The 230,686-nt window shown below is 68.4% G+C and carries 188 protein-coding genes, 2 tRNA genes, 1 pseudogene and 1 riboswitch (2 of these 192 running past the window's edge); of the genes and pseudogenes, 79 read left to right on the top strand and 112 right to left on the bottom strand.

Translation table 11 applies throughout. From position 1 onward, the window contains the following. Nucleotides 1-468, bottom strand: the 5' end (the start) of a protein-coding gene (locus AB0M14_RS31535; RefSeq protein WP_365001543.1) for a cation:proton antiporter. 741 nt of this gene lie to the left of the window's left edge; only the first 468 of its 1,209 coding nucleotides appear in the window; it begins with the start codon at nt 466-468; its stop codon lies beyond the left edge, outside the window. Nucleotides 469-620: 152 nt separating this feature from the next. On the opposite strand from AB0M14_RS31535, the gene AB0M14_RS31530 reads away from it, so the two are divergent. Further along, nucleotides 621-1,424: a thioesterase family protein gene (locus AB0M14_RS31530; protein WP_365001540.1), complete on the top strand. Its 804-nt coding sequence runs from the start codon at nt 621-623 to the stop codon at nt 1,422-1,424. 1 nt (nt 1,425) lies between these two features. Here the strand turns inward: AB0M14_RS31530 and AB0M14_RS31525 are convergent, their stop codons facing one another. Continuing rightward, nucleotides 1,426-2,538 carry a HAMP domain-containing sensor histidine kinase gene (locus tag AB0M14_RS31525; protein ID WP_365001538.1) on the bottom strand — a complete coding sequence of 371 codons (1,113 nt, stop codon included), beginning with the start codon at nt 2,536-2,538 and terminating at the stop codon, nt 1,426-1,428. Then, entirely contained in the window at nt 2,535-3,230 is a 696-nt protein-coding gene (locus AB0M14_RS31520) for a response regulator transcription factor (RefSeq protein WP_365001535.1), read from the bottom strand. The genes AB0M14_RS31525 and AB0M14_RS31520 overlap by 4 nt, the downstream gene beginning before the upstream one ends. Nucleotides 3,231-3,313: 83 nt before the next feature. On the opposite strand from AB0M14_RS31520, the gene AB0M14_RS31515 reads away from it, so the two are divergent. Then, nucleotides 3,314-4,183, top strand: coding sequence for an LLM class flavin-dependent oxidoreductase (locus AB0M14_RS31515; RefSeq protein ID WP_365001533.1), 870 nt, complete (start codon nt 3,314-3,316; stop codon nt 4,181-4,183). Here the strand turns inward: AB0M14_RS31515 and AB0M14_RS31510 are convergent. From AB0M14_RS31510 to AB0M14_RS31495, 4 genes are read right to left on the bottom strand one after another with little or no spacing between them, the layout of a single operon-like run. Then, nucleotides 4,180-4,992: an SCO1664 family protein gene (locus AB0M14_RS31510; RefSeq protein ID WP_365001530.1), complete on the bottom strand. Its 813-nt coding sequence runs from the start codon at nt 4,990-4,992 to the stop codon at nt 4,180-4,182. The two genes, AB0M14_RS31515 and AB0M14_RS31510, sit on opposite strands and share 4 nt — an antisense overlap. Before the next feature lies 1 nt (nt 4,993). Continuing rightward, the gene (locus tag AB0M14_RS31505; RefSeq protein ID WP_365001527.1) at nt 4,994-5,578 is read right to left on the bottom strand and encodes a DUF3090 domain-containing protein; all 585 of its coding nucleotides are present in this window, start codon (nt 5,576-5,578) and stop codon (nt 4,994-4,996) included. A gap of 60 nt (nt 5,579-5,638) precedes the next feature. Then, complete coding sequence (locus tag AB0M14_RS31500; protein WP_365001524.1) at nt 5,639-6,361, bottom strand: histidine phosphatase family protein; 723 nt, start codon at nt 6,359-6,361, stop codon at nt 5,639-5,641. 13 nt (nt 6,362-6,374) lie between these two features. Continuing rightward, the gene (locus tag AB0M14_RS31495; RefSeq protein ID WP_365002035.1) at nt 6,375-7,304 is read right to left on the bottom strand and encodes an undecaprenyl-diphosphate phosphatase; all 930 of its coding nucleotides are present in this window, start codon (nt 7,302-7,304) and stop codon (nt 6,375-6,377) included. A 283-nt stretch (nt 7,305-7,587) separates the two neighbouring features. Between AB0M14_RS31495 and AB0M14_RS31490 the strand changes: the two genes are divergently transcribed. The 5 genes from AB0M14_RS31490 (at nt 7,588) to AB0M14_RS31470 (ending at nt 12,616) form a co-directional block, all read left to right on the top strand. Then, complete coding sequence (locus AB0M14_RS31490) at nt 7,588-8,583, top strand: aldo/keto reductase (RefSeq protein ID WP_365001522.1); 996 nt, start codon at nt 7,588-7,590, stop codon at nt 8,581-8,583. Between the two features lie 69 nt (nt 8,584-8,652). Then, nucleotides 8,653-9,669: an ABC transporter substrate-binding protein gene (locus tag AB0M14_RS31485; RefSeq protein ID WP_365001519.1), complete on the top strand. Its 1,017-nt coding sequence runs from the start codon at nt 8,653-8,655 to the stop codon at nt 9,667-9,669. Then, a complete protein-coding gene (locus AB0M14_RS31480) occupies nt 9,666-10,835 on the top strand; it encodes an iron ABC transporter permease (RefSeq protein WP_365001516.1) in 1,170 nt (389 codons plus the stop codon). Before AB0M14_RS31485 ends, AB0M14_RS31480 begins: the two co-directional genes overlap by 4 nt. Nucleotides 10,836-10,846: 11 nt before the next feature. Continuing rightward, nucleotides 10,847-11,686: a heme ABC transporter ATP-binding protein gene (locus tag AB0M14_RS31475; protein ID WP_365001513.1), complete on the top strand. Its 840-nt coding sequence runs from the start codon at nt 10,847-10,849 to the stop codon at nt 11,684-11,686. A 441-nt stretch (nt 11,687-12,127) separates the two neighbouring features. Then, nucleotides 12,128-12,616, top strand: coding sequence for a hypothetical protein (locus AB0M14_RS31470; RefSeq protein ID WP_365001510.1), 489 nt, complete (start codon nt 12,128-12,130; stop codon nt 12,614-12,616). Nucleotides 12,617-12,619: 3 nt separating this feature from the next. Here AB0M14_RS31470 and AB0M14_RS31465 read toward each other — a convergent pair whose 3' ends face one another. The 8 genes from AB0M14_RS31465 to AB0M14_RS31430 form a co-directional block, all read right to left on the bottom strand. Next, nucleotides 12,620-13,003 (bottom strand): YrdB family protein, encoded by a 384-nt coding sequence (locus tag AB0M14_RS31465; RefSeq protein ID WP_365001508.1) that lies wholly within the window; start codon nt 13,001-13,003, stop codon nt 12,620-12,622. 10 nt (nt 13,004-13,013) lie between these two features. After that, complete coding sequence (locus AB0M14_RS31460) at nt 13,014-15,107, bottom strand: MMPL family transporter (RefSeq protein ID WP_365001505.1); 2,094 nt, start codon at nt 15,105-15,107, stop codon at nt 13,014-13,016. A gap of 6 nt (nt 15,108-15,113) precedes the next feature. Then, on the bottom strand, nt 15,114-15,644 hold the full coding sequence (locus tag AB0M14_RS31455; RefSeq protein WP_365001502.1) for a hypothetical protein: 531 nt from the start codon (nt 15,642-15,644) through the stop codon (nt 15,114-15,116). Between the two features lie 7 nt (nt 15,645-15,651). Then, nucleotides 15,652-16,008, bottom strand: coding sequence for a hypothetical protein (locus AB0M14_RS31450; RefSeq protein ID WP_365001499.1), 357 nt, complete (start codon nt 16,006-16,008; stop codon nt 15,652-15,654). 105 nt (nt 16,009-16,113) lie between these two features. After that, the gene (locus tag AB0M14_RS31445) at nt 16,114-18,186 is read right to left on the bottom strand and encodes a CocE/NonD family hydrolase (RefSeq protein WP_365001496.1); all 2,073 of its coding nucleotides are present in this window, start codon (nt 18,184-18,186) and stop codon (nt 16,114-16,116) included. 113 nt (nt 18,187-18,299) lie between these two features. Next, nucleotides 18,300-19,301 (bottom strand): AraC family transcriptional regulator ligand-binding domain-containing protein, encoded by a 1,002-nt coding sequence (locus tag AB0M14_RS31440; RefSeq protein ID WP_365001493.1) that lies wholly within the window; start codon nt 19,299-19,301, stop codon nt 18,300-18,302. Nucleotides 19,302-19,325: 24 nt separating this feature from the next. After that, nucleotides 19,326-21,005, bottom strand: coding sequence for an aspartate-alanine antiporter (gene aspT / locus AB0M14_RS31435; protein ID WP_365001490.1), 1,680 nt, complete (start codon nt 21,003-21,005; stop codon nt 19,326-19,328). Between the two features lie 29 nt (nt 21,006-21,034). Further along, entirely contained in the window at nt 21,035-22,666 is a 1,632-nt protein-coding gene (locus AB0M14_RS31430) for a bifunctional aspartate transaminase/aspartate 4-decarboxylase (protein ID WP_365001488.1), read from the bottom strand. A gap of 119 nt (nt 22,667-22,785) precedes the next feature. Between AB0M14_RS31430 and AB0M14_RS31425 the strand changes: the two genes are divergently transcribed. Beyond that, nucleotides 22,786-23,919, top strand: coding sequence for a type II asparaginase (locus tag AB0M14_RS31425; protein ID WP_365001485.1), 1,134 nt, complete (start codon nt 22,786-22,788; stop codon nt 23,917-23,919). A 1-nt stretch (nt 23,920) separates the two neighbouring features. On the opposite strand, the gene AB0M14_RS31420 is transcribed toward AB0M14_RS31425, so the two are convergent. Further along, a complete protein-coding gene (locus AB0M14_RS31420) occupies nt 23,921-24,832 on the bottom strand; it encodes a glutaminase (protein ID WP_365001482.1) in 912 nt (303 codons plus the stop codon). A gap of 128 nt (nt 24,833-24,960) precedes the next feature. Here AB0M14_RS31420 and AB0M14_RS31415 point away from each other — a divergent pair, with 128 nt between their 5' ends. The 6 genes from AB0M14_RS31415 to AB0M14_RS31390 all read left to right on the top strand — a co-directional run bounded on the left by AB0M14_RS31415 (nt 24,961) and on the right by AB0M14_RS31390 (nt 31,814). After that, nucleotides 24,961-26,385 (top strand): glutamate decarboxylase, encoded by a 1,425-nt coding sequence (locus tag AB0M14_RS31415; RefSeq protein WP_365001480.1) that lies wholly within the window; start codon nt 24,961-24,963, stop codon nt 26,383-26,385. Continuing rightward, nucleotides 26,382-27,890 carry an amino acid permease gene (locus AB0M14_RS31410; RefSeq protein ID WP_365001478.1) on the top strand — a complete coding sequence of 503 codons (1,509 nt, stop codon included), beginning with the start codon at nt 26,382-26,384 and terminating at the stop codon, nt 27,888-27,890. The genes AB0M14_RS31415 and AB0M14_RS31410 overlap by 4 nt, the downstream gene beginning before the upstream one ends. A 106-nt stretch (nt 27,891-27,996) precedes the next feature. Continuing rightward, nucleotides 27,997-28,995, top strand: a complete 999-nt coding sequence (locus tag AB0M14_RS31405) for a hypothetical protein (protein WP_365001475.1) — start codon at nt 27,997-27,999, stop codon at nt 28,993-28,995. A gap of 2 nt (nt 28,996-28,997) precedes the next feature. Next, the gene (locus AB0M14_RS31400) at nt 28,998-29,246 is read left to right on the top strand and encodes a DUF5703 family protein (protein ID WP_365002032.1); all 249 of its coding nucleotides are present in this window, start codon (nt 28,998-29,000) and stop codon (nt 29,244-29,246) included. A gap of 5 nt (nt 29,247-29,251) precedes the next feature. Beyond that, nucleotides 29,252-30,328 carry a quinone-dependent dihydroorotate dehydrogenase gene (locus AB0M14_RS31395; protein ID WP_365001472.1) on the top strand — a complete coding sequence of 359 codons (1,077 nt, stop codon included), beginning with the start codon at nt 29,252-29,254 and terminating at the stop codon, nt 30,326-30,328. A gap of 16 nt (nt 30,329-30,344) precedes the next feature. After that, nucleotides 30,345-31,814 carry a PfkB family carbohydrate kinase gene (locus AB0M14_RS31390; RefSeq protein ID WP_365001469.1) on the top strand — a complete coding sequence of 490 codons (1,470 nt, stop codon included), beginning with the start codon at nt 30,345-30,347 and terminating at the stop codon, nt 31,812-31,814. Nucleotides 31,815-31,903: 89 nt separating this feature from the next. Here AB0M14_RS31390 and AB0M14_RS31385 read toward each other — a convergent pair whose 3' ends face one another. Both AB0M14_RS31385 and AB0M14_RS31380 read right to left on the bottom strand, forming a co-directional pair. Beyond that, nucleotides 31,904-32,263, bottom strand: a complete 360-nt coding sequence (locus tag AB0M14_RS31385; protein ID WP_365001466.1) for a hypothetical protein — start codon at nt 32,261-32,263, stop codon at nt 31,904-31,906. Nucleotides 32,264-32,280: 17 nt separating this feature from the next. After that, a complete protein-coding gene (locus AB0M14_RS31380; protein ID WP_365001464.1) occupies nt 32,281-32,547 on the bottom strand; it encodes a hypothetical protein in 267 nt (88 codons plus the stop codon). Nucleotides 32,548-33,054: 507 nt separating this feature from the next. Between AB0M14_RS31380 and AB0M14_RS31375 the strand changes: the two genes are divergently transcribed. From AB0M14_RS31375 to AB0M14_RS31365, 3 genes are all read left to right on the top strand, one after another. Then, nucleotides 33,055-34,617, top strand: a complete 1,563-nt coding sequence (locus AB0M14_RS31375) for a PfkB family carbohydrate kinase (protein WP_365001462.1) — start codon at nt 33,055-33,057, stop codon at nt 34,615-34,617. A gap of 132 nt (nt 34,618-34,749) precedes the next feature. Then, the gene (locus AB0M14_RS31370; protein ID WP_365001460.1) at nt 34,750-35,529 is read left to right on the top strand and encodes a GTP cyclohydrolase II; all 780 of its coding nucleotides are present in this window, start codon (nt 34,750-34,752) and stop codon (nt 35,527-35,529) included. Nucleotides 35,530-35,687: 158 nt separating this feature from the next. Then, a complete protein-coding gene (locus tag AB0M14_RS31365) occupies nt 35,688-37,520 on the top strand; it encodes a long-chain fatty acid--CoA ligase (RefSeq protein ID WP_365001457.1) in 1,833 nt (610 codons plus the stop codon). A gap of 58 nt (nt 37,521-37,578) precedes the next feature. Here AB0M14_RS31365 and AB0M14_RS31360 read toward each other — a convergent pair whose 3' ends face one another. The 4 genes from AB0M14_RS31360 to AB0M14_RS31345 all read right to left on the bottom strand — a co-directional run bounded on the left by AB0M14_RS31360 (nt 37,579) and on the right by AB0M14_RS31345 (nt 40,493). Continuing rightward, nucleotides 37,579-38,106 (bottom strand): YbhB/YbcL family Raf kinase inhibitor-like protein, encoded by a 528-nt coding sequence (locus AB0M14_RS31360; protein WP_365001454.1) that lies wholly within the window; start codon nt 38,104-38,106, stop codon nt 37,579-37,581. A 24-nt stretch (nt 38,107-38,130) separates the two neighbouring features. After that, entirely contained in the window at nt 38,131-39,492 is a 1,362-nt protein-coding gene (locus tag AB0M14_RS31355; protein WP_365001451.1) for a M20/M25/M40 family metallo-hydrolase, read from the bottom strand. 82 nt (nt 39,493-39,574) lie between these two features. After that, nucleotides 39,575-39,718: a hypothetical protein gene (locus AB0M14_RS31350; RefSeq protein ID WP_365001448.1), complete on the bottom strand. Its 144-nt coding sequence runs from the start codon at nt 39,716-39,718 to the stop codon at nt 39,575-39,577. 175 nt (nt 39,719-39,893) lie between these two features. After that, entirely contained in the window at nt 39,894-40,493 is a 600-nt protein-coding gene (locus AB0M14_RS31345; RefSeq protein WP_365001445.1) for a hypothetical protein, read from the bottom strand. Nucleotides 40,494-40,694: 201 nt separating this feature from the next. Between AB0M14_RS31345 and AB0M14_RS31340 the strand changes: the two genes are divergently transcribed. Beyond that, nucleotides 40,695-41,291, top strand: a complete 597-nt coding sequence (locus tag AB0M14_RS31340; RefSeq protein ID WP_365001441.1) for a nitroreductase family deazaflavin-dependent oxidoreductase — start codon at nt 40,695-40,697, stop codon at nt 41,289-41,291. A gap of 5 nt (nt 41,292-41,296) precedes the next feature. Here AB0M14_RS31340 and AB0M14_RS31335 read toward each other — a convergent pair whose 3' ends face one another. After that, complete coding sequence (locus tag AB0M14_RS31335) at nt 41,297-42,136, bottom strand: phytanoyl-CoA dioxygenase family protein (RefSeq protein ID WP_365001438.1); 840 nt, start codon at nt 42,134-42,136, stop codon at nt 41,297-41,299. A 48-nt stretch (nt 42,137-42,184) separates the two neighbouring features. On the opposite strand from AB0M14_RS31335, the gene AB0M14_RS31330 reads away from it, so the two are divergent. The 4 genes from AB0M14_RS31330 to AB0M14_RS31315 all read left to right on the top strand — a co-directional run bounded on the left by AB0M14_RS31330 (nt 42,185) and on the right by AB0M14_RS31315 (nt 45,687). Continuing rightward, entirely contained in the window at nt 42,185-42,763 is a 579-nt protein-coding gene (locus tag AB0M14_RS31330; protein WP_365001436.1) for a TetR/AcrR family transcriptional regulator, read from the top strand. Nucleotides 42,764-42,813: 50 nt separating this feature from the next. Continuing rightward, nucleotides 42,814-43,617, top strand: a complete 804-nt coding sequence (locus AB0M14_RS31325) for an alpha/beta hydrolase (protein WP_365001433.1) — start codon at nt 42,814-42,816, stop codon at nt 43,615-43,617. Next, on the top strand, nt 43,614-44,384 hold the full coding sequence (locus AB0M14_RS31320) for a MerR family transcriptional regulator (RefSeq protein ID WP_365001430.1): 771 nt from the start codon (nt 43,614-43,616) through the stop codon (nt 44,382-44,384). Before AB0M14_RS31325 ends, AB0M14_RS31320 begins: the two co-directional genes overlap by 4 nt. Before the next feature lie 100 nt (nt 44,385-44,484). After that, entirely contained in the window at nt 44,485-45,687 is a 1,203-nt protein-coding gene (locus tag AB0M14_RS31315; RefSeq protein ID WP_365001427.1) for a cytochrome P450, read from the top strand. A 7-nt stretch (nt 45,688-45,694) separates the two neighbouring features. Here AB0M14_RS31315 and AB0M14_RS31310 read toward each other — a convergent pair whose 3' ends face one another. Further along, the gene (locus AB0M14_RS31310) at nt 45,695-46,513 is read right to left on the bottom strand and encodes a hypothetical protein (protein WP_365001424.1); all 819 of its coding nucleotides are present in this window, start codon (nt 46,511-46,513) and stop codon (nt 45,695-45,697) included. Nucleotides 46,514-46,605: 92 nt separating this feature from the next. After that, nucleotides 46,606-47,718: a helix-turn-helix transcriptional regulator gene (locus AB0M14_RS31305; RefSeq protein WP_365001422.1), complete on the bottom strand. Its 1,113-nt coding sequence runs from the start codon at nt 47,716-47,718 to the stop codon at nt 46,606-46,608. Between the two features lie 157 nt (nt 47,719-47,875). Between AB0M14_RS31305 and AB0M14_RS31300 the strand changes: the two genes are divergently transcribed. Next, nucleotides 47,876-49,324, top strand: a complete 1,449-nt coding sequence (locus AB0M14_RS31300) for an FAD/NAD(P)-binding protein (protein ID WP_365001419.1) — start codon at nt 47,876-47,878, stop codon at nt 49,322-49,324. 21 nt (nt 49,325-49,345) lie between these two features. On the opposite strand, the gene AB0M14_RS31295 is transcribed toward AB0M14_RS31300, so the two are convergent. From AB0M14_RS31295 to AB0M14_RS31280, 4 genes are read right to left on the bottom strand one after another with little or no spacing between them, the layout of a single operon-like run. Next, nucleotides 49,346-50,812, bottom strand: coding sequence for a gluconate:H+ symporter (locus AB0M14_RS31295; protein WP_365001416.1), 1,467 nt, complete (start codon nt 50,810-50,812; stop codon nt 49,346-49,348). Nucleotides 50,813-50,825: 13 nt separating this feature from the next. Continuing rightward, on the bottom strand, nt 50,826-51,434 hold the full coding sequence (locus tag AB0M14_RS31290; RefSeq protein ID WP_365002029.1) for a bifunctional 4-hydroxy-2-oxoglutarate aldolase/2-dehydro-3-deoxy-phosphogluconate aldolase: 609 nt from the start codon (nt 51,432-51,434) through the stop codon (nt 50,826-50,828). A gap of 14 nt (nt 51,435-51,448) precedes the next feature. Next, nucleotides 51,449-53,062, bottom strand: coding sequence for a D-aminoacylase (locus AB0M14_RS31285; protein WP_365001413.1), 1,614 nt, complete (start codon nt 53,060-53,062; stop codon nt 51,449-51,451). 12 nt (nt 53,063-53,074) lie between these two features. Then, nucleotides 53,075-54,352 (bottom strand): amino acid deaminase, encoded by a 1,278-nt coding sequence (locus tag AB0M14_RS31280; RefSeq protein ID WP_365001411.1) that lies wholly within the window; start codon nt 54,350-54,352, stop codon nt 53,075-53,077. A gap of 181 nt (nt 54,353-54,533) precedes the next feature. Between AB0M14_RS31280 and AB0M14_RS31275 the strand changes: the two genes are divergently transcribed. The 3 genes from AB0M14_RS31275 to AB0M14_RS31265 are packed head-to-tail and all read left to right on the top strand — an operon-like array spanning nt 54,534 to nt 56,721. After that, nucleotides 54,534-55,547, top strand: coding sequence for a sugar kinase (locus tag AB0M14_RS31275; protein WP_365001409.1), 1,014 nt, complete (start codon nt 54,534-54,536; stop codon nt 55,545-55,547). Continuing rightward, the gene (locus AB0M14_RS31270) at nt 55,544-56,311 is read left to right on the top strand and encodes an IclR family transcriptional regulator (RefSeq protein WP_365001406.1); all 768 of its coding nucleotides are present in this window, start codon (nt 55,544-55,546) and stop codon (nt 56,309-56,311) included. Before AB0M14_RS31275 ends, AB0M14_RS31270 begins: the two co-directional genes overlap by 4 nt. 2 nt (nt 56,312-56,313) lie before the next feature. Beyond that, entirely contained in the window at nt 56,314-56,721 is a 408-nt protein-coding gene (locus AB0M14_RS31265; RefSeq protein ID WP_365001403.1) for a RidA family protein, read from the top strand. Between the two features lie 3 nt (nt 56,722-56,724). Here AB0M14_RS31265 and AB0M14_RS31260 read toward each other — a convergent pair whose 3' ends face one another. Genes AB0M14_RS31260 through AB0M14_RS31250 form a run of 3 tightly spaced genes read right to left on the bottom strand, consistent with a single transcriptional unit; the run spans nt 56,725 to nt 58,411 of the window. Next, nucleotides 56,725-57,105, bottom strand: coding sequence for a hypothetical protein (locus AB0M14_RS31260; RefSeq protein WP_365001400.1), 381 nt, complete (start codon nt 57,103-57,105; stop codon nt 56,725-56,727). Between the two features lie 3 nt (nt 57,106-57,108). After that, nucleotides 57,109-57,765 carry a hypothetical protein gene (locus AB0M14_RS31255; RefSeq protein WP_365001398.1) on the bottom strand — a complete coding sequence of 219 codons (657 nt, stop codon included), beginning with the start codon at nt 57,763-57,765 and terminating at the stop codon, nt 57,109-57,111. Nucleotides 57,766-57,775: 10 nt separating this feature from the next. After that, on the bottom strand, nt 57,776-58,411 hold the full coding sequence (locus AB0M14_RS31250; RefSeq protein WP_365001395.1) for a TetR/AcrR family transcriptional regulator: 636 nt from the start codon (nt 58,409-58,411) through the stop codon (nt 57,776-57,778). Between the two features lie 30 nt (nt 58,412-58,441). Between AB0M14_RS31250 and AB0M14_RS31245 the strand changes: the two genes are divergently transcribed. After that, a complete protein-coding gene (locus AB0M14_RS31245) occupies nt 58,442-58,816 on the top strand; it encodes a DUF6463 family protein (RefSeq protein WP_365001392.1) in 375 nt (124 codons plus the stop codon). Continuing rightward, the gene (locus AB0M14_RS31240) at nt 58,813-59,733 is read left to right on the top strand and encodes an alpha/beta hydrolase (protein WP_365001389.1); all 921 of its coding nucleotides are present in this window, start codon (nt 58,813-58,815) and stop codon (nt 59,731-59,733) included. The genes AB0M14_RS31245 and AB0M14_RS31240 overlap by 4 nt, the downstream gene beginning before the upstream one ends. A gap of 1 nt (nt 59,734) precedes the next feature. Here AB0M14_RS31240 and AB0M14_RS31235 read toward each other — a convergent pair whose 3' ends face one another. Both AB0M14_RS31235 and AB0M14_RS31230 read right to left on the bottom strand, forming a co-directional pair. Then, nucleotides 59,735-60,082, bottom strand: coding sequence for a hypothetical protein (locus AB0M14_RS31235; RefSeq protein WP_365001386.1), 348 nt, complete (start codon nt 60,080-60,082; stop codon nt 59,735-59,737). Nucleotides 60,083-60,193: 111 nt separating this feature from the next. After that, nucleotides 60,194-60,868 (bottom strand): hypothetical protein, encoded by a 675-nt coding sequence (locus AB0M14_RS31230; RefSeq protein ID WP_365001384.1) that lies wholly within the window; start codon nt 60,866-60,868, stop codon nt 60,194-60,196. A gap of 91 nt (nt 60,869-60,959) precedes the next feature. Here AB0M14_RS31230 and AB0M14_RS31225 point away from each other — a divergent pair, with 91 nt between their 5' ends. The 3 genes from AB0M14_RS31225 to AB0M14_RS31215 all read left to right on the top strand — a co-directional run bounded on the left by AB0M14_RS31225 (nt 60,960) and on the right by AB0M14_RS31215 (nt 65,655). Next, a complete protein-coding gene (locus AB0M14_RS31225; protein WP_365001381.1) occupies nt 60,960-63,683 on the top strand; it encodes a LuxR family transcriptional regulator in 2,724 nt (907 codons plus the stop codon). 119 nt (nt 63,684-63,802) lie between these two features. Next, nucleotides 63,803-64,552 (top strand): SDR family oxidoreductase, encoded by a 750-nt coding sequence (locus AB0M14_RS31220; RefSeq protein WP_365001379.1) that lies wholly within the window; start codon nt 63,803-63,805, stop codon nt 64,550-64,552. 122 nt (nt 64,553-64,674) lie between these two features. Next, nucleotides 64,675-65,655 carry an LLM class flavin-dependent oxidoreductase gene (locus tag AB0M14_RS31215; protein ID WP_365001376.1) on the top strand — a complete coding sequence of 327 codons (981 nt, stop codon included), beginning with the start codon at nt 64,675-64,677 and terminating at the stop codon, nt 65,653-65,655. On the opposite strand, the gene AB0M14_RS31210 is transcribed toward AB0M14_RS31215, so the two are convergent. From AB0M14_RS31210 to AB0M14_RS31180, 7 genes are all read right to left on the bottom strand, one after another. Then, nucleotides 65,615-67,003: an ATP-binding cassette domain-containing protein gene (locus AB0M14_RS31210; RefSeq protein WP_365001373.1), complete on the bottom strand. Its 1,389-nt coding sequence runs from the start codon at nt 67,001-67,003 to the stop codon at nt 65,615-65,617. The two genes, AB0M14_RS31215 and AB0M14_RS31210, sit on opposite strands and share 41 nt — an antisense overlap. Continuing rightward, a complete protein-coding gene (locus AB0M14_RS31205) occupies nt 67,000-67,848 on the bottom strand; it encodes an ABC transporter permease (RefSeq protein WP_365001370.1) in 849 nt (282 codons plus the stop codon). Before AB0M14_RS31205 ends, AB0M14_RS31210 begins: the two co-directional genes overlap by 4 nt. Before the next feature lie 218 nt (nt 67,849-68,066). Beyond that, nucleotides 68,067-69,008 carry an ABC transporter permease gene (locus tag AB0M14_RS31200; RefSeq protein WP_365001367.1) on the bottom strand — a complete coding sequence of 314 codons (942 nt, stop codon included), beginning with the start codon at nt 69,006-69,008 and terminating at the stop codon, nt 68,067-68,069. A gap of 7 nt (nt 69,009-69,015) precedes the next feature. After that, a complete protein-coding gene (locus tag AB0M14_RS31195) occupies nt 69,016-70,668 on the bottom strand; it encodes an ABC transporter substrate-binding protein (protein WP_365001364.1) in 1,653 nt (550 codons plus the stop codon). A 14-nt stretch (nt 70,669-70,682) separates the two neighbouring features. Next, a riboswitch (cobalamin riboswitch) is annotated at nt 70,683-70,871 on the bottom strand. Further along, complete coding sequence (locus AB0M14_RS31190; protein WP_365001360.1) at nt 70,868-71,242, bottom strand: VOC family protein; 375 nt, start codon at nt 71,240-71,242, stop codon at nt 70,868-70,870. It overlaps the preceding riboswitch by 4 nt. Nucleotides 71,243-71,362: 120 nt before the next feature. Continuing rightward, nucleotides 71,363-72,118: a hypothetical protein gene (locus AB0M14_RS31185; RefSeq protein WP_365001354.1), complete on the bottom strand. Its 756-nt coding sequence runs from the start codon at nt 72,116-72,118 to the stop codon at nt 71,363-71,365. Between the two features lie 67 nt (nt 72,119-72,185). Then, complete coding sequence (locus tag AB0M14_RS31180) at nt 72,186-73,466, bottom strand: ABC transporter substrate-binding protein (protein WP_365001351.1); 1,281 nt, start codon at nt 73,464-73,466, stop codon at nt 72,186-72,188. Between the two features lie 220 nt (nt 73,467-73,686). Here AB0M14_RS31180 and AB0M14_RS31175 point away from each other — a divergent pair, with 220 nt between their 5' ends. After that, nucleotides 73,687-74,985 carry a helix-turn-helix domain-containing protein gene (locus AB0M14_RS31175; RefSeq protein ID WP_365001349.1) on the top strand — a complete coding sequence of 433 codons (1,299 nt, stop codon included), beginning with the start codon at nt 73,687-73,689 and terminating at the stop codon, nt 74,983-74,985. Here AB0M14_RS31175 and AB0M14_RS31170 read toward each other — a convergent pair. The 7 genes from AB0M14_RS31170 to AB0M14_RS31140 all read right to left on the bottom strand — a co-directional run bounded on the left by AB0M14_RS31170 (nt 74,972) and on the right by AB0M14_RS31140 (nt 116,006). Then, complete coding sequence (locus tag AB0M14_RS31170) at nt 74,972-75,748, bottom strand: acyl-ACP thioesterase domain-containing protein (RefSeq protein WP_365001346.1); 777 nt, start codon at nt 75,746-75,748, stop codon at nt 74,972-74,974. The genes AB0M14_RS31175 and AB0M14_RS31170 overlap by 14 nt on opposite strands. An 86-nt stretch (nt 75,749-75,834) precedes the next feature. Further along, nucleotides 75,835-96,552, bottom strand: a complete 20,718-nt coding sequence (locus tag AB0M14_RS31165) for a non-ribosomal peptide synthase/polyketide synthase (protein ID WP_365001343.1) — start codon at nt 96,550-96,552, stop codon at nt 75,835-75,837. A 2-nt stretch (nt 96,553-96,554) separates the two neighbouring features. Continuing rightward, a complete protein-coding gene (locus AB0M14_RS31160) occupies nt 96,555-111,716 on the bottom strand; it encodes an amino acid adenylation domain-containing protein (protein WP_365001340.1) in 15,162 nt (5,053 codons plus the stop codon). Between the two features lie 624 nt (nt 111,717-112,340). Continuing rightward, complete coding sequence (locus tag AB0M14_RS31155; protein WP_365001337.1) at nt 112,341-113,312, bottom strand: glycine betaine ABC transporter substrate-binding protein; 972 nt, start codon at nt 113,310-113,312, stop codon at nt 112,341-112,343. After that, nucleotides 113,309-114,046, bottom strand: coding sequence for an ABC transporter permease (locus tag AB0M14_RS31150; protein ID WP_365001335.1), 738 nt, complete (start codon nt 114,044-114,046; stop codon nt 113,309-113,311). The genes AB0M14_RS31155 and AB0M14_RS31150 overlap by 4 nt, the downstream gene beginning before the upstream one ends. Next, entirely contained in the window at nt 114,043-115,365 is a 1,323-nt protein-coding gene (locus AB0M14_RS31145) for an ATP-binding cassette domain-containing protein (RefSeq protein WP_365001332.1), read from the bottom strand. The genes AB0M14_RS31150 and AB0M14_RS31145 overlap by 4 nt, the downstream gene beginning before the upstream one ends. After that, on the bottom strand, nt 115,362-116,006 hold the full coding sequence (locus tag AB0M14_RS31140) for an ABC transporter permease (RefSeq protein WP_365001329.1): 645 nt from the start codon (nt 116,004-116,006) through the stop codon (nt 115,362-115,364). Before AB0M14_RS31140 ends, AB0M14_RS31145 begins: the two co-directional genes overlap by 4 nt. Before the next feature lie 190 nt (nt 116,007-116,196). Between AB0M14_RS31140 and AB0M14_RS31135 the strand changes: the two genes are divergently transcribed. Next, nucleotides 116,197-116,886 carry a hypothetical protein gene (locus AB0M14_RS31135; RefSeq protein WP_365001326.1) on the top strand — a complete coding sequence of 230 codons (690 nt, stop codon included), beginning with the start codon at nt 116,197-116,199 and terminating at the stop codon, nt 116,884-116,886. A gap of 4 nt (nt 116,887-116,890) precedes the next feature. On the opposite strand, the gene AB0M14_RS31130 is transcribed toward AB0M14_RS31135, so the two are convergent. The 3 genes from AB0M14_RS31130 to AB0M14_RS31120 all read right to left on the bottom strand — a co-directional run bounded on the left by AB0M14_RS31130 (nt 116,891) and on the right by AB0M14_RS31120 (nt 119,729). After that, nucleotides 116,891-118,111, bottom strand: coding sequence for a cytochrome P450 (locus AB0M14_RS31130; RefSeq protein WP_365001323.1), 1,221 nt, complete (start codon nt 118,109-118,111; stop codon nt 116,891-116,893). A 186-nt stretch (nt 118,112-118,297) separates the two neighbouring features. Further along, nucleotides 118,298-118,717, bottom strand: a complete 420-nt coding sequence (locus tag AB0M14_RS31125; RefSeq protein WP_365001320.1) for a hypothetical protein — start codon at nt 118,715-118,717, stop codon at nt 118,298-118,300. A 40-nt stretch (nt 118,718-118,757) separates the two neighbouring features. After that, the gene (locus AB0M14_RS31120) at nt 118,758-119,729 is read right to left on the bottom strand and encodes a LysR family transcriptional regulator (RefSeq protein ID WP_365001317.1); all 972 of its coding nucleotides are present in this window, start codon (nt 119,727-119,729) and stop codon (nt 118,758-118,760) included. A 126-nt stretch (nt 119,730-119,855) separates the two neighbouring features. Here AB0M14_RS31120 and AB0M14_RS31115 point away from each other — a divergent pair, with 126 nt between their 5' ends. The 3 genes from AB0M14_RS31115 to AB0M14_RS31105 all read left to right on the top strand — a co-directional run bounded on the left by AB0M14_RS31115 (nt 119,856) and on the right by AB0M14_RS31105 (nt 123,526). Next, nucleotides 119,856-121,616 (top strand): adenine deaminase C-terminal domain-containing protein, encoded by a 1,761-nt coding sequence (locus AB0M14_RS31115; RefSeq protein WP_365001314.1) that lies wholly within the window; start codon nt 119,856-119,858, stop codon nt 121,614-121,616. 33 nt (nt 121,617-121,649) lie between these two features. Then, nucleotides 121,650-122,354: a DUF6198 family protein gene (locus AB0M14_RS31110; protein ID WP_365001311.1), complete on the top strand. Its 705-nt coding sequence runs from the start codon at nt 121,650-121,652 to the stop codon at nt 122,352-122,354. A 68-nt stretch (nt 122,355-122,422) separates the two neighbouring features. Continuing rightward, nucleotides 122,423-123,526, top strand: a complete 1,104-nt coding sequence (locus AB0M14_RS31105; RefSeq protein ID WP_365001308.1) for a GGDEF domain-containing protein — start codon at nt 122,423-122,425, stop codon at nt 123,524-123,526. Between the two features lie 32 nt (nt 123,527-123,558). Here AB0M14_RS31105 and AB0M14_RS31100 read toward each other — a convergent pair whose 3' ends face one another. The 6 genes from AB0M14_RS31100 to AB0M14_RS31075 form a co-directional block, all read right to left on the bottom strand. After that, complete coding sequence (locus tag AB0M14_RS31100) at nt 123,559-124,209, bottom strand: response regulator transcription factor (RefSeq protein ID WP_365001305.1); 651 nt, start codon at nt 124,207-124,209, stop codon at nt 123,559-123,561. Further along, entirely contained in the window at nt 124,206-125,381 is a 1,176-nt protein-coding gene (locus AB0M14_RS31095) for a histidine kinase (protein ID WP_365001302.1), read from the bottom strand. Before AB0M14_RS31095 ends, AB0M14_RS31100 begins: the two co-directional genes overlap by 4 nt. After that, the gene (locus AB0M14_RS31090; protein WP_365001300.1) at nt 125,374-125,829 is read right to left on the bottom strand and encodes a hypothetical protein; all 456 of its coding nucleotides are present in this window, start codon (nt 125,827-125,829) and stop codon (nt 125,374-125,376) included. Before AB0M14_RS31090 ends, AB0M14_RS31095 begins: the two co-directional genes overlap by 8 nt. A gap of 34 nt (nt 125,830-125,863) precedes the next feature. Next, nucleotides 125,864-127,126, bottom strand: coding sequence for an MFS transporter (locus AB0M14_RS31085; RefSeq protein ID WP_365001297.1), 1,263 nt, complete (start codon nt 127,124-127,126; stop codon nt 125,864-125,866). A 493-nt stretch (nt 127,127-127,619) separates the two neighbouring features. After that, nucleotides 127,620-128,753, bottom strand: a complete 1,134-nt coding sequence (locus AB0M14_RS31080; protein WP_365001294.1) for a lanthionine synthetase C family protein — start codon at nt 128,751-128,753, stop codon at nt 127,620-127,622. Between the two features lie 10 nt (nt 128,754-128,763). After that, nucleotides 128,764-130,197: a hypothetical protein gene (locus tag AB0M14_RS31075; RefSeq protein WP_365001291.1), complete on the bottom strand. Its 1,434-nt coding sequence runs from the start codon at nt 130,195-130,197 to the stop codon at nt 128,764-128,766. 231 nt (nt 130,198-130,428) lie between these two features. Here AB0M14_RS31075 and AB0M14_RS31070 point away from each other — a divergent pair, with 231 nt between their 5' ends. Both AB0M14_RS31070 and AB0M14_RS31065 read left to right on the top strand, forming a co-directional pair. Then, nucleotides 130,429-131,487 (top strand): FAD-dependent monooxygenase, encoded by a 1,059-nt coding sequence (locus AB0M14_RS31070; RefSeq protein ID WP_365001288.1) that lies wholly within the window; start codon nt 130,429-130,431, stop codon nt 131,485-131,487. A gap of 38 nt (nt 131,488-131,525) precedes the next feature. Continuing rightward, entirely contained in the window at nt 131,526-132,305 is a 780-nt protein-coding gene (locus tag AB0M14_RS31065; RefSeq protein WP_365001285.1) for a sulfite exporter TauE/SafE family protein, read from the top strand. On the opposite strand, the gene AB0M14_RS31060 is transcribed toward AB0M14_RS31065, so the two are convergent. Then, nucleotides 132,221-133,741, bottom strand: a complete 1,521-nt coding sequence (locus AB0M14_RS31060) for an MFS transporter (protein ID WP_365001282.1) — start codon at nt 133,739-133,741, stop codon at nt 132,221-132,223. The genes AB0M14_RS31065 and AB0M14_RS31060 overlap by 85 nt on opposite strands. A 12-nt stretch (nt 133,742-133,753) precedes the next feature. Beyond that, entirely contained in the window at nt 133,754-134,884 is a 1,131-nt protein-coding gene (locus AB0M14_RS31055; RefSeq protein ID WP_365001279.1) for an FAD-dependent oxidoreductase, read from the bottom strand. A gap of 133 nt (nt 134,885-135,017) precedes the next feature. Here AB0M14_RS31055 and AB0M14_RS31050 point away from each other — a divergent pair, with 133 nt between their 5' ends. The 3 genes from AB0M14_RS31050 to AB0M14_RS31040 all read left to right on the top strand — a co-directional run bounded on the left by AB0M14_RS31050 (nt 135,018) and on the right by AB0M14_RS31040 (nt 136,894). Further along, complete coding sequence (locus AB0M14_RS31050) at nt 135,018-135,626, top strand: TetR/AcrR family transcriptional regulator C-terminal ligand-binding domain-containing protein (RefSeq protein ID WP_365001276.1); 609 nt, start codon at nt 135,018-135,020, stop codon at nt 135,624-135,626. Between the two features lie 78 nt (nt 135,627-135,704). Further along, nucleotides 135,705-136,307 (top strand): ATP-dependent Clp protease proteolytic subunit, encoded by a 603-nt coding sequence (locus AB0M14_RS31045; protein ID WP_365001273.1) that lies wholly within the window; start codon nt 135,705-135,707, stop codon nt 136,305-136,307. Next, on the top strand, nt 136,304-136,894 hold the full coding sequence (locus AB0M14_RS31040; protein WP_365001270.1) for an ATP-dependent Clp protease proteolytic subunit: 591 nt from the start codon (nt 136,304-136,306) through the stop codon (nt 136,892-136,894). Before AB0M14_RS31045 ends, AB0M14_RS31040 begins: the two co-directional genes overlap by 4 nt. A 57-nt stretch (nt 136,895-136,951) precedes the next feature. Here AB0M14_RS31040 and AB0M14_RS31035 read toward each other — a convergent pair whose 3' ends face one another. Then, nucleotides 136,952-137,308 carry a helix-turn-helix domain-containing protein gene (locus tag AB0M14_RS31035; protein WP_365002026.1) on the bottom strand — a complete coding sequence of 119 codons (357 nt, stop codon included), beginning with the start codon at nt 137,306-137,308 and terminating at the stop codon, nt 136,952-136,954. 394 nt (nt 137,309-137,702) lie between these two features. Further along, nucleotides 137,703-138,137, bottom strand: a complete 435-nt coding sequence (locus tag AB0M14_RS31030) for an HSP20 family small heat-shock protein (protein WP_365001267.1) — start codon at nt 138,135-138,137, stop codon at nt 137,703-137,705. A gap of 127 nt (nt 138,138-138,264) precedes the next feature. Here AB0M14_RS31030 and AB0M14_RS31025 point away from each other — a divergent pair, with 127 nt between their 5' ends. Further along, nucleotides 138,265-138,606: a MerR family transcriptional regulator gene (locus tag AB0M14_RS31025; RefSeq protein WP_365001264.1), complete on the top strand. Its 342-nt coding sequence runs from the start codon at nt 138,265-138,267 to the stop codon at nt 138,604-138,606. A gap of 5 nt (nt 138,607-138,611) precedes the next feature. On the opposite strand, the gene AB0M14_RS31020 is transcribed toward AB0M14_RS31025, so the two are convergent. Both AB0M14_RS31020 and AB0M14_RS31015 read right to left on the bottom strand, forming a co-directional pair. Then, on the bottom strand, nt 138,612-139,580 hold the full coding sequence (locus tag AB0M14_RS31020) for a hypothetical protein (protein ID WP_365001261.1): 969 nt from the start codon (nt 139,578-139,580) through the stop codon (nt 138,612-138,614). Between the two features lie 274 nt (nt 139,581-139,854). Further along, nucleotides 139,855-141,099, bottom strand: a complete 1,245-nt coding sequence (locus AB0M14_RS31015; protein ID WP_365001258.1) for an MFS transporter — start codon at nt 141,097-141,099, stop codon at nt 139,855-139,857. Nucleotides 141,100-141,174: 75 nt separating this feature from the next. On the opposite strand from AB0M14_RS31015, the gene AB0M14_RS31010 reads away from it, so the two are divergent. Then, a complete protein-coding gene (locus AB0M14_RS31010; protein WP_365001255.1) occupies nt 141,175-141,999 on the top strand; it encodes a TetR/AcrR family transcriptional regulator in 825 nt (274 codons plus the stop codon). A gap of 329 nt (nt 142,000-142,328) precedes the next feature. After that, nucleotides 142,329-144,050 (top strand): hypothetical protein, encoded by a 1,722-nt coding sequence (locus AB0M14_RS31005; protein WP_365001253.1) that lies wholly within the window; start codon nt 142,329-142,331, stop codon nt 144,048-144,050. Between the two features lie 121 nt (nt 144,051-144,171). Here the strand turns inward: AB0M14_RS31005 and AB0M14_RS31000 are convergent, their stop codons facing one another. The 9 genes from AB0M14_RS31000 to AB0M14_RS30960 form a co-directional block, all read right to left on the bottom strand. Beyond that, nucleotides 144,172-145,389, bottom strand: a complete 1,218-nt coding sequence (locus AB0M14_RS31000; protein WP_365001250.1) for a cytochrome P450 — start codon at nt 145,387-145,389, stop codon at nt 144,172-144,174. Between the two features lie 9 nt (nt 145,390-145,398). After that, nucleotides 145,399-146,661 carry a cytochrome P450 gene (locus AB0M14_RS30995; protein WP_365001247.1) on the bottom strand — a complete coding sequence of 421 codons (1,263 nt, stop codon included), beginning with the start codon at nt 146,659-146,661 and terminating at the stop codon, nt 145,399-145,401. 88 nt (nt 146,662-146,749) lie between these two features. Next, a complete protein-coding gene (locus AB0M14_RS30990) occupies nt 146,750-147,406 on the bottom strand; it encodes a TetR/AcrR family transcriptional regulator (RefSeq protein ID WP_365001245.1) in 657 nt (218 codons plus the stop codon). Between the two features lie 103 nt (nt 147,407-147,509). Then, nucleotides 147,510-148,862: an AarF/ABC1/UbiB kinase family protein gene (locus tag AB0M14_RS30985; protein ID WP_365001243.1), complete on the bottom strand. Its 1,353-nt coding sequence runs from the start codon at nt 148,860-148,862 to the stop codon at nt 147,510-147,512. 29 nt (nt 148,863-148,891) lie between these two features. Next, the gene (locus AB0M14_RS30980; protein ID WP_365001241.1) at nt 148,892-149,857 is read right to left on the bottom strand and encodes a hypothetical protein; all 966 of its coding nucleotides are present in this window, start codon (nt 149,855-149,857) and stop codon (nt 148,892-148,894) included. 7 nt (nt 149,858-149,864) lie between these two features. Next, nucleotides 149,865-150,080: a hypothetical protein gene (locus tag AB0M14_RS30975; RefSeq protein ID WP_365001239.1), complete on the bottom strand. Its 216-nt coding sequence runs from the start codon at nt 150,078-150,080 to the stop codon at nt 149,865-149,867. Between the two features lie 28 nt (nt 150,081-150,108). Continuing rightward, nucleotides 150,109-151,149, bottom strand: coding sequence for an alpha/beta hydrolase (locus AB0M14_RS30970; RefSeq protein WP_365001237.1), 1,041 nt, complete (start codon nt 151,147-151,149; stop codon nt 150,109-150,111). A 10-nt stretch (nt 151,150-151,159) separates the two neighbouring features. Then, nucleotides 151,160-152,062: an SDR family NAD(P)-dependent oxidoreductase gene (locus AB0M14_RS30965; RefSeq protein WP_365001235.1), complete on the bottom strand. Its 903-nt coding sequence runs from the start codon at nt 152,060-152,062 to the stop codon at nt 151,160-151,162. 51 nt (nt 152,063-152,113) lie between these two features. Continuing rightward, on the bottom strand, nt 152,114-153,709 hold the full coding sequence (locus AB0M14_RS30960; protein WP_365001232.1) for an NAD(P)/FAD-dependent oxidoreductase: 1,596 nt from the start codon (nt 153,707-153,709) through the stop codon (nt 152,114-152,116). A 168-nt stretch (nt 153,710-153,877) separates the two neighbouring features. On the opposite strand from AB0M14_RS30960, the gene AB0M14_RS30955 reads away from it, so the two are divergent. Both AB0M14_RS30955 and AB0M14_RS30950 read left to right on the top strand, forming a co-directional pair. After that, nucleotides 153,878-154,675, top strand: a complete 798-nt coding sequence (locus AB0M14_RS30955) for a hypothetical protein (protein ID WP_365001229.1) — start codon at nt 153,878-153,880, stop codon at nt 154,673-154,675. A 33-nt stretch (nt 154,676-154,708) separates the two neighbouring features. Next, nucleotides 154,709-156,286, top strand: coding sequence for an NAD(P)/FAD-dependent oxidoreductase (locus AB0M14_RS30950; RefSeq protein WP_365001227.1), 1,578 nt, complete (start codon nt 154,709-154,711; stop codon nt 156,284-156,286). 68 nt (nt 156,287-156,354) lie between these two features. On the opposite strand, the gene AB0M14_RS30945 is transcribed toward AB0M14_RS30950, so the two are convergent. Genes AB0M14_RS30945 through AB0M14_RS30935 form a run of 3 tightly spaced genes read right to left on the bottom strand, consistent with a single transcriptional unit; the run spans nt 156,355 to nt 159,631 of the window. Beyond that, nucleotides 156,355-157,899, bottom strand: a complete 1,545-nt coding sequence (locus AB0M14_RS30945) for an NAD(P)/FAD-dependent oxidoreductase (protein WP_365001225.1) — start codon at nt 157,897-157,899, stop codon at nt 156,355-156,357. Continuing rightward, nucleotides 157,896-158,774: an SDR family NAD(P)-dependent oxidoreductase gene (locus AB0M14_RS30940; RefSeq protein WP_365001222.1), complete on the bottom strand. Its 879-nt coding sequence runs from the start codon at nt 158,772-158,774 to the stop codon at nt 157,896-157,898. The genes AB0M14_RS30945 and AB0M14_RS30940 overlap by 4 nt, the downstream gene beginning before the upstream one ends. Further along, entirely contained in the window at nt 158,771-159,631 is an 861-nt protein-coding gene (locus tag AB0M14_RS30935; protein WP_365002024.1) for an SDR family NAD(P)-dependent oxidoreductase, read from the bottom strand. Before AB0M14_RS30935 ends, AB0M14_RS30940 begins: the two co-directional genes overlap by 4 nt. 163 nt (nt 159,632-159,794) lie before the next feature. Here AB0M14_RS30935 and AB0M14_RS30930 point away from each other — a divergent pair, with 163 nt between their 5' ends. The 3 genes from AB0M14_RS30930 to AB0M14_RS30920 are packed head-to-tail and all read left to right on the top strand — an operon-like array spanning nt 159,795 to nt 163,074. Then, complete coding sequence (locus tag AB0M14_RS30930; RefSeq protein WP_365001219.1) at nt 159,795-160,853, top strand: alpha/beta hydrolase; 1,059 nt, start codon at nt 159,795-159,797, stop codon at nt 160,851-160,853. Further along, entirely contained in the window at nt 160,850-161,470 is a 621-nt protein-coding gene (locus AB0M14_RS30925; RefSeq protein ID WP_365001216.1) for an SRPBCC family protein, read from the top strand. Before AB0M14_RS30930 ends, AB0M14_RS30925 begins: the two co-directional genes overlap by 4 nt. Further along, nucleotides 161,467-163,074: an NAD(P)/FAD-dependent oxidoreductase gene (locus AB0M14_RS30920; RefSeq protein ID WP_365001213.1), complete on the top strand. Its 1,608-nt coding sequence runs from the start codon at nt 161,467-161,469 to the stop codon at nt 163,072-163,074. Before AB0M14_RS30925 ends, AB0M14_RS30920 begins: the two co-directional genes overlap by 4 nt. A gap of 16 nt (nt 163,075-163,090) precedes the next feature. Here AB0M14_RS30920 and AB0M14_RS30915 read toward each other — a convergent pair whose 3' ends face one another. Next, nucleotides 163,091-163,447: a DUF488 family protein gene (locus AB0M14_RS30915; protein ID WP_365001210.1), complete on the bottom strand. Its 357-nt coding sequence runs from the start codon at nt 163,445-163,447 to the stop codon at nt 163,091-163,093. Between the two features lie 126 nt (nt 163,448-163,573). On the opposite strand from AB0M14_RS30915, the gene AB0M14_RS30910 reads away from it, so the two are divergent. The 3 genes from AB0M14_RS30910 (at nt 163,574) to AB0M14_RS30900 (ending at nt 166,714) form a co-directional block, all read left to right on the top strand. Continuing rightward, entirely contained in the window at nt 163,574-163,909 is a 336-nt protein-coding gene (locus AB0M14_RS30910) for an Lsr2 family protein (RefSeq protein WP_365001207.1), read from the top strand. 140 nt (nt 163,910-164,049) lie between these two features. Next, entirely contained in the window at nt 164,050-164,871 is an 822-nt protein-coding gene (locus AB0M14_RS30905; protein WP_365001204.1) for a hypothetical protein, read from the top strand. Between the two features lie 82 nt (nt 164,872-164,953). After that, a complete protein-coding gene (locus AB0M14_RS30900; protein ID WP_365001202.1) occupies nt 164,954-166,714 on the top strand; it encodes an alpha/beta hydrolase in 1,761 nt (586 codons plus the stop codon). A gap of 3 nt (nt 166,715-166,717) precedes the next feature. Here the strand turns inward: AB0M14_RS30900 and AB0M14_RS30895 are convergent, their stop codons facing one another. Both AB0M14_RS30895 and AB0M14_RS30890 read right to left on the bottom strand, forming a co-directional pair. Beyond that, nucleotides 166,718-167,569, bottom strand: a complete 852-nt coding sequence (locus AB0M14_RS30895) for a hypothetical protein (RefSeq protein ID WP_365001200.1) — start codon at nt 167,567-167,569, stop codon at nt 166,718-166,720. 69 nt (nt 167,570-167,638) lie between these two features. Further along, the gene (locus tag AB0M14_RS30890; RefSeq protein WP_365001197.1) at nt 167,639-167,821 is read right to left on the bottom strand and encodes a hypothetical protein; all 183 of its coding nucleotides are present in this window, start codon (nt 167,819-167,821) and stop codon (nt 167,639-167,641) included. A gap of 225 nt (nt 167,822-168,046) precedes the next feature. On the opposite strand from AB0M14_RS30890, the gene sigJ reads away from it, so the two are divergent. The 5 genes from sigJ (at nt 168,047) to AB0M14_RS30865 (ending at nt 172,294) form a co-directional block, all read left to right on the top strand. Continuing rightward, complete coding sequence (sigJ, locus tag AB0M14_RS30885) at nt 168,047-168,988, top strand: RNA polymerase sigma factor SigJ (protein WP_365001194.1); 942 nt, start codon at nt 168,047-168,049, stop codon at nt 168,986-168,988. Between the two features lie 81 nt (nt 168,989-169,069). After that, a complete protein-coding gene (locus AB0M14_RS30880) occupies nt 169,070-170,257 on the top strand; it encodes an FAD-dependent oxidoreductase (protein WP_365001191.1) in 1,188 nt (395 codons plus the stop codon). 221 nt (nt 170,258-170,478) lie between these two features. Then, nucleotides 170,479-170,763 (top strand): hypothetical protein, encoded by a 285-nt coding sequence (locus AB0M14_RS30875; protein ID WP_365001188.1) that lies wholly within the window; start codon nt 170,479-170,481, stop codon nt 170,761-170,763. Between the two features lie 87 nt (nt 170,764-170,850). Further along, nucleotides 170,851-170,997, top strand: coding sequence for a hypothetical protein (locus AB0M14_RS30870; protein WP_365001185.1), 147 nt, complete (start codon nt 170,851-170,853; stop codon nt 170,995-170,997). 184 nt (nt 170,998-171,181) lie between these two features. Continuing rightward, a complete protein-coding gene (locus AB0M14_RS30865; RefSeq protein ID WP_365001182.1) occupies nt 171,182-172,294 on the top strand; it encodes a hypothetical protein in 1,113 nt (370 codons plus the stop codon). On the opposite strand, the gene AB0M14_RS30860 is transcribed toward AB0M14_RS30865, so the two are convergent. From AB0M14_RS30860 to AB0M14_RS30845, 4 genes are all read right to left on the bottom strand, one after another. Then, a complete protein-coding gene (locus AB0M14_RS30860; protein WP_365001180.1) occupies nt 172,291-173,418 on the bottom strand; it encodes an SMI1/KNR4 family protein in 1,128 nt (375 codons plus the stop codon). The genes AB0M14_RS30865 and AB0M14_RS30860 overlap by 4 nt on opposite strands. An 83-nt stretch (nt 173,419-173,501) precedes the next feature. Further along, on the bottom strand, nt 173,502-174,125 hold the full coding sequence (locus tag AB0M14_RS30855; protein WP_365001178.1) for a hypothetical protein: 624 nt from the start codon (nt 174,123-174,125) through the stop codon (nt 173,502-173,504). A gap of 278 nt (nt 174,126-174,403) precedes the next feature. Continuing rightward, on the bottom strand, nt 174,404-175,531 hold the full coding sequence (locus tag AB0M14_RS30850) for a hypothetical protein (RefSeq protein WP_365001175.1): 1,128 nt from the start codon (nt 175,529-175,531) through the stop codon (nt 174,404-174,406). A 196-nt stretch (nt 175,532-175,727) separates the two neighbouring features. Further along, nucleotides 175,728-177,287, bottom strand: coding sequence for a tetratricopeptide repeat protein (locus AB0M14_RS30845; RefSeq protein ID WP_365001172.1), 1,560 nt, complete (start codon nt 177,285-177,287; stop codon nt 175,728-175,730). On the opposite strand from AB0M14_RS30845, the gene AB0M14_RS30840 reads away from it, so the two are divergent. Continuing rightward, on the top strand, nt 177,264-177,635 hold the full coding sequence (locus tag AB0M14_RS30840) for a hypothetical protein (RefSeq protein WP_365001169.1): 372 nt from the start codon (nt 177,264-177,266) through the stop codon (nt 177,633-177,635). The genes AB0M14_RS30845 and AB0M14_RS30840 overlap by 24 nt on opposite strands. 119 nt (nt 177,636-177,754) lie before the next feature. Here the strand turns inward: AB0M14_RS30840 and AB0M14_RS30835 are convergent, their stop codons facing one another. After that, nucleotides 177,755-178,219: a hypothetical protein gene (locus AB0M14_RS30835; RefSeq protein ID WP_365001166.1), complete on the bottom strand. Its 465-nt coding sequence runs from the start codon at nt 178,217-178,219 to the stop codon at nt 177,755-177,757. Nucleotides 178,220-178,303: 84 nt separating this feature from the next. After that, nucleotides 178,304-179,194, bottom strand: a complete 891-nt coding sequence (locus AB0M14_RS30830; protein WP_365001163.1) for a hypothetical protein — start codon at nt 179,192-179,194, stop codon at nt 178,304-178,306. A gap of 688 nt (nt 179,195-179,882) precedes the next feature. Between AB0M14_RS30830 and AB0M14_RS30825 the strand changes: the two genes are divergently transcribed. The 3 genes from AB0M14_RS30825 (at nt 179,883) to AB0M14_RS30815 (ending at nt 183,447) form a co-directional block, all read left to right on the top strand. After that, the gene (locus AB0M14_RS30825; protein WP_365001160.1) at nt 179,883-181,616 is read left to right on the top strand and encodes a GMC family oxidoreductase; all 1,734 of its coding nucleotides are present in this window, start codon (nt 179,883-179,885) and stop codon (nt 181,614-181,616) included. Between the two features lie 23 nt (nt 181,617-181,639). Beyond that, nucleotides 181,640-181,978, top strand: coding sequence for a Rieske 2Fe-2S domain-containing protein (locus tag AB0M14_RS30820; protein WP_365001157.1), 339 nt, complete (start codon nt 181,640-181,642; stop codon nt 181,976-181,978). Between the two features lie 554 nt (nt 181,979-182,532). After that, nucleotides 182,533-183,447, top strand: a complete 915-nt coding sequence (locus AB0M14_RS30815) for a hypothetical protein (protein ID WP_365001154.1) — start codon at nt 182,533-182,535, stop codon at nt 183,445-183,447. A gap of 79 nt (nt 183,448-183,526) precedes the next feature. On the opposite strand, the gene AB0M14_RS30810 is transcribed toward AB0M14_RS30815, so the two are convergent. The 8 genes from AB0M14_RS30810 to AB0M14_RS30775 form a co-directional block, all read right to left on the bottom strand. After that, nucleotides 183,527-184,195, bottom strand: a complete 669-nt coding sequence (locus AB0M14_RS30810; protein WP_365001151.1) for a GAP family protein — start codon at nt 184,193-184,195, stop codon at nt 183,527-183,529. Between the two features lie 10 nt (nt 184,196-184,205). Continuing rightward, nucleotides 184,206-185,918: a SulP family inorganic anion transporter gene (locus AB0M14_RS30805; RefSeq protein WP_365001149.1), complete on the bottom strand. Its 1,713-nt coding sequence runs from the start codon at nt 185,916-185,918 to the stop codon at nt 184,206-184,208. A gap of 8 nt (nt 185,919-185,926) precedes the next feature. Next, complete coding sequence (locus AB0M14_RS30800; RefSeq protein ID WP_365001147.1) at nt 185,927-187,843, bottom strand: alkyl sulfatase dimerization domain-containing protein; 1,917 nt, start codon at nt 187,841-187,843, stop codon at nt 185,927-185,929. Nucleotides 187,844-187,978: 135 nt separating this feature from the next. Further along, the gene (locus AB0M14_RS30795; RefSeq protein WP_365001145.1) at nt 187,979-188,203 is read right to left on the bottom strand and encodes a hypothetical protein; all 225 of its coding nucleotides are present in this window, start codon (nt 188,201-188,203) and stop codon (nt 187,979-187,981) included. Nucleotides 188,204-188,287: 84 nt separating this feature from the next. Next, complete coding sequence (locus AB0M14_RS30790; protein WP_365001142.1) at nt 188,288-188,527, bottom strand: hypothetical protein; 240 nt, start codon at nt 188,525-188,527, stop codon at nt 188,288-188,290. A gap of 98 nt (nt 188,528-188,625) precedes the next feature. After that, nucleotides 188,626-189,090: a hypothetical protein gene (locus tag AB0M14_RS30785; protein WP_365001139.1), complete on the bottom strand. Its 465-nt coding sequence runs from the start codon at nt 189,088-189,090 to the stop codon at nt 188,626-188,628. Between the two features lie 194 nt (nt 189,091-189,284). Next, nucleotides 189,285-190,607 carry a hypothetical protein gene (locus AB0M14_RS30780; RefSeq protein WP_365001137.1) on the bottom strand — a complete coding sequence of 441 codons (1,323 nt, stop codon included), beginning with the start codon at nt 190,605-190,607 and terminating at the stop codon, nt 189,285-189,287. Between the two features lie 208 nt (nt 190,608-190,815). Next, a complete protein-coding gene (locus AB0M14_RS30775; RefSeq protein ID WP_365001134.1) occupies nt 190,816-191,559 on the bottom strand; it encodes a hypothetical protein in 744 nt (247 codons plus the stop codon). A gap of 328 nt (nt 191,560-191,887) precedes the next feature. Here AB0M14_RS30775 and AB0M14_RS30770 point away from each other — a divergent pair, with 328 nt between their 5' ends. Continuing rightward, complete coding sequence (locus AB0M14_RS30770; protein WP_365001132.1) at nt 191,888-192,193, top strand: hypothetical protein; 306 nt, start codon at nt 191,888-191,890, stop codon at nt 192,191-192,193. 305 nt (nt 192,194-192,498) lie between these two features. Here AB0M14_RS30770 and AB0M14_RS30765 read toward each other — a convergent pair. Then, nucleotides 192,499-192,586: transfer RNA gene (locus tag AB0M14_RS30765), tRNA-Leu, on the bottom strand. Between the two features lie 181 nt (nt 192,587-192,767). Further along, complete coding sequence (locus tag AB0M14_RS30760) at nt 192,768-193,124, bottom strand: helix-turn-helix domain-containing protein (RefSeq protein ID WP_365001129.1); 357 nt, start codon at nt 193,122-193,124, stop codon at nt 192,768-192,770. A 145-nt stretch (nt 193,125-193,269) separates the two neighbouring features. Here AB0M14_RS30760 and AB0M14_RS30755 point away from each other — a divergent pair, with 145 nt between their 5' ends. The 5 genes from AB0M14_RS30755 to AB0M14_RS30735 all read left to right on the top strand — a co-directional run bounded on the left by AB0M14_RS30755 (nt 193,270) and on the right by AB0M14_RS30735 (nt 197,869). Further along, the gene (locus tag AB0M14_RS30755) at nt 193,270-194,133 is read left to right on the top strand and encodes an NAD(P)-binding domain-containing protein (RefSeq protein WP_365001126.1); all 864 of its coding nucleotides are present in this window, start codon (nt 193,270-193,272) and stop codon (nt 194,131-194,133) included. Nucleotides 194,134-194,255: 122 nt separating this feature from the next. Next, nucleotides 194,256-194,340, top strand: a tRNA-Leu gene (locus tag AB0M14_RS30750). A gap of 379 nt (nt 194,341-194,719) precedes the next feature. After that, nucleotides 194,720-195,796: an alkene reductase gene (locus AB0M14_RS30745; RefSeq protein ID WP_365001123.1), complete on the top strand. Its 1,077-nt coding sequence runs from the start codon at nt 194,720-194,722 to the stop codon at nt 195,794-195,796. Nucleotides 195,797-195,857: 61 nt separating this feature from the next. Further along, entirely contained in the window at nt 195,858-196,859 is a 1,002-nt protein-coding gene (locus tag AB0M14_RS30740; protein WP_365001121.1) for an NADP-dependent oxidoreductase, read from the top strand. A gap of 113 nt (nt 196,860-196,972) precedes the next feature. Then, nucleotides 196,973-197,869: a LysR family transcriptional regulator gene (locus AB0M14_RS30735; RefSeq protein ID WP_365001118.1), complete on the top strand. Its 897-nt coding sequence runs from the start codon at nt 196,973-196,975 to the stop codon at nt 197,867-197,869. Between the two features lie 27 nt (nt 197,870-197,896). On the opposite strand, the gene AB0M14_RS30730 is transcribed toward AB0M14_RS30735, so the two are convergent. Together AB0M14_RS30730 and AB0M14_RS30725 are read right to left on the bottom strand one after the other, a co-directional pair. Then, a complete protein-coding gene (locus AB0M14_RS30730; protein WP_365001116.1) occupies nt 197,897-198,352 on the bottom strand; it encodes a hypothetical protein in 456 nt (151 codons plus the stop codon). Nucleotides 198,353-198,412: 60 nt separating this feature from the next. Further along, nucleotides 198,413-201,259: a BTAD domain-containing putative transcriptional regulator gene (locus AB0M14_RS30725; RefSeq protein ID WP_365001113.1), complete on the bottom strand. Its 2,847-nt coding sequence runs from the start codon at nt 201,257-201,259 to the stop codon at nt 198,413-198,415. An 85-nt stretch (nt 201,260-201,344) separates the two neighbouring features. On the opposite strand from AB0M14_RS30725, the gene AB0M14_RS30720 reads away from it, so the two are divergent. Beyond that, nucleotides 201,345-202,223, top strand: a complete 879-nt coding sequence (locus AB0M14_RS30720) for a hypothetical protein (protein ID WP_365001110.1) — start codon at nt 201,345-201,347, stop codon at nt 202,221-202,223. A 56-nt stretch (nt 202,224-202,279) separates the two neighbouring features. On the opposite strand, the gene AB0M14_RS30715 is transcribed toward AB0M14_RS30720, so the two are convergent. After that, on the bottom strand, nt 202,280-203,236 hold the full coding sequence (locus AB0M14_RS30715) for a hypothetical protein (RefSeq protein ID WP_365001108.1): 957 nt from the start codon (nt 203,234-203,236) through the stop codon (nt 202,280-202,282). A 48-nt stretch (nt 203,237-203,284) separates the two neighbouring features. After that, nucleotides 203,285-204,004, bottom strand: coding sequence for a PAS and ANTAR domain-containing protein (locus AB0M14_RS30710; protein ID WP_365001105.1), 720 nt, complete (start codon nt 204,002-204,004; stop codon nt 203,285-203,287). A 105-nt stretch (nt 204,005-204,109) separates the two neighbouring features. Between AB0M14_RS30710 and AB0M14_RS30705 the strand changes: the two genes are divergently transcribed. Together AB0M14_RS30705 and AB0M14_RS30700 are read left to right on the top strand one after the other, a co-directional pair. Further along, on the top strand, nt 204,110-204,523 hold the full coding sequence (locus AB0M14_RS30705; protein ID WP_365001103.1) for a hypothetical protein: 414 nt from the start codon (nt 204,110-204,112) through the stop codon (nt 204,521-204,523). 461 nt (nt 204,524-204,984) lie between these two features. Further along, nucleotides 204,985-205,482: a transglycosylase SLT domain-containing protein gene (locus tag AB0M14_RS30700; RefSeq protein WP_365001101.1), complete on the top strand. Its 498-nt coding sequence runs from the start codon at nt 204,985-204,987 to the stop codon at nt 205,480-205,482. 16 nt (nt 205,483-205,498) lie between these two features. On the opposite strand, the gene AB0M14_RS30695 is transcribed toward AB0M14_RS30700, so the two are convergent. After that, on the bottom strand, nt 205,499-206,386 hold the full coding sequence (locus AB0M14_RS30695) for an alpha/beta hydrolase (RefSeq protein ID WP_365001098.1): 888 nt from the start codon (nt 206,384-206,386) through the stop codon (nt 205,499-205,501). Between the two features lie 137 nt (nt 206,387-206,523). Between AB0M14_RS30695 and AB0M14_RS30690 the strand changes: the two genes are divergently transcribed. Beyond that, nucleotides 206,524-207,735, top strand: a complete 1,212-nt coding sequence (locus AB0M14_RS30690; RefSeq protein WP_365001096.1) for an aminoglycoside phosphotransferase family protein — start codon at nt 206,524-206,526, stop codon at nt 207,733-207,735. Between the two features lie 100 nt (nt 207,736-207,835). Here AB0M14_RS30690 and AB0M14_RS30685 read toward each other — a convergent pair whose 3' ends face one another. From AB0M14_RS30685 to AB0M14_RS30640, 10 genes are all read right to left on the bottom strand, one after another. Further along, complete coding sequence (locus tag AB0M14_RS30685) at nt 207,836-208,786, bottom strand: phytoene/squalene synthase family protein (RefSeq protein WP_365001093.1); 951 nt, start codon at nt 208,784-208,786, stop codon at nt 207,836-207,838. Beyond that, entirely contained in the window at nt 208,783-210,303 is a 1,521-nt protein-coding gene (gene crtI / locus AB0M14_RS30680) for a phytoene desaturase family protein (protein WP_365001090.1), read from the bottom strand. Before crtI ends, AB0M14_RS30685 begins: the two co-directional genes overlap by 4 nt. A gap of 13 nt (nt 210,304-210,316) precedes the next feature. Further along, nucleotides 210,317-211,420 carry a polyprenyl synthetase family protein gene (locus AB0M14_RS30675; protein ID WP_365002021.1) on the bottom strand — a complete coding sequence of 368 codons (1,104 nt, stop codon included), beginning with the start codon at nt 211,418-211,420 and terminating at the stop codon, nt 210,317-210,319. Between the two features lie 183 nt (nt 211,421-211,603). After that, nucleotides 211,604-212,449, bottom strand: coding sequence for a MerR family transcriptional regulator (locus AB0M14_RS30670; RefSeq protein ID WP_365001087.1), 846 nt, complete (start codon nt 212,447-212,449; stop codon nt 211,604-211,606). Nucleotides 212,450-212,512: 63 nt separating this feature from the next. Beyond that, nucleotides 212,513-213,010 (bottom strand): DUF6764 family protein, encoded by a 498-nt coding sequence (locus AB0M14_RS30665; protein WP_365001084.1) that lies wholly within the window; start codon nt 213,008-213,010, stop codon nt 212,513-212,515. A gap of 386 nt (nt 213,011-213,396) precedes the next feature. Next, nucleotides 213,397-213,693: a hypothetical protein gene (locus AB0M14_RS30660; RefSeq protein WP_365001081.1), complete on the bottom strand. Its 297-nt coding sequence runs from the start codon at nt 213,691-213,693 to the stop codon at nt 213,397-213,399. Between the two features lie 199 nt (nt 213,694-213,892). After that, entirely contained in the window at nt 213,893-215,584 is a 1,692-nt protein-coding gene (locus AB0M14_RS30655; RefSeq protein ID WP_365002018.1) for an APC family permease, read from the bottom strand. Between the two features lie 214 nt (nt 215,585-215,798). Continuing rightward, nucleotides 215,799-216,512 carry a hypothetical protein gene (locus AB0M14_RS30650; RefSeq protein ID WP_365001079.1) on the bottom strand — a complete coding sequence of 238 codons (714 nt, stop codon included), beginning with the start codon at nt 216,510-216,512 and terminating at the stop codon, nt 215,799-215,801. Nucleotides 216,513-216,598: 86 nt separating this feature from the next. Next, entirely contained in the window at nt 216,599-217,003 is a 405-nt protein-coding gene (locus tag AB0M14_RS30645) for a hypothetical protein (RefSeq protein WP_365001077.1), read from the bottom strand. Between the two features lie 174 nt (nt 217,004-217,177). Next, on the bottom strand, nt 217,178-217,810 hold the full coding sequence (locus AB0M14_RS30640; protein WP_365001074.1) for a TetR/AcrR family transcriptional regulator: 633 nt from the start codon (nt 217,808-217,810) through the stop codon (nt 217,178-217,180). A 122-nt stretch (nt 217,811-217,932) separates the two neighbouring features. Here AB0M14_RS30640 and AB0M14_RS30635 point away from each other — a divergent pair, with 122 nt between their 5' ends. Next, nucleotides 217,933-218,721, top strand: coding sequence for an SDR family oxidoreductase (locus tag AB0M14_RS30635; protein WP_365001071.1), 789 nt, complete (start codon nt 217,933-217,935; stop codon nt 218,719-218,721). Between the two features lie 28 nt (nt 218,722-218,749). Beyond that, nucleotides 218,750-219,814 carry a diacylglycerol kinase gene (locus tag AB0M14_RS30630; protein WP_365001068.1) on the top strand — a complete coding sequence of 355 codons (1,065 nt, stop codon included), beginning with the start codon at nt 218,750-218,752 and terminating at the stop codon, nt 219,812-219,814. A gap of 35 nt (nt 219,815-219,849) precedes the next feature. Here the strand turns inward: AB0M14_RS30630 and AB0M14_RS30625 are convergent, their stop codons facing one another. The 3 genes and pseudogenes from AB0M14_RS30625 to AB0M14_RS30615 form a co-directional block, all read right to left on the bottom strand. Next, the gene (locus tag AB0M14_RS30625; RefSeq protein ID WP_365001065.1) at nt 219,850-220,851 is read right to left on the bottom strand and encodes a MerR family transcriptional regulator; all 1,002 of its coding nucleotides are present in this window, start codon (nt 220,849-220,851) and stop codon (nt 219,850-219,852) included. A 110-nt stretch (nt 220,852-220,961) separates the two neighbouring features. Then, nucleotides 220,962-221,612: pseudogene (locus AB0M14_RS30620) on the bottom strand (HEAT repeat domain-containing protein); the annotation flags it as partial. 96 nt (nt 221,613-221,708) lie between these two features. Beyond that, complete coding sequence (locus tag AB0M14_RS30615) at nt 221,709-222,569, bottom strand: AfsR/SARP family transcriptional regulator (RefSeq protein ID WP_365001062.1); 861 nt, start codon at nt 222,567-222,569, stop codon at nt 221,709-221,711. Between the two features lie 406 nt (nt 222,570-222,975). Between AB0M14_RS30615 and AB0M14_RS30610 the strand changes: the two genes are divergently transcribed. The 6 genes in view from AB0M14_RS30610 to AB0M14_RS30585 are tightly spaced (at most 12 nt apart) and all read left to right on the top strand, a layout consistent with a single transcriptional unit that may run on beyond the window. Continuing rightward, nucleotides 222,976-223,221 carry an acyl carrier protein gene (locus tag AB0M14_RS30610; protein ID WP_365001059.1) on the top strand — a complete coding sequence of 82 codons (246 nt, stop codon included), beginning with the start codon at nt 222,976-222,978 and terminating at the stop codon, nt 223,219-223,221. Between the two features lie 12 nt (nt 223,222-223,233). Beyond that, complete coding sequence (locus AB0M14_RS30605; protein WP_365001055.1) at nt 223,234-224,880, top strand: aminotransferase class I/II-fold pyridoxal phosphate-dependent enzyme; 1,647 nt, start codon at nt 223,234-223,236, stop codon at nt 224,878-224,880. Continuing rightward, nucleotides 224,877-226,433, top strand: a complete 1,557-nt coding sequence (locus tag AB0M14_RS30600) for an amino acid adenylation domain-containing protein (protein WP_365001053.1) — start codon at nt 224,877-224,879, stop codon at nt 226,431-226,433. Before AB0M14_RS30605 ends, AB0M14_RS30600 begins: the two co-directional genes overlap by 4 nt. After that, nucleotides 226,430-227,461 carry a class I SAM-dependent methyltransferase gene (locus tag AB0M14_RS30595; RefSeq protein ID WP_365001051.1) on the top strand — a complete coding sequence of 344 codons (1,032 nt, stop codon included), beginning with the start codon at nt 226,430-226,432 and terminating at the stop codon, nt 227,459-227,461. The genes AB0M14_RS30600 and AB0M14_RS30595 overlap by 4 nt, the downstream gene beginning before the upstream one ends. Then, complete coding sequence (locus AB0M14_RS30590) at nt 227,458-230,103, top strand: PEP/pyruvate-binding domain-containing protein (RefSeq protein WP_365001048.1); 2,646 nt, start codon at nt 227,458-227,460, stop codon at nt 230,101-230,103. Before AB0M14_RS30595 ends, AB0M14_RS30590 begins: the two co-directional genes overlap by 4 nt. Beyond that, nucleotides 230,100-230,686, top strand: the beginning of a protein-coding gene (locus tag AB0M14_RS30585; protein ID WP_365001045.1) for a polyketide synthase. The gene runs 2,275 nt beyond the window's last position; only the first 587 of its 2,862 coding nucleotides appear in the window; it begins with the start codon at nt 230,100-230,102; its stop codon lies off the right edge, out of view. The genes AB0M14_RS30590 and AB0M14_RS30585 overlap by 4 nt, the downstream gene beginning before the upstream one ends.

Here is a 230,686-nt window from a genome sequence, read left to right as displayed (position 1 = left end):
GCCGCTTTCCACATTCAGGATGTCGCGGACCCGGGTCGGCAGCCGGCGATCCCGCAGAATCGCTGTGGCCGAAGCGAAGTCGATGGGCATGACCACGCACGCGACGACCAGCCAGACCGCCCAGCCGTATCCTGGCAGCACCCACATGCCGAATCCCACCGCGGCGGCCAGGCTGATCGGCAGTGCGATCAGCACCACGCGCACCGCGGCCGCGGGATGGCGGCCCAGCAGCCCGCCGCGTACCTCGGTGGCATCGACGAACAGCAGGACCGCGAGCACGATCTCCGCGGTGTGCATGGCGACTTCGGTATTCAGTGTGGTGGCGATGCTTTCGCGGGTGGTGAGCCCGACCAGCGCTCCGGCCGCGACCACCACCACGGCGGGGCTGATTCGCCAGGCATCCAGCTTGGCGGACAGCAACGCCCAGCCGATGAGGGTGACCGTCACGGCGAGGATCGAAGCAACCATCGGGCAATCGTCCCAGGCGGGGCGGCGCGCCCCGCGCAACACCACGCGCGCTGCCGCGTGACGTGCGTCGCCGGGCAGCATTACCTTCCGGGTAATCGACAACGGTGCGCGCGGGGGGAAAGATCGTGAGCGAGCGAAAGGATCTTCTGCGGATGACCACGACTACGCCCTCGGCCTTCGACACCGATACCGCCAGTACCCGTATCGATGCGCACGAGTTCGCGCTGGAGCTGTCCGAGCGGTGGACGACCTTCGGCGGCACCGCCAACGGCGGGTACCTGCTGGCGACCTGTTTGCAGGCGCTGCGGCAGGAGATTCCGCAGCCGGATCTGTTGTCGGCCTCGGCGCATTTTCTGCGTCCCGGGGTGCTGGGGCCCGCGCGGATCCGGACCGAGGTCGCGCGGATCGGGCGGCGGACGGCGACCGGGGCGGCGGTGCTGACGCGCGATGATCGCGAGATCATCCGGGTGCTGGCCACCTTCACCGATTTGGCGCAGGCCCAAGGCAAGACGGTGGTGCGCGAGGACGCACCGGTGCTGCCCGCGCCCGAGGAGTGTGTCGATCCGCTGGCAGGGCTGGGGGCCGTCGGCGCCGCGACCATCGCCGAGCGGGTGGAGTTCCGGATGCCGGAGCTGCCGGGTTTCTGGCAGGGCACACCGGGCGGGACCAGTGCCGCCGACTTCTGGTGCCGGTTCGCCGACGGCCGGGACGCGGATCCGATCGCACTGGCGTTGCTGGTGGACGCGGCCGCGCCGGTGGTCCTGGATCTCGGCGTGCCCGGCTCCTCGACCGTCGAACTGACCGTGCACATTCGGCGCCGGCCGGCGCCGGGATGGTTGCGCTGCCGGGTGCGCACCAACTATCTGATCGACGGCTTCCACGAGGAGGACTTCGACATCTGGGACAGCACCGGCGCGCTGGTGGCGCAGTCGCGGCAGCTGGCGCTGATTCCGTAGGTCAGGGCGCGGGCAGGGTGATCCGGATGCGGGAGCCGGGGTCGGCGACCGCGATGCTGCCGTCGTGCAGTTCGATGATCCAGCGGGCGATGGCCAGACCCAGGCCGGTGCCGCCGCCGTCGGTGCGGCCGCCGCGAGTGAAGCGGTCGAAGACCCGGGCGCGTTCGGCGCTGGGGATGCCGGGGCCGTCGTCGACCACATCGATGACGACGGAACCGGATTCGGCGCGGGCGTGGACGCGGACCTCACCGCCCGCCGGGCCGTGGCGGGCGGCGTTGTCCAGGAGATTGAGCAGCACCTGATGCAATCGTGCACGGTCTGCGTGTATGCGCACCATGCTGGGCAGCACGTCGGTGCGGAAAGTGACGCCGCGGCCCAGCACGGCGGTCATGACCTCGGCTTCGGCGACTACGTCGTCCAGCAGCGGCGCCAGTGCGAGGTCTTCGCGGTCCAGCGGGAAGGCGCCGGCTTCGATGCGGGACAGGTCCAGCAGCTCCGAGACCAGCAGCCCGAGCCGTTCGGTCTGGGCCAGCGCGGTGCGCAGGGTCGCCGGATCCGGTTCGGAGACACCGTCGACGAGATTCTCCAGCACCGCGTTCAGCGCGGTGATCGGGGTGCGCAGCTCGTGCGAGACGTTGGCGATGAGGTCGCGGCGCTGCTGGTCGGCGGCGGCCAGGTCGGCGGCCATCTGATTGAACGCCTCCGCGAGCTGACCCACCTCGTCGCGTGAACTCGCGCGCACCCGCCGGGTGTAGTCGCCGTGCGCCATCCGTTGGGCCGCGGCCGTCATCTCCCGCAGCGGGCGGGTGATGCCGTGCGCCAGGAACTGAGAGGTGATCAGTGCGATCACGATCGCGGTCAGCGTGGTGCGCGGCGGCAACCAGCCGATCTGAAAACGGAAGAACCCGAACGCCACCCCGCCGGAGCACAGCATCAGGATCGCGAGTTTCACCTTGATCGAGCGCACCGGATCCAGCGGACGCGGCAGGATCTCGGCCAGTCGATCGGCCGCGCGCGACAGCGCCCGCAACACCGACGAACCCCACGGCAGCGCGATCACCGCGGGTTTCGGGCGGGGATCGGCCTCCGGAGGCCCGTGGCGCCGGTCGTTCATCGGGCTTCCAACGCGTAGCCGACGCCGTGCACGGTGCGGATCAGATCAGCGCCGAGTTTGCGGCGCAGCGCCTTGATATGACTGTCGACCGCGCGGGTGCCCGCGGCGTCGGCCCAGTCCCACACCTCTTCGAGGAGTCGTTCCCGGGCCAGCACCACGCGCGGGCGGCGGGCCAGGCGGACGAGCAGCTCGAATTCCAGTGGGGTGAGCTGGGCTTCGACCTCGGCGCGCCAGACTCGGCGCTGATCGATGTCGATGCGCAGGTCGCCGACGGCGATGGTGGCGCTGTCGCGTTCGGCGTTGCGTTCCATGCGGCGCAGCAGCGCGTGCACCCGTGCGGTCAGTACGCGCAGGGAGAACGGTTTCGTCAGATAGTCGTCGGCGCCGACGCCCAGGCCGATGAGCTGGTCGGTTTCGTCGGTGCGGGCGGTGAGCATGAGCACTGGCAGCGAACGCCCCGCCTGGATCCGGCGGCAGACCTCGAGTCCGTCGAAGCCGGGCAGCATCACATCGAGCACCACCAGGTCGGGTTCGCGCGCCTGTACCGCGGCCACCGCGGCCGGGCCGTCGTGCGCCATCTCGACGGTGAAGCCCTCGGCCCGCAGCCGGGCCGCTACCGACTCGGCGATGGTCACCTCGTCGTCGACGACGAGGATCCGGCGGGCCGTGTGCCCGTTGCCGCTAGGTTCCATGAGCGCACTTTATCCATCGTTTGTGCGCGCTTGTCGCGCCAATTGTGGAGATCTTGTGCGCTGGGCTGGGATACGTTGGGGCCGTGACTGTTCTAGGTGCTGTCTGTCTGCCGCAGGTCCCGCCCGAACGACTGGCCGAGGTGGCCGCGGCCGCCGAGGACAGTGGTCTCGACGAGTTGTGGGTGTGGGAGGACTGCTTCTGGAGCGGCAGCGCCGTCGCCGCGGCCACCCTCCTGGCGCGCACCGAGCGGGTCCGGGTCGGGATCGGCGTGATGCCGGTGCCGCTGCGCAATGTGGCACTGACTGCTATGGAGGTCGCCGCCCTGGCCCGCATGCATCCCGGACGCGTCGTCCCCGGCTTCGGCCACGGCGTGCAGGACTGGATGGGCCAGGTCGGAGCCCGGGTCGACTCGCCGCTGACCCTGCTGCGCGAGCAGCTCACCGCGCTGCGCGCTCTGCTCAACGGTGAAAAGGTCACAGTGACAGGTCGATACGTGCACCTCGACGAGGTCGCCCTGGACTGGCCGCCCGCCACCCCGCCACAGCTGGTGGCCGCCGCGACCGGACCGAAGACGCTGCGGCTGTCCGGCGCCATTGCCGACGCCACCATCCTCACCGCCCGCACCAGCCCCGAAGAGCTGCGCCGGGCCCGTGAACTCGTCGCCGAGGGCCGCGCGAAAGCCGGTCTGCCCGGACCGCCGCGGATCATCGCGAACCTGCTCACCACGACCGGGCCCGGCGCACCGGAACGACTGGCGGCGGCCCAGCAGGCCAACAGCGGCCATCCGCCCGAAGCCGGCGTCGCGGGCGACGCCCCGGCCATCGCGGACGCGGTGCGACGCTGGTGGGGATCGGGGGCCGACACCGTCATCCTCGAACCCGCCGAGAACGACCCCGACCCGGTCGGTTTCATCCGCTTCGTCGGCGAACAGGTACGCCCGCTGCTGAATTAGAAGGCGGGCCAGGGGATCGGGCGCGAGGTGCGCGGCACCGGCATCACCGGGGCCGCCAGCAGTTCCCCGGCCCGGTCCCCGAGCGCGTCGATCTCCGCGTCGGCGAGGTGGGGTGCGAGCCGGTCGGCGAGCTCACCGGGCAGCGCCGCCACGAACTTCTCGATATCGGCGAGCAAGACGTCGTCGACCGGTTGACCCGCCCAGCCCCACAGCACCGTGCGCAGTTTGTGCTCGACGTGCAGGCAGATGCCGTGGTCGACACCGTAGATCTGGCCGTCGGTGCCCTCCAGCGCGTGCCCGCCCTTCCGGTCGGCGTTGTTGAGCAGCACATCGAGCACCGCCATCCGTTGCAGGCGCGGATCGTCGGCGTGGATCAGCGACACCTCGTTGCCGAGGTCGTCCTGGGCGCGCAGCACCTCGCAGAACCCCTCCGGCACCGCGCCGACCGGGCACAGGTCGACCAGATCCAGCCGGTCACCGCGGTCGGTGTGGTTGTCGACCGATTCCACCCAGCGCTGCACCATGCCGGGACCGTAGGGCCCCTCCCGCAGGATGGTCTCGGGGATCACGCCCCAGCCGAGCGCGTCGGAGATCAGGTACGAGGCGACTTCGCGGCCCGCGAGGGTGCCGTCGGGAAAGTCCCACAGCGGACGCTCGCCACGGACCGGCTTGTAGACCACGCGCGGCCCGTCCACGACGTCGCAGACCAGGGTCACGTTGGAGGCGGTATTGATCCGCCCGACCACGCTCAAATCCCCGGTGCCGAACCCGTCACCGGCCGTGCCGCTGGTCTCCTGCCCGCCGGTCAACTCACTCCTCTAGCTCGGCCGGGCCGAAGGTGTCGCTGCGCTTGTAGCCGTTGGTGCGCACGCACATGTGCCCGCGCGGCGAGAGCGGTTCCCCGCACAGCGGGCACGGCGGGCGGCCCGCCGCGATCACCCGGGTCGAGCGCAGCGCGAATTCCCGCGCCTGCACCGGGGTCAGGAACACCCGCACGGCGTCGGGGCCCTCCTCCGTGTCGTCCAGCACCACCGACTCGTCGACCTCGGTCTCGGTGATCGCGAGCAACTCCACCACCACCGCACCGGCGTCGGCGTCCCAGCCCAAACCCATGGTGCCGACCCGGAATTCGGCATCGATCGGGGTGACCAGCGGCGCCACGTCGGCGACGTCGTCGGCCTGCGGCGGGACGGGTGCGCCGAAGCGGCGCGCGACCTCGTCCAGCAACAACCCCATCCGATCCGCGAGCACCTTGACCTGCTGCTTCTCCAGCAGCACGCTGACTACCCGGGGTTCCTGGACGGCCTGCAGATAGAACGCGCGATCGCCCGGCTCGCCGACGGTCCCGGCGACGAACCGATCGGGGGTGCGAAATACATGGATTGCTCGTGCCACCTGCACCTCCTGCTACGTAACCCTGATCGACCATCCGCGGCGCGTACGCCGCCTACCCGTTTACAAGGAATCTCGGCGCTCCGCATTCCCATTATCCGCACCGGGGGTATTCCCCGGCTCACCGCCGGGAACCGGTCCCTTGTCCGGCCCACCGGCCGGTGCCAACCCCGACAGGTCCGCGCCGGTGTCGTTGAGCCGCCACACATACGGCGCGGTCGGGGTGTAGCGGATGACGCTGAGCGAGGCCGGTTCCACCACGATCCGCTGGAAGCCGTCGAGGTGGATGCCGAACGCGTCGGCCAGAATCGACTTGATCACATCGCCGTGGGTGCACGCCACCCACAGCACGTCAGCGCCGTTTTTCTCGGCCAGCACCCGGTCGTGCTCGCGCATCGCGGCGACCGCGCGGGCCTGCACCTGGGCCAGACCCTCACCGCCCGGGAACACCGCGCCCGAGGCGTGCCGCTGCACCACTTTCCACAGCGGTTCGGTGACCAGATCGGCCAGCGGTTTGCCGGTCCAGTCGCCGTAGTCGACCTCCAGCAACCGTTCGTCGAATTCCGGTTCCAGGCCCAGCTTTTCCGCCAGCGGCGAAATTGTTCGCTGACAGCGCAACAGCGGCGAGGACACGATGTGCCCGATCGGCAGGGCGGCGAGCCGGTCGACGAGGCTGCGGGCCTGGTCGGCGCCGCGGTCGGTCAGGTCGACTCCGGCGCTGCGGCCGGCCAGGGTACCGGCGGTGTTGGACGTGGACTGGCCGTGCCGCAACAGAATCACCGTCATGGCGTCACCTTACTCATGTCGCCGACACCACTCCGGTCGCCAGCAGCGCCATCACCACCAGGCCGAGCACGATGCGGTAGCCGACGAACCAGTTCAGCGAATGCTTGGACACGAACTTCAGCAGCCACGCGACCGAGGCGTAGCCGACCGCGAACGCGAGGATCGTCGCGACCAGCAGCTGCGGGCCGCTGGCGTTGAGGCCCTCCCCCGCGGGTTCGAACGCGTCGGGCAGGCTGAACAGCCCCGACGCCGTGACCGCGGGAATCGCGAGCAGGAACGAGAACCGCACCGCCGCTTCCCGTTCCAAACCGAGGAACAGGCCCGCGGTGGAGGTGGCGCCCGAGCGCGAGACGCCCGGCACCAGTGCCAGGCACTGCGCGAAACCCATGATCAAGCCGTCGCGGGTGGTGAGCTGCTCGATCGGGCGGATCTTGCGGCCGTAGTGCTCACCGGCGGAGATGATCAGAGCGAACGCGATCAGCATGAACGACACCAGCCACAGATTCCGTGCGCCGGTGCGAATCTCGTCCTTGAACAGGAAGCCCAGCACGCCGATCGGGATGGTGGCGATGATCACGTACCAGCCGATCCGGTAATCCAGGTCGCGCTGCGCGGACGCGGCGTGCGCGGCCATCCGGTCCTTGGTCATCACCGGAAGTTTGGTGGTCACCTGATCGGTGATCGGCACCGTCTCCCGGGTGCGCTGGGTCAGCTTCTCCCAGTTCACCGCGCACCAGACCTTCACGATCCGCCCGATGTCCTTGGCGAAATACACCAGCACCGCCGCCTCGGTACCCAGCTGGGTCACCGCGGTGAACGAAGCGCCGGCGTCCTTGTTCCAGAACACCGCCGAGACGATCCGCAGATGCGCCGAAGACGAGATCGGCAAGAATTCCGTGAGTCCCTGGACCAGACCGAGTATCAATGCCTGCACCCAGGTCATCGACTCACCCACGCGCGCGTCCTCCTGTCGTCACTGCCTGAATTGCCCGTTCGCACTGGGCAATTGGTGTGCGGCGGGTCACCCGGTGGTGCGTACCGCCGCAATCTCGCAGCGACAGTACAGGCTCCGGGCGCGCCGCGGCCCTCCGGCCGGTTCCAGTGTGCGCGCCCGGGCGACCGCGCGCAGGGCGCTCGAAACGCGCGGCACACCCCGCGCCTGTCGGCGGACCGTCGGCGCTGCCGCCGTTTAGGCTTGGCGCCGTGACGAATGCGTGGACGTGGTGATGGAACAGCGGACGGTCGGCCGCAGCGGCCTACGGGTGTCCCGGATCGGATTGGCCACCCACACCTGGGGTGCGCAGACCGACGCCGAGGCCGCGGCCGTGCAACTGGTCGCGTTCGCCGAGGCGGGCGGCACCCTGGTCGACACCTCCCCCGCCTACAACGGCGGTGCGGCCCAGCGCATCCTGGCGCAGCTGCTCGGCGACCTCGTCTCCCGCGACGATCTGGTGATCAGCGGGTGCGCGGGGGTCGTCCCGGCGGTCGACCCGCCGCACGCCGATCCCGAACTGCCGACCGCGGAACCGTTGCAGCCCGCGCCGGAAGCGTTGCGGCCCACCGTCGATGCCTCCCGCCGCACCCTGCTGCGTCAGCTGGACCGGACCCTGCTCGAACTGGGCACCGATTATCTCGACATCTGGAACATCGGGGCCTGGGATACCTCCACGCCGCTGGACGAGGTGGCCGCGACCCTCGAGTACGCGGTGCACTCGGGCAAGGTCCGCTACGGCGGCGTGCGCGGGTTCAACGCCTGGCAGCTGGCCAGCCTCGCCGCGATCGCGCCGGTGTGCGTGGCGCAGACCCAGTATTCGCTGCTGGCGCGCGAGCCGGAGTCCGACGCGGTACCCGCCGCGCGGCACCACGGGGTCGGGGTGATCGCCTCGGCGCCGCTGGCGGGCGGCATCCTGACCGGCAAATACCGCGACGGCGTCCCCGCCGATTCGCGCGGCGCGGACGAGGCGACGGCCGCGGAGATCACCAACCGGCTCGACGAGCGCGCCACCCGGGTGGTCGACGCGCTGGTCACCGCCGCCGACGGCCTCGGTACCTCGCCGCTGGCGGTGGCGCTGGCCTGGATCCGGGACCGGCCCGGGATCGCCTCGCTGATCGTCGGCGCACGCGACATCGGGCAGTTGACCGGGGTGCTGGCGGCCGAGACGCTGGAGCTGCCCCGCGCCATCGCGGCCGCGCTCGACGACGTCAGCGCGCGCACGGAATGAGCGACCCGCGGGCACCGCGCGGCGGTGGGGGTCGACGGTTCGGCGGCGGGTGGGCTTAGGCTTGCCTTCATGAGTCGTACCGTTCGCGTTCTCTTCGCCATGCTCGCGCTGCTCCTGGTCGCCGGGACGGCCGCCTGTGGCACCGACAGCGGCGCGACGAGCGGGCCGCAGGGGCTGTCCACCGCGGTGCTCACCGACAACACCCCGGAGCCGATCGGACCGGCGCCCACCCCGGTTCTGCCGGTGACGGTGCGCTCCTTCGACGGCGCCGAGGTCACGGTGAACTCCGCGGACCGGATCATCGCCGCCGATCGCTACGGCACCCTGCTGCAAACCGTGTACGCGCTCGGCCTGGGCCAGAACCTGGTGGGACGCAGCACGTCCGGCGTGTTCCCGGCGGTCGAGGGTCTGCCGATCGTCACCGGCGGCAACGGCACCCTGAATGTGGAATCCATTCTGGCGCTGCGCCCCACGGTGTTCCTCACCGACTCCACCAGCGCCGCGCCCGCCGTGCGCGAGCAGCTGCGCGCGGCCGGCGTCACCGTCGTCTACTCCGATCCGCAGCGCAGCATGGCGGGGGTCGTCCCGCAGATCGAGGCGGTCGCCGCGGCCCTGGGCGTGCCCGACCGCGGCCAAGCCCTGGCCAAGCGCACCCGCGACGAGATCGCCGCCGCCGAGGCCACGGTCCCCCAGCGCGACAAGCCGCTGTCCATCGCATTCCTCTACCTGCGCAGCTCCGCCATCACCATGCTGGCCGGTCCCGGTTCCGGCGCGGACGCCCTGATCGCCTCGCTCGGCGCCACCGACGCGGGCACCGCCGCGGGCCTGAAGGAACCGTTCACGACCATCACCAGCGAAGCCATGATCAGCGCCGCCCCCGACGTGCTGCTGGTGATGAACGACGGACTGAAATCCATCGGCGGCGTCGACGGACTCCTCAAAGTCCCCGGCATCGCCCAGACCCCCGCCGGGCGCAACAAGCGCGTCGTCGAGATGTCGGACGCGGTCCTGCTCGCCTTCGGCCCGAACACCGGCCGCGTCATCGCCGCACTCAACAAGGCTGTCTACGACCCCGCGCACGCATGACGGAACCGCTAGACGCAGAGCATGATTCAGGCGCTGCCGAGCGTAGGCGCGAGGCTGAGCTGGGCTCCGAACGTCGCGAAGGAGCGCTGGCGACTGTTGCCGCTGGACGCATCGAGCTGCCGAAATCTCGGGGGCGTTCGCGGACGACACTGGTCTTTGCACTGGCGATCGCCGCGCTGGTGGTGCTCGCGTTGGTGTCGGCGGCGGTTGGGCAGGTACCCACGACGCCTGCGGAGGTGGCGGGGAGTATCGCGCATCGGATCGGGCTGGATTGGGGGCCGATGCCCGGGCATCCCGCTGGTGAGGTGACGTTGTGGGAGGTGCGGTTTCCGCGGGTGATTCTGGCGATGCTGGTCGGTGCCGCGCTGGCGACCGCCGGCGCGCTGTTGCAAGGGGTGTTCGCCAATCCGCTGGCGGAGCCCGGCGTGATCGGTGTGTCGGCTGGTGCGGCGGTCGGGGCTGGTGCGGTGATCGTGGTCGGTGGGGCGTTCGTCGCGGCCTGGTCGGTGGCGGCGGCCGCGTTCGTGGGTGGCTTGATCACCACGTTGATGGTGTATCTGCTGTCCCGGTCCAATGGGCGCACCGAAGTGGTGACGCTGGTGCTGACCGGTGTCGCGATCAACGCGTTCGCGGGCGGGTTGATCGCGTTCCTGTTGTTCATCGCCACCCCCGCGGCGCGCGATCAGATCGTGTTCTGGCAGTTGGGCAGTCTCAACGGTGCGACGTGGGACGCGGTGCGGGTGGTCGCGCCGCTCACGCTGATCGGTGTGGCGGCCGCGATCCTGATCGCGGCGCGGCTGGACCTGCTCGCGCTCGGAGAATCCGCCGCCCGGCATCTCGGTGTCGACGTGGAACGCTTGCGCCGCAATGTCATTGTCATCGTCGCCGTGCTCGCCACCGCCGGTGTCGCGTTCTCCGGCATCATCCTGTTCGTCGGCCTGATCGTGCCGCATCTGGTGCGTATGCTGGTCGGCCCCGCGCACCGGGTGCTGATCCCGCTCAGCGCCATCCTGGGCGCGGTAGTACTGCTGGCCTCCGACGTCGGCGCTCGCTCCCTCGTCGACAACGCCGATCTCCCCCTGGGCATGCTGACCTCACTGATCGGCGGGCCGTTCTTCTTCTGGCTGCTCCGCCGTACCCGCGCTCGCGCCGGAGGTTGGGGATGAGCGCGCGGCGCATGACTGGATTGGATGCTGTGTTCGCCCGGACGCACGATCTGCCTGAGAGGCCGGAGCGCGGAACGGTCACGATGCGGGCCACCGGGTTGAGTGTGGACCGGCGCGGGGCCGCCCGCCGGGTGTTGGAAAGCGTCGATTTCGCGGTCGCTGCGGGGGAAGTGGTGGCGCTGGTGGGGCCGAACGGGGCCGGTAAGTCGACGTTGCTCGCGGCGCTGGCCGGAGAGTTGGACGCGGCCGAGGGCGCTGTCGAGCTCGATGGGCGCTCGCTGACGCACTGGACGCCGCTCGATATGGCGCGCCGGCGAGCGGTGCTGCCGCAAACCCACACCGTGGGCTTCCCGTTCACCGTCCTCGAGGTCGTCGCGATGGGCCGTGCGCCTTGGGCGCGCACCGAACGCCGCGCCGACGACGACAAACTCATCGCCGCCGCCCTGGCCGCCGCCGACGTGGAACACCTTGCCCCCCGCGCCTTTCCGACCCTTTCCGGCGGTGAACGCGCCCGCGTCGCCCTGGCCCGCGTGCTCGCCCAGGACACCCCGACCCTGCTGCTCGACGAACCCACCGCCGCCCTCGATCTCGGCCACCAGGAAGCCGTCCTGCGCCTGGCCGCCGACAGCGCCGCCGCCGGCGCCGCCGTGGTGGTCGTCCTGCACGACCTCGGCCTGGCCGCCGCCTACGCCGACCGCGTCGCCGTCCTGGAATCCGGCCGCATCGCCGCCGACGGCCCGCCCCGCGAAGTCCTCACCACCGAGCTGCTCACGCGGGTCTACCAGCATCCGGTGGAGGTCCTCGACCACCCGGTGACAGGCGCGCAATTGGTCCTCCCGATCCGCCGCTGATCGCGGACACGCTCGGGCACACAGGCCGCGATGGGCCGGGCTGGCTTCAGCGCTGCCACGAACCACATTGCACCGCTGCGATGCGCCAGATCGGTCGCTCGCCCGCAAGCGAGGGGCTCCATCACGGGAGGCCGACCGCGCACCGGTGCAAGCCCCACTGTGAGCTGAAAGTTCGCTGGAATCCGGTCTGCCTCCAAGAGGCGACATGGGGTCATTCCAACTCCGAGCGACAAACCGCGAACTCATCAGAAGTTGTCGCTCGGAGTTGGAACACAGTCACATATCCCCTCCGGAGGTAAGCAACTCGTCAGCGTCCTCCGTGGATCAATACCGGGTGCGGCGGCGAGTTCGAGCTAGGGTTTCGATACCTATTGGTCTGCTTCATCGCCCTCCACAGAAGCGAGGAACGCTGTGCCCAGGTCAGTGCAAGTTGTTCTCGCGATGGCACTTTCGGCCGGCGTCGCGGTGGCCGCCGCGCCCACCGCTGCGGCGAACTCTCCCATCGGCAGCTGCTACGGCGGGGACTTTCGGTGGACGGCGGTCGACGGTGGCATCACGATGACGCCGCAGTTGCTCACCTTCGCCTCGGTGGGCCGGTTGTGGGGCTGCGAGGGCGTCTCGGGTATCACCCACGGCAAGTTCACCGGCGTCCATGTGGCCTGGTCGGATTGCATGCATCCGGCCGACGGACCGCTCACCGTGGACATCATCTGGTCCAACGGCGCGACCAGCAAGCTGGAGGGACCGTGGCCGGTGGGCATGATGCAGCCGACCGTCGGTCAACTCCAGGTCATGAACGGTATGGGGGAAGGCAGCCGGGTCAAGGTCAACGCCTGGTACGAGATGATGACGCCGGAGCAGATCAACGGCTGCATGGCCCAGGGCATCAGCACCGGCGTCGGCCGGATGACCGCCGAGATCGTGGCGTGAGGACTATCGCTGCGCGGCACGGGCTTTCGGTACCTCGACCTGAAGCGTGCCGTCACCGAGGTAGCGCAGCAGGGCGTTGATCGCCCACAGCGCGAAGAACAGCGCCCCGATCACCGCGCCCGCCGCCGCGCCCCAGGCGACCGCGCCACCCCCGAACCAGATGAGCTCCAACGCGATCCGCCACGGCCCGCGCAGCCGGAAGCGCGCGTCACCGGCCGCACCGAACAGCGCCCACATGGCGATGAACAGCAGCGGTGCGATCACGCCCGCGACGACCCGCAGCACCGTCGACCCGTCCAGGGTGAACCCCCATGCGGCGGCTCCGGCGATCACGCCGAGTTCCAGCAGGAACATCAGTACGAGATTGGCGCCCTTGATAATTCGCATGGTCGGCTCCTCAGCGCCAGATCAGCTTGAGTACCGCCGGGGTCAGCAGCATGCGGATCACCGTGGCGTCGAGGATCAGCGCGGCGATCATGCCATAGGCGATGTACTTCATCAGCACCAGGTCAGAGAAACCGAACGCGCCGGTCACGACGATGAGAATCGCTGCGGCGGAGGTGATCACGCCGCCGGTGTGGGCGACGCCGTAGCGGATCGCCTCCTCGGCGTCGGCGCCGGATTCGCGCGCCTCCGAGACCCGGGACAGCAGGAACACCTCGTAGTCGGTGGACAGGCCGAAGACCACGGTCACGATCAACGCCAGCACGGCGAACATCAGCGGGCCGGGGGTGAAGTGGAACCACTCCGCGCCATGACCCTCGACGAAGATCCAGGTCAGCACGCCCAAAGTGGCGACCAGGCTCAATCCGCTCATCGCTACGGCCTTGAGCGCCAGCACGATCGAACGGAACGCCACATACATCAGCGCCAGCGCGGCCAGCGCCAGAATCGCCAGCAGCAGCGGCAGCCCCTGTAACAACCCGTTGATGCTGTCGCGCTCCAGCGCGGGCACACCCGCCACCATCACCTGCACGCCGTCCGGTTCCGGTAGCGCGCGCAGTTTCCCGATCACCTCGTCCGCGTCCCGTTTGTCGGCGAGCCCGGCGTTGAGCACGTTCACGCCGTCCTTGGTCGCCGCACTCGGCTCGAACCGCCCGGTCAGTCCGGGCACCTGGTTGGCCTCGTAGCGAATATCGCTGAGCTGCTGCGGGTTCGCGCCCACCACCACCAGCTTCAGCGGTTCGGTGCGGAAACTGGGAAACAGTTCGTCGAAGCGTTCCTGAGCCACTCGCGCCGGATTCTGCGCGGACAGATATTTCTCGCTGATGCCGCCGAACTCGATGTTGCGGAACGGGATCGCCAGCGCCAGCAACGCCAGCACGATCGGCACGGCCACCGCCCACGGCCGCCGCATCGCCCACGTCGCCAGCCGCGAGAAGAACCCTGCATCGATCTGCGCCTCGGTCTTGCTGCGCGAGAACCGCTTCCAGCCCCACAGATCGATCCGCCGCCCCGCGATACTCAGCGCCGCGGGCAACGCGGTCACCGACAGCAGCGCGGCCAGCAGCACCGAGCTGATGCCGCCGTAGGGCACCGAGCGCAGCACTCCGTTCGGGAAGATGAACAGCGCCGCCAAGCTGACCGCGATGATCGCCGCCGAGAACAGCACGGTGCGCCCGGCCGTGGCGACGGTGCGCGCGGTCGCCTCCTCCACGGTCCGCCCCGCCGCCAGCTCCTCCCGGAACCGGGTGACGGTGAACAGTCCGTAGTCGATCGCCAGCCCGAGGCTGACCAGCGTCATCACGATGCTGGCGAAGATGTTCACGTCGATCATGTGGGTCAGCCCGCGCATGATGCCCGCGGTGCCCAGGATCGTCATGCCGCCGATCAGCACCGGCAGCAGCGCGCCCACCACCCCGCCGAACACGAAATACAGCAGGATCGCCACCAGCGGCAGCGCGATGATCTCGGCGCGCTGGATGTCGTCCTGCATCCCGGTGTTCAGCCCGGACAGGATCGGCTGCAAGCCCGCCAGCTGCACCGTGGTCCCGCCCGGCCCGCCGCCGGGCGCGCCCGCGCCGAGGTGGTCGACGATGGCCTGATAGTTCTCGACGGTGGCGGTACCTTCCCCGCGCAACCCGACACTGGCGAACGCGTGGGTCTTGGACGCGTCGGTGGCGTTGGCGGCGAACGGGCTGTCCCAATAGCTGTCGATCTTCTGGATGCGGTCCGGGAACCGTTCCAGCAGCGTGCGCAGCGCGCTGGTGACCGGCCCGCGCACATCGGGATCGTCGACGGTGGCGCCGGCGGGCACGGTGTAGAGCAGGATCAGGTCGCTGTCGGTGTCGCGGCCGAAGGTGCTGTCGGCGATCTTGGATGCGGCCACCGACTCGCTGGATTCGTCGAACCAGCCTTCCTGGGTCATCTTGTCGGCCAGGCCGCGGCCGTAGAAGCCGGAGACCAGCACCGCGAACACGGCAATGGCCAGCACCAGATACCGATGCCGATAGACGAACCTGCCCCAGCGCAGCGACCCCGAATGCAGCATGAAGCGTCAGCCGCAGGCCGGGGTGCGGTAGTCGGCCGAGCGCAGGATGCCGCACAGGTCTGTGCGCGAGATCTTCCACTTGCCGTCGTGCCACACGAAATGCACGACCGTGGTGCGCACCGCGGTGCCGGTGCCGTCCTTGTCCAGGCGCATGGTGGCGGTGAGGGTGCCGTCGCGGTTGTCGAACACCGGATCGGTCACCCCGTAGACGGCGCGCGGATTGTCCTGCAGCGCTTTGTACATGTCGGGGATGGCGTCCTTGAACGCGTCGCCGTCCTCGATCAGCGCGGTGCGCTCGCTGTCGGGCAGCGCCGGATCCAGCGCCCGCTTGATCTGCGCGTCGAGCTCGGCCGCGGTGGGCAGCGGCCGGTTCGCGGCGATCGAGGCGGAGGTGGCCACCGACGCGGACAGCGAGGCGTTGGCCGAGGACCGCGCGGCCGCCACCGCGGCGTCGTCGGGCCCGGAGCCGCCGCAGGCCGCGGTGGCGCCGGCCACCAGAAGGGCGGCGGCCAGGACTGTGAGTCGTGAGGAGAGCATCGATTCCCTACATTCCGTCGATGACGGAACTGATCCGCCCCAGCAAGGCCCGCACGGTCGTGACGTCCCGGTCCGCGGCGGCCTCGACCGGCACGGCGTCCGGGATCATATCCCGCACCAGCGCCACCACACTGCGCTCGTCATCCAGATCCACGTCGGTGACTCGCACCTGGGCCACCGCGACCACGTCTTCCGGGCTGGGCACCGGGGTGCCGAGATCGGCCCGGTAGATCTCCAGCGTCAAGGTCGGCCCGACCGTGCGAAACGCGTACGGCCGGCCGTCGGCGGTCGTGCCGAACCCGTGCGCGAACGGACCAACGGTGATGTCATCGATGACAAACCCCGATGATTGGTCGGCTGGCACGGCACACTCCCTGACTCGGACGCTGGATTACCACCAACATAATCCACCGCCAACCCGCTGCGCGTATCCGGCGAGCCTGCCCGCGTTTCCGGCTGATCCGGGATGTCAGGAAGGATCCGGCACAGCGCTCGTGAGCGGCACCGTCAGGAACGAGGCTGCGGCGGCGTTGCGCTGGACCTCGTAGGAGCCGCCCAGCAGCGCCGGATAGTCCTTGGGATTGAGGATGTGGGTGGGCATATCGCCGGTGCCGAGGGTGACCTGAAGCCGGTGGCCGGGCTGGAGCACGTGAAAGGCCGGACGCACTTTGAGGTGATACTCGGTCACCTCGCCGGGGATCACCGGTAGCAGCGATTCGCGGGTGCCCGGATGGAACGCGCCCTGCACGCTGCCGTCCGCCGCGCGCCAGGTCCGATTCTCGTCCAGCGCACGGTAATTCCCGGCCAGCTGTCCATCCGTAAGAGCGGTGGCGGTGCCGTCGGGGGCGATGTCCTGGACGGTGACACTGAAGGCCGACGCCGGTGTGCTGGAAACGGCGAACAGTGTCGCGCCGATCGGCCCGGCCAGCACGGTCGGTTCGGTGAACGCGGCGGTGGTATAGACCGGATTCGCCACCAACGGTGGCAGGTTCGGGTGCGCCGGGAACTGCCCGCACGGGTCGTCGACGCCGATCAGCGAGGTCAGCAGCTGGAAGACACCGGAGAAGTTGCGCGAGAACGACGCATTGCAGATCGTGCCCGCGCTGACCGGGTTGAAGTCGACCCGATCGGAGCCGGTGGTCTGGGTCGGCTGCGCACTCGAAAGACCCCCGCCCGCTTGCAGATACAACCGCCGCGCGGGCGCTTCCCGCACCGGATAGGTGGCGCTCTCGATGACATTGCCGTTGATATCGATGGCATGCAGCGGGGTATCGGTCTCGTCGATCCCATTGCGGTCGTTCTTCAACCAGCGGTCGAACCAGGCCAACTGAATGGCATGCATATCGAGATCGCCGGTGGTGCGCTGAATACCGGGTTGGATATGGAACCACGGGCCGGTCAGCAGCTGGAAGCGGCCGCTGGAGGGTGCGTCGGCGGGCATCGGGCCGTGCCTGCCGCGCCCGGCGTAGGCGTTCTGCAATCCGGCGAATGTTCGTGGCGTGCCATCCTGAAGCAGGTCGTACTGCCCGCTGATCAGATAGGTCGGAATGTCATTGGCGGCGATCTGTTCCAGCACATTGTCGATGGCGCGCGATTCCCAGTACGGGCCGTTGTAGAGCTTGTCCCCGTCCAGCAGCGCGCTGATCACCGACGGCCACGTGCCGTCGTCGCGAAAATGCGTGAGCAGATGGTCGACGAAGACGCTGACCATCTTGTCCGGCTGCCGGTACAAACCGAGGATCGGATCGAGCTGCGGCAGCGCGGTGATCGGCACCGCCAGCATGGACGCGAGAAAGGCGATATTGAGGAATCCGTCGTGGCCCAGCAGATCCTGGAACGCGTGATTGCCCGGCATCAGCGGAAACAGCGCCTTGATCGGCGAACCCGGCGCCAGTACCCCCGCGGTGAGCAGTTCGCTCATCCCGAGATACGACAATCCCCACAGCCCGATCGCACCGGTCGAATTCGGCAGTGCCGCAGCCCATTCCACGATACGTTTGGAGTCCTCGCGCTCCTGCGGTTGCAGAATGCTCCAGTGCCCGTTCGAGGAGCCGGTGCCGCGAATATCGACGATGACGCTGATGTACCCGCGTTTGACGAAGTAGTCGCCGTAGCCCGCCGCGTCGGTGATCTGCTTGGCCACATCGATCACACTCGGCAGCGCCTGTTCCAGCATCGGGCCGATACCCTCGTAGGACAGCAACCGCAGGAAACCGGCGCTGTCCTTGCCGTAGGCGGTCTGGGTCAGCACGATCGGAAACGGTCCCGGCGCGGGCGCACCGGACGCCTCGGTGGGATAGCGGACATCGGCGCGCAGCACTACACCGTCCGCCATCGGGATCTCGACATTCTTGGTCTCACCGACCCCATAGATCTCCGGTTCCGGATTCCAGCCGTCCGGTAATCCGGTGCGAGAGTTCGCCTTCGGAAAGCCCGCGCTCGCGGTCGACGACGGCAGCGCACCCGCGGGCACCGTGCTCGCCAGTACCACGAACACTCCGATGACGGCACCCTTGCGGAGCAGTCGGGTGGTTCTACGCATCATGTGACAGTAGACATTCCGAAACCACTCTGAACAGGAAAGATCGCGGAACGCGCGTATTGAGCGCTGCGGTCACACTTTCCGCGAGACGCGGTCCTTGCGCATCACGCCGACTACTCCCCCGATTCCGCGCGGTACGCGCCGGGCGGGCTGCCGGTCCACCGCCGGAACGCCCGGCGGAAGGCGCTGGACTCGGAGAAGCCGAGACGGCCGGACAGTGACTCCACCGACTCACCACCCACCAGCCCGGCAATCGCGGCATCACGCAGAATGTCCGCGCGGATCTCGGTGACCGAGGTGCCTTCCGCAGCGAGTTTGCGACGCACGGTCGCCGGGCTGATGGCCAGGCGCTGCGCGATCTCCTCGGCGCTCGCCCAGACGCCGTCGCGACCGCGAGCCAGAATGCGACGCACCTGCTCGGACAACGCAGTGCCGTAGTCGCGCCGCGACAGCAGATCCCCGGGCGCGTTGCGCTCCCACTCGAGCAGCGTCTGTTCGGTCTGCGTGATCGGCATCGACAGGATCGACCGTTCGAAACCCAGTGCGGCGGTACTGCTTTCGAATGCGAGCGGCGCTCCGAACACCAGCCCCAAATCGGCGGCTCCGCCCGGTCTGCGGAACGGGAATTCCACCTGCCGCAGCGGAATCCGCCGACCGATCCCCCACGCCATCATGCGATGCGCGGCGGCCAGCAGAAACGCGGTGACCAGATGCTCGGGATCGTCGAGCTTCGAGGTGTCGATGGTGAACCGAGCGCGGGAGCGCTCCGTCGTCACCGCCATCGGCGGCAAGCCGGGCGTCAGGCGCTGATACTCGGCGAATCTATCGAGCGCCGAACCCAGATCCGGGCAGCCGAGCAGCCCGAAGCAGATCAGCCGCAGGGTGCCGCGCGGCACCGGGTACGGCCCCAGCCCGAACAGCTCGTCATCGGTGACCCGCCACAACTGCTGCACGGTGCGCGTCATCTGCGCGACGGTCACCCGCGCCCGGTCCTGGCTGATCAGCTCCGGCGCGACACCGGCCGACCGCAACAGCGATCCGGTGTCGACCTCCCGCCTGCCCGCCATCGTCACGGCCGCCCGCACGAAGTCGATCGGCACTGTTCTCGCCACCACTCAGCCCTCCGGTCCGTCTTCGACTCAGGTTAGGGCTTCGGTCATCGCCACGGCGATCGGCCCCAGCAGGGGCAAGGCGACGTTGGAGAGCGCGTAGACGATCGTGTACGACATGAGCGGGGTCGCGTTACCCGCGACCTGCTGCACCGCGGTGATACCGGGCGTCGAACACTGTTGTCCCGTAATAGCGCCCAGCGCCAAGGGCGCGGGCAGCTTCATCACCTTCCACGCGACCAGCAGCGAGAGGCAGGCGGGCACGGCGGTCATGAGCACACCGGCGATCGGTAGTCCCCACCCGAATTTGCGGACCAGGTCCACGGCCTGTGGACCGGACGTCAGGCCGACGACCGCGATGAAGACCGACAGGCCCAGCGTCTTGATGACATCGGCCGCCGCGGGCGCGTACTGCCCGATCTCGGGATTGCGGGACCGGAACCAGCCGAACAGCAATCCGGTCAGCAGGCACCCGCCGCCGGTGCCGAGTGTCAGCGGGATACTCCCGACCGGCACGACGATCTTGCCGATCAGGAAGCCGAGCGCGACTCCGAGCGCGATGTAGATGATGTCGGCCTTGACGCTGGGATCGAGGCGATATCCCAGGGCCGGAACGATTTTCGCGAGATCGTTCTTGGCGCCGGTCAGCCGGAGCGTGTCACCGCGCTGCACCGGCATACCGGGCCGCAGCGGCAGTTCCTTGTCCTCGCGGACCAGGCTGGTCACATACAGGCGGTTACCCAGCTTGTGTTCCAGGTCGCCCAGGGTCGTGGACTCCTGGCGGTGATCGAGCACCACCTGGTCGACCTCGAGCGTGGTCTCGAGATCCTTGCCCGGCACGATCTCCGGGCCGATCGCGTCCTCCGCGGGCACCATGGCCGCGCGGGGCCCCACCACCAGCACCTGATCACCGGCCCGCAGCGCCAGATCGTCCGCGACAGCGAGGATCTTGCCGCCGCGCAGCACGCGCTCGATCGTCAGGTGACCGCCGAGATCCGCCGTCACCGCGCCGAGGGCCTGCCCGGCGACCCGCTCCACTTGGAACGCGCGGCCGATGAGATCGGGCGCGGCGGGCACCTGCCCGTCGGCGTCGTCCGCACTGCCCCCGAGCTGCTTCCACAGCTTGTCCGCCTCCTCGCGCAGATTGACGCGCATGATCAGCGGGAAGACCTGGCTCGACAGCAGCACCACCACGATCAGCCCGCAGATGTAGGAGATCGAATAGGCCGTACCGACATTGGCCTGCAAGGCGCTGATCTCCTCGGCCGGCCGGTCCAGCCGCGCGATCGCGTCGGTCGCGGTGCCGACCGCCGCGGATTCGGTGGCGCCGCCGGCCAGCAGACCGGCGGCGGTTCCGGGATCGAGCTTCATGATGAGCGTGGCCGCCGCGGTGATCAGCAGCACGCTCGCGACCTCGACCACCGTGAAGGTGCCGTACTTCAAGCTCTTCCGGTTGAGGCTGGCGAAGAAGGTCGGACCGGAGATGTAGCCGAGCGTGAAGATGAACAGCGCGAAGGCGATGTTCTTCACCTGCGCGTTCACCGTGATGTGGCCCGCCATGCCGACGAAGATGGCCACGATCAGGGTTCCGGCGACACCGCCGAGGGACAGCTTCCAGATCCGAATCTTGCCGATCGCGTAACCCAGAGCCAGGCACAGGAACAGCGCCGCCTCCGGGGTGTCCTGCAGGAACGTCTTGATCGCATGCATGCGGTCGTCCTCCGTGAGAGCGGGCCGGGTCAGCGCGTGGTGCGACTCTGGAACTCGCGGTGGTACTCATCCATGATTTCGCGCAGCCAGCGCCCGATCTCGGCGTAGCTGTCCTGACGGAGATTGGCCAGCGAGACTCGCACCGACCACTCCGGCCCGTCGAATCCGCCGCCGTTGAGCAGCACGATCGAATCCTGTTCGGCCAGCCGGAATACCGGGTCCACCGGTTCGTGCTCGGCGGCGAGCCACTGGGCGAACTCGTGGCTCCAGTGTTGTTTCACCCACAGCATCAGGTCGAGTTCGACGTAGTAGTTCGCGGCGTTCGGGTCCTGGGGCACCGGAACCTGGAGGCCGTCGCACAGGGTGCGCAGGCGGCGGGCGATGATCGCCTCGCAGTTCTGCTTGTGCCGCGCGTCCTTGTCGAGCAGATCCCCCAGCGCGAACAGCGCCATCTGAACCTGTTGCGGCGTAGACAAACCGGCGGTGTGGTTGAGCGCCACGTCGCGGGAATCGGCGACCATGCGATCGATGAATTTCAGCTTCGCGGGTTCCAGGGCGATGGTGGAGTACCGCGCGGCCAGCCGATCCCGCTCCGCGGTGGGCGCATTCGCGATCCGCGCGTCGAAGACATTGTCCTTGGCCACCGCGATCACGCCCAAACGCCACCCGGTGCACCCGAAGTACTTGCTGAAGGAATAGACGCCGATGGTGTTCGCCGCCGCGGCCGACATCAGCGACTGGAAGCCTTCGACAAAGGTCCCGTACACGTCGTCGGTGATGATCGTGAGGTCCGGGTTCTCCTTCGCCGCGATCTGCGCGATCCGCTCGAGGGTCGCCGAATCCAGCATCACCGACGGCGGATTCGAGGGATTGACCAGGAACAACGCCTTGACGCTCGGATCGGCGAGCTTCTCGATCTCGGCGGCGGGGTACTGCCAGGTGTGCAGGCCGTCGGACGCCGTCTTCGTCGCCTGCACCTCGACCACGTCGAAGTGGTAGCGCTCCAGATGCGGAATCTCCAGGTACGGAGTGAAGATCGGCGTCATGATCGCGATGCGGTCGCCAGGTGCGAGGACGCCGTTGACCACACAGCTGTCGAACAGGTAGCACATGGCGGCGGTGCCGCCTTCGGTGGCGAACAGGTCCCAGCCGCCCGCCGGCGCACCGCCCATCGCGAGATCGAGGTAGGCGTGCATCACCCGTTCGATGTGGGTCAGCATGCGGTCCGGCACCGGGTAGTGGTCGCCGTGGATCGCGTCCGCCAGCTCACCCACCCAGGCATCGGCGTCGAAACCCAGTGTCACGGTGCCGTATTCGACCGCACCGCGCAGTAGCCGCACCTCCTCGCTCTCGGGCTCGGCGGTGAGGAACGCGTCGAATCGCGCCGCGATCCCGCTGGGCTGCGGCATTCCCGCCAGCCCCGGGAATTCGTCCCAGTCCCGTTTCGCTTCGGCGACCGCGAATCGGCCGAGCAGGTAGAACGCCGACCGTGCGGTGACGGAGGTCCAGTTCGGATTGCCGCGACCGGCGTTGATCATCGCGTGCGCGGTCTTCTTCATGTGCTCGCCGGCCAGCTCGATGAGCTCGTCTTTCAATTCGAACGGGCTCAGTTGCTCCCACTTCTTCTCGGCCCGGCGGTCGACCTCGTTTTCGACGCTCATCGCCCCAGCATGCCGGGGATATCGACGAACCACGTGCGTTTGCTAGAAATTTGCTACTACGCTGCTAGTGCTACCCAGTGTGAAACCTGAAGTACGGCCGGTACCCCAAGGAGATCACCATGGCGCGCAAGACCCTGCTCCGTCTAGCCGGCCTGGCGGCCTGCTCCGCAGTCCTGGTCGCGGGATGCGGGAACGACTCGTCCGATCCGCCGGCCGCGTCGTCACCACATGCCGCGGACCCGGCGCACGAGGCTCCGGCAGCCGGAGCCCTGCCGCGCGTGACGATCCTGGCCACCGGCGGCACCATCGCCGGCAAGGCCAACGCGAACTCCGCGGTGGGCTACACCGCGGGCCAGGCCAGCGCCCAGGATCTCATCGACGCCGTCCCCGGCCTGGACAAGATCGCGAAGCTGGACGCCGTGCAGGTCTCGAACATCGGTAGCCAGGACATGAACGACGAGGTCTGGCTGGCCCTGGCGACCAAGATCAATCAAATCTTCGCCGAGGACCGCGCCGACGGCATCGTGGTCACCCACGGCACCGACACCATCGAGGAGACGGCGTTCTTCCTCGATCACGTGGTCGCCAGCGACAAACCGGTGGTCCTGGTCGGCTCGATGCGCCCCGCCACCGCCCTGAGCGCCGACGGTCCCGCCAACCTGCGCTCCGGCGTCCAGGTCGCGGCCGCCCCGGCGGCGCGCGGGCGCGGCGCCATGGTCGTGCTCAACGACACCATCCACGGCGCCGAGGACGTGACCAAGAGCAACACCACCAGCGTGCAGACCTTCGTCTCCCCCAACACCGGGCCCCTCGGCCACGTCGACGCGGCCGCGGTCACCTTCGGCGCACCGCCGTCTGCGCAACCACGGCTGACCTTTCCGGTTCCGGGAAAGTCGCCGCTACCCCGCGTCGACATCGTCTACTCGCACGCGGGGATGGACGCCACCCAGGTCAACGACGCGCTGGGGCACGGCGCGCAGGGCATCGTCCTGGCCGGCGTCGGCGACGGCAACACCGCCAAGCCGGTCGTCGCCGCGCTCAGCAATGCCGCGAAGAAGGGCGTGCTCGTAGTCCGTTCCAGCCGAGTCGGTTCCGGCAGCGTCGTGCGCAACGCCGAGCTCAACGACGACGACCTGGGCACCGTCTCCGCGCTCGGCCTGAACCCGGCGAAATCACGAATCCTGTTGCAGCTCTTGCTGGTCAACGGTGTCACCGATCCGGCGCAGGTGCAGCGGGATTTCGCCGCCGTCTAGTTCAGAACACCGCCAACCCACTGACTTGCGCGAAGGTTTCCAAGGCGAGCGCGCCGGTGGCCGAGTTGCCCTTGGGGTCGAGTCCGGGACCCCAGGTGGCGACCGAGCAGATGCCGGGCACGATCGCGAGCATGCCGCCGCCGACGCCGCTCTTGATCGGCAGCCCGACCCGGTAGGCGAAATTGCCCGCCTCGTCATAGGTGCCGCAGGTGGCCATGAGCGCGATGATGTGGCGGGTGTCGCCTTCCTCCAGCAGTCGCGAGCCGTCCACGCGCAACCCGTGCCGGGCGATGATCAAGCCCACCTTGGCCAGTTCGGCGCAGGTGATGCTGAACGAGCACTGCCGGAAGTAGTGGTCCAGAGCCAGATCGACCGGGTTCACCATGTTCCCGAAGCTGGCCATCAGGTAGGCGATGGCGCGGTTGCGGTCGCCGGTGCGCAGCTCGGATTCGGCGGTGACGCTGTCGACTTCCAGGTGCGGGTTCCCGGTCTCGGCGCGCAGCAGGGCGCGCATGGCCGCGACGGCGTCGCCGGTATCGGCCAGCAGCTGATCGGTGGTGACGATCGCGCCGGGATTGATGAACGGATTGCGCGGGATGCCGTTCTCCACCTCGAGTTGGATGAGGTCGTTGAACGCCAGGCCGGACGGTTCCCGGCGCACCCGGTCCCAGATCTTGGTGTCGCGCTTGGGCAGGACCAGGGCCAAGGCGAAGACCTTGGAGATGCTCTCGATGGCGAAGGGCACGTCGACGTCGCCGTCGCTGTAGACCTGCCCGTCGACGGTGGCGATCGCGAAACCGAACTGGTTGGGGTCCACCCGCGCGAGGTCGGGAATGTAGTCCGCGACCTGCCCCGCACCGATGTGCGGTTTGACCGCGGACAGCACTTGCCCGACGACATCCTGATAGTCCATGAAAGTGGATAGTAATCGTTTAGCAACCTCGAAACGGTTACGAATTCAGAAGCGTTATCACTAGTTTGAAGGGCAGCTCGACCACATTCGCGATGTCAGCTATTTGTTTGCAATCATCCGGAGGCGAGATGTCCGACGCGCTCGAGCCCGACGATCTGTTCGCGATGCCCGGCATCCGCCGCAGCGCCCCCAAGAACGAATTCCCGGTCCCGGAGATGTTCCCGCAGGTCGCCTACGAACTGGTGCATGACGAATTGATGCTCGACGGCGTCTCCCGGATGAATCTGGCCACCTTCTGCACCACCTGGGTCGACGACCAGGCCCGGCGGCTGATGAACGAATCCCTGGACAAGAACATCGTCGACAAGGACGAGTACCCGCAGACCGCGGAGATCGAGGAACGCTGCGTGCACATGGTCGCCGACCTGTGGAACTGCCCCGACCCGCAGCACACGCTCGGCACCTCCACCACCGGTTCCAGCGAGGCCGCCATGCTCGGCGGGTTGGCGGCCAAGTTCCGGTGGCGCAAGCAGGGCGGCACCGGAATTCCCAATTTCGTGTGCGGTCCCGTCCAGGTCTGCTGGGAGAAGTTCGCGCGGTACTTCGACGTCGAGATCCGCCAGGTCCCGCTGCGCGGGGACCGGCTCACCATGCACCCCGACGACCTCGCCGACCGCGTCGACGCGAACACCATGATGGTGGTGCCCACCTTCGGTCAGACCTTCACCGGACTGTTCGAGGATGTGGCGGGCATCGCCACGGCGCTCGACGACATCCAGGCGCGGACCGGCCTCGACATTCCGATCCACGTCGACGCGGCCAGCGGCGGATTCCTCGCGCCGTTCTGCGCGCCGGAAGTGGTGTGGGACTTCCGGTTACCGCGGGTGAAGTCGATCAACGCCTCCGGCCACAAGACCGGTCTGGCTCCCCTGGGCGCGGGCTGGGCGATCTGGCGCGAGGCCGCCGACCTGCCCGAGGACCTGATCTTCAACGTCGACTACCTCGGCGGCAGCATGGCCACCTTCAATCTCAACTTCTCCCGCCCCGGCAGCCAGACCATCACCCAGTACTACGACTTCATCCGCCTCGGCCGCACCGGCTACCGGCGCGTGCAAGAGCAGATCTACGCCGTCTCCCAGCATCTGGCCGCCGGCCTGCGGGAACTCGGCTTCTTCGAGATGATCCACGACGGGGATCCGCGGCGCGGCATCACCGCGGTGTCCTGGAAGCTGACCGACACCGACGCGGGCTTCAATCTCTACGACCTCTCCGATCGGCTGCGCACCCGCGGCTGGCTCATCGCCGCCTACCCGCTGCCCGCCGACCGCGAGGAGCAGGTGATCATGCGCGCGGTGCTGCGGCACGGCTTCAGCATCGACATCATCGACATGCTGCTGACCGACATGGAACGCAGCATCGCCGCGCTACAGAAGAATCCGATGGCCAAGCCGCTCACCAAGGAGGACGCGGGCGGGTTCACCCACTCCGCCAAGGCCGCGGTGCCGACGCCGGGATCGACGGTGGGCGCGGCGGTTTCGGGCGGCCGGAAATGACCGGCGCACATCGCGCCGCGCCCGCGACCAAGTACCTGACCGTCTCCGCCCTCGGATTCACCACCGCCGCCTCCATCGTCACCAGCCTGCGCGGGCTGCCGATGATGGCCAAGGAAGAGATGACGATGTTCTTCTACATCGGCTTCTCGACGCTGCTGTTCCTGATCCCGGCCGGACTGGTGGCCGCGGAGCTCGGCAGCATGTACGCCGCCAAGGCCGGTGGTCTGTACGCCTGGATCAGCGGGGCCTTCGGCAAGAAGGTGGGCTTCGCGATCATCTTCCTGTCCTGGATCCAGGTGATCGTCTTCTACCCGACCGGCATGAGTTTCGCCGCGGCCGGCGTGGCCTTCGCGCTGGACAAGCCGGATCTGGCCCAAAACCACACCTACGTCGGCATTTTCGCGATCGTCGCCTTCTGGGTGTGCACCGCGGTCGCCTTCGTCAGCAACCAGTTCGCCCTGAAGGTGACCCGGCTCGGGTTCCTGGCCGGCACGGCGCTGCCCGGTCTGGTGCTGGTGGGCGTGTTCCTCTGGTGGATCTCGACCGGGCACGCCGTTGGCTGGGAGCACACCACCGATCAGGCGGTGACCGTCGCCCACGACGGCCACGATTCCCCGCGCTTCTTCCCTTATATCGCGGGGTTGTCCGGACTGGCCTTCCTGGCCGGGATTCTGCTCAACTTCGCCGGCGTCGAGTCCCAAGGCGTGCACTCGACCGAGCTGAAAAACCCCGCCAAGGGATATCCCGCGGCCATCATGATCGCGGCCGCCGTGGCGTTCGGCATTTTCACTCTCGGCGCGCTCGCGGTGGCGGGCATCGTGCCCTACGACAAGATCGATCTCAATACCGGCGTCTTCGATGCCTTCAGCGCGGGCTTCCGCGAAATGATCCACAGCACCTGGCCGGTGCGTATCCTGGCCGCGCTCATCGCCTACGGCGCCCTCGCCGGCATCCTGGCCTGGATCATGGGTCCCAGCCGCGGTGTGCTCGCCACCGCGCACGACGGCATGCTGCCGCCGGTTCTCCAGAAGGTGAACGACCGTGGCGTGCAAACCAACATCCTCCTCATCCAGGCCGTCGTCGTCACCGCGCTGTCCTCGATCTACCTGTTCATGGACGACGTCAGCTCGGCGTTCTTCCTCATCTCGGCCATGGCGGTCAGCCTCTACCTGATCATCTACATGGTCATGTACGCCGCCGCCATCCGGCTGCGCTACACCCAGCCGGAGCTGCCGCGCGCGTTCAAGATTCCCGGCGGCACCGTCGGCATGTGGCTGTTCGCCGGAATCGGCTTCCTCGCAGTGGCTTTCGCCTTCATCCTGGCCTTCGTGCCGCCCTCGCAACTGCCGATCGGCAACAAGGCCACCTACATCGGGCTGGTGGCGGGCGGCGCGATCGTCTTCTGCGCGATACCGCTGATCATCGAGCGGATGAAGAAGCCGTCCTGGATTCCGTCCGACGAGGTGAAGGCCAAGGCGCTCGGCCCCAGCGCCGACCCGGCGTGACCCGGGTCACGGGGATTCCGCCACGCCCGCGACCCCGGTCGGCCGCCCCGGTGCGCCACCATGGTCAGATAGTGGGGTTGACCCCGGTGGTGTAAAGGAGTTCGGTGTGCGCGTCCCGTTGGCGCTTGCGAGTGCGGCGACGCTGCTGTTGCTGACCGGGTGTTCCTCGAGCGACGGCAAGCCCGACGCGCCGACCCGTGAACCCGCCACCGCCGCAGTCGCTCCCGCACCCACCGCCGCCCCCGCCGGGCAGGTCGTTCCGCTCGGCCGCGCGGTGTCCGCGCTCGTCGCCGATTCCGGCACCGGACAGCTCGCCGCGCTCGACGGCGCGACCCTGCTGCTGGTCGACCCGGGCACCGGCGCGGTGCGCACCGTCGCACTGCCCGCGCCGGGCGCGAGCCTGGCGGCGGGCAAGGCCGGGGAAGTGCTCGTCGCGGCCCCGCAGCGGATCGTGCGCGTCGACGTCGCCGCCGCGACCACCAGCGAGGTCCCGGTCGAGGGTGACGTGCGCTCGGTGCAATACAGCAGCGACGGCACCCTGGTCGCCGGCACCGCCGACGGGCGGGTCCGCACTCTGAGCGCCGACGGCGCGGTCGTGCGCACCGTGTCCGGTCTGGTCTCGGCCGACGTGCTCGCCCGGACCCCCGATCACCTCACCGTCCTGGACCGGCATCAGTCCTCGCTCACCGAGATCGACCCAGCTGAGGACACCCTCGGCCTGGCCCAGCGGGCGGGCGAGGGCGCCACCAGCATGATCGCCGACCACTTCGGCCGCGTGCTGGTCATCGACTCCGCCGATAACGAATTGCTGGTCTACAGCACCGGACCGCTGCTCCTGCGGCAGCGGTTCCCGGTAGGATCGTCGCCTTACGCACTTGCATACGATCAGCGCTCGGAGACCGTGTGGGTGACGTGTACGCAGAGCAACGAAGTTGTGGGATTCGATCTCTCGACGGGTATACCGGTGGAGGTGGGCCGCTACCCGGCGGTGCGCCAGCCCAACTCGGTGACCGTCGACGAGCGGACCGGTGACCTGTTCGTCGGTTCCGCGACCGGTGACGGGCTGCAGCGGATCCGGGCGGATCAGCGGAAGAGAGGGCAGTGAATTTGACGCCGAAACACTCCCGCGCGTTACCGGCCAGCTGGGCGGAAAACACGAGCGACGACTACGAGTACGTACCGTTGCGACTACCTAAGGACATGAATCGGGTGACCGCCTCCATGCGTCTGGCGATCCAGGCCGAGTTCGGCGGCTGGGAGCTGTCCCGCGTGCGCGCCTACACCGACGGCAGCCGTCGCGTGCTACTGCGCCGCCGCAAATCCGCGCTCCTACCCCAGCCCGAGCCGGGGATGTGACGCCGATGTACGCAAACTTATTGCGCTTGATGTTCCTGCTCGATCCGGAACGCATCCATCACTGGGCTTTCGTCGTCATGCAATGGGCCGCGCGGTTCGCGCCGGCCCGGATCGTCATGCGCAAACTGCTGGTCGTGGACGATCCGATCCTGCGCAACCGGGTCTTCGGCGTCGATTTCCCCGCGCCGCTGGGCCTGGCCGCCGGGTTCGACAAGAACGCCGACGGCGCCGACGCCTGGGCTCCGCTCGGTTTCGGTTACGCCGAGATCGGCACGGTCACCGCGCAGGCGCAGCCCGGCAATCCGGCGCCGCGGCTGTTCCGGCTGCCCGCCGACCGCGCCTTGATCAACCGCATGGGTTTCAACAATTTCGGCGCCGCAGCAGCCGCCGAGCAGCTGCGCAAGCGCCCGTCGACGGTGCCGATCGGCGCCAATATCGGCAAGACCAAGATCGTGGAACCGGCCGACGCCGCCGCCGACTACGCCGTCAGCGCAGCGCTGCTGGGCCCGCTCGCCGATTTCGTCGTCGTCAATGTCAGCTCCCCCAACACTCCCGGCCTGCGTGATCTGCAAGCCGTCGAATCGCTGCGCCCGGTCCTGCAGGCGGTGCTCGACACCGTGCGCGTCCCGGTACTGGTGAAGATCGCCCCGGACCTGTCCGACGACGATATCGACGCCGTCGCCGACCTGGCCGTCGAGCTGGGCCTGGCCGGCATCGTCGCCACCAACACCACCATCCGCCGGGACGGGCTGAACACCGGCGCGTCCGAGGTCGCCGCGATGGGCGCGGGCGGGCTGTCCGGCCCCCCGGTCGCCGACCGCTCGCTCGAGGTGCTGCGCCGGCTCTACCGCCGGGTCGGCGACCAGGTGGTGCTGATCTCGGTCGGCGGCATCGAGACCGCCGATCAGGCCTACGAGCGAATCCTGGCCGGCGCCAGCCTGCTCCAAGGCTTCACCGGCTTCATCTACGGCGGTCCGTTCTGGGCCCGCACCATCCACCGCGGCATCGCCGAGCGCCTGCGCCGGCACGGTTACACCTCGCTGGCCGAGGCGGTCGGCGCGGAGAACGTCGCCCGCACCTGAGTGTAGGGATAGTTCGATGGCCGAGCAGGACGTGGCGATCGCGGTGCTGTGCGGAGTCTTCACCCGGCTCGGCAAACGCAGCGGCCTGAACCCAGAGCGCCTGCGCACCACCGAAGTCGATGTCGCGCCGCTGCTTTCGCTGCCGGTGGTGCGCCATCACGCGCATCGCACCGGTGCTTCGCCCGAGGAAGTCGTGCTGGCGGTGGTGCGCGCGGCCGCGCGCGGGTTGCGCCCGACCGACCGGCTGATCGTGGATGCCGTGCTGTGCCTGGGCCTGCTCCGCAAGAACCCGCCCGACGGTATCGATCTGGACAGCTTGTATGCGCCGGGCCTGAGCGCAAGGCGTGAATCGCTGACCGCGCACTGGGCACTGCTGCACGAATGCACCCGCGCGCCACGAACTCCGCCGGCTCCGGCGGTCCGCACGCTGCGGGCCCAGGGCGAGCCACGCGCGCTGACGGCGCTGTCGCATCTGCTGGTCACCACGTCCTCCAGCGTGCCGGCCGCGAGCGCCTCGGAAAACGGCGCGGCGCAGCCGGGCACACCCCGCCGGGGTGTGGTCACCGTGGTGGGCGACGCGGTGCTCGACCACATCTACCGTGTCGACCACATCCCGCCGGTCGGAACGTCCACCCCGGGCAGCTTTCAATCACATCCGGGCGGCAAGGGACTCAACCGCGCCGTGGCCGCCGCGCGGCTCGGGCTGGAGGCCCGCCTGGTCGCGGCGGTCGGCGACGACGACGCCGGCCGCTGGATCCAGCGGTATCTGCGTTCGGAGGACGTCGGCACCGAGCTGGTCCGGATCGTGCCCCGGGCGCGCACGCCGGTGACCGCGTTCATGATCACCGGAACCGGCGCCTCCAGCGCCATCGGCTGCCGCGACGAACGCATCCGGCCCAGCGTCCAGCAGTTGGCCGGCGCCGCCTTCAAGGACACCATCGCGAGCTCGGACGCGGTCCTGCTGACCTTCGAGCAACCACTCGTCGTGCTCGAACAGGTGCTGACCATACTGCGCGAACTACCCACGCCGCCGGTCGTCGTGATGCATCCGTCGCCGGGGATCGAGACGCCGCAGTACCTCTACCGATTCCTGGGCAGCGTCGACTATCTGATCGGCGCCCCACCGCAATTGGCACGCATGCTGCCCGAGGTCGAACTACACACCGGCACCGACCCGGCACAGCGGTTGCGCGCACTCGGCGTGCGGACGGTTTGCGAGATCGCCGATTTCGGCTGCGTCGTCCATACCGAGCAGGCCCGCATGGTGATTCCGCCGTTCCCGGCGGCGCTGCAGGACGCCCCGGGCGCGCACTCCGCGTTCGGGGCCGCCCTCGCGCACCGGGTGATCACCTCCGGCCACCCCGCCACCGAGGCCGACTACCGCTGGGCCACCGCGGCGATGGTCGCGACCCAGTCCTTCGACGATGTGCCGGGCGCGATGCCGCTGGCCGGCGCGATCGACCGGATCGTGCGCCTGGCCGAGTGATACAGACGCACACGACCGCCGGGCTCGACCCCTCCACGAGCCCGGCGGCCGCTTTTGCTGCACCGGCTGCGCCGGTGCAGAGTCTGCGATTATCCGACCAGATGCGGTCGGTGCCGGTATCTCTCGGTGACCGGCGGTTCCTCGTTTGCGTGCTGTTCGAGTTGCAGGCGGGCGATCATCCGCTTGGACAGCATGATCACCGCCTGTTCCCAGAGCAGGCCGAGTTCGGCGGCGCAGTCGGCGGCGCGGGCCTGGGCGACGCGGTTGTGCACCGAGTCGATGTCGCTGAGGATTTCGTCGAGTTCCATTCCGGCCCGCGCCTGTTCGCGGGTCAGCAGTCGGTCGGGCAACCAGCTCAACCGCCATAATCGGCGGCCGGCACCGGTGTTCCGGTACGCCGTCTCGGGCGTGATGTCGCTGGTCATGGTCCATTCGGTGGTGCGGATCATTGCGCTCTCTCCGGGTGCTACAGCTCGGTTATGAGCTGTTCTAACGGAATTCCGAGTTGTCCAGCACAGTGGACGGCTCGAAGGTGTGCCATCCGGTCGTGCCGGAATGCCTGGGTGCTGACGATCTCCGCGAGATCCATCCCCGCAATTGCCTGTTCACGTGTTAGCAGTCGGTCCGGCAGCCAGCTCAACCGCCAAGATCTGGTCCACTTCTCGGCAACCCGCTGTGCCGATTCGGTGGTGATATCGCTGCTCACAGACCAGTCGGTTACATACAGGGTCACGAATGCCTCCTGTCGAGCATCCGCAGGGTCAGCCCGCTGCCGTGTTTTCGGGTGCGCGAGATCCGGCCGACGGGCGGAGCCTGGTCGGTCGGTCGATGTCGCGATATCTGAGGATCGTGCGATATCTACACAGAAGCGTTTTGGGGCGACGACGGACTGGGTGGTCAGAGGAACGGGGGCGAACGCCTAGCCGGCGAAGTTCGGCTCCAGCTCCGTGTCGGGCCGATGCTGCCGGCGCCGGCGGATACGCCGTTTCACGAGAACCACTCTCATCTCACCAGACCCTCCCGAGCTCCTGGTGGGGGCGATGTATCGCCTGGGACTCAAGTGTGGCTGGTCAGGCGGTTAATCGCTACTATTTCTTTGACAAATGCCGCCGGTTGACGTCAATTGTCATGACTTACATGGAATTCACCGTGCGAAGTCTGGCTAAACCCGCAATTGCCGCCTATCGTGAGCGCGGTACAAGCCCGGAACAAATGACCACCTCGAGGAGTGGATCGCGCCATGGTGCCGCAGGATTCCGCGACCGCCGCAGTGCGAAACATCCTCACCCGCTTGGGCAAACACAGTGGTCTGGCCGGTGGCGAAGGGCGGCTGCGGCGCACGGTGGTCGATGTCGAGCCACTGCTGGGCCAGCAGGCGGTGCGTGATCGCGCCTACCGCGAGGGTGTCGAGCCGGAACAAGTCGTACTCTCCGTGGTCGCGGACCTGGCCCGGCAATTGCCGCCGACCGAGCGCCTGATCGCCGATGCCGCACTGTCTTTGGAGCTGCTGCGCGACAATCCGCCCAGCGGCGTGGACCTTGCGGGCTTCTACGGCACCGACCTCGGTCAGCGGCGGGTGTTCCTGACCGAGAACTGGCAGCGGCTGCACAACCACCTCGGCGCGGACCCGGTGCCGGATCCGCCGACGGTGCGCTCGTTGCGCTCGACGCACGAACATCGCGCGGTCACCCAACTCGCCGGACTGCTGACCAGTCAATCCGCCTATCGCGGCACGCCTCCCTCGGGGGCCGTGCTGGAAACCGTTGCCAAGCGCCGGCATTCACGGATGGAGATGGGCGTGGTCACCGTCGTCGGCGACGCTGTCATCGACCACATCTATCGCACCGATCTGATGCCCTCGGCCGAAGGACGCCCGGCGCGTGGACGTTTCGAGGAACGGATCGGCGGCAAAGGTCTCAATCGCGCCATCGCCGCCGCTCGCCTGGGCTACCAGGTGCGGCTGCTCGCCGCGATCGGGGACGATTCGGCAGGCCTGCGGATCCTGCACAAACTCAACGAAGAGCATGTCGACACCGAGCTGGTGAAAACCGTGCGGGACGAACACACCCCGGTGGCCGCCCTCATCGTCACCGCCAGCGGGAGCGTCGGCACCATCGGCCGTGCGGACGACGCGGTCACACTGAGCCGGGAGGATCTGAACAAGTCCTCGGCGCGGCAGGCGATCGTCGAAGCCGACGCGCTGCTCATGACCTTCGAACAGCCGCTCACCGTCATCGAACACGTCCTGGAGTTGGTCCGGACCGCGTCGGATCCGCCGTGGGTGCTGGTGCAGCCCACACCGCCGCTGGACATGCCGCAGTACCTCTACCGCAAGCTGAACCAGATCGATTACCTGATCGGCACTCGCCGGGAGCTGGCCAGCCTGCTCACCCCGGGCGAGCGGAGCGCCCGATGGGCACTCAGCGAGCGCGAACTCGAGCCCGAGAACGGCAGCGCCGAGACCGTGCAGCAGTTGCTGGCCATGGGCGTCGACACCGTCTGCACGGTCGAGGGCTTCGAATGCCAGGTGCGTTCGGCATCCACGAACCTCGACGTCGCCCGCCCGATGGCCGCCCAGCTGACCGAATCCCCCGGCGCGCGTGCGGCTTTCACTTCAGCCCTGGCGGCGCGGCTGGTTACCAACGATCGCGCGGCCGACCGCGCCGACTTCGAATGGGCCACCGCCGCCATGGCCGCCACCCAGTCCTTCGACGAGGTTGCCGGAACTATGCCGCTGGCCGAGGAGATCGACCGGATCGCGAACTATCCCGGCGGCGCCGGCACCGGTACGGAAGGCGGCTGAGCATGCGCTGGTTGCGCACCCGCCATAGACCCGGTGTCGCTCGTCGGTAGCCGCTCGCTATCGTCTCGTTTCGTCTCATGTCGTTACGCACCCACCCAGATCGCCTACCCATTCATGTTCCGGAGGACGTTTGTGACCAGAATCGCGTCAGACCTGCCTGAAACCGCACATCGGTTGACGCGCAAGGGCCGTGAGTTGCAGGTGCGGGTGCTGGAACTAACCGATGTACGCGACGGCGGCTTCGTCTTGATCTTCGGCGAGATCGACGACGACTGTCTGGTCCGAATTCACTCGCGGTGTCTCTACGGGGACGCGCTGGGCTCCGACGACTGTGATTGCGGCCCCGAACTGGACAAGGCGATGGACCTGATCCAGGGCAAAGGCTCCGGCGTGCTGGTCTACCTGGAGCAGGAAGGCCGCGGCGCCGGACTGATCGCCAAGGCTCGCGGCCTGCGCGACGGCGACCTGACCGGGGCCGACACCTTCACCAGCTACCGTTCGATGGGCCTGCCCGAGGATTCTCGCTCCTATGAGCTGGCCGCGAAATCCCTTGCCGCACTCGGCTTGAACACAGTCCGACTGCTTACCAACAACCCCGACAAGGCGCACGCGCTGCGAGCGGCCGGTATCGCCGTCACACCGGTGCCGCTGCTGACCCGCGCCCGCAGCGCGCGGGCCCGGCAATACCTCGAGGCCAAGCGCAAACGACGACGGCACTGGATTCCGATCGAGGCGGAGGCGCCCTGGGCGATCGAGGCGTCCACCGTGGTCGAAGACACCGCGATTCTGCCCGCGGTGATCGACGACGAGCCGCGCAAGCGCCGTATCCACTGGTTGTGGCGCTCCCGCGAGAGCGGATTCACCGCGCGCCGCCGGGCCAAGAAGGCCGGTTTGGTCGCGACCTCGGGGTAACGACCGCCACTTTACTGTTTCTTTGGTTACGATAAGTGAGCCGCGCCACTCGATGACGCGCCGAACCGTGAGTTGATGACACAACCTTCTGCACACTGTGTCAGTGACGGCGAGGCGTATCGAGGTCGGTTCTCAGCCAGAGCTATCGGGACAGGAAAATGAGCACAACAGAAATCGGTTTCGCGCACGAGTCCGGCAAAACGGTCTACACCGTTCCCGAGGCGTTCCAGGAGACGATCAAGCTGCGGCCCGACGCCATCGCGTTGCGGACGGTCGGGGGCACCACGGAGATCAGCTGGCAGCAGTACGGCGACCGGGTCCGGGTCATCGCCGCGGGGCTGGCGAAGCTGGGCGTCGGCCACGGCGACACCGTCGGCATCATGCTCACCAACCGGCCGGAGTTCAACCTGGTCGACACCGCCGCCCTGCACCTGGGCGCCACGCCGTTCTCGATCTACAACACCAGCTCGCCCGAGCAGATCACCCATCTGTTCACCAATGCCGAGAACAAGGTCGTGATCACCGAGCGCGCCTTCCTGGAGACCATCCGGGCGGCGGGCGTGGAGCTCGCGCACATCGTGTTGGTCGACGGCCCCGCCGAGGGCGCGCTCGACCTGACCGCGGTGGAAGCGGATCCGCTGCTGGAGTTCGACTTCGACGAGACCTGGAAAGCCGTCAACCCCGGCGACCTGGCCACCCTGATCTACACCTCCGGCACCACCGGCCCGTCCAAGGGCGTGGAGATCACCCACCGCAACGTGCTGGCCCAGATCATCGCGCTGGTCAACGGACCGCTGCGGGTCGGCTACGACGACCGCGCCATCTCCTACCTGCCGGCCGCGCACGTGGCCGACCGCATCTCCGGGCACGCCATCAGCCTGCTCACCGGCATGCTCGTCACCTGTGTGCCGGACCCGCGGGAGATCGCCGCCGCGCTGCCCGACGCCCGCCCGACCGTGTTCTTCGGTGTGCCGCGGGTGTGGCAGAAGATCAAGGCCGGCATCGACGGCAAGCTGTCGCAGGAACCGAGCCCGGTGAAGAAGAACCTGGCGAACTGGGCGATCCAGACCGGTATCGCGGCCGCGCGCGCCGACCTGGCCGGCAAGAGCCGCGGCCCGATTCTCGGCCTGCAATACAAGCTCGCCGACACCCTCGTGCTGTCCAAGCTGCGCGCCGCGCTGGGCATGGACAACCTGAAGGTCGCCGCCTCGGGCGCGGCCGCGATCCCGCCGGAGACCCTCGAGTACTACCTCGGCCTCGGGTTCACCGTCACCGAGGTCTGGGGCATGTCCGAGACCACCGGCGTCGGCACCTACACCGAACTGGCCAAGCCGCGTCCCGGCTCGGTCGGCCGCGCCGTGGACGGCCTGGAACTGCGCCTGGGCGAGGACGGCGAACTGCTGTGCCGCGGCCCGATCGTCACCCCCGGTTACCGCAAGCAGGCCGACAAGACCAAGGAAGCGATCGACGACGACGGCTGGCTGCACACCGGCGACGTCGCCACCATCGACGCCGACGGCTACGTCCGCATCGTGGACCGCAAGAAGGAACTGATCATCAACGAGGCGGGGAAGAACATCTCCCCCACCAACATCGAGAACTCGGTGAAGTCGGCGTCCTCGCTGATCGGTCAGGTCGTGGCGATCGGCGAGGCCAAGCCCTACATCGGCGCGCTGATCACCCTCGATCCCGACACCGCCGCCCTGCGCGCCAAGGCGCTGGACGTCCCCGGCGATGATCTCGCGGCGCTGTCGGTGCGCAAGGAAATCCTCGACGAGGTGCGCGCCGCTGTGGAGTCGGGCAACCGGAAGCTGTCGCGGGTCGAGCAGATCAAGCGCTTCACCGTCGTCCCGCAGCCGTGGGAGCCGGGCGGTGAGGAGCTGACCCCGACCATGAAGCTCAAGCGCAACCCGATCGCCGCCAAGTACGGCGCCGAGATCGCGGCGCTGTACGAGAAGGACGCGCCGGACACGGTCATCGACCTGAAGTAGTTCCTCGGCAACGACAGTGGCCCCGGGCGTTTCGCCCGGGGCCACTGTCGTTGCAGCGCTACTGGATCTCGTACGTGCCGATCAGGGTGGCGCGGCCGAGGGTGTGGAAGAACAGGTTGAAGCCGAGCACCGCGGGCGCGACGTTCTCGTCGATGTCCAGCTGTTCCACGTCGACGGCGTGCACCACGACGAAGTAGCGGTGCGGGCCGTGCCCCTGCGGCGGGGCCGCGCCGACGAACCCGGGGAAACCGGCGTCGTTGCGCAGGTTGAGCGCGCCCGCGGGCAGGCTGCCGCCCTTGCTGCCCGCGCCGGTCGGCAGCGAGGTGGTGGTCACCGGAATGTTTGCCGCCGCCCAATGCCAGAAACCGGACGCGGTCGGCGCGTCCGGGTCGTACACGGTGACCGCGAAACTCTTTGTCTCCGCGGGGAATCCGGACCAGGACAGCTGGGGGGAGATGTCCTTGCCGCCGGCGCCCAGGACATCGCTGACCTGATCGTTGCCCAGGGTCTGGCCCTCCTCGATATCGGCGGAGGTGACGGTGAAGCTCGGTACCTGCGGGAGCGCGTCATACGGGTTGTAGCTCATGGTTCCCCTTCTACTTCGATGAGATCAGCTGTGCAACAGGAAGTGTTCCAGTACCCGGGTGCCGAATTCGAGCGCCTCCACCGGAACTCGTTCGTCCACGCCGTGGAACAGGGCGCTGAAGTCCAGGTCCGGCGGCAGTTGCAGCGGCGCGAACCCGAAGCAGCGAATGCCCAAGCGGGCGAACGCTTTCGCGTCGGTGCCGCCGGAGAGCATGTACGGCACGGTGCGGCCCTGCGGATCGTGCGCCAGGATGGCGTCGTTCATGGCGTCGACCAGATGGCCGTCGAAAGTGGTTTCGTAGGAATCGAGTTTGGTGATCCACTCACGTTCCACGTCGGGGCCGATGAGCTCGTCGACCTCGCGCTCGAACTCGGCCTGGCGGCCCGGCACCACCCGGCAGTCGACCACCGCTTCGGCGGTCTGCGGGATCACATTGGCCTTGTACCCGGCGTTGAGCATGGTCGGGTTGGCGGTGTCGCGCAGGGTGGCCCCGATGATCCGGGAGATGGTGCCGAGTTTGGCGAGCTGACCCTCGATGTCGGGGCTGTGCGGATCGAATTGCAGACCCGTCTCCTCGGCGACCGCGGCCAGGAACTCGGCCACCGAATCCGAGAGCACCAGCGGGAAGGTGTGTTTGCCGAGCCGGGCGACCGCGTCGGCGAGAATGGTGACCGCGTTGTCCTCGTGCAGGAACGAGCCGTGCCCGGCCCGGGCCTTGGCGCGCAACCGCATCCAGCCCAGGCCCTTCTCGGCGGTCTCCACCAGGTACAGGCGGCGCTCGGTGCCGTCCGGGCGCGGGACGGTCAGGGAGAATCCGCCGACCTCCCCGACGGCCTCGGTGACGCCCTCGAACAGGTCGGGCCGGTTGTCGACCAGCCACTGCGAGCCCCACTTGCCGCCGGCCTCCTCATCGGCGAGGAACGCGAAGACGATATCGCGCGGCGGGACGGTGCCCTCGGCCTTGAACTGGCGGGCCAGGGCCAGCATCATGCCGACCATGTCCTTCATATCGATCGCGCCGCGGCCCCAGACATAGCCGTCGCGGACCGCGCCGGAGAACGGGTGCACGCTCCAGTCGGAGGCTTCGGCGGGCACCACGTCCAGGTGGCCGTGCATGAGCAGCGCGCCGCGGCTGGAATCGGCGCCGCGCAAGCGCGCGAACACGTTTCCGCGCCCCGGCTGCCCGGACTCCACGTACTCGGTGGTGTAGCCCACCTGATGCAGCTGGTCGGCCACCCACTGCGCACACTCGCGCTCGCCCTTGGTGGTTGCCAGCTCGCCGGTGTTGGAGGTGTCGAATCTGATCAGCGCGCTGACCAGCTCCACCACCTCGGCTACCGCGCGAGACCTGCCGTTGGGATCGGGACGTTCACCGTTTGCGGACACGCCCCTTTCCTACCATCCGCGGCGCGGGCGGCGCAGGCAGGACCGCGGGTGGAGTTCCGATCAGATCGAGCGAAACTCTCGCTTACTCGTACTGCGGGCAGACGATGCCGACCGGGCAGATCTCCTCGGCGATAGGCGCGGCTTCCGCTTCGGCCAGCGCTAGGCCGATTGCCGTCATCAGAACCGAAACCACACCAGTAATCGCGAACATCCGTGCGTAACGCATGCCACTCCTTTTCGGTGATTGTCGTAATCCTGGCGGGAATGGTAGGACGGCGAGTGCTGAATATCGGGGATGATCGCGGCGTTTCCCGGCTTCGACTCGATATCGTCCGGGAAATGCGCAAGGCCCCCGATCTGGCGGAATCGGGGGCCTCGGACCGCACTGTGCGCGCGGGGGCCTAGTTTCCGGCGCTGCCGGAATTCATTCGAGAGCTCGGCGCGACCGGGGTTTCCTGCGACGCCCCGGACTCCTGCGACGTTCCGGACTCCTGCGACGTTCCGGACTCCTGCGAGGCCCCGGACTCCTGCGACGCCCCGGATCCCTTCGACACCTCGGGCGCGAGCAGCGGAGACTTCCTGAGCTCCACGGACTTTTCCTCACCGACGGTGCTGAGGACCTGCATCATCTCGGGCGCGCCTTCGGCGTCGCAAGCCACCGATTCGACGTTGTAGGTACCGGCCGCGGCGCCCGGGAGGATATTGGTGACCGCGATGGCCGCCGGCTTTCCGGTACTGGCGTCGATGTGGACAATCGCGGATCCGCTGAACGGGGAGAACCCTTCCCGCGCCTCGAGCGCGGACATGTTGCCCGCGGCGTCGGCCACGACCAGCTGGACGATTTCACCGTCCTCGGCCTTCCCGGTCCAGGTACCCACATAATCTTCCGCCGTCAGCGCGGCCGAGCATTCCGACGCGGCCTGGGCCGCGGGAGCGACCACGAAACCCGCCGTCGCGGCGGCGAGAACTCCAGTTATTGCGAACAGTCCTGCGATGCGCATACCACTCCTTTACTGGTTGGTTCGATCCGGTGACGAATGCTAATAGAAAGTGCTCGCTGAATCCGGCATACAAAATTGCGGCGTTTCCGATTTGCGCTAAAAACTCCCATTAATATTCCAGCTATTTCGTGCCGTCACCCCTTGCCGCCGGTTCCGCGCACTGCCATATTGGGAGAGTTCGATCGCAGGGAGGGCGGCGCGATGGACGACCATGTGCGGGAACCGATTCCCGACGCACTGAAATACGAGGACGGCCGATATGTGCCCGAGCGGTTCCGGCGGGCGGGGCGGACGCCGAGCCCGCGGGCCGCCCGGGTCTTCTCGCGCACCTTGCACGCGGTGCATATGCCGTGGTTCCTGCTCTGGCTGCCGGCCGGCGTCGGCGTGCTGACCACGACCGGACGCCGCAGCGGCAAAGCCCGGCACACGCCGGTCAAGGCGGCCCGCGCCGGTGACATCGCCTATGTCGTCTCCATCGGCGGTGCACATGCCCTGTGGTACAAGAACCTTCGTGCCCAACCAGCAGTGCGGTTGCAACTGACCGGCGGCGTGTTCGAAGGCGTCGCCCGGGAGTTGCGCGCGGATGAGCACCCTGCCGCCTACGCCGCGCTGTGCGAGCGCGTCCATCCGTTCGACTTCGTCGAGAACGCCTTTCACCGGCGCGGCCGCCCGACCCGGGACCGAGTCCGGGAGCTGCACCGGGCATGGTTCGACGGCGGAGTCGTCTTCGCCGTCGACCTCGGCGCGTCGGCCGGCCGACGCCGCTGGCCGTTCAGCGACCGGACGCCGCCCGGCTGAATCCCTTACTCCAGCAGCCGCTTCGGATGCATGCCGTCCACCTGGCCGATGAACGGCGGATGGATGCTGTAGCCCAGCATGCGCCGGATGTCCTCGCTGACGGCGCGGACCACCTCGCGCGGCGTGGACAGGGTGAAGGCTTCCTGCGGGCGCAGCCACGGTTCGCAGTACTGGGCGGTGAGCGCCAGGCGCGGGTCGGCCGAGCGGTTCGCGCCGCCGCCGTGCCAGAGGGTGCCGACGAAGAAGACGCACGACCCGGCCGGCATCACCACCGGGACGCGCCGCGCATCGGCCGGCGGCAGGTGATTGCCCCATTCGTGGCTGCCCGCGACGATATCGGTGGCCCCGTTGTCGGCCGTGAAATCGTCTATCGCCCAGATGGTCGCGGCGCCCAGCGCCGGCCGCGGGCGCGGCAGCGGATAGAAGCCGTCATCGGTGTGCAGCATCTGCGCGGACTCCCCCGGCAGGATGTTGATCACCTGGAGCATCGACAGCAGATAGTTCGGCAGGAACAACTGGTCCAGCAGCGCCAGCACCCGCGGATGATCGACGATGCGATCGCAGCTGCGGGTCTTGTTCAGCACGCTGTAGATCCGCTGGGTGGCGTGACCTTCGAAGTTGTTGCGGCCGGTGCGATCCAGGATCGGCTGCACCTCGCGCCGGATCTCCCGCAACTGCTCCGGGGTCAGCAGATTCTCCAGAATCACGTAGCCGTCGCGGCGGACGGCGGCCAGGTCGGCCGCGACCACTGCCGGATCCACTGTGCCGCCGCTACTTTCGGTGCGCCGATACTTACCGGCCAGGTCCCCGGCCAGATCGACGACGGATGAAACCTCGGCGCCCATGACGCCCTCCGATCCAAAACATAACTGAGTTCTGTTATTCTTCCGACTGTGGCACGCGCACCCGTGGGACGTCAACAGTTGCTCGACGCCGCCCGCGCCGAACTCCTGGCGGGCAACGGCCAGGTCGATCTGCACTCGCTCAAACGCCGCTCCGGGCTCAGCACCGGCGCCCTCTACCACCACTTCGGCTCTAAAGCCGGTCTCCTGGTAGCGGTGTACGAGCAGTTCCACGCGGGCCTGGTCGCGGCGATCGCCGACGACACCCTGCCCGCCGGCGTGCACTGGGGCGAACGCGAGCGGGTGCGCACCCACCACTTCGTCGAGTACCACTTCGCCGATCCGCTGGCCGAACTGCTGCTGACCCGCATCGTCCGGGAGCCGGAGCTGGCCGAACTCGAATCCGGCACCCTGGATCGCCTCGCCGGCGCGGCGGGCCGCAATATCCGGCAGGGCCAGCTGGACGGCGACATCTCTCCCGGCATCGACGCCGAATTGGCCGGAGCCTGCATCATCGGCGCCCTCCGCTACGGGATCGCCGATCAGCTGCGCCGCAACCCGCGTCCCAGCACCGAGGACGCGGCCGCCCGGCTCTGGGATGTCATCGCGGGGGCGCTCACCATCCGCTGATCGCGCCGGCGCTTGACCCTGACGCAGGGGAAGGGCCGGAGGATGCGGGCATGAGTACGAAACGACATGCGGTCCGGCAGTTCACGGTGCACCACGACGGGGTGACCATCCCGGTATCCCGGGGCGGGGCGGGGCGTCCGCTGCTGCTGTGTCCCGGACTGACCTCGAGTCAGGCCGAAGTGGCCGAGCTCATCGGATTGCTGCGGCGGGACTTCGAGGTGGTGTCCTTCGACCTACGGGGGCACGGTCTCTCCTCCGCCGGTGCGCGGTACGGCTTCGAGGCGTTCCTCGGTGATCTCGGCGCGGTGCTGGCGGAACTCGACGGGTTCGAGCAGCCCGTGCTGGCGGGTCATTCCTATGGCGCCGACCTGATCGTCCACCACGCAGCCGAGCATCCCGGGTCCGTCGCGGAGTTGATCGTCATCGATGGGGCCAATCCTTTGCCCGAACCCTTCATCACCGAGATCGATCTGCCGGAGTTCCGCGCGATGTGGGAAACGCTGGCGACCTGGCATCAGGCCGCCGCGGGCACGCCGCGCCAAATGCTGCTCACACCCGCGGAAGTCCTGGATCTCAACATCGAGTTGGACGGGATCAGATCCCAGCTGCTCGATCGATATCGGGCGATCGACTGCCCGATCGGCATGATCATGTCGACGGCGATGGCCGGTGACAGCACCGAAGGCCGGACACCACGGCACAATCACCTGTGGCGGGCCGGCGTCGACCGGCTGATCCGGGACCAGCCGCGCATCGCCACCCACTGGGTCGAAGCGGGCCACGGGCTCGTCGTCACGCACGCTCCGGAGGTTGCCGGGATCATCCGAGAGCGAATAGGAAGACTGGCCTCATGATGACCATCGGCGAACTCGCGTCCTACGCCGGGGTAACGGTGCGCGCGATCCGGCACTATCACGCCAAAGGCCTACTGCCGGAACCGGAACGCGACCACTCCGGCTACCGGCGCTACCACGCGGCCGCCGTAGTCGAACTGATCCGCATCCGAACCCTCGCCGCCGCCGGGGTCCCCCTCGCCCGCGTCCGCGAGCTACTCCGAGCCGACGCGCCGGACTTCGCCGCGGCGATCGCCGAGATCGACAACCGCCTGTGCGCCGAAATCGAGGAACGCCGGCAGCACCGCGCACGCATCGCCCGCCTGGCCGCCGGCGAAAGCCTCGCCCTCCCACCAGAAGTCGTCGAGTTCCTCGACCACCTCCGCGCCCTCGGCATCGACGAACGCATCATCGAAGTCGAACGCGACGGCTGGATCCCCCTCGCCGCCCGCACGCCAGACCGCATCCCGGACCTGATTGCCCGCAAACGCGAACAAATCGCCCACCCCCAATTGATCGACTTCTATCGCACCCTCACCCAGGCCATCAACGAGCCCGACAACACCTCCACCCTCACCACCCTGGCCGACAAGACCGCCGCCTACCTCACCCACCTGGCCGCCACCCACGGCGACGACTACCTCGGCGGCGACATCGACCCCGCCCTGGCCAGCCTCCTCGACACCCTCGCCACCGAAACCTGGCCCTCGGCCCGCCACCTCATCGCCCTCCTGCACGACCGCGGCTGGACCGGCTGGACGAAAATCCAACGGGCAGCAGGCGATTGAGCCCAGCTCGTTGACGGGCAGCGGGCGCGCGGTTTAACTTAGCTAGGGAAACGATTTCGTCTGTGCTGTGCCTCGCTCGACTCCGGGAAGGGAGCGCGTGATGACCACCGATTTCGAGGTTCGCCCCTATCCCTTCGGCGAACCGGTCCGCCTGGACATGCATCCGCTGCTGGCGCGATTGCGACGCGAGGAGCCGGTGGCGCGGATCCGGCTTCCGTACGGCGGGGAAGGCTGGCTGGTCACCCGGTACGACGATGTGCGGCTGGTGCTGGCGGATCCCCGCTTCAGCCGGGCGGCGACGGTCGATCGCGAGGACCTCCCCCGCGCGACACCTGAACCGCCGCGCGGAGATTCGCTGCTCAGCATGGATCCCCCGGAGCACACCCGGCTGCGCAAGCTGGTCGCCAAGGCGTTCACCAGCCGCCGGGTCGAGCAATGGCGCCCGCGCGCACAGCAGATCGTGGACGACCATCTCGACGCCCTCGAAGCGGCCGGGCCGCCCGCGGACATCGTGCGTCAGCTCGCGCTGCCGTTGCCGGTGACGCTGATCTGCGAAATGCTCGGCGTACCCACCGAACACCAGCATCGGTTCCGGGACTTCTCCGACGCGATCCTGTCCACCACCGCCTACACCCGGGCGCAGATCGGGGCCGCGCGCGTCGAGCTGGAAACCTATCTGGCCGAGCTGATCGCCGAGCGGCGCGCCGAACCTGCCGACGACCTGCTGGGCGCGCTGGTCGCCGCCCGCGACAACGACGATCGGCTCAGCGAAACCGAGCTGGTCAACCTGGGTATCGGCCTGCTCGTCGCCGGGCACGAAACCACCGCCAACCAGATCGCCAACTTCACCTACGTCCTGCTCACCGAGCCCGGCCACTGGGAGCTGCTGCGCGACGATCCGGACCTGGTGCCGGGCGCGGTCGAGGAACTGCTGCGCCACGTCCAGCTCGGCTCCGGCGGCGCGTTCGCCCGGATCGCCACCGAGGACGTGACGCTCAGCGGCGTCACGGTCCGGGCGGGCGAGGCGGTGTTCGTCAATACGCAGGCCGCCAACCGCGACGAATCCGTTTTCACCGCCCCCGAAGACCTGGACCTCACCCGGGTCGGCAACCCGCACATGGCTTTCGGTCACGGCGCCCACCACTGCGTCGGCGCGCAGCTGGCCCGCCTCGAACTCCAGGTCGCCGTCGCCGCCCTGCTCCGCAGGTTCCCCGGCCTGCGCCTGGCGGTCCCGCTCGCGGACGTCCCGTGGAAGACCGGCCTGCTCGTCCGCGGGCCGAAAGCCCTTCCGGTGGCCTGGTAACCGCCGCTCAGCGGCGCAGGGTGGCTTCGCGCAGGGCGCTCGTGGCGTTGTCTTTGCCTTGTTTCAGCAACCCCTCGATCGCGCGTTCCAGGGGCGGGGTCGGAGACTTCGGGCCGGCGCGCAGGATGGCGACGCCGAGCAGGCGCTGGTCGGCGAAGCCGCAGACGCCGCGCTCGCCGGAACCGCGGACCTTGACCGGCGGCAACGACACCTGGCTCGGCTTCGCGACCGCGATGAGCATGAATCCGCCGGTGGAGAATCCATCCAGGGTGCCGAGGGACCACTCTTCGAGTCGCCCCTTCGAGGTCACCTTGACGCCGAGGCCGGTCTGCACGCCCGCGTCCGATTCGGAGGGTTTGTCGGCGCGAGCCGGGCCGGGCCAGACGCCGCCGAAGGTCTCGTAGGTCATGATGTTGAGGGCCTGCGTCGGGTCGGTGCCCCGGGTGAAGACGACGAAGTCGGCATGATCGAGTTTGTCCAGCTGGCTGTCCTGCGCTTTCTGGGCTCGGAGAAGCGAGCTCGCGTGTTTACCGTTGTCCTTGTCCTCCAGGAACTTCTGGCATGCGGCCGCGTCTGCCTCCCACTTCAGCGCCCGGGCTTTGGCGAGCCGGAGCAGTTTCTGGTAGGCGTAGGCGATATCGGCTTCGGTGAAGGTGTTGTCGTGGTCCTCGATCGCGACCTGCACGATGGCCGTGAGCAGCTTGTGCAGCGTGCCGGCCGATCCGGTGGGCGGATCGACACGGCCGGCGAGCATCTTCGCCCCCTGCAAGAAGTCTTTCTGAGCGAAGGTTTCGTCCGGTTTGGTGGGATCCGTAAGCACGAGCATGGCTGACTCCAGCGCCGATTCATCAAGGGATACAACTAGTTTGCGCCGGTGCCCGAGCCTGCGAGAGTGCTTTGACAACAGGGCTGAGCGGTCTAGTTTCGTTCCACGCGGACGGTGTGGCGGGCGACGAACGGTTGCTGGAATTCGGTGAAGAGGCGCGCGACCAGTTCCCCGCGGCTGGTGACGCCGACCTTGTCGAAGACGGCCTTCACATGGTCGCGGACGGTGTGCGGGGACAGGTGCAACTGGGCGGCGATGTCGCGGGTCGGGAGGCCGCGGGCGATGAGGTCGAGGACATCGAGTTCGCGACCGGTCAATTCGAAGGCGGCGGTCACCAGGGCCGCGACCTCGGAGGGTTTCGCGGGTTCGATGACGAGTGCGGTCGAGTCGCCGCTGCCTTCGGCGGCGCGCAGGCAGGACGCGTGGCAGACCAGCCAGTGTCCGGTACCGGCGCGGATGCGGATGCGGGCGCTGCCGCCGGTGAGCCGGGCGCGACCGGCGGTGCTGAGAATCCATACCGGCAGCGGGATGTCGATGCCGAGCGGGGTGCTGGTGGTCGGGCCGGGCGGCATCTGGTCGAGCAGATGCCGGGCTTCGTCGTTGAGCGACACCAGGTTTCCACCGGCGTCGAAGAGCAGCATGCCCGGTGCGCGGGGCGTGTCCTCGGGTGTCGGCGTGGCCGCGGACTGCACGAAGGAGCGCAGCCGCTGGGCGAGCGGCGTACCCAATGCCTGGACCAGGGCGAAATCGGCGGCGTCGAAGTCGGCGCGCCCGCGCGCCCGGAACAGGCTGAGCTGACCCCAGGGCTGGCCGTCGACCCGGAAGACGGCGCGCAGTTCGTCCTCGAATCCCCGGGGGCGCATGAAGTTCCGGTAGAGCGGGCTGCGACCCGGGTCGCCCGCGGTCACCGCGCGCAGGCCCGCGACCGGGACCGGGGCTCGGGCCAGGTCGCGGAATCGGTTGACGTGCTCGGCGAGCAATTCCGATTCCCAATAGGTTCCGCAGCCGCCCTCGTGCAGGTTCTCCACGCGCACCGGAGCGGTGGTCAAGCCGTTGATCGGATCGGTCGCCACCCACACCGCGGCATCGAAGGGCGCGAGGCGGCGCAGCCGGGTGGAGGCGTCGGCGAACAGCGTGTGCGGGTCCGGTGCGGTCGCGATGCCGGTCAGCAGGGCCTCGACCGCGTGGCGGGTCGGCGTGGTCATGCTCGCGATCCTGCGCGGTGCGCCGCGTGTCCGCCATCCCTCATATGAGGGGGAACCCGCACGCCGCCCGGCAAATTCCCCCATTCGGGGGATGGGACCGGCGGCCCGAAGCGATGACGCTGGTCGACGCACCACACGGTGCTCGGAAGGAGTTGTCATGCATATCGGAATCGTCGGTGCCGGAGCGGCCGGAGTCGGACTGCTCGATGCCATTGCGGCGGCAGGCGGAAAGCCAGGGCGCATCACCGTGTTCGACGGCTCGCCCGCGGTGTGGCGTGGCCGCCCGTATCAGCCGGACCTCGAGGCGGTGCGGGTGAACGCGCCGCCGATGATCATGTCGATTCGCGCCGGAGACCCGGAGCACTATCAGCGGTGGCTGGCGGCGCGGACCGATGTCGCGGGGTATCGCGACGAGGCGCTGGGCCAGATCCTGGTGCCGCGGGCCCGCTACGGCGACTATCTCGAAGACACCGCGCGGGCCGCGATCGGCGCATTACGCAGTGCCGGTTGGCAGGTGAGTGTCGTCAACGCGCGCGTCACCGGCTTCTCCCACGGTGTCGGCCCGATCCTGCACACCGAGGACGGCGGCCGAGTGCCGGTGGACCGCGCGGTACTGGCGGTCGGCAACGGCCGCCCGCACGACCATTACGGGCTGACCGGCGCACCGGGGTACGTGAACGAGCCTTATCCGCTGGCGCACACACTCGCCGGAATCGCGCCGGACGCGCACGTCGGCGTCATCGGCAGTGGGCTCACCGCCGTCGACATCGCCGCCGCCCTGACGGCGAAGGGGCACACCGGCCCGATCAGCTTCGTATCCCGCAGTGGCACCTTGCCATTCGTGCAAAAAAGCCCGGTCCGGCTGGAGCTGCGGCACCTCACGCCCGACGCGATCCGCACCACCGACGGCCTCACCTTCGACCGTCTCGTCGCCCTCATGCGCGCCGAAATCACGGCACTGGGCCAGGATTTCGACGCTTTCGCCGCCGAGATCCTGGCCACCGAATCCGAATCGCCCGCCGACCGCCTGCGCCGCCAGCTGACCGAGGTCGATTCCCCACTGCACGGAACCCGGCTGCTCGCCATGGCCATCCGTGTGATCGGCCCACTCGCCTGGCCCCTGCTCCCCGAATCCGAACGAAACCTACTGCGGGGAAAGCATTTCCGCACCATCAACAGCCTCAGCTCGCCGATGGTGCCACACAACGCGAGAATCGTGCTGCGCCTGCTGGATTCCGGCCAACTCCACCTACGCCCGGGCGTCACGAAGATCGCGGCCCGCCCCAGCGGCGGCTTCACGATCTCCGACGACACCACCTGGACCACCGACGTAATCCTCAACGCCGTCAATCCCCCCGCCTACACAACACCGGCCGACACCGCCCCCCTGGTCAGCGCGCTGCTGGCCGCGGGCGCCGCCGAACTCCATCCAGCAGGCGGTCTCACGGTCGACCGGCACACCCGCGCCCCACTGGTCCACGGCCGACCCGACCCGACCTGGCATGTCCTGGGCAACCTGGCCGCGGATTCGATGTTCATCGCGACCAACCCACCCGGCCTGGCCGCCGAGGCTCAGCGATTGGCGCACATCCTGTCCGAGGCTTGACCGCCCGGGCGCTGCAGCGGTCTAGCTGACGATCGCGAACAGCACCGCCGCGACCGCGAAACTCACTACCGACAGCACGGTTTCGAGCACCGTCCAGGTCTGCAAGGTCTGCTTCACGGTGAGGTTGAAGTACTTCGCGATGATCCAGAAGCCGCCGTCGTTGACGTGGCTGAGGATGATCGAACCGGCCGCGATCGACATCGCGATCAACGCGATCGACATCTGGGAATAGTCGTGCCCGGCGACCAGCGGCGCGACGATGCCGCCGGTGGTGACGATGGCGACGGTGGCCGAGCCCTGGGCGATCCGCAGACCACAGCTGATGATGTAGGCGAGCACGATCACGGGCAGGCCCGCGGCGGACATGGTGTCGGCCAGGGCGGTGCCGATGCCGGTCGCCGAGATCACCTTGCCGAAGAACGCGCCCGCGCCGACCACCAGCAGCAGCATGCCGACCGGCCGCAGCGATTCCGCGGTCAGCGTGCTGAGCTCCTGCACGCTGGATCCGCGCCGGATGCCGAGCACATAGAACGCGATCAGCACCGCGATCAGCAGGGCGACGGCGGGCGTGCCCAGGAAGGTGAGCACTTGCAGCAGCTGCGAATCCTTGTCCAGCAGCTGGGTTCCGAAGGTGGCGCCCAGGATGAGGATCAGCGGGATCGCGATGATGCCGCCGATCAACCCGACCGACGGCGCCTTGGTCAAGGTGCCGACCGACTCCGGGTCCGTCGCGGTGCCGGGGCCTTCGCCGGTCTTGACGCTCGGCTCCCCGGCCCGCGAACCATCGGCCCGCACCAGGAACTCGTCGGGCACCTCGACGATGACCCGCTTACCGATGTAGGTGCCCCAGACCAGACCCGCGGCGATGAATCCCGGGATACCGCAGACGAATCCGATCAGGATCAGCCAGCCGAGGCTCACGCCGAGCAGACCACCCAGCGCGACCGGACCGGGATGCGGCGGCAGGAACGCGTGCGTCATCGACAGACCGGCCAGCATCGGCATCGCGTAGAGCACCAGCGAGCGCCCGCCGCGCTTGGCGGCGACATAGATCAGCGGGGCCAGCACGAAGATGCCGATATCGAAGAAGACCGGGATGCCGAAGATGAGCCCGAGCAGGCCCATGGCCACCGGAGCGCCCTTCTCGCCGAAGATCTTCAGGAGTTTGCCGGTCAGCACGTCCGCGCCACCGGATTGCTCGAGGATCGCCCCGAGCACGGTCCCGAGTCCGATGATGACCGCGATGTGGCCGAGAATGCCGCCGAAACCGGTCTCCAGCAGTGAATCACCGGCCTTGATCGCGGTGCCGACGATCTTGGACACCGGCAGGCCGGCGGCCAGCGCCAGCCCGAGACCGGTGAGCAGCAGCGCGATGAACGGTTCGAGTTTGACCTTGATGATGGCGAACAGCAGCACGGCGATCGCGAGACCGCAGAGCACCAGAAGCCCCGGGGTGGTAGTGCGAAGCCAGTCGACAGTGGCAGTCATGACCGGGTACCTCTCAATTCATGGATCGAACGAAAGACGCCGCGCGCGTGGCGATGTCGGACCATCGGCCCGCGGCGACGTCGGAAGGGGCAACGACATCGGTGCCGGCGGTGACCGCGACGGCCCCGGCGGCGAGGAATTCCGCGGCGTTGCCCGCGTTGACGCCCCCGGAAGGGATGAGCGCCACGTCGGGGAAGGGGCCGCGCAGATCTTTCAGGTAGCCGGGGCCCAGGGCCCGGGCTGGAAAGATCTTGACCGCGGCGGCCCCCAGATCGAGGGCGGTGAGCACCTCGGTAGGCGTGAAAGCGCCCATGATCACCGGGATGTCGCGGGCTGCCGCGACCGCGGCGACGTCGGCGCGAACACCCGGGGTCACCAGGAATCGCGCGCCGCTGTCGATGGCCGCCTCGGCTTGTGCGCCGTGCAGGACCGTCCCGACGCCGACCACCGCACCCTCGGCCGCGGCGGCCGCGGCCAGGTAGCCGAGCACACCCGGAGTCGTGAAGGTGAGCTCGAGCGCGCGAATCCCGGAGCGCGCCAGCGCTTCCGCGAGGGCGACCGGATCCGGGATCTCGGGCGCGCGGACCACGCTGAGCACACGATCGGCCCGGATGACCGCCATCGCGCCGGTGTCGTTCACACTGTCTCCTTTCGCGCGGCGTTCATCCGCAGCGCCCCGCCGGCGAGCGCGCCGGTCGGTTTCCCGTCCTGGATGACGAACTCGCCGTTGACCAGCACGTGCTGGATGCCGCCCGCCTGCTGCTTCGGGTTCTCGAAGGTCGCGGTGTCGGTGATCGTGGCCGGATCGAACAGCACCAGATCCGCGGCGTAGCCGGGGAAGATGTGGCCGCGATCGCTGAGCCGCAGCCGCGCCGCGGGCCGGCCGGTCAGATGGTTGACGCAGTCCTCGAGCCCGAGCACGCCGAGATCGCGGACATAATGGCCGAGGTAGCGCGGGAACGTCCCCCAGGCGCGCGGGTGCGGCCGATCACCGACGAGCAGTGCGTCGCTGCCGCCCATGTGGCCCGGGTGCGCCATGATCGCGCGCACGTTCTCCTCGTGACCCACGTGCTGCAGGATGGTGGTGGCCAGCTGGTCGCGGCGCAGCAGATCGAAGAACACGTCGACCGGCGGCGTGCCGTCCTCGGCCGCGATCTGCTCGACCGTCTTGCCGACACAGTGATCCAGCGCCGAGTTCGCGACGCCGCTGATCTGGATGGTCTCCCATTCCACGATGACGCCGTGACAGCCGTCGGAGCCGTGCACGTTCACGTCCAACGCGATCCGCGCCCGCTGCTCCGGATCGTCGAGGCGTTCCAGCGCGGCGTCGGGACCGCCGGACATCGCCCAGCTCGGCAGCAGCGCCGACAAGGTGGTCGAACCGGGCAGATACGGATAGGTGTCCAGGGTGATGTCGCAGCCCTCGGCGCGGGCGGCGTCGATGAGCGCCAGGAATTCCGGCGCGCGACCGCGGTTCACACCGAAGTTCATGGTGGCGTGGGTGAGATGCAGGGCGCAGCCGGTGCCGCGCGCCAGCTCGATCATCTCGGCGTACGCCTCGAGCGCGCCCTTGCCGTAGGAGCGGGTGTGCGGCGCGAAGTATCCGCCATACTCGGCGACCACCTCGCACAGCGCCGCCAATTCGCCGGTGTCGGCGTACATTCCGGGCGTGTAGGTGAGTCCGCTGGACATGCCGACCGCGCCCTCGCTGAGCCCCTGGGCGAGCAGTTCCCGCATCCGGCGGATCTCCGGCAGCGTCGCCGGGCGCTGTTCGCTCCCGACCACCAGCAGCCGCAGCGTGCCCTGCGGCACCAGGTAGGCGGCGTTCGGGGTGATGCCCTGATCCAGCCGGTCCAGGTATTGCCCGACGCTGCGCCAGGAGAAGTCCAGCTCCACCGGATTCCCGTTCCAGCCCGCGATCTGGCGGCGCAGCACCGCGAGGCTCGGGTCGTCGATCGGGGCGTAGGACAGCCCGTCCTGGCCGATCACCTCGGTGGTGATGCCCTGGCTGACCTTCGGGAAGTGCCCCGGATCGGTGAGCAGATGCAGATCCGAGTGGGCGTGCATGTCGATGAAGCCGGGCGCGAGCACCGCGCCGGGCGCGGTCGCCGCGACGGGTGCGCCGCCGGTGTACGCGCCGGGCGCGGCGATCCGGCCGATGCGCCCGCGCTCGATGAGGACATCACCGCGGTACCGGGGCGCGCCCGTGCCGTCGATGATGTCGATGTCTCGAAATACCAAGTCGGTCATGTCGCCTGCTCGTCAGAAGAAGGTGTGCAAGAGGTCGACGACGCGCGGGTGTGCCGCGTCCGCGTCGTCGATCACCGGGATGAGGCGCCACTTGTCGAAGGCGGTGCACGGATGCGACAAGCCCAGCCGCACCACCGTGCCGACGGGCAGATCGCCGGCCACGCCGCCCGGGAGCCGGAGGAAAGTGTGCTGATCGTTGAGCGCCGACACCGTCGCCGCGCCCGCGAGCCGCTGCGGGACCGGTAGACCTTCGTCGAAGGGCAGGTCGCGCTTGCCGGCGTCCAGGAGGGCGAGTTCGGGTTCCGGGCGGGAGACGGTGCGCGCCCACCCGTGCATGGCCGACCGCAGCGGACGGTCGGTACGGGTGGCGGCCAGCGGCGAGATACCGGCGTAGAAGCCGTCGTCGTGGATGATGTACGCGCCCGACCGCAGCACGACGGTGGTCGGAACGCCTTGTGCGCCTTGCTCGTCTGCGAGCCCGGCAAGGCGCTCGACCACCAGGTCCGGATAGGCGCTGCCACCCGCGGTGACGATCGCGCCGCCGGAATAGGCTCCGGCGGTGGCGAGTTCGCGGTGCAGGCGGGCCACCTGGTCGAGATACCCGCGCACCGCGGCCAGACCTGCCGCCGAACGGTCGTGGGCGAGCGCGCCCTCGTAACCGCCGACGCCGGCCAGGATCAGCCGGTCGGAGCGCCCGATCGCGGCGGCGACGGCGTGCGCCTGCTCGAGCGTGCGGGCGCCGGTACGGCCATGTGGCCCACCGAGTTCCACGATCACCCGGATGCGCGCCGCCGCCGGCGCCGCGCGCAGGTGCTCGTCCATCACCGCGACCGTCTGCACGCTGTCGGCCCAGCAGAGGAACTCGAAGGCCGGGTCCTGCGCGGATTCCGCGGCGACCCACCGCAATCCGACGGGATCGACCAGCGCGTTGGCCAGCATCACACGGCCCACACCGAAGGATCGAGCGACCTGCGCCTGCCAGATGGTGGCGAAGGTCAGGCCCCAGCTGCCCGCGGCGAGCTGGCGCGCCCACAGCTGCGGCGACATCGTGGTCTTCCCGTGCGGCGCCAGCCGCACACCGGCCGCGGCGGCCCAGTCGGCCAGTACCGCGACGTTCGACGCGACCGCCGCCCGATCGATGGTCAGCAGCGGGGTCTCGAAGGCGTCGAGCCGCGGTTCGGAATCCAGGAACTGCCGGACCGTGCGGCCCCAGGCCGCGGGCGGGAGACCTTTGTGCTCGGGGCCGAGCGTCCGATCGTCCAGTGCGGCAACGGCTTTCTCATCGATCACCCTGTCGCTCCTTCCCGCGGATTTCAGGTCCGCAACTTATGCAGTCTATGCATTGCATATTTTGCAACGCTTGTTGCGCATCGTGTTTGGTGTGGTTATTCTGCACAGGATGGCCGGTGGCCGCAAGGGCAGAAGGGAGATTGCAGTGACGTGGCCTACTACGTCGCCCCGCCCGAGGGCAGTGACTATCGGGGAGGGGCTCGCCGTTCTGGTGGCGCGCCCCGGACCGCTCGAGGAGTCGGAGACCTTCGAACGGACGGCAGGCGGCGCGGAAGCGAACGTGGCGACGGTGCTCACGCAACTCGGCGTCGACGCCACGTGGCTCTCCCGGGTCGGCGACGACGGCTTCGGCCGTTATCTGACCGGGCACCTCGCGGCCCGCGGCGTCGACGTCTCCGCGGTCGTCACCGACCCCGGCAGACCTACCGCGGTCTATGTGAAAGAACGGGGCAGCGGCTCGGGCCGGGCCACCGATCTCGCCGCGCGCGACAGCCGAATGCTGTACTACCGCACCGGTTCCGCGGCCAGCGCGCTGTCCACGGCCGATATCGCGGCCCCCGCCGCGGCCGCACTGCTGACGCGGTGTCAGCTCGTGCATTTCACCGGAATCACCACCGCGCTCTCGGAATCCGCGACCGGCCTCACCGAAGCGGTGCTCGCGCTCCCCCGGCGCGGCCGGCTGGTCAGCTTCGACCTGAACTTCCGTCCGGCCCTCTGGGCCGGGCGCACCGAGCAAGCCGCCGAAATCCTGGCCCGCCACGTGCGCGGCTCCGACGTGGTCTTTCTCGGGGCCGACGAAGCCGGGGCGGTGTTCGGCACCGAGGACGCCGACCGGCTGCGGGCGCTGTTCCCCGAACCCGGCCATCTGATCGTCAAGAACAACGAGCACTCGGTCACCGGTTTCTCCGGCACGGAGCGGGTCGAAATGCCCGCGCTCGCCCTCGAGGTCACCGAGCGGATCGGCGCGGGCGACGCCTTCGCCGGCGGCTATCTCGCGGCGCTGCTGCACGGGCGACCGCTCGGCCAGCGCCTGCGGTTCGGGCATCTGTGTGCCGCGGCGGCGCTGACCGGAACCGGCGACGTGGCCGAGCTGCCCGCGCCGGAAAGGCTTGCGGCCCTTGCCTCCAGCACCGAGTCCGAGTGGGCCCGGGTGCGCTACGCCGACGCGGTGCTGACCGAGAATATGGCGCTATGAGCCAGAGTCTGTTGCGCGCGTTGACAATCCTGATCTCCCTCGGCGACGACGGGCGATCACTGGATCAGCTGGCGGGCGAGCTCGGCGTGCACAAGTCGACGGTGTTGCGGCTGTTGCAGACCATGGAATCGCAGCGCTTCGTCACCCACGACGACGACCACCGCTACGTGCTCGGCTCCCGGCTGTTCGAACTGGCCAATCAGGCGCTGGAGCAGCGGGATGTCCGCACGCTCGCGCGCCCGCATCTGAGCGCGCTGAATTCCGCGACCGGGCAGACGATCCACCTCGCCACCTATGAGGCGGGCGAGGCGATCTACATCGACAAGTTCGACGCGATCCAGAGTGTGCGGATGTACTCCAGGATCGGGCGGCCCGCGCCGCTGCACTGCACGGCCGTCGGCAAGGTGCTCGTCTGCGCGCTGCCGCGCGCGGAATGGCGGGCGGTCGCCGAACGGATCGACTACCGCAAGTTCACCGAGCGCACCATTCGAACCCCGGAGCAGTACCTGGCGGAGCTGGAACTCGTTGCCGCCCAGGGCTATGCCGAAGACCACGAGGAACACGAAACCTTCGTCAACTGCATCGGCGTCCCGGTGCGCAACGGCACCGGCGCGGTCGTGGCCGCGGTGTCGATGTCGGTGCCGGACATGCTGCTCGACCACGATCAGGTACTGGCCCGGCTACCCCAGGTCCGGGCCGCCGCCGACGCCGTTTCCACCGAACTCGGCTGGACCCCCGGCCGCCAACCCACCCCGAAAGGCTGACCATGAGCGCGAAGATCGCCGTCCGCACCACCGACGCCCCCGCCCCGGCCCACACCTTCTCCCAGGGCGTGCGCAAGGGCCCGTTCGTCCAGGTTTCCGGGCAGGGCCCGGTCGACCCCGCCACCAGCGAGTACCTCTACCCCGGCGACGTCGCGGCCCAGACCACCCGGACCCTGCAGAACGTCAAGGCGATCATCGACGCCAGCGGCGCCACCTTCGACGACGTGGTCATGCTGCGCGTCTACCTCACCAAGCGTGAAGATTTCGCCATCATGAACGAGGCGTACGGCGCATTCGTCACCGCCCACACCACCGGCGACGTATTGCCCAGCCGCACTACGGTTTTCACCGGACTGCCGCGCGAAGAGATGCTCGTCGAGATCGACGCCATCGCGATCGTCGCCGAATAGGCCCTAGAGCGGCGGATATTCGCGGCAGTCCGCCGGTAGCGTGTCGCTGTCGCGCGGCGAACGGGCGCGCCGAACGAGGGTCACCAGCAGGATCAGCGTCGTGATGATCAGCACGTGTGCGGTGAACAGCACCAGCATCGGCAGGGCGAAACCCTCGTTGGTGAGCGCGCCGCGCTCGCCCACGCAATACAGGGTGTAGTTGGTCGAGGTCCCTTCCGAGTCGTGGAAGGTGTCCGAGACGACGAACGGCTCGGGTGTGGTCGCCGAACAGAACAGGGGCGCGGTGAGTTTCGCTTCGCCGGGCCAGAGGGCGACCGGCACGAGCGTACTGAAGAATCCGGCGCTGACCCCGGTCGACACCGCGGTCACCAGCAAGCGGGGCATCGGCTACACCTGCCGCATTCGAAGGAACGCGCCGGTGTGGTCGAACTCGGCGATCATTTCCGACCGCGGCGACAGCACGTTCGCGACGATCCGGAGGTCGCGGCCGAACCGGCTCACCACGAGAACAGTGACCTGCCCATCGGGTAGTCCACTCCGGGCCAGCGCCGTGTCGACGACGTCCTCGATCCGGGCGAGCCCGGGCACCGCGCTGACCACGAAGTTCTCGCCGTCGAGATCGTCGAGCGCCGAAACCCGCACCGGCCGTGGCGCACTCAGGTCCCCGAGGGTGAACGAATAGTCATCGAGCTGGCGACCTCGATCCGGCGGCCGCACCCGCAAGCGCGCGGTGGGTTCCCGCGCCGTCAACTCATCCCCCGCCGCCAGGAACCTGGTCACCTGGTCCGGCTGATCGTCCAGCACCAGCCGGAACTGCGCCGAATTCGGCGCGGTCAGCATGATCAGGTTCACCTCCAGATCGGCCGCGCCGACCCGCGCCGCTACCGCCGCGACCGCGTCCCGCGGCAACGCACTCACCAAGCCGCCGCCCCGGGCTCGCACCTGGTCCTCGAAATCCGACCGGTCCACAGCGCCGACGCATCCGCTGGAACCCGCGACCACGACCAGGCAACCGAGGACTCGAAACCACTTGCCGGGGCGCACATCCCGAATGCTAGCGCCCGGTCCCGGAATCCGCCGGTTCGTGACCGGTCCCGGATCGAGCGGCCGGTCGCAGCGTGTGGACCACGGCGGATGTCGCGGTGGCGGCGATGGCGTCGACCCACTCCGGGATGGGGGCCGCGGCGGCGATGTATTCGCGGACCAGGCCGTACGGGATGGCCTTGATGGCGGCGGTCGCTATCGCCATGTGGTGGTCGTCGGCACTGCCGAACTCCGCGAGGACCGCGGCGCGCAGGGCGGCGTTCATGTGATCGTTGACGGTGGCGATCTCGGCGCGCAGCTCCTCGGGACCCACCTCGAGCAGTTCGTCGCGGCGGAACATCTTCATGGCACGCGCTTCGGTGGGGTGCTCGCGGCAGTACCGCGTGAGATAGGTGGCGGCGGCGAGCAGCGGGTCCGGGCCGGCGAGGGCGGCGATCAGTCCGACGTGGAACCGGCGGATCGAGCGGAGCCACAGGCGGGCGAGCAGTTCCTCGCGGGAGGCGAAGCGGACGTAGATCGAGCCGGTGTGGATGCCCGAGGCGGCACTGATCGCGGCGATGGCCGGGCGGGTGGTCGCCGGATCGGCGAGCAGGTCGCGGGCCGCGTCCAGGATCTGATCGTCGGTGAATCGCCGGGGTCTTGCCACGCGGGATAGCTTAGGGCAAGGTTTATGAATATGGATTCAAAAACTCGCTTCCCCTGGACGGGCGCGTTGCTCGCTTTCATCGGATCGGCGCACACCGCGCTCGGCGTCGCGGTGTGGGCAGGCGGCAAGGAGACCGGCGAACTCGCCTTCTGGTTCACCGCGTTCGGAGTCGCCGCCCTGTGTTTCGGCGTCGCCGTCATCGATGTGGAGCGCGCACGCGGCTATGTACCCGCGCCGATCCTCCTCGCGATCGCCGTTCTCGTCGCGTTCGGTCTCGCGTTCGAACCGGTGTCCGGGTTTCTCACGGTCCTGGTACCGCTGGCCGTCGGGATCGGCGGGTGGGCGCGGCACCGCCGCGGCGGTGAAGTGCGCAGCGGGTCCCTGCTACCTAGCATGCAGTCATGACCGAAGTGGACAGCTTGCCGGACAACGCGCCCGTCGCGCCGCAAGCGGAAGGTATCGGCTGCTTCCGCTCCGTCGCCGGGCGGACGCGCTTCACCGAGGCATACCGTGCCGGTATGCAGACACTGCCATCGCCCGCGGAAATCCGGACGGTGACAACGGCATTCGGGACCACCACGGCGTACCGGTTCGGCCCGCCGGACCCGGAGCCGATCCTGTTGTTGTCGGGCCGGCAGGCCTCGACCCCGATGTGGCGCGCCAACCTAGCCACGCTGTGCGAGATCCGCACCGTGTGGTCGATCGACAGTATCGGCGAGCCGGGCGCTTCGGCACAGACCGCGGCGATGCGCGGGCCGCGTGATCAGGCGGCCTGGGTCGATGAGGCGATCGCCCAGCTCGGCGTCGAGCGGATGCACCTGTTCGGCGTCAGCATCGGCGGCTGGCTGGCCGCGCAGTGCGCGATCCACCGGCCGGAGCGGCTGGCCTCGGTGATCCTGCTGGATCCGGCGGTGACGTTCGCGCCGATCACCTGGAAGATGATCGTGGTGTCCCTGGGCAGCGTGCTGCCCGGCATGCCGCGGCCGGTCCGGAATTGGCTGCTGAGCTGGATTTCCGGCGGGGTGAAAGTCGATGAATCCATGCCCGAAGCGCGCCTGATCGCCTCGGGCATGCGCGATTTCGCGCAGCATCAGCCCCAGCCCGAGCTGCTGACGGACGCGGAGATATCCGCGCTCAGCACACCGATGCTGGTGATCATCGCGGGCGCGAGCATCATTCACAATCCGGAGCGGGCGGCCGAGCGGGCGCGCATGATCCCGGCAGCGCAGGTCGAAGTCTGGGCCGGTCGCTCCCACGCGATCAATGGCGAGGCGCCGGAGGCCCTGGCCGCCCGGACCGCCGAGTTCCTGAAATCCCTGTGAACTAGCCGACGGCCGCGGAGTCGCGCTGCTCGGCGATCCGGCGGCCGATCGCGTCCCACGACTCGGGCGGTGCGCCGGCGGGCGCGGCGAAGAACACGAAGGTGGCTTCGCGCATGACCTTTCGCTTGCGCGCGACCGTCGACTTGTGCGGCTCGGCGGACGCGTAGGCGTAGATCGCGGCCTTGTCGGTCCACGCCGAGTAGGTCCAGAAGGTGCCGGTCAGCAGGTCGGCTTTCAACGCGACGCCCAGCGCACCCGGCGCCCGGCGGGCTTGCAGCCACAGCCGCAAGGAGGCGATCAGGAAGCCCGGCGCGTTGCGCACCGAGTTGACCTCGAGCCGTGAGGCCATGCACTGGACCTCGGACGTACTGGGAGCGGCGAGTGTTTTCCAGGGAAGCGTAGGCATGGCTCCATGTTCCACAATGGAATATAACTTGTCAACGGCAAGATTGGCTGTGGGCTACTTCAGCACGTTGATCGCGCGCGCCACCACCAGGGCGGCGAGCACCAGGGAGATAGCGGACTGGACCAGCATCGCGGCCTTCGCCCAGCGCGACATCGGCATGACGTCGGTCGGGCTGAAGGCGGCGGCGTTGGTGAAGGCGAGGTAGAAGTAGTCCATGAATTCCGGTTCCCAGTCCCGGCTGGCCAGGTGCGGGCTCTGCATCTGAACGAACAGGAAATCCGGGAGCGGTTCCCGAGCGTGCGCGCGGGCGGCCGGGCCGCCGCGGTCGAATTCCCAGTACCCCAGAGCGAAGACGACCACATTGGTCAGCCAGACCGCCAGGCCGGAGCCGAGCAGTTTCATCGGCTCGTCGCTGAGCGTGCCGTCGATCAGTCCACGAACCAGCAACGCCACCGACCAGATCGTCGCGAGGCCGAGCAGTCCGGTGAGCCCGAGACTCACCGCGCGCAACCAGGTCTCCTCGCGGTTGATGCGCACCGGATTCGCGACGAGCAGGACGACCAGCAGCAGCGCCTCGACCGCGGGCCAGGCCCAGGTGGGCTGCGGCCGGAACTCCGCAGGCAGCACCACCTGCAACACCACCATCCCGACCACCGCCCCGGTCGCCGCCAACCGCGATTCCCCAGCGGTTCGCTTCCGCCAGGCCGGCACCGCACCAGCGTCCGTCACGACGCACAGTATTACCCGCCGACCTGCCATTTCGACGGAAGGAGCCGTCGGCCCGAGCGCCGCGAGGTATGCGGATCGTTATGCTGACGGCGTGTTGCTGGGGCGTGCGAGTGAGCGGACCGCGATCGATGGGCTGCTGGCCGACGCGGTGGCGGGCACGAGTCGTTCGCTGGTGCTGCGCGGCGAGGCGGGGATCGGGAAATCGGCGCTGGTCGACTACGCGGCGGCGACGACCGGTATGCGGGTGGTGCGCGGGGTCGGCGTCGAGTCCGAGGCCGAGTTGCCTTTCGGAGCACTGCATCTGCTGCTGTATCCGTATCTGGACCGGGTCGGCGGGTTGCCCGCGCCGCAGGCAGAAGCGTTGCGGGCGGCGTTCGGGCAGATCGAGGGGCCGGAGGCGAACCGGTTCCTGGTCGGCGCGGCGACGCTGACCCTGCTGGCCGAATTGGCCGCCGAGACACCGACTCTGGTGCTGATCGATGACGCGCAGTGGCTGGATCGCAGTTCCTCGGACGCGCTGTTGTTCGCGGCACGGCGATTTCACGCCGATCCGATCGCCGTGCTGTTCGCGGTCCGGGAGACCGCGCTGCCCTTCGCCACGCCCGGTCTGGACACCTTGCGGCTGGGTGGGTTGCCGCGCGCGGCCGCGGCGGAGTTGCTCGATGCTCGCGCGCCGGGGCTGACCGTGCCCGGGCGGGAACGAGTGCTGAGCGAATCCGCCGGAAATCCGCTGGCGCTCATCGAATTGGGGACGAGCCGGCGCGCCGCCGAGCGCGCGGGGCACACCGACCCCGGGCACGAGGTCGGGCCGCTGCCGGTGGCCCGCCGGGTGCAGGACAGCTTCCGCGCGCAGATCGCCGAACTGCCCACGGGCACAAGCACTCTGCTCCTGCTCGCGGCGGCCGACACCGGGGCGGGGATCGAGACGATCCTGCGCGCGGCGGCCGCGTTCGGTCTCACGGCCGCCGATCTCGAACCCGCCGAGCACGCCGACCTGGTCAGCATGTCCACCGACCGCCTGACCTTCCGCCACCCGCTGATCCGTGCCGCCGCCTACCAGCAGGCCGCCCATCATCAGCGCATCGCGGTGCACCAGGCCTTCGCTCAGGCGCTGACCAGCCCCGAGGACGCCGACCGGCGGGCCTGGCATCTCGCCGCGGCCACCGCCGACCCGGACGAGCAGGTCGCCGCGGAACTGGAGGACGCGGCGCGGCGCGCGCAGCATCGCGGCGGTGCGATGGCGGTCTCGGCGGCCTACGATCGGGCCGGACGGCTCAGCGTCGACCCCGCACAGCGCGCCCGGCGATTGCTGCTGGCGGCGCGCGCCGCCTATGACGCGGGGCGACCGGACCGCGCCACCCGGCTCGCCACCGAAGCCGCCGCGCGCACCGACGACAACGGAATCATCGCCGACGCCACACATATCCGGGCCCAGGTCGAGTACGAGCGCACCTCACCGGCGGCGGACGCCACCCTCGCGCTGGCCGCCGCCGAACTGGTGGTCGACTGCGATCCCGAGCGCGCGGTGTTCATTCTCACCGAGGCCGTGTGCTGCGCCCGCGACGCGGCTCGGCCCGACCTGCTCGCGCCGGGAGTCCGGCAGTTCGAATCCCTGCGCCTGCCGCAGGATTCACCACTTCGTCCGCACGTCGCCGGCCAGATCGCCTGGGCCGATTTCCTGGCTGGCCGGCCCGAGGCGGCGGTCGCGGCGATGGCAGCCCAGATCAGGGCCGCGCGCATTGGCCCGGCGGACTACCTCCATGAGGTGGTCGCGGCTTTCAACGGCGTGATGCTGGCCGACGACGCCGCCACGGCCGCGGTCATGGCCACCGCCGTCGATCGAGCCCGCGCCACCGGGGCGGTGGCGTGGATCCCGTACACCTTGGAGTTCGTGGCTCTCGCGCAGCTGTTGAGCGGGAAATTCCTGGCGGCGGAAACCTCGGTGGCGGAAGCTGTTTCGCTGGGTCTCGAGCTCGGCATGGACACCGAGGTCGCGGTGTTGCGGGCCATCACGGTGTGGTCGGCGGCCGTCACCGGGGATGAACGGCGGTCGCGCGCGCTCGCCGCGGAGATCGGTCCGTTCCTGTCCGAGCGCCATCCGACCCACGGCGCGCTCGTCTCCTGGGGACTGGCGGTCGGCGAACTGGCCGCGGGCCGATTCCAGACCGCGCTGGACCTGCTCGACGAGGTGTGCACCGGTCCGGCGGCGCACGACTTCTTGATCCGCGCCGTTCCCGATCACGTCGAAGCCGCGCTTCGCGGTCAGCGCCCCGAACGCGCGGGCGCTCACCTGGCCGCGTTCGAGAATTGGGCACACCATGTCCGAAATCCGTTGGCGACCGCGCTGGCTCAGCGCTGCCGTGCGCTGCTGGCCGCCGCGGACGACGCGGCCGAGGAACACTACGCCGCCGCACTGCGCCACCACGACAAGCACGGCGGCGCCTACGACCAGGCCCGGACCCAGTTGCTTTTCGGCGAATGGCTGCGGCGACGCCGCCGCCGCGCGGAGGCGCGCACCCAATTGGTTTCGGCGGCAGCCGCTTTCGACCGTACGGGCGCGCGGGTCTGGGCGGACCGCGCCCGCATCGAGCTGGCAGCGCTCGGCGAGCCGCAGACCACCCAGCCCAGCGATCCGCTGAAACTCCTGACGCCGCAAGAGATTCAGGTGGTGCGGCTGGCGGCGACGGGGCACAGCAACAAGGAGATCGGCGCGCGGCTGTTCCTGAGCCCGCGCACCGTGGGCCACCATCTCTACAAGGCGTATCCGAAACTCGGCGTCACGCGGCGCGCGGAGCTCGCTCAGCTCGGTCTGTGAGCCGGGGATGACCTATCCGGCGCTGTCTTTCGCAGCAGAACACCGGTCATCCGACTGATGCGGGCGCCGCGACCGGCGCCATAACTTTCTCCTACCAGCACATCGATAGGAGAGACAACGTGATACTCGCAGATAAGAACGCGGTGATCTACGGCGCCGGTGGCACCATCGGTTCCGCGATGGCGGAAGGTTTCGCCGCCGAGGGCGCGAACTGCTTCCTCGTCGGCCGCACCGCCGCCACCCTCGACGCCGTCGCCGCGCGGATCCGCGCCCGGGGTGGCCGCGCCGAGACCGCCGTCGTGGACGTCTTCGACGCAGCCGCGGTCGCCGACCACGCCGACGCCGTGGTCGAAAAGGCCGGCAGCCTCGATATTTCGGTGAACGTCATCGCCCAGACGTCGATCTTCCAGCCGCTCATCGATATCTCCGTCACCGACTTCGCGAAGGCGATGTCGGACCTGGTCACCTCCCAGTTGCTGACCACCAAGGCCGCCGCCCGGCACATGATCGCCCAGAAGTCCGGCGTGATCCTGTTCTTCGGTGGCTCGGATCCCACCAGCAAGGTCGCCGGCCTCGGCAACGTGCAGGTCGGTTTCGACGCCGTGGAGGGCCTGCGCCGCCAGTGGGCCGCCGAACTCGGCCCGCACGGCGTCCGGGTGGTCTCGCTGCTGACCGGCGGCATCCCGGAAAGCTTCCCGGACATCCCGGAAACCGAAGCCGCCCGCCAGGGCATGCACGAAGCCACCCTGCTCGGCCGGGCGGCGTCCCGCGCCGATGTCGGTCACGTGGCGGCCTTCGTCGCCTCCGAACATGGCCGCTCCCTAACCGCTACCCAGGTCAACATCTCCTGCGGAGCGGTCGGCGACTGAGGTTGTCGACGGGAAGCCGTTGCCGGCAGCGGTTTCCAGCCACCGATGCGTTGCCAGGTGCCGATGTCATCCGGATTCCGGTGCTGCCACTACGGTGGAACGGCTAGGTCGACGGCGACGGGATGGGTGGAGTGCGGTTCGGGTTCATCTCGCATGTGGTCGGTGACGGCGACTCAGCGCAGGAGTTGCGCCAGACCGTCGAGCTGGCCGTGCACGCGGAAGAGTGCGGGTTCGATTCGTTCTGGGTGGCCCAGCATCACTTCGGGGCCCAACGGGCGCACTGCCCCTCGCCGCTGGTGCTGCTGGCGGCTATCGCGCAGCGCACCAGCCGGATTCGTTTGGGAACGGCGGTGGTGATCGGGTCCCTGGAGGACCCGATCCGGCTGGCCGAGGACGCGGCGACGGTGGACGCGCTCAGCGGCGGCCGGCTCGAACTCGGGCTCGGCGCGGGCGCGGACGCGCCGACCGCCGCGCGGTTCGGCCGGGATCACGAGCACCGGCACGAACGGTTCACCGAGACACTGCACCACCTGCTCGCGGCCTTCGGCCCGGACAGCGATCTGGTGCCGGCGGCGCCGGGGCTGCGCGACCGGCTCTGGATCGGGACCGCCTCCGAATCCGGGTTCGACCTCGCCGCGGAACTCGACCTCGGCGTGCTCACCGGGCGGACCTCGTCCCCGCAGGGCCCGCGGGACGAGATAGCGGCCGAGCGGGTCGCGAAATACCGTGCCGCGCAAGAGGCCGCCGGGCGCACACCGCGCGTCGGCGTGTCCCGGTCGGTGCTGTGCGCGGATTCCGCCGCGACCGCGTTCGAGCACATGCGGCCGGGCATCGAACGCTGGGTCGCGAGTTCGATCGACGCGGGCCGGTTCCCGCCCGGCTTCACCGCCCGCGACTACGTCGACACCGGGCACGGCTATCTCGGCACCGGCACCGAGGTGCGGGCCGCGATCCAGCGCGACCTCGTGGTGCCGGACGCGACCGAATTCCTGTGCAACGTCCAACCGGCCGGTCCGGCCACGGCCGCCGTGCGCACCAGTCTGCGGCTGTTCGCCGACGCGGTCATCGCACCGTGGGCAGCTCCTCGATCGGCTCGATCCTGACCACGGTGTCGGCCAGCTCGCCCAAGACGCGCTCGGAATGCGAGACCAGCACGATCGCCATCCCGTCGTCGGCGAGCTCACGCAGGATCGTCATGATCCGGGCGGCGGCGGACTCGTCGAGCGACGCGGTCGGCTCGTCCGCCAGCAGCAACCGCACATCCCCGGCCAGCGCCCGGGCCAGCGCCACGCGTTGCGCCTGACCACCGGAAAGCTCGCGCGGGTAGCGCCCGGGATCGATAGCGCCCAATCCCACGCGCTCCAGGGCAGTCCGGGCGACGGCCAGCGCGTCGGCCCGGCGCAGCCGGCTGCGCAGCCGCGGCTGCAACGGCTCGGTAATGCTGCGATAGATCGGCCGACGCGGATCGAGGCTGCCCATCGCGTTCTGGAACACCACACCCACGCTTCCTGGCGGTGGCGGTCCGTCCCGGCCCGCCCAGACCAGACGTCCGGCACTGGGCGGTTCGACCCCGGCCAGCACCCGCAGCAGCGTGCTCTTCCCGGCCCCGGACGGCCCGGCGAGCCCCACGATCTCACCACGGCGAACCTCGAGATCAGTTGCCGCCGAACCGGCTCCGGACGGATACCGCTTCGTCACGCCATGCGCCCGTAGGATCGGTGCGGCCGCCGGCACCGGCTTACGGGCCGGAACGTGGTGCGCGACAACCGGAGTCACCGCACTCGATTCGACGACGGTGCCGTCCTCGACGAGATACACCCGATCGGCGTACTGCTCGACCAGCCGCCGGTCGTGGCTGACGATCAGCAGCGCCGCGGCACCGTCGGTCAACGCGGCCATGACGCGATGGGCGTTGGCCTCATCCAGCGCCGAGGTCGGTTCGTCGGCCAGCACCAGCGCCGGATCGAGGGCCCGCGCAGTGGTCACCGAACCGCGCTGCAACATGCCGCCGGACCAGGTATGCGGTCGCTGCCGGACGCGGGTCGCCGGGTCGGTGATGTCGACCGCGGCGAGGTCGGCGACGATCCGGCCCTCGGGCACCGGCCGCCGCGCGATGCGCCACGCCTGGGCGATATTGGTACCCACCGACATGATCGGATCCATCGCGGCGAACGGGTCCTGGCTGACATAGCCGAGCACGGTGCCGCGCACCGCGCGAAAGTCCTTCCCCGCCAGTGCGACACCGTCGATGAGGACCGTGCCGTCGACGCGCGCCGTGTCGTCGAGGGTGCCGAGCAGCGCGCGGATGAGAGTGGTCTTACCGCTCCCGCTCGCCCCCACCACCGCCACCGTCTCGCTACGCCGCACGGTCAGCGAGACCTCGCGCAGCACCGGCGCGGACCCCGGATACGCGACTGTCAGCCCTCGGAGCTCCGCGATCGGCGCGTTCATCGCTCGCTCCCGAGCCGGTCCGGCGAGCCCGCGACCCGGTCTCGCGCACCTTCGAGCCGATCCCGCGAGTCAGCGACCCGGTCTCGCGCACCTTCCGCGAGCAGATTCGCCGCCGCCGCCATCGCCAGGATCGCCACCGCGGGTGCGATCAGCAACCACGGTGCGGCCGTGAGGAATCGGCGCGCGTCACCCAGCATCGCGCCCAGTTCCGCTTCCGGCATCTGCACGCCGAGACCGAGGAACGACAATCCGGCCAAGGCCACCACGATGCCGCCGAGTCGCAGCGTGGCCACGATCAGAAAGGGGCCGAGCACGGCGGGCAGCAGGTGCCGCACCCCGATCGCGGGCCTGCTCACGCCCGCCACCCGCGCGGCGATCACATAGGGCCGGGTGCGCGCCGCCAAGGTCAGCGCCCGTGCGACGCGAGCGTCGGCCGCCCAGCTCGCGATCACCAGTGCCAGTAGCAGATTCAGATAGCCGGGGCCGAGCAGACCGACCACGGCCAGCGCCAGGACGAGTCCCGGGATGGCCAGGACGACGTCGATCACCCGGGACACCGCCCGGTCGGGCCGGCCGCCGTAGAGCCCGGCGCCCAGCCCGACGAGCAGGCTGATCGTCGCCGACCCCGCCAGCACGAGGAACGCCGACAGCAGCGACAGCCGCAACCCGTTCAGCACCCGCGAGAACTGGTCCCGGCCGTACTGGTCTGTCCCCAGCCAGTATTCGGTACTCGGTGCGACCAGCTTGTCCCCGTAATGCGGCTCGTTCGGCGGGTACTGCGCCAGCAGCGGCCCCACGATCGCGAGTACCAGCAACAGACCCAGCAGCACGGCCCCGGCACGCACGGACCCCGTGAGACGAACACGGGCCGCCCTCGGCGTACTGCGTTTCAGCGGCCGACGCAGCCAAGGCGAGCGATTCGCGCGGGCACCGCGATTCGGCAGTACCTGCCGCGACGACCAGCAACCCACGCGGGCACCACGATTCGGCAGTACCTGCCGCCACCACCATCGATGCACACGGGCACCGCGATCCGGCGGTAGCTGCGACACGGACCGGCGATTCACGCGGGCACCGCGATCCGTCGATCGATCACCGCGGACAACAGGTCGGCGGCGAGACTGGTGAGCACATAGCTCGCCGTGGCGAACACCGTGAACGCCTGGATCACCGGAAGATCCCGCGTCTTCACCGCCGTGACCACGTACGAACCCAGCCCCGGCCAGGTGAAGACCGTCTCGACGACCGTCGCCCCGCCGATGAGCACGGCGGTCCCGACGGCGAGAGCGTGCAGCGAGGGCACCGCACTGTTGGGTAGCCCGTGCCGCCAGAGGATCCGCCACCGGGAAGCGCCGCGCGCACGCAGCACGGCGGCGGTCGGCGACTCCGTGAACCCGAGCAGATTCGCCCGCAGCAGCCGCGACCAGCTGTCGGACAGGCCGACCGCCAGGCAGATCGCGGGCAGCCACACCTGCCGCCAGGTGCCGTCCAGCGCGGCCTTGCCGACGCCCATTCCGACCACGAACACCTGAATCAGCAACATTGCCACCACGAATCCGGGCACCGAGGCGAACACCAGCGCCAGCCACCGGGTGCCGTGATCGGGCCAGCGCCGGGGATACCGGGCCGCGAGCACCCCGAGCGCGACCGACAGGGCCAGCGCGAGCACCAGCGAGGTGACCGCCAAGGTCAGCGTCGCGGGCAGCCGGTCGGCGAACTCGCCCGACACCGGCCGCCCCGACACGAACGACAGCCCCAGATCGCCGCGCAGCACACCCCACACCCAGTGCGCGTACTGCACGGGCACCGGCTGGTCCAGGTGCAGCGTCTGCTCCAGCGCGCTGATCTGCTCGGGCGGTGGCTCCGGAACACCCTGTGCGACAAGGATCATGCGCGCGGGGTCGCCCGGAGCCAACGGCATCAGGGCCCAGATCAGCACGCTGGCGCCGAGCAAGGTCAGCAGTGCTTCGACGACCCGGCGGCGCGCCAGGACGAATACTCGCATCGCCGCGCTATTTGCCGGTCTGGCTGGTGAGGTGCCTGCGCACGCTCGACACCCGGTAGTCGGCCCACTCCGGACCCGTCACCACGGTGAAGTACTTGAAGGTGCCCGCGACCACATAGGCCTGCTCCCGCACCAGGATCTGCTGCGCCCGCTCGAGCAGCGCGTCGCGGCGCGCGGTATCGAACTCGCCGCGCAACTGTGCGCCGATCGCGTCGATCTCCGGGTTCGCCACGCCCTGCGCGTTCGAGGAACCACCGGTGGTCCAGCGCACCAGGTACGGCTGGATCGGGTCGGCGGTGCCCGAGAGCGAACCACTCAGCGCCACCGACGATTCCCACGCGCCCGGATCCTTCTTCACCGCGGCGGAGTCCTCGGCGTTGTCGATGCGCAGCTCGAAACCGGCGCGCGCGACCTGGTCCTGCATCGCGATCGCGACATCGTTGGTCTCCGGGCCCTGAGCCTGGGTCACGAAGCGCACCACCAGCCGCCGGCCGTCCTTGGACCGGATGCCGTCCCCGCCCGGCACCCAGCCCGCGGTGTCGAGCAGACGTTTCGCCTCGTTCAGGTCGTGCACCTGACTGTCCACCGCGAACGACATGGTGGGCGGGTACAGGCCGGTGGCCGCCGCGAACTGGCCATTGCCGACGTCGGCGGCGATGCCCCGGTAGTCGATCGCCGCGGTGAACGCCTTGCGCACAGCGGTATCGGTGAAGATTCCGGCTTTCAGGTTCATCTCCACCAGCAGCGACTGCAACGCGAGTTCCGAGGACAGCACATGCATGTCCTTGTCCCCCTTCAGTTCCAGCTTGGCCGACGTCGACGGGTAGAACGCCATATCGGCCTCGCCGCTGCGCACACCTGCCAGGCGGGCCTGCTCGTCGGGCACGACTCGCACGGTGATCCCCTTCAGCGGCGGCGTTCCCTCCCAGTGCTTCTGGTAGGGGGCGAGCACGAGGTTGTCCGGCGTCCACGCGGTGATCGCGTACGGGCCCGAATACGCACCGGCGCCCACGATCTTGGCCGAGTCGCCGCCCGCGGCGTCCATCGCGGCGACGTCGTAGATCTGTAAGGAGTTGTCCCGCGCCGCGAGCGCGGCGGGCACCATCGCGTTCGGCGCCGGCGTCGTGATCACGACCTTCTCGCCGTCGGCGGTCACCGTCGTCGCCTGGTCGAGATACACCCGGGCCGCGGCGGATCGGGCGATCTGCCGGCTCAGCGCCGCGGCCACCGCCGGGGCGTCGACCGGCTTGCCGTTCTGGAAGGTGACGCCCTTGCGCAGCGTCGCGACCCAGCGGGTGTCCCCGTCGCGGACGACGGACTCCGCCAGCCACGGCGCGACCTCGCCGGTTTCGGTGATCTGGAGCAGATTCTCCGCCACGCCCCAGTCGAAGAGCCAGTTCGTGCCGGTGCCGATCGGGTCCAGACCGGCGATCTTGTAGGAGTTGTAGATCGTCAGGGTGCCGTCACCGGCGGCGCGCAAGGCGCGCGCGGAAGACGCCGCGCCGCCGTCGTTCTCGCCCGCGCAACCGGTGAATACCAGGGCGACCGCGAGCAGTCCCGCCAGGGCGGCAGCGGCCCGGGAACGGCGCTGTCGCCCGGTCCCGGGCGCATGGTCGGATAGCCGCGCGGCGCTGGGCCGGCGGCGCGTAAGCACTCGCATCGTCATCCTCGTGAAGCTCGGTCCTGAAACGGCGCAGGTATCCTGGCTCCCGGATCAACGCTCGCCTTCGGCCTTCCAACCCAGGAAGGTCGTGGCCATCAGTGAAGGTCTGCTCCTCGGTCACAGTTGCGGGACAGCCCCGGATTCGCACCGGTGTTCCCTGCGGGAGTGAACCTAGCAGCACGCGGCCACCGGCCGTTCAGCCGGTGATCAGCGGCGCACCCACGATCCACTCGTGCCCGAACGGGTCTCGCACCCGGCCCTGCCGGATTCCGTAGGGCTGATCCGCCACCTCGAACACGATCTCGCCGCCGGCCGCGGCCATCTGCTCGGCCAGCCCGTCGGGGTCGTCGACGATCACGCTCAGCAGCATTCCGGCCCCGCCCCGGTCGACCGTGTCGGCGTCCTTGAGCTGCAACAGCACGCCGCCGGGCAGCTCGAGCTCCGCGAACACCACGCGCCCGTCCCCGTCGTGCCGCTCCCCCGGCACAGCGCCGAAAACCTTGCAGTAGAAGCGAATCGCCTCGTCAGCGTCTGCCACGACCAGCTTCGGTGTGATCTTCTCGATATGCATGGCCCCATCCTGACCCGTCCCGCGCGCCGCGGCTTGGACGTTTGTCACCTCCCGGCGTCCGTGGCACACGAGCACGCGCCGGACCGTGCGGAACGGTCCGGCGCGTCAGCCTGGGCGGGGCTACTTCGGCGGTGCGGGCACCATCGGGTCCTTGCAGGCCGGGAGTTCCGGCGGGCACGGGGCCAGGATGGTGGAGAAGTACTGGTAGGCCGAGAACAGCGCGAGTGGTCCGCCGACGGTGAGCAGGCCGACCATCGCACCGACCGCGCCGAGCGTGGCCGCGCCGAGGACGCAACCGGCGATCGTCGCGCCCACCCAGGGCAGCAGCAGGGCGATGACGGGGCTGGCGATGGTCGCGCCCGCCGCGCCGCCGACCAAGCAGCCGATGCCGCCACCGAGCACAGCGCCGACGATCGCGCTGATCGAACCGCCGATGGTCAAGCGCTGAGCCAATACTCCGAGCGCGCCCTGATCGCGCGGGGTGAACGATTCCGCGACCGTGTGCAACGCCTGATCGGTGCTGACCACGTCGGCCGGTTGCACCGCCGCGACCGGGATGCCGCCTTCCCGGGACGGGGTGAGAAACGCTGTGTTGCCCTCGATCCGGGCGGCGATCGGGTACGCCATGGCGTCGATGCGGTAGGTCAGCGGGACGGCGGCGACGGGAGTGTCCTGCGCGTCGGTCACGACGAGCTGATCACCGACAGTCAAAAGTTTGCCGTCGCTGGTGGTCAGCACCGCGGCGTCACCCTGGCGGCTCACCTCGTAGTGCACCTCCTGCTGAGCCGGCGCGGGCGCGGCGTTGGTGACGCCGGCGCTGACGCCGAGGGCCACGGCCGCGAGCGCGGCGGTCACTACTGATCTGTGCAATTTCATCGAGAACCTCATCGTTGAATTTCAGGCTGGTCGTGACGCCGGACTGCGCCACGACCGCAGGGGTGGACTATTTACTGGTGTTGATCACGTCGCCGGTCAGCGTCCAGTGGTCGCCCTCGAACCGCTGGATCCGCATGGCTTCGATCGGGAACGCGTCGCCGGGGCCGGTTTTCATGGTGATACCGGGCAGCAGCAGGTCGACGGCGACATTGTCGAGGGCGCGCACCGCGTCCCGGAGTCCTTCGCGGGTGGGGCATTTCGCCGCCGCCATGGTCTTGTGGAAGCTCTGCGCCATCGCCCACCCGACCGCGGTGTACTGGTTCGTGGGGTCCGCACCCGGCGCGTATTGCACGACTTTCTCCCGGTAGGTGCGCATTCCGCCGTCGCCGGCCCACTGCGCGTCGGCGGGGTCCTTCATGAAGGCGACCGACACCACGCCCTGCACGTTCTGGAATCCGACCGGTTTGAGCATGCTGACGGTGTTCGCCACCTGCGCGAGGATGTGCAGCGGGTTCCAGTCGGTGTTGCGGGCCTCGGCGGCCAGCGCCTGGGAGGCGAACTTCGGGGTCGAGAAGTTCAGCAGCACATCGGCTTTCGTGTTCGCCAGGTTGCGCAGCTGCGGTTCCACCGAGGGATCGGTGACCTCGTAGCTCTGCTCCCCCACCACCCGGACGCCGCTGCCGGCGATCGCCTCGGTGAAGCTGGTCAGCAGATCCTTGCCGAAGTCGTCGTTCTGGTAGAGCACCGCGACGGTCGCGTCCGGGCGCTGTTCCCGGACGTAGCGCGCGAAGGCCTGCCCCTCGGCCCGATAGCTGGGCTGCCAGCCGATCGTCCACGGATGGTCGCCGTCGGTGCCCCATTTGGTCGCGCCGCCCGCGATGAAGGCCTGCGGCACCTTGCGCTGATTCAGGTAGTCCCACACCGCGGACGAGGTCGCCGTGCCGAGCGTGGAGAAGACCGCGAACACCTGATCCTGTTCGACCAGCCGGCGGGTCTCCTCCACCGTCTTCGGCGGCTGATAGCCGTCGTCGCGAACCAGGTATTCGACCTTCCGGCCGTTCAACCCGCCCTGCTCGGCGTTGACGTAGTCGAAGTAGGCGCGCACGCCCTTGGGGAGTTCGCCGTACGCGGAGGCGGGTCCGGACAGTGGGTAGACGCCACCGAGCTTGATGCTCGCGTCGGTGATCCCGGTGGTCTGCTGGCCACGGCAGTCGCCCTGGCCGACGGTGCCGCCGTCGCCGTCGCGGCCGCCGCAGGCGGTGACGGCGAGCAGGACCGCCACCGCCGCGCCGGCGGCTCGGATCACCGTGCCGCGCATCGGCTTCCGGAGCGGGGATATTTCGAGCATTCGGCCTCCTGCCCGCGTTTGAGACGCGGGAAAAACAATCCTTGCGGGACCGCGACTTCCGCGGTCCGGCCTGGTCAGGTGGTCAGCGTAAATTCGCTGGTCAGCGCGCGCATCGGCCCCGGAAGCCCAAAGTCGGGCCGCGACATTGGCCTGCTGGGACATGGTCCGGAGCGGCCCCGGTCGTGTTGACACGCCAGCCGTGGCGATGAAGTATCCGCGTATGTCAGCTGGGTCACATTCGGACAGCACGGTGTATCCGGACGAAGTACAGGCCGAGCGCAAACGGATCATCGGCAGCGCCTACGCGCACGCCGAGGACATCGCCGATGCCGGGCTGTCCTCGATCCTGGCGCAGATCCCCAGCTACGCGGGACGTGATCGCGCTTTCGAGGCCGATGTGCACGACCAGCTGACCCGGCTGTGCCGGTCCGGCCTCGGCGCGTTCCTGGATCACCGCAAGGTCACCGCCAACGATGTCGCCTACGCCCGCCAGGCCGCGGCGCGGCGCGCCCGGGCCGGACTCACCCTCGTCGACTACATCGCGGCGTACCGGCTCGGACAGCAGGCGACGTGGAAGTCGTTGCTGTCCTTCGCGGGTGAGTCCGAGGCCGGACGGCAGGCCGCGTTGTCGATCGTGGTGCCGCTGGCCCGCTACAACGACCTGGTCAGCACCGAGGCGGCCAATGCCTACCTGGAGTTCCAGCGCTCGTGCGGGCCCGACGCGGGCCACGAGAACCTGGCGCTGCTGGAAAGCTTGCTCACCGGCGCGCTCCCCGAGCACGGGCCGCAACTCGCCCGGGCCAGCGCCCACGGGATCGGCGCGGAGAGCACCGCGGCCATGGTGCTGGTCACCGCGACCGTGCTCGGCCGCCCGCTGCGCGAGGATCAGGACGGAACCGACAGCGAGGCAAGACAACTCGCGGCCACGGCGCTGGCCGGGGTCGGCGTCAACGGCTTGCGCACCCTCGCGGTCGTGCGCGGCGCCGAGATCATCGCCGTCCCCGCACTCGGGCGCAGCGCGAACACCGCCGATCTGTGCGAGCGACTACAGGCCATGCAGGTGAAGCTGAGCGCCGCGGGCATCACCCTCGCCGTCGGCGTCAGCACGGTCGTCGCCGGTGTCGCCCAGCTCCCAAAGGCCTACCAGCAGAGCCGCACCGCGCTCGGCCTGCTCCCCGAGGCGGGCGGCGTCCTGGCCCTGCCGCAGCTCACACCGTTCCGCTACCTGATGCTGCGCGCCGACGACACCGCCCGCGACCTCATCGACCCCGCCCTCACCGCCGTCCTGTCAGACGACCGGATCCGGGGTGGCATGCTCGCCGACACCATCCGCGCTTTCGCCGCCGCCGACATGAACATCCGCGAGGCGGCCGACAAACTCCGCATCCACCACAACACCGCCAAGTACCGCCTGCGCCGCATCCAGGACCTCACCGGCCGCAGTGTCCGCAGCATCGACGACCTGATCGAACTGCTGGTGGCGATCGAACTCCAGCCCGGGGGCGCTAAAGCGCGGTGACGCGGGCCAAAGTCCGGGCGCTGCCGTCGACTTCGAGTTGCACGTGCAGGGCGGCCCCGGCGTGCCAGCTGCGGATCCAGACCTCGTCACCGGCCAGGACCGGGCCGGCGTGCTCGAGGATCACCCGATACGGCTGGTCGCGCAGGCCGGGGACCTGCGTCAGCGCTTCCTCGATCGCTTCCCAGTGCACGGCGTTGTTGACGTGACCGTAGTGGTCGACGTCGGTGACGCGCAGCGGGAACGGCCGCAGATCGGCGTCGGGAGCGGCGCTTTCGGCCAGTGCGGCGCGCCAGCGCAGCCGGTGGTCGGTGGTGGCCGCGAGCATCGGCGCCATGAAGCGGTCGCTCATGCGGGCGGGCCGGCCGGCTTCGATGTCGACATGGATCAGGAACATCTCAGTTTCGATCAGGCCGCCGTGCTCGCTGTCGACCTTGATGCGCATGTTGCACCAGCGGTTCGACAGGGCGGCGGGCCAGCGGCGCAGGTGCACCTGATCGCCGAACTCGATCGGCCGCAGCACATCGATCACGGTGCGGCGCACGATCCAGCCCGGATGCCGGTCGCCCTCCTCGACCGCTTTGAGATGGTCGTAGCCGATGTCCTGGAGGTAGCGCGCCACCGCGTCCAGCCGCAGCCGCTGCGCCCCGTCGGTGTCGCCGAGTCGCACCGGCCATTGCTCGTGGAACGCCCGGCTCTCGTCCAGGCACGCCGGCAACGGAAAAACGATGTCTGCCAACCGGTCGACGGTCGTGGCGGATTCCATGAACGCTCCTTCCCGAAGGTCAGGCGCGAGCGTACCGACCGGCCGACCCGGTGGTCCCCTCCGACACGACGAAGGGGGCCGGGACGTCACAGCCGGGTGCGCAATATCCGGCCCACCATGCCCATCATTTCCGGCCGGTCGAAGTCGCCGTGCGCGCACTCCACGTCGTAGAACTCCATGCGGCCCTTGATGTATGGCCGCCACGCCAGCTCGAGCTCGCCCTTCGGGTCGGCCGGTCGATTGCCCTCCGCGTCCACCGCGGCGGCGAAGAGGGTGGCGTCGCCGTCGAAGCAGGGGGTGCGGAATCCGTCGAGCAGTTTGCTGTTGTTGATCAGCACCTTGGTCGCGCGCTCGGCCAGGCCCTGGATATCGGGCGAGGCCAGCTGGTCGCCGAACCGGTCGGCCACCCAGTCCCGGATGCCCGCCAGCGCGTCGTCCTCGGACATGTCCGGATCCGGCCCCGAGGTCACCGGCGGCTTGCTGTCCATGATGCCGAGCAGGCCGATCGGCCGGCCGCGCCGGGCGAGCTCGCTCGCGAGCGAGTGCGCGACGATGCCGCCGTAGGACCAGCCCAGCAGGAAATACGGCCCCGCCGGCTGGATTTCGAGGATCTGATCGATGTAGTCCTCGATCATCTCCGGGTAGCTGGTGGCGAGCGGACCGCCGTTCAGGCCCCGGGACTGGATGGCGATGACCGGCCGGTCCGGGAGTTCGCGGCCGAGCCGCTGGTAGAACCAGCCGAGACCGCCGCCGGGGTGCAGGCACCACAGCGGCGGCCGGGAGCCGGAGCTCTTCAGGATCAGCACCTGATCGAAATCCATGCCCGCGGCGGCCGCACCGTCGAGGCGGGTGGCCAGTTCGGCGACGGTGGGCGCGTCGAAGATCACCCGCACCGGCACCTCCACCGCGAGGGTCGCGCGGATCCGGCTGGTGAGCCGGGTCGCGAGCAGGGAGTGACCGCCGAGCGCGAAGAAGTCGTCGTCGATACCCACCCGGCGCACGCCCAGGATCTCCGCGAAGAGCTCGGCGAGGGCGTGTTCCCGGTCGGTGCGCGGCGCGCGATAGTCGTTCGCGGACAACAACTCCGGGTCGGGCAGCGCCTTCCGGTCGAGCTTGCCGCTCGCGGTCAACGGCACCGCGTCGAGCACCATGATCGTGGCGGGCACCATGAACTCCGGCAGCCGGTCGGCTGCCCAGCGGCGGACATCGGCGGCCAGCAGCCCGGCCTGCGGGTTGTTCGCGGCGGCGCCGAGCGCACCGGCCGGGACGAAGACATCGGTCAGCGGACGACCGGACAGCGCGGCGGGCTCCAGGAAGACCGCCTCCATCCGGCCCGGTTCCGCGGACCAGGTGACCGCCGTCGAGTACCCGAATTCTCGGCCGAGCACGTACAGGTCCTCCGGCACGAGACCGGCGTGCTCCCGGTCACCCGAGACCTCGAGCAGTCCTTCGAAAACCGCTGTGCGCACGCTGGTCCGGTCGGCGTCCGGCACCGGTTGCCCCGATCGGATCAGCCGCGCGGCGGCGATCTGACCGGTCAGACCGGCGTGCGGGATACCCGTGACCCGGATGCCCTCGGCGGGATGGGCGCGCAGCAGTTCCCGCAGCCCGTCGAGGTCACCGAACTCCACCTTCGGCACGTCGGCCACCGAGATCGGCGCGGCCGGAGCCTTGTGCAAGACCACGTCGTACCGGTACCGCGTCAACTCGTTGACCGCGTAGCCCCGCTTGAGCTCGATCTCGACGGCGTCGAATCCGGTTGCCGCACCGCACAATCCCGAGAAGTACTCCGGGGCCAGCAGCAGTTCCTGTTCCGCGGCGATATCACGCCGCACCCGATCGGCCACCGCCGCCGGGTCGGCGCCGCCATTGCGGCTGATCTGGACCGCGGTCGCGAACTCCGCGAGCAACGCGAAGTTCCGCACGTCACCGACGAACACCGCGCCGCCCGGAGCCAGCAATCCCGCCACCCGCTCCAGGACCACTCGCAGATAGTTCTGACTGGGGAAGTACTGGATCACGGAGTTCAAAACCACGGTGTCGAAATGGTTCTCGGGCAAACCGTCGAGGTCGTCGGCGGCCTGCGCCCGCAGCACCACCCGGTCGGCCCACGCCGCGTCGAGGTCGCCCAGCTGGCGGCGCAGCGCGGTGATCGTCGCGGACGACAGGTCGGTCGCCCAGAATTCGGCGCAGTCCGGGGCGAGCTGCGACATCAGCAGACCCGAGCCCACGCCGATCTCGAGCACCCGACCCAGCCCCAAGCCGCGAATCCGATCGACGGTCGCGGCCCGCCACTCGCGCATCTGTGCCAGCGGAATCGGTGTCCCGGTGTAGCTGCTGTCCCAGCCTTCGAAGCCCGCGCCGAACTCGGCGGCCGGCTCGAAAGTCGCCGGACCGGAGCCGTTTTCCTGGTCGGCGGCGGCGTACAGGTCGTCATACACCCGGCGCCACTGGCCGACCAGCTCGTCCGCGCCGACCGCCGGGCCGGATCGGTCCGCGACGACATAGCCGACCAGCTGTTTCCCACCGGCGCCGAGATCGTCACGCGCCACGACGACGGCCTGCGACACCGCGGGATGCTGTGCCAGCACGGTTTCGACCTCGCCCGGTTCGACGCGGAAGCCGCGGATCTTGACCTGGTCGTCGCTGCGGCCCGCGAACTCCAGCTGCCCGCCGCCGGTCCAGCGCACGACGTCGCCGGTCCGATACAACCGGCCGCCTTCGGGGTCGAAGGGATCGGCGACGAACCGAGCCGCGGTCAGACCGGCCTTGCCGTGGTACCCGCGGGCCAGCTGCGCGCCGGCCACATACAACTCGCCCGCGACGCCGACCGGCACCGGAGCCAGCGCCGAATCCAGCACGTACACCCGGGTATTGGCCACCGGCGCGCCGATCGGGACGACAACACCCGAAATCTCGCCGGGCACACTGAGCGCCGTGACGTTGACGGTGGCCTCGGTCGGGCCGTAGAGGTTATCGATCCGCACCGCGCCCCAACCGGCCCGCACCGCCTCGACCAGGGCCCGGGTCAACGAGTCGGCCCCCGTGTGCACCTGCCGCAGGCTCCGGAACGCGTTGCCGGGCAAGGATTCCGAGTGCTCTACCAACGCCGACAGCAGCGGCGGCGTGGCGAACATCGCCGTCACCGACCACTGGTCGACCAGCCGCGAGATCTCGACCGGATCCGACCGCTCCGCCGTCGCGACGACCAAGGTTCCGCCGCCGCACAGGGCGGGCCAGATCTCATAGGTCGAGGCGTCGAAGGCGACCGACGAATGCACCAGCACGCGATCTCCGGGCGTTACCGTCCAGGCCTGGGCGACCAGGTTCACCACGTTGCGATGGGTGATCTGCACGCCCTTCGGCACTCCGGTGGAACCGGAGGTGTAGATCACGTACGCCAGATCCTGCGGCCGCGGCGCGCCGGGCCGGGCGAGCGCATCCCGATCCGCCGGCTCGGCCGCGAGGTAGAGGTGCGGAATCATCGTCTGCTCGGGCAGGATCCGCGCGGTGTCCGGATCGGTGACGAGAACGCGCGGCGCGGCGTCGGACAGGATGAAGCCCAGCCGTTCCGAGGGATAGCCCGGATCGATCGGCAGATACCCGCCGCCGGCTTTCAGCACACCCAGCAAGGCGACGATCAGCTCTACCGACCTGGGCATTGCGACGGCGACGATGCTGCCGGGCCCGGCCCCGCGCGATACCAGCGCGGACGCCAATTCGTCCGCGCGCGCGTCGAGTTCCCGGTACGAGATCGCGCGGTCCCCGCACAGCACGGCGCGGGCATCGGGCGCGGCCGCCACCCGGGCCTGGAACATTCCGACCAGCGTCAGGTCCGCGTCGAGCGCGACGGCGGTTCGGTTCCAGCGGCGCAGCACCAGGTCCTGTTCGTCGCGGTCGAGGACATCGATCGACCCGACCGCACCGCCCGGGTCGGCCACCACCTGCCGCAGCACCCGCACCAGCCGCGCCGCGATCGCTTCGACGGTGGGCCGGTCGAACAAATCGGTCGCGTACTCGACGAACCCCGCCCACTGCTGTCCGGCGGGCGCGTTCGCGATATTGACGAACAGATCGAATCGCGAGGCCGCCAACGAGGCGTTGTACGGCGCGAACTCGACGCCCGAGAACTCCATCGACGGCATGGCGTTGTTCTGGAACGCCAGCGACACCTGGAACAGCGGATGATGCGCCGCCGACCGGACCGGGTTGAGCAACTCCACCAGCAGTTCGAACGGCGCGTCCTGATTCTCGTAGGCGGCCAGTGATTTCGCCCGGACCTGGGCGAGGACATCGGCGAACGACGCGCCCGGCGCCACGGCCGTGCGCAGCACCCAGGTGTTGACGAAGAACCCGACCAGATCCGACAGCGCGTCATCGGTGCGGCCCGCGATCGGAGCGCCGATCGGAATATCCTCCCCCGCACCGAGTTTGGACAACAGCACCGCCAGCGCCGACTGCAACACCATCGACACCGTCGCGCCGGAACCGGCGGCCAGCCGCTCCACCCCGGCCCGGATCCCCGGGTCGATGGCGAACAGCACCATGTCACCGCGGTAGCTGGCCACCCGGGGCCGCGGCCGGTCCACCGGCAACCGCAGCTGTTCGGGCAGCCCGGCGAGCTCCCGGCTCCAGTACTCGAACTGCTGCGACAGCATGCTGTCCGGGTCCTCCGGCGACCCCAGCAATTCTTGCTGCCACAGCGCGTAATCCACGTACTGCACCGGCAGTGGCCGCCACCCGGGCGCGCGCTGTTGCGACCGTGCCGCGTAGGCCAGCGCCAGATCTCGCAACAGCGGGCCCATCGACCAGCCGTCACCGGCGATGTGATGGATCAACAGCACGAGCACACACTCGTCCGCGCCGCACCGGAAGACCTCGGCGCGCACCGGGATCTCCGCGGACAGATCGAACCCGTACCGCACCGCCGCGGTCACGCCCGCGTCCACGTCGGCGGGATCCACGTCGGTGACCGTGAACGGCACCGCCACGCTGCCGGCCGGGTGCACGCGCTGCGACGGCACGCCGTCGGCCTCCGCGAACGTGGTGCGCAGGCTCTCGTGCCGGGCGACCACGTCCTCGATCGCGGCGCGCAGCACCGGCACGTCCGCTCCGCGCAGCCGGACCGCGAGCGGAATGTTGTACGTGGCGGACGGACCTTCCAGCCGGTGGATGAACCACAGCCGCCGCTGCGCGAACGACAACGGCACGATCTCCGGCCGGGGCCGCGGCGCCAGCAAGGTCCGCACCCGCCGCCCGGCATCGAGCCGGGCGGCCAGCTGGGCCGGCGTCGGCGCGTCGAAGACCGTCCGGATCGGCACCTCCACACTCAGGACGGCCCGGATCCGGCTCACCAGGCGGGTGGCCAGCAGGGAATGGCCGCCCAGCTCGAAGAAGCTGTCGTCCGCGCCGACCCGGCGCGCACCCAGGATCTCGCCGAACAACTCCGCCAGGGCCGCTTCCCGGGCGTTGCCCGGCGCGCGGTAGTGCGCCGAGGACACCAACTCCGGCTCCGGCAACGCCGCACGATCGAGTTTGCCGTTCACGGTCAACGGCATCGAGTCGAGCACCATGACCGCCGCGGGCACCATGAAATCCGGCAGGCGCTCGGCCGCGAAAGCCCGGACCTGTCCCCCGTCGATTCCCGCGCCCCCGACCACGTAGCCGATCAATTGCATGCCGCCGGAGCCGGTCTCCCGGGCGACCACCACGGCGTGCGACACCGCGGGATGCTGCGCCAGCACGCTTTCGACCTCGCCGGGCTCGACGCGGAAACCGCGGATCTTGACCTGGTCGTCGGCGCGGCCCGCAAACACCAGCTGCCCGAAGGCATTCCAGCGCACCACGTCGCCGGTGCGGTACAGCCGGCCGCCGCCCGACGGGCCGAAGGGGTCGGCCACGAACCGGGCCGCGGTCAGACCGGGGTTACCGTGGTAGCCGCGGGTCACCTGCGGACCGGCGAGGTACAGCTCGCCGGGCACACCGACGGGGACCGGCGACAAGCACGAATCCAGCACGTACGCGCGGAAATTGGCCAGCACCGGACCGATCGGCACCGAGGACTCGCCCCGGGCGATCGCCTCGGCCCCGAACGTGGTCGCGAACACGGTGGTCTCGGTGGGCCCGTACACATGCGTCACGCGCACGCCGTTGATCCGGTTCCGCAGCCGCCGCACCAGCACCGAGCCGAGTTCGGCGCCACCGGCCAGCACCTGGGTCAGGCTGCGGAACGTGTCGTCCGGCAACGTGTCCGCATGATCGAGCACGGCGGACAACAGCGCCGGTGTCACGAACATCTTGGTCACCGCACGGTGCTCGATCAGCTCGGCGATCTCGGCGGGATCCGAACGCTCCGCCTGCGCCACCACCACCGCACCACCGCGGCACAGCGCGGCCCAGACCTCATAGGTCGAGATATCGAAGGCCACCGAGGAGTGCAGGAGCACCCGCTCTCCGGCACCGGTCGACCAGTCCTGGGCGAACAGGCTCCGCACGTTACGGTGGCTGACGGCAACGCCTTTGGGCACGCCGGTGGAACCCGAGGTATAGATCAGGTACGCCAGATTCTCCGGACGCGCGGCGATCCGCTCGCGGACCCGCGGCTCGCCCGCACCGGGCTGGGGCGCGTCCAGATACACCAGCGGCACCGCGGTGTCCGGAAGTTTGCCCGCCGTGGCGCGGTCGGTGAGGACGGCAACCGGCGCCGCGTCGGCCACGATGTACGCCAGCCGATCCGACGGATAGGCCGGATCGATCGGCAGATACCCGCTGCCCGCCACCAGCACCGCGAGCAACGCCACGACCAGGTCCGCCGACTTGGGCAGCGCCACCGCCACGACCACGTCGGGTCCGGCGCCCCGCGCGACCAGCTGACAGGCCAGCCGTTCCGCCCGGGCGTCCAGCTCCCGATAGGTCAGCTCGGCGTCCGCGCACAGCACCGCGACCGCGTCGGGTGTCGCGGCGACCTGCGCGCGCAACTCCTCGACGAGGGTGGTGTCCGGGTAGCCGGTCGTGGTGTCGTTCCAGCGCCGCAGCACCAGATCGCGTTCGTCGCTGCCGAGCACGTCGATGGTGCGCACCGGAACCTGCGGATCCGCCGCCAGCTGCCGCAGGATTCGCCCCAGCCGCGCCGCCATCGTCTCGACGGTGGACCTGTCGAACGCGTCGGTGCGGTATTCCAGGTGCAGTGTCAGCGTGGGCGTCGCGTTGGCGATCAGGGTCAGCGGGTAGTGCGAAGGCGTGTTGGGGCGCGGGTCGGTGAGGGCGAGGCCGCTGGTGGTGGTCGCGTCGCCGATTCCGGCCTGATCGATCGGATACGACTCGAACGCGATCAAGGTGTCGAACAGGATGGTCAGCCCGAGCGCCTGCTGAATCTCGCTCAAACCCACATGGTGGTGGTCCAGCAACGCGACCTGACGCGCCTGCAAGCCGATCAGCAAGTCCGCCACGGTGTCCCGGGGTTCGTAACACACCCGCACCGGCACCGTGTTGATGAACAGTCCGACCATCGAATCGACACCCGCGATGGCCGGCGGCCGGCCCGACACGGTCGCGCCCGCGACCACATCGCGACGGCCGGTGCAGCCCGCCAGCAGCACGCCCCACGCGCCCTGCACGACGGTGTTCACGGTGATGCCGAGCGCCGACGCTTGCCGGACCAGCGCCTCGGCCGTCGCCGCGGACAGCGGCGCTTCGACCCGCTCGACCCCGGCCGCGGCGGAATCCCGGCCGCCGGCCAGCAGCGTGGGCTCACGCACGCCGTCGAGCTCCCGCGCCCAGGCCCGCACGCCCGCCTGGGATTCCTGGCGGGCCAGCCATTTCAGGAAGTCCGTGTAGTCGGGGGCCGGCGGCAGTGCCGTGGCGCCGGCCGCGTAGAGCCGCAACAGATCCTGGATGAGCAGCGGCAACGACCAGCCGTCCAGCAGCACGTGATGGGCGGTGATCACCAGGTCGCAGCGTTGCGCGGTCATCGGCGCCAGCGTCAGCCGCAGCAGCGGCGGCACCGCGGTGTCGAAATGGGTGTCCCGATCCTCGATCAGCAAACGTGCCAGCGCCGCCGCGCGGTCCTCGGGTCCGAGGTCACGCAGATCGGCTACCCGCCAAGGCAATTCGACGCCGTCGACGACGACTTGAATCGCGTTGCCCGCCTGGTCGGCGGCGAAGGCCACCCGCAGGTTGGGGTACCGGTCCAGCAAGGCTTGGCCCGCCGCGCGCAACCGAGCCGGGTCGACCGCGCCGGCCAAGCCCAGCACGAGCTGCATGTGGTACGCGTCGAATCCGGTGCCCGCCAAGCCCTGATGGAACAGCAGTCCCGACTGCATCGAGGTCAGCGGCCACACGTCGACCAGCCCCGGGTAGCCGCTCTCCAGCGCCTCGATCTCGGTCTGACCCAAGCGCACCAGCGGCACGTCCGAGGGCGTCAAGCCACCCGCGCCGGACGTGCCGGCATGGTGTGCCAGACCGAGTACCGCACCGCGCCACAGCTCGGCCAGTTTCCGTACCTCGGACTCCGCCAATACCCCTGCGGGCGCGGCGAATACCGCTTGCAGGACCGGTCCGTCGCCGGTGTCGACGACCATCGCGTTCACGTCCAGCACCGACAGGGCGGGCATCGCCGAGGTGGCCGGATCCAGTGGGGTGATCAACTGCCCGGCGTCGACCGCGGGCGTCCAGCCCGCTCCCCGGAGTCGCTGCGGCAGCAGGTCCGTGGAGGTGAAGCGACCCAGATAGTTGAACCCGATCTGACCGGTCGAGAACTCGCGCAGCGCACCAGCGGTCTCCGGATTCAAGTAGCGCAGCAAACCGAACCCGATGCCCTTGTCCGGCACCGCGCGCAACTGTTCCTTCACCGACTTGACCAGAGCGCCCGCCGCGGCGCCGCCGGCACAGAGCTGATCCCACTCCAGGCCGGCAGTGCGCAACCGCACCGGGTACACGCTGGTGAACCAGCCCACGGTGTTCGACAGATCCGCGCCGGGCACCGCGTCCTCTTCGCGACCGTGGCCCTCCAATCGGACCAGCACCGAGTCCACGTCGATGTCTTTGCCGCGGCGCCACCGGGTTACCGCCGCGGCCAGCGCCGCGAGCAACCCGTCCTCGACGCCGCCGTGGAACACCGCGGGCAGCTTGGTCAGCAGCGTGTCGGTCTCGGCCGGAGGAATCCACACCTGAATATCGCGCGCGGTCGCCAAGACGTCGATCCGTGGATCCAGCGCCCGGCTGCCCAGCAGCGGGTCCGGACCGTCCAGAACCGCGGTCCACCAAGGCAACTCCGCGACCCGCTCCGGGCGGCTCGCCTCCTCGACCAGCCCGTGCGCCCAGCGGCGCAGGCTGGTTCCCGGCCCGGACAGCGCGGGCGTCGATCCGGCGGAGACGGCCTGCCACGCCAAGGCCAGGTCCGGCAGCAGAATTCGCCACGACACCCCGTCGATCACCAGGTGATGACCCACGATCGACAATCGGCCCGCCCGCGCGGGACCGGCGTCGAACCACACGAACTGCACCATCACACCCGCCGACGGCGCCAACCGCCCGGCGGCCGCCGCCAGCGCCGCGACGATCACCGCCGCACCGTCACCGCCCGGCTCGTCCGGGGGCAGCTCGACCCGGCGCACGAGCCGATCCACGTCCAGCGCGCCCGGCGCCGCCACCTCCAGGCCCGCGCCGCGCTCGTCCTCGATCAGCCGCGACCGCAGTACGTCATGACGATCCAGCACCGCCGACAACGTCGCCACCAGACCGGCCCGATCGATCCCGGCCGGCAGGTCGAGCAGCAGCGATTGGCTGAAGCCGTCGAACCCCGAACCACCCATGCCGCGCACGAACCGGGCCACCGGCAGCAGCGGCAGCCAGCCGACGGCACCGCCGGGCAACTCCGTCGGCAGCGGGCTGCCCGCACCACGATCCAGCGAGACCGCCGCCAGCGCCGCGGCCGTCCGGTGCTCGAACACCTCGCGGGGACTGATCTCCACCCCCAGCTCGCGCGCCCGCGACACCAGCTGAATCGAGCGAATGCTGTCCCCGCCCAGCTCGAAGAAGCTGTCGTCCACGCCGACCCGGTCCAGGTCCAGCACCTCGGCGAACACGCCCGCCAGCACCCGCTCCCGATCGGTCCGCGGCGCGCGATAGCGCGCGGAGGAACGCATTTCCGGCTCCGGGAGTGCCGCGCGGTCCAGTTTTCCGCTCGGGGACAACGGCATCGAGTCGAGCACCAGCACCACGACCGGCACCATGAAGTCCGGCAGCCGCTCCGCGGCGAAGGCGCGCACCTGTCCGCCGTCGAGCCCGGCGGACGCGCGGTCGGCGACCACATAGCCGACCAGCTGTTTGCCGCCGCCCGCACCGCGCGCGACGACGACCGCCTGAGCTACCGAAGGGTGCTGTGCCAGTACGGTTTCCACCTCGCCGGGTTCGACGCGGAAACCGCGGATCTTGACCTGATCATCGACGCGGCCCGCGAACTCCAGCTCGCCGCCGGGTGTCCAGCGCACCACGTCACCGGTGCGGTACAGCCGGCCGCCGGCCGCGTCGAAGGGGTCCGCGACGAAACGCGCCGAGGTGAGGCCGGCCTTGCCGTGATAGCCGCGCGCCACCTGCGCGCCGGCCACGTACAACTCACCCGCTACGCCCACCGGGACCGGGGCCAGACACGAATCCAGCACGTACACCCGGGTATTGGCCACCGGCGCACCGATCGGGACGACAACACCCGAAATCTCGCCCGGCACACTGAGCGCCGTGACGTTGACCGTGGCCTCGGTCGGGCCGTACAGGTTGTCGATCCGGACGTCGCCGAACTTGGCCCGCAACGCCTCGACCAGTCCGCGCGTCAGCGAGTCCGCGCCCGTATTCACCTGCCGCAGACTCCGCAACGGTGTGCCGGGCGCGGCGGCGAGGTGCTCGACCAGCGCCGACAACAGCGGCGGAGTCGCGAACATCTTGGTCACCGAGCGGATTTCGATGAGGTCGGTGATCTCCGCCGGATCCGAACGCCGCTCGGCCGCCAGCACCACCGTGGCGCCGCCGCACAGGGCGGGCCAGATCTCATAGGTGGAGGCGTCGAAGGCGACCGACGAATGCGCCAGCACCCGGTCGCCCGGCTCCGCCGACCAGGCCTGAGCGACCAGGTTCACCACGTTACGGTGGGTGATTCCCACGCCTTTCGGCACACCGGTGGAACCGGACGTGTAGATCACATACGCCAGATTCCGCGGTGTCACCCGGGCGGCCGAACGCGCCGCCGCGGTGGCCTTGATCGCCGCGGGGAAGACGCGCGGCGCACCCTCGGGCAGCAGCGGCGCGGTAGCCGCGTCGGTCACGACGACGATCGGCGCGGCATCGGTGAGGACGAACGCCAGCCGGTCCGAAGGATAGGCGGGATCGATCGGCAGATACGCGCCACCGGCTTTCAGCACCGCCGACAGCGCCACGATGAGCTCCGCGGACCGGGGCAGCGCGACCGCCACCACGGTGTCCGGGCCTACCCCGTGCGCGGTCAGAGTCTGGGCCAGCCGCTCGGCCCGGCTGTCGAGTTCCCGGTAGCTGAGTTCGGTGTCCGCGCAGACCACCGCGACCGCGTCCGGCGTCCGGGCGACCTGGGCCTGGAACAGCCCGTCCAGGGTGCGGTCCGGCACCTCGGCCGCGGTGTCGTTCCATCGCCGCAGCACCAGTTCGCGTTCGGCCGCGCCGAGCAGGTCGATCGACCCCGCCCGAATACCGGGGTCCACCACCACTTGTCGCAGAATCCGGGCCAACCGCGCCGCCATCGCCTCGACCGCGGGCCTGCCGAACGCGTCCGTGCGATATTCGAAGCGAAGCCGCAGCAGGGGGTTCGCGGCGGCGAAGATCGTGAGCGGATAGTGCGTGGGCGCGTCGGAGCGCAGGTCGGCGATGGAGATCCCGCCGGCCTCGGACGCCGCGCCGATCCCGGCCTGGTCGACCGGATAGGACTCGAACCCGATAAGGGTGTCGAACAAGGTGTTCAGGCCGATCGACCGATGGACATCGCTCAACGCCACATGGTGGTGGTCCAGCAACGCGACCTGGCGGGCCTGCAAGTCGGTCAGTACCTCGGCGAGGGTGTCGCCGGGACCGAAACGCACGCGCACCGGCACCGTGTTGATGAACAATCCGACCATCGAGTCCACGCCCGCGAGCGACGGCGGGCGACCCGACACGGTCGCGCCGACGACCACGTCACGCCGACCGGTCAACGCGGACAGCAGAATTCCCCACGCCGCCTGCACGACGGTGTTCACGGTGACCCCGAGTTCACCGGCCCGCTGGGTGACCAGGGCCGCGATGCCGGGGTCCAGCGGTACGTCGACGCGCTCGATGCCGGCTCCCGCGCCGCCACCGGTGTCGCCCGCGAGCAGAGTGGGTTCGTGGACGCCGTCGAGTTCCTCGGCCCAGGCCTGGACACCGGCCCGAGCATCCTGCTCGCGCAACCACTTCAGGAAATTCTTGTAGTCCGGCGCGGGCGGCAGCGCCTCGGGGGCCGCGTAATACCCGAGCAGGTCCCGGATGATCAGCGGCAGCGACCAGCCGTCCAGCACCACGTGATGGGCGGTCAGCACGAGTTCCGAACGGTCTTCGGTCATCAGCGCCAGCGTCAACCGCAGCAATGGCGGAGCCGTCAGATCGAAATGCGCCTTGCGGTCCTGCGTCAGCAATCGCTCCAGCGCCGCGTCCCGTTCGGTCTCGCCGCGATCCCGCAAATCCAGGACACGCCACGGCAATTCGACGCCGTCGGCGACTATTTGGACGTGCGTACCGCGCGGGCCCGCCACGAAGGCCGCCCGCAGATTCGGGTACCGGTCCAGCAGGGCCTGACCGGCCGCCCGCATCCGGGCCGGATCCATCCGGCCGGTCAAGCCGAAGACGACCTGCATGTGATAGGCGTCGAAGTCCGAATCCGCCAGCGCCTGATGGAACAGCAAGCCCGATTGCATCGACGTCAGCGGCCACACATCCGCCAGGCCCGGATACCGCTGTTCCAGCGCTTCGATCTCAGGTTGTGCCAGCGGCACCAAGGACACATCCGAGGGCGTCAGCCCACCGGCTGCCGAGGCCATCGCGTGCCGCGCCAGCCCGAGCATCGCCGCGCGCCACAGCGCGGCCAGGTGCTCGGTCTCGGCCTGCGCGAGGACGCCCGACGGAGCCGCGAAGACCGCTTGCAGCGCCGGACCGGAACCGGTGTCGACGACTATCGCGCTGACGTCCACGACCGCCATCGCGGGCATGGCCGGGTCCGGCGCGGCGGCGGCTCCCAGGCCCTCCCGGGCCGGGGTCCATCCCATGCCGTGCAGCCGTTGTGGCAGGAGGTCGGTGGCGGTAAAGCGACCCAGGTAGTTGAAACCGATCTGCCCGGTCGAAAACTCTTGCAGCGCACCAGCGGATTCCGGATTCAGGTAGCGCAGCAGCCCGAAACCGAGGCCCTTGTCCGGTACCGCGCGCAACTGCTCCTTCACCGACTTGAACAAGGTCCCCGCGGCGGCGCCACCCGCGCAGAGCTGATCCCACTCCACACCGGCGGCACGCAAACGCACCGGGAAGACGCTGGTGAACCAGCCGACGGTGCTCGACAGATCCGCACCGGGCACGGCGCTCTCCTCGCGACCGTGCCCTTCCAGCCGAACCAGCACGGAGTCCGCGCCGCTCTCGCGCCAACGGCTGACCGCCGCCGCCAATCCCGCGAGCAGGCCGTCCTCGACGCCGCCGTGGAACAACCCGGGCAGCGCGGTCAGCAAGGCCTCGGTCTCCGCCGCGGGAAGCTCGACCCCGACGCGGTGCACGGTGGCCATGACGTCGACGGCCGGATCCAGCGGCCGGGCGCCCAGCATCGAATCCGGGCCGTCGAGAAGCGCACGCCACCACGGCAACTGCGCCAGCGTCGACGGCGCGGACGCGCGTTCGAGCAGTCCGTGCGACCACCGCCGCATCGAGGTTCCGGATCCGGTCAGCGCGGGCGTCGATCCGGCGGACACGGCCTGCCACGCCAAGGCCAAGTCCGGCAACAGCACTCGCCACGAAACGCCGTCGATCACCAGATGGTGGGCGACGATCGACAACCGGCCCGCCCGCGCCGGTCCGGCGTCGAACCACACGAACTGCACCATCACGCCGGCCGACGGCGCCAACCGTCCGGCGGCCGCGGTCACCTGGTTCTCGATCAGGTCATCGAATGCTCCTGTGGTACTCGGGATCTCGACCCGGCGGAGCAGCGGCTCGACGTCGATCGCGCCCGCCTCGGCCACCTCGAGCCCCGCACCACGCTCGTCGTCGACGAACCGTGACCGCAGGACGTCGTGCCGGCCGAGCACCGCGGCCAGCGTCGCCACCAAACCCGCCCGGTCGATACCGACCGGCAGTTCCAGCAGCAACGACTGCGTGAAACGATCGAATCCCGCGCCGAGTCCCCGCACGAAGCGCGCCGCGGGCAACAGCGGCATCCAGCCCGCCGCGCCCCCGGGCAACTCCGCCGGCAGCGCGCCCGCGGCGCTACTGCCGCGCGCCACGGCGGCGAGTCCCGCCGCGGTCCGGCATTCGAACATCTCCCGGGGGCTGATCTGCAACCCCAGCGCCCGGGCCCGCGACACCACCTGGATGGACCGGATGCTGTCCCCGCCCAACTCGAAGAAGCTGTCGTCCACGCCGACCCGGTCCAGGCCCAGCACCTCGGCGAAGACACCGGCCAGGATCCGCTCCCGATCCGTGCGCGGTGCGCGATAACGCGTCGAGGCGGCGAACTCCGGCTCCGGCAGGGCCGCCCGGTCGAGTTTCCCGTTCACCGTCAGCGGGAAGGACTCCAGCACCAGCACCACGGCCGGCACCATGAACTCGGGCAACCGCTCGGCGGCGAACGCGCGCACCTGCGCGCCGTCCGGCGCGGTCCCGTCGGCCACCACGTAGCCGACCAGCTGGTTGCCGCCGGCGCCGACGACGACCACGGCCCGCGACACCGCGGCGTGCTGTGCCAGCACGGCTTCGATCTCGCCCGGCTCCACCCGGTAGCCGCGGACTTTCACCTGGTCGTCGGCCCGGCCCTCGAACTCCAGATGCCCGCTCGCGGTCCACCGCACGATGTCGCCGGTGCGGTACATCCGGCCGCCCGGATCGAACGGGTCGGCGACGAACCGTGCCGCGGTCAGACCGGCCTTGCCGTGATACCCGCGCGCCAGTTGGGCGCCGGCCACATACAACTCGCCGGGCACGCCGACCGGCACCGGCGCCAGCCACGAATCCAGCACGAAGACCCGCACGTTCCCCGTGGGACGTCCGATCGGCACCGCGCCGCGATGCCCGGATCCGGCGACGTAATCGGTGACACACGCGGTGGTTTCGGTGGGCCCGTATCCGTTCAGCACCTGCACATCGGCATAGCGTGCAGCCAAGCGGGCGATGACGTCCGAGGTCAGCTGCGCCCCACCGGCGACGATTCGCCGCAGACTGCGCAACGGGCTGCCCGGCACGGCTTCGGCGTGGTCGACCAATGCCGACAGCAGCGGCGGCGTCGCGAACATCTTGGTCACCGACCGGGACTCGACCAGGCGGGTGATCTCCGCCGGATCCGAACGCCACTCGGCCGCCAGCACCAGCGTCGCACCGCCACACAGGGCAGGCCAGATCTCGAACGTCGAGGCATCGAAGGCGACCGAGGAATGCACCAGCACCCGGTCACCGGGGCCGCCGGACCAGGCCTGCGCAACGAGATTCGCGACATTGCCGTGCGTGATCCCCACGCCTTTCGGCACACCCGTCGAGCCGGACGTGTAGATCACCGACGCCAGATTCCGCGAGTCCACCGCGGGGACAGAGGTGTCCCCGAGATCGGCGTCCGCGAGCGTCGCGCGCAGATCGGGTGCGTCGAGGCAGAGCTGTGGCGTCGTCGTGTGCGGCAGCGACCGCGCGGTCGCCGTGTCCGTCACCACGACGACCGGCGCCGCGTCGGCGAGGATGTAGGCCAGCCGATCCGCGGGATAGCCGGGATCGATCGGCAGATACCCGCCGCCCGCCCGCAGCACCGCCAGCATGGCCACGATCAGGTCCGCGGATCGCGGCAACGCCACCGCGACAAGACGATCCGGCCCGGCGCCCCGCGCGATCAAGACCCGCGCCAACCGGGCGGCACGCCGTTCGAGATCCCGGTACGTCAGCTCCGAGTCACCGCACACGACCGCGACGGCGTCGGGCGCCCGGGCAACCCGGTCCCCGAACAGGTCGACCACGGTGCTGTCGCAGGCCGCTCCGAGGGCACCGTTCCATCCGTGCAGCACCGAGTCGCGTTCGGCGGGCGCGAGAATGTCGAGCGACCCGACCGGGGCATCCGGATCCGCTCCGGCCAGGCGCAGCAAGCGCACCAGTCGCGCCGCCATCGCCTCGACGGTGGACCGATCGAACAAGTCGGTCGCGTACTCGACCAGCCCGCTCCACGGCGCACCGGGCGCGGCGTCGGCGATATTGAAGAACAGGTCGAACCGCGACGCGGCGACCGACGCCGGATAGGGCTCGAACCCCGCGCCCGGCAGTTCCAGCGCGGGCAGGGCGTTGTTCTGGAAGGCCAGCGACACCTGGAACAGCGGATGATGCGCCGCCGACCGCGCCGGATTGAGCAACTCGACGAGCAGCTCGAACGGCACGTCCTGATTCTCGTAGGCGGACAGCGCTTTCGCCTTGACCTGAGCGAGGACCTCGGCGAACGACATCGCCGGCGACACCTTCGCCCGCAGCACCCAGGTGTTGGCGAAGAAGCCGACCAGGTCGGCGACGCTGTCATCGGTCCGGCCCGCGATCGGCGTGCCGAGCGGAATATCCTCGCCCGCACCGAGTTTGAACAGCAACACCGCCAGCGCCGACTGCAACGCCATCGACACCGTCGCACCCTGCGCGGCGGCCAGTCGCTGCACCGCGCCGCGCACCTCGGGGTCGATCGCGAACGGCACCACATCGCCCCGATAGCTGGCCACGCGCGGCCGCGGCCGATCGGCAGGCAACTGCACCTGTTCGGGCAACCCCGCGAGTTCGGTGCGCCAGTACTCGAATTGCCGCGACACCAAGCTGCCGGGTTCGTCGGGCGACCCCAGCAACTCCTGCTGCCACAGCGTGTAATCCACGTATTGGACCGGTAGCGGCTCCCACAGCGGCGGCCGGCGGTCCAGGCGCGCCGTGTAGGCCACGGATAGGTCGCGCAGCAGCGGCCCCATCGACCAGCCGTCACCGGCGATGTGATGGATCAGCAGCACGAAGACGTAATCGTCGGCGCCGCATCGGAATACGCTGGCGCGGATCGGGATCTCCGCGGTCAGATCGAAGGCGTATCGCACCGCCTCAGTCACCGCCGCGTCGATCTCGGCGGGCGCCGGCTCGGTCACCGTGAACGCGACCTCGGCGGTCTCGCGGACCTGCTGGACAGGCCCGCCGCCGGCTTCGGCGAAGACGGTGCGCAGACTTTCGTGCCGGGCGACGACATCGCCGACCGCGGCCCGCAGGGCGGGCACGTCCAGCCCGCGCAACCGCACCGCCAGCGGAATATTGAAGGTCGCGGAGGGGCCTTCGAGCTGGTGGATGAACCACAGTCGCCGCTGTCCGAACGACAGCGGGACCAGCTCCGGCCGCGGCAGCGCCGCCACCGCCGGGCGGATCCGCACGCCGGCGTCGAGCCGGGTCGCCAGCTGCGCCACCGTCGGCGCGTCGAAGATCGTCCGGATCGGGACTTCGGCGCCCAGTACCACCCGAATCCGGCTGGCCAGGCGCGTGGCCAGCAGGGAGTGGCCGCCCAGCGCGAAGAAGTTGTCGTCCACGCCGACTCGCTCGTGCCCGAGGATCTCGGCGAACAATTCCGCCAGCCGCTGTTCCGCGTCGGTCTCCGGCGCCCGGTAGCGCAGCGACGACCGGAGATCCGGAACCGGCAACGCCCCGCGATCCACCTTCCCGCCCGCGGTCAACGGCACCGCGTCGAGGACCACCACGACCGCTGGCACCATGAAGTCCGGCAATCGCTCGGCCGCGAATCTGCGTACCTCCGCCCCATCCGGCTCCTCGGCGCAGCTCCGATCGGCGACGACATAGCCGACCAGCTGCTTGCCGCCGCTCCCGGCGTCCCGCGCTACCACCACCGCCTGCGATATCGAAGCATGCTGCGCCAGCACGGTTTCCACTTCGCCCGGCTCGACGCGGAAGCCGCGGATCTTGACCTGATCGTCGGCCCGGCCCGCGAACTCCAGCTGTCCGTCGGCAGTCCAGCGCACGACGTCACCGGTGCGATACAACCGGCCGCCGGCCGGATCGAACGGGTCGGCGACGAACCGCGCCGCGGTCAGGCCGGGTTTGTCGTGATAGCCGCGCCCCAATTGCGCACCCGCCACATACAACTCCCCCGCCACCGCGGCCGGCACCGGCGACAACCAGGAATCCAGCACGTAGGCCCGCATATTGGCGACCGGCCGGCCGATCGGGACCAGCGCGGCGGCGGCAGCGTCCGGCACCCGATGGGCTGTCACGTTGACCGTCGCCTCGGTCGGGCCGTACAAGTTCTCGATCCGGACGCCGCCGAACGCGGAGTGCACGGCGCGCGCCAGGCCCGCGGTGAGCGTATCGGCGCCGGTGTGCACCTGCCGCATACTCCGAAACGCGTTGCCCGGCGCGGATTCCGAGTGTTCGACCAGCACCGCGAGCAGCGGCGGCGTCGCGAACATCTGGGTCACCGACCGGGTTTCGGCCAAGCGGGAGATTTCCACCGGATCCGAGCGCTGCTCCTGCGCCAGCACCAGCGTCGCGCCGCCGCACAGGGCGGGCCAGATCTCATAGGTCGAGGCGTCGAAGGCCACCGAGGAATGCACCAGCACCCGGTCCTCGGACCGGACCGGCCAGGCCTGTGCGACCAGGTTCACCACGTTGCCGTGGGTGATCCCCACGCCTTTCGGCACGCCGGTCGACCCGGAGGTATAGATCACGTAAGCCAGGTTCTGCGTGCCCGGCAGGCGACGGGAAACGGCGGCGTCCACGGCGGACACCGGCTGCTCGTCGGGATCGAAGGTGTCGGCGTAGACGCGCGGTATCGCGTTGCCGGGCAGCAGCTTCGCGGTGACCCGATCGGCCACGACGACGATCGGCCTGGCATCGGCGAGCACGTACGCCAGCCGGTCCGACGGGTAGCCCGGATCGATCGGCACATACCCGCCGCCGGCCTTCAACACCGCCAGCAGCGCCACGATCAACTCCGCCGATCGGGGCAGCGCGACCGCGACGAGGGTGTCCGGGCCGACCCCGAGCTGCACCAGGACATGGGCGAGCTGATCGGCTTGCAGGTCCAGGTCGCCGTAGCTCAGTTCCACGTCGCCGCTGACCACCGCGATCGCGTCCGGCGCCCGATCGACCTGCGCCAGAAACAGTTCCACGAGCGTGTTCTCGGGAACCTCGACCTCGGTCTCGTTCCACCGCTCCAGCACCTGCTCGCGTTCCCCGGCGTCGAGCACGTCGATCGACCCCACCGGTAGCTCCGGGTCGGCGGCGAGCGCGCGCACGATCCGCACGAACCGCGCCGCCATCGCCTCGATCGTGGACCGATCGAACAGCTCGGTCGAATACTCGACCAGCAGGTCCCATCCGGGTCCGTTGCCGTTATCGCGCGCACCGTCCGCCGCTTCGGTGATGGTGAAGGTCAGATCGAACCGGGAAACCTGCGCGTCCAAGGGATAGGGCTCGAACCCGAGCCCGGCCAATCGCAGGGCCGGGGCCAGGTTGTTCTGCATGCTCAGCAGCACCTGGAACAGCGGATGATGCGCCGCCGAGCGCGCCGGGTTGAGCAACTCCACCAGGAGTTCGAACGGAAGGTCCTGATTCTCGTAGGCCGCCAGGGCTTTCGCCTTGACCTGGCCGAGGATCTCGGTGAACGACGCCGCGGGCGACACCCGCGCCCGCAGCACCCAGGTGTTGACGAAGAATCCGACCAGCTCGCTCAGGGCGTCGTCGGTGCGGCCCGCGATCGGCGAGCCGATCGGAATATCCTCGCCCGCACCGAGTTTGAACAGCAACACCGCCAGCGCCGTCTGCAACGCCATGGCGGGGGTCGCACCGTCGCGGCCCGCCACCCGCTCCAGCGTCGCCCTGGTCGAGCCGTCGATCCCGAGCACGACCAGATCCCCGGCATGGCTCGCGACCCGCGGCCGCGGCCGGTCCAGCGGCAACCGCAACTGCTCCGGCACACCGTCGAGTTCGGTACGCCAGTACTCGAATTGGCGGGACAGCACGCTCTCCGGGTCGGTCCGCGAACCCAGCAGATCGTGCTGCCACAACGTGTAATCCACGTACTGCACCGGCAGGGGCTGCCACTGCGGCTGTTGTCCTCGTAGCCGTGCCGCGTAGGCCTCGGATAGGTCGCGCAGCAACGGCGTCATCGACCAGCCGTCGCCGGCGATGTGATGGATCAGCAGCACGAGCACGCACTCCTCCGACCCGCACCGGAATACGGTGGCGCGGATCGGAATCTCCGCGGACAGGTCGAACGCGTACCGCGTCGCCGCGGTCACCTCCCGGGCCAGCTCGGCGGAGGTGACCTCGGTGACCGTCACCGGCACCTCGACCTCCGCCATGTCGAGAACATGCTGACCGGGCACCCCGTCGGACTCCACGAAAACCGTGCGCAGGCTCTCGTGACGGGCCACGACATCCCGGACCGCGGCCCCGAAGGCCGGCGCGTCGAACGCGCCGGCCAACCGGACCGTCACCGGCATGTTGTACGTGGCGGACGGTCCTTCGAGGCGGTTGACGAACCACAACCGGCGCTGCGCGAACGACAACGGAATCATCGCTAACTCACCTCTCGGCTCATCCTGCGCAGCGCCGGTCGACGGGACGGCGCGAGCTGTGCCCACCGGGCCGAGAGTTCGGCGACGGTGGCGGCCTCGAACATCACCCGGATCGGGACTTCCACACCGAGCACCGCCCGGATCCGGCTGGTCAGGCGGGTCGCCAGCAACGAGTGCCCGCCCAGGGCGAAGAAACTGTCGTCGATGCCGACTCGGCCGACGCCCAGGATCTCGGCGAACAGGCCAACCAGGGTCTGCTCCTGCTCGGTGCGCGGCGCGCGATAACTGCTGGCGGACACCCATTCCGGGGCCGGCAGCGCCGCCCGATCGAGCTTGCCGTTGGCGGTCAACGGCACCGAGTCGATCACCATCACCACCGTCGGCACCATGAAATCGGGCAGGCGCTCGGCTACGAACCCGCGGACCACGGCGGGCAGCAGGGTGTCCTGCGGGTTGTTGGCGTAGTCGGCCGCAGCGCCGACCACCGTCACCGGCCGGTACACCTCGGTCAGCGGCCGATCCTGGGCCACCGCGGCCTCGACGAAGACCGCGTCCATCCGGCCCCGCTCGGCCGACCAGGTGACCGCCGTCGTGTATCCGAGTTTCTGGCCCAGCACGTGCAGATCCTCGGGCAGCAGACCCGCGTCGGCCCGATCGGTGACGGCGTCCAGCGTGCCTTCGAAATCGGCGGCGCACAGGTCGGTCCGGTCGCGGGCCGGGACCGGATGACCGGCCCGGATCTGGTCGGTGACCGCGATCTGCCCGGCCAGTCCGGCGTGCGGAATGCCGGTGACGCGGACACCCTCGGCATGCTCAGCGCGCAGCAGCTCCTGCAGCGAATCCTGGTCGCGGAACTCGACACTCGGCAGCGCGGCCGTCGACAGCGCCGGCGTCGCGGACTTGCGCAGCACCACGTCGTAGCGGAACCGGGTCAACTCGTTGACCGAGAAGCCGCGCTTGAGCCCGATATCGACCGCACCGATACCGAGTTCCCGGCCGGCCGCGAGGAAGAACTCCGGGGCCAGCAGCATTTCCTTCTCCGCCGCGATCTCCCGGCGCACCCGCTCCTCGACCGCCACGGGATCCTCGCCGCCGCCACGCGCGATCTGCACCGCGGTGGTGAACTCCTCCAGCAGGGCCAGATTGCGGACGTCACCGATGAAGACCGCGCCCTCGGGCGTCAGCAACCCGAGGATGCGCTCCAGCACTCGACGCAGATACCGCTCGCCGGGGAAGTACTGGGCCACCGAGTTCAGGACCACGGTGTCGAAGTAGTGCTCCGGCAGCCCGTCCAGCTCGTCGGCGGCCCGGACACTCAGGAAGACCCGGTCGGCGTATTCCACGTCCTGCTCGTCCAGCTGCCGGCGCAGCGTGCCGATGGTCGCCGAGGACAAGTCCGTCGCCCAGTATTCGGCGCAGTCCGGCGCCACCTGCGACAGCACCAGCCCCGAGCCCACGCCGATCTCCAGGACCCGTTTCGGGCGCAGTTCGCGAATGCGGTCGACGGTCGCCGCCCGCCACTCCCGCATCTGTGCCAGCGGGATCGCCGCACCGGTGTAGCTGCTGTTCCAGCCGTCGAAATCGGAGCCGAAGGTGTTCGGTGCATCTTGTTGAGCCGCACCGTCGTTCCGGTCCTCGGCGTTCTCGCCCGCGGCGGAGTACAGGTCGTCGTAGACCCGTCGCCACTGGCCCACCAGTTCGTCCTCGCCGAGGGCGGGCCCGGACCGATCGGCCACCACATAGCCGACCAGCTGAGCGCCGCCGACCTCGCCGTCGTGCGCCACCACGACGGCCTGGGACACCGAAGGATGCTGCGCCAGCACGCTTTCCACTTCGCCCGGCTCGACGCGGAAGCCGCGGATCTTGACCTGATCGTCGACCCGGCCCGCGAACTCCAGCTGCCCGTCGCCGTTCCAGCGCACCACGTCGCCGGTGCGGTACAACCGGCCGCCGCCGGCGCGGTCGAACGGGTCGGCCACGAACCGGTTCGCGGTCAGCCCCGCGCGACCGTGGTACCCGCGCGCCAACTGCTCGCCCGCCACATACAGCTCGCCCGCCACGCCGACCGGCACCGGCGACAACCACGAATCCAGAACGAAGACCCGGGTATTGGTGCGCGGCACGCCGATCGGTACCGGACCGTCGGCGGCGGACCCGGCGTCGTAATGGGTGACGCACGCGGTCGTCTCGGTCGGACCGTAGCCGTTGACCACACGCGCGTCCGGGTACTTCGCGTTCAGCCGTCGCACGACCGCGGCCGTCAGCTCGGCGCCGCCGGCGATGATCGAGCGCAAGCTCCGCAACGGATCGCCGGACAGCGACTCGTCGTGATCGAGCAACGCCGACAGCATCGGGGGCGTCGTGAACATCTTTGTGACCGAACGGCTTTCGATCAGACCGCTGATCTCGGCCAGATCCGAACGCGCCTCCGCCGCCAGCACCAGCGTGGCGCCGCCGGCCAGCGCGGGCCAGATCTCGTAGGTAGACGCGTCGAAGGCGATCGAGGTGTGCACCAGCACCCGGTCCGCAGGACCGGTAGACCAGGCCTGCTCGACCAGGTTCACCACGTTGCGATGGCTGATCGCAACACCTTTCGGCACACCCGTGGAACCCGAGGTGTAGATCATGTACGCCAGCTGCTGCGGCTTCGGCACAGCGAGCGCGACGCTGTCGGCGCCGACCTGGGGCGTGTCGATGCAGAGCAGGTGCGCGGGCGAGCACGGCACCATGCTCGCGGTCGCCGAATCGGTGACCACCACCACCGGTGCGGCGTCGGCGAGCACAAAGGCCAGCCGGTCCGAGGGGTAGGCCGGATCGATCGGCAGGTAGCCGCCGCCCGCCTTCAGCACCGCCAGCAGCGCGACGATCAGATCGACCGTCCGGGGCAGCGCGACCGCGACGATACTGTCGGCCCCCACCCCGCGCGTGACAAGCGCACGCGCCAGTCGATCAGCCCGCTGGCCGAGTTCCCGGTAGGTCAATTCGGTGGCGCCGCAGGCGACCGCGATCGCCTCCGGCGTCCGCTCGGCCTGGGACCCGAACAATCCGACCAGGGTGCTCTCCTGGACGTCGACGACGGTCTCGTTCCAGCGATACAGCACGCGCTCGCGTTCGGCCGCGTCGAGGACCTCGATCGACCCGATCGGCAGGGCCGGAGCCGAGACCACCTGCCGCAGGATCCGCACGAACCGCGCGGCCATCGTCTCGACCGTGGCTTCGTCGAACAGCTCGCTGGCGTACTCGACGAACCCGATCCACCCGGCGCCCGCGGGCGCGTCGGCGACATTGAAGAACAGGTCGAACCGGGCGGCCGCGATGGAGGCGTTGTAGGACTCGAAGCGCAGGCCCGACAGTTCCAGGGCGGGCAGCGCGTTGTTCTGGAACGCCAGCGACACCTGGAACAGCGGATGATGCGCCGCCGACCGGGCCGGGTTGAGCAACTCGACCAGCAGTTCGAAGGGCACGTCCTGGTTCTCGTATCCGGCCAGCGCCTTCGACCGGACCTGGGCGAGCAACTCGCTGAACGACGCCCCCGCAGTGACCGCCGCCCGCAACACCCAGGTGTTGACGAAGAACCCGACCAGATCCGACAGCGCGTCATCGGTGCGGCCCGCGATCGGAGCGCCGATCGGAATATCCTCGCCCGCACCGAGTTTGGACAACAGCACGGCCAGCGCCGACTGCAACACCATCGACACCGTCGCACCCTCGGCGGCGGCCAGGCGCTCCACCGCGCCCCGAACCTCGGGATCGATGTCGAACAGCACCATGTCACCGCGATAGCTCGCCACGCGCGGGCGCGGGCGGTCGGTCGGCAACCGCAGCTGGTCCGGCAAACCGTCGAGTTCCTGCCGCCAGTATTCGAATTGCCGGGACAGCACGCTGCCCGGATCCTCCGGCGACCCCAGCAGCTCCTGCTGCCACAGCGTGTAATCCACGTACTGCACGGGCAACGGCGTCCACTCCGGCGCCCGGCGCGCCAGCCGCGCCGCATACGCGGTCGCCAGGTCGCGCAGCAGCGGAGCCATCGACCAGCCGTCACCAGCGATGTGATGGATCAGCAACACCAGGACGCATTCGTCGGCGCCGCAGCGGAACACGGTGGCGCGGATCGGAATTTCGGTGGTCAGGTCGAACCCGTACCGCATGGCCGTGGCCAGCTCGGTCTGCGCCACCGGCACGCCGTTGGTGTCGATCACCGTCACCGGCGCTGCCAGACCGTCCGCGTCGAGCACCCGCTGCGCGGGGACGCCGTCGGCTTCGACGAAGATCGTCCGCAGGCTCTCGTGCCGGGCGATCACGTCACCGACCGCCGCGCTGAACGCCGGCGCGTCGAACGCGCCGGTCAGCCGGACCGCCAACGGCATGTTGTAGGTGGCCGAGAGTCCCTCGAGACGGTGAATGAACCACAGCCGCCGCTGCGCGAACGACAACGGCAGCACCTCCGGGCGCGGCCGCACCGCCAGGGCGGGACGCAGCTGCGCTTCGGTGTCCAGTCGGTCCGCCAGCTGTGCCACCGTCGGCGCGTCGAACACCGTGCGGATCGGCACCTCCGCGCCGAGCACCACGCGGATGCGGCTGGTGAGCCGGGTCGCCAGCAGCGAATGCCCGCCCAGGGCGAAGAAGTCGTCGTCCAGGCCGACCCGGTCCAGGCCGAGGATTTCGGCGAACAGCTCCGCCAGGAGGTGTTCGCGCGCGCTGCCGGGCGCGCGGTACTCCTGTGCCGAGGCGAACTCGGGATCGGGCAGCGCCTTCCGGTCGAGCTTGCCGCTCGCGGTCAACGGCACCGCGTCGATCACCATCACCGTGGCGGGCACCATGAACTCCGGCAGCCGATCGGCCGCCCAGCGCCGCACGTCGGCGGCGAGCAGACCCGCCTGCGGGTTGTTGGCGTATCCGCCGAGCGCGCTCCCGGCAGCCGGGTTGGCGTACACGTCGGTCAGCGGACGGCCCTGCACCGCACCGGGTTCGAGGAAGAGCGCCTCCATCCGGCCCGGCTCGGCCGACCACGTCACCGCCGTCGTGAACCCGAGTTCCTGTCCCAGCGCGTACAGGTCCTCGGGCACCACGCCCGCCCCGTCGTCGAGCGTGCCCTCGAAGCCGACGCCCGGCGTGCCGGTGCCGGGCAGACCGGACCGAATTCGCTGGGTCACCTCGATCTCGCCCGCCAGACCGGCGTGCGGGATCCCGGTGACGCGAACGCCGGCGGCGTGCTGGCTTTGCAGCTGTGCCCGCAGCCAATCACGGTCGCGGAAAACGATAGTCGGCGTCGCGGCGGCGGAGAACGATCCGGCCGGGGCCTTGTGCAGGACGACGTCGTACCGGTACCGCGTCAGCTCGTTGACCGAGCGGCCGCGCTTGAGCCGGATATCGACGGCATCGAAACCGCTTGCCGCACCGCACAACACCGAGAAGTACTCCGGGGCCAGCACCAGCTCTTGCTCGGCGGCGATGTCGCGCCGCACCCGGTCCTCGACCGCCGCCGGATCGTCGCCGCCGTTCCGGCTGATCTGTGTGGCGGTGGCGAACTCGGTCAGCAACGCGAAATTTCGCACGTCGCCGACGAAAACCGCGCCGCCCGGAGCCAGCAGACCCGCCACCCGTTCCAGCACCGTCCGCAGATAGCTCTGGCTGGGGAAGTACTGGATGACCGAGTTCAGCACCACGGTGTCGAAATAGCCCTCGGGCAACCCGTCGATGTCGTCGGCCGGTTGCGCGCGCAGGACGACGCGATCGGCGAAGTCCGCGCCGAGTTCGCGCACTTGCCGGCGCAGCGTGCCGATGGTCGCGGCCGAGAGGTCCGTCGCCCAGTATTCGGCGCAGTGCGGCGCGACCTGCGAGAGCAGCAGACCCGAACCCACGCCGATCTCGAGCACCCGCCGGGGGTTCAGGCCGCGGATGCGATCCACGGTGGCCGAGCGCCATTCCCGCATCTGCTCCAGCGGGATCGGCGCCCCGGTGTAGCTGCTGTTCCAGCCGCCGAAGCCCGCGCCGAATTCGTCGCCGGGCTCGGGCTCGGTCTCGGCGCTGAGGGTTTCGAGGTCGGCGGCGGAATACAGGTCGTCATACACCCGCTGCCACTGGCCGACCAATTCGTCCTCACCGACGGCCGGGCCGGACCGATCGGCGACCACATAACCGACCAGCTGCTTGCCCTCGGCCTCGGCCCCGCGCGCGACCACGACGGCTTGGGACACCGAAGGATGCTGCGCCAGCACGGTTTCGACCTCGCCGGGTTCCACCCGGAAGCCGCGGATCTTCACCTGGTCGTCGCTGCGACCCGCGAACTCCAGCTGCCCGTCGCTGTTCCAGCGCACCACGTCACCGGTCCGGTACAATCGGCCACCGTTCGGGTCGAACGGGTCGGCCACGAATCGCGCCGCGGTCAATCCGCCGCGACCGTGGTAGCCGCGCGCCAGCTGCTCCCCTGCCACATACAGTTCGCCGGCAACGCCGACCGGCACGGGGGCCAGCCACGAATCCAGCACGTAGGCACGCGCATTGGTCACCGGCGCACCGATCGGAACTGCCGCGCCCGGCACGTCGTCCGCCCCGCTGGGCACGACGAACGCCGTCACGTCGACCGTGGCCTCGGTCGGACCGTACAGGTTCTCCAGCCGGACCCCGGCGAACCTGGACCGCATCGCCCGCACCAGGCCCGAGGTGAGCGTGTCGGCGCCGGTGTGCACCCGCCGCAGGCTCTGGAACACCGTGGCGGGCAACGCTTCCGCGTGGTCGACCAGCGCCGACAGCAGCGGCGGCGTCGCGAACATCGTCGTCACCGCGCGGGTCTCGACCAACCGGGTGATCTCCGCCGGATCCGAGCGCTGCTCGGCCGCCAGCACCAGCGCGGCGCCGCCGCAGAGGGCAGGCCAGATCTCATAGGTGGAGGCATCGAACGCGATCGAGGAATGCACCAGCACGCGATCACCGGGTGCTACCGGCCACGCCTGCGCGACCAGGCTCATCACGTTGTGATGGGTGATGCCGACGCCCTTCGGCACACCGGTGGAGCCCGAGGTATAGATCACGTACGCCAGATTCTGCGGTGCGAGCGCCACGTCCAGGTCCGGGCCGGCCGGCGCGGCGGCCTCGGGGTCGTCCAGGCACAGCAGCGGTATCGCCGTGTGCGGCAACACCTCCGCCGTCACCCGATCGGTCACGACGACGACCGGGGCGGCATCGGCCAGCACGAACGCCAGTCGATCCGAGGGGTAGGCCGGATCGATCGGCAGATACCCGCCACCGGCCTGGAGCACGCCGAGCAACGCCACGAGCAGGTCCACCGAGCGCGGCAGGGCGACCGCGACCAGCGTGTCCGGCCGCACGCCACGGGCGACCAGCACCCGCGCCAGCTGGGCGGATCGGGTGGCCAATTCGGCATAGGTGAGCTCGGAATCCCCGCAGACCACCGCAACCGCGTCCGGTGTCCGGTCGACCCGGTCTCGGAACGCCGCGACCAGCGTGGTGTCGGAGATCGCCGCGGCGGTGCTGTTCCACTGCTTCAGCACCAGGTCGCGTTCCGCGCCTTGGAGCACGCCGACCGACCCGATCGGCACGCCTGGCTCGGCCACGAGCTGCGCCAGCAACCGCACCCAGCGCGCCGCCATCGTCTGCACCGTGGACCGATCGAACAACTCCGTCGCGTACTCGACGAAGCAGTCCCATCCGGTCCCGGCCGGCGCGTCGGCGACATTGAAGAACAGGTCGAATCGTGCCGTGCCGGTCGGCGCCGGGCGCGGCTCGATCTCCACCCCCGACAGCTGGAGCTCCGGCAGCGTGTTGTTCTGGAATGCCAGCGACACCTGGAACAGCGGATGATGTGCCGCCGAGCGGGCCGGGTTGAGCAACTCGACCAGCAGCTCGAACGGGACATCCTGATTCTCGTACCCGGCCAGCGCCTTGCCCCGGACCCGGCCGAGGATTTCGGCGAAGGAGGCCGCCGGTTCCACGCTGGCGCGCAGCACCCAGGTGTTCACGAAGAACCCGACCAGATCCGACAGCGCGTCGTCGGTGCGCCCGGCGATCGGAGCGCCGATCGGAATATCCTCGCCCGCACCGAGTTTGTGCAACAGCACCGCCAGCGCCGACTGCAACACCATCGACACCGTCGCACCCTCGCGCGCCGCGAATCGCTCAACGGCCGTGCGGATCTCGAGATCGACGTCGAACAGCACCATGTCACCGCGATAGCTCGCCACCCGCGGGCGCGGCCGGTCCATCGGCAACCGCAACTGGTCCGGCAACCCGTCCAGTTCCGCGCGCCAGTACTCGAACTGCTGCGCCAGCACGCTCTGCGGATCCTCCGCCGAACCCAGCAACTCCCGCTGCCACAGCGTGTAGTCCACGTACTGCACGGGCAGGGGCCGCCAGTCGGGTGCGTGCTGCGCCAAGCGCGCCGCGTACGCGGTCGACAGGTCGCGCAGCAAGGGGGTCAGCGACCAGCCGTCACCGGCGATGTGATGGATCAGCAAGACCAGCACCACGTCATCGGCTCCGCGCCGGAAGACGCTGGCGCGGATCGGAATCTCCGCGGACAGGTCGAACCCGTAGCGGACCGCGGCGTCGACCGCGGCGTCCAGGTCATCGGGATTCGTGGTCTCAGCGAAGGGCACCACGGTGCTGTCCGCGGCCAGCACCCGCTGCGAGGGCACACCGTCCACGTCGACGAAGATGGTGCGCAGGCTCTCGTGCCGGACCACGACATCGCCGATCGCCGCACGCAAGGCCGCCACATCGGCGCCGCGCAGTCCGACCGCCAAGGCCATGTTGTATGTGGCGGAACGACCTTCGAGCCGGTGGATGAACCACAGCCGGCGCTGCGCGAACGACAGCGGCGCGATCCCGGTCCGCGGGCCCGCCGTCAGCGCCGGACGTACCCGGACGTCGGCATCGAGGCGGGTCGCCAGCTGCGCCACGGTCGGCGCGTCGAACACCGTCCGGATCGGGACCTCGACCCCCAGCTCGGCGCGGATCCGGCTGGCCAGGCGGGTGGCCAGCAGCGAATGGCCGCCCAGCTCGAAGAAGCTGTCGTCCACGCCGACTCGATCACGCCTGAGGACTTCGCCGAACAGCTCGGCCAGTACCCGCTGGCGCTCGCCGACCGGCGCCCGGTAACCCACCGAGGACACCAATCGCGGCTCCGGCAGCGCCGTGCGGTCCAGTTTCCCGTTCGCGGTCAACGGCATCGAGTCGAGCACCATGATCGCCGCGGGCACCATGAAGTCCGGCAACCGGTCCGCCGCGAAGCGGCGCACGTCCTCACCGGCCGCGTCGGCCACGACATAGCCGACCAGCTGCTTGCTGCCGGTGCCGAGGTCACGGGCCACGACCACCGCTTGCGACACCGCGGGATGCTGCGCCAGCACGGCTTCGATCTCGCCGGGTTCGACCCGGAAACCGCGGATCTTGACCTGATCGTCGACCCGGCCCGCGAACTCCAACTGCCCGTCGGCTTTCCAGCGCACGACGTCACCGGTCCGGTACAACCGGCCACCACCGGCCCGGTGGAAGGGGTCGGCGACGAACCGGTCGGCGGTCTGGGCCGGCTTCCCGCGATAGCCGCGGGCGACCTGCTCGCCGGCTATGTACAGTTCGCCCGCGACGCCGACCGGGACCGGCGACAGCGACGAATCCAGCACGTACACCCGCATATTGGCGAGCGCGGACCCGATCGGCACCGACACGTCGTCGCCGGAGACCTCGCCGGCGTTGAACAAGGTGGCGAACACCGTGGTCTCGGTCGGCCCGTAACCATTGGTGACCTGTGCGGCGGTCATCCGGTCGCGGATCCGGCCCACCAGCCCCGAGGGGAGCTCGGCGCCACCGGCGATCACCTGCGTCACGCTTCGGAACGCGCTGTCCGGCAAGACTTCCGCGTGATCGAGCACGGCCGACAACAACGCCGGTGTCGCGAACATCTTGGTCACCGACCGGTTCTCGATAAGATCCGCGATCTCGGCCGGGTCCGAACGCTCGGCCCGGGCCAGGACCACGGCGCCGCCGCTGATCAGCGCGGGCCAGATCTCGTAGGTCGAGGCGTCGAAGGCGACCGAGGAATGCACCAGGACGCGTTCGCCCGGACCGGCCGACCAGGCCTGGGCAGCCAGGTTCAGCACGTTGCGGTGGCTGACCGCGACGCCTTTGGGCACGCCGGTCGAGCCCGAGGTGTAGATCAGGTACGCCAGCGCGTCCGGCAGCACCATGCCGGCCCGGTGCGCGACGGCAGCCGCGCTGTCCTCGAGGGTGTCGAGATACAGGTGCGGCGTGGCGCTCTGCGGCAAGGCCGGCGCCGTGTCGTGATCGGTCAGCACGACCGCCGGAGCCGCGTCCGCCAGGATGAAGGCGAGCCGCTCCGAGGGATAGGCCGGATCGATCGGCAGATACCCGCCGCCCGCCTGCACTACCGCGAGCAGCGCCACGATCAGGTCCGCCGAACGAGGCAGCGCGACCGCGACGATGACGTCGGGGCCCACGCCCCGCGAAATCAGGACCTGAGCGAGCCGATCGGCCCGAACCTCGAGTTCCCGGTACGAGAGCTCACCGTCCGCGCCGACGACGGCCACGGCGTCCGGGGCGGCCGCTGCCCGCGCCCGGAACGCTTCGACCACGGTGCCGCGATCCGCGGCCGGGGCCGCATCGTGATTCCACTTGTGCAGCACCAGTTCTCGTTCGTCCCGGCCGAGCACTTCGAGGGCTCCGACCCGGGTGCCGGGAGCCGCCACGACCTGCCGGAGGATCCGCACCAGGCGGGCCGCGGTGGCCTCGATCGTGGACCGGTCGAACAGGTCGGTGGCGTACTCGATGAACCCGTCCCAGCTTCCGGCCGGGGACTCACCGATATTGAAGGTCAGGTCGAATCGGGAGTTGGTGCTGGCCGGCGGACGCGGCTCGACCTCGACGCCCGGCAGTTCCAGGCTCGGCAACGCGCTGTCCTGCAAGGTCAGCAGCACCTGGAACAGCGGATGATAGGCCGCCGAACGGGCCGGGTTGAGCAGCTCCACCAGCGACTCGAACGGCGCGTCCTGATTCTCGTACGCGGCCAGCGCTTTTGCCCGCACCTGAGCGAGCACCTCGGCGAACGACGCCTCCTGATCCACGGTCGCGCGCAGCACCCACGTGTTGACGAAGAAGCCGACCAGATCGGTCAGGGCGTCGTCGGTCCGCCCGGCGATCGGCGCGCCGATCGGAATATCGCGCCCCGCACCGAGTTTGCACAACAGCACGGCCAGCGCCGACTGCAACACCATCGACACCGTGGCGCCCTCGCGGGCGGCCAGCCGCTCCACCGCGGCCCGGATCTCGGCATCGATCTCGAACAGCACCATGTCACCGCGGTAGCTCGCCACCCGCGGGCGCGGGCGGTCCGTCGGCAACCGCAACTGCTCCGGCAGCCCGGCGAGCTCGGCGCGCCAGTAGTCGAACTGCTGCGCCAGCATGCTGCCCGGATCGTCGGGCGAGCCCAGCAATTCCTGTTGCCACAGTGCGTAATCCACGTACTGCACGGGCAACGGCCGCCACACCGGCGCCCGATCCGCCAGCCGCGCCGCGTACGCGGCCGAGAGGTCGCGCAGCAAGGTGGTCGCCGACCAGCCGTCACCGGCGATGTGATGGATCAGGAAGACCAGCATCCAGTCGTCGGGGCCGGATCGCAGCACCGTGACCCGGATCGGGATCTCCTCGGCCAGATCGAACCGATACCGCGCCGCCTCGGCGACCGCCGCGTCCACCTGATCGGGATCGACGTCGGTGACGAGCACCGGGACCGCGACACTGTCCATATCCAGCACCCGCTGGGCCGGCACGCCGTCGGTTTCGACGTACACGGTGCGCAGGCTCTCGTGCCGGGCCACCACGTCGTGGACGGCCGCCGTGCAGGCCGCGGCGTCGAACGCACCGCGCAACCGCGCCGTCAACGGGACGTTGTAGGTGGCGGACGGACCTTCGAGCCGGTGGATGAACCACAACCGCCGCTGCGCGAAGGACAGCGGGATCACCTCCGGCCGCTGCCGGACCGACAGCGTCGGGCGCACCCGGACACCCGTATCGAGCCGGGTTGCCAACTGCGCCACCGTCGGCGCGTCGAACACCGTCCGGATCGGGACCTCGATGGCCAGGACCGCGCGGATCCGGCTGATCAGATGCGTGGCGGACAGCGAGTGCCCGCCCAGCTCGAAGAAGCTGTCATCCGCGCCGACCCGCTCCCGGCCGAGCACCTCGCCGAACAGCTCGGCCAGGACTCGCTCACCCGCACCGCGCGGCGCGCGATACGGCGTCGAGGACACCATCGCCGGCACCGGCAGCGCCGACCGATCGAGCTTGCCGTTCGCGGTCAACGGCATCGTGTCGAGCACCATCACGACCGCCGGCACCATGAACTCCGGCAGCCGGCCGGCGGCGAACCGCCGCAGCTCCTTGCCCAGGGCCACGGCGTCCTCGGCCGGCGGATCGGTCACCACGTAGGCGACCAGCTGCCGGTCCCCGATGTCGCGCGCGACGACCACGGCCTGGGTCACCGAAGGATGCCGCCCCAGGGCGGTTTCGATCTCGCCGGGCTCGATCCGGAAGCCCCGGATCTTCACCTGATCGTCCGCGCGGCCGACGAACTCCAAGGTGCCCGCCGGTGTCCAGCGCACCACGTCGCCGGTGCGGTACAGCCGGCCACTGCCGGACGCGTCGAACGGATCGGCCACGAACCGCGCCGCGGTCAGCCCGGCTCGGCCGCGATAGCCGCGCGCCAATTGCGCACCGGCCACATACAATTCGCCCGCCGTCCCCACCGGCACCGGCGCCAAGCCGGCATCCAGCACGTAAGCCCGCAGGTTCGCCAGCGGCGTACCGATCGGGCTCCCGCCCTGATCACGCCGCACCGTGGCCATGTCCAGCTTCGTCACGTGCACGGTGGTTTCGGTGATCCCGTACATGTTCACCAGGACCGGCCCGTCCGTGCCACCGGCCGAGTACCACCGTTGCAGGTGCACCGGATGCAGGGCCTCGCCGCCGAAAATCACCATGCGCAGCGCGGAATCCACCCGGCCGCAGGCCGAGCGGGCTTCGGCCAGCGCGCGGAAGGCCGACGGCGTCTGGTTGAGCACCGTCACGCCCGCGTCGACCACCAGGTCCCACAGCTGGGCGGGCGTGCGCACCACGTCCCACGGCACCACGACGAGCCGGCCGCCGTGCAGCAGCGCACCCCAGATCTCCCAGACCGAGAAGTCGAACGCTTGGGAGTGGCACCAGGCCCAGACGTCGCCACCACCGAATTCGCACCACCGAGCGGTACTCAGGAACAGCGAGGCGACGTTGGCATGGGTGACGCCAACGCCTTTCGGCGTGCCGGTGGAGCCGGAGGTATAGATCAGGTACGCGAGGTTGCCGGGCCGGGGGCGGGCGGCGCGCGCGGCGGCGTCGCCGTCCGCCTCGGCCTCCTCGAGCAAGAGATGCGGAGCGGCGCTGCCGGGCAACGCTTTCGAGGTGGCTTCGTCGGTGAGGATCACGACGGGCGCGGCATCCCCGAGGACGAACGCCAGCCGGTCCGCCGGGTAGGCCGGATCGACCGGCAGATAGGCGCCGCCGGCCTTCACCACCGCCAGGATCGCGACGACCAGCTCCACCGACCTCGGCAACGCCACCGCCACGACGCTGTCCGGCCGCACCCCGCGCGAAACCAGCGTCCCCGCAACCTGTTCGGCCCGCCGGTCGAGCTCCCCGTAGGTCAGCCGCAGCGCGCCGGACTCGATGGCCACCGAGTCCGGGCAGCGCGCGACCCGGTCTTCGAACAGACCGAGCAAGGTGGCCGCCGAGTCGATCGGCTCCGCCGTGTCGTTCCATTCCTCGAGCACCTGGGTGCGCTGCGCGCCGAGCATGTCCACCGACCCGATCGGTGCGGCCGGATCGGCCACCGCCTGCCGCAGATAGCGCAGCAGCGACTCGGTGTAGCGGTGCAGATCGTCCTCGGTGTAGACCCGCGCGTCACCTTCCAGCCGCAGGTAGCCGCCCCGATCGGCCTGCCGCTCGTAGGAGAAGATGATCGAAAGATCGGCGGTGCTGCCCGCCGAGAAGACCTGGAGATCGGCCGACCCGCCCGCCATCCGCAACGCGCCGAAGAACGACATCACGTTGACATCCGGGCCGAGGGCATCGGCCTTGGCGTTCGACAGCTGCAGGTCGCGCCGGATGTTCGACATGCCGTAGCGCAGATGGTCCTTGGCGTCGGCGACGCTGTCGCGGATCCGCTCCGCGAGCTCGGCCAGCGACAGCTCGCGGCTCGAACGCACCAGCAGCGGAACGGTATCCGAGAGCTGGCAGGGCGTGCGGCGGGAGATGGCCGACTGATTGGAAACCGGCAGCTGGACGCAGAATTCGTCCCGGCCCGCGTGGCGCTGCACGGCGGCCGCCGCCACCGCCATCACCAGGTACGGCAGCCGGACACCGAGCGCTTCCGCCGCACCGGACAGCTCGGCCAGCTCCGCGCCGGACACGCCGCGCGTGCGGCCGACTCGCCCTGGCTTCGCGTCGATCTCGGCGTTGCCGGGCAGCCGCAGCGGCTCGATCCCGGCCGGGATCTGCCGTCGCCAGTACTCCTGATCCAGCGCCTGCCGATCGCGGCGATAGGCCTCGTCACTGTCGAGGATCTCCTCGACGCTCGCGAAATCGGCAGGGGCGGCCGGGATCCCGCGCAGCTCGTCGCAGTACACATCCAGCACGCGCTGCGCCCAGGTGGCGACGCCGACGCCGTCCATGATGATGTGATGGAAGCACATCGACAGCACATGGTGTCCGGCACCGATTTTCAACAGCGCGACCCGCAGCAGGCAGTCCTGCTCCAGGTCGAAGGCCAGCTCCCGTTCCCGGGACATGTAGTCCAGCGCAGCCGATTTCGGATCCGGCCGGTCGGTGAGGTCGAGGTAGACCGGTTCCCAATCCCGGATGTCGCGGTCGACCTGCAGCGGGTCGTCGGCATCCAGGATGAAATTGACTGCCAGCGACTCCGATTCGTCGAATACCCGGCGTACGGCGTCGAAAAAACGATGGATTTCCAGCTCCGCGTGCAGATCCACGTAAATGACACAGTTGTGGGGCATGTCGGAGAGCTCGTGCGCCAGCCAGAGTTCTTTCTGAATCGCTGACAGACGGCGCCGGATGGAATTTTTTTCGGATTGCATGGCATATCCCCTCGATTGTCAAGCGCCGAAACTGTTGCTGCGCTTGGCCCGGACGGCACTACCCAACCGGAGGACACCGCAGCCCGCATCCGCTGATCCCACCCCTGGATCACGGATGCGCAAGGAGACGCTTGACCTCCACTAACTCAACTATCTGATGAATTGGACAGTCGATCGACTTTCGAGCAGTCGATGCCCCAAACCCTGGCGCGGCGTGCTCGATCAGTATGTCGCAATTCGGACGAATGTCGTTGTAATACTGCACAATTCGCTGCGGTACCGGGGATTAACAAACTTCCGTACGGTTATATCACCTATACCACGACCGAATACCGAATACTCGGTTCGTTCGCAGCATGACAGACGGCAGCGACAGCGAATTGTTGACCATAAACCAGCCTGCAACATTGAAGGCCGTCATCGATGCGGTGCGAGGCTTACAACACCACATGACGCGCAAAGCCGTGTGCGGTAGGTGTATTGGCCATTGGGGGTGACGCTGGGGTGACGCGGAGGCGGAGCAAGCGATGTTTCCGTTGGCAGTGTGCGCTCGATGATAGCCCCAGTGCATACACTGGCCAGTGGGGGGGTGGTCACACCGCGTGTCGCCGGTGGTCCTTCCCCCTATTCGACCAGATTCTCGCTGCGTAGCCAGTCATAAGCGACGTCGGCGGGATCCGCGCCGTCGATGTCGATGCGGCCGTTGAGCTCCCGCATGAGCGGATCGGTGAGGCGCTCGGCGATGGTCCCGAGCAGCGCGCGCAGCTGCGGGTACTGCTCGATGATCGCGCCGCGCACCACGGCGGTGCCGCTGTAGGGCAGGAAGAACTTCTTGTCGTCGTCCAGGACCGACAAGCCGAGGTTCTTGACCCGGCCGTCGGTGGTGTAGACCATGCCGAAGTGGCAGGGCGCGCTCTTGGCCGTCGCCGGATAGACGACGCCGGCGTCCATCCGAGTGACGTTGCCCGCCGGAACGCCGTTCGGATCGTTGTACGGGATACCGTATTTGGCCAGCATCGGCAGGAAACCGTCCGAGCGGCTGAAGAATTCGTCGTCGACGCAGAAGGTGCGGTCGGCGACGGGCAGCGCCGCGACCTCCGACAGCGACTTCACCTGCAGGCGTTGCGCGGTCGGGGCGGACGCGGCGAAGGCGTAGGTGTCGTTGAAGTTCGCGGGCGGCAGCCACTCCAGATCGTGGTCGCGCCGCTCGATGTCGTGCACGCGCTGCCACAGTTCGTGCGGGTCGGCGATCGTCTCGGTCTGATTGTGATAGTTGACCCAGCCGGTACCGGTGTACTCCCAGAGGATGTCGGCGTCGCCGTTGAGCTGGGCCTGCCGTGAGGACGCCGACCCGGGCGCGCCGGTCAGGTCGGTGACGGTCGCCCCGGCCGCGGCCAAATAGGTCGCGGTGATCTTGCCGAGCAGCACGCCCTCGGTGAAGCTCTTGGAGGTGACGACCAGCCGCGCCCCGTCGAGCGGCCGCGCCCCGTCCGGCAGGCTCGAATCATGAAATGTCCCTGACGAACTCACCAGCCCGCAGCCGGCCAGCAGCGCGAGCGCCAGCAGCGCCAGCGATCCGGCCCGCGTCCACCTCATGCCACGCCTCGCGGAGTCGCGGCCAGCTCGACCAGCCGGCCGAGCCAGTCGATGACCAGCGCCAGCAGGCCGACCAGAATCGCGCCGGAGACGAGCAGTTTGGGCAGGAACAGGGTGACGCCGGTGGTGATCAGCGTCCCGAGGCTCGTCGCCCCGATGAAGGTGCTCAGCGTCGCGGTGCCGACCAGGATCACCAGCGCGGTGCGCACGCCGTTGAGGATCACCGGGACCGCGAGCGGCAGCTCGACCTGGAACAGTGTGCGCGCCGCCGAGAGGCCGATGCCGCGCGACGCCTCGATCGTGCGCTGATCCACCTGCCGCAAGCCGACGATCGTGTTCTGCAGGATCGGCAGGATCGCGTACACCACGAGACCGACTACCGCGGTACGGAATCCGGTGCCGAGCCAGAACGTGAACAACACCAGCAGGCCGACCGCGGGCGCGGCCTGGCCGATATTGGCGACGTTGACGGCGACCGTCTCGAAGCGCTTCAGGGCCGGCCTGGTCAGCGCGATGCCGAGCGGGATCGCCACCACGACCACGATCAGCGTGGCCACGGCGGTCAGCTCGATGTGCGCGAGGATCGTGGTCCGCAACGTCGACCAGTCCAGCGACGCCTGCTCGGTCGCGGTGAAGGTGCTCGACCGATACCAGAGCAGATAGCCGGCGCCGACCGCGAGAATGATGATCGGCTCGAACCAGACGTCGATCGGCAGGCGGCGCAGCCGGTTCACGAGCGGCCTTCCGATTCCTCGCCGATCGGCTCGGCCGTAACCTCGTGCCCGGCAAGGGCTCCCGGTTCATCGGTGGCGGCGACCACCGGTGTCGGCGCGGGATCGGTGCCGTCGACGTAGGTTTCGTAGGACAGGTCCTCGTGCTCGGGATGGCCCTCGGCGAGCTTGGTGCGGATCAGTTCGGTCACCGCGCCGATACTCAGCGAGCCCACCACCGCGCCCCGGCCGTCGGTGACGAGAGTGGCCCCCTGGCTGGTCGCGAGCATTTCGTCGAGCGCGTCGTTGAGCGTGGAGGACCGCGCCACCACCGGCAGCCGCCGATCGAGGAAGTCCGAAACCTCGGGTTTGCTGGCCACTTCCGCGAGGGTGGGCCAGGACCGCGGACGGCCCGCGCGGTCGACCACCACGATCCAGCCGTGCCGGGCCGCCTTCGCGCGAGCGATCACCGCGCCCGAGGGCTCCCCGATCCGCGCGGTGATCACCTTGTCGTACTCCACATCTCGCACCCGCGAGACCGTCAGATAGGCCAGCTTCGCCCCGGATCCGACGAGCTCCTCGACGAACGGGGTGGCCGGATCGGTGAGAATCTCCTCCGGCGTCGCGTACTGCTCGATGTGCCCGCCCTCCGACAGGATCAGCACCTTGTCGCCGAGCTTGGTGGCCTCCTCGAAATCGTGGGTCACGATCACGATGGTCTTGCCGAGCTCGTGCTGGATCGCGATCAGGCTGTCCTGCAAGCGAACCCGGGTGATCGGGTCGACCGCGCCGAACGGTTCGTCCATGAGCAGCACCGGCGGGTCGGCGGCCAGCGCCCGCGCGACGCCGACGCGCTGCTGCTGCCCGCCGGACATGTCCTTGGGCAGCCGGTCCGCGAACGTGGCGGCGTCGAGGCCGACCAGGTCGAGCAGATAGTCGGTGCGCTCGGCGATCCGCTTCTTGTCCCAGCCCAGCACGCGCGGGATGGCGCCGATGTTCTTGGCCACCGTCCAGTGCGGGAACAGGCCGCCGGATTGGATCACGTAGCCGATCGACTGGCGCAGCTTGTCCGGATCCTCCTCGGTGACATCGCGTCCATCGATGCGGATCCGGCCCTCGGTCGGCTCGATCAGCCGGTTGATCATCTTGAGGGTGGTGGTCTTCCCGCAGCCGGAGGGGCCGACGAACGCGACGATCTGACCGGCCTCGATCTCCAGGTCCAGGCGTGCGACGGCCGGTTTCTCCTGTCCCCGATAGCGTTTGACGACACCGTCCAGCACGATCGACGCGCCGGTCACGTTGCGTTCGGCCGGCACCGGCCGGATGGTCACAGCATCGGTCATGCGAGTCCCTTGGCGATGGTGAGACGTCCGAGCAGGACGAGGAGCGCGTCGAACACCAACGCGATCGCGACGATGAGAATGGTTCCGGTCAGCGCCATTTCGAGGGCGTTCGCGCCGCCGAGCCGGGACAGGCCGTTGAAGATGAGCGATCCCAGACCGGGGCCCAGCACATAGGCGACGATGGCGGCGACGCCGACCACCATCTGGGTGGAGACCCGGATGCCGGTGAGGATCACCGGCCAGGCGATCGGCAATTCGACGGTGAACAGGATCCGCCGGCGGGAAAGCCCGATGCCGCGCGCGGATTCGATGACCGATTCCGGTACCGACCGCAAGCCAACAATCGCGTTGCCGATCACCGGCAGGGTCGCGAAGAACGCCAGCATGAGGAATGAGGGCAGCACCCCGAGCCCGAACGGGACCAGCAGCAGCGCCAGCAGTGCGAGCGAGGGAATAGTCAGCGCGACCCGGCTGGAAGTCAGCGTGAGCGCCGAGAGCAGCGGCAGCCGATAGACCGCGACCGCGACGAGCACGGCCAGGACCGTCCCGGCCAGGACCGTCTGGAAAGCCAGCGACGCGTGCTGATAGGTAAGGAACGTCAAAAGTTCGCCTCGACCGCGGATGTAGCTCCACAAATGCACGGGATTCCCCTTGTCGGCCGATAGGCCGGGTTGGTTCCTGTTGGCATGATCACCGGACACGCGAGGCCCTGGACAGTAGCCGATCACAGTTGTCCCAGCTCAGGACGGCGCGCGGTAAACGCCGCGCTGTTATGCCGTTGTGGCCTCAGGCCCGCGTGACCGCGCGCGGGCACTGCTGCATGATGGGCGCATGCTTCCCACCGACCAGCTGGCCCAGGCCGCCAGGCGCCGGGCCGTGATCGACACACCGCTCGGGAAGGTCGAGTTCGCCGTCACGCTCGGATCGACCGCGCTGCCCGCCGCGCCGGACACCGTGTGGCGCTTGCCGAATGGTTCGCACCTGCACCGCTGGGACCACGACGCCGCCACGGTCGATCTGCTCCTCGGGAGCATCGATGTCCCCGCGTGGGACGGCGGCGCGCCCGTGCCGATGTGGGCCGCGATCTGGCAGGTCCGAGCGCACGCCGCGGTCTCCGGCCTGATCGTCTCCGCCGACCTCGGCGATCTCCCCGCCGGCGCCTTCGCCGGCCCCGACTCCGGCGAATGCCTCGCGGCCGTCAGCGCCGAGAACGACCATTTCATGGTCTCGGTCGGCGGACCCGACTACGAACTGCTCGCTCTGCAAGCCGCCGACGGCCGCCTCATGCCCGCCGACTGGGCAGATGTCATGCCGCCCAGCGGTTCCGCCGACTACGGCGTTCGCTACACCGACCCCGCCGGCCTGAGCTATCACCTGCCCGGCTTGGCCAGAGCGGAAGTCGCCCGCCTGTGCATCGCCACCGCCTGGTGCCCGCGCGACGACGACCGCCCCGCCGCCTGGTTCGCCGTCGACATCCCCCTCGACACCGCCTACCTCAGCCTGGTCGCCGACCCTGGCTGATCGGCTATTCGTAGGCGACCTCCCAGTGTTTGATGCCGTTGAGCCAGCCGGAGCGCAGGTGCTCGGGTTCGGCGAGCTGGCGGAGGTTGGGCATGGTGTCGGCGATGGCGTTGAAGATCAGGTCGATCACCAGGCGGGCGAGGTTGGCGCCCAGGCAGTAGTGGGTACCCGCGCCACCGAAGCCGACGTGCGGGTTGGGGTCGCGCAGGATGTCGAAGGTGAAGGGGTCGGTGAAGGCGGTTTCGTCGAAGTTGGCCGAGCCGTAGAACATCGCGACGCGCTGGCCCTTCTTGATCGACTGGCCGCCGAGTTCGACATCGCGGGTGGCCGTGCGCTGGAAGACGGTGACCGGTGTCGCCCAGCGGACGATCTCGTCGGGGGCGGTGCGCGGGCGCTCGGCCTGGTACAACTCCCATTGCCGCGGGTTGTCCACGAACGCCTTCATCCCGTGGGTGATCGAGTTGCGGGTGGTTTCGTTGCCCGCGACCGAGAGCAGGATGACGAAGAACGCGAACTCCTCGGAACCGAGATGCTCGCCGTCGATATCGGCGTGCACCAGCTGCGTGACGATATCCGCGCGCGGGCAGGAGCGCCGCTCCTCGGCCAATTGCCAAGCGTAGCCGCTCAGTTCGAGCTGCGCGGTCACCGATTCGGCGGCGAACTCCGGGTCGTCGGACCCGATCATCGAATTCGACCAGTGGAAGAGCTTCTTCCGATCCTGCTGCGGCACACCCAGTAGTTCGGCGATCGCCTGCAACGGCAGCTCCGATGCCACCTGCTCGACGAAGTCCCCCCGCCCAGCCTTCTTGGCCTCCTGCACAATTCGCTGCGCCCGCTCCGCCAGCGCCCCCCGCAGACTCTCGATCGCCCGCGGCGTGAACCCCTTCGACACGATGCGCCGATTCTTCGTATGCGCCGGCGGATCCATATTGAGCATGATCACCTTCTGCATATCGAGCTGCTCCCGCGTGGTCTCCGCGGTATAACGCACGATCGCACTGTTCTCGGCCGAGGAGAACGTCTCCGGCCGCCGGGAGATCTCCTTGATGTCCTCGAGCCGGGTAACCGCCCAGTACCCCCCATCATGAAACCCGCTCCCCCGCTGCTCACACCACCACACCGGCGCCACCCGGCGCAGCTCCGCGAACTCCGCCGCCGGCCTCCGGTGCGCCCACAGATCGGGATCGGTGAAATCGAACCCCGCGGGTATCGACGGTCTGACCATGGCTGTCTCCCACTGACCTGAAACGCGTTCTACGTTCGATTCAAACACCGAACCCACCCTCACCAAGCCGCTACGGCGAAATCCGCGGGAACGCGCACCGGGATTCGAGCGGGCCGGATCCGGGTGGCGAAACTCGACGCCACCCCAGCTCCGGGTCGGACCGAATGGTCAGCGGTCCCAGCGGTTTTACTGCGTCGCGGCGACCAGCTCGTCGTCCACCACGATGGCCGGGAGCGGCGCACCGGGTGTCGCCTCGGCGTCGATCACCTGCGCGATCTGGTCGTAGACGCGATGGGCCACCGTGCGCGTGCCGGCTTGCAGGGCCTCGGCGGCGCGCAGGTGCCGCCTGGTGCTGCGCAGCAACGCCACTACGTTCAGCCCGGAGAGCGGGACTTCGACCATGTCGTCACCGATCCGCCGGACGAGTCCCGGCGAGACCCATTCCGACGGCCGGTGCCCGCCGCTGATCTGCCATAAATCCAGCTGATCCCAAACATCGCGGCGGCACACCAACTTCACGGCGTCGACGCCGGCCGCGCGTTGCATCCGCTGTTCGTGCGCGCGCTGGCTTGCCTGCATATCCCGGATCCATGAGGGCCACTTCATGGCGAGGGATTCTGCCGTAACCAGGGGCGACTTCGGTGTGTCAACACACCCGAGATTCGGGAGCGTGATCGAAGCGCTCCTCCGAAGACCGCAGCAGCCCGGGCGATTTCGGGCCGGGCGCCCCCGCCCGCAGCGCATCCACGATCTCGTCGGCGAGCAGCAGACTGGCCAGACCGTGCCCGTGCTTCTCCCGGCGCACCAGCGAGACGATGTTGTTGCTGAACGCGTCCCGCACCGGCCGGAAAGCCAAACGGCCGTCACGCAATTCCTCCGCGACGTCGAATTCGCTGAGAAAGGCGATGGCCTCGCCCCCACCGGCGAGCCGCTTCATGGTCTCGATCGAGTTGGTGTGAAACGCCGGTTGAATATCGAGTGCGGCGTTGGCGAAAGCCTCGGCGACGATGCCGTGAATCACCATAGAGCGATCGGCGAAGATCAGCGGATACGGCGTGCACTGAGCGAGCGGAATCGTTTCCATGCCGGCCAGCGGATGTCGCGGGGAGACAACAACTCCCAGCCGGGTGTTCAGCTGCCAGCACACTTCGGTCTGCGTCGAGGACGGGACGTTGAAGCCGAGTCCCAGATCGGCCTCGCTGTGCTCCACCGCCCGCAGAATATCCAGACTCGTCATCGTGCGAATCGAAATCCGGACCTGCGGATGCCGGGAGCGGAAACTCGCGGCGGCGGTGGCGACTACGCCGCTGGCCAGTCCCGTCATCGTGGCGATCACGACTTCGCCGCTGCCGAGCGCGTGCAGATCGCGAATATCCGCGACCGTTTCGCGGTATTGCTGAAGCGTCCCCCGGATATGCGCGAGCAGCGCTTCGCCCGCGGGAGTGGGCCGCATTCCCCGGGGCAGCCGCTCGAACAGCGGCTGGTCGAGTTCGGCTTCCAGCAAAAGGATCTGCCGATTGATCGCCGAGGGCGCGACATGCAGCCGAGCCCCCGCCGCGCGAATGGATCCGAGCCGCGCCACCTCATCGATGTACTGCAGCAACCGTGAATGGAGCACTGGGCACCTCCTGGGGCGAGTGTACGAAAAATGAGTACACCTCGTGCAAAAACGGATGCTTGTCAGCAACGGTGCGGAGCGAGTTCCATCAGTACCACTACGCAAAACCCCGATGTGAGGACCACAATGCTCCAACAGAATTCGCCCGCCACGACCCCCGCCGCCGCGGACGTCGCCGCCCAGGATGATCACGTCCGGACGATCTTCGGCATCCTGGAAGGCGAGCAGGAAGCCGACCTGCTGCTGCGCAATCTCCATATCCTCGACGTGCACAGCGAGTCCGTTTATCCCGGATCGCTGCTGGTCCACGGCCAGCGCATCATCGCGCTGAACCCGGACGAATCGATCGTGCGCTTCCGCGAAACCTTCGACGGCGAAGGCCTTTACGCGATCCCCGGCCTGATCGACACCCACCTGCATTTCGAATCCCAGCTCGCCCACCCGGCGGCCTTCGGCGAGGCGATCGTGCCCAGCGGAACGACCACGGTCTTCGGCGAAACCCTCGACTTCGCCAGCGCCGCCGGCGCCGAAGCGGTCGACGCCGCCAAGGCGCTGTTCGCCGAACACGACAAACTGCCGTACCGGCTCTACGCTTTCGCTCCGGGCAAGAAGACCGCCCCGGAGGTCACGGAGGCGATGCTGGCGATGGATCCGGTCATCGGCCTGGGCGAATTGGCCCACCTGTCCTACATGACCGGCAACGCCGACGACTTCCGCAAGTCCGCGCTCGGTCGCGCCAATGCCGGATTCGTCAACTGCCACTGGGGCGTCACGGCCCTGTCGGACACCTTGCTGAACTACATGCCCGCGATCGGTGTCGACAACAACCACGACGTGTGGAACGAGGACGACATCGAGAAAAGCATCCGCTACGGCCTCAACACCCAGATCAAATTCGGCGTCGGCAGCCCCGAAGTCATTCGAACCATGTTGCGCGCCATCGTGAAGCGCCGCTGGCCGGCCGAGAACTTCCAGCTCTGCGCCGACAACATCTCGGTGGACCGGGTGCTGCGGCACGGCCACATCGACTGGGTCATCTCGCTGGCCGTCGAAATGGGTATGCCGCCGATCCAGGCGATCAAGATGGGCACGCTCTATGCCGCGCGCTCCTTCCACAAGGACCGCGACCTCGGCTCGCTGAGCCCGGGCCGATTCGCCGACATCGTCCTGACCGACAGCCTCTCGAAGATCAACCCACGCTATGTGTTCAAGGGCGGCGAGCTCGTCGCCCAGGACCGCAAGCTGCTGCACCCGGTCGGCCTCGACTACTCGATCTTGGCCAAGCAGCCGAAACCCGGCCTCGGCGACTTGCGCGCCGAACAGCTCGAGCTCACTCCGCTCGAGGTCTCCGACGACGGCGCCCGGGCGAAGGTGCTGTTGTTCGACGTGTACGGACGCGGGCATCTCAAGTTCGCGCAGGAGGTCTGGGTGCCGTTCCGCGACGGCGCGGTGGTACCCGAGCTGGAAGGTGTGCGGCTGAACCGGATCTCGGTCGTGCAGCGCTACGCCGACGGCGCGCGGCACACGGTCAACGGACTGTTCAAGGGCGTCTCGATCGAGCGCGGCGCGGTCTCCACGTTCTGGCCGGCGCCCTCGGCCTACTTCGTGGTTGTCGGCAGCGACAGCGCCGAGATGTGCGCCAACCTCCAGCAGCTCGACGCGCTGGTCGGCGGTTGCGTCGTGACCGCGGACCGGCAGGTGAAAGCCGTTCTGCCCCTGGACTTCTACGGCGTGATGGCGGACATGGACCTGGCCGAACTCGTGGCCGCGACCCGTTCGATCGACGACGCCCTCGCGGCGCTGGGCAACCACAACGAAGGCGAGCCGGTCGTCAACAAACTGCTGACCCTGTTCATCTCGCTCGACCGCTTCGGGTTCATGAAGTAGCCCGGGCCACCGAGAAATAGGGATGCGATCGCCATGCAGCACGACAAGAACACGCTAGTCCTCGACACCGGAAACAAGCTGCGACGCTGGACCACCTACGTCGCCGGAATCTACATCCTGACGCTGGGCCTGAGCCTGGCGATCCGGGCGGGGATCGGCATTTCCCCGCAGAGCAGCCTCACCCGCACCATGACACTGGTGCTGCCTCCGCTCAGCCAAGGCACGTTCAACCTCATCCTCGAGGTCATCATGCTCATCCTGACCTTCCTGGTCCGGCCGCGAGCATTCCGGGCTTCGAATTTGCTCTCGATGATCCCGGCACTGGTCCTGGCCATGCTGCTCGACATCAATCTGATGCTCACCGAATGGATCGACCTCGACCCGTACACGGCCAACCTGGTGCTGCTGATTTTCGCCGACGCGATGCTGGCCCTCGGGCTCTTTCTGATGATCCGCGCCAATCTGGTGCTGATGCCCATCGACCTGTTCGTCAACACCATTCAGCAGAAGACCGGCCGCAAGTGGGGAAACATCAAAACGGTGTTCGACTGCACGCTGCTCGCGCTTTCGGCGAGCATCGGCCTGATGTTCCTCGGCGCACCGCATTTCATTCGCGAAGGCACGATCATCAATGCGATCCTGGTCGGACAGTATGTGAAGTTGTACTTCTTCCTGTATGAGAAGTACGCGGCCCGGAAAGCGCCGGCCCCCGCCCCCGCCGATCCCGTGGCTGATTAGGAACCTCGGCAACAATACGGTCGCGTCGCTGTGGCGGCGCTTCCGTCGTGTGGCAATCTAGCTTCTCAATGAATAGCAGCCGATCGATATTTCGCAGGTGGTGGCGAGATCGGGTTGATTACGACCGCCTGGTCGAGACGTTCGCGTCGCACGGCGCGCTGGGCCCGTTCAAGTTCATGCTGGGCACCGGCGGACTGGTCATGCTGTGCCTGGCGATCCTGGCGCCGATAGCGCAGGGCGAGGCGCCGGGAAATGTCATCGCGGTGCAGGGCTTCGTCGAAGCCGCCGTCGCCGGGGTGTGGACATTGCGCTGGTGGCTGTTGCCCTGGCCGCGCGAATACGAATCCCTGGCCTGGGTCGTGCTGTTCGATCTCGACGCGGTCATCAACGAACTGATCGCGCACAATCGCCTCATCGGCGTCCTGGGCCTCGTGCTGCTGGCCGCGATGGGCGGCTACGTGGCCGTGTTCCACGGTCCGCGCATCCTGGCCCTGCACGTCGGCTGGACCGTCCTGGCCAGCGTCCTGATGGCGTACCTGATGGTCAGCGGCGAGCTCCCCGGTACCAGCGCCAGCCGCGGCGCCGACGTCGCCGCGGGCCTCGGCGTGATTCTGGTGATGCTGGTCGTCGTCGGCGTCGTCCTCCCGTTCATGCAGTTCAGCCACTGGCTGCTCCGATTGGATGCGCTCTCGGATCCGCTGACCGGCCTGTTGAACCGCCGTGGCCTGGACGCGCACCTGTCGTCCGCGCTCGGCGGCCGCGCCCGCGGACACCTCTTCGTCGCAACCCTCGACCTGGACGAATTCAAGGCCGTCAACGACACCTACGGCCACCCGCTCGGCGACAAAGTACTGATCCACACCGCCCAGCGCCTGCGCGAAGCCGCCGAGCCCGACGCCCTCGTCGCCCGCACCGGCGGCGAGGAATTCGTGGTGGTCGGCGCACTGCACGACGACCCCGCCGCCACCGGCGAACGCCTCCGCCGGGCCATCGCCGGTATCACCGATTTCCCGGTGACGATCACCGCCAGCGTCGGCATCGCCGTCTTCGACACCTCCCGAGCGCACACCGAGCTCACCTACAGCGAGCTGCTTCGCAACTCCGACTCCGCGATGTACCGGGCCAAACACGGCGGCGGCAACGCCGTCCAGGTCGCCGCTACCGAAGTGTGAGAACGATTCTCGCCACGTCCGGCCGCGGCGCCTCAGCTCATCAGGCCGCTACGGTAGGCGAGAACTACCGCTTGGGTGCGGTCGCGGGAGCCGGTTTTGGCGATCACGTGCGAGACATGGGTGCGGGTGGTCGCTTCGCTGATGAAGAGTCTGGCGCTGATTTCGGTGTTGGCGTAGCCCATGGCCATCAGGATCAGTACCTCCCGTTCCCGGTTGGTCAGGCCGGACACCGAGGGCGGCGTGGTGGTGTGCGGCGGGGTACCGGATCGCAGGGCGGTGAGGACGCCGCCGACCACGGCGGGGTCGAGCCAGCCGTCCCCAGCGGCGCAGGCGCGGATCGCTTGGGCGAGGTCGGCGGGGGCCGCGTGCTTGAGCAGGAAACCGCTCGCGCCCGCGGCCAGGGCCTGCTGGACGGCGTGCTGTTCGTTGAAGGTGGTGAGGATGAGAACCGCCGGCGGGTCCGGTGATTCGCAGAGGGCGCGGGTGGCGCCGATCCCGTCGGTGCCGGGCATGCGCAGGTCCATCAGCACGACGTCGGGGTGGTGTTTGGCGGCCAGCTCGATCGCGGCCGCGCCGTCACCGGCTTCGGCGATCACCTCGATGTCGGCTACGCCGCCGAGTAGCAGCACGCAGCCGGCGCGCACGAGGGCCTCGTCTTCGGCGATGAGCACTCTGATCGTCACGGCGTGGTGTCCTGGGTTCCCTTGGCGCTCAACGGTATTTCGGAGACCACGGACCAGCCGGCGCCGTCCGGTCCGTAGGCGACTGTGCCGCTGAGGGTTTGCAGGCGCTGGGTGAGTCCGGCCAGGCCCTGATTGGTGGAGAGCCGGCCGACCCCGGCGGCGGGGCCGTCGCCGCCGGTGCTGTGCACGGCCACGGTGACGCGGGTCGGCTGCCAGCCGATGCTGATATCGACGTTCGCGCCGGTACCGGCGTGCTTGGCCGCATTGGTCAGTGATTCCTGAACGAGTCGGTAGGCGGCACGGTCGATGTCGGGATCGACATCGGGCGGGCGGGTGCCGTCGGTCCGGACCCGAATACGCAACCCGCGGGCCCGGTTCAGCTCGATCAGTTCTTCGAGGGTGGCCGCCGCCGCGATGTGATCAGGTGCGCGCAACAGCCCGAGCAGATCGTGCAGTTCGCCCATGGCGTGGGTGCCGGCCTGCTCGATGACGGCCAATGCCTCGGCCACCTTCGGATCCGCACCGGCGGCGAGGGTCCGGGCGGCCGCGGCATGCAGGATCATTCCGGCCACCGCGCCGGACACGCTGTCGTGCAGGTCGTGCGCGAGCCGCAACCGCTGCGCCGCCAGTGCGGCCTCGGCCTCGGCAGCCAGGCGGGCCTGGGTCGCTCGCGCGCGTTGCTCACGCAGGTAGAGCACCCGACCCAGGCCCCACACGACACCGAGCGCCAACGCCCAGATCGTTCCCGCGACGAGGTAGTGACTCGGTTCCGTCGGATCGGAACCGGCCAAATCGTTGTGATAGGTGAACAATCCGAGCGACAGCGCGGATCCGGCGAGCACCAGCCGGGCGGTCAAGCCGGGCACCCGGCAGGCGACCGCGAAGGTGGCGACCAGCAGATACAGGGCCGGAAAGTAGGTCGGCACAACGACATTGACCGCGGTGCCGCCCCACGTCACCGCCCACACCGCGAGGGGGAAACGCCCGCGCAGCAGCAGCGCCGCGCACAGCAGGACCGCCGCCGCCGGCACCACCCAGATCGGCAGCGACCCGCCGCCGATCAGCTCACGATCCCCGCCCCAGGCCGCCAGATCGAGGACACCGACGACGGTGACCAGCGCGACGTCGGCGAGCCGGCGCAGCGGTGTCGCCCCAGCGGTGGATTCAGCCACCGCCCAGTAGCTTCCAGACCCAGGTCAGTGGGTTGCCGATCAGCATCGCCGGTGGCGGCGGCGCGGCGGCGACCTCGTCGAGTACCGTGCGCACTGCCGCGATGACGTCGGCGCGGCTGGGTTCGACCGGCACACCGTCGCCGTTCGCATCCAGGGTGACCGGTACCCCGCGCGGCGGGGCGGCCGAGATTTCGGCCAGTTGCAGTAGCACGATGTCGGGTGCGTCCGGTACCACGATCGTCGTCGAGACCTCGACGATCTCCGCGTACTCGTGGGCCGGGCTGACCACCGCGAGCCGCAACGCCGTCTTCTCCTCGGCGAGGATCGCGGCCAACGGCGGATGCGCGAGGGCGAACTCCCGCTCGAGCAAGGTCGCCCGGCCGACCCGCACGCCGGTCGCGCCGCTCTCGTCGACTGCGTAGACGACGACGAAAGTACGTGCTGTCATGGGCAGAAGTGTCCCACGACTTCGGCTGGCAGGACTAAGTATTCGAGGTTCGCCGCAGGGCCGCCGCCGGGCTGCGCGCCCGCCGCCGGGCCAGGACGAGGGCGAAGGCGACGGCGGCGCACAGATCGGCGAGCACGAAAACCCAGATGCCGGTGCGGACGCCGAGGTGGGTACCGAGGAATCCGCCCAGCAGCGCGCCGAGCAGGTTGGCCGCGGTCGTCCCGGTGCCGAGCAGCGCACCCACCCGGGCGAAGTACCGATCACCGACGTCGGCCCCCATCACGACGATCAACGCGATGTTCATGATCGCGCCGAAGAACGTCGGCAGTGCGGTACTCGCGCAGACGATCACCATCGCGACCGGGAGCGCGCCGGCGGTGAGCGGCAGGGCGAGCGCGCAGGCCGCCGCGGCCAGCACCGTGACCCGCAACGCCAGTTCGGCCGAGATCCCGGCGGCGAGCAGGCGTGGCGCCGCGAGCGCGCCGAGCGCCGCCGCCAGCGTGGCGGCGACCGCGGGAATCCCGTACGCGGACACCGGGATGCGTATCTCGGTAAGCAGGAACACCGCGCGCATCGCGGCCACGCCGCCAGTCGCCGCACCTCCGATCAGCAGATACACCGCCAGCGCGGCCAGCACCTTGGAGTCGCGCAACGCTCGCACCCCCGCGGCGAATTCCCGGGCGATGCCGCCCCGCTCGCCGGTCTCCCGGTGATCCGGCGTGGACAAACCCCGGAGGCAATAGGCACTGAACAGATAGGTCAGCACATCGAAGCCGAACATCACCGCGGCGCCGGCCGCCGCGAGCAGCGGCGCCGCCACCGCGGCGCCCGCCGAACGCGCCTGCAGCGAATTCGCTTGCAGCCGTGCGCGCGTGGTGCTCAGGTCGCGCACGCCGAGGGTGCTCAGATGCGAGAAGTACAGTCCCGCACGCACGATTCCGGTCACGCCGAGGGTCAGCGACAAGCCGATCAGGGTGGCGACCGTCAGCAACCGGAAACAGGCTGCCGCGGCGCAGACCGCAATCGCCGCGGCCGCAACGATATCCGCCGCGATCAGGATCCGCCGCGGCCGTCGCACGCGGTCCAGGAGAACCCCGGCGAAGGGGCCGAGTAGTAGCGGCGGCACCGAGGACGCGGCGACCACCAGCGACACCTCACGAGGTCCGGCGGCCAGCACCGCGACCGCCGTCACGGCGACCGCGGTGCTGGTCATGGTGCTGCCGAAAGTCGAGGCGACCTGGGCGATCGTGTAGCGCCGCAGATCCGAATTCTGCTGTGCGGGTGTCGAACTGGTCATTGCCGGGTTCCTTGCCGGGGAAACGGAAACGCCGGGCGCGGACCTCGGGAGGCCCACGCCCGGCGGGGTATTCGGGTGTCACTGCATTTCGTGGGTGTTGGTGCAGTTCTGCATGCTGAGGGTGCTCCAGCCGGCGTCCTCGCCGTCGTTCTTGGCGGTCTCGGCCTGCAGTTTCAGGATCTGGGTCATGGTGTTCACCTCCCTCCGGAGGGGTTGTGCTGGTGCTGATCACATTTCGTGGGTGTTGGTGCAGTTCTGGACACTCCAGGTGCTCCAGACCGCGTCCTCGCCTTCGTTCCGGGCGGACTCGGCCTGCAACTTCAGGATCTCGGCCATGGTGTTCACCTCCTTTCCGGTGTGTCGAATGTCGTTGGGTGTCACTGCATTTCGTGAGTATTGGTGCAGTTGGCCATGCTGAGAGTGCTCCAGCCGGCGTCCTCGCCGTCGTTCTTGGCGGTCTCGGCCTGCAGCTTCAGGATCTGGATCATGATGTTCACCTCCTCTCGACAGGTTGGGGCGCGGCCGAAGACAGGGCCGCGTCGAGGGTGAACAGCGGGTCGGGGCAGCCGGTCAGCGTGTGCTGCAAGGCCAGCAGGACTCCGGCCGAACCGGTGGCCAGGTCGGCGCTGAGTCGCTGGCCGTGGCCGCCGAGCCAGCGCACACCGGCCGGGCCGGGGATCGCGTACTTGAACAGGGCGGTCAATCGCGCCTTCGAGTAGGGGCGCCCGGCGTGGATCGCCGCATCGGCTCGAGCCAGCGCCATTCCCGATTGACCGTGGAAAAGTCCCGGAGCGGCGGTGAATCGGATGTCCGCTGCCCGCAGGCAGCGGTCCACCACATCCGCCAGGGCGGGCTCGTCGTGCCGGCTCAGGTATCGCGTGAGCACCTGCGCGTAACCCGCGCTCCCGGCGGCCAGGTAGGGCATGACACGCAGATCGCGCTCGGAGGCCCGGAATTCCACGGCGCCGCCCGGGATCGGCTCGGCATGGACGAGCTCGTCGCGGAGCAACCGCAGTCCGTGCTCGAAGAACCGCCGCTCTCCGGTGCGGTCGGCCAGGTAGTACAGCGCCAGCGCGACTCCAGGTCGCCCGTGCACCAGCCCGGAGGCGTTGTCGGCGCCCAGCCGGGGCCGCAGATCCTCGGGCAGTCCGGTGAGGAGCCGGCACGCGTGGTCCAGGTGCGCCGGGTCGCCGGTGCGATGGTGAAAGGCCAGCTGGGCCATCGCGATTCCGGCGGCGCCGCCACCCCAGGTGACCGATTCGGCGCTCAGTCGATGCGCGCTCGCCGTGGCGAGCAGCGTCAGCGCGGCGTCGCGCTCGCCGAGATCGTCCAGCAGCAAGGCGATTCCGGCATTGCCGAACAGCAGGCCGGGGCAGGTGTCGTCGCGGGCGGCCAGGGATTCGTCGCGCAGGCGGGTGCGCACCGCCGGGTCGATAGCGCGCCCGGCCAGGCGCAAAGCGTGCAGTACGCCGGCTACGCCGTGGGCGAGACTTCGCGTGTTGGTGCTGTACCCCTCCGGCCCCAGGGGGTACGCCGACAGCGGGTTTCCCGGATCGGCCATGTGCTCCAGCGCGTCCGCGGTGCGGTCCCGCAACCAGGCCAGCGCGCCGACCGGATCGGTGCGCACGGCGTCGGGATCAGGAAGGCCCGGGCGTGCCGACCGCGCCCCGATAGCGAACAACCTGGTCCCACAATGGCTTCGGCGGTGCGGCGACCTCGGCGAGGTCGGCATGCAGGTGGTCCAGGGACTCCGGGGACCGCTCGGCGACCTCGTGCATCGGGAAGATCAGCAGCTGTGCGAGCGCGGCCAGCCCGTAGGCGTCCACATAGCGCGGATCGGCCTGCGCACGCCCGGCGGCGGTGCGCAGCTCGGGCGGCGCGAAACCCGGCGTGGACAGCAGGCCGAGCGGATGATCCAGTCGCTGCACGGCTTCCACGTCGATCAGCCGCACCGTGTCGTCGTCGTCGATGAGCACGTTGCCGGGGCTGATGTCGACGAAGGCGTAGCCCAGCCGGTGCAAGGCGGCGATCTGCTCGGTGACCTGCTCGAGAATGCGGCGACAGCGCTGGTAGTAGCCGTCGAAGGTCGCCGCGTCCGCGCTCGCGTGGATCAGCGGCGTGCTGGCGACCATCCAGCTGGTCAGCGTCCGCCCGGGCACGAATTCGGTGACCAGATAGGTGTTTTCCCATTCGGTGAACAGCTCGACCGGGCGCGGGGCCAAGCCCGGCGCCGCCGCGTGCAAGGCGCGCAACGTCAGGTACTCCTGCTCCAGCCGCTGCCGCGCGTCCTGCACCCCGACATAACCGTTGTGGCCGCGGGCTTCCTTGACGAAGCGGGCGTTCCCCGCCAGATCGCGGGCCCGGTAGGCGCCGCCCGCGTTGCTGTGGCGCAGCACCGCCTCGAAGGTGTAGCCGTGGAAGCTGACCTCGGACTCGCCGACCGGCTCCGGGGGCGGCGCGAACGGGTCCACGACACCGGCGGGCAGGAAGAATTCGGGACGGCGTTCGTCGGGGATCTCGGTGCCGTCGACCCCGCGCATGGTGGGCAGCTTCGACCCGTCGGCCTGCAACCGATAGCTGGGCCGGAACGCGCCGAACCGATACGAAACACACTGCGACGCCCCGAATCGGCGGTCGGTGAGCACATAGGGGCCCGCGATGCCGGCGAGCGACCGCTCCAGCCGCACCAGCACCTCGTGTGCGGCCTGCGGCGTCGGCGGGTAGAGCGCGCAGAACTTCCCGCTCTGCACCCGGCTCCCGTGCTTGCTGTGCAACCAGCCGAAGAACGTCCGCCCCGCCAGATGCTTGAACGGCACCCCCAGCTCGCCGCACACTCCCGAAACGAGGTCGAGCACCAGCGCAGCGTTGTCCAGCGAACTCGAGACATGGACCTTCCAGCCCTGCTCGGGCAGCTCCACCCGCGGCGGCATCCAGTAGGTCCAGACACCGGATTCGCCTCGGGTCCAGCCGGCCGGCGGCGCGGCGGGGGCATACCGTCGCCCCGGATCGGTGCGCTCGACCGGCTGGAAGTAGTCGGGGTCGGCGAATAAGAACGCTGCGTCGTGAAGCATTGCGGTCCAACCCTTCTCGGGTCTCGAGTTCGTCCGTCGGTCGATCGAACGGATTCCAGAATGACCGCCGCGCGGCCCTCGCCGAATCGGTGCGTGGTACCGGATTCGCCCTACCGCACGGCGATTAGGGGGCTCATCGCGGCGCGGTAGGGCATTCGCTTCCGAACCTCGCAGCCGCGTGATCAACTGGAGCCGGGAACGAACGCCAGGGACTACACAGGAGGAGCGATCGTGACGACCACCATCCTCGGCGGCGGCATCGCCGGCACCGCGCTGGCCGGAGCACTGGCACGCACCGGCGACAAGGTCACAATGTACGAGCAGCGGCGCGCCGGTGGGCCCGGAGGCGCGTTCCTGTTCCTCGACGACCGCGGGCACACCGCGCTCACCGGGCTGGGCGTGGATCTGGCGGCGCTGCACGCGGCCTCGCACCCGATCCTCGGCCTGGACTACACCAACAATGTCGGGGTGCACTCCGCGCGGATGGATCGCGGACACCGATTCTGGTTGCGCGCCAACCTGATCGCGGTCCTGCGCGAATTTCTCGACAGTTCCGGCGCGGAGGCGCACTACGACACCGTGATCACCGGCATCGACGTCGACGCGGGCACACTACAGTGCGCGAACCAGCCCGCCATTCCCCTCGCCGACGGGCTGACCATCGCGGCCGACGGCATCGACTCCGTCGTGCGCGCGCACCTCGAACCCGCCCGCGTCCCCGCCTACGCCGGCGACGTCGTCCTCTACGGCATGAGCACCGCGCCACTGTCGTTGCCGACTCCCGCTGCGGTGCTGCACTTCTACGACGAGATCACCCCCCAGGGCAAGGGCGCCACCTTCGGGCACGTCTGGGACGCGGACACCCCGGCCCTGTGGTTCCTGCGGATCCCGCGCACCCCGCTGCCCGCCGACGACTTGGGATTCCGCCCGGTCGCCGAGTGGGCCGAGGAGATCTCGGCCGCCACGCCGTCCAACACCGGTCTCCTGGAAACCCTGCTCGCCCACACCGATTCGGTGCACGTCTCCAACGCCCGCAACGTGCCGCTGGACGACGCGGCGGCACCGCGGCATCCGGTGCTGCTGATCGGCGACGCCGACCACGCCATCACCCCGGCGGCCGGCGTGGGCGCCCGGGACGCCTTGGAGGACGCGCACGCTGTGTACCAGGCCGTCACCACCGGCGGCTCCCCCGCCGAAGCCATGGCGCGCCGCCGCGCGCAGATCCGGGCCGATCGCGAACGCGCACAACAACTCATCCGCCGGAGTACCGGCCGGGCCGCGTCGACCTGACCGGCCGACCATACCGGCAGGTCCGTACCGTCGGACCCATGCCAGTCACCGAAATCCTCGCCATCCTGGTCGCCGGCTTCGGCGCGGGGGCCGTCAACGCTGTCGTGGGAACCGGAACGCTCATCACCTTCCCCACGCTCATCGCGTTCGGCTATCCCCCGCAGATCGCGACGATGTCGAACGCGATCGGGCTGGTCGCCGGGAGCGTGTCGGGAACCTGGGGCTATCGGCGTGAACTGCGCGGGCAAGGGCGCATGCTGCGCCGGCTGCTCCCGGCCTCGTTGCTCGGCGCGTTGCTCGGCGCGTGGTTGCTCCTGCATTTGCCGCCGTCGGTCTTCGCGACAGTCGTTCCGGTGCTGATGATCACGGCGCTCGTACTGGTCGTCCTCCAGCCCCGCATCCAGGCCTGGGCGAGACGGCGCTCCGAGGCGGCGGGCGTCGCGGCCGATCACCTGAGCCGGACGAAACTGACGCTGTTGACCATCGGCACCTTCGCCGTGGGCGTGTACGGCGGCTACTTCACCGCGGCACAGGGAATTCTGCTGATCGGCGTGATGGGCGTGCTCGTCTCCGAACCGATCCAGCGCATGAACGCGGCCAAGAACCTGCTGACGCTGATCGTCAATGTCGTTGCGGCCCTGAGCTATACGATCGTCGCCTTCGACCGGATCAGCTGGAGCGCGGCGGGTTTGATCGCGATCGGTTCCCTGGTCGGCGGAGCCGTCGGCGCCCGCTACGGGCGCCGGCTCTCGCCACCGGCGCTACGCGCCGCGATCGTGGTGCTCGGCGTGATCGGATTGTGGCGCTTGCTGGACTGAGCCCGGATGCCCGCGCCGGACCGCGCCAGCAGGAGGGCGGGCACCGCGGCGAGGACGAAGAGCACTCCGGCCATCGTGACGTAGAGGTACACGCCGGTCGCCGTGCTCACCGGAGCGCCGTCGGCGGTGATCCCGGGAATCCGGGTCGCTTTGAGCACCTCGCCCCCGGCGAAGTTGACGACCACCGAGCCCAGGGCGAGGACGACCGACACCACACCGGCGATCGTGCCCTGCCGATCGGGCGCTTCGAGACTGGCCGCCAAGTTGTAGCCGGAGGCGCCGATCGCCCCGGCAGCCATGCCGACCATCGCACCGCAGGCGATCGCGACCGGCAGCGCCGAGACGCCCGCGAACATCGCGAAAGTCGCCACGGCCCCGACGGCGATGCCGCCGACCAGCGGCAGCGCGGGACCGAATCGTCCGGCGACCCAGCCGGCGCACACACCGCCGAGCACGATGCCGAGATTGGGCGCGGCGAGCAACACCGCGATGGTCTCGCCCGCGCCCAGCCCGTAGCCGAGGCCCAGGTCCGGGGGCACCTGGGCGATGATGCCCGTCAGTTGCAGCATGCTCCGGAAGGAGCCCGCGGCCAGGACCAGAGCCAGCAGCGTCAGCAGGATCGGGCGGCTGAGGGCCCGGAGATCGATGATCGGCTCCTCGACCCGCAGTGCCAGGAATGCCCACGCCGCCAACGCGGCGGCGCCGGCCGCCAGCAGCGCGAGCAGTCCTCCGGAGCACCAGCCGAGGTGCGTACCGAGGCTGACATAGGCGAGCACCGCGCCGAGACCGCCGCCCAGCAGGAGCGCGCCGCCCACGTCGATCCGGCCGCTACCGCGGATCGGCGACTCCGGGATGAAGACCCGCACGCAGAGCGCGGCCACCCCGGCCAGCAGCGCCGCCGCGAGGAACACGGCGCGGTAGCCGAACAGCTCGATGATCGGCTGCATCAGGAATGGTTCGATGATTCCGACAACCGACGAGCCGGACGTCACGAGCCCGACCACGGCCATCGCCACCCGCGGCGTGCAGATCTGCCGGGCGAGGGCCACCGTGAGGAAGACGGCCGCGAACGCGGCGCCTTGGAAGAAGCGTCCTAGCAAGAAGATCCAGAGGGTGGGGGCGACCAGGCAGATCACCGCGCCCGCACCCGCGAGGAGCAGCGTCGTGAGCAGGATCCGGCGCTTGCCGAAGAGGTCGGAGCTCTTCGCGAGCAGCGGCGACCAGATAGCCCCGGCGAGCATCGCGCTCGCGTTCAGCCACGCGGCCTGGTCGGTGTCGAAATGGTCCAGCAATTGCGGCAGGACCATCATGGGCGAGCCGATGACCACGTCGGCCAGGACGTTGGCAAGGATGAGAACGGCCGTCCAGAGGGCGAGCCGCTTGCTCCAGCGCTGCTCCCTAGTGTCGGCGGCAGGAATTTCCAGCGTGTCGTTCACGACGAATCCTCTTCAGCGCTGCGCGGTTTCAGCGGCGGCCGATGCCGTGGATGCTCGCAGCGCCGCGTTGCGGGCGGCGATCGCGGCCCAGGTGGCCGGCACGATGCGGTCGCGACCGCTCCCGACACGCTCCTGCGCGAAGGTGACATAGGGGCGCTGCCGGGCCTCGTACCGCGCGAAGGCGGCGGTGTGATCCGCTCCGGCCAGTTCGAGTTCTTCGGCGAGAATGTGCGCGCCGGTGAGTGCGAGCGAGGTGCCCCGGCCGGAGAGGTAGGCCGGGCAGTATCCGGCGTCCCCGACCAGTGCGACGCGACCGCAGTGCCAGGCGGGCATGCGGATCTGACTCGCGGAGGTGAAGTAGAAGCCAGGATCGGCGCGGGCGGCGTCGAGCAGCTCCGGGATCCGCCAAGATCGGTGCTCCGCGAAGGCTTCGACCAGGATCTGCTTCTGGGCTTCCCGGTCCGCGTGGTCGTAATCGAGTACGTCCGAACGGAATTGGAAGTTCGCGACGGCTTTGCCCTGGTACCGGAAGATGCCCACCATCCGGCCGGGGACGTTGTAGATCGAGTTCGCGTCCCCGACTCGCGCCGCGGCGGGAAGTTCGGCGAGGGCGAAATAGACCCCGAGGTGCCGGGCATAGTCGTGCTCAGGACCGAATACCAGCCCGCGGACGGCGGAGTGCTGGCCGTCGGCGCCGAGCACCAAGTCGTACCGCTCGGTGCGACCCGAGGCGAAACGCACCTCGACGCTGTCATCGTCGGAGAGTTGCTCGATCGAGTCGCCGAACCGGATCGCCGCCGCGTCCGGAAGGGCCGCGGCGAGGACGCGCACGAGATCCGCGCGCAGGAGTTCGATGTCGTCCGCGGAGTCGCTGATCTCCGCCATCGGAATCCGGGCCACCGGCTCGCCCGCGCTGTCGACGAAGTGCGTGTCCTCGGACATCCGGACCCGGTGCCGCTGGAGCTGCGCGAGCAGCCCCATCCGGTCCACGGCCTCGATCGCGGGACCGCGGATGTCGATGGGTGTGCCCGTGCGCCGGAGCTGCCGGGCGGCCTCCACAACGGTGACGTCGTGGCCGCGGCGGCCGAGTTCGAGTGCGCTGGCGAGTCCGGCGATACCGGCGCCGGAGACAAGGATTTTCACGTGCGCTCCAAGATGGCGAGACTAAAAGCCACAAATTGTGGCTTTTGCCGAGCATACTGAGGTCTGGTTTGCACCGCAACGCCGAACCTGGCGACAATCGGCACCCGAGCAGAGAACAGAGGTGAGCGCGGCAATGACGGACAGCACCGCTGAGCAGCAACCCGCGCGCCGCCCCGGCGGCCGCAACGCGCGCGTGCGCTCCCAAATCCTCACCGCGACCGCCGAACTCGTGGCGCGCGACGGGATCGCGGGCTTCCGCTACGAGGAGGTCGCCGAGCGCGCCGGCGTGAACAAGACCAGCGTCTACCGCAACTGGCCCGACCGCGAGGAGCTGGTGGTCCAAGCCCTGCTGCGCTACGCCGAGGATCTCGCCACGGTCGCCGACACCGGCGACATCCACCGTGACCTGGTGGACTATCTGCTGGCCCTGGCAGGGGGTCTGGAAACACCGTTCGGCCGGACTCTCGAACAGGCCATCCAGCCCGCGCACCAGAGCCCCGCCCTCCGCCAGGCGCTCACCAGAATCCTCGACCAGCGCCAACTCGCCCTGCAACAGCGGGTGGACGCGGCTGTCGACCGCGGCGAGCTGCCCGCGGTCGACAGCGCCTTTCTCGGCGAGATGATCTCCGGCCCGGTGCGCCTGGTCGTCAACCGCGGCCTGCGGCCGTTCACGCACCGGGACGCCGAGCGCATCGTCGAGGTCGTGCTCGCCGGTATCCGCGCCACGGCACAGCCGTCCTGACCGATCCCCTGCTGTGAGCGGATCCGCCCACGGCAGCGGGGCGCGATTTTCCGGGTAGTGCTGGGGCACGGTGGATGCATGGCACAAGACGACAAGACGCCAACCTTCAACTGGCGCACCCGAGAACAGCTTTTCGGCCGCCGGATTCTGGTGCTGGACGGGCCACTCGACGACGACAACGGCGCCCTGCTGATGACGCAACTGCTGACCCTCGCCGCCGAGGATCCGGAGGCCGGGATCTCGCTGTGGATCCATTCGCCGGGCGGGTCGGTTCCGGCCATGCTCGCCATCCGCGACGTCATGCGGCTGGTGCCCTGCGAGGTGTCCACCCTGGCGCTCGGATTGGCTTGCAGCGCTGGGCAATTCCTGCTGTCGGCCGGGACCCCGGGGCGGCGGTTCGCGCTGCCGCACGCCCGGATCCTGATGCATCAGGGGTCGGCCGGCATCGGCGGCAGCGCGGTCGAGGTCGAGGTGCAGGCCGACGACCTGCGCTACACCGTGCAGACCGTGCTCGGCCTGATCTCCGCGGACACCGGGCAGCCCTACGAGCAGATCTTCGACGACTCGCTGCACGACCGCTGGTTCACCGCGGCCCAGGCTCGAGAGTACGGCTTCATCGACGGCATCGTCGACTCGTTCTGGCAGGTCGTTCCGCAGCGACAGAAAGTGGGAATCGCATGAGCAGCTACACAATTCCGAACGTCATCGCCCAGCATCCGCGCGGTGAGCGCATCATGGATGTGTATTCGCATCTGCTCACCGAGCGCATCGTCTACCTCGGCACTCCCATCGACGCGGGCGTCGCCAACGCCCTCATCGCCCAGTTGCTGCACCTCGACGCGGAGAGTCCCGGCCAGGACATCAATCTCTACATCAATTGCGAGGGCGGCGATTTGACGGCCATGCTCGCGCTCTACGACACCATGCAGCACATCCATTCCCCCGTGGTCACCACCTGTGTGGGCCAGGCCATCGCGGTCGGCGCGGTCCTGCTGACCGGCGGCGTGGCGGGCCGGCGCGCGCTGCTGCCGCACGCCCGGGTCGTCTTGCACCAACCCGCGGCCCGCGGCCAGGGCACCATCCCCGACCTCATCCTGCAAGCCGACGAACTGGTCCGGACGCGCGCACAAGTCGAAGCCATCCTGTCCAAGCACACCGGCCAATCGGTGGAAACCCTCCGGCACGACACCGACCGCGACCGGGTCTTCACCGCCCAGGCGGCCATCGATTACGGGATCGTGGACCTCGTCCTGGATCCGCAGGACTGAGCCGTCGCCCCGGATCCCGCCACGTTCGTGTCGTGGCGGGATCGGGGAGCACAGGTCTCAGGCCGCGAGCAGCAGCCCGTTCAAGGCCCCGTTCGCGCGCGGCCCGGCCGAGCGCGTGAACTCGGGCTGCCGGAGCCGGACCAAATCATCGGCGATCTGATGGACAAGCCCACCCAGCGAGGTGCCGAGCGCCCCCGCCATAGCCGCCACCATCTCACTGGAAGGTTCCTTCAAACCCCGCTCGACCTCGGACAGGTACTGCGGCGAAACCCCCGCCCGCCCAGCCGTTTCCGCTAGCGTCTCGCGCTGCTCCTGCCGCAACGCCCGCAGCCGCTGCCCCAGCGCCTCCCGCCACAGCGGCTCGCGAACCGGCTGAGCTGCCCGCGGCGCCGACCGCCGATCGACCGGAGTCAACGACCGGCCATCGACCGGAGCCGACGAACGCCGATCAGCTGGAGCCAGCACCGGCCGCCGGTCCAGCGGAGCCGCCTGGTCGAGACCGCCGGGAATCGCGTGCAACCGCGGCCTCTCGCCCTGCGGCCGCTCAACGCTCGAATGCTCGCTCATAGGTGGAGCGTACGACCGGAACCGACCGCCGTGCCCACCTCTCCGCTCTGGGCGAACACGGCCGCCTGGGCTACACACCAGCTGGTCGCGGGCGCCGCGGCGAGGAGCGTTCCGGAGGGCAGGGCGCGTTCGGGGCTGAGTCGCCTTCCCTGCCACGAGTATTCGGCGGCTCGGGCCCGACTGACCCGACCGTGCCGGGTGGGCCCGCAAGCATTCGCTGAGCGGGCCCACCCGTGACCGGTCAGGCGTTGATCACTTGGCGCTGCTCGGAACGGCTGATCTCGATCTTGCGCGGCTTGGCCTTCTCCGCCACCGGAATCACCAGTCGCAGCACGCCGTCGCGATAGTCGGCCCGGATGGCTTCGGTGTCGAGATTCTCACCCAGGAACAACTGTCGACTGAAAACTCCACGGGTCCGTTCCGCGGCGAGCATCGACCGCTGGGAATCCAGTTGCGGCCGCTGTGCCCGCACAGTCACCACATTGCGTTCGATATCGAGGTCCAGTGACTCCGGGTCGATACCGGGCAGGTCCAGTTCGACGAAGAACTCCTCACCTTCCCGCCACGCATCCATCGGCATCACCGCCGGCCGCGCCGGCGTGCCGAATACCTGCTGTGTCAATCGATCCAGATCCCGGAACGGATCGGTGCGCATCAGCATGGTCGCCACCTCCACTCACTCCATTTCTCTCTCGGTTGATCAGATAACCTCTGTCATCTGACTTAGGTTTGTTTTAGCACTCAGCCTAGGAGAGTGCAAGTGCGACGCTGAAGTAATCTGGATGACAAGAGAGAGGAGCTCGATGCCACCGAACCGACCCGATCCGCATCGCCCCGGCCCCGCCCACGCGGTGTACGGCATCTCCGTCGCCGCCGAGCTGTCCGGGATGGGCGCACACTCACTGCGCCTCTACGAACAGCACGGCCTCCTCACCCCCGCCCGTAGCGCCGGCGGCACCCGCCGCTACAGCGACGATGACCTCACCCGGCTACTCCGCATCGCCGACCTGGCCGGCCAAGGCGTCAACCTCGCCGCGATCGCTCAGATCTTGGCGCTCGAAGACGCCAATACCGAACTGCGCCGAGCCAATGCGGCACTGACCGCCGAGCGCGACCAGCTGCGGGGAAATCAGAACCCCGCCTAGACCTGCTACCGGAGCGCGACGTTCTGGTCGGCTATGACCTGCACGATGTGCTCGACCTCCGGGTCGCCCAGCGCACGCCAATCCAGTTTGATCAGGACGTTCCACGAATGTTCGAGTCCATCCGCCGGAATCACATAATGGCCGGTGCAGGTGGCCGTCCCGGATCCGCTGCCCGGCAGCTGGATCTGCTGGTGGCATACACCTGCGGAGATGCCGTCGACATCGAAAGTGAAGTCGACGGTGACCTGAACGGATTCGATGTGAATCGCGGGATCGGTCGGCGTGCTGGACAGTTTCGTGGTGACGACGCACGAGTACTGCCCGCACGGGTCCATCTCTGTTTCACCGCTCCACTCGACCCGCACCTCGCCGCTGCGGGCGGAGACCAGTTCCGACCGCCCGACTCCCGTCATGCGGTCGAACATCGCCCGCACGTGGTCGGTGGTCAGCGCGGAAATATCCAACGTCAGGGTCTTCAGTCTCTGGTTCATCGAATGCTGTTGTGCTACCACGATTCTCGTGATGACAGGCAGATCCGATCGCGGGGATAGGTAGACGGTGTACGCACCGCTCTTGATCGGCACCGAGCCGCGACCGTCGATCTCGACCGTGGCTCCGACCAGGACGAGTCCGCCGTCGTAGAGCCCTGCGGCGAATCGCTCCGGTGCCAGTTCACTGGTGAAGTCGACCCCGAAGTGATCCGGAGGCACTTTCGACCACTGCTCGGCCAGCCGCTCGGCATGGATGTCGACCCAGCCCTTCGCAACCCAATAGCTCTTCGGCGCACGGATGAACACCATTCCCCGCACGCCGTAGTACGGGATCGAAAGCTCGCCCGCGGTGATCGTGCCGGTCGCGACACCGGCGCGCGACAAATCCAGATCGACCTCGAAAACGGACCCGTCGACGGTCTCGACGCGACCGGAATAGTGCTGGCCAGGTGCCTGTGCCAGCCCCCGCTGAGCTCGCTCCAATTGTTCTCCAGCGAGCGCGCTCGCCACGGGCACAGGCCCGACACCAACGGTGCGTGGAGACGAGATCAGCAGGGCGGCAACGCAAGCGGCGACCGCCAGGACAATGACTGCCAGGACCGCTGAACGCTGGCCGGCCCGCTTGGGAAATGGCATTGCTCTTCACGCTCTTTCAGCGTGTCGTCTCGAATGTGATGCCAATCCAGAATCAGGTAGTCAGCGGCAGCGACCGGACAATCTGGACAACTTTGGACAGAGTTGGCCGCGCGCGCCGAGGTCAGGCTCCAGCCGGGAGTTCGGCGTGGAGATGCCGTTGCAACACCAAGCCGACGACCGTCATCGCCAAGGCGGCGATCAGCAACCCCGCCAGCGTCCAAGCCAGCGCGGTGAAGCCGTGCGGCGCGGCGGCCGCGGCGACCAGCGGCCCCGCGGTCGCGCCGACGTAGAAGCTGAACATCGCCACCGACATTGCGGCAGCGCGGGATTCGCCGCCCAGCTCGCCCGCGCTTTGCAGGACCGCAGGCGCGATGACGCCGAGGCCGCCGACCATCACGGCGAGCAGCACCGTCAGCACCACCAAGTGACTACCCTCGAACGTCGCGGCCACCACCGCACTGGCGGCGACCAGCACGCCGAGCACGATCTGCCCATGCTTCGACAGCCGCGCGAGCGGCACCGCCAGCAGCGGCAGCATCAGCATGACCGGCAGCGCACCAGCGCGCAGGGTGAGCAGTTCGCCCGAGCTGTGCACGACGCCGGTGAGTTCGAGGCCGGTGTAGATGCCGACCATCACCGCCATGCTCATCGCACCGGCGATCAGCATCGGCACCAGCGACACCACTCGGAACACCGCGGGGATCGCGGCATAGCTGTGCCGCAGCGGCAGTTCCCGGCCGGCCGGCGCGTCGTCGACCATCACCCGGCGCAGCGCGACCGCGAGGACCGCGAAAACCAGGGCGGAGGCGAGGAACATGGTGCGCCACGGGAACGCGGCGACCACCGCCTGCGAGACGATCTGCGCGATCACGGTCGCGGCCAGGAAGGACGTCGCGATCGACATGGTCACCACCGCGCGGTGCGCGGGCGCGATGCGGGTGGCGACATAGGCCATGATCGCGGGCGGAATCGATCCGACGACGAGCCCTTGGACCAGGCGCAGCCCGACGGCCCCCGGCGCACTGAACGCCAAACCGGTCAACAGTGTGACCACCGCCGCCGCGAGCATGCCGGTCATCAGCACCTTGCGGTGCCCGTAACGGTCCGAGAGCGGCCCGAAGAGCACGAACCCGCCCGCATACCCGAACGCGAACGCGCTGATGATCCAGGTCATCACGACCGAGCCCGCGTTCCAGTCCGCTTTCATGGCCGTGAACAGCGGAATCGGCACATACATCTGTCCGGTGGCGAGCAGCGCGGACAGCACGAACACGGGCAGCGTGCGCGCCGTGTGGGCACGGGGCGAAACACTGCGGGCGGGCGCGGTGACCGGGGTTCCCGCCGCGGAAAGGGTCGGCGTTGTCATGGAGGCGACGGTATGCCCAGCCGGATCCCGTTGTCAACCAAATAGTTGGTTTAAAGAACTGGTAAACTCGCCGCCATGACGGCAGCGATCAAGCGCGGCGACGCCACCAAACAGGCGCTGTTGCGCGCCGCCCGGGACGAATTCGCCCAGTACGGCCTGGCGGGCGCACGGGTGGACCGCATCGCCGAGGCGGCGGGTGTGAACAAGGAACGCATCTACGGCCTGTTCGGCAGCAAGGACAAGCTCTTCGACGTCATCCTGATCGACACCATGCGCGAATTCCTGGACGTGGTGCAGCCACTAGCCGAGACCGATCCGGGCAACTATGTCGCGAAGCTGTTCGACTTTCACGGAAAGAACCCCCAGCTGCTGCGCCTGCTGCTCTGGGAAGGCCTGCACCGCGGCGTCGACGCGCACGACATCGACGGCTGGCGCGCCCAGCACTACGAACGCAAATTCGACAGGGCCATCGAACAATTCGGCGTCGATGCACAACACGCCGGACGTCTCCTGCTCGCCCTGTGCGGCCTCGCCAACTGGAGTCTCGCGGTCCCGCAGACTACCCGGCTGCTCCTCGGCGCCGCGGCCGAAGACACCGACGCCACCCGCGCGTTCATGCAAGATTTCGCCAGGGCGGCGATGCGGAACTTCCCGCCCGCGACGGCACCGGAATCCGAAGCGGTCAACCCATTGACCACTGGGCCCGCGTCGGCGGACACCGCCGTAGACCGCGCAGCCCAGCGCTTACGCGACGCCCAAGCCGCGGCGGACGCCGCCCGCGACGACCTCGCCGCGGCCCTGCGCGACGCCCGCGCCCAGGGCACGAGCGCGAACCAGCTGGCGCGTCAGGTGGCAGGCACGCTGTCGCGACCAGTGGTGCTCAAGCTCCTGGCCGACTGACCGAAATGCCGCGCACCACTTACTGATCCGCACCTCACGGTCCTGCTCGGCGCCGGCCACCTCGGCCAGGCCTACGACCTCACCGGCCCCGAGACACTCACCAGGGCAACGCGGGTCCGGCAGCTGGCACAGGCGGTCGGCCGCGAGCTGTCCTTCGTGACAGTGTCACCCGAGGAGTGCATCGCGCTCCTCGAACCCACGAAGGGCGATTCGCGCGCTGGTACCACCTTCGCGTCTTGGGCCGCCGCCAACGCCCGACTGTTCCGCATTTGTGACGGACGCTAAGGTCTTTGTGCTTGGCGACATCGTTCTAACTTGGGATCTGATGAATGGTTGAGGTAGTAACAGCGCGGCCGCAAGCTTCTGACGGGCCGCGGGAACGCGTACGACAACGACGCGGCCGGCCGCGGTGGGCGCCGCCGGCGGCGGCGGTCGCGGGCGGAGTGCTGTTACTGGCTTGGCAGGGTTCGCGATACGGCAACTGGCTCGTCGACGATGCCGGAATCACCTTCGCGTACGCCCGCAGTGTCGCCGACGGCGCGGGGCCGGTGTTGCAGCCCGGCGCGGACGCCGTGGAGGGATTCTCCAATCCCACTTGGCTTTTGGTGCTGGTGCTGGGCAAGTGGTTCGGTCTGTTCGATCGCGGCACGCTCTTCGGCGTCCCGGACTTCGTCCTGTACCCGAAGGCGATCGCGCTGCTCTGCTGCGCCGGAATCCTCGTCGCCTGCTATCTCGCCGCGCGCCGGGTGTCGCGCTGGCCCGCGCTGGTCACCTTCGCGACCGGTGTTGTGCTGGCCGCGATTCCGTCGTTCGTGATCTGGTGCTTCTCCGGCCTGGAGAACTCCCTGTTCGCGCTGGCCGTCTGCGCGCTGGCCGTCCATCTGTTCCTGGCGGTGCTGGACCAGCGACTATGGACGCCGGCTGTCGCGGTGACAGCCGGCGCTCTCGCGGCCTTCGCGGCGCTGACCCGCCCCGACGGCCTGATCTATTTGGCCGCGTATCCCCTGGTTTCGCTGATTCTGATCCCGCGTGCGCTGTGGCGCACCGGACTTCGGCACGCGCTGTATTCCGGCCTCGCGTTCGCGATTCCGTTCGGGGCCTATCTGCTGTGGCGGTACCTCGAGTTCGGCAGGCTGGTCGCGAACACGGCGGTAGCCAAGCATCAGGCGATGCCGACCCCGCACGACCTGACCAGGGCCGGCGAGCTGGTGCAGTACGCCGGAGCGCCCGCGGTGATCGTGGCCGTCGGACTGGTCGGGCTGGCACTGGCCACCCCGAGCAAGTGGCGTGACGGCGTTGTCGCACTGCTGGTTCCGCTCGCGCTGGCGATGGTCGCCTACTGCGTACTCCAGCCGGACTGGATGGCGCAGTTCCGGTTCGCCACTCCGGTGTGGGCGCTGGCCGCGTTCGTCGTCGTGATCTCCGCGGCGGAATTGCTGTCTCGGCTGCGGACCCGAGGCCGGGTGCTCGTCGCGTTGACCCTGGTCGGCGCGCTCATTCCCTCCGGAGTCGCCCTGGCCGACGCGGCGAAGTCCTATCGCGCCGACTCGGATGTGCCGCTGTGCTGGATCGCCCTCCGCTTCGGCGGCTTCGTCAACGGCTACGCCGACATCATCGGCCTCCAGCAAGGCAGCCTGCTGGCCCCCGACATGGGCGGCAGCTCGCTGACCTCCCGGCTGCGCCTGATCGATATGGCCGGGCTCACCGAAGCGCGGATCGCCGACATCTACGCGGGCAAGGACACCGTCAGCCTCGAGGACTACGTCTTCGAAGACCGCAAACCCACCTTCGTGCACACCCACGGGGCCTGGCTCGCCAACGGCCTCACCCTGGACCCCCGAATGACCCGCGACTATTACCAAATCCAAGGATTCCGCGACGCTTCCGGCGCGGACGAGGACTGGGTCCGCAAAGAGGTCGTGCGCGACGAGCAGCAGCTCCAGCAACTACGCCAGTACTCCAGCGATGTCCTTTCCCACCTACTACCCGACTATCAGCAGACCGGCGAATGCGGCGGGGTCCTGCGACCCGGCAAAACCGTCCCGCGCTAGGCAGGCATGGCAGAGGATCTGACCGTAACTCGGACGCTGGTGATACCGCCAAGGAACGGCGCATCGCCGCGAAGAAGCGGCGCGGCGTCACCAAACGCAACCGCCGCGCCGCCCCCGACGACTAGCCGCTGATCCGCACCGGGAGTTCCCGGTGACCGTTGGAGATGAAACCGATCACCGGCGCCACCGCCGCCGGATCGACGGCGAAGCGGAGATCCGGGAACCGTTCGAACAGCGCCGGGAGTGCGATCGCGGCTTCGAGCCGGGCCAGCGGAGCGCCGATGCAATGGTGCGCGCCGTGACCGAAAGCCACGTGGTCCTTCTTGATTCGCGTGATGTCGAAGGCGGCCGCGGTGGCGCCGTGCACTTCCGGGTCGCGGCCGGCGGCGGCGTAGGAGGCGAGGATGGCCTCCCCCTTTGCGATGTGGATGCCGTCGATATCGATGTCGTCGACGGCGTACCGCAGCGGCAGGTGCGCGACCGGCGATTCGTAGCGCAGGGTTTCCTCGATGACATCGTCCCAGGTGGCGCGGCCTTCGCGGACCGCGGCGAGCTGCTCGGGGTGGGTGAGCAGGTTGAAAATGGCCTGGTCGAGCAGGTTGACGGTGGTTTCGTGGCCCGCGTTGATGACCAGCATCAGGGTGTCGACCAGCTCCTTCTCGGTGAGCCGGGCCCCGTCCTCGTCGCGGGTGGAGATCAGCACGCTGGTCATGTCGTCACCGGGATGGTCGCGGCGCAGGGCGACGAGTTCGCCCACCAGACCGAACATCTCGACGTAGTTGGCCTGCGCGGCCTCCGGGGTGATCTCGGTGTCGAAGAAGCGGGCGACGCAGGTGCGCAGCGCGGGCTCCAGCTCCTCCGGCACGCCCATCAGTTCGCAGATCACCTGGATCGGCACCGGGTAGGCGAAAGTCTCACGCAGATCCACGCTTTCGCCTTCCGGCGTCTTCGCGATGTCGTCGAGCAGGCTGGTCACCAGCTCCTCGATGCGCGGGCGCAGCGCAGCGGTCCGGCGGTGCGTGAAAGCGGGCGAGACCAGCTTGCGGAGCCTGCGGTGGTCGGCCCCGTAGGCGGTGAACATGTTGTCCACCGCCACCCAGGCGAAAAGCGGCCAGTCCGCGGTGATTTCGCCGTTGAGGAAGGAACTCCAGTGCTGGGCGGCGTCTTTCGAGACCCGCGGATCGGCGAGCAGCCGCTTGAGCAGCTCGGCATCGGTCACCGACCACGCGGGCACGCCCATCAGTTCGACCCTTGTCACCGGCCCGCGCGCGCGAATGCGCTCGTTCTCGCCCTGAATGTCGATGCCGGTCAGATCCAGCGCAAGAGGTTGAAGGCTCACAGAGTTCTCCTACATCACATTCAATGGCGGGCTCGCCGGGAAGACCACCGGCAGCGACGCCAACGCCCGATGGAAAGGCCCAGGGCGCCAAGACAGTTCATCTGCTGGCACGGCCAAACGCAACTCGGGCAGGGCGTCGAGCAACTGATCGACGGCCTCCTGCGCCACCAGCGAGGCGACCGGTTTGGCGGGGCAGGAGTGCGGTCCGATGCTCCAGGCCAGATGCGACCGGTTGCCCGTGCGCTCACCGCCGCTGATCGCGGGGTCGTTGTTGCACCCGGCGAAGCTGATCATGACCGGCTGGTTCGCGGGCAGCCACACCTCGCCGACGGCGATCGGCTGGCGCGGATAGGAGATGGCGAAGTTCGCCATCGGCGGATCGTTGAACAGCACTTCGTCCAAAGCGTCTCGGGTGGACAGACTTCCACCGAGCACGTCGCCCGCGAACCGCTCGTCGGTGAGGATCAAACGGAGCGTGTTGATGATGAGGTTCTGCTGCGGTTCGATGCCCGCGCCGTAGATGCTGATGATGTTGTAGAGCATCTCGGTGTCGTCGAGTCCGGCGTCGTGCTGCAACAGCCGGGTCACCATATCGTCGCCGGGGTCGCGCCGCTTCAGCGCGATCAGGTCCATCAGGGCCGCACTGAGCATGGTCATGCCGTGCACGGCGTTGTCGTCGACCGAATCGAACAGCATGGCCATACCCGTGGCGACCCGCTGCCCGATATCGGCTGGGCAGCCCAGCATTTGGTTCAGTCCGGCGAAGACCAGCGGGAAGGCGTACTGCGTGACCAGGTCCGCCTGGCCGCCCTCACAAAAGGTGTTGATCAGCGGGATGGCATCGCGTTCGACGATGGCGTGCAGACTGTGCAGATCGACGCCGTCGATGGCGCTGACATTGGCCTGCCGATAGCGCAGGTGCTCGACACCGCTGTTGCGCAACACATTCGGATACCACATCATCATCGGCTTCACCGGGCAGTCATCGGGAACCGTGTCCTGCCAGGCCCGGGGATCAGCCGGGAAATGCTCCGGATCGTTCAGGATCCGCACCGCCTCGTGGTATCCGATCACGAGCGTCGCCGGCACCCCGGGCGCCAGCTCCACCGGCGCCAAAGAGCCATAGGTGCGCCGCAATTCGCGGTAGCAACCGTGCGGATCGGCGGCGAACTCCTCGGAATACATCGGGAACCGAGGTCCGGGCCCGGCGGTGGACGGACCGACCGCCCACGGGACGACAGCCGGCGGGCTGGGCAGGCTCGAGCTGGTCAACGGCGACTCCTGACGCGAACGAAACACGAACTGCACGAGGGTAATCAGTGAAACAGTCGTATCGCGTCGTCGGGTCGACCGGTACCGGTCAGCGGGCGGTCTGCGCGGTCGTCGCGCCGACCGAGTCGCCGAGCCGGCCCAGCCAGAATTCGATTGTCGCCGTCAGGATCTCGCTGGAGCGGTCGTCCCCGCGGTTCACTCCGGACACATTGCCCACGGCGAGCCCGGTGGCGGTGCCGAGCACCCCGTAGACCGCGTCGTCGAGCAACGACGCGTTCGCCTCGGCCCCCTCGGGCAGGTGATCCAGCAGCAGCACCCGGGCGGATTCGATGAAGCGCTCGCAGGCTTCGACCGTGCGGGCCTGCTGTGCGGTGTCGCGCAGCACGCTGATGCCGTACTCCGCGGCCAGGATCAGCGGCGCGTTGTCGGCCATGAGTTGTTTGTCCCACCAGTTCGCGATGGCGTCCAGGCGCTGCTCGAGGGTGCCGTCGGTGGCGGCGATCGCGTTGACCAGGCGGGACATCCGCGCGGTAGCCCAGCTGCGCAGCACCTCCAGGCACAGCGCCTCTTTGCTCTCGAAATTGCTGTAGACCGCGCCGATGGTGCGGCCGGCCTCGGCCGCGATCGCGGCCAGCGAAGTGGCGTGGTATCCGTTCGCGTAGAACAGGCGTTCCGCGGCCTCGATCAGTTCTTCCCGCGTCAGTGCCTGGCTTTCGGCTCGAGACAGCACCTTGCGAGCGGCCACTTTTCCTCCGTTGTCGAGCGTCGGCGGGTGTCAGGTGGAATTGTCATACATTCCAGGTACCGAGATTATCTGGATTTGTGCAAATGGCCAACGCGGCGGCCCGCTAGGCCAGCATTCGCCCGATCTCGGTCACCGGCTCGTCGCCGTAGATCCATTCGCGGGCGATGCGGTGCCAGTTCGCGGTCGCCACCAGTTGCCCGAGCACGCCGAAGGTCAGGAAGTCGGCGCGGCGCGAGAAGACGTGCTCAGGCGGCAGCATCTGATGCCGCATGGCGCTGTGCTGAGCCATGCGCGGGTCGATCGCGGCGATCAAAGCGCCGGACGCGAGCTCGGGCGTGATGGTGAGTTCTTCGTCGCTCAGGTTCCATTCCGAGGCCGCCCAGACATATTCGAGGCACTGCTCGGGGGTGACGTCGGCCTCCGGGTTCAGGATGCCGCGCAGCAGAAACAGCGCGTAGAGATCTTCGGCGCGGCGCTCGACCGCCGCGCGCGCCAGCTGCCGTTCGAATTCGAGGTCGCCGGCGCTCATCCGGTTGTAGAGGCCGAAGTCGATGAAGCCGACTCGGCCGTCGGCGGCGAGCAGAATATTGCCGGGGTGCGGATCGCCGCAGAATTCGCCCCGCTCGAACAGCGATCCGATATAGAAGCGGTAGATCAGTTCGCCGATCCGGTCGCGCTCGGCGTCGGGCAGGGTCTGGATGTGCGCGAACGGTTTCGAGGGTACGTATTCGGTGACCAGGATATGGTCCGAGCAGTGCTCGGGCACGCTGTCGGGCACGACGATGAATGGGTGCCCGCGATAGTGCGAGGCGACCAGGCGCTGGGTGCGCGCCTCGCGGGCGTAGTCCAGTTCCGATTCCAGATTCCGGGTGACCTCGTCGATCAACGCCCCGCTGCCCAGCGCGGGCCACATCGACTTCCACAGTTTGACGAACAACGCCAGATTGCGCAGATCGGACCGGACGGCCTTCTCGACGCCCGGGTACTGCACCTTGACCGCGACCTCACGACCGTCCCGCAGCACCGCGCGATAGACCTGCCCGATCGACGCCGCCGCGATCGGCTCCTCGTCGAAATCCCGGAAAACCCTTGTCAGCGCACCGTATTCGTCCTCGAGCACGGCGCGCATGCTCGCGAACGGCACCACCTGGGCCTGATCGCACAGCACCGCCAGCTTGGACCGGAACCGCTCCCGATGCGATTCGGGCACCAGATCCAGATCCAGCACCGAGAACATCTGGCCCAGCTTCATCGCCGCGCCCTTCATATTGCCGAGCACGTCGACCACTTGCTCGGCCGCGTCCAGCGTGGACCGCTGCGACAGCACCTCGCGGGCATGCTCGGAGCGGCCGATCATGGACAGCTTGGCGGACGCGCCGCGCGCGGCCTGCCCGGCCGCGAGCATCCCGAGTTTGCGCCCGCGCGCGACGCGTCCTTGCGGAACCCGCTTGGCCATGGACAGCTCCTTCGTCTTTCCGCGCCAGCCTAGTGTGGTGACAACCAGTCGGCGGTCGCTCGAGCCGGGGCCTTCGCACCCAGCAGCCGGCCGACTGCGGATTCGCGGCGGCCGGTCCCCGCCGCCCGCCGCAGCGCCGCGGGGTCGGACAATTCCGCGACCGCCGTCAGCCCTCGCACCGTGTCCGCCGCGAGGTACTCGACGACGTCGAGCAGTTCCGCCACCGCGCCCGCCGCGACTATCCGTGCCCCGAGCACCGAAACACCCTCCGCGCCTTGCGATTCGAAGAAGTGGTTGCTCATCGGACGCGCGAACTCCGCGTCGATCCGCCCCAGCAGCGACAAGGTCGCCGCCAGCAGCTCGTCATCGCCCGCCGCACCCGCCGCGACCAGCCGTTCGCGCCGCTCGGCGGACACCGTGCGCAAGATCGTGTTCAGCACCTCCGTGCGCGACACCATGGCTCCGGTCCGCACGATCGCCGCGTCGTCGCGCACGTGCCGCTCGAACTCCCGGATCAGCTCGTCGGTGCCGTGCTCCACGAATCGCGCGGCCGTGACGTAGTCGCGGCGGCGCAGCAGTTCGTCGGCGGCCGGAACCAGCAGCGCGAACGGCAGTTTGGGCGCGAAGAACGGAATCACCCGCGGGTCGACGTAGGGCGCCGCATCGGCCAGATAGGCCGGCGACATCCGGCTGATCAAGCTCGCCGCCCGATGCTGGTGATCCATGCCGATCGCCCCGCCGCCGCGCCCGGCCACCTCGGGCGGCACCGCTTTGACCGCCACGGTCGCGGCGAGCGCGTCCGGGATCAGCGGAGCCAGCTTGCTGACCCGGCGGAAAACCGTTGCCAGCGCATCGAACAGGGCATCGGACATGGCCCGCCGCAGCGCTTCGACCGGCGCCGCTCCCAGGCGTTCCAGGCCGCTCAGCTCGGCGGGTTCGACGTCCAGCAGTTGCGCCAGCATGATGATCTGCGCGCGGGTGACCAAATCGGTCATGGTCGCCTCACTTTCCGAAAAGTATCGAACGCGCGGAGATTCGCAGAAATCGCGGCAGCACCGCCAGCGCGTCGTCGATCGCCCGATCGAGACTGTCTCGCTGCGCACCCCGAGCGCGGCGCAGCAACGTCAGCAAGTGCTCGGCCTCCGCGTCGGTGAGCGCCTCCAGCACCTGGCCGGGACAACCCAGCGCCGCTAGCAATGCAGTCCGGTGCTCGTTCACCTGGAACCTTTCTCTCGGTAGTGCCCTGTCACGCCGGCGTCTTCTCGGTCCACGCCGTGGATTCGGCGGCGGCTGCCCGCGCGAGCTCACCTCGGGCGAACACACCGATTTCGGCGATGGCATCGCGGGCATCCGGCAGCACGTCCGCGGCGACCTGGAAGACGTGCACCGCCTTCTCCCAGATCTGCACGCGCAGCGGTATTCCCGCTTCGGCGTACCGCGCGGCCAGCTGCTCGGTGTCGGCGAGCAGCACCTCCTCGGAACCCACCTGGATCAATGCCGGTGGCAGCCCGGCGAAATGGTGGTTGACCGGAGACCACCGCGCGGCCGGTCCCTCGGCGGTTTCGATACCCCAGCGCGCCGGCATGGCGAAGACCTCGCCGCGCAGAATCGCCTCCGTCCGATCGTTGGGGTGCTGCCGCTTGCGGGTGGAGTCATAGTCCGCCCACGGTGCGATCGCGACGATCGCGCACGGCATCGGCAAGCCGCGATCCCGGGCTGCCAGGGCCAGCGAGAAAGCGAGACCAGCGCCCGCGGAATCCCCCGCGAAAACAATCCGCTGCGGTGCGACGCCCTGCTCGAGCAGGTACCGGTAGGCCGTCAGGCAATCCTCGACGGAATCACGCACATGCGCTTTCGGAATCTGCCGGTAGTCGACATTGAGCAGCGGTGTCCCGGCGGCGGACGCGATCCGGGCGACCATGCGGCGATGGGTGTTGAGCCCGCACGAGACCAGACCGCCGCCGTGCAGATACAGCATTGCGGCGTCCTCCCCCACGCCTCGCGGCCGCACCCACTCTGCGCGGAAATTCTCGAAACGTACTTGCGCCAAGCGCGTTCCGCGCGCCGGCCGCAGCGGCGCCAGGATCGGATCGACGTTGTTGCACACCAGCAGCATCTGGCCGGGCGTGAGCCAGCCCCGCCGCTCGACTCGAACAGCGAGTTCGAAGAACCGCCGCAGGGTGGCGAAAGCCAGGGCGTGCACGGCGCGCTGGCGGCGGCTCGCGCGCCGCGGTAGTTCGGCCAGGACTGTCCGGCCGGGTACGGCGACCGCCTCGATGCTGGTCATCCGAAACTCCTCATACCTGTCCGTGAAAGCTGATCCGCGACAGGCGATCCGTCGCCACTCGCGCGGTGGTCTCCGCCAATTCCATGGTGGGGATGGCACATATCCACCGCATCAAGCCGGGCGACACCCGATGCAGCACCCAGGCCAGGGTGGCGTCGAAATTCACCGGCACGATCGCCAGGTCGAACCGGATGGCGCGCTGCACCGCCCGCGCCACCAGGTCCGGTGTCGCGAAGCTGTACCGCGACTGCACGGCGGCGAAATTCGACCGCACCTCCTCGGTCGACGCCGCGCCGACCAAGGTGGCGTTCGCGGCCAGTTGGGTCCGCGTGACACCCGGGCAGACGGCACTGACCCCGATGTTCTTCGGCGCCAACTCAGTTCGCAGAGATTCGGCGACCATCAGCGCGGCGGCCTTCGAGACCGCATAGGACGGCGCCACCCGGTTCGGCGTCCACGCCGCCCCGGAGGCGATCACGACGATATGCCCGGGCTGACCGCGCTGCACCATCTTCGATCCGATGATCGTGCAGCCGTGCACCACGCCGTGCACGTTGATCGCCATGATCTTTTCCCAGTCCTGCGGGCTCTGCTCGAGAAACGCGCCGCCGAGCGCGATCCCGGCGTTGTTGACCAGAATGTCCGGCACGCCGAACCCCGCGATCACGGTGTCCGCGAGCGCATTCCACTGCTCAGGATCGCGGACGTCCAATGCGTAGGCATGGCATGCGCCGTCCGCCAGTTTCGCCGTCTGCTCGGCCGCCGCGAGGTCGATATCGGTCGCGAGGACGATGTCGCCCGCCGCGGCTTGCCGCAGCGCGATCGCCCGGCCGATGCCGCTGCCGGCTCCGGTCACCAGCACCACCCGGCCCCGCTTGTGCGCCACCGGCCCGGTGTAAGGGAGTCTCACCATGTTTGTTCCAATTCCGTTGACTGTCTGCTGCTCTCGGCCACCGGAGCAGATCTATTCCGCGACCGCGGCGGCCCGCTCCGACCGCGCGGCGGCCCTGGTACGCGCCACCTTCGGCGCGATCGAGCGAAAGGTGTAGTCCTGCGCGGGATCGAACCGCTCGCTGTGATTCCACAGCGAGTCCCGGAACCCTTGGGACGGACGCAGAATCGGCGTCTCACCCCGCTCGTTGAAGAAGTAGCTCCGCACGTTGTGCCGCTTGAGCTGGTGCTCGACCAGGTACTCCTGGGCCACCAGCGTGAAGGGACTGGTGGCCATCATCTGGTGCCACTCGTCGTGAGCTTCCTGCGTCACCTCGACGACCTGTGCGCCGTCCGCCCGAGCGGCGCTGATCACCCGTGCGACATGTAGCGCGGAGCTTTCCATCATGCTCACCCAGGTGACCCCGTTCCATCCGTACGGCCCGTAGAGGAACCAGCGGTTGGGCAACTTGGGGATCGTCACGCCCGCATACGCCTGCATTCCGTTGGCGCGGTAGAACTCTCCGAGATCGAAGCCGTCGCGCCCGCGCACCGCACCGATCGGGAACGCCTCGGGATCCGAGGCCACGTTGAACCCGGTGGCCAGCACGATCATGTCGTAGTCGCGCTGAGCGCCGTCCACGGTGCGGATGCCTTCTTCGGTAAAGCGTTCGATCGGCGTGGTCAGCAGCGTGCCGTTCGCGCGGCTGAAGGTTTGCAGGAACCCCCGGCCGAAGGTCGGCATGTTGGCCATGAACCCGTGGCGCGGCAGCAGCGCCCGGCGCGCATCCGCATCCTTCACCTGGAAGCGCAGGTAAGTCCGGTACGCGGCCCGCAACACCCGCTCGAAGCCGAGGACCAGCCCCAACGCGACCCGTTTGGGCAGGCGCTCGGCCGCCACGACCACAGCCTGGTAGACGTACCAGTTCGCCATATAGGCCAGGGTGTGGAACCGATCGGACCGCAGCAGGCGCCGGCCGATGCGCCCGAAAGCGAAGTCCGGCTTCGGAAAACACCACGTCGCGGTGCGCTGGTAGACATCGATCTGGGCCACCTGCGCGGCGATCGACGGAACGATCTGCATCGCGCTGGCCCCGGTGCCGATCACCGCGACGCGCTTGCCCCGGTAGTCGTAGTCATGGTCCCAGCCTGCGGACAGCATCAGCTTGCCCGCGTACTTCTCCACCTCGGGAATGCCCGAATTGGACCGAGGTTCCAGGAAGAAGCCCGTGGCGTTCAGCACGTACCGAGCGGTCAGGGTGGCCCCGCCCGCCAGATGCAAAGTCCAGAAACCGTTGTCCTCGTCCCAGACCTCGCGCTCGACCGACACTCCGAACCGGGCTCGCTCGTAGAGTCCGTGCTCCCACGCGACCCGCTGGCAGTACTCGCGCACCTCGTCACCCGGAGCGAACACCCGCGACCATCGGTTCGGCGCGAAGGTGAATTCGTAGGACGTCGAAGGCACGTCGAGCGCGACCCCCGGGTAGGTGTTGGCGATCCAGGTGCCGCTGAAATCGTCGCGCCGCTCGAGAATCACGAAGTCGTCGATCCCCGCCCGCCGCAGCTGGCAGCCCGCGGCGATGCCGCCGACGCCGGCTCCGATCACCACGGCTTCGAACTCGGGTACCACTCGTTTTCCAGTGTTAGACGCCAATGTCCCTGACTTTCGTTCGCTGAGTCTCGAGCCGGGCGCTCACACCACCCAGAGATTCGAATATTACTACTATCCGAATAGTCAATCAATCCGTATTCTTACGTTATCTTCAAAGACCAGCGCTTCCCAGAGGAGAGTTCTGCAATGTCGCAAATCTTCGATCGGCCTGTGCCCGGCCGACATTCGGCAGATCAGCCGGTGCGTCCATCCCGGGTCGATCGACTCGCGCTCGGCCTGACCAAACCCGCGAACATCAGGCGGTGGTACGCCCTCGTCGTCGCCGTCTGCGTGGCGATAGTCGTGCTGACCATCCTGATCCTGGTCTACGTCCTGCCCGAAGGATCCGACATCGCCGGGACCGTCGAGTTCTACGAGAAGTACAACCTGCCGCTGCGCGGTCTCTCCGTGCTGCTTGCGCTGCTGTTCCTGGCCGGAGCGTTCTGGTCCGCCGCGTTCATCGGAACCCTGTGGGCCGCGGACACCAGTCGCAACCGGGTGTACACCTGGTCGGCCATCTTCAGCGAGGTTCTGGTCCTGGGCCTGTTCTTCGTCGAAGCGGGCCTGCTGGCAAGCGCGGTGCTGCTGTCCGGAAACGCACCGGACTCGATCATCCATGCCCTGCACGTCTGCATAGGCGTGTCCGCCGCACTCCTCGGGCCGGTCTGGGTCCCGTTCGCCCTTGCCGCCCTGCTGATTTCGCGGCGCTCCGGACTATTCCCCAACTGGTTCAACAAATTGTGCGTGGTGGTGATCGTGATCGATCTCTGCACGATCACCGGCGTCTTCACGCTGTCCGGTCCGCTCAACGGCGAGAACGGGCTGATCGGCGCGTTCTCCGGCGTCCTGAGCCCGGTCGTGTGGGTCGGCGGCGCCATCGCGTGGGAGGTCGTCGAGTGGGCGCAGTATCGCGCCGGTCGCTCAGCTCCCGAGCCCGCCAACTGACTTGAACGCCAACACCATTGGAGTAGCGAACTTATGACCGAACACACCGGAAAGCCGCAGTACGAAGTCGCCGTGATCGGCGCGGGGCCCGGCGGTATCGCCGCCGGGGCGAAGCTCCGGATGAGCGGTATCGACGACATCGTGATCCTGGAACGCGCCGACGACGTCGGCGGCAGCTGGCACGAGAACCGGTATCCCGGTATCGCCGTGGACGTTCCGTCCACCACCTACCAGTACTCCTTCGCGCGCAATCCCCGCTGGACTCGCTTCTTCGCCTATGGTCCCGAGGTCAAGCAGTACCACTCCGACGTGGCGCGCGAGTACGGCCTCTACGAGAAGACCCGCTTCAACTCGAATGTGCGGCGCGAGATCTGGGACGACGCGGGCAGGTTCTGGACCCTGCATCTCGACGACGGCGCGACGGTCACCGCCAGATTCCTGATCAGCGCGATCGGCGCGTTCGTGCGGCCGAAGGAGGATGTGGGGATCGCGGGCGCCAAGTCCTTCCGCGGGAAGATCCAGCGCCCGACCTCCTGGGACTACGACTACGAGATGGCCGGGAAGAAGGTCGGCATCATCGGGACCGGCGCGAGCGCGGTACAGATCGTGCCGGCGATCGCGCCCGAGGTGGGCACGCTCGCGGTCTTCCAGCGCACGCCGGTCTGGTCGGTACCGAAGCCGGATTTCGTGGTCCCCGAGGCCATGAAACGGGGCTTGGCGGTCCCCGGCGTCTCGGCGACGATCAACGGCGCCGCTTTCGTCGCGGTCGATCTCCTGCTGCGGCTCGTCTCCCAGACCCCGGGCCGCTACTTCCGGCCTGCGGCAGGCAAATTCGACGCCTGGATGATCGCCGGCTACCGGCGCTACGTCCGGCGAGTCGTCAAGGATCCGCAGACCGCCGCGAAGCTCAGTCCCGACTTCGGCGTGCTGGCCAAGCGCCCGACGATGTCGACGGGGTATCTGCCCGCGTACAACCGGGACAACGTCACGCTGATCACCGATCCGATCGAGAAGATCACACCGACCGGCGTGCGGACCCGCGACGGCGTCCTGCACAAACTGGATGTGCTCATCCTCGCCACCGGGTACGAGGTGTTCTCCGACCCCGAAACCTATGTGCCGGGAACCATCGTCGGCCGCGCCGGCTTCGACCTGGCCGAGTTCTACCGGGAGCAGGGACTCCAGGCCTATCAGAGCGTCTCGGTGGCCGGTCTGCCGAACCGCTGGACCCTGGTCGGCCCCTACTCCTGGAGCGGCACGAGCTGGCACGCCTTCGTCGAGACCACCGCCGACCACGCCGTGCGCGCGATCACCGAAACCCGTTCGCGCCGGGCCGATGTCTGCGAGGTCCGCCCGGAGGTGGCGGCGGAGTACCACCAGAAGATCTACGAGCGGGCCGAGGGCGTCCGCTACTACCTGTGCGAACTCAACGGCCACGTACCGACCTACTACCGCAACTCGCAGGGCGACAGCACCTACGTCCGTCCGGAGAGCTTCTTCACCGCGAGACGCCGAACCCGCAAGTTCCCGCTCGACGACTATCGCTACGAGGCCGCCGCCCCCGCCCCGGCGCACCAGCCGGAGCAGGCGCGCGACAGCGTGCGACCGTAAGCCCCTGCCGCACAAAGAATCCGGACCGAAGCCTGTGAGCTTCGGTCCGGATTATTTCAGCCGGTCACTCAGGTCATGGTGAGCGCCGGGACCGCAAGCGCGTCGGCCACCGACAGGTTGCGCGCGTACTGGTAGTGATCGAGCGGGAAATACTTGTTGCCCCACCACATTTCGAGGTGCGTGCTGGGCCGTATCGCGGCCGCGTCACCTTGATAGTTCACGTAATAGGTGTTGGAACCTGCGCAGGCCGGGGAGAGCCACAGCGTCTTCTCCGACCGCTGCCGGTACTTGTCGTAGTACTCGTCGTGGGCCTGCTGCTTGATCTCGAGGCGCGTCGCCCCCCGGCGGCGGGCTTCCCCGATCGCCCGGGCGGCGTGGCGGCTCGTGCATTCGATCATCGCGATGTAGCTGCCCGCCGCGAAGCCGTACGGACCGGTGATCATGAAGAAGTTCGGGAACTTCGGTACCGAAACACCTTGGTAGGCCTGGAATCTGTGCTCGTCCCAGAACTCGTTGAGGTCGAGGCCGCCGACGCCGCGCACCGGAAACGCCGGGGTGGTGCCCTTACCCATCACCTTGAATCCGGTCGCGCAGACCAGCACGTCGATCTCGTGCTCGACGCCGTCCTCGGTCCGCACGCCGCCCGCGGTGATCTCCGCGATCGGCGTGGTCACCAGGTCGACGTCGGGCTGGGTGAACGTCTTCAGGTACCGGTTGGAAACCGACGGCCGTTTGCATCCCGGCGCGTACCGCGGCGTCAACTGCTCGGCGAGTTCCGGATTACCGCGCAACCAGGTCCGGTATCCGGCCGCGCCGCCGTGTTCGAGCGCCTTGGCCAGGAACGGGATTCGTTCGTGGAACACGCCGATGCCGGTGATGCCGAAATCGATACCGAGGGTGACCGCGGCGCGGACGCCGCGCCGCAGTGCCGGGATGTTCAGCAGCGCGGTCCGGACCGAGTCCGGAATTGGGAAATCAGGTTTGGGCGCGACCCAGATCGGGGTGCGCTGGAACACCGTGAGCTTCGCGGCGACATCGGCCAGTTCCGGGATGAGTTGCAGGGCGGTCGCGCCGGTGCCGATGACCGCGATCCGCTTGCCCGCGTAGTCGAATCCGTGATCCCAGCGTGCGGTGTGCACGATCTTGCCGGTGTAGTCGTCGAAGCCCGCGATGTCGGGCAGCGACGGGACCTCGAGCGCGCCGATCGCGCCGATCACGTAGCGGGCCACCAGGGTGCGGCCGTCGGCCAGCTCGACCCGCCACACGTGCTGCCGCTCGTCCCATACACCCGCGACGACCCCGGTACCCAGCTGTATCCGGGAACGCAGTCCGAAAGAATCGACCACCTGCTCGGCGTAGCGCTGAACCTCCGCGCCGGGCGCGAACATCCGGGACCACTGCTTGGGCGGTTCGTAGGAGAAACTGTAGTAGATCGACGGAATGTCCACGGCCACACCGGGATAGGTATTGGCCCACCAGGTGCCGCCGATGCCGTCGTTCTTGTCGATGATCAGGAAGTCCTCGATACCCGCCTTGCGCAGTTGCACGGCCGCGCCGATGCCGCCGAAACCGGCGCCGACGATGAGGACTTCGTGATCCAGGTGCGCGTTCACTGGGCGGACCTTCCCTTCGCGAGCTGGTTCAGCAGCGGTTTACCGAGTTCGAGCAGCTGTTCGGCCCGCTCGAAGGACAGGATCGAGGGGATCACCCGAGCCAGAGTCGGCGAGAGCCGGATCAGGCCGTAGATCGCCCAGGCTTCCGGATTGACCGGAACCACCGCCCAGTTGTGCCGGACCGATCGCTCGATGGCCCGCGCGACCTTGTCCGGGCCGGCGTAGGCCAGATTCGCCTGCAATCCACCGGCCTGCGCACGCCACTTCTCCTGCTCGGCGGCGCTCAGGCCGTGCCGTTCGCCGTGCGCCAGCAGGTTGGTCTGGATGACGCCCGGACAGACGGCGGTGACGCCGATGTGGTGCTGCCGCAATTCGATGCGCAGCGATTGCGTCGCCATGAGCACCGCCGATTTGGCGACGCCGTAGGCGGGATCGAGTTTCGAGGGCAGGAACGCCGCGGCCGAGGCGAGGTTGACGATATGGCCGCGCACTCCGGCCTCGATCATCAACCGGGCGAACACGCGCGAACCGTAGACGACGCTCATGAGGTCGATGTCGACCATCCGCTGCCATTGGGCCACCGTGGTTTCCACGAAGCCGCCCAGATCCATGACCCCGGCATTGTTGACCAGCACGTCGGCCCAACCGAACTCCGCGCGGACCCAGCTGCCGAAGGTCTCCCACTGCTGCTCGCTGCGCACGTCGAGCAGGTGCGCGACGGCGTGGCCGCCCCCGGACTCGATCTCCCGCGCCAAGGCTGCCGCGCCGGCCTCGTCGATGTCGGCGAGGACAACCCGATAGCCCTTGCGGGCGAACAGCTTCGCGGTTTCGCGGCCGATGCCCGCGGCCGCGCCGGTGATGACCGCGGTCTTCATCGCGCACCGCCGAGGATCCGGCTGGAGAGTTCGATCGCTCTGTCCGCCAACGGCATCCGCACCAGGCCGCTCAACCCGCGGATCAGGCTGGGCGAGAGCCGGTAGCCGTACCAGGCCAGCCACGCTTCGGCGCCGACCGGCACGGTCGACAGGTTCCAGCGCACCGCCCGTTCGATCGCCGCGGCGACACGCTCGGGCGAGCGCGGCGAGAAGAACTGCTGACCCGCGCCCAGTCGCTGTGCCCAGCCGGCGCTGTCGGAGGCGTCCACTCCCCCGCGAGACCCGTTGGCCGCCAAGTTGGTTCGGATCAGTCCCGGGCAGATGGCGCTGACCCCGATCCCCTGCCCGCCGAACTCGGCGCGCAAAGCCTGGGTTCCCAGCCAGACCCCGGCCTTCGCCGTGACATACGACGGCGCGACCGCGGTCGGCAGAAACGCGCCCGCTGAAGCGATGTTCACGATGTGACCGCGCGTGCCGGCCTCGGTCATCCGGTGCACGAAAGCCCGTGCGCCGATCATCGGGCTCATCATGTTGATCTGGATCATTCGCCGCCAGTCGTCCCCGGACTGCTCCAGGAATCCGCCGCCGATCAGGATGCCCGCGTTGTTGACCAGCAGGTCGGGCACGCCGAACTCGGCGCACACCCAGTCCGCGAAATGCTCCCATTCCTCGGCGTCGGCGACATCGAGCTTGCGGAACACCGCCTTTCCGCCCGCGGCGAGGATCAACTCGACCGTTTCCTTGCCGGTCGCCTCGTTGATGTCGGACACGATCACCGTGGATCCGCGGCGAGCGAACCGCTGTGCGGTCGCTCGTCCGATACCGCTCCCGGCTCCGGTCACCACCGTCACTCCCACGGACACGCCCGGATACGCGCGGCGGACCTGTACGAATCGGTCATCGTCGACTCCCTTGTCGCATGCTTCGAGCTCAGATTTCAAATATTAGCGATATTCGAATAACTGTGCAATCCTGGAATCTGCGCTATTTCAGCCCGCTACGGTCCGACACGGAGGTCGCATGGCCGAGAGTTACGTCGACGCAAACCCAGTGCGCCAGCACGGAATCGGCCCGCAAGCAGAGATCCGCGTCGAATTGATGGGCCGGGCAAGCCTGCGCATGCGAATCGCCTATGCCGCGCTGCGAGCCGTGGCGCGCCCGGTCGTCGATCAGTTCTTCACCCTCGCCGAACATGGTGCGCTACAAGGGAACCCAGCATTCCGGCTGGCCAACTACGCGGAACTGCTTGCCACGCCGCTGGTCCCGCCGCGCGGCACGCGACGGCGATCGGTCACCTTCGAAGAGTTTCCGGCCGAATGGCTTTGGCATCGCGACGGCCCCGGACCAGACGCTGTCGACCACGGCGCGATCCTGTATTTCCACGGCGGCGCGTTCACCGCGGGCGGGCTGATCAGTCACCGCAGGCTGGCCGCGCGGATCGCCCGCGCCGGCGGCGTCGCGCTACTGAATACCGGTTACCGGCAACTCCCCCGCGGTCACCTGCTGGACAGCATCGACGACGCGGTAACCGCGTACCGATATCTGCTGGACCGCGGATTCCGCCGCATCGTCTGCGCGGGCGATTCGGCGGGCGGCGGGCTGGCCTTCGCCGCGGCGCTCGCCGCTCGCGACCGTGGTCTGCCGATGCCCGCGGGCATCGCCGCGCTCGCACCCTTCGCCGACTTCGACTCCACGGCACGTGCCGCACACCCCAACAACATTCGCGACGCCGTGCTCTCCGCCCACGCACTCTCGGTACCCGCGCGGGTCGGGTTCGCCCGGGACGGCCGGATCGATCCGCTGTGGTCGCCGGTGCATCACGACTTCACCGGGATGCCGCCGACGCTGATCCAGGTCAGCAATACCGAGGTCCTGCTCGCCGATGCCGAGGCGCTCGCGGCGCGGTGTGCCGCCGCCGGGGTGCCACTCACCCTGCAGATCTGGGACAACGCCATTCATGTGTTCCAGGCGGGTGCGGATGTCCTGCCCGAGGCACGCGCCGCCATCGCGGACGTCGGCCGATTCATCCGCGACATTCTTCGGTCCGATGCCACGGACCCGATTGGGAGAAAACCATGAGCCTCACCTCGTTCCTGCACACGCAGCATCCGGCGGCCGGACCGGTCGACGACACCGTATTCGACACCGCGCGACTGGTCATCGACGTCGAGCACACCTTCACCGCGCCACGCAGTGCGGTCTGGGCGGTCCTCGACGGTACGGACGCGTGGAGCTGGCTGCCCTTTCCCGGCTGCGGCGTGCGCTACCACTCTCCCGAGCGCGGTGCCGGGGTGGTGCGCGAGATGGGATCGGTCGCCGGGCCGTGGCGCGTGCTGTGGGTCGAACGGGAACGGTTCTGGCGGCACCAGCCCGGCGAACGCATCACCTTCGGGGTGATCAGCGGAAACTGGATGCAGTACCTGCTGGTGCGCCAGTACGCGGAGAACATGTCCTTCACCGATACCGCCGCGGGCGGCACGCGGGTGGTCTGGACCATCGCGGTCACCCCGAGATTCCCGCTCCGATTCGCTACCTGGTTCCCCACGGCGTGGCGCCTGGCCTATCGATATGTCGGCTTGAACCGCGGAATCGACAGGCGCGCAAGGCAGCTCGCCGCCGAGACCCCCTCGATCTCGCGGAACTCCAAGACCGCGGCCAACACGCGTGCCGCACTCGAACAGGACGGTGTCAAGTGACCGCACGCGACGCAGCGACAGCGGAGTCGCCGCACTACGAAGTCGTCGTCATCGGCGCGGGCATCGGCGGCATCTGCGCCGGCGTCAAGCTCCAGGAGATCGGCGTCGACGACTTCCTCATCGTCGACCGGATCGCCGGCCTGGGCGGAACCTGGCTGACCCACCACTACCCCGACGCGGGCTGTGACATCCCCGTCACCACCTACCAGTTCTCCTTCGCGCGCAAACCCGACTGGGAGCGGCTCTTTCCCAAGCGCGACGAGATCCTCGCCTACCTCGAAGAGGTCGCCGCGACCTACGACCTGCCGCGCCGAATGCGGTTCGGCACCACCATCGTTCGCGAGGAATGGGACGACGCCGAGCAGCTGTGGCGACTGCACGCCGACTCCGGCGAGGTGATCACCGCGCGGTTCGTCATCAGCGCGGTCGGGGCGTACATCAATCCCAAGTCCAAGCCGAACATTCCCGGCGTGGACAGCTTCGCGGGGGTCTCGATGTATCCGGCCGACTGGAATCACGACTACGACTTCCGCGGCAAACGCGTCGCCGTCATCGGCGTCGGCGCCAGCACCATGCAGATCGCGCCGAAGCTCGCGGCGCAGGTCGACCGGCTCGACCTCTACCAGCGCACCCCGCAGGTGTACCTGCCCAAACCGGACTTCGTCCTGCGACCCTGGATGCAGCGTCTGCTGGCGCTGCCGGGCGGGTCCGCCGCCGCCAACGCGGCCGCCCAGATCGTGGTGGACTCGCTGCTGCGCGTCGCGGTCTTCACCCCGCACCCGCTGTGGCGCGCCGGCGCCCGCGTGGTCGACTTCGCGGGCCGGCGGCTCTACGCGGGCTGGCTGCGAATCAAAGTGCGGGACAGAACGATTCGCGAGCAACTCGCTCCCGGCTTCGGCATCGTCTGCATCCGCGGCGGCCTGGGCGGCCAGTATCTGCCGACCCTCAACCGCGAGAACGTCGAGCTGATCACCACCGGAATCGCCGAGATCACCCCGGACGGCATCCGCGACAACGCCGGCGCCGAGCGCAAGATCGACGCGCTGGTGCTGGCGACCGGCTACCAGGTGTTCTCCGATCCGGAAAGCTACAAACCCGGCACCGTGATCGGCCGCGAGGGCTTCGACCTGGGCGTCTTCTACAACACCGAGGAACTCAAGGCGTACTACAGCACCTCCGTCGCGGGTGTCCCCAACCGCTTCATCATGGTCGGGCCGTACTCCTGGACCGGCACCGCCTTCCACTACTTCGTCGAGAACGCCATGCGCCACATCGCCGCCGTCATCGACGAGACCCGCCGCCGCGGCGCGACCACCGTGGAGGTCCGCGCGGACGCGCAGGAACGCTTCCACCAGGAGATGCTGCGCAGCGGCCGAAACCTGGCCTACTACTTGGAAACCCGATGCGAAGGCTCCAACAGCTATTTCATCAACTCGCAGGGCAAGTCGCCCTACATCCGCCCGTGGTCGCTGCTGAAGACCTACCGGAAGGCTGTCCGTTTCGACCGCGACGACTATCGGTACGGCTACCAGCGCACCGGCGCGGTGCTCCGCGAGCGCATAATGGTCGGGTCGCTAGTTCCCGAGCTCGACACTGACGCCTGACCGCCGCCGGACGCGGTCAGCGGAGGTGCTTCAGCAGCACCGCCACGTGACTGTGTTCCGGCTCCTTCGCCGCGGTCACCAACGTCACCCGCTGCCGCTCGCCCTCGGCCCGCAGTGTGCGTAACCCCTCCTGCTGCGCGTCTCCGGTCAGCTCGGCCTCGTATCGCCGGGTGAATTCGGCGAAATCGGCCGTGGCGTCATGGTGAAACCAGGTCCGCAACTCGTTGGACGGTGTCACGTCCTTGGCCCACTCGTCGATCCGGGCGACGTCCTTGCTCACCCCGCGCGGCCACAGTCGATCCACGAGAACCCGGTAGCCGTCGGCGTCCTCGGGCTCGTCGTAGGCGCGCTTGCATCGGAATCCGGTCGGCACAGTTCCTCCTGGTCGAGTGGCTGGAGCGCGGTCACCATACAGTGAGCCGGTACCTGGTTTGCCGCCCCTGGCCGCCGGTACTAACGTCTAGTTCTTCACATTCTGCAAACTCCGGAGGGAAACAGCATGGCGCGCAAGGTCGTTGTGACACTGATCGACGACTTCGACGGTAAGTCCGCCGCCGAGGAGACCGTGACGTTCGCGGTCGACGGTGTCACCTACGAGATGGACCTGTCGGTGCTCAACGCCGGCCAGCTGCGCGGCGTCTTCGAACAGTGGACCCCGCACGCCCGCAAGGTCGGTCGCGCGCCGCGCGGCAAGAGCAACGGCGTGAAGCCGGCTGTCGACCGGGAACAGACCGCGGCCATCCGCGCGTGGGCCCGCGAACAGGGTCACGACGTCTCCAGCCGCGGCCGCATCTCGAGCGAACTCGTCAGCGCCTACGACGCGGCCAACCAGTAACGAGCGGCGATATTCGCACACTGCGAAGAGTTCTCGGCGCCGCGCTGTGCGGCATCGCCGTCCTGGCCCTCACCGCCTGCGCCGCGCTGCAGACCGACTACCGCGCCGAAGCCGAGAAACTCGAGCGGGAAATCGCGGCGATGCCGGGCGTGCAGGGCATCCAGGTGTCGGTGGCCGACGATTTCTTTGCCGGGGACAGCTACTTCCGACTCTCCGTGCGCGTGCCCGAGGCGGCCGAATCGGAAGTGCGTGACGTCGTCACCCGGATCGACGAGCGCATGGGCAGGTTCGCGGGATTGCGGGAACGCTATTTCGACGTCACCGTCGGCGCCCGGGCCGGGGTGAGCGCGACCAAGGACCTCGAGGTCGATTCCTTTCTCGACGTGGTCCGAAAGGTCCGCCGGCACACCGCGTCCGTGCCCGACGGGCGGATCCACTGGGAGATCCGCCCGACACCGCGGATCTCGATCGGGGATTCGAACGGCACGGCGGAGCCGCTCGCCGCGGTCCGGGCAATGATCGGTGCGACCACCGCCGCCGAGGTCACGCTCGCGGTGAGTGACCAGGAATCCTGGAACATCGGCCTGCCGCTCTCCGCCGAACGGGAAGAACAGCTGCGCCGTCAGCTGTCCGAAATCCCTTTGGCCGCCACCTTCGTCGTCATCGAACACGACCACATCGTCGAGTTGACGGTGCAGAACAAGGAGGTGTCGGTCTTCGACACCGACCTCGCCTACAGCCAACTGGCGGACACTGTCCGGAAATTGCGCCCGATCACCGACCACCCGTTGCGATTGACCTGGAAGTGGCGCTTCTACTACACCGACGGCAAACGCAACGAAGGCGTCGTCCACGTCGGCGGCTGCGACTACTCTCCCCCCACGGTCTTCGACGACGCGCTCAGCGCGGGAGCGCTCACCGTTCAGAACAAGATGCGCGCGGACTTCGGCGGGTGCCGATAACCGCACCATGCGCGATCCGCGACTGAACACCGGTTGCGTGTCGTTTGCCCGAACATCGCCCCGGGGCGGGAAGACTCGGGCCATGACGACCGAGCCACAGCCGAGCCAGTCGCTGCCCGAGCGGGCGCTGAACCTGCTTCGCGCCGCTGAACACGCGATTCGGCCGAACTACACCGGGGTGGTGATCGGCGCGATCTTCTTCGCCTGGTCGGTCTCGCCGTCGTTGCTGCCGCGTACCTGGATCTTCCAGGGCCTGGTCAGCGGTATCAGCGCGGTCATCGGCTACGGGGTGGGCTGTGTGCTGGAGTGGGCGTTTCGCAAGTGGGCGTGGCCTCGGCTCCCCGTCCGGATACGGGCTCGGGCCAGGTTCTTCCTGCAATTCTCGGATCGGGCGCGCCAGCTCACCAAACTGGTGATCGTGCTCGCCGCGGCGGTCGGCGCGGCCGCCATTCTGGCGCGTTCGGCGCGCTGGCAACGGGATCTGGAAACACTCATGGGGATGGAGCCGACCAATACCTCCAGCTATTTGCGGACCGAATTGCTGGCCGCCGCGACCGTCGCTCTCGTCGTCGGCGTGTTTCGCGTGGTGCGCTGGCTGATTCGGAGCATCGTCCGGGTGCTGAATATCGATTGGCGGATTCCGCGGGCCATCGCGCTGCCCGCCGGATTCCTGGTGGTGGCGGTGCTGGGCGTGCTGCTGTTCCAGGGTGTGCTGGCGAAAGCCTTCTTCTCCGTGGCGAATTCGGCGTTCAGTGTGCGCAACAGCAATACCTCCCCGGCCGCGGTGCAACCTGTGCAACCGGAGCGTTCGGACAGCCCGCAGTCCCTGGCGCCCTGGGACACCCTGGGCTCGGAGGGGCGCTGGTTCGTCTCGTTCGTCCCGTCCGCCGAACGCATCGCGCAGGTGACGGGGGCGCCCGCCCGCGAACCGATCCGCGTCTACGCCGGACTCGAATCCGCCGAAAACCCGGAGGCCGTCGCCGATCTCGTGGTGCAGGAACTCGACCGCACCCGCGCCTTCGAACGCAAGGTGCTGGTGCTGGTCACCACCACCGGCACCGGCTGGGTGGACTCCACCACCGCCGAATCCATCGAATACCTCTACGGCGGGGATTCCGCCATCGCCGCCACGCAGTACTCCTATCTGCCCAGCGTGCTGTCTTTCCTGTCGGACAAATCCAAGGCCGCCGACGCCGGCCGCCTGCTCGTGCACGCGGTGCACGAACGCTGGGCGCAACTACCGCCGGAAACACGGCCCAAACTGCTGGTCTACGGCGAGAGCCTGGGCTCGCAGGGCTCCGAGGCCGCCTTCACCGGCCTCGACGACATCCGCACGCTGGTCGACGGCGTGCTGTGGGTGGGTCCGCCCAATTCCAATCGCCTCTGGGGTCAGCTCACCGCGCGCCGCGATCCCGGCACCCCCGAGATTCTGCCGATCTATGCCGACGGTCTCATCGTCCGCTTCGCCGCAGACGCGGCAAACTTGCACCGCCCGAACGGACCATGGGTCGATCCCCGCATCGCCTACCTGCAGCACGCCTCGGACCCCATCGTCTGGTGGTCGCCGGATCTGCTGTTCGAAGAACCGGATTGGCTGAAAGAACCGCACGGCGCCGACGTCTCGAAATCCATTCGCTGGTGGCCGGTGGTCACCTTCTGGCAGGTCAGCGCCGACCTGGCGCACGCGCAGAAGGTGCCGTCCGGGCACGGCCACCGCTACGGCACCCTGGTGCTCGACGGCTGGACCGCGGTCGCACAGCCGGACAACTGGAACCCGGACCTCGAATCCCGGATCCGCCAGGCCCTCGACGAGGACGCGGACTGGGAGATCGCGCACAAGTAGCGGTCACTGCATGGACAACCCCACCGGGTGCTCGAAGTCCGCGTCGCACACCCACATCCACAGCGCGTACCCCCGCCCGATGACGATGCCGGTGGGGTCCCGCTCGTCCTGGGTGTCCGCGCCCGCCGGGTGCCACAGTTCCTCGCCGTCCCACTCGCAGTGGTGGGCCTTGAGCAGCAATGTCATCGACGAGCCGCAGCTCTCGCAGTTCATCGGCTGCGGGTCGGTCAGCGACCACGAGGCGTAGCCGCCGACTTTCCAGCCGGTCGTGATCGACCGGCCCCAGCTGTAGCGTCTGCCGGTGCGCTCCTCCCATGCGGCGACGCGGGCGGCGAGGTCCGCCGGAAGCAGGGCGTGGTACTCGTACTCGGTGATCTGTTCCGGCGACACGAGGCAGGGGGCTGGGAGGTAGTACTCGCTGGCGATCTCCGGCGGGTCCGGTGGCGTGAGCAGGGGGCCGGTGACGTCGGCCGACCGGCGCCAGCGGACGGTCACCGCAGGCGCCCACAGCGGGTCGTGATCGATGGGGCACCAGAGGAATTGGATGAGGTCACTGCCCTCCGGACCGAGGTAGTCCGGAATGTCGCGGCGATGCAGCTGCGCCACCGGAATCATCGGCACGGGATCGCTGACCGCGTCCGAGTCCGGCCGCTCGAGGTCGAACCAGGATTGATGGTCGTCGGTGCACACCGGCCAAGGCTCGTCGGCCGGCCACAGCAGTGGGCCGCCGACGGAACTGTCGTGTACGCCCGGTGCGCCACGCCGGGGATGCAGCCGGGTGGCAGTACGGCGATATGCGGTGAGCGCGGGGATGTCCTCGACGATGCCGTCGAGGTGCTGGGGCGTAATCGGCACCCGCGTCACGGTAACGGGTGGCTCCGACAGCTTCTGGCACGCAACGCTTTCGCTCGGTGCCGTGCCAGGTCAGTCCACGCGGTGGTGCCGGCCCGACTGCGCCGGACAGCTCGGAAGGGCGCAGAGTTCCGCGGTGGTCGCCTCGGGATCGGCGCGCAGCGAGTCCAAGGCCACGAACATCGACTCCACTGATCCGTAGCGGCCGACGAGATCACGCAACAGATCCTCGGTAGCTGTGCGCCATGTGGTCATAGCAAACCCCATACCCATGCCGAAGAGTTTGAAACCTGCCTGTTTAATCGGATTTCAGGCAGGATATCCGACCATTGGATCCAGATCAGCAACTCATCAGCATTGACACACGGACGATTCGGCTTACGCCTACGTGACCAAACCTGCCGCCCTGGTGCAGTTCCTGGGCGCGATCAAACAGCGGCCGCTGGACGCGGCCGGTGCGGATGGCCGAAACTGGCTGACATGCTGCTCACGTGCGAGGCCGATCTGTTCGAAAGCTCCAGGGGCCGCCTGGAGGCGATCGCCTACCGCTTGCTGGGCTCGGCCGGCGACGCCGAGGACTTGGTGCAGGAGACCTATCTGCGCTGGCAGGCCGCCGACCGCGAGTACGTGGAGACGCCCGAGGCGTGGCTGACCAAGGTGCTCACCAATCTCTGCCTCAATCAGCTCACCTCGGCCCGCGCACGGCGGGAAACTTATGTGGGGCAATGGCTTCCGGAGCCGGTACTCGCCGGCGACCCGATGCTGGGCCCCGCCGACACCGTCGAGCAACGGGAATCGGTGTCGATCGCCATGCTCACCCTCATGGAGCGGCTGACGGCCAAGGAACGCGTCGTGTACGTGCTGCGCGAAGCCTTCGGCTACCCGCACCACGAGATAGCCGACCTGCTCGACATCACCGAATCCCATTGCCAGCAGGTCTATCGCCGCGCCAAACAGCACTTGGCCGTGGAGCGGGCGCGCATCGAGGTGGACGAGGCCGCCGCCCGCCGGATCGTGACGGAATTCCTGGCCGCGGCCGTCAGCGGCCGGACCGACGAGCTGGTCCGCTTGCTCACCGACGACGCCGCCATCATCGGTGACGGCGGCGCCTTCTTCCCCACCCTGAGCAGGCCGCTCGTCGGCGCGGAGCGCATCGCGATGTTCGTGCGGCTCGCCATCAAACCCGCGGGCGCGAAGTGGGACAAGCTCGGCGGCAAACCCACGCCGTTCGCCGCGATCGTCAACGGCAGGCCCGCACTGGTGCTGGCGGCCGCGGACCGCATCGTCGGCGTCGTGGTGCTGGAGCCGACCGCCGACGGCATCGCCGCTGTGCACGCCCACGTCAACCCCTACAAGCTGGCCTACGCCAATCGCCGCTGGGCCGGTTACGCACCGGGAGCGCCCCTGCCCGAACTATGGTGACCCACATCACAGTCAACTCCTGTCAGCATTCGTGCGCCTGTCCGGTTCAAGTACCGAACCCACCGAGACAGGAGCAACACCATGAAGCACCGCATCGTCGTCCTCGGAGCCGGGTACGCCGGAGCCATCACCGCCGGCCGCCTGGCCAAGCGACTGCACCGTGACGACGTCGAGATCACCCTGATCAACGCCGATCCCGACTTCGTCGAGCGGGTCCGCCTGCACCAGCTCGCCGCCGGGCCGGACCTGCCCGCCCGCCCACTGCGAAAGATCTTCGCGGGCACCGGCGTTCAGCTGCGCATCGCCCGCGTCGGCGCGGTCGACGCGGACCGCAAGACCGTCGACGTGGTCGGCGAGCAGGGCGCCGAGACGATCGCTTACGACACCCTGGTCTACGCCCTGGGCAGCACCGTCGCCGATTTCGGCGTCCCCGGCGTCGTCGAGCACGCCCACCACGTGGCGAGCAAGCAGGCCGCGCTGCGGCTGCGGAAACGCCTGAACCAGCTGTCGGCCTGTGCGACCGTGCTGATCGTGGGCGGCGGCCTGACCAGCATCGAGATCGCCACCGAGATCGCCGAGGCGCGCCCGGATCTGCGGGTCGCCGTGGCCGCGCGCGGCGGTGTCGGCGACTGGCTCGACGAGAAGGCCCAGCGCCACCTGGGCGACGTCTTCGAACGCTTCGGCATCACCGTCCACGAGCACGCCGACGTCGTCGAGGTCACCGAGGCCGGTGTGGCCACCCGGTCGGGGGCGCAGATCCCCGCGCAAACAACCGTCTGGACAGCAGGATTCGCGGTGCACCCGATCGCGGCCGCCAGCACGCTCACCGTCTCCGAGACTGGCCGGATCGTCGTCGACGCCACCCAGCGCTCGGTCTCGCACCCGGACGTGTACGCCATCGGCGATGCCGCGCACGCCGCGGGAGTAAGCGGCAAGACCTTGCGCATGGGCTGCGCCACCGCCTCCCCGATGGCCTGGCTGGGCGCCGACGCCATCGCCGCCCGGCTGACCGGACGTCCGGTCCCCGACGCTCCGATCGGCTACAGCACCCAGTGCATCAGCCTCGGCCGCCGCGACGCCATCGTGCAGAAGGTGACCAAAGAGGATCAGCCGACCTCGAAGGTCGGCGTGGGCCGTATGGCCGCCCGGGTGAAGGAGCTGATCTGCGCGGGCACGGCCTGGTCGGTGCAACACCCGACGCTCCTGATGCCGAGCCGTCGTCGCCGGGTCATCACGACCGGCGCGGACGCCCCAGCCGTCACCATTTGAGCGCGAATCCGGAACCGGCACCGGCCCGCCCCAGCCGAAACACGGGATGCCCCCAGCCAGTGCCGGTTCACACGCTGCCCAGGGGGTGCCCTCGGACGGGCAGCGACTTCCGCAGCTCCTGGTCGCACACTTAGCCGGAGGCGCAGCGCTGCCACCAGCCTGCCGTCGCGGGATAGCTCTCGGCGTCATTCGTCACTTCGGCATCCATAAGGAGCATGACAGTGAGTCAGATTCTCTGCGCGCTACAGGACACCGTTCTCACCCAGGTCGTCGGCAACCCCGCCCCGGAAGCTCCGCCACTGGCGGACAAGCTCATGCATCTCGGCAAGTACTTCACCTGGCTGGTCCAACTCTCCGGGATCACCGCCATCACCTACGGCGGCGGCCGCTTCGCCTGGGAGAAATGGAACGGCGGCAACCTGCAGTCCCCGAAGATGATCGCGGGCGCGGTCACCGGCGGCGCGGTCGCCACCAGCGCGGGCAGCATCATGAACATGGTGGCCTGAGGCTGTATACCGACTGACATCTACAATTCACCGACTCGCTATTCGTTATACCGCTGACCGGGAGCGCGGAAGTCCTACCGTTATGCGGTGAACATTCAGCCCGAAACGGCCTGCGGCACGGACATCGACGAGCCCGAGAATGGCGCGCGAGCCAGCCGGGGCGAATTGATCTTTCTCGGAATCGTCTTCACGATCCTCACCTTCACCACGTTCCTGGACGCCCGCCCAGGCTAATCGCCGACCCCTGATCGCATCGCTACCGGTCGGTTCCCCGATAACGCGGTAATCTCGACAGTTGTTCCGGCCCAACCATTTTCAGCGTGCCACACTGGAACGAGGCGATGCCGCACGGCGCGCGGCGAGCCGACTTGGCCGGAGAACTCGCTCGCGGCCATGGTGATTCGAGGTGGGCCGGCGCATGCTCAAATGGACGAGAGCGAACCTGGACGTTACCGGTGTCGGAAATATCGGGACATCGAATACGGAATACCAAGAACTGTTGACGGCGCTGGACCTCTACGTGGTCTCCAGCAAAGCCGATCCGGACGACCCGGGATTGGTCCCGATACTCCGCCAAGTCCGGGGCCGGGCCGACCAGCAACTCACCCGGCACCCGGCTGAAGAGCGGAACGCCGCCGTAACCCGGGTCCGCGACGACGCGCACGCCGAGACCGGCCGGGTACTGCTGGCGGCCGTGCACCGAGCGGACCGCGCCATGACCTCCGACCCCAGCTTCCAGCACGCCGACGCAGTACTCCTCACCGCGGACGCCTACCTGCGGGAATTCGCCACGACCACCGACGCGGCGGCCGTCGTGGCGATCCGCGACCAGATCATGCACCACAAGATGACCCACGCCATGCTCTTGAACGACGCGAGCACCGAGGAATGCAACCTGGTCGCCGACAAGTGGTACTACAACAAGCCGAGACCGGCCGTCCCCGCCGACATCAACTGCGGCCTGTGCACCACGGCCGCCGTAATCACCGCCGTCACCGGCGATTTCGTAACCACCGCCGACGTCGTCCGCAAAATCCACCCGGCCCCGCAACTGGCCGAACCGGCGAAGAAGGGCCTCGCGGGCCGCGACTACGCCACGGTCTACCAGCATCCGGAATCGTTCGTGAGCTTCGGCCGCAACCTCCAGGGCGGCGACAGCATGGCCGACCTCTCCAAGACCGCGGCCGTGAACGCCAAAGCGGCCGAAGGCATCAAGAGCGCGGCACAGCAGTTCGGCGTCACCGCCCAGGGCCCGCAATCACCCCAACTATCGTTCGCCGAGGCGGCACAGGCCATGCTGCAACCGACCTACGACGGTTGCGTCTTCGCCGTCCTCGTCGTCTCAGCGGGCCACTGGAACTTCGCCCGCCGCACACCCGACGGCCTCGTCTTCGTCGACTACCAGACCGACCGCCGCGACAAACAGGGCCCGCAAATCGGAACCACCCCGCAGATGGGCGTGAAAGCCACTGCCGCAGAACGAGACCTCGGCAGCAAACAGAACGTCACCTTCCTGGCGTTCAGCCGCTAGCCCGACAACCGGTGCCGGGTCGGCCACCACAAGTCCCAGCAGCCCTTCAGCAGGTGCTCACGGACAGTCCGGCCCAGCAACGGCCGGGTGCCGTACTTCGCGTAGTAGTCCCCGTCGTGGAGCAGATCCCGGACGCAACCGTCGGCCGAGTCGACGCCGTAGAAAGTGCTGGGCGACACCGCGAACGGGACTGCTGGGAGGTGTCCGACCCGTTCGCCCAACGGCGCTGCCTCCGCCACCCCGAGAGCCCGCCGGTGGTCTTCGTCGATCTGCCTGCGCGCCAACTCTTCTCGCCAGCGCACACCGTCTCGGAGGTCCCGCACCGACAGCACCTCGCCGAGACCCCAGTGCGGCGTCGACAGCCCGTCCGACACCCACAGCAGCTCCCGATGCTCGGGATCCAGCCCGCCCGGCAACTCACGATCGAGCGCGTCCAGTTCCGACGCTGTCGCACCGCCGCGCAGCGGTGCGGGCCCGCCGGGATTCCCGAGACGGATCAGCTCCGCGATCTTCGCGACGATCTCGGCCATCGACGGCGGATCCTCGCGAATATTGCGGCCCCGCCACGGCTCCGAGTACTCGCCCAGCGCAAGCTGATCGGCCTCCGCGGTCGCGCCGGCCAGCTCGGCACGGAAGTAGGTGTACAGATCCGGATGCGCCATCTCCGGGGGCAGCGGGACCGCCGCCCCCGCCGGCAGCTCCGGCGCCGCCCCGACGAACAGAAATACGTTGCCGCTGTAACCGTTGTCGTTCTCGACAACCAGCTGAAAACTCGCCGGATCGTTCGGAGCGCCGATCTCGTCGACCCAATCGTTCTCCTCGAACCAGATCCCCGCCTGCATCAGCCCCGCCTCCCAGCGCGGACCCGAGCAGATATCGGCAGTACCCAACAGGCTGTAGCTGATCCAGAAGTGATCCCACCCATCGGCCACCGACAGCAGCTCTCGATACTGCGGATCGAGCGGCCGCCCCAACCTCGATTCCGCCGCACACAACTGTTCCTCCGTCGCACCAGGATTCGGCATCGTGTCCGACTCGTAACTCCGGAACGACACCAGCCTGCGCTTCTGGGCCACGAGATCACCGATCAGCGCCTCCCAAACCGCCCGCCCCTGCACACCCACTTGCCGTCCTTTGCTCGCGGTTGGTTGTCAGAATCCGCGATTCAGCGTAGGCGAACCAGGTTGCCGGGAAGGCCCCGTGATAGCTATGGGAGCGTTCTGGTCGGATCAGTCCGTTCCCCGTCTCGGCTGTCGCCCGACCCCGGCAGGTTCCCCCCGGCGGGAATCTGTCCCGAGTATCGGCGAACGTCGCTGGTTCCCTCGATGTCGTACTCCCGCGCGAGCCCTGCCGTATGCAGCTCACCCAACTGCTTGTCGGTGACGGTGCGGCCGGCGATCTGAGTGGTCTTACCCGAGTCCCAGTTGTATCGGTCGTAAATGTGGATCCGATACTCGGCGATCACGCTCGGCGCGGCTCCGCCCGCGCCCTCCCGCGTGGTTACCGAGCCACTGGTCGCCAGGCGAATCGACCCCATCGCGAGAAACCAGTCAGGGTATGCGTCTTGCGCGATGCTGATGCCTTCTCCCCACTTCGACTGGAACGTGGTCGGATTGTCATAGTCCTCGGCCGCGACCGCTGCCAGCGCGATCCTTCTGATCTCACCAGCGGCCCTCCGATTCGCTTCGGCGTTGACCTCCGGTACGTCGTGCAAGACCGAATCCGCATTGACAGTCAGCGTGTCCCCGGAGTTGCGGAGATAGTGCCGCAGGTGTGCGGCTGCGTGCGTCCACCCCCGGACATCGGCGGCCGCGGCCGCTATCGCCGCCACTTCGCCGAATCCCCAATCCTCGAATGTGGCGTACCAGGGCTGCGAGTTCCATTCGCCCGCTCCTTTATCGGGCTTCGGCGGCGCCGGCGCTCCAGGTATCGGAGTCGGTTCGGCCGGCGCCTGCGGGGACACGCCCGCTGCTGGTGACGGCTTGGGATCGACCGTCGGCTTCGGGGACGGATCGGGAGCGGGGTTAGGAGTCGGGTTCGGAGTGGGTTCCGCCATGAATTTTTCTACTCGCTTGTAGTCGATAACCTGCGATGAACTGCCTTGCGATCTCAGACGGCGAGCGGGTCACCGGAAACCGCATTGTGTTGCCACCACACGTGGCCACCGAATCCGTATTGCAAGAGATGTGGCCCGGCATCGACTTTCGCCGGCAGGTCGAAATCCGCCATCGCGAACTTCGGCGGTGTCCGCTCGGGTGAATAGTCCATGGCAGTCGAGATCCGATCGAGCATGGCCGTCATGTCTTCCTGCCTGGTCTTGACCGAGGACTTCAAAGTATTGACCGCCCCGACAATCTCGGACCGCATCGACTCCGGCATAGGCTTGGCGACCATCAGCGCCCACACCGCCAACGGCAGCGTGAATCCGAGAAAGCTCATCGGCCGAGTCAGCTCGGAGCTCAGTTCTATCGCCTGGTTGTACACCAGGCGCTCCAGGCACGCGCCGGAGTTCTGCACGATCTTCGACACCGCGTCCAGGTCCCAGCTGCGCCCGGCCATCGACTCCCCGAGCGGACCCGCGTGATCGCCGAAAGCTTGCGAACCCAGCCGGACCCAACTCGTTCGCAACCAGTCCGTGCCGCCGGCGATATTCTCCGATGCCGTGTAGTCGTTGATGCCCAGAAGGCCGATCCGCTCCCCCGCCGACTGGAGCGCCTCCCAGTCGCCCACCAGCGGAGCAAGATAATCCGCCGCGGGCTTCAGCCCGATCGTCTGGCTCAACGGCTGATCGTACGGGGAGATCAAGCCGATTCCCTCGGTGACCACATGCCGAACGCTGGCCGGCGCCTCCTCGACTTGCGGCAAGTACGGCAGATTCAGGCCGCTGAATCGTCTGACTTCCGCGGCATCAGCCGGTTGCCCGGGTATGCCGAGGTCCACGGCGGCCGTGATCCCATTGGTCGAGGTGTATTCGGCGCCTTTGTACTCGCGTTTCGCGGTGCCGAGGTGTGTGCGCAGCCTGCCGACGGTAGTCATATCGTCTCGATGCGCGGCGGACACCGCCGCGTGAAACTTCTCGAACGCCGGAGCCAAGGTCAACATGAGCTCCGCCGACTCACCAGGCAGCGCCACACCCGGCAGCAGCCGCTCGACGTTGGACGAAAATCCCTCGGCGACATCCCGCAGATCCAACCTGAACCCAGCGAGGCTGGCGTGTGCAACCTCGAGCTCATCCACGACGCCCCCCTGACAACCCCGCGGACAGTCGCGCTGGCGAATACCCCTGCTGCACAAACGATTCAGCGATCCCCGCCCTGTGTTGCGACATATTCCACAGCATAATCAGGATGCTACAGTTTCGCACCTCGATCGATCCGGGCGCACCGTTCGGTGGGTTCCCGATCGGCAACCAGCCGCTGCGCTTGCCGCGTGTTCATCGCCGCAGCCATCGTCGCCATCCCCTAGCACGAAGCTTGTCGACCGCCTCGGGTAGGCCTGCGGCAGCGGCCTTGCGCAGCCAGGATTCCGCCTCCCGCTGCGCGCCACGACCAGCCAGCACCACACTGAGGTTGAACATCGCTGCGGGGTGACCGGCTTCGGCGGCCTTGCCCAGCCAGACCTCCGCCTTGTAGGGCTTGCCCCGCTGGGCCAGGACGGCCCCGAGTCCAGCCGCCGCATCGGAACTTCGGTGTTTGGCTTTCTCGTACCAGGTTTGAGCTTCGTCGAGTCGACCACGCTCGGCGAGTAGTGCGCCGAGGTCGGTCATCGCCTCCGTATGGTGCCGGTCGGCAGCCTTGCGTAGCCAGGACTTGGCCTCCGAATCACCGCTCCCGTCGAGCAGCCTACTGAGCCGGTACATCCCCTGCGAGGAACCGGCTTTGGCCGCCTCGCGATACCAGGCGTCCAAATCCTCGATGTCACCGCGGGCTTCGAGCGCGGTCGCGAAATCGAACAACGCCGCACCGAATCCGGCCAAGGTACCCGCGCGCCCGGTTCCGATCGCCTTGTCGTACCAGGACTTCGCCTCGGAGAGGTCACCCCGCCCGACAAGTTCCAACCCGGTCTGGTGGTAGCGCCAGGCAAGCTCGCGCATCCCACCGCGCGTATCGTGCGGGTCTGTCGTGCGGTACCAGCGCTCCGCCTCGGCAAACTCGCCACGCTCGACAAGCGCGGCACCGATCCGGTATCTCACGGCTGCGAGCCGGAACGATGCATCGCCATATCCAACAGCGGCCGCTCGCTGATACCAGCCCGCCGCCTCGGTTAGCTCACCGCGCTCCGCGAGTGCGGAACCCATGTCGTACATCGCCTCGGGATGACCCGCATCGGCGGCTCTGCGGTGCCAGGAGGAAGCCTCCGCGGACGCATCGCGTCGTGCCAATATCCTGCTCAATTCGACCATCGCCTCGAGCTGCCCCGCCTCGGCAGCCCTACGCAACCAGCATTCCGCCTGCCGGTACTGAGCATTCTCGGTGACCTGGGCAGCGGTATCCGGCCAACCCGGATCGAGAAGATCCTCGATGCTCGCCGCATTCAGGGCGGCTCTGAGTTGGATACCCAACCCGTACATCGCATCGGGATCGCCGGACTCCGCAGCCAGGCGATAGGGCCATCCTGGATCCTCTCGGTCCTTCTGTTCAGCTGTGGCCCGATACTTCTCCTGCTGCTCGTAGGTGAGTTGCGGTCCGCCGCCCAGAAACTCGCCCAATCCCCGGGTCCGCAAGGCCGGATCGCCGGGATAGGTGTGCAAGGCGACGGCATGCTCGTCGGGATCCTCCCCTGTCGATGCCAGTTCGATGGTCAGCGCGTGTTCGAGCAGCAGACGCGTCTCGCGCGGCAGCGTCGGGTCACCTCGCAATTGCTGGCTGGTCTCGGTGCGCAGGGTCGCCACGACCTTGGTTCGCCCGGACCGCGCGGTCAGACGGGTCAGCATTCCTGGGGTGAGCGGCTCAGCTGCGTTCAAGTACTCGTGCAGGTCGTCGAGCCACACCACGATCGAGTCCTCGGTTTCGGCCAGGCGCGCGTGAGTCACCAGTTCACCCAGGCAATTCCGGGCCGGGACCAGTACTCGGGCGGACGGGTCGTCCATGCGGACCGCCTCGAATACGGTGCGTGTCTTACCGACTTTCGGCGGTCCGACCACCAAGACCAGCCGTGGGGCTGCCAGCGCCGCCGTCAACCGGGCGTCGACCTGATCGCGCGTTCGCGCTACATACGGGTCGGTCCGCCCGTGATCGTGGGCATTGCCGCACGTGGACGCGGCGGCTCCCAGCAGGTACGGGTTGACCTCATCGATCCGGGGGAGATCGTCGCCCCCGAACACCGCAACGAGCTCGTGTAACGGCCGCGCGGTCGCATCCGCGACCGGATGACCGATGATGAAATCGCCGCCGATGCTATTGCCTGTGACAGTGGCGCTGACGATCCCCGGTTGGCTGGACCGCGCGGTGGTACCGGGGATCAGGGCCGCGCGCTGGAGGGGTCCGGCGGCGCCTGGAATCCGGCCTCCACACCATGGATGCGTACCGCACCGGCGATCGTGCCACCTGCTACGCGCACGCCGTCGCCGGCGGACTTCACGTCAACCACTTCAAGTGCCGCGGCCACCAGATTGGTCACCTCCACACCGACCACCGCCCCGGGGGCGTGTTGCCGAACCGCTTCCAGCACTGCGACCGCCGCGTGTGCCAACTCCGCGTCACCGGCCGCACCCGCGTCCTCCAGGTCCTCGGCCAGCGACTCGCGTTTGGCCTGCGAGTCCGGCTTCCGTTCCACTACCGCCACATCGACACCCTGATACCTGCCCGAAATCAAGCGCTTCAACCCGCTGTAGGCATCTTTCACCGCCTGGGATGCGGTATCGCCCAGCCCTGCTGCCGCCCCCGCGGCGATAGCCGAAACCACAACTGCTGTAACAGGATCCATCCACCAATCCTTGCCGCCGACCGATAGCCAGTCAACCTGCAGGTCACCCCGAACTCTGTTGAGCGGCAGTCCTGTACGGCCCCGTCACACTGGGATCCGGACAATGTCGCCGCTCATGGTGGTGGCGAACAGATCACCTGTGGCCGTGCCGAATTCGACTGCGAAGCGGACGCTGGTGACGGGCCCGCCGGAGAACACGGTGGTGGCGTCGCGAGTGATCGGGTCGATGCGAAACACGTTGCCGCTCATCGGCGAAGTGACAGCGCCGATGTAGAGGGCACCGTCGGGAGCGACGGTCAGATCGTCGAGAGCACGGAATGGTGGGGCATAGCCGAGGCGGGCGTACAGCTCGAAATCCTGTGGGCGGTCGATTGGCACCCGATAGATGGGGTTGGCCATATCAAGGGTCACGCCGATGTAGATGGCGTCGCCGTGGACCTCGATTCCGTTGGGGCCGAACAACCCTTTCGACGCCTGCGTCCACGCCGTGTCGACGGTGCCGTCGGCCCGAATCCTGGTGATGCCGGATTGAGCCTGGTCGGTGACATAGAGGTTGCCCGCGTCGTCGACGCCCAGTCCGTTGGCCATCAGCAGCCCCAGACCGGTCGCGAATACTTCCGCGACCGGGTTCGCATCGCGAGGGTCGAAGCGGATGATTTCTGCCTCGTGGACCGGAGTCCACGGGACCGCGACGTATAACCGGCCGTCCGGGGCACGCACGATTCCGGAGGGTGAGGCGTACCCGATGCCAGGAACGGTGACACTGGCGGTTTCCCGGCCCGACACGTCGTACCGAACGATCCGAGCTTCGGAAATGCGCGAGACCCACATACCGCCGAGACCGTCGAACGCGAGGTTCTCCATCCACTCCACCATGGGAATGTTGTTGCCCTCGAACACAGTCGGCTCGGCGCGTGCGGTCGCCGGCACGACGACCAATGCGACCGCGGCGACCACCAGACGACCGACCCTCATGCCCACCCTCATACTGCTCCCCATCCGCCGGCAGGTTATCGACGACCACAACCTACGACGGGCTGGAACGGATCGAGTAGTCTCTTCGCGCCATCTTCTGGCGGGAACGGCCAGCGCTCACCTTGAACATGCTTGCTCGGTTCGTTTGTAGCACAACGGTATTCGGTGCGGGGCCTGGACAAGGGCTTCCGGCATGTCCCGTTGTCTCCGCGACGTGGAGGCAGCGATCGACGCCAACGACGATACGGGTGTTGAAGACGCGGCGGCGGTCGCCCGCACAGCCAGTCGGCTTCGGATCAACGACTGGATGGTGGACCTGAGGGTCCTCATCGGAGATTCGCCAGCTAGTGGATTCTCTGGGCGCACCGACAAGTAGGACGTGTACCGGCAGTTCGGCCTGAAACTTACCTACAACCGACCATATGCGTAAGTACGTGTCCGAAGGGGGTATCGACCATTACGCACATGCGTTTTACCAGCGGAAACTGCTGGCGATGGATTGCCGAACGGCGAACAGCATCCACGGCGGAGTCCCGCCTCGGTAGCCACTGACGGGGGCACCGAACCGAGGGGACTCGAGTCCTATGCTGGTACGCGCGGTTTGTCCTGGTTAATCGCTTCGATCGAACTCGAAATACATCACCTCGTATGCGGCATATCCCGACACCGATGCTGTGCAGGAGGGCTCGTGGAATCGAAACACTACGACGTGATCGTGATCGGATCAGGCTTCGGCGGCAGCGTCGCCGCGATGCGGGCCGTCGAGAAGGGCTACCGCGTCGGCGTGTTGGAGGCCGGACGGCGCTGGCCGGACGACCGGATTCCCAAGACCAGCTGGAATTTGCGGGGATTTCTCTGGCAGCCGGAGCTCGGGCTGTACGGCATTCAGAAGCTGTCGGTGCTCGATGACGTGTTCGTTCTCAGTGGCGCCGGTGTCGGCGGCGGATCGCACGTCTACGGCAACACCCTGTACGTGCCGCCGCAGCAGTTCTTCGACGCTCCCGAGTGGGCGGGAATCACCGATTGGGCCGATGAATTGGCTCCGGCGATCGATCAGGCCAAACGCATGCTCGGCGTGGTCCGGGTGCCGTTCCTGCCCACCGACGTCGACCGGTTGATGCGCGAGTCGGCCGAAGACCTGGGCGTAGGTCACACCTTCAACCGCGCCCCGGTCGGCGTGTACTTCGGCCGGCCCGGCGAAGAAGCCGACGACCCTTACTTCGGTGGTGTCGGGCCACGGCGAACCGGGTGCGTGAACTGCGGAAATTGCATGATCGGATGCGGTCGCGACGCCAAGAACAAGTTGACCGTCAACTATCTCTACCTGGCGGAGAAGTTCGGGGCGACAATTCACGAGTTGCACGAAGCGCGCGAGCTACGACCGCTCCAGGGTGGCGGATTCGAAGTCCACACCAGGCATCCGGGATGGATGCACCACGCCGTCCGACGCGAGTCCGCAGTCTTCACCGCCGACCAGGTGGTCGTGGCCGCACATGCGTATGGAACAGCGAAACTGCTACTGCACATGCAGGACCGGGGGCCGCTGCGCGATCTCTCTGCCCATGCCGGCCAGCGCGCCCGCACGAATTCCGAACAGTTGTTGTCGGTGACCCTGCCGTACCGGAAATGGAAGCGCGACCCCGAGCGGATCCACATCACACCCGGGTCGGTGTCGATCACCTCGGGAGTCTGGCCTGACCCGTACACCAGTATCGAGCCGGTGTACTACGGCGTCGGCAGTAACTTGATGGCGTTCCTGATGGCTTACCACCAGCGCGGCGAGCAGACCCATCCGCTGCGCGGCCTGCTGAAAACACTGGTCCGCTCACCCCGTCAGGTCCTGCAATTCGCCGACGCCCGGCATTGGTCCGAACGCATGGCGGTCATGCTGTGCATGCAGACCACCGACACCTCGATCGACCTCTACTGGCACAACGGCATGCTGCGCAGCCGACCCGGTACCGGTACACCCCCCTCGGTGCACATCCCGGCCGTCGAGAAGTACGTGGACAATCTCGCGGCCCGCATGGGAGCCGAGCAAGGGGCGCTGGCATTCGAAGCGATCAACAAGGTCGCCTCGGCGCACTTCATCGGCGGCATGCCGATCGCCGACTCGGCCGGCAACGGTGCCGTCGACCCGTATCAGCGCGTATTCGGTTACCCGGGACTGCACGTCATGGACGGCAGCGTGATGCCGGCGAACCCGGGAGTCAACCCCTCGCTGTTGATCACCGCACTAGCCGAACGAGCGATGTCGTTGTGGCCCAACAAGGGTGATGACGATCAGCGTCCACCGCTGGGCTCCGGTTACGAACGGACGGCGCCGATACCGCCGCATCGCCCGATCGTCCCCGCTGGAGCGCCGGGCGAGCTGCGTCTCGATGCCGCCAAGTGCGACGTCATTCCCGAGTACCCCTACTGATGCCGGCCCGGAGGAGGACCGAGATGTCCGAGGCGAGCGACGATTTCCGGAACCTGGGCCCCAGCGCCGCGGTCGACGATGGCAACGTCGTGCCCTTCTACCTCGACGACCGTAAACTTCGTGTATCGATCGCACGGGTGGGAGGAGCGCTCTACGCGTTCGACGACCTGTGCACATACGACCCGTGCCCACTGTCTTCCGGCTTGCTCGAGCAGGTAACCCTGACCTGCCAGTGTCACGGCTGCCAGTTCGACATCGGTTCCGGCGCGGTGCTGGCAGGGCCTGCGACGCAGGCGCTCCCGGTCCACGAGGTGGTCGAAGCCCAAGGGCGAATTCGGTTGCGGCTGATACAAAACCGGTGAATCAATGCCCCAGGCGCGGACCGGGTTTGCACAGGAACCGGATGGCTCTCCAATTTCTCGGCAATCGGGACGGTAGCGGCTTTCCGGCGGCTATCCGAATCGATGCACCGTCGAGTCCGGAATTTATTCAACCGACGTCGAATTGTTACCGATCGCATTCTATGGAACGCGAATACCCCGATGAAATCAGCCCCTGACCAGGTGAAATCCCCGCTCCGTACGCGGCGGTGAAATTCGATTGCCTTGGCGCATTGCGAATGAGAGTGACCCCGCACTCAATATTAGCCAATCTAATTAGTTTAGCTAATTTCTGTGGTACGTTGAACGAGTCCTGATGAGTTTCGCCGTGTCGATATCGCGGCGACGAATCCCCCGGCCTTTTGCGGCGCACCGCCGATGGTTCGCAGCTCTCGCCAGCTGTGCACGGCAATCATTTCGGCGCGCACTGGCCTGGGTGTTTCGCAACTCTCACCCTGGGTTCCCGCGCTGTGACAGCGGATCGATGTGTCCCCCGTCCGGTCTCGGGTCCCGGCTAACGAATGTTTGGAGAACTGATGAAAGCTTTGACCTCAACCTGTGCAATCGCGCTGGCCGCGGCCGTCCCGGTCATGATCGCGGCCACCGCCCCGTCGGCCTTCGCTGACGTCCCCGCCGCGAGTGCGGAGTCAGCCGTCACGGGACCTATCGATCAGCCAGATGACCAGCAGCCGACCGGATTCGACGCTCGGCGCGTCGGCGAGGCTGCCGAGACCGGCGCGGCGCAGGGGGCCAGCAATGGGTTGACCTACGGCATGCAGACCGGCGCGGCGATCGGCGGAGTCGCGGCGGCGGTGCCGGGTGCGGTCGCCGGTGCCGGGCTCGTCGCGCCGGTCGGCGCGGCCGCGGGCACAGTGGTCGGCGGCGCCGTGGGTGGTGCCGTGGGCTGCGTGATCGGCGGCGTGGTGATTCCAGTTGTGGGTTGTCTGGTCGGCACGCCGGTCGGCACCGTGGTCGGCGGTGTCGCGGGCGCTGCGGTAGGTGGTGTGGCCGGCGCAGCGGCGGGTACCGCCGGAGGCGCAGCCGTCACCGCGCCTGTCGGTGTCGTCGTGGGCGGTGGGCTTGGAGGTGCGCTGGGTGCGGCCGGTGGCGCGGCGAGTGGTGCTGCGGACGCGGCGGCACAGGAGTACACCGACGAGATGAACGAGCCCCCGGTCCAACAGGATCCGGCCGCCGATCCCGCGCCGGTGACACAGCCCGACCCGGCTCCGGTCGCAGCCCCTGCCCTGGCTCCGGCCCCCGCCCCGGACCTCGCACCGGCCCCTGCCCAGGCTCCGGCCCCGATTACTCTGCCTGACCCCTCGGCGGCCCTGCGCGCTGCGCTGCCGGACCTGCCTGCTGGTTTGCCGGACCTGCCTACGATGGCAGGTGCCGTCCAGGCCGATCTACAGCAGGCAATCGCGGCCGTCGGAGCCCCCGCACCGGCCAACTGATCAGTCAACAACTCGTCCAGGGAGCATTGTCCTTCTCGGAAAACGCAGTTCGGCTCCACACGCCGACGGGTGCGGGTGATCAGCTGGTGAGCGTGGCGATTCCGCCGCCGATCGAGGCGGTGCCGAGGACGGTGAGCAGAACCGCCATCATGGCGGTCGCGGAGGTGTTCGCCCAGTCTCGCCAGCGGGTGAGCCGTTCCCGGGCGTGCTGGCCGGCGAGCAGGTAGACAGCCATCGGGAGCGTGACGCACAGGGAGGCGACTGCCAGGAAAACCACTGCGGCGATGACTCGCGAACCGTGCCCTGGTGTGACCGAGGCGATGATGACCGCGGCGGTGGCGACCTGGGTAAGGTTCTTGGGGTTGGCCAAGGCCAATGTTGCTGCTAGAGAAGCAGTTCCGGTTGGACTGGCGGTGGGTTCGCCGATCGGGTGCGGCTCGGCGGCGGGGCGGATCGCGTGGCGGACCTGGGTGGCGGCCATGGTCAGGGCGGCCAGGCCGATGACGATCTTGACCCAGCCGACCCAAGGGCCGGGCTGCTCGCCGTGGGAGGCTCCCGCCCAGCCCGCGGCGAGGAGCAGGATGGCGACCTCGATGGCGAGCGCGAGGATCCAGGTGACGACGAAGACCACGCCGTTTGTGCGGGCGCGTGGCCCGGTGAGCAGTGCGATGATCGCGATAAGGGCTGCGGGACTGATAGCGACGCCGACGGCTGGGGCGAGAATATGGCCGATCGCTGTTCCAAGCATCGAATGCTCCTCAGTGGTCCGGGCCGGGTGCCGCGGCGTGGTTTGCTCGGATCCACGCTTTCCCTTCCGAGACAGCGGTTTTCACGGCGCCGAAGACATGCTCGTCGGCGGGCACGACGCCGCCGTCGCCGAGTTGCGCGGCAAGGCCGGTCCGGGCGAGCACGCGGGCCAGGCGCGGCTGCACCCCGGCCAGGACGAGGCGGTCGCCGCCGTGCTGCAAACGCGCGGCGTACCTGCGGAACTGCTTGATCAACGCCGAGGACGGCACTTCGGGGACCACCCGGACCACCAGGACGAGCACCGCGTTGCCGTCAGTCGACGGTGCGGGCAGTTTGTCTTCGAGGTGGCTGAGTTCGGCGAAGAAGCTCGCGCCGCCGTATTCGACGACGGTGACCTGCCCGGAGGTGAGTTCGGCGGGCGGGTCCGCCGTGCGCCAAGTGCCGTCGGCGCCGGGTGTCAGGGCGAGTACTTCACCCTGGCGCGAGATCTGCACGCAGTACAGCAGCAGTGACAGCATGCCGCCGAGGACGATCGCCTGTTGCAGCGGCAGCTGGGTGGTGGCGGCGAAGGTGACCACCATGGCCAAGGCGGAGAGCCGGGAGGTGCGCAGCACGAGCAGGATGTCGCCGATCTTGCCCCAGATCAGCTCGGCGCCGACGACGATGATCAGCCCGCCGATCACCGGCATCGGAATGTGTTCGGCCAGTCCGCCGCACACCAGGACGACCACGGCTAGGAAGACGCCCGAGATCACGCCCGCCCAGCGGGTTTTCGCGCCGACGCCGGCGGCGACACCGGTGCGCGAGAGCGACCCGCCCGCAGGCAGTGCGGAGAACAGTCCGCCGCCGATATTGGCGATGCCCTGAGCGGCGAAGTCCCCGTTGACATTCGAGCGGCTGCCGTCCGGGTTCGGCATCGACGGTGCGACGCCCGCCGCTTGGGCCAGCGCTACGAACGCCACCGCCAGCGCGCCGCCGAACAGGTGCGGGATCGCTCCCCAGTCCGGCATCGACAAGGGCGGCAGGACCCCGGGGATGTGTGCGATGTCGCCCACGGTCTCGACATCGGTGTGCAGCAACGCGACCGCGACGCTTACCACGATCATGGCGACCAGCAGGGCCAGTTCCGCGATCGGCCGCACCAGCCGCGCCAGCGCCCACACCGCGATGGTTGCGACCGCGACCAAGGTCGCGGACAGTTGCCAATGCCCCACTCCGGCAAGCCAATTCCAGACCTGAAGGAGTTTGTTGTGGCCGGGCGGCTTGTAGCCCGTGGCGTCCTTGAATACCCCGACAATGATCTGCAGCGCGATACCCGTGGAGAACCCGGTCATGACCGCGTTGGACACGAAACTCATGACCACGCCCATCCGCAGCAGCGCCATGATCGCCATGATCGCTCCGACCAGCAGCGTCAGCGCCGCGATCGCGCCTCCGTCGCGCGGGTCGAGACCGGCGTCGGTGAGCACGGACTGACTGGTCAAGGCGATAGCACTGGTCAGGGTCGTGATCATCAGAACGGTCGGCGCGAACAGGGAGCCCAGGATCGGCGGGACGATACCCGCGTATAGGCCCGCGACCGGGTTGAACCCGCCGATCGCGGCGTAGGCCATGCCCTCGGGGATGCTGAACAACCCGGTGGCCATGCCCGATGTCACGTCGTTGGCGGTGGGTTTGCCCAGCCGTGACATCCGTCCGCGGCTGGGCTTGTCCAGTGTCGGCATCGCGGCCGCTACGGGGTGACGATATTGAAGTCGGGGTCGGGTTTGTCGAGTACGGCGATCAGCTGCTGGAGTTTGCTGGGATCACCGCTGACGGTGATCCGACCCGATTTCATGACTTCTTGGAGGTCTTCGCCCCCGGCGAGCGCGCCGATGAGGGTCGGCCGTGATGCGGTGAAGGTGGCATCGGGGTCGGGGCCGCTGAAACCCTTGGGAATCTCGAAGTGCGCGAGGACGCCGTTGCGCAGTTCGGTGCGATAGGTGCGGTTCTCGTCGGTGATCACCCAGTCGTTGGTCACATGCAGATCCCAGGCTTTGGGGCCGTTGATCAGGAACGAGACGGCCTCGAAGAGCTGCTCCACCGTCAGGGCCGCCATCATCGTCGGCGAGGTGGCGACAGTCGGGGTGCCGACGCCGCCGTTGCGCAGTTCGTAGGCGCCCATGAGATAGAAATTGCGCCAGGTGCCGTTCTCCGACCCGAATCCGAGTTGTTCGAGAGCGTCGGCTTGCAACGCTTTCGCCGCGTCATTGGACGGATCGGCGAACACGACATAATTGACCAGCTGTGCGACCCAGCGATAGTCACCGGCGTCGTAGGCCTTGCGGGCCGCGACCAGGGCGGCGTCCGCGCCACCGGCCAATTCGACATGCCGTTTAGCCGACTCGACGGGCGGGTGTTCCCACAGGTGGGCGGGGTTGCCGTCGAACCAGCCCATATAGCGCTGGTAGATGGCCTTCACGTCGTGGCTGACCGACCCGTAGTAGCCGTGGGTGTGCCAGGTGTTCTCCAGCGCCGGTGGCATCTCCAGCATCTCGGCGATCTCGATGCCGGTGTAGCCCTGGTTCAGCAGGCGCAGTGTCTGATCGTGCAGGTAGCCATACGTATCACGTTGCAGGGCAAGCCATTCGGTGACATTGTCGGTTCCCCACATGGGCCAGTGATGGGAGGCGAAGGCGACGTCGGTGTCGGCTCCGAACAACGTGATCGCCTCGGTCAGATACTGCGACCACACATGCGCGTCACGCACGACCGCGCCACGCAGGGTGAGGATGTTGTGCAGCGTGTGGGTGGCGTTCTCGGCCATGCACAGTGCGCGGTGGTCGGGGAAGTAGAAGTTCATCTCCGAGGGCGCTTCGGTGCCCGGGGTCATCTGGAACACGATGCGGACCTCGTCGATCACCTCTTCCTGCCCGGTCTGCGTGATGTCCTTGGTCGGCGGGATCATGGTGACCGTGCCGGTCGAGGTTGTCATGCCCAGACCGGCACTGATCTGGCCCTTCACATCGCGAGGCAGGGCCGCGCCGTACATGTAGGCCGCTCGGCGTCCCATCGCGGTGCCCGCGTAGACGTTCTCGGCCACCGCATGCTCGACGAAACCCGCGGGTGCGAGCACCGGAACCTTCCCGGCCTCGACCTCGGCGGTCGTGGTGACGCCCATGACGCCGCCGAAATGGTCGACGTGGGAATGGGTGTAGATCACTCCGGTCACCGGCTTGTCGCCCCGCTCGCGGCGGTACAGCGCCAGACCGGCCGCGGCGGTCTCGGTCGAGATCAGCGGATCGATGACGATGACACCGGTCTTACCTTCGATCAAGGTCATGTTGGACAGGTCCAGACCGCGGATCTGGTAGATGCCCGGGGTGACCTCGTAAAGGCCCTGCCTGATCATCAACTGCGCTTGCCGCCACAAGCTGGGATTCACCGAGTTCGGGCAGTTGCCTTGAATGTAGGAGAAGGAGTCGTTGTCCCACACCACTTTCCCGTCGGCGTCCTGCACCACACCGGGTTTGAGTTCCGCCACGAATCCGCGGTCGGCGTTCGCGAAGTCGGTGGTGTCGGACATGGGCAGCGATTGCGCGGCCTGCTTCAGCCGCTGCTCGGTATGCGCGGTCGGTTCGCCGGGCTGTACGAGAGTCTTGTCAGACATATCCACTCCGATCTGATCCGGGTACCGGTGCCGAAACGTCTTCGCCGGAGTCAGCGGCGATGGGGCAACTCGATAACTCGAGGTGGCTTAGGGGTGCTCGAAGCGCAACGGTCGCCGTGTCGGCGTGGGCTGGTTTCAACCCCGCCTTCGGTGGGTGAGAATTCCGACGAGCCAGCCGACCGCGAAGGTAACCAGCAGGACCAGCCACATCGGCGATCGGACAGACAGGAGCAGAAATTCGATGTCGACCTTGTGCCGGTTCTCGAGAATGAACACGATGGCCAGCACGGTAAGAACGATGGCGATCCATTGGTTCGGCGAAATCCGGGACAGTACAGAGGGTTTCGCGGGTTCTGTCATGTCGCCCTCCTGATCATTACGCACCCGCCGTCGATGGGCGGGACTGTGGCGATACCGGAGCTCGGACCTGAGGAATCTCAGAACTTAGATGGTCCAGCACCAGTTCAGGGTGGCTGATCCAGGGGTGGGGATATTGACGCAGAAGGTCAACCAAATGCCGAACGAGTCCACATCCTTCCGTAGCGGTTGGATCATTTCGGAGACCGTGGGCTGGTCCACATTCGGCGCCGCGGGCTCGTCCGCGAATGCGGACGGTGCGGTGAGCATGATCAGTGGGGCGGCGACCGCCGCGACTGCTGCGGAGCGGGCGAATCCTGCGTACATCTCGCAACTCCTTCTAATCGAAAGCCGTGGCCAAAGCTGAAAGCTGTGCAACTGCCGGTGAATTCGTCTCCGGACTACGCGATCGCAGCGAAGCCGGTTCAGCTCGGTCGGTTGGTGAAGCGCCAGAACGCCATGCTGTCCGGGTGCGGGACGGGTGCACCCGGCGCCGAGAAGGTGTAGTCGCCACTGTCGTTGGTGTGGCAGCGCAGCGTGACCGAGTAGTTGACCGGCCCGGGTTCGGCAAGCTGAACCCCCTCGATGATCACTACCCCTGGTTCGGGGTTGCTGGCGGTGTAGCTGGTGTCTTGCCATTGGCCGCCGCCGACTCGGTACTGCAAATGGTCGGCGGACTCGAAGCGGACCATTGTCATCGAATTGCCCAGCGGCGTTGTCGGCATGGCGGGGGTGGTGCCGTACATGACCATGGATTTGCCGGTCATGTCGGCGGGGATGGAGCATCCGATCGGTGGTTCGTCGGGCTCGGCGTGAACGATGCCTATCCCGGTCAGCGCGGGTAACAATGCGGCGGCGGCGATGACGGCGAGACGTATGGGTGCCTGCATAGTTGCTACTCCTCCTGTCGAGCGCCGATGGCTGGGAAGTCGGAGTACGGCCGGGAGCGCTCAGGTATTCACGACGTTGGCGGCGATGACCTCGTCAGTCGGGGGCATGGCCAGGGAATATCGGGGGATGCATTGGAGACAGTATCAACGCAAAAGGATGTGTTGCCACGCGTTTGCTAAACGTGGTTTGTTTGTTACCCGTTGGGTGTCGTCGTTCGAGTTCGGCTCGTCGTGTCCCTGGTAGCCGCCCCAGGTCTGGCCAGCAGTTCTGCGATCAGTAGCACGACGGCCGTCGTGAGGATTGTCGCGACGACCACCAGCCCGGTCGGGTAACGCCACATCACGAGCGTGACCGCCGCGACGACGATGATGCCGACTCGGAGCGGGCCGCGATACCGAGCTGCAGCGGATTCGATCGCCCGCGGCGCGCCGCCAGCGCGCTGCGACCGGATCGCGACGACCACCCGGTTGTAGCGGGCGCGAACCGCCGCCGCGGATCTGGATGACCCGCTGAGAAACCCGGTAAGCGCGACCACCACGGCGAGTACGAACACCGCGCGCAACGTGGTGCGCAGCGGGGTCAGGAAAGCATCGATCACCACCGCCGCTGCCGGGGGCGACAGCACGTCCGCGGGGACTGCGTGCAGGTAGGCCGATCGTGCGATGCCGATACTGGCGGCGAGCACCGCCATCGCCACCACCACCGCCATACCGATCCACTGCAATGCCCTGCTGCGACCGCCTTTCGGAGCAGCACACATGGCACAGCCGGCGATGAGCACGGTGATCCACGGCAGCAGATCGGCGCCGCGGTCCAGCATCGACGCGTACCGCTGCGCCTTGACCAGTTCTGACGATTCGAACAGAACGAATGACCGATCAATCGTGGGAACTCGTTCGGCGAAGGTGAATCCGCGTTCGGTCAGCGCGATACGCACCCGGTCGATGATCGGACCGAGGGACACCGAAACCGTGCCATTGCTTGACATTTCGATGGCGTCGCGGGTGTCGCCGGTCACGACCGCGACAACCGCCTGGTGTGCCCGGCGGTTCGCCTGGATCCACCAGGTCTCGAATTCGCCGGAGTCCAGCACGGATTCGGTCGTTTCGTGGACGAAGTCGCGCGCTTGCCGCTCGACGACCGGGGCCAGACCGACGACGGCCGTGGGCACCCGCGGAGATTCTTCGGCGAGGGCCGTCAATGCTTGTACGGTGACGGTTTCGACATCGAGGCGGTCCATGATCGCAGCGGTGATCTGATCGGCGAGCTCGCTACGCAGGGCCGGATCGCTGCCCAATGGCGCGACGGTTTCGACGTAGCGTTCGGTGTCGAGCAGTTCACCGTGGGTGAATCGCGCAAGGACCGACGCCAGTGCCAGGACACCGGTCAGGATCACCAGCGTGATCGTGACGGACCAGCGGAACACGACCCGACCGTCGCGCCGATTCGCGTGCTCACGCGGACGTTTCTCGCGTTCGTCCGGGCCGAGTGGTTGCTCAGGTTCAGCAGCCGCCACGGAAACCATCTTCGGTCGCGGTCCGGTCGGTCGGCGTCACCCGACCAGGGTGACATGGACAGCGATAAGGATGCGCATACCACGCCGGAGCGCCAGTGGGTGCCCCGATCGAGTCAGGGAGTAACCACGAATGCCCCGTCGGCGATCCGGGCGCTGACGTTGTCACACGGGGCGGTCTCACCCGCCGAGAGCTAATGCTGGCGACCGGCTAACGAGCCGTGAGCCATTGGTCGACGTGTGGCCATTTCTTGCTGATCGGTAGTGGCCCGGCGGCGATTCCGGCGTCGGTGAAGTAGATCAGATCATTGCCCTTGGTGAACAGGTACTTCCAGACGCCGTTGGGTTCGACCGCGATCGCCACAGTGTCCGGTCCGGCGCGAAATGCGGAGGGCAGGAACGGCCATTTCTTGTCGATCTGGCCGGATTCGATGAGTTTGGTGTCGGAGTAGATCGCATAGCGTGACCCTGTGACGGCGAGATACTTCCAGTCGTTCCAAGCGCCGGAAGTCCCCAGGACCGCGTCGAGGTCGGTGATAGTGGCTCCGTCGAGCCAGGCATGCACGTGTGGCCAGCGTTCGGCGATCGATACGTGGCCGGAATGCAGTGTGCCGGTGTTGGTGTAGCAGACCAGGATCGCATCGTCGCGGAACAGGATCGTGTCGCCGCCCTTGACGAACAGATACGCCCAGTGCTTCAACGACGACACCGCCCCGTCGGTGGCTTCGGAGGCTGGAACGTAGACCACCGCGGCTGCGGTGATATCGCGCCAGAACGTCTCGGGCAGAATGGCATTCCACTTTCCCGCCTTCTGGGTCGCGGTATCGAAGGCTCCGATCTTTCCGGACTCGACGACGCGGCTGTCGTCGAAGATCGCGTAGTCGGGCCCGGCCGGGATCAAATGCTTCCACTGGTAGTTGCTCTGGGGTACCGCGGTGATCGCTGAAAGTGTCATGATTCGTTCCTTCCCCGGGGAGCGGTCAGATCCCCATGCTATCGCCGCGACCGCGGATCGATCGTGCGATCGACTGGAACAATCTTGTGGTGCAATAGATTTGGGCTGCCATCTCGCGACTCACCTGGCGATAGGAGGGGTCGGAACCGGCGAGTGCTTGCAAGATGGCATGAATTCTCAAAAACCCGCTACAGCACAACAAATTCGAATGCACGCGGCACGAAGCTGCGTGCCACCACCGCGCACGTCGCGCCATCCAGCGCAGCCGGCCATAGAGTGCGAAGCAGGCAGCGGTTGTTCGATCGCGGCTGCCGCGGACCTGATCACCGTGACCGGTGGTGCGAGCTTCCTCACCGCACGCACCTTCCATCAATTGCTGTACGCCGCAACCGAACCGGTGTGGATCGCGGCGTTCGTGCTGCGCACCGGCTCCTACCGGCCGATCGCCGACTCCCTGGCCGAGCATGGATTGGTCACCGAGGTCAACCCGGAATGCACAGTCATCCAGCGCCGATTCACCGATCCCGACGAACAGAGCTACGCCGTCACCGCGGTTAGGGCGACTGGCCGCCGACCCACCGGGAAGGAAACCGACGGTTACTTCCACACCGCACTGCATCTATCCCGGCCCTAATACCCGACTCTGCCCTACGCCGCACTGGCCGGTCACGAGACATCCGAGTACGACCGGAACAAAGCTGTCGAACTGTCAGCGGCCTTCGAAGCAATGAGTAAGGCACGGCCGAGGCGGTGATGCGCGGTCAGGAGGCCGGATTGATTCCCGGCCGTCCAAGGCAACGGCGAATTGGTGCGCGCCCGACCTCGCCAGACGAGCGGTCACGACAGCTGAGTCGTGCGGACTTGTACCTTGCCGGGTGGGCGGTTCGGATGTAGGGCCTGAAAACACGAACGCCTTTGCAAGCCACGCTTCGTTATTCTTGGTGTCCGAAGGGGGACTTGAACCCCCACGCCCGTTAAAGGGCACTAGCACCTCAAGCTAGCGCGTCTGCCATTCCGCCACCCGGACAGGTGTTGCCTTCAGTTGTGGCGCAGATGAGTACAAGATCAACTGCGCTTGGGAACTATAGACAATGGAGGCCCGTGGACGCCAATCGCCTCCCCGGGCGGGCACGCCGCGAGGGTAGCTGTGACGTCGCGCAACGATCAGGCTGACGCTGGACGCCACCTATCCGGGTCACCCGTAACCCTCACGCCGACAAGTGGACTCGCTCCGCGCCGATGCGATCGATCCGGTTGCGACCCCACACGCCGAGCGGTTCCAACGCGGCGTTGAGCGCCGAACCCAGTTCGGTGAGTTCGTATTCCACGCGCGGCGGGATCTCCGGGAAGATCTCGCGCCGGACGATGCCGTCCTCTTCGAGTTCACGCAGATGCTGGATGAGCATTTTCTCCGAGACTCCGGGGAGCCCGCGGCGCAGTTCGCCGAAGCGGCGGATGCCGTTCTCCTCCAGCTCCCACAGGATCAGCACTTTCCACTTGCCGCCGATGACGTCCATGGCGGCATCGATGCCGCAGAAGTATGGCCCGTGTCTCTTCGCGCTCATCGTTTCCCTTCGCTAGCTGCTCACACACCTGTGGGTAAGTACCCGACGAAATAGTAGGTACTTGTCGGAGCAACAGCCGTCACGCAGGGTTGATTCCAGCGCGCTGACCACTCACACCAACCAGCTTCGAAGGAGTTGACCCCGCATGGCGGAGCACACCACAGTCACAGTTCTCGGTCTCGGCGCGATGGGCCAGGCGCTGGCCTCGGCGTTCGTCAAGGGCGGCCACCCCACCACGGTGTGGAATCGCACCGCCGGCAAGGACGCGGAGCTTGTCGCCGCCGGCGCGACCGGCGCGGCCTCGGTCGCCGAAGCGATCCAGGCGAGTCAGGTGATCGTCGCGGTTCTGCTCGACCACGCTTCCGTGCACGACACCCTCGACCCAGTCGCGGATCAGCTCGTCGGCCGCCAGCTGATCAACCTGACCAGCACCGCCCCCGAACAGGCTCGCGAGCTGGCGCGGTGGGCGGCCGGGCACGGCATCGACTACCTCGACGGCGGCATCATGGCGGTGCCGCACATGATCGGGCAGCCGGGTTCGTCGATTCTGTACAGCGGTTCGCAGGAGGTGTTCGACGCCCATCGATCCGTCTTCGAATTGCTCGGCACCGCAGAGTATTTCGGTGACGATGCCGGCCTGGCGTCGCTGTACGACTTCGCGTTGCTGGCGAACATGTACGCGATGTTCACCGGCTTCATGCACGCCGCGGCGATGGTCGCCTCGGCCGGCCAATCGGTCTCGGACTTCTCGAACCGGGCCGCGGCCTGGATCACCGCGATGGCCCAGGGCATCCCCGAATACGGCCGCATGATCGAATCCGGCGACTACACCACCGACGTCCAGCACCTCGCCTTCCAGAAAGCAGCCCTCGACGCCATCGTCCAGGCCAGCCGGGACGCCGGCGTCGCCCTCGACATCGTCGCCCCGATCAAGAACCTCATCGACCGCCAGGTTGCCGACGGGCACGGTGCGCTCGCCTTCGAACGAACCTTCGAAGAACTCCGCTGAACCCCGCCGCGGGAGCCGGAAATCACACCGGCTCCCGCGCCCCGAATCCGCAGCTCAGACACAGGTCGGCACGGCGATTTGGTCCCAGCCGACACATCCGTTAACCTTGCTGAGCACCACCGGTCCGGGTGGCGGAATGGCAGACGCGCTAGCTTGAGGTGCTAGTGCCCTTTAACGGGCGTGGGGGTTCAAGTCCCCCTCCGGACACTCGAAATCACGAAAGCCGTTGCATTGCAACGGCTTTCGTCGTTTCAGGAATTTCCTGCCCAGATGCGAGCCGCGCGGGGTGGTAGCAAACCGCGGCGGCGGTGATATCGCACCCGGTGCCGTGCAACCGGCTGTCGCCGACCCGTGGAATCCGCAGCGGCAGTTACGAATCTATCGTTGCAAGAGCTGCTCCAACGGGCTGATCATTTAGCGTGACTGAACAGTCGTTGACGAGGTCGCCATTGATCAGACGGATTCGACCGGTCATTGTTGATCTGTCAGCAATCCGCTGACCTCCGCATTCACAGCGCTCGCACCAGCAACTCGCCGCTCGGCGTGGTGCGGTTCGAGCGCGCCCGCACTACGCCGAGGGACCACCATGACCGGATATTTCGAGCCACTGACCGTGGGCAAGCTGACACTGCCCAACCGGTTGGTGATGGCGCCGATGAGTCGCAACCGCGCCCCGGGAGGCGTGGTCACCGAGCTGACCGCGCAGTACTATGCGCAACGCGCCACGGCCGGGCTGATCATTTCCGAAGCCACCGGAATCAGTGAGATCGCGCAGGGCTATGCCGATTCCCCGGGGCTCTATACCGCCGCCCAGGTAGGAGCATGGCGCACCGTCACCGATGCGGTGCATACCGCTGGCGGGCGAATCTTCGCGCAGCTGGTGCATTGCGGCCGGATCGGTCACCCGAGCCTCTACGCCGACGGCGCATTGCCGCTCGCCCCGTCGGCGATCGCCTCGGGCGAGCAGATGTTCACCCCGGACGGCATGGTCGAACGCCCCGCGCCGCGCGCGATGACGCTCGACGATATCGGTCGCACCATCGAGGATTTCGTCGCCGCCGCCCGCAACGCCGTCGACGCGGACTTCGACGGCGTGGAACTGCACGCGGCCAATGGTTTTCTGCTGCACCAGTTCCTGGCCGGGGGCAGCAACCGGCGGACCGACGCCTATGGCGGACCGATCGCGGCCCGGATCAGGTTCGTGGTCGAGGTGGTGCGCGCCGTCGCCGACGCGATCGGACCCGAACGGGTCGGCATTCGCCTGTCGCCGGGCATCGCGTTCAACGGTATGGCGGGCGCCGAGGACGACACCGCCGAGATCTACACCGCACTCACCCAGGCGCTGGAGCCGATTCCCCTCGCCTACCTCCACGTCTTCGAACTGCTCACCCGCGACACCACCCGGTTGATCCGAACGGCATGGTCCGGCCCGTTGATCCTCTGCGCACACCCCACCGCGGAGTCGTTCCCGAGCACTCCGGAGATCGGCGCGGAAGCTCTCGCCGACGGCGTGGCCGACGCCATCGCACTGGCGGAGCGGTGGCTGGCCAACCCCGACCTGCCCGCCCGAGTCCGCACCGGTGGGCCCTACAACACGGCTGACAAGACCACCTTCTACGGCGGCGACCATCGGGGCTACACGGACTATCCCGCGCTCGCCTAGTGCACTTCCACTGCATTGCATGCCCTGCCCACCTACGACATCGTCTACCGGAGTTGTTTTCATGAACCTCACTCGTGAGATCAAGTTGGTCTCCTATCCCGTCGGCGCACCGCGGCTCTCGGATTTCGAGCTGGTCACCACCGAACTACCCGCGCTGCGGGAGGGCCAGGTGCTGGTCCGCAACTCGTGGATGTCAGTGGATCCGTATATGCGAGAACGGATGTACCAGCCCGAGTCCTACCTGCCGGTCTATCCGCTCGGCACCGCTCTCGACGGCTCCGCCGTCGGCGAAGTCGTCGCATCGCGGTCGGACGCCCTTCCGGTAGGCACGACCGTCGCGCATTTTCTCGGCTGGCGTGAGCACGCGGTTCTCGACGCCGCGGACGCGACGGCGCTCGACCTGTCCGTCGCGGCGCCCGAGAGCTTCCTCGGCCCGCTCGGCACCACCGGACTGACCGCATATGTCACCGTCACCGAGATCGCGCCGGTCCGGCCCGGCGACATCGTGTTCGTGTCGAGCGCCGCGGGCGCGACGGGCAGCATCGCCGGCCAGCTCGCCCGCCACGCCGGCGCCGCGCAGGTCATCGGCGCGACCGGGGGGCCGCACAAAGCCGAAAAGCTGGTAACCGCTTTCGGTTTCGACGCCGCTATCGACTATCACGCGGGCCCGCTCGCCGAGCAGCTCGCGGCCGTCGCACCGGACGGGATCGATGTCTATATCGACCACGTCGGCGGCGATCATCTCGTCGCGGCCATCGACGCGTTGCGCCCGAACGGCCGGATCGCGCAGGTCGGCGCGATCAGTGGCTACAACGCCACCGAGCCGGCACCCGGGCCGGCCAACCTGTTCCTGCTCGCGGCCAAAGACGCCACGCTGCGCGGCATCCTCGTCACCAGCTACCTGCATCTGTTCCCGGAGTGGATCGGTAAGGCGGCGGCCTTGCTCGCCGACGGCTCGCTGTCTGCCGAGACGACCGTCGCGACCGGAATCGACCAGGCGCCCCAGGCCTTCATCGACCTGATGAACGGCGCCAACATCGGAAAGATGCTGGTGCGGCTCTGAACGCACGGCCGGCGCCGCTCCAGCCCCTGGCAGAGGGGTGCCGGTCGGTCACCAGGCTTGCGCGCCTGGATTCATCGTCGGGCTGATGAATCAACCGATCGATGTGGGGCCGCGTGGAACGTTACGAGATGGAAGCCTTTCTCGCCCTCGTCGACGCGATGCATTTCGGGCAGGCCGCCGCACGTCTCGGCATATCCACGGGACGGATGAGCCAGACGATCACGAAACTGGAACGCCGGATCGGCGCGAAATTGTTCGACCGCACCAGCCGCCGGGTCGCGCTCACCAAGATCGGAGCGCAGTTCCACCATGACCTCGAGCCCGGATACCAGCAGATCCAGAGCGCGCTCGAGCGGGCGGTCGCCTCGGCCCGAGGATTCGACGGACCGCTACAGGTCGGGTTCGTCGGCGCGGCCGGCGGGCAATTCCTGCTCGAGGTGGTCCGCGCCTACCGGACCGAGCATCCCGGCGCCGAAGTCGACCTCAAGGAATTCCAGATCAACACCACCATCAGCGGTCTGCGGGAACAGAATTCGGACATGGTGCTCATCACCCGCCCATTCTCCGACCCGCACTTGGTGATCGGCCCGACGCTCTGGGCCGAGGCGCGCTACCTGGCCGTCGCCTCCAGCAACCCCCTGGCTCTCCGCGCCGCCATCACTCAGGAGGAGCTGGCCGAGGTGACATTGCTGCGCATGCCGGACAACTGCCCGTCCTCGCTGGCCGAAGACCGCGTTCCTGCCCGCACCCCGAGCGGCCGGCCCATCACCCACGGCCAAGCCATCAACACCTTCCTCGAAGCGCTCGCGTCGGTCAGCGCCGACGAAGGCGCCCTCACCGTCGGCGACCAGGTGAACCACTTCTATCAACGGCCTGACGTCACCTATCTGCGCATCACCGACGCCGCACCGATCGAATGGGGCCTGATCTGGCGCAAGTCGTATGAAACCGCCGGTGTGCGCGCCTTCAACGACATGGCCGTGGAAATGATTCGGCGGCGCAAGCTGTGATCGGCGTTTGATAAAGGTTTGGCAGATCTATTGCGGGGCGTCGAACTCGGCGCTCAGGTCGATTCCGCGTTCGGCGGCGAGCTGCTGAAGTTTCTCGGTCTCGTCGGTCGGGATGCAGACGTAGGCGTGCAGGCCGTCGTCGTCCCGTCGGAGGATGTAGTTGTTGGTACCGTCGGTGAGTTGTTTCCCGGCGTCGTCGTAGAACAGCCATCGAACCGACACGAGCACAATCGTGTCGGCGAGCTGCTGGTGGCTCAGGCATTCGTATCCGACCGATGCCAGGCCGAGCTTCTGGTATAGCGGATAGGACTGCGTGAGGCCTTCGGCCATCTTCTCGCGGGAATCCAGGGTCCCTGCGAACCGATCGTCCAGGATCATGCCCGGCGTTCCCCACAGTTCGGCGGCGGCGGTCGCGTCGTAATTGGTGAGGGTGGCAGCGTATCGGGTCAGGTACTCGTCGATTGCGGTGTCGAGTTCGGCCATGGATTCGACCCTAGAACGAGCCCAGCCCGCGGGTCACCGGTTACCGCTGAACACGCGGGGTCAGCGGCTGCACCGGCGACATACTTCGAGCATTTGCTGCCAGGTCAGCTTCCAGCCGGAAGTCTCGGCATCGTTGCGTGCCTGCGGTGTCAGGGCGGTCGCCGTGATGTCATCGAATCGCGGTTGCCCTGGGCGGCGGAGCAGTTCCGGTTGTGGGCCCAGGTGCTGTGAGTTCTTGCGGTACGCCGCGTGCAGTCGTACCGCGTCGGCGAACTGCCCGGTGAAGGCGAGGGCGTGGGCGATGTGGTCGACGGCGGCAAGCACGCAGAGGACATCGTCTTCGCGGAGGTACCAGGTGAGGGCACGTTGCAGCGCCGCGAGTGCGGATCGGCCGTGGTCTGCCGCGTCGTTGTCGCTCGCCGCTCGGTGCAGGTAGGACTGGCCCATCGTCAGCTCACCCCAACCCGCTTCCCAATACTGTCCGAGTTGTTCAGCGAGCCGGATAGCGTCCAGCAGGCCCTTTTCCCCAGCGTCGATGTGCCCCTGCTGTATGAGTGCGGCATTGAGGGTCATCCGGCCGAGCACGATGAGCCGGTTGTTCCCGAGGTCGGCGCCGATGGTGGCCGCTACCTGCGCGCACCGGTACGCCGGGTCGGCGGCACCGGTGGACAGATGCACCATGGCGGCGTAGTACTGGCATTTCCCGTATTGCAGGCGCGAAGGTTCGTCGGTCGCTTGCCCCAGCATCTGCTCGGCCCGGTCGAGCTGTCGGCAGGCTGCTGCCGCGCCTCGGGTGTAGTAGATGCTGAGGACCTTGGCCACTTCTGCCCGCACTCGATCGGGCAGAGCCGCATCGGGGGCCGCGGCGAGGGTCAGATCGAGGACGCGCAGGCCTTCGTCCGAGTGGCCGCTGCGGACCCAGAACCATTCCAGCAGTGCGGCCGAGCGCAGCGCGTGCTCCGGGCGGTGCCGCAGGTCGTAGGCGATGGCCGCGCGCACATTGGGCAACTCGCGGGACAGGACGCGGCTGGCATGACCCGCCCGCGGGCCCCACAGCTGGGTCGCTGACTCGGCGATGAGTCCGCGGGCCCAGGCGGCGTGGGCCTCGCGACTGCGCTCGGGGCTCGGATCGATCTGGCGGCAATAAGATCGAATGGTCTCCAACAGGCGGTATCGCGTGGGTTCGGCCGTCGTGTCCGCGCTGACGACCGACTTGGTCACCAGCGAGGACAACGCTTGCAGCGCCGAATCCTCGTGCGGGCGTACGGCTTCGGCAGCATCGAGGGTGAACCCGCCCTCGAAGGACCACAGGCGTAGCAGCAGCGCGCGGTCACCGGGCCGGAGCCGATCGATACTCCAGGCGATCGCCGCCTGCAGCGTGGCGTGCGGTGTCGGTGAGCCGACCGGCGCGGCGCCCGGCACGATGAGGTCCCGGTCGAGCAGTTCGAGGATCGCCCCCAGCCCGAGCAGCCGGGCCCGGGCTGCCGCCAATTCCAGCGCCAGCGGTATGCCGTCGAGCGTCCGGCACAGGTGCCGGGCGTCGTCACGGTCGCGAGTCCCGGGTGACCAGCCGGGCCGGATCGCGTGGACACGGTCCAGCAGCAGTGCGACCGCCGGCCCATCGGTGCCGTCCGGTGCGTGCACCGCGAGCGGGTCGACAGGCAGCACGATCTCACCGTCGATGGACAGCGGCTCGCGACTGGTGGCGAGGACGCGCAGTCCGGGACAGCTGGTGAGCAGGTCGAGCAGCGTACTGGCGACCGCTTCGACGAGGTGTTCGCAGTTGTCGACGACGAGCAGCCCGGGTCCGGCCGCCAGGACATCGCGCAGGGCGGGCAGCGCGGCGGCGACCTGGACTGCCCCCACCGCGTCGGCGATCGCCTGTTCGAGCGTTCCGAGATCCTGGACGTCAGCCAACCGCACCAGCCATGGACCAGCGGAATCCCTTCGCGCCGAGGCATATTCGAGGGCGAGTCGAGTCTTGCCGACACCGGCGGCGCCGACGAGTGTCACCAGCCGGCCGACGGACAGGAGCCGATCCAGTTCCCGGAGTTCGTCATCGCGACCGACGAACGAAGAGAGCGGTACCGCGATACCGCGGCCGGGGCGGGCCGGTCGGCACATAGATCGGTCGCCACGAATAGTGTTGGGCGGCAACAGCAGATGTGGATCCTGCGCCAAGATCATGTGTTCGACTCGCTGCAATTCCGGGCCCGGATCGACGCCGAGATCTTCGGCCAGCAGGCGACGCGCGCGCCGCAGGGCGTCCAGTGCGTCGGCTTGCCGGTCACTCCGGTAAAGGCCGAGTGCCAGCAGGGCCCACCGGTGTTCACGGTGCGGTGCTTGCCGTGCGGCGGCCTCCAGTTCGCCTATCGCCGCGGGTGCGGCGCCGGTGGACAGCACCGCGTCGAGTCGCGTTTCGATGGCGACCTCACGCACTTCGGTGAGCCGCGCGCGTTCGGCCAGCACGAGATCGGCCTCGGCGAGGTCGGAATACGGCTCGCCACGCCAGAGTCCCAGCGCCTCGGACAGGACTGCCGCCGCCCGCGCGGGCTGATCGTCGGACAGCAATGCCGAGGCCTGTTCGACGTCGCCGGTGAATCGGATCGCATCGACCGATTGCGGCGCGAGCCGTAACGCGTAGCCGCCGTGGTCGCGTTCGATCAGATCACGTCCGGCGCCGGCGAGCGCGGTGCGCAACCGCGACACGTAGACCTGAAGCGCCTGCGCGGGTCGCCGCGGCACGGTGTCGTGCCACACCAGGTCGGCCAGCCGGTCGACCGGCACCGGCCGCCCCGCGGCCAGGATCAGCGCGGCGAGCAACCGCCGCGGCAACGGCCCGCCGATGTCCAGCGGCCGGCCGTCGCAGGTGATCTCGAGCGGTCCGAGGACCCGGGCCACAAGCACACCGTCAGCATACGAAAGGTATGGCCAGCAGCCGATGCGGCGCGGTTGTATGCGGCTTGTAAGGACTGTCCGCCACAGTTGCCGCATGTTCACAGGACGTACTTCGTGGCCGTCTCATCGCCCGCTCGCCGCACCGGCGCTAGCGGAGTACCGCAATAGATTGGTGCTGGTGTGGTCCACTCAGGACGGCACCATGTACATCGCGTCCGGGATGGAGACGGACGGTGTGGTCGACGCGAAACCCTTACCGTCCGATTTCAGCCTGCAACGTCCGGCACTGGCCGGCCACCCCGACGACGGACGGCTGTATCTCGGATACACGCGCACCGACGGCCGAACATGGCTGGCGTGGTCGGATAACGGCGTCGACCTCGACAACCGCCGCCCCTGGCTGCAACCGCCGATCGGCGGCCCCGCGATGGTGTCGGACAACGTCACGTTCTGGCTCGCCTACACCGAAATCGGTAGTCAGGCAGTGCAAGTGGTGCAGTCGCAGAACCCGACCTTCTTCGAAACATATGTGACGCCCTCGCCGACGGAATACAGCGTGGATACGCCAGCGCTCCTGCTTCCCCCGTCCCGGCGCCCGTTGCTGGCGTGGACGAGCGTCGACGTCGCCGGTCGCCACCTCAACGCACGCTTGCTCGGGCTGAATGCGCCCCCGACCCTCGGCATCTTCAGCGACTCGCTGATCGGCGGGCCCAACCTGTTCACCATCGGCGGCCGTAGCGTCGCCGGTTACACCGGGCGCAACACGAACATCTACATGGTCTTCGACATCGACAACCTGGACGAGGCACGGTCGGAGCGATGGAAGTTCGCCGACACCAGCCCGTGGCCGCCGGCCGTCGCGACGGTCAACGGCACCACCTACGTCGCTTGGTTCAGCACCGGCGGCGGCAACGAACTGAACTTCGCCGACCTCGGTTCGATGCCGACCATCTACCGGGGTGGCAGCGGATAGGCTGGGGCCCGGACAGCCAGGGATGGCAGTCGATGCAGCACAGCAGCCTGTGCCGATCACTCCGGGAGCCGCGCTGCCACCGGCGGCCAGTGTGGAATGCGCTGTAAGCGTGCGCGAACCGCGTCGAAGTCCAGCAGCAGTCCACGCCGGCGGTAGTACTCCAGCGCGGTATCCAGGTCGGGTTCGAGGACAAACAAATCCGCCGGTCCACGCGCGAGTTGGCGCTCATAGCGGTCGCCGAGCGATTCCAGCTGCCAGTCGGGCCACAGCCACGACCAGGCGGCCCGCGCATCGGCGTAGTCATGGATCGACCACACCGCGGCGGTGCTGTTGCCCAGATCCAGATGCAGGCCCGAGCGCGGTGGCTGCGCCAGCTCGGTGACAGTTGCCGCCGCTGCCAGCAGCGGAACGAGGGCGGGACCGAGTTCGAGAAGATCGGTTCCCAGCGTGTACGCCCGCGGCGGTTTGCCGGGCTCGGCGATGGTGATCAGCGAGACGATCTCCTCGGCATCGATCTGCTTCGAAGCTATCTCGAGCCGCGCATCGAACTGCTCGGCGACCCGTAGCCCACGTTCGGACAGCTCATCCGAACGCCACTGCGCACAGCTGGGGAGGTAGTCCGCGAAATCATGAAACCCGTTGTATGCCCATTGGACTCGCCATCCCGGCCACGCGTGTTCCAGCACGGCGTACAGGGTGGCTCGATATGCGTAGGGCATGGTCGTATCGCCGAGATTCCAGTCCCAACGTTCGTTGTAAGACCAGCCCTCGTGCTCACCGGGTGTGCCCGCAGTGGCGGAGAAGAACACAAGCACGCTGTTGCGCAGATCGAGCAGTGCTGTGGGCGCCAGGTAGTCATCGATATCCGCTACGCGATCCCACATGTCGAGTTCGCGCAGTATCGACTCCAGTCCGTAGCAGAACGCGAACTCCAATCGGGACGCTCCGTAACGGGCGCAGTAGATTTCCACGTCCGCTCCGTCGACGAGAACGAGATAGGCAGGGTCGCTCACCACTCGCAGGCTAGAGACCTGGACCCATCCCCGGCCAGGGATTTCCACTCACCGCTGTGGCTGCGCACCGGCGTCGGTGGTGATTTCGAGGGTCAGCAGAATGTGGTCGAAGGCGGAGATCGTGGCCGCGTCCGGTGGCGGTACTCGGTCGAGCTCCGCGATCAGGGCTTCGGCGACATCGCGCAACTTCAGGTTCGTTTCCTGGGACCGCCACCGCAGTACCTTGAACGCTTGATCGGCGTTGATCGAATACATCAGCATCAGTACACCTTTGGCCTGCTCGATTACTGCTCGCGCTTCGACGAGGCCGGGTACGACCGCGTCGAGGGCGCCGCGTTCGGCGTCGGCCATGGTCGCTTCGAGGTCGATGTAGTAGCCGGCGGTGCCGACCGGGTTACCGGCGGCGTCGTGGATGAGATCGGAGACGACCATGACGTGGTGGGCCACGCCTGCGGTGTCGAGGAAGCGGTGGCGGCTGGAGAAAGGTTTGTTCTCGGTGAGCGAGCGGGTGATCTGCTCGGCGACCAGGGGGCGGTCCTCGGGATGTTTATGGGAGAGCAGCAGTTCGGTGCTCGGTTCGACCTCGCCGGGGGTGTAGCCGTACATGAGGTAGACCTCCGGCGACCATTCCCAGCGTTGGGTGGCGAACCAGAATCGGAAGCTGCCGAAGCCGGGCCCGCCCGCACCGGCGAGGTGATGATAGGCCAGCACGGACTCGTCGTCGGCGTCGCGGGCAAGTCCGGTGGCGGGGTCGATCGGTCCTGTCACTTAGTCAATATTGCCGCCGGCCGCTCCGGGAAACGGTAAGGCCGGTCACCACTGCGCGCCGCCGAAAGCGGACGTTCTCGCGGGGCGCGGTGGTTCAATCGCTCGATGCGTGATGATGAAATCGTCGGCCAGTGGAGTGTGGAGGCCGGATATCACAGCTCGATGGAGGATGAGCAGTTCGTCTTCTGGGGTGATGGTGTGGGGTTGGTGGAATATGCGCGGCCGGGGGCGAGTACGTGCGTGCTGTTCCGATGGGCGCGGACGGCGATTCGGACGGTGCGGCTCGAACCGCATCGCCGCGTCCGGCGCGACGACGGTGCGGTTGGGGAGGCCGATGAGGTGCCCGAGGTGGTCGAGCTCGGTTATCGGATCACGCGAGAGCAACGGCCGTTGATCGGCGAGGCGCTGCCGGTGCTGTATCTGCCCGCTCCGTTCGCGGCGATTCCGGACCGTGGGTACGGGTTGATCACGCGCGAACCGGCGGTGTATTTCGCGAACATGCGGCGCGCGAGTTCGTGAATCGAGGCGCCGCGGGAGGCTGAGCGCCATGGATGGCGCGACTCACACCCTGGTTCAGCACCGGCAGAACTCCCGCGCACGACAGCTTTTGTGGAGCTCCCGCGAGCAGGAACCCCTGCTGTTTACCTTCCGTTAAGCTCACGTTCACTATCCGTGATCACTCTTTAACGAGGTCGCAAACAGACCGCAAGTTCGCGAATATCGGAGCTAGCGAAAATACCGTCCGAAATCGCCGCTCAATCAGGATCACCTGCAGCGGCCGGGACCGAGTCTTCAACTCGCGATCCCCACTCCGATTCACCCTCCTCATCGGTTGAGGAAAGGTGCGCGTCCACGTCCGGGGACCGAGTTCCCCCACAACAGCACAGCTCCACGGCGAGCTCCCAACGGTGCCTCGCAATGGATCCACGCTGCCGCGCGGCTGGATCGCCCCCGTCCCCCAACAAGGAATTGACCACACCATGAAGCTTTCTACCCTCCGACGACCGAACCTGCGCAACGACATCGCTTTCGCACTGGCCGCAGCGGGTATCGCAGCTGTCACCGCCTCGTCCGCCGTGGCCTTGGCCGACACGGGCGCGCACGGGGCCACCCCGGCGCACGCCGCAGCTGCCGTCACGCCGAACAAAGGCAGCGACGCCGACAAACTCGACGGCTGGATTCGCGAGGCGCTCGTTGTCCTGAAGGCCAACAAGATCCCGGCCACCTACGAGGGCATTCACAAGAACATCCTCCGCGAATCGGCCGGCAAGCCCGACGCCATCAACCAGTGGGACTCCAACGCCGCCATCGGCATTCCCTCCAAGGGTCTGCTGCAGGTGATCGACCCCACGTTCCAGGAATTCCATGTGCCCGGCACCTCGAACGACATCTGGGACCCGGTCGCCAACATCGCCGCGGCCTGCAACTACGCCGCGCACCGCTACGGCTCGATGGACAACGTCAACTCGGCCTACTGACACCGGTCGCCGGCGACTAGGCGAGGGTATCCAGCAGGAAGTCGCGGGCCGCACCGGATGCGCGCTCGAACTGCTCCTCGTAGACCGCGAAATGCGGACCTGGTATCAGCACAAGGCGTTTCGGTTCCAGCGCATCGGCATAGCTGCGTAGAGCGATATCGGTGGGAGTCAGAGTGTCCCGCTCGGCGATGATCATCAGCAAAGGAGTCGGTGCGACTCGCTGCACGAAAGCCTCCGGCGTGTAGGCCTGAAACTTGTCGACGCTCGACACGGTGACCTCGTTGCGCCAGGTGGGCACCTGCGGCCCATTGGCCATCAACCAGTCATAGACCTCGATACCCGGCATCGCGACAAAATCCGTCGGTACATTCGAAGCTGCCGGAATGGTCTGATGCGGCTTACCACTCGCACGCGCCGAACGATCGGCAGCGATCGCCTCGTGTACCGCCGGCAGCATCACCGTCGGGACCGAGCTGCGAAAGTTGGCCCAGCCGTTCGTGGTCGGCACCTGGGAGACGACCGCGCGCACACGGCGATCGGTCGCCGCGACCACCAGGACATGACCACCGGAGAAACTGGTACCCCAGACACCGATCCGGTCGCGATCGATCCCGTCCAGCCGCTGAACGAAAGTGATCGCATCGCGGTAGCCCTCGATTTGGGCGCTGGGGTCCACCTCGTAGCGCGGCTCGCCATCCGAGGTCCCGAACTTGGGATGGTCGTAGACCAGGCAGGCCAACCCGGCGGCGCTGAAGACCTCCGCGAATGGTGCGACCCACTCCTTGACGCCCGCGAAGCCGTGGGTCATGACCACCAATGGCGTTTCGCCGTCAGCGGCATCCGGACGATACAGCCAGCCTCTCAAAGTCACACCACCACTGGTGAATTCGACATCGGTACGCATGGAACCCCCTCCAAGTGATCCGTCGCCAACGACGGTACGGCCTCGTGCGGCTCGATGGCGAGGACTTCGCCACCCGCGTCCGCCCCGCGGGTCTATAACCGCTTGTCAGGGCCGTCATCGAACTCCAGACTTTGCGCATGGGTCGAACTGTCCAAGCATGGGTGACCTCGGGCTCGGAATTCCTCGGTGTCACAACGCCGTTCGCCGTGGACATCCCCTGGTGGGCGGAGGTCGAGCCAGTCGTCGACCAGCTCGAACACCAACTCGGCGTGCCGGTTTGGGTGCTGCGGCTGCTGAGCAACGACGGTGGTGAGAGCGGGTGCGACGGTCATGTCGTCTACCACGTGGAAGCGTTGCGGACGCCCGTACCGGGCCTGCTGAACCCCTCCCCCGGCGAGCGCGGAAGGCTGTGCGCGGACGAGCCGATGCGGGTGCCGTGGGCGCGGGTCGACGGCCTACGGGAGCTTCTGGCCTGGGCGCATGCGGCGGCGGCCGCGGCCGGACGGCCGGTGACCGGTCCAATGGTGCAGCGCCGGACCTGGAACCTGGGAACGCTGTGCCGGCTGCCCACCACAGGCGGTCCGCTCTGGCTCAAGGCCACCCCCCACTTCGCCGCCGACGAGGCCGCCGTGATCGCCGGCTTCGCGGCGACGGACCCCAGCCTGGTGCCCAGGGTCCTCGCCCGCGGCGACCGGCGCATCCTGATGGACGACATCCCCGGCCAGGACTGCACCACAGCCGCACCGGCGACCGTGCACGCGGTGATCACCCGGTTCGTCGCCGCCCAAGCCACACTCATCGCGAGAAGACCTGCGGGACTGCGCGACTGGCGTCCCGAAGCGCTCGCGGCCCGGGTGCGGCAACTACTCGACGGACCTGTCCGCGACGAACTCACCGCCTGCGAGCACGCCACGGCCTACGCGCTCGCCGGGCGCTGGGAAGAGCTGGCAGAGTGCGGGTTGCCGGACACCGTTGTGCACGGCGACTTCCATCCCGGCAATTGGCGCAGCGGCGCGGGAGCGCCGGTAGTGCTGGACTTCGCGGACTCCCACTGGGGCAACCCAGTACTCGACGGTCTGCGTGCCTACGACTATCTCCCAGAACCGTTGCGCGCGACCGCCGTCCACGCCTGGACAGCCGCCTGGTCCGCCCACGTTCCGAACGCGGACCCCGGCCGGGCACTGGCAGTCGCCGAACCACTGGCCCACCTGGTTTACGCCGTGCGCTACCAGGAATTCCTCGACGGCATCGAACCCGACGAACACCCCTACCATCGCGGTGACCCGGCCACCGCGATCCGGCACGCGGTGCACTACACGAACAATCCGAGTCCGCACCTTCAGCCATAGGCGGCTCCGGGTTCAACAAACACCCAGCCCTCGAACATCGCCGACAGCGGCCTCGGCCCGTAGACCGCAGCGCCGGACGCAATTCCGAACGAAGGCCGGATCAACCGCCGCACCGCGCAGTTTGGCTGATATCACTGCGTCGAGCCCACCACGCCTTGACGACACCGGCGCCCCCTACCCGCAGCCGCTCAGCGGTCCCGACTCTGGCGCGGTGCCCGAAGACTTCGAAGTCGCGGTCCTCGATTCGGTCGAGGATCCGTGCGTAGAGCACCGACGCCGTCGCTACGCAGGGCCTCGAGCGCGGTGCCAGCGTCTCGATCCCGGTTTGCGCGTAGTCATAGATCGCTCTGGTCGCGGCATGCTGGGCGGCCAGCGCGGCACGCACCCGGGGCTCGCATCTGCCGTGCGCGCTGCACCAGGACAGCAGTTCGCGATCGACACCGTGCGCGGCCAGTTCATCGGCCGGCAGATAGACGCGGTCGCGGGCCAGGTCCTCATCGATGTCGCGCAGAAAGTTGGTGAGCTGGAACGCTTTACCGAGGGCAGCCGCGTACGGTGCGGCCTCCGACTCCGGGACGGCCGTGCCCAGTACCGGCAGCAACTGCAACCCGATCACTTCCGCCGAACCGTAGACATAGCGATCCAGCGCGGATCGGTCGGGGTAGTCGGTGACTGAAAAATCCATCCGCATCGAGGTCAGGAACGCTTCGAACAGCTGCCGAGGTATCCGGTAGCGCTCGACGGTGTGCAGCGTGGCGGCCAGCACGGCGTCGCCGCCGGTGTCGCCGGATTCGAATTGTTGTGCCAGCGTTGCCAATCGGGCCGATCGCTCAGCCACGGTGAGCGGTGGTTCGAAGCCGTCCAGAATATCGTCGGCGCGCCGGGCGAAACCGTAGAGCGCGTGCACCGCGGCGCGCTGATCCGGCGCGAGCAACCGGGTAGCGAGGAAGAAGGTCTTTCCGTGGCGGGCGTTGAGCGCGCGGCACTCGCGGTAGGACCGTCGCAGGACCGGGTCTTCGATGCCGGCGGCGGCGAGTTCGGCGCGGGTCATCGGGCTCGCCGATCCGCGACTGTCCCGTGGGTCCGGCCCGCGCCGTGCCAGGGGCCGGTGATCCGGTCCGCGGCCAGCCGACCGGAAATGAGCACCGGCGGAATACCGACGCCGGGAACCGTAGATCCGCCCGCCAGCACGGCATTCGCGACGCCACGCACCATGTTGCCCGGCCGGAACGGCCCGGTCTGGGCGAAGGTGTGCGCCAGCGCGAACGGGCTGCCGGCGACCATATCCTGCTGCGCCCAGTCCGCGGGCGTCACCACGCGGAGTACCTCGACGCCACGCAACCTCTCCCGGCCCAGCCTGCGGCGCGCGAGGTCGATGATCTGCTGAGCATAAGCGGAACCCATTTTCTCCCAATCGATCTCGCCGCGCGCCAGGTTCGGCGCGGGCGCAAGCAGATAGAGCAGATCGCGCCCCGGGGGCGCGAGCGACGGGTCGGCGGCAGTAGGCCGGGTGAGCAGCAGCGACGGATCGGACATGAGCTGCCCGCTGGTGATGATCTCGCGAAAAACGGTCTGCCAGGCGGCTCCGAACAACAGGGAATGGTGCGAAATCCCCTCGTCCCGGTCACAACCCAGATGCACGATCACCGCCGACGGTGCGGCGCGCACAGCGATCGGCCGTCGCGAACGATGACCGAGCAACCGATGGCTGCGATGCAGCTCGGTGGTCAAAACCACTGCGTCACAGTCGATATCGCCGACCGCGGTACGCACCGCGCGCACCCGATCGCCGGATCTGAGCAATTCGGTCACGGTCTCGCCGTATCGGAACCACACACCGGCCGATTCGGCCGCCGCCGCCAGCGCATCGGGCACCGCACGCATGCCGCCGCGCGGAAAATAGACCCCCGCCATGGTGTCCATGTAGGCGATCACGGCATAGGCCGCCCGCGCGTGCTGCGGCGAGACCCCCGCGTACAACGACTGGAAGGTGAACACGCGCCGCAGGTCCGGGTCGTCGATGAATTGGGCCACTTTGCCATCCCAGCTACGAAACCCGCCCAGTGCGATCAGCCGGGCCAGCGCGGGAGTGAGCAGTGCGAGCGGCGACTCGAAGTTCGCGCCGATGAAACTATCGAATTCCGCCGCGTACAAGCGGGTCAGCCAGGAGCGCAGCCTTCGATAGCCGGCCGCCTGCCCGGCATCGGCGAAGTCGGTGATCCGCCTGATCATCTCCTCGGCGTCGCTGTCCACGTCGAGCGTGCGCCCGTCGGCGAAGTGCGCCCGATAGGCGGGCTCGACCGGAACCAGCTCCAGCCGGTCCTCAGCGTGCTCCCCCACCGCCGCGAAAGTTTCGTCGAGCACCTGCGGCATGGTCAGCACCGTGGGCCCCGTATCGATGCGGTATCCGGCGATATCGAGCCGGCCCATGCGGCCGCCCGGCGTGGCCTCGCGTTCGACGACGGTCACCGAACATCCCCGGCCGGCCAAATGCATTGCCGCGGAAAGGCCGGCCAATCCGGCGCCGACTACCACGACGCGATCGGCGCGCCCGGCGACTGTGCGCATCACTTCTCCCTCGTCACTGCTGCCGCGCCGTGCAGAGCACCGCCATGTGCGCCAAGGCCGCACGACGATCCGGTGCCAGGTCCGACGTCTCCAGCACGGCGGTCGCCGCGCTGACCCGGTCGGCGATCATCGACTCGATACGGTCCGGCGCGCCGGTGGCCGCGATGAGCTCGCGACAGCGGCGAATGGCCCCGGCGTCGAGCACCGGCTGAGTTATCAACTCCGCCAACTCGATTCGCACCGCGATAGCGGCCATCTCGAACGCTGCCACCACCACGGTCGTCGCCTTGTACTGGCCCAGATCGCTGTCTTCGGGTTTGCCGGTGATGGCGGCGGAGCCGAAGATGCCGAGCATGTCGTCACGGAGCTGGAAAGCCTCGCCGACGAGGTCGCCGTAGCGCCCCAGCGCAGCGCTGGTCTCCGCACTGCAACCCGCCAACGCCGAACCCAGTTCCAAGGGACGCCGCACGGTGTAGTTGCCTGATTTCGCGCGCGCGACAGCGAGAACCGCCTCCAGGGTGGGCAGGTCCCGGCTGTCATTGGTCAGATCGGCGAATTGGCCCACGGCCAGCTCGATGCGCATCCTGTCGTAGAGCGGCCACAGCCGCGCCGATCCGGCGGCCGCGACCCCGCTGTCGCGCAGCATCTGCTCGGCCCAGACCAGGCAAATGTCGCCGAGCAGCGTCGCCGCCGAGGCCCCGAACCGACGCGCTGACCCGGATCGACCGTTCTGGCGATGCCGTTCGGCCAACCGCACGTGCGCGGCGGCTTCGCCCCGCCGGAGCTGGCCCTCATCCATCACGTCGTCCTGCAGCAGCGCGAACGCGTGCAGCAACTCCAGGCTGGCGCAGGCGCGCAGCGCGGCCGGGTCCGGCTGCTCGCCGCACAGCCAGCCCAGATACATGAAGGTGGAGCGGAGACACTTTCCGCCGAGGGCGTACTGACCCAGGACCTCCTCGGCGCCGGTGAGCGCGAGCTCCTCAATGCGCGCCCGAGCCAGGAAGTCCGCTACCTCGTCGAGCACCTGAGCACGCAGTTGCTCGCGCCATCGCCCGAACCCATTCGCGCTGACCCAGAGCTCTCGCGCCTCCGGTAGTCCCACCTGATCGAAACCCACTGTGCTCAAAGGAATCTCCTTCTCGGCAGTCGCCCTGACGCAGGTCCGCTGCCGCCGATTGCGGAGGCATGGGACGCAGCGACTCCGACTACTTCGCGCGGTCGTCACTATCGTACGCGAAACGATGCACTAACGATGCAGCGATCAGCCAAGCGCTGCCCTCGTGGCACCGCTGGACACGCGTCAGGTAAGTCGGTCGACCGCTTCGGTGAGATCGGCGATCCGGGCCACCGCGCCGGGCAGGGTCACGCCGTTCCAGCCGGGCCCTCCGACATATACCGCCGCGCCCGCGCTCGTGCAGGCGCGCACGGCCGAGGTCGACGCCGTCGATTCTCGTTGTGACCAGAGCATGACCGCCGCGCCCCGCGGCACCCGCCCGAGCGTGTCGGCCAGGGCGGCGGTCGGTACGTCCGGGCCCAGCATCCGCGCGCCCGTACCGCGCTCGGCCAAGGCGACGCGCAGCACTTCCATTGGCAGCGAATGGGTTTCGCCACTCGTGCAAGCAAGGATCCGAGGCGTGTCGCCGAAGTCGGGAGTTGGCGGCGCGGCCCGGTGCAGGGTCGCGAGGACGCACCAGGACAGCAGGTGCTCCACATCCACACAACTCTCGCCCCGCAGTTGGCGCGTGAGGACATCCGAGAAAGCCGGGCGGCACAACCGATCCCAGGTCTCGATCACACCGTAGGCACGAATGTGCCGCTCCAGCAGATCGCACACCCGCTCGGCAGCCAAGGCGAAGGCGGCATCGAGCAGCGCTGCCGTGTCTCCTAGGGCAATTACGGTGCCGCGCACCGCCGCTGCCGCACCGGCGGCGGTGGCGCCGGAGCCGATGAGTTCGCGCATCCTGGCCAGAACCACCAGATCGGCGTCCGTGTAGAGCCGATGCTGCCGGGGATGGCGCTGACTGGGCCCGATGCCGTAGCGGCGGTTCCAGGTGCGCAGGGTGGCGGTCGGCATGCCCAGGCGTTCGGCCGCCGTGCTGACCGAATAGCCGACCTGGGCCGCTGCGGATGCCGGGCGGATGGGCATGCATTGATTGTGCCTCTTTTCCCGACCCGGCGGCACGCGCCAACCCGCGCTCGGTCCCGCCGGTCAGCGCAGCGACACGCAGCCCTGCAAGGTCTGGAAGTCTCCGGCGAACCCGAACCCGCCGCCGCAGGTGGGCACGCTCACCCCCGTGACCGTCACCTGGGCGCCGGGGCCGGCGATGCCGATGGACAATCCGGGCCGGACTCCGGCCATATTGACGACGGCGCCGGGCCCGATCGCTATCGCCGCCGGACCGGACAGGGTGGTCGAGGTCGAATTCGCGGTGCCGCCATTCTGCGCGATGGCCAGCGACAAGCTGGTCTGCCCCGCGTTCGCGGTGGCCGAACCCCCGAGACCGTATGCGGCCGCGGCGGACCCGCCGACGCTACTGGCCGAGCACTCCGCACCTGGTGCCGAAAAAGAATTCGCGGCGAAGCCGGGGGCCGGACAGGCGGTGTCCGCGGCCGCCGCCTGCGGCGCGGCCAGGCACAGTGCCACAGCAAGCGGTGCGGACCCGAGAACCGCGGTCGCGCCGCGGCGGGTAAGAGCGGAAGTGTTCATGGCGTTCTCCTAGGAACGATCGCCGCGAAAAAGGCCCAGGCGGCGGATGTGCCGACGATCTGAAGGAGCGGTTGGGAACCGCTGCCGTCTGGCTTACCCCTTCGACCCTAACGCAATTCGATGCATAAATGATTCAATTGGCGAAGTCTGGCGGTGCATCCGGCACCACCGGGCGACGCTGCCCCTTCCAGCGCTCCGGCAAGCGCCATAAGGGTTTCGACACGATCGGCTAGGAGGTTTGGCCGGTCACGAAGTCAATTCGGTTGCCAGACGCTGAAATTCGACTCCGCTCGCGGCGGTTCGACCGGTCCAGCCGGTCAGCAGCAGAACGGCGACGCCGAGTTCCTGCCAGGCGTCGCCGTTCTACGTCTATCTGTGAACCGGAATTACTCCGACTCCGACTCCTCGTCGTCATCCTGCGGCTGCGGCTGGCGCCCCTTGTCGGTGGTGTCTTTCTGGTCGTCCTGACCCGATTCTTGCGAGCGGTTCCGGTTCTGCTGCCCCTTCTGGTCCGACCCCTCGCGAGCGGATTGATCGGAGTTCTGGCCCTCTGAGCTCATCGTCGACACTCCGGGCAATTTGGGCAAGTCGGGAAGCGCGGCGGCCTGGCCGGCGCCCAAGGCCAGAACGGCGGGCGTGACCAGCGCGGTGAGCGCAGCGGCCACGGTCGTGCGAATCATCATGTGAACCCCTTCGAAGAGTGGAAGTGGTACTCGTGCTGATCGAACGAACCGAACCTAAGCCCGGCATCGGGGGCCGCAGCCCGGACGCACCGCGCCCGGCAAGCCCCGGGCGCGGGCCTGTATGCGGCGCTGGCCCCACCCCCAAGTGGGGCCACGACCGAGAGACTTCGGCTCGCATTACTCGGCCGGCTCGGACTCGCTATACGGTTTGCACCCGAAGGTGGCACACGACGGTGTCCGGTAGACGGCGCAGTTGCCGTTCCAGTTCGTCGCTGTAGTAGCTCGGGAGCACGCGGCTCCAGCCGATCGGCGGATCGATCTCGGCGATCATGACGACCTTCCGGCAGTCGGTGCAGTGGTCGCGGACGTAATCGGCTACCGGATTACCCACCGTCGAATCGTCGCCGTCGAGAAGTACCAGCGGCACCTCCGGATGCCACGCGTCCCAGGACTTGGTGAACGCCGTGCGGTTCTCACCGGGCAGGCACACATGCACCGCCGTGACGTTCTCGCCGATCGAAAGAGCCGCCGACAGCGCTTCTCTGCTCAGCTCGGAGACCTCGGCCACCGGGACCACGATCGCCGTCCCGGTCCGTCGCGGCGGTGCGGGGACCTGGCCGCTCGCACGGCAGCCGTCGATCCGCCGGTATGCGTGGCGGATTCGCTCCATCAGCCACACGAGCAAGGGCAGCACCAGCACGATCAACCATGCGCCCTCGGTGAACTTCATCGCGGTCGTGACGATCGCGGCGGCGAAGGTCAGCGTGGCTCCGAATCCATTGAGGGAGATACGCCACCGCCATCCCGGCTGCCTGGTCCGCCACCAGTGCCGCACCATGCCGGCCTGGGCGATCGTGAACCCGACGAACACACCGATCGCGAACAGCGGCACCAGCATGTTCATGCTGCCCCCGGCCCCGACCAGCAACACCGCCGCACAGCCACCGAGGCCCAGCACGCTGAACCGATAGACCTGGCCCGGCGAACGCACCGCGAACCGGTGCGGCAAGCAGTTGTCGTCGGCGAGGAGTTTCGTCAGCTGGGGCAGGCCACCATAGGAAGTGTTGGCCGCCAACGCGAGCAACACGACGGTCGCGAATTGGACCACGTAGTAGCCGACCCCGTGGCCGAGCGCCGCCTCGGTGAGCTGCGACAGCACCGTCGTACCTTCGATCGGATGGATCGAGAACTTCTCGATCAGCACCGCCAGACCGATCAACATCACACCCAGCAGCCCGCCCAGCACGACTTCGGCCTGCTGGGCGCGCCGGACCTTCGGCCGCTCGAAGCTCGGGACCGCGTTCGCGATCGCCTCGACACCGGTCAATGCCGCACAGCCGCTGGAAAACGCCTTGAGCAGCAACAGAACTCCGACCGTGTGCGCATCGAAGGTGACCGCGGGGCCGGTAGCAACGCTGACCGGCTCCGAACGCAGCACACCGGCGAGGATCACGGTGCAGATGCCCGCGACGAAAACGACGGTGGGCACCATGAACGCCCGAGCGCTGTGCCGGATACCCCGCAGATTCACGGCGGTGACACCCGCCAGCACCGCCAGGCACAGCCACACCGTGTAGTCGAGCAATCCGGGAAACGCTGACGTCAGGGCCGCGACACCGGCGGCGATCGAGACCGCGACGTTGAGGACGTAGTCGATGATCAGCGACGCGGCCGCGACCAGGCTGGTGCGGTGCCCGAGATGGGCTTTCGCCACGGCATACGCTCCCCCACCATTGGGGAACGCCGCGATTACTTGCCGATACGAGGCGATCAGCACCGCCAGCAGCGCCACGATCGCCAGTGTCACCGGCAACGTCATCCCCAAGCCCGCCGCGCCGGCTGCCGCGAGCACCAGCACGATCGCTTCGGGACCATAAGACACCGAAGCCATGGCATCCAACGACAGCCCGGCCAAACCGGTAGAAACGGTCAGGCCACGCGACGGAGGTTTCTCGACGCCACCGCTGACGTCCGCGAAATCCGGTACAACATCGGTCATCCCGCGAGTCTGATGTCCGACGGCGCACCGGCGGGAGTGTCCCTAGCAGAACCTTTACGGCCAAGTGAGCAGGGACACGTCACGCACCTTCTGCCGTCGAGCCGTTTCACCGGACCGGGGCGGGCGGCATCGGGGCGTTGATGGTGGCGAAATACTGTGCGGCGGCTGCGATCGCGATGGGAGCGGTGACCAGCAGTTGTCCGGCGACGGCGCCCAGGGCTCCGACAGCGGCGACTCCGCCGAGACAGCCGACCGCGGCGGCGGGAATGAAGGGACCGAACATACCCACGATGGTGGCCGCGGCGACCGTGGCCCCCGCGATCCCGCCCAGCACACATCCGACGGCCGCGCCGCCGATCCCGCCGACCAGGGCGCCGATGCTGGCGCCGAGCCCCACGGTGCTCACCATCCGAGCCCAGGCAGCTTGTTCTCGGTCGTAGGGAGTCTTGAACGGCGCGGTGTCCTCGAAGGGCAGCGCGACCGGCCGATACACGGCGTGCGCCGGATCCGGACGCGGCGTCAGGGTGACCGTGCGGTCCCGGATCTCGGCGTCGATCGGGAAGACGAAATCGTCTATACGGAACGACAATTCGGTTCCCGCGAGCACCGAACCGTCGGCAGATCTGATCGTCAGCGTGCCGTTCTCGACTGCGAACGCGCCGGAGTCGAGGGTGACGGTCGCCGACTTCTCGTCGGCCCCGGCAGTGAAACCGATTGCTGTGGGGGCAGTTTCGACGGTGGGGGCGGCATGAGCGGTGGCGGCGAGCGCGGCGGTGACCACGGCGGCAGCGGTAGCGGTGAGTAAGGCATGGGTACGCATGGCGAGATTCCTAGGGGTGCTGGTCAATGGCATACCGCCGCCGCCTCGACGAGAGAGACGGCGGCAGCGAAGCTTTCGGAGCGCGGTCAGACGGCGTCGAGGGCCGCGGTGATCTTGTGAGCCATCGCAACCACGGCCGGCGCAGGCTGCCCCTTACCGGTCCGGGTGGCCGCCTCGAGAGCGACCAGCACGGTGGCACGGAAGTTCTCGGCCTCGCCCGGACCCTGCTCGGCCAGCACACTCATCGCCGCGGTCAACGCGGGCAGCACCTGGTCGGCGAGTTCAGCGGTGTTCTTGCCCGGCAGACGGATATCCCTGGACTTCGCGGCGAGCACATGTCCGACCAGGCCGGTCGCCGAGGTCAGGGCGATAGAACCGTGCGAGATGCCCTTGTGCGGCGCGCCGGCCGCGGCCAGCAGCGAGACCGCGCCGTACGCCGCGGTGCGGACGATGCTCTTGTCCCGGTCGCTCAGGGTGCTGACAGCAGGCATGGTGTGCTCCTTGAAATCTGTTGTGGCAGAACCGATCTGTGTCGGCATGCTCGATTCGTTCGATGTACACACTGTCGCCGGACCCGCTGACACCGACCTGACACGGCGCTGACACGGGTGGCTCGCTCCCAGGGAGGCCGGGCCATCCAGCGCCCAACGGCTTCGCCTGGACGCCTACCTGATCGGTGCCCACTCCGTCACCGGAGCGGTCAGCACACCGGCGAGCATATCGACGATCTCGTGCCACGGTCGTTCGTCGCCGGCGCGGATCCGGCCTGCTTCCACCGCCCGCTCATGGTCGGCGAGCAGGGCGAACAGGGTGATCGACAAGGCACGCAGGCGGCGGACTCGCAGTCGCGGCGGGAGGGCGGCGAGTTCGCTGTCGAGGCGGCGCATGATGACGCGGACCGAGGTGCGCCGCTCGTCGCCGAGGTTGGCGGCGTCGGTGACCGCCGCGTGGCCCTGGATCTGTTCGAGGAAACGGGCGTAGTGGCTGACGCCGTGCTGGGCCGTCAGTTCGAGCATCGGGATGACCAGGGCTCGCACCAGGGTGTGCACGTTTTCCGGCCGGTCCGAACCGGACTGCTCGGCCAGCAGTTCGAGGCGGCGAACTTCCAGTCCGGCCAAGCGGTATTCGAAGATCGCCTCGATAAGCCCGTCGCGGGACCCGAAGTGGTACTGGATGACCGAGTTGTTGCGCTGTTCGGCCGCGAGGACGATGTCACGCTGCGGGACGCCCTGCCCGCGTTCGGCGATCAGGCGTTCCGCCGCGAGGATGATCCGCTCTCGAACCGATGTCGCTGCCACGTAAGCACAGTAGCCGCCACTAGGCCCGACAAAGAAGTTCCTCTTGACAGTTAAGACATTGTTCTTAAGACTGCGGAGACCGTCGTCACAACCTTTGGCGATGTGGGAGAGGACCTTTCGTCATGATCCTGGACGCATTTCGACTCGACGGCCGCGTTGCCGTCGTCACCGGCGCGGGTCGCGGTATCGGCGCGGCCACCGCCCTGGGTCTCGCCGAAGCTGGGGCCGATGTCGCCATCGCCGCCCGCTCGGGCGAGCAATTGGAGGAGGTCGCGGGGAAGATCCGGGCCCTGGGCCGGCGCGCCCTCACTGTTCCGTGCGATCTCTCCGATCTGGCGGCGGTGCGCACGTTCGCCGACCGCGCGGCCGACGAACTGGGGCGCATCGATATCGTGGTCAACAATGTCGGCGGCACGATGCCCAACACCCTGCTCACCACCACTCCCGACTTTCTGGAAGAGGCTTTTCGCTTCAACGTGTCCACCGCGCACGCGCTCACCCAGGCCGCGGTCCCGCACATTCTCAGCGCGGGCGGCGGCTCGATCGTGAACGTCTCGTCGGTGATGGGCCGGACGGCCGGGCGCGGTTTCCTCGCCTACGGCACCGCCAAGGCCGCGCTCACCCACTGGACGCGCCTGGCCGCCACCGATCTGTCGCCGAAGATCCGGGTCAACGCGATCGCGGTGGGCTCGGTGCTCACTTCCGCGCTGGAAGTTGTCGCGTCGCAGCCAGAGATCAAGAGCCAGATGGAGGATGCCACCCCGCTGGGCCGCCTCGGCCAGCCGTGGGAGATCGCGGCGGGCATCGTCTACCTGTGCTCGCCGGCGGGCGCCTACATCACCGGCAAGATCCTCGAGATCGACGGCGGCATCGACCGGCCCAACCTCGCACTGCCCATCCCCGACCTGTGATCGACGCGCAAGGACCAGGAGCACTCTCGTGAAATATCGTGTAGTCCAATGGAGTACCGGAAACGTCGGGCATTACGCGTTGCGCTCGATCCTCGCTCGCCCCGAACTGGATCTGGTCGGCGTCTGGGTTTCCGGCCCCGAGAAGGCGGGCAAGGATGCCGGCGAGCTGGCCGGACTCGATCGCGAAACCGGTGTCATCGCCACCACTGACGCGCAGTCGCTGCTCGATTTGCGGCCCGACTGCATCGTCTACACCGCCATGGCCGACGACCGGCTCCTCGAAGCGGTCGAAGACTTGAAGTCCTTCCTGCGGGCGGGCATCAATGTCGTTTCCAGCAGTCCGGTGTTCCTCCAGTTCCCCTACGGCACCCTGCCGGACGAGGCCATCGACCCCATCATCGAGGCCGCGCGCGAGGGCGGAACCTCGCTGTGGGTCAACGGCATCGATCCCGGCTGGGCCAACGACTGGCTACCCCTGCTGCTGTCCAGCGGCGCCGAGCGCATCGACGCGCTCATCTGCTCGGAGATCATGGACTACTCCACCTACGACAACCCGAAGGTGCTCTTCGACATCATGGGATTCGGCGGGGCGCTAGACGAATCGCCGCTACTGCTGCAACCCGGCGTGCTGACCCTGGCCTGGGGCAGCGTCGTCCGCCAGCTCGCGGCCGCCCTCGATGTCGAACTCGACACCGTCACACAGGAATTCGAACGCCTCCCGGCCACCGAGGATCTCACCGTCTGCGGCCGCACCGTCGCCGCCGGGTCGGCCGCGGCGCTGCGGTTCCAGATCACCGGCCGGCGCGGTGATCGCTCCTTGATCAGCCTCGAACACGTCACCCGCCTGCATCCCGATCTCGCGCCCGACTGGCCGCAGCCGACCGGCAAGGGTTGCTACCGCGTCGAGATCAAGGGCAGCCCCGACTACCAGCTCGACTTACAGCTCTACGCCGACGGCGACCACGCCGAAGCCGGTGTCATCGGCACGGCGGCGCGCCTGGTCAGCGCGATCCCGGCGGTGGTGCAAGCCCGCTCCGGGCTGCTCACAGCCACTGACCTGCCCCTGACCACCGGGCGCGGCCTGTTCTCCTGAGCTGGTTTGCCCGCCTCGCGATCTGGAGACAGAACCTAGTGGTCGAGTCCGGCCACCAGCGCCGAGGCGAGCAGGGCCACGGCCCGATCGTCGTCGCGGGTCAGACGCCGCAGAGTGTCCAAGGCGAGGGTGCCCGGCAGCTCGGCAAGCGCTTGGGTCAGTCGCATCCGGGCTGCCGAAGCTGCTGTGGGTGAGTCTATTTCGCTGGCGAGGGCGCTGATGATGCGGTCTGCCCACTCGGCATCGCGGGCCAGGGTTCCCAGGAGTTCGGCGGCCTCGACATCGTTCGGCCCTTCGACCACGATGCCGACCAGTGCGGGCACGGCACCCGTCACACCCCGCGCGCCCACGGCGAGAGCGGCCTGCCTGCGAACCCCGGTGTCCGCGTCGTCGAGTGCGTCGGTGAGCACCGCGGTCACCTCGTCGCCTGGCAACTCGGCCAGCGCCAGGACCGCGCGCCGCCGGACCTCCACGTCCGGCGACCGCATCCCGCTCGCCACCCGCGCGACAGCGTCACCGCCGGCGCGAGCGAGCGCCCAGCGCAGTGCCCCGGCCACATTCAGGTCGGATTCGGTGAGAACGGCCTCGGCCAGCATTTCGGCGGGCATCGGCACCTCCTCGGCCGAAGACAGCGCCGCCTGCTGACGCCGGGCGGCGTTGTCCGAGCCGAGTTTGTGCAGAAGCTCGACGATACGAAGTACGTCCTGCCAGCCGCTGGGTTCGGCGGCGTCGACGGCACTGAGTCGTTCGAGGAGCTCTTGCTGCTGCCGCAGCCGTTCTTCGGTTTTGCGGATGAGGCTGCTGACCAGCGTGGCCGGAGCGAACTCGGGATCATCGAGCGCGCGGCCGATTTCACGCAGCGACAGCCCGAGGGACCGCAAGCCCTCCACGTGAAAGATGCGCCGGATGTCATCAGGGCAGTACTCCCGATACCCGCCGACAGTCCGACCGGTCGGCCGCACCAGCCCGAGAGCATCGTAGTGCCGCAGCATCCTGGCACTGACCCCCGAGCGCCGCGCAACCTCACCAATCAGCACGAAGCCTCCGCCTCCCACTCCGCGTCGGCCGCGGCTTCGTCATCCCACTCCGCGTCGGGCGCGGCCTTCTCATTCGACACCGGATCAGCCGCAACCTTCCCTTCCCACTGCGGCCCGAGCGCGGCGATGCGGCGGGCCGCGTCGACGGCGAGGTCGAAGCCGCCGTCGGGGTCGTGCAACAGCTGCTGGGTTGCTTTCGCGTGGGCGCTGACTTCTGGGTCGGCGTTCGCTATCGCGGGCTGGAGGATCGGCTCGATCAGGTCGCCGAGTGTGACGAGGGCGCGGCTCAGACTCAGCCGGGTCTCGCGGTCGCCGCGGCCGAACTGAGTAGCCAGGTCGGTGGCCAGCGTGGCTTTCGCGGTCTCGGGGGCGAGGATGACGGCCGCGCGCCAGGCGCTACGTGCGACCTCGTCGTCGGGGTCGTGCAACAGCGTGCGGGTGATCGCGGGCCAGGCGGCGCGGTCACCGATCTTGGACAGTGTGTGCAACGCCTGGCTGCGGGCTTGCGCGCGCTGCGACAGTAGCTCGACCCGCAGTTTCGGCACCGTGAGGTCCGCGGGCAGCCGGGTCAGCGCCCAGGTGAGCATGTCGCGCACGAAGAAGTCCGGCTCGATCGCGCACCGCGCTATGAGCGCGTCGGCGAATGCGGGGTCGGGATGCGTCCCGGCCGCCAAGGCCGCTTTCAGCCGTGTCGACGACTCCGCCGCGGCCAGCGCGCCGAGCAGTCGTGTGTTGTTCGCAGTCCTGTGTGTCGAGTTCATGGGGAACCACCTCCGACGCCCAGTGAAGACCTTGCCACAGTGACAAGGTCAAGTTCACCAGCGCAACGTCGGGGTTGACCCCTGACCAGTGGCCGATTACAGCGCGAACCCGAAGGCTGTGCGGCGCAGCACGGCGTCCGCCGAGTCGAGCGTCGCGTCCTGCGCGAGAATGTCCTCGTATAAGCGCAGCAAGGAGCGGCCGGGTCCGACACCGAGCTCCTCGTCCAGGTGCCGCCTGGTCCGATGGAACAGCCGCAGCGCCTCGGACTGCCGGCCGCCGCGATAGAGCGCGAGCATGAGCAACTCGCACAATCCTTCCCGGGTCGGGGACGCCGCCATCAGCCGTTGCAACTCCGCGGCGGCCGAGCGATCATCGCCGAGCAGCAGCCGCGCGCACACCAGGTCCTCCCAGGCGAGCAGCCGCCGCTCCTCCAGGAACGCCGCCGCGCCCCGGCACCGTTCGCCGCTGTGCGTATTGAGCAGCGCGGGACCGCGCCACAACCGCAGCGCTTGCTGGAGCAACTCGAGGGCGCGTCCGGGGTCGTCGGGCAGCAGACCGGAGCCGCGGGCGGAGAGATCGAGAAATAGATTCCCATCCACCAACTCACGCGCTATATCAAGGATGTAGCCGTTGTAGACCGCGCGTAAGGCTATCGATTGACCGATTCCGCCGGTACAGCGATCCAGGGTCCGCCGGATTCGGGTCGCATTGGCTTGCAACGCGTTTCTTGAATCCTTCAGGATTTCTCGTGGCCACAGTTCTGCCACCAGTTCGTCGTAGTAGACAGTGCGCCCGGCGTCCAATGCGAGAGTGGCGAGCAGAGCGCGCAGTTTGCTCGATCGGAGCTCGGTGCGCACACCTTTGGCAACTACGGACACGGAGCCGAGTAGATCAATACGGACAGCACTCCGATGTGCCTCGTCGTTGATCGGTTCAGGAGTCTTGTTGACAGCCATTACCCATCCTGAGTTTTGTGCGAGGGCACCCCTCTTCGGGCCGAACGAAAGCCGCTGCGATACAACCAGTTTCGAAACCAATGTTGGTCAGACTATCATGACCGTCCGGTAAGAACAGTTGAATTCCGTTGGAACTCCAGCGGTTCCAAATCGATAGCCGTTTCGCTATGCGAACGGGTTTCCCGGACAACGGGCATTCGTCCTGCTAGCGCGGCTGCGGCCCGGCCCGATTCCCGCCGCGCCCGATGCTGTAGCACCCGTTCGAGCTGTGCATTGTGCATAACCCCTGGTCGGCGCCCCGGATCGGGCCGGCGCCGTTCGCAAGAATGCGTTCGTCGGCGCCGCGAATTCCGGTCAGCGTTGTTGTCAGCGGATCGGTCAGCGCGGTAGGCCATTGTGTTGAGTCGTGACGGCGTCGGATTTCTTGCTCGAGCACATTGCCGGAGCTTGGTTGAACGGAGATGGCGAGGGTTTGCGCGCCGATACACCGTTACTGGAGCTCAACATTATTTCCTCGGCCGAAGTCTTCGACCTGGTCCATTCGATCCAGGCCGAATTCGATATCGCAATTCCGTTGCCCGAGATCAGGCCGGAGAATTTTCGATCCGTCAATACGATAGCGGATCTCATAGAGCGTTATCGAAAGAAATAGAGGGGCCTGGAGATGACCGATCTGACACAACGCCGTTCACCCGATGGCCGGACCGATCGCGCCGTGTCCGAGGTGGTCATCTCGACGGCGATGCGATACACCCAATATCGCCGCGACCAGCTCGATCTCGATGCCGAGCTGGAGGGTGACCTGGGCATCGATTCGGTGGTGCTGATCTCCATCATCGACGACGCCGTGAAGGAGTTGGCGCTGCCCAACGGCCTGTCCGCGACGATCTCCGCGCCCAGTCTGCGGGAGCTCATCACCGAGCTGGAGACGCACACCGGCTCGCCCGGCGAACACCCCGAACCGCCGCCCGCGGCCACCGAAGATTCCGAACTCGCTGTCGGCGAATTGGATTCGTCCGGGCCGCCGGGTACGACGGCGTGGGACGGCCGGTCGATGCGCGATTTCATGGACAGCCGGGCGGCTGATTTATACGCGGACGCCAGGGAATTCGCGACGCATCGCCGCGACCGCGAGACCGAGCACCTGTATTGGTATGGCATGCCGCTGCATTCGCGGTGTACCAATCGGGCGGTTATCCGTGATGAGCTCACCGGGCGGACGCGCGAATACCTGATGTTCGCCTCGAACAATTACCTGGGCCTGGCCAACCACCCGGATGTCATCGACGCGATCTGCGACGCGACGCGCTCCTACGGGGCCACCAACACCGGCTGCCGCATCATCGGCGGCACCAATCAGCTACACCTCGAACTCGAGCGCCGACTGGCCGCGTTCAAGGGCCGGCCGGCCTGCCTCGTCTATCCGGGTGGCTATGCCGCCAACCTCGGCTGCATCTCCGCGCTGACCGGCGCCCGCGACGCGGTCGTCGTCGACAAGCTCAACCACATGAGCATCGTGGACGGCGCCAAGCTGTCGGGTGCGGTGCGAAAGATCTACCGGCACAACGACATGGCGGATCTGGCGCGCGTGCTCGAGCGCAGCGCCGACCAAGTCCGCGGGATGCTGATCGTCACCGACGGCGTGTTCAGCATGCACGGCGATATCTGCGACCTGCCGGAGATCGTGCGCCTGGCCCGCATGCACGGCGCACGGGTGCTCGTCGATGACGCGCACGCGACCGGCGTGCTCGGCGTGCGCGGCTCGGGCACCGCCGAACACTTCGGGCTCAAGGGCGAGGTCGATCTGGAACTGGGCACGATGAGCAAAACCCTCGCGGGCATGGGCGGTTTCGTGGTCGGTGACGAGGAGGTGATCGACTACCTGCGCTTCTACTCCAACTCCTATGTCTTCGCCGCGACCATCCCGGCCGGGGTCGCCGCGGGCCTGATCGCGGCGATCGACGTGATGGAACGCGAGCCGGAGCGAATCACCGCGCTCTGGAACAATATTCGGCACCTGCGCCGGCTGCTGACCGAGGCCGGGTTCGATCTCGAGCACAGCGAGAGCGCCATCGTGCCCCTCGTGATCGGCGACGAACAGCGCGCATTGCAGATGGGGCGCGCGGTCCGGGCGCGCGGTCTGTTCTGCCAGACCGTCGTCTTCCCCGGGGTGCCGCTCGGCGATGCCCGGCTGCGGATCAGCGTGACCTCCGAACACACGCCGGAGGACCTGGAGTTGGCCGCGCGGATCTTCGTCGAAGCCGGGGCCGAGACGGGGGTGCCGGCCGCCCGGGAAGCGCTACGGCGATGAACGCGCGGCCGCACGGCGTGGTGCGCCTGCCCGCCGTCGAGTCGGTCGAGCAGGCCTTCCGGCCCGCCCTGGTCGGCCCCAGGAGCGTCACCTACGGCGAGCTCGTCAAGACCGTGGGCAGGGTGGCGGCGGGGCTGCGCGGGCTCGGGGCGACGGTGGGAGATCGGGTCGTCATCTGGATGGACAAGGGGCCCGAGTACGCGCACGCGATTCTCGCGGCGCTGCACGCCGGTTGCGCGTACGTGCCGCTCGACGGTGGCCACCCCGCGCAGCGCGTCCGGACGATCATCGAGGACACCGAGCCGATCGTGGTGTTCACCGACGCGCGGCATCTGCCGCTGCTCACCGATGCCGCCCTGCCGCATTCCGTGAAAGCTGTTGTGGCCGTGTCCGACAGCGCACCACGGCCCGCGCTCACCTGGACCGAATTCCTCGGTATCGCCGACCGTTCCGAGCGCACGCCGGGGCCCGTCGAGCTGACCCCCGACGACCTCGCCGCGATTCTGTACACCTCCGGCTCCACCGGAACGCCGAAGGGCGTGCAGATCTCGCATCGCAACCTCGCGGCGTTCATCGACTGGGCGCGCGGCGAACTGGACCTCGGGGCCGACGACGTCTTCGCCAATCACGCCTCCTTCAACTTCGATCTGAGCACCTTCGACCTGTTCGTCGCGCTGTCGGCCGGCGCGGCGGTGTGGATCGTCGAGGACGAGCAGGCGCGCGACGCCGCCGCGCTGGCGGCGGGCATCCGCGACTACGGCGTCACCGTCTGGTATTCGGTGCCCTCGATTCTGGCGCTGCTGACCGGGTGCGGCGCGCTCACCGCCGAGGTCGCGCGCGGCCTGCGGTATGTGCTGTTCGCGGGCGAGGTCTATCCGAAACCACGGCTCAAGGAACTCCTGGTCGTCCTCGAGGACGCGACCCGGGTCTACAACCTCTACGGGCCGACCGAGACCAACGTCTGCACGTATCACCGCCTCACCCCGGCGGATCAGGAATCGGACGACCCCCTGCCCATCGGCCTGCCGGTGGACTCCGCGACAGCGCTCATCGTCGACGCGGACGGGCAAACTCTCACCGGGCCGGAGGCGTTCGGGGAGCTGGTGATCGAAGGCGATTGCGTCACCCCGGGGTATTGGCGGCGCGAAGCGGAACCGGCCGCGGCACACCACCGGCGGCGGCGTCATCCCACCGGCGACCTGGTCGGCTGGGTGCACGGCCGGCTGGTCTATCACGGCCGCAAGGACCGCATGGTGAAGGCCTCCGGGTACCGGATCGAACTCGGCGAGATCGAGTCGGTGGCGCTGCGGCATCCGGCACTCGAGGAGGCGGCGGTCCTCGTCACCGGCGAGGGCCCGGACGCCAAACTCACCCTCTTCTACACGGTGCGCGCCGGCGCGGACGCGCCCGCGCTACTCGATCTCAAACGGCACTGCGCCCAGTTCCTGCCGCGCTACATGGTGCCGCGCAACGCCACTCGCGTACCGGCGCTGCCCCGCAATACCAACGGCAAGATCGACTATCGAAGTCTGGCAGGAAGGAACCGGCCGTGAAACTCACGACCCTGACCAAAGTGGCCACCGACAGCAGGCTTCCGCTGCTGTTATCCCTCGCCAGGAGCTTCGTCACCCCCTTGTATCGCGCGGCCTTTCTCACCGGTGCGCTGAGCAGTGGTGTGCTCCAGCGGCTCTCGGGCTCCGGCGCGGACGCCGAGACGCTCGCCGACGCACTCGGCGTCACCGACGACCGGCGGCTGCTGCGCGCCTGGCTGGATGTCGGGGTGCGGCTCGGCGAGCTCACGGTCGACACCGGCACCTATCGGCTGAAGAGCCGCACCGCCAAAGCCCTTGCCCTGCCGCGCAACGACACCGTGGCCGCGGCCCTCGAGGAGGTCGTGCGTTTCCATCTGCCGGTGCTGCTCAACGGTCCCGCGATGCTCCAGCACGGGCAGCGGCTGACCATGGCGGACCAGGACGGCGCCATCATCGCCCGCTCCAGCCAGGTCGTGCAGCCGTTCGTCGAAGAGGCCATCGAACGGGCGGTGGATCCGGCCGCGCCGCTGCGGCTGCTGGAAATCGGCTGTGGCAGCGGTGATTACGTTCGCTACGCCGCCACGGTGAACCCGCGGCTCACCGCGCTGGCGGTCGATTACCAGGCCGAGGTCGCTCAGGAAGCGGCCGCCAACATCGCCGGGTGGGGCCTGTCCGACCGAGTCGAGGTCCGGCACGCGGATGTGCGCGAACTCGACGTGGAACCGCAGTTCGACCTCATCACCATGCACAACAACATCTACTACTTCCCGGTCGAGGAACGAACCAAGCTGCTCGAACAGGCCCGATCCCTGCTCGCCCCCGGCGGACGGCTACTGCTCACCACCTCGTGCCGGGGCGGCAACCTCAGCATGGAGGTGCTGAGCCTGTGGTTCGAATTCGCCGATTTCGGCGGATCCCTGCCCGAGGCCACCGAACTCGCGGACCAGATGCGCAGCGCGGGATTCGGCGAGGTCGAGGTACGCCGCCTGATCCCGGGCGAGCAGTTCTGCGCCTTCGTCGCCGGCAACTCCCGGGAGCGCACAGCATGAAGAAACCCACCGCCGACAAGCTGATCACCGTCCTCGGGGCGGCCGACCCGCGCCCCCAGGAATCGCTGGGCGGCAAGGGCGCTCGGCTCGACGAACTCCTGCGCGCCGGGCTGCCGGTGCCGCCCGCCTTCTGCCTCACCACCGAACTGTTCCAGCGATTCCTGGCCGAGGTCGGCGTCGACGTCGAGTACGAGCCCGCGAAGGTGCGCGAAACGATCCTGGCCGCCGAGGTTCCCGCGGATATCGCCGCCGCCGTCACCGCCGCCTACGCGCAGCTCGGGCGACCGCGGGTGGCGGTGCGCTCCTCGGCCAGCAAGGAGGACTCCGCCGCGTATTCGTTTGCCGGACAGCATGATACGGTGCTCGACATCGCCGGGGACGCGGCCGTGCTGGAGGCCGTGAAGACCTGCTGGGCCTCGCTGTGGTCCGACCGGGCCGTCGCCTACCGGGACTCCGCGGGCGCCGGCACCATCGCCGTGGTGGTGCAGCAGATGATCGACGCCGACGCGGCGGGCGTGCTGTTCACCCGTGACCCGATCAGCGGGCGCACCGACCGGTTCGTGGTCGACGCCTGCTGGGGTCTGGGTGAGGGGCTGGTCTCGGGGCGGGTCACCTCGGATTCGTTCCTCGTCGACCCCGCCGGTCCCGAAGTGGTCGAGCAGAACGTCCGGTACAAGGTGATCCGGTGCGCACCGGTCGGGTCCGGCGCGGTCGAGCTGGTGAAGGTCGACGAAGCCTTCCGCAATGTCCCCTGCCTGACCGAGAAGCAGCTCTTCGAACTCGCCGCGCTAGCCGAACGGATCCGCGAACACTATGGCGCGGAACAGGATATCGAGTGGGCGGTGCGGGATCGGGTGCTCTATCTGCTCCAGGCCCGCCCGATCACCACCGGCGCACCGCAGACGGCGCGGCTCAGCCCGTACAACGACACGCAGCCCACGCCGATCGAGCACGGCACGTTCTGGACGCGCATGGACATCGGCGAGATCTTCACCGGCGTGATGACGCCGCTCGGGCTGTCGTTCGCGAAGTACTACCAGGACAATGTGCACGGTGACTGCATCGCCGGAACCGGCCTGCGTGACCGCGGCGAGATGCCGCTGCACATGGGCTACTTCCAGGGCTACGTCTATCTCAACGTCTCCTACACCGCGCACATCCTGAGCCAGAGCCTGGCCACCCGGGACCAGCGGCCGTTCGATCTGCGTTTCGCCAGCGAGGAGATCGACCTGGCCGACTACCGCAATCCGTATGGCGCCTACCCGCTCGGGGCGGCGTGGCTGCGGTCCACGCTGTTCTGGTTCCGGACCGCCGCACGCGAATTCCGGGACGCCAAGCCGCGGGCCCAGCGGATGACCGAGTCGCGGCACTACGAATACGATCGCGCGCACCGGATCGACCTGCGCAAGCTCGGCCGGCGCGAGCTGCACGACGAAATGCGCCGCCGCCTGGCGTATTTCCACGATATGAACGTCGGCTACATGCCGTACTTCCTGAACGCCTTCGGCTTCTACGGTGTGCTGGAGACGATGTGCGGGGCCTGGCTCGGCGCGGCCGGGCAGGGCGTGCAGAACCACTTCAAGACTCGGATGTCGAATCTGCGGACGCTCGAGGCGGCGCGCGAGGTCTGGGAGCTGGCCCAGGTCGCGCGGACACAGCCCGCGGCGCTCGAGATCATCCGGACCGGATCGGCAGCCGACGTCGCCACGCGGCTTCGCAATGACGCAGCGGGGCGAGCGTTCTGGACGGCGCACATGGAGCCGTTCCTGCGCGAGAACGGCACTCGCGCACACCAGGAGATGGAACTGACGCACCCGCGCTGGATCGACGACCCGGCGTACGTGTTCCAGATGATCCGGCGCTACACCGAGGAAGGGTTCTCGATCGGCAATGTGCTGGGCACAGAGGACGATTCGCGCGCGGCCGAGGCGATGCGAGCCGTCGAGCGGTTGCCCGCGGCCAAGCGCCGGGCCGTGCGGACCGCGCTGTCGCTGTATGAGACGTGCAGCTCGCTGCGGGAGACCGCGCGACTGGCGATGATCACCTCGATCTGGCTGGTCCGCGAGGTCGTCTACGAGGTGGGGCGGCGGCTCATCGAGGCGGGGCTGCTGCGGTCCGCCGACGAAGTCGCCTACCTGGATTTCGCGGACGTCCTGCGCTATCTGGCGGGCGGCGACCCGCACGAAATCGTCTCTCGCGCAAAGCTGGAGGAGGCGCGGCGCACCTTCCAGAACTACGCCCGGCTGCCCGCACCGCCGCTCAGCATCATCGGTGAATGGGACGTCACGAAATCGGTCCGGCCGCTGCCGGAGGGTGCGCGGCTGCCGGGCCTGGGCACCAGTCCGGGGCAGGCGGTCGGGCGGGCCCGGATCGTCGAAGATCTGGCCTGGCAGGCCGACGAGTTCCAGCTCGGCGAGATCCTGGTGACCCAGTACACCGATTCGTCGTGGACTCCCCTGTTCGCCATCGCGGGCGCGATCGTCACCGATATCGGCTCGATGCTCTCGCACAGTTCGATCGTGTCGCGGGAGTTCCGCGTGCCCGCCGTCGTCAACACCAAACACGCCACCCGCGTGATCAAGACCGGCGATCTGCTCATGGTGGACGGTGACCGTGGGGTGGTCGAGGTGATCGACGGATGAGCGAACCTGTCGCCATCGTCGGCATGGCGTGCCTGTATCCGCGGGCCCGCGGTGTGGCAGCGTTCTGGAACTTGCTGAACGCACCGGATCCGCCCTGCGGTGCGGCGGATCTGGACGACGTCGAGGTCGACTTGGCGCAGTTCGGCATTCCGCCGGTCCAGCGCCGCTCGATGACACGCATGCAGATGCTCATGCTGGAGGCGGCACGACAGTGCCTGGCCGACGCCGGATTCCCCGAGCGGCCGCTGACCACCGAGCGGACCGACGTCATCGCAGGCACCTGCTTCGGCCTGGATCGCCAGTACGCCAACGCACTTCGCGTCGCGGGAGCCGGTTACGGACGCGAAGTCGAACGTGCCGCCGCGCTCGATCAGGACGAGGACGTCCGCGCCGCGGCCCCACGCCTGCGCCGGGAACTGCGGGCCGGACTGGTAGGCCGGTTGGGGGCCGCACCCCACGACCGGGTGGGCGAAATGGCCAGCACCATCCCTGCCCGCATCGCCGCGGCCTTCCGCCTGCTCGGACATACGATCACCCTGGAATCCGCAGACGCCACCTCCTTCGTCGCGCTCGAGCACGCGAT

The organism is Nocardia sp. NPDC051832, from assembly GCF_040681285.1.
Classification (GTDB): Bacteria; Actinomycetota; Actinomycetes; order Mycobacteriales; family Mycobacteriaceae; genus Nocardia.
Note: the sequence above shows the minus strand (reverse complement) of the source record. Positions and strands in the feature narration are given on the sequence as shown.

What these genes read in the sequence shown, in the direction of transcription:
- AB0M14_RS31530 (WP_365001540.1), top strand. Translation starts at nt 621, where the DNA reads ATGACCACGACTACGCCCTCGGCCTTCGACACCGATACCGCCAGTACC.
- AB0M14_RS31525 (WP_365001538.1), bottom strand. Translation starts at nt 2,538, where the DNA reads ATGAACGACCGGCGCCACGGGCCTCCGGAGGCCGATCCCCGCCCGAAA.
- AB0M14_RS31520 (WP_365001535.1), bottom strand. Translation starts at nt 3,230, where the DNA reads ATGGAACCTAGCGGCAACGGGCACACGGCCCGCCGGATCCTCGTCGTC.
- AB0M14_RS31500 (WP_365001524.1), bottom strand. Translation starts at nt 6,361, where the DNA reads ATGACGGTGATTCTGTTGCGGCACGGCCAGTCCACGTCCAACACCGCC.
- AB0M14_RS31495 (WP_365002035.1), bottom strand. Translation starts at nt 7,304, where the DNA reads ATGACCTGGGTGCAGGCATTGATACTCGGTCTGGTCCAGGGACTCACG.
- AB0M14_RS31490 (WP_365001522.1), top strand. Translation starts at nt 7,588, where the DNA reads ATGGAACAGCGGACGGTCGGCCGCAGCGGCCTACGGGTGTCCCGGATC.
- AB0M14_RS31485 (WP_365001519.1), top strand. Translation starts at nt 8,653, where the DNA reads ATGAGTCGTACCGTTCGCGTTCTCTTCGCCATGCTCGCGCTGCTCCTG.
- AB0M14_RS31480 (WP_365001516.1), top strand. Translation starts at nt 9,666, where the DNA reads ATGACGGAACCGCTAGACGCAGAGCATGATTCAGGCGCTGCCGAGCGT.
- AB0M14_RS31475 (WP_365001513.1), top strand. Translation starts at nt 10,847, where the DNA reads ATGACTGGATTGGATGCTGTGTTCGCCCGGACGCACGATCTGCCTGAG.
- AB0M14_RS31470 (WP_365001510.1), top strand. Translation starts at nt 12,128, where the DNA reads ATGGCACTTTCGGCCGGCGTCGCGGTGGCCGCCGCGCCCACCGCTGCG.
- AB0M14_RS31465 (WP_365001508.1), bottom strand. Translation starts at nt 13,003, where the DNA reads ATGCGAATTATCAAGGGCGCCAATCTCGTACTGATGTTCCTGCTGGAA.
- AB0M14_RS31460 (WP_365001505.1), bottom strand. Translation starts at nt 15,107, where the DNA reads ATGCTGCATTCGGGGTCGCTGCGCTGGGGCAGGTTCGTCTATCGGCAT.
- AB0M14_RS31455 (WP_365001502.1), bottom strand. Translation starts at nt 15,644, where the DNA reads ATGCTCTCCTCACGACTCACAGTCCTGGCCGCCGCCCTTCTGGTGGCC.
- AB0M14_RS31445 (WP_365001496.1), bottom strand. Translation starts at nt 18,186, where the DNA reads ATGCGTAGAACCACCCGACTGCTCCGCAAGGGTGCCGTCATCGGAGTG.
- aspT (WP_365001490.1), bottom strand. Translation starts at nt 21,005, where the DNA reads ATGCATGCGATCAAGACGTTCCTGCAGGACACCCCGGAGGCGGCGCTG.
- AB0M14_RS31430 (WP_365001488.1), bottom strand. Translation starts at nt 22,666, where the DNA reads ATGAGCGTCGAAAACGAGGTCGACCGCCGGGCCGAGAAGAAGTGGGAG.
- AB0M14_RS31425 (WP_365001485.1), top strand. Translation starts at nt 22,786, where the DNA reads ATGGCGCGCAAGACCCTGCTCCGTCTAGCCGGCCTGGCGGCCTGCTCC.
- AB0M14_RS31420 (WP_365001482.1), bottom strand. Translation starts at nt 24,832, where the DNA reads ATGGACTATCAGGATGTCGTCGGGCAAGTGCTGTCCGCGGTCAAACCG.
- AB0M14_RS31415 (WP_365001480.1), top strand. Translation starts at nt 24,961, where the DNA reads ATGTCCGACGCGCTCGAGCCCGACGATCTGTTCGCGATGCCCGGCATC.
- AB0M14_RS31410 (WP_365001478.1), top strand. Translation starts at nt 26,382, where the DNA reads ATGACCGGCGCACATCGCGCCGCGCCCGCGACCAAGTACCTGACCGTC.
- AB0M14_RS31395 (WP_365001472.1), top strand. Translation starts at nt 29,252, where the DNA reads ATGTACGCAAACTTATTGCGCTTGATGTTCCTGCTCGATCCGGAACGC.
- AB0M14_RS31390 (WP_365001469.1), top strand. Translation starts at nt 30,345, where the DNA reads ATGGCCGAGCAGGACGTGGCGATCGCGGTGCTGTGCGGAGTCTTCACC.
- AB0M14_RS31385 (WP_365001466.1), bottom strand. Translation starts at nt 32,263, where the DNA reads ATGATCCGCACCACCGAATGGACCATGACCAGCGACATCACGCCCGAG.
- AB0M14_RS31375 (WP_365001462.1), top strand. Translation starts at nt 33,055, where the DNA reads ATGGTGCCGCAGGATTCCGCGACCGCCGCAGTGCGAAACATCCTCACC.
- AB0M14_RS31365 (WP_365001457.1), top strand. Translation starts at nt 35,688, where the DNA reads ATGAGCACAACAGAAATCGGTTTCGCGCACGAGTCCGGCAAAACGGTC.
- AB0M14_RS31360 (WP_365001454.1), bottom strand. Translation starts at nt 38,106, where the DNA reads ATGAGCTACAACCCGTATGACGCGCTCCCGCAGGTACCGAGCTTCACC.
- AB0M14_RS31350 (WP_365001448.1), bottom strand. Translation starts at nt 39,718, where the DNA reads ATGCGTTACGCACGGATGTTCGCGATTACTGGTGTGGTTTCGGTTCTG.
- AB0M14_RS31345 (WP_365001445.1), bottom strand. Translation starts at nt 40,493, where the DNA reads ATGCGCATCGCAGGACTGTTCGCAATAACTGGAGTTCTCGCCGCCGCG.
- AB0M14_RS31340 (WP_365001441.1), top strand. Translation starts at nt 40,695, where the DNA reads ATGGACGACCATGTGCGGGAACCGATTCCCGACGCACTGAAATACGAG.
- AB0M14_RS31335 (WP_365001438.1), bottom strand. Translation starts at nt 42,136, where the DNA reads ATGGGCGCCGAGGTTTCATCCGTCGTCGATCTGGCCGGGGACCTGGCC.
- AB0M14_RS31325 (WP_365001433.1), top strand. Translation starts at nt 42,814, where the DNA reads ATGAGTACGAAACGACATGCGGTCCGGCAGTTCACGGTGCACCACGAC.
- AB0M14_RS31320 (WP_365001430.1), top strand. Translation starts at nt 43,614, where the DNA reads ATGATGACCATCGGCGAACTCGCGTCCTACGCCGGGGTAACGGTGCGC.
- AB0M14_RS31315 (WP_365001427.1), top strand. Translation starts at nt 44,485, where the DNA reads ATGACCACCGATTTCGAGGTTCGCCCCTATCCCTTCGGCGAACCGGTC.
- AB0M14_RS31310 (WP_365001424.1), bottom strand. Translation starts at nt 46,513, where the DNA reads ATGCTCGTGCTTACGGATCCCACCAAACCGGACGAAACCTTCGCTCAG.
- AB0M14_RS31305 (WP_365001422.1), bottom strand. Translation starts at nt 47,718, where the DNA reads ATGACCACGCCGACCCGCCACGCGGTCGAGGCCCTGCTGACCGGCATC.
- AB0M14_RS31300 (WP_365001419.1), top strand. Translation starts at nt 47,876, where the DNA reads ATGCATATCGGAATCGTCGGTGCCGGAGCGGCCGGAGTCGGACTGCTC.
- AB0M14_RS31295 (WP_365001416.1), bottom strand. Translation starts at nt 50,812, where the DNA reads ATGACTGCCACTGTCGACTGGCTTCGCACTACCACCCCGGGGCTTCTG.
- AB0M14_RS31290 (WP_365002029.1), bottom strand. Translation starts at nt 51,434, where the DNA reads ATGGCGGTCATCCGGGCCGATCGTGTGCTCAGCGTGGTCCGCGCGCCC.
- AB0M14_RS31285 (WP_365001413.1), bottom strand. Translation starts at nt 53,062, where the DNA reads ATGACCGACTTGGTATTTCGAGACATCGACATCATCGACGGCACGGGC.
- AB0M14_RS31270 (WP_365001406.1), top strand. Translation starts at nt 55,544, where the DNA reads ATGAGCCAGAGTCTGTTGCGCGCGTTGACAATCCTGATCTCCCTCGGC.
- AB0M14_RS31265 (WP_365001403.1), top strand. Translation starts at nt 56,314, where the DNA reads ATGAGCGCGAAGATCGCCGTCCGCACCACCGACGCCCCCGCCCCGGCC.
- AB0M14_RS31260 (WP_365001400.1), bottom strand. Translation starts at nt 57,105, where the DNA reads ATGCCCCGCTTGCTGGTGACCGCGGTGTCGACCGGGGTCAGCGCCGGA.
- AB0M14_RS31245 (WP_365001392.1), top strand. Translation starts at nt 58,442, where the DNA reads ATGGATTCAAAAACTCGCTTCCCCTGGACGGGCGCGTTGCTCGCTTTC.
- AB0M14_RS31240 (WP_365001389.1), top strand. Translation starts at nt 58,813, where the DNA reads ATGACCGAAGTGGACAGCTTGCCGGACAACGCGCCCGTCGCGCCGCAA.
- AB0M14_RS31235 (WP_365001386.1), bottom strand. Translation starts at nt 60,082, where the DNA reads ATGGCCTCACGGCTCGAGGTCAACTCGGTGCGCAACGCGCCGGGCTTC.
- AB0M14_RS31215 (WP_365001376.1), top strand. Translation starts at nt 64,675, where the DNA reads ATGGGTGGAGTGCGGTTCGGGTTCATCTCGCATGTGGTCGGTGACGGC.
- AB0M14_RS31210 (WP_365001373.1), bottom strand. Translation starts at nt 67,003, where the DNA reads ATGAACGCGCCGATCGCGGAGCTCCGAGGGCTGACAGTCGCGTATCCG.
- AB0M14_RS31200 (WP_365001367.1), bottom strand. Translation starts at nt 69,008, where the DNA reads ATGCGAGTATTCGTCCTGGCGCGCCGCCGGGTCGTCGAAGCACTGCTG.
- AB0M14_RS31195 (WP_365001364.1), bottom strand. Translation starts at nt 70,668, where the DNA reads ATGCGAGTGCTTACGCGCCGCCGGCCCAGCGCCGCGCGGCTATCCGAC.
- AB0M14_RS31190 (WP_365001360.1), bottom strand. Translation starts at nt 71,242, where the DNA reads ATGCATATCGAGAAGATCACACCGAAGCTGGTCGTGGCAGACGCTGAC.
- AB0M14_RS31185 (WP_365001354.1), bottom strand. Translation starts at nt 72,118, where the DNA reads ATGAAATTGCACAGATCAGTAGTGACCGCCGCGCTCGCGGCCGTGGCC.
- AB0M14_RS31180 (WP_365001351.1), bottom strand. Translation starts at nt 73,466, where the DNA reads ATGCTCGAAATATCCCCGCTCCGGAAGCCGATGCGCGGCACGGTGATC.
- AB0M14_RS31175 (WP_365001349.1), top strand. Translation starts at nt 73,687, where the DNA reads ATGTCAGCTGGGTCACATTCGGACAGCACGGTGTATCCGGACGAAGTA.
- AB0M14_RS31170 (WP_365001346.1), bottom strand. Translation starts at nt 75,748, where the DNA reads ATGGAATCCGCCACGACCGTCGACCGGTTGGCAGACATCGTTTTTCCG.
- AB0M14_RS31165 (WP_365001343.1), bottom strand. Translation starts at nt 96,552, where the DNA reads ATGATTCCGTTGTCGTTCGCGCAGCGCCGGTTGTGGTTCGTCAACCGC.
- AB0M14_RS31160 (WP_365001340.1), bottom strand. Translation starts at nt 111,716, where the DNA reads ATGCAATCCGAAAAAAATTCCATCCGGCGCCGTCTGTCAGCGATTCAG.
- AB0M14_RS31155 (WP_365001337.1), bottom strand. Translation starts at nt 113,312, where the DNA reads ATGAGGTGGACGCGGGCCGGATCGCTGGCGCTGCTGGCGCTCGCGCTG.
- AB0M14_RS31145 (WP_365001332.1), bottom strand. Translation starts at nt 115,365, where the DNA reads ATGACCGATGCTGTGACCATCCGGCCGGTGCCGGCCGAACGCAACGTG.
- AB0M14_RS31135 (WP_365001326.1), top strand. Translation starts at nt 116,197, where the DNA reads ATGCTTCCCACCGACCAGCTGGCCCAGGCCGCCAGGCGCCGGGCCGTG.
- AB0M14_RS31130 (WP_365001323.1), bottom strand. Translation starts at nt 118,111, where the DNA reads ATGGTCAGACCGTCGATACCCGCGGGGTTCGATTTCACCGATCCCGAT.
- AB0M14_RS31125 (WP_365001320.1), bottom strand. Translation starts at nt 118,717, where the DNA reads ATGAAGTGGCCCTCATGGATCCGGGATATGCAGGCAAGCCAGCGCGCG.
- AB0M14_RS31115 (WP_365001314.1), top strand. Translation starts at nt 119,856, where the DNA reads ATGCTCCAACAGAATTCGCCCGCCACGACCCCCGCCGCCGCGGACGTC.
- AB0M14_RS31110 (WP_365001311.1), top strand. Translation starts at nt 121,650, where the DNA reads ATGCAGCACGACAAGAACACGCTAGTCCTCGACACCGGAAACAAGCTG.
- AB0M14_RS31105 (WP_365001308.1), top strand. Translation starts at nt 122,423, where the DNA reads ATGAATAGCAGCCGATCGATATTTCGCAGGTGGTGGCGAGATCGGGTT.
- AB0M14_RS31090 (WP_365001300.1), bottom strand. Translation starts at nt 125,829, where the DNA reads ATGACAGCACGTACTTTCGTCGTCGTCTACGCAGTCGACGAGAGCGGC.
- AB0M14_RS31085 (WP_365001297.1), bottom strand. Translation starts at nt 127,126, where the DNA reads ATGACCAGTTCGACACCCGCACAGCAGAATTCGGATCTGCGGCGCTAC.
- AB0M14_RS31075 (WP_365001291.1), bottom strand. Translation starts at nt 130,197, where the DNA reads ATGCTTCACGACGCAGCGTTCTTATTCGCCGACCCCGACTACTTCCAG.
- AB0M14_RS31065 (WP_365001285.1), top strand. Translation starts at nt 131,526, where the DNA reads ATGCCAGTCACCGAAATCCTCGCCATCCTGGTCGCCGGCTTCGGCGCG.
- AB0M14_RS31050 (WP_365001276.1), top strand. Translation starts at nt 135,018, where the DNA reads ATGACGGACAGCACCGCTGAGCAGCAACCCGCGCGCCGCCCCGGCGGC.
- AB0M14_RS31045 (WP_365001273.1), top strand. Translation starts at nt 135,705, where the DNA reads ATGGCACAAGACGACAAGACGCCAACCTTCAACTGGCGCACCCGAGAA.
- AB0M14_RS31040 (WP_365001270.1), top strand. Translation starts at nt 136,304, where the DNA reads ATGAGCAGCTACACAATTCCGAACGTCATCGCCCAGCATCCGCGCGGT.
- AB0M14_RS31025 (WP_365001264.1), top strand. Translation starts at nt 138,265, where the DNA reads ATGCCACCGAACCGACCCGATCCGCATCGCCCCGGCCCCGCCCACGCG.
- AB0M14_RS31015 (WP_365001258.1), bottom strand. Translation starts at nt 141,099, where the DNA reads ATGACAACGCCGACCCTTTCCGCGGCGGGAACCCCGGTCACCGCGCCC.
- AB0M14_RS31010 (WP_365001255.1), top strand. Translation starts at nt 141,175, where the DNA reads ATGACGGCAGCGATCAAGCGCGGCGACGCCACCAAACAGGCGCTGTTG.
- AB0M14_RS31005 (WP_365001253.1), top strand. Translation starts at nt 142,329, where the DNA reads ATGGTTGAGGTAGTAACAGCGCGGCCGCAAGCTTCTGACGGGCCGCGG.
- AB0M14_RS30985 (WP_365001243.1), bottom strand. Translation starts at nt 148,862, where the DNA reads ATGGCCAAGCGGGTTCCGCAAGGACGCGTCGCGCGCGGGCGCAAACTC.
- AB0M14_RS30980 (WP_365001241.1), bottom strand. Translation starts at nt 149,857, where the DNA reads ATGACCGATTTGGTCACCCGCGCGCAGATCATCATGCTGGCGCAACTG.
- AB0M14_RS30970 (WP_365001237.1), bottom strand. Translation starts at nt 151,149, where the DNA reads ATGACCAGCATCGAGGCGGTCGCCGTACCCGGCCGGACAGTCCTGGCC.
- AB0M14_RS30965 (WP_365001235.1), bottom strand. Translation starts at nt 152,062, where the DNA reads ATGGTGAGACTCCCTTACACCGGGCCGGTGGCGCACAAGCGGGGCCGG.
- AB0M14_RS30955 (WP_365001229.1), top strand. Translation starts at nt 153,878, where the DNA reads ATGTCGCAAATCTTCGATCGGCCTGTGCCCGGCCGACATTCGGCAGAT.
- AB0M14_RS30950 (WP_365001227.1), top strand. Translation starts at nt 154,709, where the DNA reads ATGACCGAACACACCGGAAAGCCGCAGTACGAAGTCGCCGTGATCGGC.
- AB0M14_RS30940 (WP_365001222.1), bottom strand. Translation starts at nt 158,774, where the DNA reads ATGAAGACCGCGGTCATCACCGGCGCGGCCGCGGGCATCGGCCGCGAA.
- AB0M14_RS30930 (WP_365001219.1), top strand. Translation starts at nt 159,795, where the DNA reads ATGGCCGAGAGTTACGTCGACGCAAACCCAGTGCGCCAGCACGGAATC.
- AB0M14_RS30925 (WP_365001216.1), top strand. Translation starts at nt 160,850, where the DNA reads ATGAGCCTCACCTCGTTCCTGCACACGCAGCATCCGGCGGCCGGACCG.
- AB0M14_RS30910 (WP_365001207.1), top strand. Translation starts at nt 163,574, where the DNA reads ATGGCGCGCAAGGTCGTTGTGACACTGATCGACGACTTCGACGGTAAG.
- AB0M14_RS30905 (WP_365001204.1), top strand. Translation starts at nt 164,050, where the DNA reads ATGCCGGGCGTGCAGGGCATCCAGGTGTCGGTGGCCGACGATTTCTTT.
- AB0M14_RS30900 (WP_365001202.1), top strand. Translation starts at nt 164,954, where the DNA reads ATGACGACCGAGCCACAGCCGAGCCAGTCGCTGCCCGAGCGGGCGCTG.
- AB0M14_RS30890 (WP_365001197.1), bottom strand. Translation starts at nt 167,821, where the DNA reads ATGACCACATGGCGCACAGCTACCGAGGATCTGTTGCGTGATCTCGTC.
- sigJ (WP_365001194.1), top strand. Translation starts at nt 168,047, where the DNA reads ATGCTGCTCACGTGCGAGGCCGATCTGTTCGAAAGCTCCAGGGGCCGC.
- AB0M14_RS30880 (WP_365001191.1), top strand. Translation starts at nt 169,070, where the DNA reads ATGAAGCACCGCATCGTCGTCCTCGGAGCCGGGTACGCCGGAGCCATC.
- AB0M14_RS30865 (WP_365001182.1), top strand. Translation starts at nt 171,182, where the DNA reads ATGCTCAAATGGACGAGAGCGAACCTGGACGTTACCGGTGTCGGAAAT.
- AB0M14_RS30835 (WP_365001166.1), bottom strand. Translation starts at nt 178,219, where the DNA reads ATGGATCCTGTTACAGCAGTTGTGGTTTCGGCTATCGCCGCGGGGGCG.
- AB0M14_RS30830 (WP_365001163.1), bottom strand. Translation starts at nt 179,194, where the DNA reads ATGAGGGTCGGTCGTCTGGTGGTCGCCGCGGTCGCATTGGTCGTCGTG.
- AB0M14_RS30820 (WP_365001157.1), top strand. Translation starts at nt 181,640, where the DNA reads ATGTCCGAGGCGAGCGACGATTTCCGGAACCTGGGCCCCAGCGCCGCG.
- AB0M14_RS30815 (WP_365001154.1), top strand. Translation starts at nt 182,533, where the DNA reads ATGAAAGCTTTGACCTCAACCTGTGCAATCGCGCTGGCCGCGGCCGTC.
- AB0M14_RS30810 (WP_365001151.1), bottom strand. Translation starts at nt 184,195, where the DNA reads ATGCTTGGAACAGCGATCGGCCATATTCTCGCCCCAGCCGTCGGCGTC.
- AB0M14_RS30805 (WP_365001149.1), bottom strand. Translation starts at nt 185,918, where the DNA reads ATGCCGACACTGGACAAGCCCAGCCGCGGACGGATGTCACGGCTGGGC.
- AB0M14_RS30800 (WP_365001147.1), bottom strand. Translation starts at nt 187,843, where the DNA reads ATGTCTGACAAGACTCTCGTACAGCCCGGCGAACCGACCGCGCATACC.
- AB0M14_RS30795 (WP_365001145.1), bottom strand. Translation starts at nt 188,203, where the DNA reads ATGACAGAACCCGCGAAACCCTCTGTACTGTCCCGGATTTCGCCGAAC.
- AB0M14_RS30790 (WP_365001142.1), bottom strand. Translation starts at nt 188,527, where the DNA reads ATGTACGCAGGATTCGCCCGCTCCGCAGCAGTCGCGGCGGTCGCCGCC.
- AB0M14_RS30785 (WP_365001139.1), bottom strand. Translation starts at nt 189,090, where the DNA reads ATGCAGGCACCCATACGTCTCGCCGTCATCGCCGCCGCCGCATTGTTA.
- AB0M14_RS30775 (WP_365001134.1), bottom strand. Translation starts at nt 191,559, where the DNA reads ATGACACTTTCAGCGATCACCGCGGTACCCCAGAGCAACTACCAGTGG.
- AB0M14_RS30760 (WP_365001129.1), bottom strand. Translation starts at nt 193,124, where the DNA reads ATGAGCGCGAAGAGACACGGGCCATACTTCTGCGGCATCGATGCCGCC.
- AB0M14_RS30755 (WP_365001126.1), top strand. Translation starts at nt 193,270, where the DNA reads ATGGCGGAGCACACCACAGTCACAGTTCTCGGTCTCGGCGCGATGGGC.
- AB0M14_RS30745 (WP_365001123.1), top strand. Translation starts at nt 194,720, where the DNA reads ATGACCGGATATTTCGAGCCACTGACCGTGGGCAAGCTGACACTGCCC.
- AB0M14_RS30740 (WP_365001121.1), top strand. Translation starts at nt 195,858, where the DNA reads ATGAACCTCACTCGTGAGATCAAGTTGGTCTCCTATCCCGTCGGCGCA.
- AB0M14_RS30730 (WP_365001116.1), bottom strand. Translation starts at nt 198,352, where the DNA reads ATGGCCGAACTCGACACCGCAATCGACGAGTACCTGACCCGATACGCT.
- AB0M14_RS30720 (WP_365001110.1), top strand. Translation starts at nt 201,345, where the DNA reads ATGTTCACAGGACGTACTTCGTGGCCGTCTCATCGCCCGCTCGCCGCA.
- AB0M14_RS30705 (WP_365001103.1), top strand. Translation starts at nt 204,110, where the DNA reads ATGCGTGATGATGAAATCGTCGGCCAGTGGAGTGTGGAGGCCGGATAT.
- AB0M14_RS30700 (WP_365001101.1), top strand. Translation starts at nt 204,985, where the DNA reads ATGAAGCTTTCTACCCTCCGACGACCGAACCTGCGCAACGACATCGCT.
- AB0M14_RS30695 (WP_365001098.1), bottom strand. Translation starts at nt 206,386, where the DNA reads ATGCGTACCGATGTCGAATTCACCAGTGGTGGTGTGACTTTGAGAGGC.
- AB0M14_RS30690 (WP_365001096.1), top strand. Translation starts at nt 206,524, where the DNA reads ATGGGTCGAACTGTCCAAGCATGGGTGACCTCGGGCTCGGAATTCCTC.
- AB0M14_RS30685 (WP_365001093.1), bottom strand. Translation starts at nt 208,786, where the DNA reads ATGACCCGCGCCGAACTCGCCGCCGCCGGCATCGAAGACCCGGTCCTG.
- crtI (WP_365001090.1), bottom strand. Translation starts at nt 210,303, where the DNA reads ATGCGCACAGTCGCCGGGCGCGCCGATCGCGTCGTGGTAGTCGGCGCC.
- AB0M14_RS30670 (WP_365001087.1), bottom strand. Translation starts at nt 212,449, where the DNA reads ATGCCCATCCGCCCGGCATCCGCAGCGGCCCAGGTCGGCTATTCGGTC.
- AB0M14_RS30665 (WP_365001084.1), bottom strand. Translation starts at nt 213,010, where the DNA reads ATGAACACTTCCGCTCTTACCCGCCGCGGCGCGACCGCGGTTCTCGGG.
- AB0M14_RS30660 (WP_365001081.1), bottom strand. Translation starts at nt 213,693, where the DNA reads ATGATGATTCGCACGACCGTGGCCGCTGCGCTCACCGCGCTGGTCACG.
- AB0M14_RS30655 (WP_365002018.1), bottom strand. Translation starts at nt 215,584, where the DNA reads ATGGCTTCGGTGTCTTATGGTCCCGAAGCGATCGTGCTGGTGCTCGCG.
- AB0M14_RS30650 (WP_365001079.1), bottom strand. Translation starts at nt 216,512, where the DNA reads ATGCGTACCCATGCCTTACTCACCGCTACCGCTGCCGCCGTGGTCACC.
- AB0M14_RS30645 (WP_365001077.1), bottom strand. Translation starts at nt 217,003, where the DNA reads ATGCCTGCTGTCAGCACCCTGAGCGACCGGGACAAGAGCATCGTCCGC.
- AB0M14_RS30635 (WP_365001071.1), top strand. Translation starts at nt 217,933, where the DNA reads ATGATCCTGGACGCATTTCGACTCGACGGCCGCGTTGCCGTCGTCACC.
- AB0M14_RS30615 (WP_365001062.1), bottom strand. Translation starts at nt 222,569, where the DNA reads ATGGCTGTCAACAAGACTCCTGAACCGATCAACGACGAGGCACATCGG.
- AB0M14_RS30605 (WP_365001055.1), top strand. Translation starts at nt 223,234, where the DNA reads ATGACCGATCTGACACAACGCCGTTCACCCGATGGCCGGACCGATCGC.
- AB0M14_RS30600 (WP_365001053.1), top strand. Translation starts at nt 224,877, where the DNA reads ATGAACGCGCGGCCGCACGGCGTGGTGCGCCTGCCCGCCGTCGAGTCG.
- AB0M14_RS30590 (WP_365001048.1), top strand. Translation starts at nt 227,458, where the DNA reads ATGAAGAAACCCACCGCCGACAAGCTGATCACCGTCCTCGGGGCGGCC.